The organism is Exiguobacterium sp. s56 (assembly GCF_018618255.1).
In the GTDB taxonomy this organism is placed as follows: Bacteria; Bacillota; Bacilli; order Exiguobacteriales; family Exiguobacteriaceae; genus Exiguobacterium; species Exiguobacterium chiriqhucha.
Genome location: NZ_JACSLR010000003.1, coordinates 54,727 through 233,827 on the forward strand (window position 1 = coordinate 54,727; position 179,101 = coordinate 233,827).

Below are 179,101 nucleotides of genomic sequence, written 5' to 3' on the forward strand. Positions count from 1 at the left end.
GGTCGATGGGATGTACTACATCTCGGGCGGGTGGAACTACGTGAACGCCGTCGCCGGAATCTTGAACTTGGTCCTCATCTGCGGCTGGGTCGGGATCTTCGCGACATCTGGTAAGAAAAAAGACATGCTCTGGCCCGACCAGACGAAGCTATGGATTATCGCCTATGGTGTTTGGAACATCGCCTACGTCTATTCATGTGCGCCGGGTAACGCTTTTTACTCAGGCTTCGCTTTGAACATCGCTGCGACAGTGCCCGTACTCTTATGGGCAAAAGGTACATGGATGCAAAACCGTGCCCAGACGCTCTCGTTTTGGATGATGTGGGTCATGACGTTCCCTTACTTCTTTGCTGTCGGTAGCACGTTCAATGTGAGTGTGTCCTACAACCCGGCAGCGAACTGGACGATCGCCCTGCTCAGTTTGGCACTGAACGTCGTCCTCGCCGTCTGGCAAGTGACGCGAATCGTCAAATACAAACTCAATCCGTTGAAAGATGAATTGTGGAAAGATACGAACGAGTATAAAGAAATCAACGCGATGCGTGAAGACACTGCTCCTGAACGGGAAGCTGTCATCGGTAAAGCATTGTAAACAAAAGACGGGCCTCAATGCCCGTCTTTTGTTACGTGCATTTAGATAGCTTTGAGAGCAGCTGAAAATAAGTTGCCTCTTCAAAAAAGATTTTCCGTGTATGATATAATTGTAAATAATTTGATCAAAGTGAAAAGGGTGAGAAAAGTGGATAAGAATTCATATATCGAACGTCAAAAACAAGTGAAATTTGCAGTTGGTATGGCTGCAATCGATGGGGGAAAACCAAGTCCTTTCACACAAAAATTGCTAAGTCGATATGAAAATGGCGAGATCACTTCAGCTCAGTTTAAACAAGCCATTATGGGGCAGTATGCGAAAGCACAGCAATCCTAATGGATCCTTACGTTTACCCCAATACAAGTGTGCTTATAAATAAGCTTGGGATAACTGACGAGCAACAACTGATTACTGTTGAAGCGCAACTTATCATTGCAAACTTATTAGAAATCGAATCGCTCATTTCGAAAGTAGACTTCGATAGTTATCATTCTCTACAACAAATCCATCGACATCTATTCAACGAACTATATGAATGGGCCGGCGATTTTCGCTCAATCAATATCTATAAAAATGAGCGAATTTTGGGCGGTATATCTGTGATTTACAGTGATTCTTTGCAGATTCAAACGGACTTAGCATCTATCTTTGATTGGAAACAAAAAATCACATGGACCCATCAAAATATACGACTGCCCATCTATTTCGCTAAGCTAATGACAGATTTGTGGCGGGTTCATCCTTTTCGCGAAGGGAATACCCGTACCGTTTCTGTTTTCATGAAACTTTTCGCTCAACATCATAATTTGTCTTTTAATGCAGAATTGCTTTCTAATAACGCTGGTTACCTTAGAAATGCCCTCGTCATGGCTGCCATCAATGAAGTGCCAGATCCGACCTATTTATACAAAATCATAAATGATGCTTTATCTATTGATGTCTCTAATAGCTTGTCAGATAGTGACGCTTCTTCTGAAAAGTATCGCACAATTGGTTCATATAACGTTTCTAGTTACGAAGAGAATCCGTTCTCTACAGACCCTCATGAATCATAATTCAAAAAAACAGACAACCTTAGAGAAACCGTTCATCGGTCACACTAAGGTTGTTGTTTTTCTAATGTCATTAGATGAAGGCCTTAACTTTTAATGTATTCGCGTTATTGTGGACTTAACTCTCCCGTACCAAACGTTGCATCGAACGCCCGACACCAGATCACGACGGTCGTGTATTGCGTGAAATCAACATCTTCAGGAATCAAATAATTTTGGTTCCCGGTATTGCCCTTTAATGCGCCTAGACGAATTCCTTCTGTCGTCTCCATCTCCGGCTGAATCAAATAGACGAACAAGTCGGGCCCATTTGTCGTTTGGAAATCTTCGAAGCGCAGGTACACGCCGTCTTCTGCACGGATCGTTTGAATGTTCCCTGACGTTTCATAGTTCTTTTCTCCATCCATGAACACTCCTGCCAAGTCGGCAAACTCCTTAGCGGTGCCGTCATCCTCAGACGACGGGGGTTCCGTCGCTTCCTCGGCTTCGCCCTCCTCGTCTACAGTTGCGTCAATTGACGTCGGCGGAAGTCCCTCATCAACCGTCTCGTCCAAGAAAATAGGAGAAATGAGCCACCACCCAATCAACAGGACGGCTACTCCCACTATACCTAGGATCACTTTTGTCACGTTTCGCATCCTCTTCACTCCTTTTCATGAGAAAATCTTCAGTTCTCAGTACAAGTAACCTACTAAATCCAAATGACCGTCCGACCATGCTTTATTCCCTACAGGCCGAATCATCAACTCATCAAAGGATGCTTCCCCAATTCCACGTGTCATCTGCCGTTCATCGTCGATTTTGAGCCACGTACACGTGTTGTTGACATGGTTGAATCCCGCTCGTAAATAAAGATCAGGTCGGTCCGCAAACAATAAGAGGAAATCGACTTGATTCGTCTCTCCTACACCAATGACCTCATCCAATAACGCCTTACCAATACCGTCGCCCTGCATCTCTTTTTTGACGCATAAATCAATCACACCAAGAACTTGAATCGGTTCCCCGTTCAAATTCATCACTCGATAGTCTAGTCCGACATGACCAACGACTTGACCTTCGTCCCCAAAAGCGAGAAGACGGAGGTGAGGCAATTGCTTGAAATATCGACGATTCGGATAGAGCGGTTCAAATGACACCACCAACAACTCACTGATTTCATTACTCAATGTCTCATCAAGTTCTAACTCTACATAACGCTGAATCTTCATCCACACGCTCCTTATCGTCTTGATCCTAAAAAAACCTCCGATTTCAAACAAAATCGAAGGTTCATCTGTATTCATCTTATTCCACTTTCTCTAACCACGCCACCGTCTCCACATGCGCCGTATGCGGGAACATGTCGACCGGTGTGACTTCGACTAATTTGTAGCCACGGTCCGCAAGATAACGCATATCGCGCGCTTGCGTCGCGACGTTACACGACACGTAGACGATGCGCTTCGGTGCCATCTCGACCATCGTCTCGAGGAACGACTCGGCACAGCCTTTACGCGGCGGATCGACGACGATGACGTCTGGATTGATGCCATCCTTCTTCCACTGCGGCAACACATCTTCCGCCGCTCCACACGCGTACGTCACGTTGTCGTTTTCGTTGACGAGCGCGTTCTGTTTCGCGTCCTCAATCGCTTCCGGTACGACTTCGACGCCGTACACGTGCGCCGCTTTCCGGGCGAGGAACAGACTGATCGTCCCGATGCCGCAATAGGCGTCGACGACTTGTTCCGTCCCGGTGAGTTGCGCGTATTCGAGCGCCTTGCCGTACAGCTTCTCCGTCTGGATCGGGTTGACTTGGAAGAACGAGTGCGGGGAAATCGTGAACGTCAGTCCGCCGATTTTGTCCTCAATCGTCTCATGGCCATACAACAATTTGTTCGTCGACCCTAAGATGACGTTCGTCTTGTCCGGGTTGACGTTTTGCATGATCGACGTCAAGTCCGGCAGACGTTTCAAGATGTCGGCGACAATCTCATTCACGCCTTTGATTTTCGTCGTCTTCGTGATGAGGACGATCATCAATTCACCCGAATGGTAGCCGTAACGGGCCATGACGTGGCGGATGACGCCGCGCCCGGTCTTCTCATCGTACGCCGGCACACCGTGCGCCGCGAGCACGTCACGGACGACTTGGACGGCCTCATCGTTGCGCTCGTCTTGGATGAGACATTCCTTCATCTCGACGATGTCGTGCGAACGTGGACGATAAAAACCGGCGACGAGGCGGCCGGCCTCGTCTTTGAACGGCACTTGCGCCTTGTTGCGGTAACGCCATGGTTCCGGCATGCCGATCGTCTCGTGGACAGGCACATCGAATTGGCCAAGTCGCTTCAACGCATCGACGACACGGTCCCGTTTTTGACGGAGCTGGCCGTCGTAGCTGAAGTGTTGGAGCTGACAGCCCCCGCACTGATAGAAAATCGGGCACGGTGGCTCAACGCGGTCCGCACTCGCTTCTTTCACATCGATCAAGCGGGCGAACCCGTACTGTTTATTCGTCTTCGTCACGACGATCTCCACGGTCTCTCCCGGAAGTGCGTTCGGGACGAACAACGTATAACCGTCGACGCGTGCCACGCCCGCGCCCTCATGCGTGAGGTCGTGGATGTGGACGTCGAGACGGTCATTTTTTTGGACTGGTAACATGAGTCTCTCCTTTCCCGATTCAAAAAATAGTGTGTATTGGTTCATACCCGTTCCAAGCGAACGAAAAGCTCGGCGTGTGCGCCACGCCGAGCCGAATCATTCTGCTTTCTCGTTTGACACGTTGAACAGCTGTTTGATCATCTGCTCGCGTTCATACTGGGCGTTCAAGTCTTCCATCTCACGGATGCGCGCGTTCGGTGCGAGCACCGTCAAGTGACGGAACAAGTTTCGCATCTCGCCCGTGCATTCGCCGCCGTATTCGCCGTCGATATTGAGACTCATCCGTTCCGTCGTCGTCTTCATCTTGACGCGTCCCGTCTTGACGTGCTCGACGAGCGGACTCGACAAGTGCTCACCACGGAGCAACAAACCGACGACGTGGATGAACTCGAACAAGTTACACTTGCGCAAGATGAACAAGTCGAACAGTCCGTCGTTCAGTGAGGCGTGTGGTGAAATCTTCTCGAAGCCACCGACCGAGTTCGAGTTCGACGTGAGGAAAATCATGACCTCGCCGCTGAACGTGCCCTCGTCGTGCTCGAGCTCGATATACGTCGGCTTGATGAGTGGAAGCTTCTCCATCCCTTTGACGTAATAGGCGAGCTGACCGAGCGCCGTCTTCAGTTTCGACGGCACCTCGTACGACAGCTCCGTCATGATGCCGCCACCGGCGATATTGATGAAGTAGTGGATATCCCCTGTCTCCCCTTCAATCTCACCGAGGTCGACCGGCATCTCGAAACCGTCACAGATGACGTCGAGGGCACCGACGACGTTGAGCGGAATCCGCATCGCTCGGGCAAAGTCGTTCGTCGTTCCGACTGGGATGAGTCCGATCGTCGGACGCGTGTCGAGCGGGGCGAGTCCCGAGATAACCTCGTTCAGCGTCCCGTCCCCACCAGCCGCGATAATCAAGTCGAACTCGGCCTCCGCGGCTCGAACGGCTTCGAGCGTCGCGTCGCCGATTGCTTTCGTCGCGTACGTCGACGTCTCATAACCCGCATCCTCGAGGCGGTTCAAAATGTACGGGAGTTCCCGTTTGATCACTTCTTTTCCAGATGTCGGGTTATAGATGACCCGTGCGCGTTTTCGTTGCATACTATTCTCTCCCCATGCTCAAGTCGAGCGAAAAGCGAGACACAAGTGCCTCGCCGCTTGTTTAGCGTTTGGCGATCTCTTCGTGGAACAAGCCATCGAGGAGTGCCGGGTTCGCCATCCCTTTCGTCTGCTTCATGATCTGTCCGATGATAAAGCCTTTGGCACGGTCTTTCCCGTTCTTAAAGTCTTCAATCATCTGCGGATGCGCTTCGAACAAGTCAAGGATGTAGCCGCGGAGCAAGTTCTCGTCCGAGATTTGGGCGAGACCGTTCGCTTCGACGTACGCCTTCGGCTCGGCGCCTTCTTCGATCATGGCTGTGAACACGCGTTTGGCGATCTTCGAAGAAATTGTACCTTCTCCAATCAAACGAATCAACTCCGCGAGCGAGCTCGGCGTCAATTTCATCGTCTCGATCGTATCGTCCGATTTGTTCAAGTGGCCGAGCACTTCGCCCATGAGCCAGTTCGCTGCCGCTTTCGGTTCGGCACCGGCCGCAGTCGTCGCTTCGAAGAAGTCCGAGAACTCCCGCGTCGACGTGAGCGCCTTGGCGTCATAAGCCGACAAGCCGTAGTTGTTCATATAACGTTCGCGACGTGCGACCGGAAGTTCCGGAAGCGTGGCGCGGATGCGTTCTTTCCATTCCTCATCGATTTCGAGACGGACGAGGTCCGGCTCTGGGAAGTAGCGGTAATCGGCCGCTCCTTCTTTGACACGCATGAGGATCGTCTTCTTCGCCGCCTCGTCAAAACGGAGCGTCTCTTGACGCATGACGCCGCCCGTGATGAGCAGTTTACGGTGACGGTCTTCCTCATACTCGAGCGCCTTCAAGACGTTCGAGAACGAGTTCAAGTTTTTGAGCTCCGTCTTCGTGCCGAACGGCTCTTGACCGAACGGACGGACCGAGATGTTACAGTCGCAACGGAGCGACCCTTCTTCCATCTTGACGTCCGAGACGCCCGCGAACGAGAGCACTTCTTTCAAGCGCTCAAGATAAGCGACGGCGTCTTTCGGTGAACGCATGTCAGCCTCACTGACGATTTCGATGAGGGGTGACCCGGTCCGGTTGAAGTCGACGACCGAGTGTTTCTCGCCCGTGTGGTTCATCTTCCCGGCATCTTCTTCGAGATGGACGCGTTCGATGCGGAACCGTTTCATCTCACCGTCGACTTCGACGTCGACGTGGCCGTTGAAACCGATCGGCTGGTCGAACTGCGAGATTTGGTACGCTTTCGGCGTATCCGGATAGAAGTAGTTCTTGCGGTCAAATTTCGTATCGGTCGCGATTTCGCAGTTGAGTGCCATCGCGGCCTTGATGGCGAGATTGACCGCCTCTTCGTTCAATTTAGGCAAGACGCCCGGGTGTCCGAGACAAATCGGACACGTCTGTGTATTCGTTTCGGCACCGTATGTGCGCGAGCAGCCACACCAAATCTTCGACTTCGTGCTCAGCTCGGCGTGCACCTCGATCCCGATGATCGTTTCAAAGTTCATCGTACGTCCTCCTTAGAGCTGTGGCATCTTGAAACCGCCGTTTGCTTGTTCAAAAGCATGGGCCACGCGGTAGAGTGTTGGTTCACTGAAATGGTTCCCGATGATCTGTAAACCGACCGGGAGGCCTTCTGACAAGCCAGCCGGTACCGAGATGGCCGGGATGCCCGCCAAGTTGACCGGAATCGTCATAATATCGTTGGCATACATCGTGAGCGGATCTTCGAGCTGGTCACCGAGTTTGAACGCGACCGTCGGCGCAGTCGGTCCGATAATCGCGTCGTAGTCGGCGAACACGTTCGCGAAGTCTTGCTTCATGAGCGTGCGGACCTGTTGCGATTTCTTGTAGAACGCATCGTAATAACCCGAGCTGAGTGCGTACGTCCCGAGCATGATGCGGCGTTTCACTTCTTCCCCGAAACCTTGTTCGCGCGAATACGTGAACACTTCTTCGAGCGCATCGGCCTCGGCGCGACGTCCGTAACGGATGCCGTCAAACCGGGCGAGGTTCGAAGATGCTTCTGATGACGCGAGCAAGTAGTATGTCGGGAGCGCGTATTTCACTGTCGGGAGCGAGACCTCCTCGACCGTCGCACCGAGCGATTTGAGCGTCTCGACCGCTTCTTCAATTTGTTTGCGGACACCGTCTGACACGCCTTCGGCCATGAACTCTTTTGGAAGTGCGAGCTTCATGCCTTTGATGTCGCCGTGAAGCGATTTCGTGTAATCCGGAAGGTCGACCGTTGCTGACGTCGAGTCCATGTCGCAATGACCGGCAATCGCGTTCAACAAGTAGGCGTTATCTTCGACCGTACGTGTGAGCGGACCGATTTGGTCGAGCGACGAGGCGAATGCGACGAGGCCGTACCGTGAGACGAGACCGTACGTCGGTTTCATCCCGACGACGCCACAATAGGCTGCCGGCTGACGAATCGAGCCACCCGTATCCGAGCCGAGGCTGAACAGGACTTGTCCGGCCGCGACCGTTGCTGCTGAACCGCCTGACGAACCGCCTGGTACGCGCGTTGGGTCCCACGGGTTACGGACGACTTTGAACGCCGAGTTCTCGTTCGATGAACCCATCGCGAACTCGTCCATGTTCAACTTCCCGATTGTGACGGCACCGGCGTCATGGAGACGCTCGACGACAGTCGCATCATGGGCCGGGACAAAGTTCTCGAGGAACTTCGAGGCACACGTCGTGCGTGTCCCTTTCGTGACGATGTTGTCTTTGACGCCGATCGGCAAACCGAAGAGCGGGTTGTCCGAGGTCTTGGCGAGCTCGTCCATCCGTTTCGCCTGTTCGAACGCGTCTTCGTTGAGCGTCAAGAAGGCACCGATTTTCTCGTCGGTCGCCTCGATGCGGTCAAATGATTCTTTGACGAGGTCGGATACCGTGACTTCGCCTTCTTTTATAAGCGTATGCAGCTTGGCTACACCGTGATCAAATAAACTCATGAAGGGCCTCCTTATTCAAAGACCGCTGGGACACGGACTTGGCCGTTCTCCCAATCAGGTGCCATCCGTTCGACTTCCTCGCGTGGAAGTGAAGGACGAACCTCGTCTTTGCGTAGTACGTTTTTCAAATCTAGGGCATGGGTCGTCGGGATGACGCCCGTCGTATCCAATTCATCGAGTTGCTCGGCGAACTCGAGGATTTTTGTCAATTGCTCCGTGAAGTGCGTCACTTCATCTTCTGTGATCGCAAGTCGGGCGAGTCCGGCGACGTGCCGAACTTCAGCTTCTGTGATTCGAGCCAAAGGTTCCACCTCCAACAGTTTTCAATACATCGTCCATTATCATACCACTTTTTTATAAGACAAAAAAGAAAATCCCATCTCGCCAATCTTGATGTCTTTTTTGAAAACTTAGGGAATGTCCTCGTAATATTGACTCGTTTCCAAAAACGCCTATTCGGTCCGTCCCCTAATCTCATTATGCTTAGAAAGAAGCATTATTTTTTCGAGGGGGATTCCTATGTCAATTCGTAATAAACTGATCGTCGCGTTCACCGTCTTGCTCGTGTTGTTGCTCGGGGTGAGCGGCTACTCGTTTTATGCGTTGAATGCATCCAAGGCCGCCCAACAAGATATGACCGTCTCGTGGGTACCGGGGATGGACCAAATTCATCTCGTCGATAAACAGCTGCTTGAGATTCGTCAACAGATGATGCGTCACGCCTTGATCGAGGACGAGGTGACGAAGCAAAATGTCGAAACGAACCTCAACACGGGCATCACGATTCTCGAACAACAAATGAGCGGTTATTCATCGACCATCATCACGAAAGCCGATCAAGAGCTGTTCGATCAAGCGACGGATCAATGGGCGACATTTAAAACGAACATCGAGGAGCTCGTCCGCATCTCGAACGAGGACGGTCAAGCCGCGGCCGACGCCTATATCCGGGACACGGCGACACCGGCCGCCGACGCCCTCTCGAACACGCTCGGTCTGCTCGTCAACTTGAACCGCGATGAGATTCGGTCTGACACGGAATCCGGTGCGGCGCTGTTCGAACAAGTCCAGCTCACGCTCATCGTCATCATGGCCGCGGCCGTCATCTTCACCGTGCTTATGATGGTGTTCATCTTCCGCTCGATTTTCGAGCCGCTCAAGGAGTTCAAAGTGAAGATGCGGGAGTTGGCCACGAGCGAAGGTGATTTGACGACGGCCATCCCGGTGAAGCGCCGCGACGAGTTCTCGGGACTCGCCCGCGACTTCAACCAGTTCCTCGCCAATCTGCGGCAATTGATTTTGCAAGTGAACGGTGTGTCTCACGGGGTGACCGAACAGTCGGCACACATGTATGACGAGTTGCGCGAGCTCGACACGTATATGACGACGACGGCCGCCACGACCGAGGACTTGACGGCCGGGATGCAACAGACGGCCGCGAGCGCCCAAGAAATGAACGCGTCCGCCTCTGATATGGAACGGACGCTGCACAACATCGTGACGATGGCCGCCGAGCGAAAAGCCGAGGCCGAGCAAGTCGATACCCGCGCCGTCGCCTTGCGCGACCATGCCGTCGAGGCGAAAGCGTCCGCGCTCCACGTCCTGTCGTCGACGCGCGTCAACTTGGAGCAGGCAATGCAAGACGCCAAAGCCGTCCGCGAGATTGCGACGCTCACGAACGACATTTTGGACATCGCTGCCCAGACGAACCTGTTGTCATTGAACGCCTCGATTGAAGCCGCTCGGGCCGGTGAAGCGGGACGCGGGTTCGCCGTCGTCGCCGATGAGATTCGGAAACTGGCCGAGACGAGCCGGACGACCGTCGAACGGATTCAAGCCATCTCGACGACCGTGCTCCACTCCGTCGACCATTTGAACGACACGTCGAGCGAGATGCTCCATTTCCTCGATACGAACGTGTTGAAAGACTATGACCAACTCGAGGAAGCGGCCGAGCATTACAGCGAAGACGCCGGCCGGTTCGAAGCGACCGCCTCCGAGTTCGCCGAGGCCGCCATCGAACTCGAACAGTTGACGTCGAACATGATCAGGGTCATCCAAGACGTGGCCGTGACGGTCAACAACGGTGCGCTCGGCACGCAGGAAATCGCTGAGAAAGTGACGATGTCTGTCGACCGCTTCAGCGAGTTGAACCGTGTCACCGAGATCTCGCAACAGAAGATGGACGAATTGAACACGTTGATCGGTCAATTCAAAGTATGACAAAAGGAAGCGTCCTCATGCGAGGGCGCTTCCTTTTGGTTAAGCGGCCGCTTGCCGCAGTTCTTTTTTCCGTTCGAGCTCGAAACGCTTCGTCTCGGCGACGACGACACCTGACAAGAACAAGAGACCAATCAAGTTTGGAATCGCCATCAGGCCGTTGAAGACGTCCGAGATGGCCCAAATCAAGTTCAAGTTCGTCGTCATCGCACCAAGTCCGGCGACGACGATATACATCATCCGATACGGCATGATGGCTTTCTCCCCGAGCAAGTAATAGACCGACCGTTCCCCATAATAACACCAGCCGATCACTGTCGAAAACGCGAAGAAGACGAGCGAGATTGTGACGATCAGTTCCCCAATCGGACCGAGGAAGTACGCGAATGACGCTTGCGTCAACTCGATGCCTTGCAGACCGCTCGTATACTGACCACTCATGACAATCGTCAACCCGGTGATCGAACAGACGATGAGCGTATCGATCAACACTTGCGTCATCGAGACGAGCGCCTGTCGTCCCGGGAAATCGGTCTTCGCGGCTGCCGCTGCGATTGGCGCCGAGCCGAGGCCCGCCTCATTCGAGAACACGCCGCGTGCGACCCCGTATCGAATCGCGGCACCGAGCGCCCCACCGCCGATAGCTTCCGCACTGAACGTGCTCGAGAAGATGGTCGCGAACGCCGACGGAATCAACTCGAAGTTCATGACGAGGATGACGAGACCCCCACCGACATAGCCGATGATCATAACGGGCACGAACACGCCGACGACTTTCCCAATCGATTTGACGCCCCCGAGGATAACGAATCCAGTCAGCACCATGAGCCCGATGCCCGTCACGAGCATCGGGATCCCGAATGACGTGTTGAGTGCCATACTGATTGAGTTCGTCTGGACGCCGTTGCCGATGCCGAACGCGGCAATCGCAGCGAACAAGGCGAACGTCATGCCGAGCCACTTCTTCTTCAAGCCGTGCTCCAAGTAATACATCGGTCCGCCGGCAATCTCGCCCCGCTCATCGACGACACGATATTTGACGGCGAGAATCGCCTCGGCGTACTTCGTCGCCATCCCGATGAAACCGGAGAGCCACATCCAGACGATGGCGCCCGGTCCCCCGAGGACGACCGCCGTCGCAACGCCGACCATGTTCCCGGTCCCGACCGTGGCCGCGAGCGCTGTCATGAGCGCTTGGAAGTGAGAGATGTCACCGCGTTGCTTTTTCTGTTTCTCTGCTTCCGCTCCCGTTTTCTGTTTCGGGAGGAACGCCTCTTTCAAACCGTATCCGAGCCGCGTCACTTGGATAAAGCCGAGCCGGAACGTCAAATAGACGCCTGTCCCAATCAATAGAATCAATAAGTGTGGCCCCCAGACGAGGTTCGATAAACTCGTCAGGACCGCTTCAAACTTTTCCATGCTACTCTGCCCCCTATGTAAATCTGGTGTTCACCGTTCCTTCATATTTTTCAGAACATTCTCAACTTCGTCAAGTTGACAAGGCATTAATCCGGTCCGATGTCGTGTAATATTTTTGTAATATACCACTTTTCCGCTTTATCTTACCCTAATTCTGAATTTAGTATTTGAAATAAAATTGTAATGCGAGGCGCACAAAAAAACGGCCCCCGTTTTGGAAGCCGTCTCGTTTCATGTCGTGAGCGCCGCGACGACCTCGTCGACGTGTCCGTTCACTTTCACACTGCGCCATTCCTGTTCGATATAGCCGTCCTCGTTGATGAGGAACGTCGAACGGACGATGCCATAGTACTCTTTCCCGTAATTCTTTTTCAATTGCCAAACGCCGTATAGCTCCGACACCTCATGCGTGTCGTCAACGAGCAAATCGAACGGCAGCTCATGTTTGGCGATGAAGTTTTGGTGCTTCTTCTGGCTGTCGGCCGAGATGCCGAGGACGACGGCCCCGTTCAATCGCGGTGTCGCATCGCGGAAGTCACATGCCTCGGTCGTACAACCCGGTGTCGCGTCCTTCGGGTAAAAATAAAGCACGACTTTCTGGCCCCGGTAGTCCTCGAGCGAGATCATGTCCCCGTTTTGGTTCGGTAATGTGAATGTCGGTGCTAACATGTTATTTCCTCCTTATCCGAACGACGGGTCGACGAGATTCTCGTCATAACCGTCGATCGCTTGTTCTAATTTTTGTTTGAGCGGTTCGAGCACTTCGAGATACTCGACCGGATCTTCTGTTGCAGCGGCCTTTTTAAGTGCCGCCTCATTGTCGGTATACCACGTCCGGTACGCCTCGAAGTAGTTGGCCATCGTGTCTTGGTTTTCCGGCACCGTGAGCGTCTCGGCCATGAGCAAGAAGACGTTATTGTCGGCCTCGAGCGCGACGTAGTCGGTCTGGGCGTTCACTTGGTCATAAATCGGGCCAGCCTCGTCTTCCGGCACTTCGGCGAGACGGGCGTTCGCTTCTGCATTCACGCCGTACTCGTTCGCCTCGATTCCCGTCAACATGTCGCCAACTTCCCCAATCACGTCGGCCGGGATAAGAGCCGGGGTGACGACGAGTTTCCAGTCCTCCCCTTCTTTGATAGCGACTTTCGAAAGTCGGTTCGGCAGTTCATTGCCGTCCGCATCCTCCATCTCATGGACGATGAACGCGACGTCCCCGTCCTCGTTCACCCAGCTCTCGTACATATCGCCCGGCGTGAGGCCACGCATCTCGGCACCGGTCGCCGGGATGTCGGTCAACTCGCCCGCATAGTCGATGGCTTTGAGTGCCGCCGCATCACCGTTTTCGAGCGCTTGTTGGTATGACGTATACAAGGTCTCGACCGCTTCCGGGAGCGGCGTTTTCGTCTCTTCGGCCGCCTCTTCCGTCGGCGTTTCGTCCGCCGTCCCGCATCCCGCGAGCAACACGGTCAGCGCGAGCGGCATCATCCACTTGTTCATTCAATCATTCCCTTCGCAAGTCGTCCTGTACCCTCATCCTACCACGACTCGATTTCGAGCGAAAACGACACGCTTTTCTGGAAAATTGTTTCACTAGGATTTCACCACGATTTTCGATACAATACAGACGTAAGCGCTTCAATATACGATCACTTTTAAGGGGGAACGAGAATGATTCCATACAAACATGAACCATTCACAGACTTTACAAACAAAGAGAACGCCGCAGCCATCCAAGCGGCGATCGAGAAAGTCAACGGTGAGCTCGGAAAAGACTATCCGCTCGTAATCGGTGGGGAGAAAGTTACGACGGAAGGCAAAATCACGTCTTACAACCCGGCCAATAAAGAAGAAGTCATCGGTCACGTCTCGAAAGCGAACCAAGAGCTCGCTGAGCGTGCGATGCAAGAAGCGCTCACAGCGTTCGACTCATGGCGCCATGTCGACCCGGCCGTCCGTGCCGACGTCTTGTTCAAGGCGGCGAACATCGTCCGCAAGCGCAAGCACGAGTTCTCAGCTTACCTCGTCAAAGAGGCAGGCAAGCCGTGGAACGAAGCGGACGCGGATACAGCGGAAGCGATCGACTTCATGGAGTACTATGCACGTCAAATGCTCGAGCTCAAACCAGGTAAAAAAGTCGAGAGCCGTCCGGGCGAATACAACCGCTATGACTACATCCCACTCGGGGTCGGGATTGTCATCAGCCCTTGGAACTTCCCGTTCGCGATCATGGCAGGGACGGCCGTCGCGGCTATCGTTGCTGGTAACACGATCCTCTTGAAACCAGCATCGACGACACCGATCGTCGCTGCGAAATTCGTCGAGGTCATGGAAGAAGCAGGCCTTCCGAAAGGCGTCCTCAACTTCATCCCAGGACCAGGCGCAGAAGTCGGTGACTATCTCGTCGACCATCCGAAGACACGCTTCATCAGCTTCACAGGTTCACGTGACGTGGGCTTGCGCATCAACGAGCGTGCCTCTAAATTGAACGACGGCCAAATCTGGCTCAAACGCGTCATCGCAGAGATGGGCGGAAAAGATACGATCGTCGTCGACGAATCAGCGGACCTCGAACTCGCGGCCCAGTCAATCGTCAAATCGGCGTTCGGCTTCTCTGGTCAAAAATGTTCGGCTTGTTCGCGCGCCGTCATCGTCGACAGCGTGTATGACACGGTGCTCGACCGCGTCGTCGAGTTGACGAACGAACTCTCGGTCGGCAACACGGAGCAAAACGAACACTTCATGGGACCGGTCATCGATGCGGCCGCGTTCAAGAAGATCACATCATACTTCGACGTCGCCAAAGAAGAAGGCAAAATCGTCGCCGGTGGTAAAGCCGACGACTCGACAGGCTACTTCATCGAGCCGACGGTCGTCGCTGACGTCGCGCCGAAAGCACGTCTCATGCAAGAAGAAATCTTTGGACCGATCGTCGCCTTCACGAAAGCGAAAGACTTCAAAGAAGCGATCGACATCGCCAACAACACGGAATACGGCTTGACGGGTGCCGTCCTCACGCGTGACCGCTCGAACCAAGAGTACGCGCGTCAGAACTTCCACGTCGGGAACTTGTATTTCAACCGTGGTTGCACAGGCGCCATCGTCGGCTATCAGCCGTTCGGCGGGTTCAACATGTCAGGTACAGACTCAAAAGCAGGCGGACCGGATTACATCCAGCTCCACATGCAAGCAAAAACGACGTCTGAGACGTTTTAATCAATCGGCCCGGCTCATCTGAGTCGGGCTTTCTTTCACCAAAGGAGGTTTCTCATGGAGACGTTTGACGATTTTTTAGCAACGATTGACGACCTGGAACACCGTGCCAAACTGGACGACATATTCGTGTGGGTCCGGGAGACATTCCCGCACCTCGAGGAACGCATCGCCTGGAATCAGCCGATGTTCACCGATCACGGGACGTTCATCATCGCCTTCAGTGTGGCCAAAGCACACTTTGCCGTCGCGCCGGAGGCCGTCCCGCTCGAGGTGTTCCAGATGCAAATCCGGGAGGCGGGCTATACGCAGACGAAACAGCTGTTCCGTATCAAGTGGAGCCAAACCGTCGACTACGATTTGCTTCGTGACATCATCGCGTTCAATATCGAAGATAAGGCCGGTCACACGTCGTTTTGGCGTTGATCTGAAAGAAGGAGCGATGACGCACATGTCACCGCTCCTTTTCTGTGGCTTATCCTAACGCCACGTCCAACATCATCATGATGGTGAAGCCGAGCATCAACGCCATCGACGCCATATCTTTATGCCCATTCTCTTGCGACCCCGGGATCACTTCTTCGACGACGACAAAAATCATCGCCCCGGCGGCAAAGCTGAGCGCGAACGGCAAGAGCGGCTCCATGACAAGCACGGCCCAAACGCCGACCAGTGCGGCCGCCGGTTCGACCATGCCCGATAACTGACCGTAGAAAAAACTGCGGCGCCGGGAGAGCCCATCCCGTCTGAGCGGGAGCGATACGGCGGCACCTTCCGGAAAGTTTTGAATGCCGATACCGATGGCCAACGCGATGGCACCTGTCAGCGAGGCGGACGGGAAATCGGCCGCGACCGCCCCGAAGGCGACACCGATGGCCAGTCCTTCCGGGATATTGTGCAGCGTGATCGCCAAGACGAGCAACGTGCTCCGTTTCCGTTTTTGGGGATGGAAACCTTCCACTTCTTTTAGGGATGGTGTCGGATGCACGTGCGGAATCAGTTTGTCGACGACTGCCAAAAACAGACCACCCACTAAAAAACCGACGGTGGCCGGAAACCAAGCCGGCATCGCGTCTTGTTCCGCCATTTCGATGGCCGGGGCGAGGAGTGACCAAAAACTGGCCGCTATCATGACACCGCCGGCAAACCCGAGCATGCTGTCCATCAACCGCTCGTTAATCGACTTCGTCATGAAGACGATTGCCGCCCCGAGCGCGGTCATCCCCCATGTGAACATCGTCCCGAGCAACGCCTGCATGGCCGGGCTCAGTTGAGCCACCCATTCCCACATCACCATCGCCTCCTTCCACCCTATCCTTTTCCCGGGACGCATGCGTCGCTAACGACAAAAAAGAGGAGAGCTGGTTCGCTCTCCCCCGTCCAATTAAAACGCGCGCATCAAGTTCGCCATCTCGATGGCCGACGTTGCCGCTTCCCAACCTTTGTTCCCGGCTTTCGTTCCAGCTCGCTCGATCGCTTGCTCAATCGTCTCGGTCGTCAAGACACCGAAAATGACCGGTACTTCTGACTGATAACTCGCCTGGGCGATGCCTTTCGCCGCCTCGTTACAGACGTAGTCGAAGTGTGGTGTCGCCCCACGGATGACGGCCCCGAGTGTGATGACGGCATCATATTTCTTGCTCATCGCCATCTTCTTCGCGACAAGTGGGAGTTCGAACGCCCCAGGGACGAATGCGATCTCGACGTCGTCTTGTTCGACGCCGTGGCGCTTCAACGCATCCTTCGCCCCGTCTAGCAAGCGCATCGTGATGAGATCGTTGAACCGTCCGACGACGATTCCGACTTTCAAGCCTTTTCCGACCAAGTTTCCTTCAAATGTATGCATCATGATTCTTCTCCTCCAAAGTGATTCATTTTTTGTTGTTTCGTCATTCGGTACTTCTCGTTCGCCGCATGGGCGCCGACGAGAATCGGGACACGTTCGATGACCGTGATGCCGCACGCTTCTAACGCATCGACTTTTTCCGGGTTGTTCGTCATGAGCCGGACGTTCGTGACGCCGAGGTCACGAAGCATGGCCGCGCTGACCCGGTAATCGCGCAAATCGGCATGAAGTCCGAGCGCAACGTTCGCCTCGACCGTATCAAGCCCTTGTTCTTGTAGTTCGTACGCCTTCAATTTATTGAGCAGACCGATGCCACGCCCTTCTTGTCTCATATACAAGATGACACCGCCTTCGGCTTCCACTTTCGCCATCGCTGTGTCCAGTTGTGGCCCGCAATCGCAACGATGGGACCCGAAGACGTCACCGGTCAGACATTCGGAATGAATCCGGACGAGCGGTGCGTGTTCGATCTCACCTTTGACGAGCGCGACGTGTTCTTCCCGGTCGAGGACGTTCCGATAACCGATCAATCGGAAGTCCCCTTTCACCGAGGGGAGCGAGACGTCCGCCTCTCGTTCGACGAGGTCCGTCTCCATATAGCGAACTAATTCCTCAATCGTGATGAATTTTAAATCATGCGCTTGTGCGACACGTTCAAGGTCCGGCAACCGGGCCATCTCGCCGTCCGGACGGATAATCTCACAGATGACGGCGACTGGTTCACTTCCGGCAAGTCGCGCCAAATCGACCGACGCTTCCGTATGCCCGCGCCGGACGGAGACGCCACCTTTTTTGGCGATGAGCGGGAAGATATGACCAGGACGTTGGAAATCGGCCGGACGGGCGTTGCTATTCGCGAGTTCGCGCACCGTATGGGCCCGCTCGCTCGCCGAGATGCCCGTCGTCGAATCGACGTGGTCGACACTGACCGTGAACGCCGTGCCGTGCGGGTCGGTACTGTTCGCGACCATCGGCTGCAAGTCGAGCCGGACGGCCACTTCTTCAGCGAGAGAAGCGCAGACGAGCCCTTTGCCTTCCGTGATGAGGAAATTCATCGTCTCTGCTGTCATTTTATCCGCGAGGACGACGAAGTCCCCTTCGTTCTCCCGGTCCTCATCGTCGACGACGATGATGGGACGTCCCATCTTCAACTCTTCGACTGCTTCTTTAATCGAGTGAAACATTACCATCCCGCCTTTCCATACCCTTGTGACGCCAGCGATTCGAGCGTCATCGGTTTTTGACTTACGAGTTTTTCCATATACTTAGCCAACATGTCACATTCCAAATTGACCGCATCCCCAGCCTGTTTCATCCCGAGCACTGTCTCACTGTACGTGTGCGGGATGAGCGACAACGTGAAGCCGCGTTCCGTCACATCAAACACCGTCAAGCTCGTCCCGTCGACCGAAATCGAACCTTTCGGGACGATATAACGGAGGAGAGATGGCTCACAGCTGATGTCGACATAGACCGCGTTCGCGAGCGATTGTTTTTTGACGATGCGCCCGACCCCGTCGACGTGACCCGATACGAAGTGACCACCGAAGCGTCCGTTCGCGGGCATAGCCCGCTCCAAGTTAACGTTCGTGCCGGGGCGGACCCCGTCGAGACTCGACGCCTTCAGCGTTTCCGGCATGACATCGACCGAGAAGCTGTCACGATCGAACGTCGTCACGGTGAGACAGATGCCGTTGACGGAGATACTGTCACCGAGCTTCACGTCCTCGAGGACGATTTTTCCGGCGAGCGTGAGCCGGAGGGACGGACCGTTGCGTTTCACTGCCTTGACACTGCCGATTTCTTCAACGATTCCCGTGAACATCGGACTCCCCCTCTCGCATGATGAGTTTGATGTCGGCGCCGACCGTCTCGACCGATTGCACGTCATATCGATTGATTGCATCGAGCGGACCGTCATGATGCGAACGGTAAAATCCGCCCTTGCCGCCGAACACGCGCGGTGACTGGTACATGACCCACTCGTCGATGAACCGTCCGTCCAAGAGTGATGTGACGAGCGTCGGTCCCGCTTCGACGAGCAGACGACCGATGCCGCGTGCGTAGACGTCTTGCAGCACAGCGTCGAGCGACGTGTACGCCGCGAGTTCGACGCCGCGCTCGATGAACGCGTCCCGCTTCGTTTGATCGTCGGACGTCGTGTAGAGTAGCACCGGCACATCGTTCGCCGTCCGGACGAGCTGACTTGACAGCGGCGTGCGTAACTCTCGGTCTAGCACGACCCGGAGCGGTTCCGTCGTCTCGCGGTCGAGCCGGACGGTGAGGGCCGGGTCATCAGCGAGGACAGTGCCGACACCGGTCAAAATCGCATCGACCGACGCCCGCAGTTCATGGACGTCCCGTCTCGCTTCGGTTCCGGTCACCCACTTGCTGTCACCGGTATCGAGGGCGACTTTGCCGTCAAGGCTCGTCGCCGTCTTTAAGATGACATACGGCCGTTTCGTCTCGAGCGAGCGCAAGAACGCCACGTTGAGCGTTCGTGCCTCACTCTCGAGCAGACCGACTTCGACATCAATCCCGGCCGCTTTCAATCGAGCGATGCCTTGCCCTGACACGAGCGGATTCGGGTCGGTCATCGCGATGACGACCCGTTTGATGCCCGACTCTACGACTAAATCGGCACACGGCGGTGTCTTGCCATAATGCGAGCACGGTTCGAGCGTGACATACATCGTGGCGCCATAGGCGGCAGCACCGGCCATGCGGATGGCGTGCACTTCGGCGTGCGCTTCCCCCGCCTTCAAGTGGGCGCCGAACCCGACGACTCGACCGTCCTTGACGACGACGGCCCCGACGCGCGGATTGACGCCGGTCGAAGAGGCGGATTTGGCCAATTGGATGGCTTGTTGCATGTACTGTTGCATAATCTCCCTCCTTGTTTCGTACAAACAAAAAGACCTCAAGGAATGATCCTCAAGGTCTCGGTGGGAGTCGTCCGTCGTCATTTGGGCAAGCCAAATAAGCGTTTTCTTTACAGAAAAACGTACGACGAACTACAGGTCGCGTGGACCTGTCATGTTTCCTTCTCCCATCCAGACTATACTGTCGGCTCTAGAATCGCACTAGATCCACCGTTCGCACACGTGCGACCGGGTCACGGACTTAAGGCTCGCGCCCATCACCGCCGGTTGGGACTTTCACCCGACCCCGAAGGAATATTTGTTTGTACGTCTCCACTTTAGCGCAAAAATAAATGGATGGCAAAACGAAATGCGCAAAAAAAGCGCCGCTCGTGTGAGCAACGCTTTGTAAATCAAGCCAAGAATAAAACGACGAGGAGTCCGACAACCCAGCAATAGAAGGAGAAGTATTTGAGCTCGCCTTTCGCCATGATGTGCTGGAACCATTTGAGCGAGATGGCCGTGAGCGCATACGAGGCGATGAACGCCAAGATGAGCGGTCCGAACAAATCACGTGTTTCTGGATTCGTGAACAACTCCGGTCCCTCTAAAATCGTCACCCCGAGACTGATCGGGATGAACAGGAAGAACGAGAAGCGAAGCGCCGACTCTTGTTTGATGCCGAGCAACATCGCCATGACGATTGTCGCCCCGGAGCGACTGATCCCTGGGATGAGCGCGACCGCTTGAGCGAGACCGATTAAGATGGCGTCGCGGAGCGTGATGCCGCCGTCTCCTTTATTCCCTCGCATATTCCGGATGAACCAGAGCGCGACCCCGGTCAGGATAAGCGTATAACCGACCGTGGCGACGCCGCTGAGCTTCTCGCCAATCCAATCGCCGAACAGGACGCCGAGCACACCGGCTGGGACCGTGGCGACGAGCAAGAGACCAATGAACTTGACGTCGACCATCGTCTCGTCACTGCGGTCCTTTTTAAACAAGAACGTCCACAGACTGACGACGAGACGGACGACGTCCTGCCGATAAATCGTTAACACGGCGAGCAACGAGGCAAAGTTCACGAAAATCTCGAAGGAGAGCCCCGGTAACTCGATATCAAACAGCTCTTGGAAGATGACCAAGTGACCGCTTGATGAGATTGGAATCGGCTCGGTGAACCCTTGAATCAAGCCGAGTAGGAGATAAAATAACCATATTGTCATATCGTAACATCCTCTTTTCTTATTTACATCAATTCCATTATTTTAGCAGACCGTTCGTTTCACTGACCACCCTTTCAAAAAAAAATCGTTATTTTCAAAACTTTCATTTGATTAGTCTGAAAATTAAATTTATTATAGAAGAGTACTCAACTGGTGCGACGGTGATGACCCCATTGGCCAGTTGGGTACTTTTTCGTACAGATTATTACATATTAGCCACGATAAAACTTTTTGTTTACAATTGAACCCATTTAATATTAAATTTGTAATAGAACTGTTACCATTTTTTCAAAGTATAAACAGGACTTTAGACCTACCCGTTCATAAAATCGGTTTAAAAAAACTTGAACAATGCACTTATAAATTGTAAAAACTGGCCGATAGTATGATTGTAGAAGCAACTTCGTCATCTTTGTCGGTTCAGATATGAGTCCATGGAAGGAGGAACCATCATTGAGTCAAACGCTATCCACTAAATCCCACCACTTGTCCACCGAACAGCAGAGGATGATTCACTGTATTCGACTGCTCGGCGACTTGTTGAAGGAACGTCCACGACGCTCTGTGTATCGTCGCTTCGCGATGGAACAAAGCTGGCCATCTCCCGAGTCGATTATCCGACAGTTCGGGTCATGGGCCGAGGCGCTTGCAATCGCCGGCTATGAATGGCACGGAGAGGCGACTGTCGATCTCCCGGACAAAATGCCAAAGTACACGCGTGAAGATATCATCGAGACACTCGCCCTCTACTCGCGCGACATGGGATCGATTATCACGCTCAAAAAGTATCAGGAATGGCGCAAGCTCCATCCGAAAGCACCGAGCCATTACCATATCGTCAAGACGTTCGGTTCGTGGCATGACGCCTGCGCCGAAGCCGGACTTGAAGCGAGTGTGACGTACTCGAAATCAGAGCTCTCCACCGCACTCCGTGAAGCGATTCACGAGATGGGCTTCTCTCTTTCCTTCGAAGCGTATCGCGAATGGGCAAAACGGAACAACAAACCATCCACGAAAGCAATTCTTCATCGTTACGGTTCATGGTCGGCTGCGATTCACGCGGTCGAGTCAGAAATTTTCAATCAGAAATTATAATCTTTCATTCATAAGGAGGACGCCGGGTATCCGGTGTCCTCCTTTATTTTGTAGATGTTGCGTCATCGTCCTTTCGGCGCCCACGCTTTCTGCAGGCAATCCCGGAGCCGCATCGCTTACGCTGCTGGGTCTCCGTCGGATTGCTATCCTGCAAGAGTCGGGGCGCCGACGGACGAGCGCATCGAACGCGCCACGGTACATCAATGTCCCGTGTCAGACATGGAAGTTCGTTCAATATTTGTTGAACGATGCCTTGGCCGGTGCCCGAACTCCTAGGGGAGAGCAATGCAAGGATGACCCCGTAAAGCGCGGCATGCGCTGCGGAGTCATCCGCATCGCCCCAGGAACGGAGGGCGTCGGTCGAACATCGTTCATGTTGATTAGACGAAAAAGAAGAACACCGGCTTATTGGTGTTCTCTTTCATCATTGAATCCGTTCCGTCGACGTATCGCGATAATGGGCGACACGGTCCCGGCCGTTGAATTTTGCACCGACGTACATGGCGCGGTCGGCGTGGCGGAGTAGCGTGTCGAGGTCGTCATACTCGTGGATCGTCTCGATGCCGATGCTCGCCGTCACTTGGACGCGGATCCCTTCGGAGCCGAACGGATGGGCGCGGAGCGCTTGGCGGATCTTCTCCCCCGTCACGATGGCAGCCGCCTCATCCATGCGCGGAAAGACGAACACGAACTCTTCGCCGCCGTAACGCGTGACGAGGTCACCGCTTCGGACGAGACGACTGAACAGCGCCCCGGCCTCGATTAACACTTCATCCCCGAACGCATGGCCATACGTATCGTTAATCGCCTTGAAATGATCCAAGTCGACCAAGAACACGGACAACGGATACGAGGCAATGTCGTTCAACCGCTCCTTCGTCCAACGTTTGAGCGCCCGCTGGTTCGGCAGCCCTGTCATCGGGTCGGTCAGACTCTCATGCTGGAGCCGGTTGCGCTCGTCAATCCGTTCGAGTGACCAGGACAAGGTTTTCAACAGTCGATGAATCTCGACGGCGATCGCCCCTTCATACGCGCCGTTCGCTGTCGTCGAAATCATGCAACTGACCGCGTTCGTCGTGCTCGAAACGGGCTGGATGACGAGGGCCGAATGATGTAACTCGGTCTGTTGTGCCTGCAGGTCGGGATGCCACTCATGGAGCGAATCGTACACGAAGTACGGCTCTTCCGCATCCCGATGCCGTTCGAGCGTAAAGGCGTCGGCAATCGGTTTTGACTTTCGTCCGCTGACGTCATAGAACGTGCGGTCGCCGGTTCGATTGACTTGTAACCAGCCACGTTCGAGTTCGACGACTTCTCTTAACCCGTTCCAAAACTTCTCGATGAGCAGTTGTTCGTTGTCGACTCGGTAGAGCTGTTCTTTCAAACGCTCGACTTGGTCGATTTTCGACTGCGTCTCCTCGGTCTCCGTCGCTTTGGACAGCCCCATCTTGAGGAGCGACAGAATGAGGAACGTCGCCATCAGGCCGGTATAGCCGAACAACTGGAACGCCTCGATTGCGACCATCGTGAACAATAGCTCGAGCGAGATGACGAGCCAGTCGAATCGGAGCAGACGCCACATGATCGGGAGCGGAATCCGTTCCCCGATCAAGAACCGCGACATGAGGAAACTGAATCCGAGGACGAGGAACAAGATCGCGAAGAAACCGAGTAGCGCCGTACCTTGCTCGAGCAGATGGACGTTCGGACCAATTTGTCCGCCGAGCCGCAAGTAGACGAGTCCTGGTAAGACGAGCAACATCGCCTCAATCAACGTATTGAGCGGATAGAAATGTAAAAATCGTCGCCGCCCGACTTTGTTGGCGAACGTCCGGGCCTGGAATGTGAGCAGCAGGAGCTGTCCCATCAATAAGGCCGGGAGCAGACCGTACAAGAAGAACGTCATAAAGACAAACATCTCATGGAACGTGAAGTGCAAGTGCCGCCGCTTGAGCGGATTCATCACGAACAGGGCACCGAGCGTAAAGATGAACCAAAACAACGACCAATCAAACGTCCCGATACCGAGCCACATATAGGAGAGAATCCCCATGAAGACGATCGACCACGAGAACCAGCTCCTGACGAGGTACTTCCGAAATCGCATCGTCTCCCCCCTTTCCTTATCCGTTATCATTCTTACACAGTATGAAGGTTCTTGGTTGAAGATTCCAGCCGTTGTTTGAAAGTTTTGACAATGAAAAAAAGACCGTGACTCTCGTCACGATCTTGTCATCACTTCGCTTTTAAAAACGAGATGCCGATTGAGCCTGATCCGGTGTGTGCTCCGAGGAGCGGTGCGAGCGTGTCGACCCGAATCTTGGCTTTATCGCCGAGCTCACGTTTCCACGACTCGGCCAGCTCTGGCACGTTTCCGTGGAAAATGGAGACGTCCGTGCACTCGCCTGAATCGATGGCTTGACGGAGTGCCTCAAATAGCTGGGCCTGCGCTTTTTTATACGTCCGGACCGTCTGATATGGAACGATGAGCCCGTCTTCGAAACGGAGCACCGGTTTCAACTGCAACATGTTGCCGATGAGCGCTTTCGACTTCGAGATACGTCCGCCCTTTTGCATCTGCGTCAAATTTTGCAAAATCAACTCGATGCGGACATCCTCGACACGTTGTTTCATATACGCTTCGACGTCCTCGAGCGCGTCACCGCGTTCGACACGTTCAATCAACTCTTCGAGCATGAGTCCCATCGTATAAATCCCGGCCCGCGAGTCAATCGCGAGCAGTTTGAACTCGGCGATCTCTGCGCCTTGGACCGATGCCGAATACGTGCCGCTCAAGTCGGATGACAAGTGGACGGCGATGCCCATGTCATACTGATCTTTGATTCCTTCATACAATGTGACGAAGTCGCCGATGGCCGGTTGGCTCGTCGAGACGCGTTCGCCCGCATCAATCCATTCGTACACGGTCTTGGCATCGACCTCGACCCCATCTTTATACGGTTGATCCCCTTTGACGACGTAGAGCGGGACGATATGGATGTCCGGGTGGTGCTGAATCGAATCTGGAAGGACAACGGTGCTGTCCGTAATATAAGCAATTTTCATGTTAGGGCTCTCCTTCAATCAAAATTAGTACCTGGTAATATTATTTTATCACAGGTGAAGCGGTTTCACTATTTTTTCAAAAATCGAATTCCCTTGAAGTTTCACATATTCCCGTCCACAATGCGCCTGAAACGGGTAAAAGATAGCATCGGACAAAGGAGGAATCGGCATGATTCACATCGAGCACGTCAATAAAATCTATAAGACCGGGGATGTCGAGACGGCGGCGCTTAAAGACATCGAGTTGACGATTCAGGACGGCGCGTTCGTCGTGATCCTGGGACCGAGCGGGAGCGGCAAGAGCACGCTGTTGAACGTCATCAGCGGACTCGACACGGTGACGTCCGGGACAATCACGTTCGGTGATACCGTCCTGACCAAGTTGTCCCCGGAACAAATGACCGCGTTTCGGCGCGACCATCTCGGCTTTATCTTTCAACAGTATAATCTGCTCCAAAACCTGACCGTCTATGAAAACATTCAAATCGGGGCCGATTTATCTGACAACCCACTTCCAATCGATGAATTGCTTGAGCAGGTCGGACTGACGGCCGCCCGCGACAAGTATCCGTACCAACTGTCCGGTGGCGAACAACAGCGCGTCTCGGTCGCCCGCAGCCTCGCCAAAAATCCATCCATCGTCTTCTGTGACGAACCGACGGGGTCGCTCGACGAGGACAACTCGAAACGGGTGCTCGAACTGCTCGAACGGTTGAACAAGGAGTATGACAAGACCGTCGTCGTCATCACGCACAACACCGGCATCAGCGAGATGGCCGATGACGTCATCAAAATGAACTCGGGTCGAATTATTGAATTGACGCACAACCCGATTAAACGATCTGCTCGTGACATCCACTGGGGGTGAGACAGATGCTTTATAAAAATGTATGGAAGACGCTCGCCGGTAAATGGATGCAGCTTCTCGCCATCGCCGTCATCATCGTCATGAGCTCGCTCACGTACACGATGATGTTTTATGGCATCAGCGGCATCGAAGTCCCGACCGAGGAATATCTTGCGTCATCGAATCAAGAAGACTTTGCCGTCGAGATGCTCAACCGCGTCACCGCGGAAGAAGCAACCGCCCCCGCCCTCGCCGACTTCATCGCTTCAGGTCGATATACACTATCGGACTTGCAACGTGTCGACGAGGCGGCGTTCGATGCGTTGGTCACGGCGCGGATTGATGCCGTCGAGCGTGACATGGGCAACGCGACGCTCGAACTGCGTGCCTCAAAGCTGATTAACTATCCGTTCGGCTCGAGTGAGCACCGCGGACTCGTCTTGAAAGAAGCGGACGCCATCAACCTCTCGTATCTTGAAGCGGGCAAGCGCCCCGTGCGAGACGACGAGGTCGCCATCAATGCGAAATACGCCGAGAAGAACGACATTGCCATCGGCGACACGATTGACCTCGGCAGCCCGTTCACGGTGAGCGGGTTCGTCCTGTTCCCGGACTATACGTTGCCGCTGTTTGATGAAAATTACTTTAACCTCGACCCGGGCACTCAGACGCTTCTCCTCATGACGGACAACGCTTACGAGGAAGTGACCGGCACGGAATCGTTCCGTTTGGCTGGTGCCGCCGACGGGACAGTCGTGACGGACATCGAGCTCCCGTTCGTCATCTCGGTCATGGAGACGGAGAACATCATGCGTAGCGGCGCGATCTATAGCGAAATCTCGTCCGGTAAAGCGATGGCGCTCGGCTTGAGCTTATTCATCGTCTCCATCGCCGTCATCATCGTCGCCATCTTGATTTCGAACATGCTCGAGGCCGAACGCGGACAAATCGGTCTATTGAAAGCAATCGGGTATAACCGACGCCAAATTGCCATACCGTATCTGGTGCTCATCTTGGTGTTCGCGACGATCATGCTCGTCATCGGCTACTTTCTCGGGCTCTATTTCGCCGAACCGCTCAAAAACCTGTATCTCGATTTCTATCTATTGCCGTCCATCACCATCGCTCAAAGCCCGCTCGTCTTTCTCACGGCCGTCTTCGCCCCGCTCTTCTTCTTCGCCCTCGTCGCAGGGGCGGTCATCTATAAAATCATGGGTGAGAGCGCGCTCGCTTTGTTGTCACCTCGCGACAACGTATCGCTCAACCGCCTCAGTCGGATCGTCAGCCGCATGCTCCGCAACACACGCGGCAAGACGAAGTTCAAATATTTATACGCCGTCAAAAGCACGGGCAGTTTCATCATCTTCTTCCTCGGCATCCTGTTCTCGACCCTTCTCATCGTCTTCGCCCTCATGATGAACGGGGCCGTCGATCGGATGACCGTCGGGGAATTGAATGAGGCCGACTATGCGTACGAGGCGTATACGACGACGCAGCCTACGCTTCGTGACGGACAAGAACCGTTCCTCACCTATCCGTTCGCGTTCGTCGAAGACAAGCTCGTCACGTTGAAAGGGCTCGATGCGACAAACACGCTCGATCGGCTTATAGACGAAGACGGGAATGACTTGACGCCTGCCGCAGACGAGGTCATCGTGAGCGCCTCGCTTGCCTTGAAGCTCGGACTCGAGACCGGGGACACCCTCAAGATTGAACTCGAAGACGAGACGCTGTCGTATCCGATTAGAGGCATCGCGGATGAGTATATGGGGGACACCGTCTATCTATCGCGTGCGGCGCTCAGCGAACAGTTGTCGGACGGGACGACGGACGAGTTGTTCAACGGCATTTACGCGACCGAACGGCCGGACGAGACGGACTATCCGACCATCATCTCTCGGAGCGGCCTCATCGAGCAGTCCCAGTCCATCAATGAATATATGAATTTGATGATGAACGTCATGATCGGCGGGTCGGCGTTAATCGCCTTCAGTATCCTGTTCGTCTTGACGGCGCTCACGGTCGAGAAAAACTATTACGTCATCTCGCTGTTGAAAGTGATGGGCTATAACCGGCGTGAGGTCCGTTCGATGATTTTGAACAGCTATTTCATGTACGCGCTCGCCTCTGCGCTCCTCAGCATCCCGATCGCCCTCCTCATCTTGCGGGTCATCATCGTCGTGTTCGCAGAAGATTACGGCCTCGTCCTGCCGCTCGAATTTGAATGGGTGTACGTGCTGTATACGCTCGGCGCGGTGACGCTCCTCTTCTTCGCGAGTACGTTCATCAGTCGTCGGAAAATCGATCAAATCCCGTTACAAGAAGTATTGAAGACATATCAAGAATAATTTGTCGCCAAATAGGGCATAATAAGAGAAGAGACCGGGCCTCTCCCTGTGAGGGGCCTGACTATTAGAAGAAGAGGATGATTCTTATGAACCGTACACAAGTATTGCTCGCCATCCCAGGAAACTGGTCATCGGGCGAGGCAGTCAGCGAACAAATCAGTTTACATAGCGAAGGCTACACGATGGCAGGCCTATTGCTGTTAGAAGACGAGACTGGGAAAGCATTCACGGTCGAAGTCGTCGAGCGCGACCCTGCCCTCGCCGAGGCGATGATTCACGCCAGTTCAGGTGGCTTCACGCCGAAAATCGCGAAAGGGCTCGCCCGCCATACGCACATCGTCTATTTGATTGTCGACGTCAATGACGTGTCAGACATTGCGGCGGCGCGCCGTGCAGCCAACGCCATCTTGAACGCCGGCGGCCTCGGCGTCATGGTCGAGACGGCTGGTGTTGCCTACTCGAAAGACGAATGGCAGGAGTCGAAAGAAGAAGATCTCGCCCTCGACTACTCACTTCTGACGGCCATCACGGAAGAAGAAGACGCCTACGTCTCGTGGGGCATGAAAGCGTTCGGTCACGCCGACGTCGCCGTACCGGCCACGCTCGAGATTGAAGACGCGATTCACGTCGTCCACTCGTTCAACTTCCACCTCATATCGGGTGGTTCGATGTTCGGAGACGGAGACAGCTTCACGTTCGAGGACGGCAAGACGTTCACGGTCGAGATGGGTGAAGACGAGCGGACGTCAATCGACAACTTGCTCCATAACCCGTTCGGCTTGATTTACCTCGTGCCACAAGTCGCAGCAGAATAAAAACAAGGGCTCACAGACTTTCGTCTGTGGGCCCTTATTTTGGTTGCGGCGGCATATCGAGCGGCAAGAAATAATGTGCGCACCCTTCCCAACCGAGCTGTTCACTCAACAGGTCGAACGATGTCCGGAAGAACGCTTGGACGTCACTTGACCGATTCACCTTCTCCAGCGACAGAAAACATTCGCTCATGTTGGCGTCATAGTAGGCGTCCGCAGGTTGAAGCCGTTCCGAGGCGAGTTCGGTGTATTGAAACGGATACGGCAAGATAAAGTACATCGGCACGTCGACGGACGCATCCCCGAGCCAAAACCCGAACTCGATCATGTGCTCATCGAACGCCGCCTTCTCGATCAGTTTGTCTTCCGGGAACGGCTCGGACTTCGCGTAGACGATCATCGACGAGACGTCGAACGTGCCCCAAAACAAGGCCGGTTTCACTTTCCGGCATCGGAGCGGGGCAAGAAACGCCGCTTGTTCCCGTGCGGCGTATTGGAACAAACGCAGCCCTTTCAGCGCAGCATCGGCATCGTAAGCGAGCGGCGCCTCATCCCGGTCCAAGTATCTGAGTTCTCGCATCTCCTGCGTCTTCGGATTGAGGGTAAGGCGGATTCCGGACGCTTGAAGCGTACCGATGATTTCCATGTAATACGTTTTGAGCGTTTTCCCGTCCTCAAGCGGGAACATCGTTCGATTGGACTCGACATGCACCGTAATGATTCCAGCCGCAACGTCGACGTCAATCTCGAACAACGTCTCCCCGCTCCAGAGCGGCCCGGTCGAAAACCCGTTCACGGTGAGCGGCAATGTGACGTGAGCCCACTGTGGCTCTTGCGGGGCCAGCCCGAGTTTGATTTTTCCGAGAATTTGCGAGACGAGATGGAGCGTGAGCTTCGTGTCGACCCATTCAGAGTGACGTATCAGATTCATGAGCGTTTCCCCATTTCTTCTTTCGAACAAGTGACGCAACTACTCTCCTGATTCCCCGTGTCCGGCTCCGACAACCAAAAAAATCCACAGACACGTGTCTGTGGATTTAGCCTCGCATCTCTTGGAGACGTTCGAGTTGATGCGTCAGCTCGCCGATCGGGACGAACCGGGCGCGGCGGAGCGTCTCTCTGCCGTCGAGGAAGAACAGGACGACCGGTACCGTGAAAATCGAGTAGGCACCGGCAATTTCCGGCACCTGATCCGAATCGATGGCGACCGCCTCGATATCGGGGAACTCCGTCAACATCTCTTCGACTTGCGGTTTGAGCGAGTGGCAGACGCTACAAGTCGGATGCGAGACGTAGACGAGCAATTGGTCCGAGTCCGCAATCCGGTCTTGTAACGCAGTGAGTGTGGTGACAGCTTCCATCAAACTCCCTCCTTTATGGTTACGCGTCGAGCCAGAGAATGCCGACCGTCTCAAAGCCTGCGTGGACCGCAATCGACGGACAGAAACGCGTCTTGACGATTTCAATGTCTGGCAACTTCGCTTGGATGAGAGCGACGATATTGTCCTGCATCTCTGGAGCGAGCGCCGTCTGAACGAAGACACGGTTGTTATGAATGCCGTTCGCGGCGTGACGACGTTCGAGCTCTGTCACCATCTCGGCGTAGGCTTTCTTGAGCGACCGTGCTTTTTTGAACGGGATGACTTTCCCCGTCTCATCGAGCGTGATAATCGGTTTGATGTTAAGGATGTTGGCAAGGAACATCTCGCCTGACGAGACGCGACCCCCGCGGCGCATCGTTTCCATGTTGCCGATAATCATGAAGAAGTTCTTCTTGTCACGCCACGCTTCGAGCAAGGCGACGATTTCTTCGACCGACTTACCTTCAGCCTCGGCGGCGAGACCGAGACGGACGAGTTCTTGCTGCTCCTCGAGCGCTGCGTGCGAGTCGACCGTGTACACTTTGAAGTCGGCCGCTTCGGCCGCCGCACTCGAGTTTTTCACGGTCGAGCTCAAGCCGTTCGAGCAATGGACGGCGATGGCGCAGTCATACCCTTCTTCTTTCAAACGTTCATAACGGGCGATGAAGTCACCGAAGATCGGCTGTGACGTCTTCGCTTCTTTCTTTTGGTCGATCATATAGCGATGCAAGTCTTCGAGCGACAAGTCCACTTCGCTGTAGCCGCTGCCGTCGACGATCAATTGAATCGGGACGATATCGACACCGAGACGGGCCGCCTCTTCTTTCGAGAAATTGGCCATACTATCGGTAATCCATGCGATTTTGGTCATAACAAAAATCCTCCAATGGTCGTTCAATTTTTTCCTAACTCATTATACCTTATTTTTCGAAATCCTTCCTTTCTGACTGATTCGCACGAAAAAGACAGCCCGACTCATCGTCGCGCTGTCTTCGGCTTCGACTCATCGTGTCGAAATCAATTTTGTATGGGCAAACTCATCGTGCGGCAATTCCATGTCTTTGCCTGACTTGATCTGTTGCAACGCTTTTAACAACGGGAGACCGAGCGTGGCCGGATAGACGACATCTTTATACAACGTCCGCTTCACGACTTGTTCGAGCGAGAGCGGTCGTCCGTCTTGACTGACGACTTTAATCCCGACGACTTGGTCACCGATCGTCTGGCCATTTCTGTTGAGCAGGAAGTACACTTCCCCGGCCATCGTCACGAGCGTCGGCAAATAGTAACGTTTCACTTCTTTTCCAGGAAACAACTTTTTCCGAATCGTCTTCTCGACGAGTTTCGCTGGGGTTTGAAAAATGAGTTGGTCAATTTGACTAGCAACGGCACGTTTCCAAATTGGGACTGCCACGTTCATCATCCTCTCGTTTCGGTTCTAGGCTTTAGATTCCTCTTTTGCCTTCGCTTGAAACGCCGAAAACGGACAACCCGAACGCGCGAACAAGTTGGGCGTCACAATTTTGTCATCATAATGGCGGTGGAACACGTGCGTCGCGGCGGGTGACAGCGGCGGGATGAGCCAGCTCCATTGGCCGGTCACGTCGCGCCCTGCGTCCTGTTCGTTCTTCTCGAACCGTTTGAACTGTTTTGCCGCCGTGTGGTGGTCGACGATCGTCACCCCGGCCCGCTCGAACGACTGCAAGACAGCCACGTTCAATTCGACGAGGGCCCGGTCGCGCCAAAGCGTCCGCTCTTTCGACGTGTCGAGACCGAGCGACGCGCCGACGAGCGGCAAAAGATTATAGCGGTCCGTATCGGCCAAGTTGCGCGCCCCAATCTCAGTCTCCATATACCAGCCGTTGAACGGGATTGATGTGAAGCGCTGGCCACCGATTTCAAGCTCCATATCGGCGATGGCCGGGACGGCATGCCACTTGATCATGCGTCCGTTGAACAAGTCGTACGCCTCATGCCGAATCTCGACTTCGAGCACCGCATCGTCTGGCAGTTCATAGAGCCGGACCTCTCGCCCGTCCGTAATTAACAGCGGCAAGACGTCAAACTCGGTCCCGGCCCCGCTCCAGCCGAGTCGTTCGGCCTGTCGCGTCATCGTCAAGGATAGCGGGTCGCCAATGATTCCGTCCTCCGTCTCATACGCCGCGTACCGGATGAGTTGCGCGTTCAACAAACGAAACTCATTCGGGAGCACCGTCATCGTCGAGCGAATCTTGCCATCGTTCGTCGCATACCGTAAATGACTGACGAGCGCCTCGAACACGTCGTCGAACGTCTCTGCGTCGCGGGCATCCCGAACGTTCAGCGTCTGCCAAAACAGACGGCCGATACATCGATTCGAGTTGCGCCAGGCGAGTTTTGCCCCTTCCGTCAACTCATCGGTCGTGAGCGTATACGATCCTGTTCGTTCAATCTCATCCGCAATCGTCTGTAGCCGTTTCGAATGATCGCCTTCTAGTTGTGAGAAAAAGTGTCGGGCTACCTGAATGTCCATATTGTCGATCTCCTCTATATAGTCTGTCCCTCTCATCTTAGAGAATATCATAACGGGTTTCTACTTTTAGCGTACAGAAAAAGCGAGCCAATCGGCTCGCTTTCAGTCTGTCTGATCGATCAAGTCTTTCGCTTTTTGAATCGTAAAGCCTCGTGGTTTTTCGCTTTCCAAGGCAGTCAATCGTTTTTCAAGTTCAACCGTCTGTTCATATGACGCCTCATATTGATAGAGGCCATTGGCAAGCTCGGTCAAACGCTTCACTTGAATCGGGAATGGTGCCATTCCATCGTCAAGCAAGATGACGAGGCTGAGATCACTATCAACCGGTAAGCGGATTGACCCGTAAAAGGCGATGGCCTTGAAGCCGCGACGCATGATGACGATTGGTGATGTGCCAACCGCGACGTCTCGATTGCGCAAGCGCGTGATGGTGATGCCCGCATGAATCAATCGACTCGACGACGGTAGCGTCTCGACATACTCTTCGATCGGCGTCAGTGTTCCAGCTTCGAGCGCTTGTTCGAACTCTGACTCTTTGAGCGGACGGCTGAAAATAAATCCTTGAATGACGTGACAGCCAAATTCGCGGAGGCGGAGCAGGTCGTCCATCATCTCGACACCCTCGACGACGACATTCATCCCGAACTCCTCGGCGATGAGGAGTAGACTGCGAATGATTCCTTGGGCCTTCCGGCTTTGATTAACGTTGTGGGCGAACACCCGGTCGATTTTAATCGTCTGAGCGCTATACGCCTGCAAGTATGCGAGCGACGAGTAACCTTTCCCGAAATCGTCGAACGCGATTGGGATGCCGAGGTCATTCAATCGTTCGAACGCTTGCGTGATTTGTTGGGCGTCTTCTAACAGCGATGTCTCCGAGATTTCGACCTCGAGATAGCTCGCGGGGATATGGTGACGGGCGAGCGTGTCCTCGAGCACATGCTCGAAATGCTCTTGATACAAATATTTAGCCGACACGTTAATCGAGATTGGGATTTTTTTGGGGAGGATGATCACGTAGCGACACACTTCTTCAATCAACCAGTTCGTCAAGTCGAGGTGGAGGCTGCTCTCCTCAGCAAGCGGTATGAATTCGGCCGGCGAGATGGAGCCCCACGTCGGATGCGTCCAACGCATGAGTGCCTCGGCCCCCACGATTTGTCCGGTCCACGCGTTCACTTTCGGTTGATACATTAAATAAAACTCTTTGTTTTGAAGCGCACCACGCATATCCCGCAGCAGTTCATATCGCTTTAATGACTCAATGTCCATTTGTGAGGAATACAGTTCAAGTTGAGCCCCGATTTTCTTGTCGGCTCGGTTCATGGCAATACAGGCGTGTTTAATTAGCTCACTCGCCTGCACCCCGTCTTCCGGATATCGGCTCACCCCAATCGAAATGCGGGCGAATAAGTCATAGACGTCAACGCGGAAGCGATGGGTCGAGAGCGTGCCGAGCTTTTTCCCGAGCGCGAGCACTTCGGGATCTTCCATGCGTCGCGGCAAGACGATGAGCACGTTATCCGCATCTAAATGCCCGAGCATGGCGTCTTTCGGCAATAGGCGAATCAATTGGTTCACCGTCGCCACACGCCACTCGTCGCCAAGTTCGTAGCCGAACGTATGATTGATCTCGGCAATCCGATTGAACGATAGCGAGAATAGCGTGAACGGGTCCCGCTTGCGAGTCAAATGATATACCGACTCCGTGATTGACTCGCGATTCGGCATGTTTGTAATCGGATCGAGCGAGGCAAGACGCCAAATCTCTTCTTGTTGCTCTTTCAACTGCGTGATGTCTTTGACGAGCGTCCGGAATCCGATGACGTTCCGCCCTCAGAAAAAATCGGTTCCCGATTCTCTTCGATCCATTTGACGTTCCCTTTGGCGAAAATACGATACGAGAACGTCGATGGTTTTCCGTTCAGTGTCACTTCCCGCGCTTGTTTGATTTTTGGAATATCATCTGGAACGACGACTTTTTGCCAGTAATCCGGGTGAGCGTTGAATTGGTCTTCCGTATATCCAAAGATGAGTGAGAATCCTGGCGTCAAAAACTTGAATTGTTTTGACTCAAAATAGCGCTCAAAAATGACTGAGTCGACAATCTCGCAAAGCTGCCTTACTTTCGACCGTTCTCTCGTCAATTCTTCCTCGGCCGTGACGAGATTCGTCACGTCAAACATCGCCCATGTGACGGCTTTACGATCTTTCGATATACCGACTTTTACAATCAACTCCAAATACTGTTCCACTTTCGGATTAAAAGCGCGAAGTTGCGTCTCGTATTCAAATTGTTCGGTGTCTTGAAGCAACGTTTCGATTGCCGCCGCGAACGCACCCCGATCGTCTTCATGAATCAATTTTCGAAAATCTTCCCGCTTCATCTCAGCGAGCTGTCGTTTTGTCAAACCAAGCAGTTGTCCGGTTTGCGGAGAGTGGTAGAACGTGCCCGTTTCAAGGTCGAGTTCAATCAAGATGAGCCCAGGGATCCGCTCGAATAGCGATCGGCTCACTTTCATCCGATTGTAACGTTCTCTCAACTCCGTCTGTGTCGTCAAATCTTTGACGACGCCGTAAAGGCCCGTGATGACCCGCCCTGTATAGAGCGGTGTATTTGTGATGGACAGATGTATCGAGCGACCGTCCTCGTTCCGCACTTGCAGTTCATAATGCACCGTTTCGCCTTGGAGCGACCGTTGATGGAACGTCTGGACCCGTTCACTTTCTGTCTCAGGCAACCATAATGCCGGATGGACGAACCGTTCTTCTTCCCCGTTGAAAAGAAGCGACAGTTTTTCATTCGAGTCGACGAGCCTTAACTCTCGATCGAGTACATAGACGGCATCTGGATACTGATCTAACAGGAGCGGATCGATATTGATTCGTTCTCCACGTTCCATTTGTTCAACGTTTGATTCCAATGCATGCTTCCATTGTCGGAAGAAGCCCATTTCCACCACTCCCCGGTGTGACGAACGTCACATGAATGTCGTATTACCTTGATTATATAAGACGGAACCCGTCAAGGAGGCTTCTATATAAGATGGAACCCGTCAAGGAGGCTTCTACTTTTGAAAATAAGGGGAATAATCTCTCTTTTGTACATATTTTGAAATTAATGTCATTATTTCAAGCATCATAAAAGACCACGGCTCAATTGAGTCCGTGGTCTCCCGTTTAACGTTGTTTCACGACGACCGATCCGTAGGCCGGTACATCGACCGTGCCCGAGACGCGTTTAATCGTCTTCGTGCCCGCTTGTTTCCCATCGACGATGAGGTTCCATTGCCCGCTCGGCAATTTCACTTTAACCGTCTTAGCGTTGGCGTTGTGCGTGATGAACAAGTCTTTCTTCTGGCCAGGTGCTTTGTCATCAATCGAGTAGCTGATGACGTTCGCTTCGGCTTTGTAGAATTTCAAGTTTTTCTTCACGTCAACCGCCTTCGTCATGCGGAGACCTGGGTTATCTTTACGCATTTCGATTAAGCCCTTCATGTACTGGACGTCCGCCTTACGGTCGGCGGCCCGTTTCCAGTCCATTTGGTTAATGCGGTCCGGCGATTTGTACGAGTTGTGGTCGCCTTCTTTCGTGCGCATGAACTCTTGACCTGCATGAATGAACGTTGTTCCTTGGCTCGTCAAGAGGATGCTCGACGCGAGACGGTGCATCTTCGTACGGTCCGCTTCCGACGTTTCTGGGTTCGTGAGTTCAAGCTTGTCCCAGAGCGTGTGGTTGTCGTGCGCTTCGACGTACGTGATCGCTTGCGTCGGTTCTTTCGTGAAGCCTTTGATGTCGGCGCTATAATCGATTTCACCGACGATGCCTGTCTTGATGCGGTTCTCAAGGCCGGCTTTCCCGTTGATGAAGCCGTTGTCCGTGTCGATGAAGACACTGCCTTTCAAGCCGTCGCGGATGTTGTCGTTGAAGTGTGCGACGCCTGGCATCTTGTATGCGTTCTTCTGGTTCGCTTTCTTCGCCGGGTCGAGCGGCGTGCTGAGGTCCCAACCTTCGCCGAAGACGAGGATAGATGGATCCACTTTGTTCAACGCCGAACGGACTTGGTTCATCGTCTTGACGTCATGGATGCCCATGAGATCGAAACGGAACCCGTCCCAATGGTACTCTTGCGCCCAATAGACGACCGAGTCGACGATGAGCTTCTGCATCATCTTGCGTTCAGACGCAGTGTCGTTGCCGACGCCCGTTCCGTTCGCGAAGTCGCCGCCCTCTGTGTAACGGTAGTAGTAACCTGGGACGATCTTATGCAAGTTCGACGCCTGCGCATCGAACATGTGGTTATAGACGACATCCATGACGGCGCGCAAGTTGTTGTCATGGAGCCCTTGAATCATTTGTTTCATCTCACGAATCCGGACTTTCGCATCATATGGATTCGTCGAATACGAGCCTTCCGGCGCGTTATAGTTTTTCGGGTCATACCCCCAGTTGTATGATGCATCCGGTTTCGTCTCATCGACCGAGGCCGTGTTATAGTCGTACACCGGAATGAACTGGACGTGTGTGACACCGAGGTCTTTCATATGGTCGAGGCCAGTCTTTGTGGCTGTCTTCTTGCCGTTGACGAGGAGGCGTGTGCCTGGCTCGACGACACCGAGATATTTGCCTTTGTTTTTAATCCCTGAATCGTACTTGTCTGACGTGACGTCGAAAATCGACAAGTCGCGAACGTGCGTCTCATAGATGATGGCGTCTGTCCGTTTCGCCAATTTCGGCTTCATCGAGTTCCAACGTTTCGGTTTCGTCTCGTTCAAGTCGACGACGACCCCTTGGTCCCCGTTCACACCGACTGCTGTCGCGTACGGATCGACCGCGCGGACGCTGCCGGACGCGTGCTTGACGTTGTACGTGTAGCCGATGCCGTCCAAATCGCCACGGACGTCCGCGACCCATGTGCCGCGCTCGCCACGCTTCATCGAGATCGTCTTCTTCAAGTCTTTGTCTGAAGCCGGACGCGTTTTCGGCATGTTCCATAGTTCGAGCTTCACGTCTTGTGCCGTCGGGGCCCAAAGGACGAATTGTGATTTTGACTGCTTGTAAGTCACGCCGAGTTTGCCATCATAGGCGTATTTCGCATCGAACTCCGGTGACCGGAGGACGTCGCCCGCTTGGAGTACTTTATCTCCGAACGTCGGGTGCTTCGCCGTGATGACCGCCGCCAAATCGATGTCTGCACTGAAACGGACGGTGACCGACTTGTCGCCTGACTTCTCAACCGATTCAACGGTCGCACCTTCGACCGTCAATTCGCTCAAGAACTTCTCGTCGATGACGCGGTTGAGCGTGAGCTCCGCTTGACGGAACGTGTCCGCCTCGAATGAGACGATTTTCGGTGAACGATCGATTTCTGGTTCTGAATAGTAAATCGTCGAATCCCCTTCGACGAGCCAAATCTCTTTCGCCGTGCTGAGCGCGAAACGGTCTGTGCCGTCTTTTTCGGCCCATTCGCCTTTTTTCGTGACGAGTCCGATGAGTTTCTTCGCGTCCGGGTTGGCAAACTTCACGTTCGCGACACCGCCGAAGGCGTCCGTCTCATCGAAGTTGATGTTTTGACCGTCGCCACCGTCTGGCCATGTCCAAAGACCCCAGTCCGTGTATGTATTGTCGTAACGGAAGTAATGAACTTTCATATCTACGTCCGTTGCTGCCGTCTCCCCGTCTGGGTTCGACGTATAGATTTTCGAGTCCCCTGACTTGATCCATACTTCGGCAACGCCGTCTTTGATCATATCGCTCGTGATGAAGCGGTCGTTCTCCGACCCTTTATCTTTCTCCCAGTTGTCCGTACGGACGATGAGACCGAGCTTTTCAGGTGAATCGACCGGGAATTCGTAGGCCGCCACCTTTCCGAAATCGTCCTCGCCGTTGAAGGCGAAGGCTTTATTCGGGAAATAATCTGGGTTATTCGCCCAAAGCCATAAGTTCCAATCCGTTTGATTGTCCGGGGCCTCTTGATAGTGAACGACGACGAGCGTCGACTTGCCTTTATCGAGAGCGGACGATGACATCGGAAACATTGAGAACACTAGTGCAAACGTTAGCACAACTGCCCATGCCTGTTTCCATCGCTTGTTGACCATGTGGGTCCCTCCTTGTAGCATGATTTTAGGAAAACGCTTACACAAAAATTGTAAACGTTTCCTTTTCGGAATTCAATGTTTTTCTAGACAAACACCTAACGCCTTCCTCTTTGCGCCATCACTTGGGAAACCTCCGCTATTTTCCATTCCGAAAATAATTGCATTTTCGGATTAATGGACTGTATATAGAAGTTAGAGGAGGAATTTTAAATATATGTCACTTACGAACCTCATTAACAACTTGATCGCCAACGCCAGTCTGTTGCTGGTCGGTCTCTATATTATTTCGCGCCTCACGAAGCTGGGCGTGACGACGAAGCTCCCGCTCCGGCGTCAAGTCACCATCTCCTTCTTACTTGCCGGGCTATCGATTGTGATCACCCTGCACGGCGTGTTGTGGAACGCGCAGGCCGACTTTCAATACGGGTTTGTCCCCATCATCATGTCGGCGCTCTATTTCGGCCTGCCGGGTGTACGGATCACGTATGTCGCGAGCATTCTCGTTTTGCCGTTCATCTTGATCGAGACGCTTTTGTTGATCACGTTTCTCGACTACACGCTCGCCGCATCGATTGCTGTCGCTTTCCTATGGTTCCGTGAACGAATCAAACCGGCGCGGGACATCCGGATCGTCAATGCGATCAGCCTCGGATTCATCTCGTTGTTCTCGCTGTTAAACGTCAGCACTTATAATCAAATCGAAATGTATGTGATGACGCTCCTCGCCTTCATCACCATCGGGTACTCGGCCGGATTCCTTCTCCATATCGTCTACGGGGGCATCCATAAAATCCAACGCTCGGAACGGCTCATTTCAAAATATAAAGAAGCGGCCTTCACCGACTCGTTGACCGGACTTGGCAATCGCCGCCGCTTCGAAGAAGAGATGAAGCGCGTCGACGAGGAAGTGTTCAATGGAACGCAAGACGTCGCCTTGCTCTTCCTCGACATCGATCATTTCAAATCGATTAACGATACGTACGGCCATGATGCCGGTGATGCCATCTTGGTCGAATTAGGCAACCGGTTGACGAAGACGGCCCGGACCGATGACATGGTCTGCCGCAACGGCGGCGAAGAATTCTCGGTTTTATTGGCTGACTGCACGTTGTCGCAAGGGTTCGTCATTGGCAAACGCTATTTGCGGCAAATCGCCGAAACGCCGTTCTTATTGCCGGACGGATCCTTCATTGACGTCACCGTCTCCATCGGCATCGCCAGCACGTCAGAGTCCAAAATCGCCACGTCGAGCCAACTGATTAAAAAAGCCGACGTCGGCTTATATGTCGCCAAACGGAGCGGACGCAACCGACTCGGCAAGTGGAACGAAAAAAAAGCGAACTAACCCCTGATGCGCGGCATCAGGGGTTCATTATAGTTTCTTCCATTCTTCTAACGCCTCTAAGTACCAACGATAGCTCAGCTTGAACTCTTCGTCCTTCTCATGCAACACCCGATAATATCCTGTTCACCTCACTTCTCAGCATACCAAAAAACGGCGTCCGAATGGCTCGGACGCCGTCTGTGTTAGTTCCCGTATTTTTTAAAGAGTTGATAATTTTTATTCCCACCTGACAAGTTGTAAACGTCGGTGAAACCGAGGTTGCGGAGCACGTTTTGAGCCGCGTTCCCCGTCACCCCGCCGTTGCAATAGACGACGGTCGGCTTGTCTTTTTCCATGTCCTTGGCGGCATCACGCAAGTTACCGAGCGGGATGTTGACCGCACAGTCGACACATGCTTTTTCGAACTGCGAAGCTTTACGCGTATCGATAATCTGCATGTCTTCACCCGCATCGATCCGCTTCTGCAGCTCACCCGGTGTGATGAGTCGCGCCGATTGATTCATACTGTTCGCGAGCGCCATGCCCGTGTACATGACCGGGTCTTTCGTCGTCGAGAACGGCGGAGCGTACGCGAGGTCGAGATGGAACAAGTCATCGACTTTCGCCTTAAACGTGATAGCCGTGACGAACACGTCGATGCGCTTGTCGACACCTTCGAACCCGACGATTTGAACGCCGAGCAATTGGCGTGTCGCCCGGTCGCCGATTGCTTTAATCGTCAAGTCTTTCCCGCCCATATAAGCCGGCTTGTCCGGCTTCGTGTTATGGAGCACTTCGACGTCATACCCGAGCTCGCGGGCCTCACGTTCCGATAGACCGGTCTGGGCGACGGCTTGGCCAAACACTTTGAAGATGCCTGTGCCGAGGATGCCACGGTGTTCAAGGTCGCCTCCTGTGATGAGGTCACCAAGAGCACGACCCATCTTGTTCGCCGTCGAACCGAGCGGACGCCAAATCGGTTTGCCCGTGACGAGCGAGAAACTTTCGGCGACGTCGCCGGCCGCATAGACGTTCTTCACGTTCGTCTCCATCCGCTCATTGATGGCGATCGCACCCGTCTCGCCGATTGTGACACCGATCGACTTCGCGAGTTCCGTGTTCGGACGGACACCGACGGAGAGGATGACGAGGTCCGTATCAATCGTCTTGCCACTTTCCGTGACGACGCGTTCAACATGACCATCACCGACGAGTTCTGTCACTGTCTCCCCGAGCATGAGCTCGATCCCGTTCTTCTCGAGGTGATCCTCGACGCGACAAGCCATATCTTTATCGAGTGGTGGCATCACTTGCGGGAAACGCTCGATGACCGTAACTTCGACGCCGCGCAGTTTGAGCTGCTCAGCCATCTCGAGGCCGATGAACCCGGCGCCGATGATGGTTGCATGCTTCGGGTTCGTCGCATCGACGAAGTTACGTGTCGCTTCCGCGTTCTGAATGTTACGGATTGGGAACACGTTGTCCGAATCGACACCCGGAATCGGCGGGATGATGCTCGAGGCACCTGTCGCGAGGACCAACGAATCATAGCTGTCCGTGAACGATTCACCCGTCTCAAGGTTCTCGACCGTGACCGTCTGTGCGTCGGCATCGACTGCCGTCACGTTATGACGTGTCATGACGTCGATGTTGTAGCGTTTCTTGAAGAATGCCGCATCGCGAGGCGTCAAATCGTCGCGCGACTCGACTTCGCCGCCGACATAATACGGAATACCGCAACCCGAGTACGAGATATCGTAGTCGCGGTCGTAGATCGTAATCTGTGCGTCTTCGTTGTTACGACGTGCTTTTGCCGCGACCGATGTACCGGCGGCGACTGAACCGATGATGACCAATTTCATATTAAACACTCCTTAGTAAAGTAGTAGGCTGATGTATAGTCCAAGCAACGTGATGGCGAGCGTTGGAATCGTCAAGATGATCCCGACTTTAAAGTATTGACCCCAACCGATTTTAAGCCCTTTCGTACGGAGCACGTGGAGCCATAGCAACGTCGCGAGTGACCCAATCGGTGTGATTTTCGGACCGAGATCGGACCCGATGACGTTCGCATAGATGAGTGCTTCCCGAATCTGACCGGTCGTATTCGTCAAATCAATGGCGAGTGCGTCAATCATGACGGTCGGCATATTGTTCATCACCGATGACAAGATGGCGGCCAAGAAGCCCATCCCGAACGTAGCGCTGAAGGCGTTCACGGCGAACCAGTCGATGAAGTTGGCGAGCACTTGCGTCAGTCCCGCGTTTTGCAGACCGTAGACGACGATATACATCCCGAGCGAGAAGAAGACGATCGCCCATGGCGCCCCGCGTAGGACGGACCGGGTCGGCACGGCCGGTGAACGGTTCGCCATGATCAGGAAGAACAACGAGATAATCCCCGCGACGAGCGAGACCGGGATGCCGACGATGTCACTTGTGAAGTATCCGATGACGAGAAGTGCGAGCACGACCCACGACAAGCGGAACATTTTATGGTCTTTGATGACCGAGGCCGGCTCGACGAGTTTCGATAAATCGTATTGCTTCGGAATGTCCTTTTTGAAATACAAATACAAGACGAGCAAACTTCCGGCAACGGCGAAGACGTTGACGAACACCATCCGCGCCGCATATTCGGCGAAACCGATGCCGAAGAAGTCGGCCGAGACGATGTTGACGAGGTTCGAGACGACGAACGGCAGACTCGCCGTATCAGCGATGAATCCAGACGCCATGACGTATGCCAAAACGACCGCATCCGGCAGTTTGAGCGCCCGCACCATGGCGAGGACAATCGGCGTCAAGATGAGCGCCGCCCCGTCATTCGCGAACAACGCCGCGACGAGCGCACCGAGTAGCGTGATATAGACGAACAGCTTGACGCCGCCGCCTTTGGCGATGCGGGCCATATGTAAGGCAGCCCATTCAAAGAATCCAATCTCGTCTAAAATGAGCGAGATGATGATGATGGCGATGAACGTGAACGTCGCGTTCCAAATGATGCCCCAGACAGTACCGACGTCATCCAAATTGACGACCCCGGTGAGAAGGGCGATGACCGCCATCCCCATCGCCGAGTAACCGATGCCGAGGCCTTTCGGTTGCTTGATGATGAGGAAGAGCGTCACCAAAAAGATAATACTAGCAATCCACTGCACAATGAGTTCCTCCAATAATTCTCTATTTTTTTAGCAAGTCTGTTGCAAGCCGCGAAGCACGAGGCTGACACCGTCTTCCGTCGACTCGACGTCGAGCGTGACGTTTTCCGCCATCGCTTCGGCGTCGTTCGCGACGGCGAACGTGAGGCCGTTGAAGTCTTTGACGTCATCCGTCGCTTCTGGAGCGGCGACGATGAGACCGAGCGTCGGTCCACAGCACCCGGCTTCCGTACAGATACGAACTGATTTTATTTCCTCTTCAACCAATGCGTCTTTCATAAAATCGATGGCTTCATTCGTGATGTTCATGTAACTTCCTCCTTGAGTAGTTGTGACAGTGCCGGATAACCGACCGGCAGTTGTTCTTGCCATGCGAGTAACGTCGGTCGCGGATAGGCGTTCACACGCTCGAGCCAAGGCGCCTCGCTCGCGACTTTCGCCATAAGCAGCTTGCTTGTCACATCGAGCGGTGTGAACGATTGGTTGACGACCCAGGCGAACGGTTGAATCTCGGCCCGTTCCAAGTCAGCGACGAGTCGCTCGGCTTCATAAACCGGTGTCGCTTCAGGCAGCGTCGTGATGATGACGTGCGTCTGTTTCGGATCGCGCAGTTTTGGTAACAGGTCGCGGACCGCTTCCGGGACGACCCCGGTCGACCGTTCGAGTTCACGGTGATAACTTTCAGTCGCATCCAAGAGAAGAAGCGTATGACCCGTCGGCGCCGTATCGATGACGACGAAGCGGTCTTTCGCTTTCGCCACTTGATCAGCGAAGGCGCGGAAGACGGCGATCTCTTCGGTGCACGGCGAACGCAAGTCCTCTTCGAGCATCATGCGCTGCTCGTCGTTCAGATCCCCCGCTTCCCGGAACACGTCCATCCGGTACTTCTCGATCTCGACTTTCGGGTCAATCGCATCGACGGTGAACGTATCCGGGACATCCAAGCCGATTGTGAAAGCCACATGTGCGGCCGGGTCTGTCGTCGTCAAATGGACGGCGTGTCCTCGCTCACTGAGCGCGACGGCAACGAGCGAGGCGAGCGTCGTCTTGCCGACCCCGCCTTTCCCCATCGTCATGATGACGCTCGGGCCATCCATCTCGATTTCATCGACGAGTCGGTCGATTGAGCCATAATGACTCGTGTCATAACGTGTATTTGGGACGGTGGCCGTCTCCCCGTTCACCCAGCGTCGGAGCGCCGGGACACCGACGAGGTTCTCGTACGCATATGACAGCGTGAACGTCTCGAGGTCGGCGACACCTTTCGGAAGTTCATGGAGCGCCTGTTGTTGACGCTCGATGAACCGTTTCGTATAGCGGTCCGTCCCTTCGTCTGATGCGACGACGCCGTTGATGACAAGTTGCATCCGCTCGATGCCAATCGCGTGAAGCTCGGTCGCGGCACGCGCCGCCTCGACGAGCGTCGATGTCTCGGGACGGGCGACGAGCAACAATGTCGTCTCGCTGCCGTCGGTGAGCGTCTCGACAGCCCGTTTGTATTGCTGTTGCTTGTCGGCCAGACCAGCAAGCGGACCAAGGCAAGACGCGCCGGTCGTATTCGTCTCTAAAAATTCGTCCCACGCACTTGGCAACGTCAACAACCGTAGCGTGTGACCGGTCGGGGCTGTGTCAAAGATGACGTGATCGTATGTCTCACGTGCCGACTCAGACGTCAGTAACTCGGTAAACTGGTCGAACGCCGCGATCTCAACCGTACAGGCGCCGGACAGCTGTTCTTCCATCGACTGAATGGCCACGTCCGGAAGGACACCGCGATAAGGACCGACCATGCGTTCCATGTACTGCTTCGCCGCCTCTTCCGGGTCGAAGTTCGCGATGAACAGACCGGTTCCTGGGACGAGGCGTGGTGTCTCGTCGAGCTCCATCTCGAACACGTCCTGAAGGTTGCTCGCAGGGTCGGTCGACACGAGCAAGACTCGCTTACCGCGGTCAGCAAGCGTCAACGCGAGGCTCGAAGCAGTCGACGTCTTGCCGACACCGCCTTTACCGGTCAAAAACACATAGCGCGTTGGTTCGATTGTCGTGAAATCAAAGCGATTCATCATGACCCGCCTCCTTATTTTTTAAGCGTGATGCGGACTTTCGGCTTTTCGCCATCTTGTTTCGCGAACGCTTCGACCGGGAGTCCTGTCAACTCGGCAATCTCCTCGTTCGTCATGTAAGCGCCTCGTTTGACGACGGCACCGTCGACGACCGTAAGTGGGAGCGTCTCAAGGCCGTTCGCGATTTCAGCTTGAACATGGACGTTCTCGACGAATCGGTTCGGCTCGGAGGCAAGGTTATAACGGGCCACATCAAAGCCGCGTTGTTTTAATACGTAATGGATGGTCGCAATCCGCGTCAGCTCCGGATCGATTGAAGGACCACAAAGTCCGGTCGGGCAGCACATGGCTGGTTCGAATACTTCAAGTTTCATCGTTGACTCCTCCTTAAATCGCACAGTCCGTTTCGCAGTCACAATTCGCCTCGACCGTCTCGATTTTGTCGAGCAAATCGATGACGATTGAGTAGAATGGGCTCGTCTCGTTCAATCGATAGTGAATCCATTGCTTGTCGCGGCGCTCTAACAGGAGCCCTGCTTGCCGCATCATCTTCAAGTGGCGGCTGATGGCCGGTTGCGAAATGTCGAAACAATCAACAAAACTGCAGGCACATTGCTCTCCGCCTTGCATTTGTTTGAGCATCGTCAAACGGGTCGGATCGGCGAGTACTTTGAGCACTTTACTTAAATCATCTACCGTATGCATCGTCATTCTCCTTCTCTGTATAACAAATCCGTTATATAACCTTTACGTTATGAAAATACCATAGTTTCTCACGCGGAGCAATTGTCTTCTCATAAAAAGTTCGGTATGATGAAACACGTTGTGAAAACATGTGTCGGTCGAACGACTTCTCTCATATAATGCGGCGTTTGATCTTCGTGAGACTCGGAGATCAAAGTCAAAAAATATATAGAGAGGTGTGTTCTTTTGGAAAAATTGAATACGATTAAACAAGATTGGCTCGGCAACGTCCGGGCCGACGTCCTAGCCGGCTTCGTCGTCGCGCTCGCCCTCATCCCTGAGGCGATTGCCTTCTCGCTCATCGCTGGAGTCGATCCGATGGTCGGGCTCTACGCGTCGTTCATCATCGCGATGGTCATCTCGATTGCCGGTGGGCGTCCGGCCATGATTTCGGCTGCGACCGGTGCGATGGCGCTCGTCATCGTCTCGCTCGTCGCCGATTACGGGTTGCAGTATTTACTCGCTGCCGGGATTCTCGCCGGAATCATTCAAATCGCGCTCGGCTATTTCGGCATCGCCCGCTTGATGAAGTTCATCCCGCGCGCCGTCATGGTCGGCTTCGTCAACGCGCTCGCGATTTTGATTTTCCAGGCACAGTTGACGAACTTTGAAGGTGAAAGCTGGATTATCTGGGCGCTCGTCATTGGATCGCTCGCCATCATCTTCTTGTTCCCACGCATCAACAAAGTCATCCCGGCACCGCTCGTCGCCATCGTCGTCATGACGATTCTGGCGGTCACGCTCGGGCTCGAGACGAAAAACATTAGCGACATGGGTACGATTTCAGCAACGCTCCCGGAATTTTTATTCCCGAACGTCCCGTTGACGTTTGAGACGTTGATGATCATCCTCCCCTACTCGATTTCCCTCGCCTTCGTCGGATTGATCGAGTCGCTGTTGACGGCACAAATCGTCGATGACATGACGGGCACGGATTCGAACAAGAACCGAGAATCAAAAGGACAAGGTATCGCCAACATCATCGCCGGTCTCTTCGGTGGGATGCCAGGGTGTGCGATGATCGGTCAATCGGTCATCAACGTCTCGTCCGGTGCTCGCGGTCGTCTGTCGACGTTTGTCGCCGGACTCGCGTTATTCATCATGATCATGACGATGAGTGACGTGTTGATGCTCATCCCGGTCGGCGCCCTTGTCGGTGTCATGTTCTTTGTCTCGTATGCGACGTTTGACTGGGGCTCGCTCAAAGCGATGCGCACCGCTCAAAAATCGGATACGGTCGTCATGCTCGTGACGGTGCTCGTCACGGTCGTCACGCACGACTTGTCACTCGGTGTGTTCGCCGGGATCTTGACGGCAGCCATCCTGTTCGCCGCAAAAATCTCGAAAGTCGAACTTGACCGCAGTGTAGACGCCGACCGTGCCCGCTACGTCGTGAACGGTCAGCTCTTCTTCGCTTCGACGTCCGAGTTCGTCAATCAGTTCGATGTGACCGAAGACGCCGAAGCCGGGATCAAACATGTCACAATCGACTTCTCGAACACGCATCTATGGGACGATTCGGCCATCGGTGCCATCGATAAAGTTGTCTTCAAGTACCGTGAAGTCGGGATCGAGCCGGAACTGTTGAACTTGAACAAAGATTCAGAGAAACTGCTCAATACGCTCGCGCTGCACTTGAAGCAACAAGAAACAAGCGTCGGCCATTGATTCAATTTCTTCGGGAGTGAACATTCACGTTCGCTCCCTTTTTTATATCCATGGCTCTAGTAAATCGCATATACTAAAAGTAGATTGTGTGAAAGAGGAGGACGTTTCAATGGGAAAGGTATTTTTAGCGGCAGACGGATCTGCCCACTCGAAGCGGGCACTTGAGAAAGCGATTCAGCTCGCCAAGGCATCAGACGCATCCATCGACATCGTCCATGTCGTCAGCGCCAAAGAATCGAAAGAAGCCGCACTCAACTCGACCGGGAAAATCGATCTCGAAGCGAAACGCAAATTGATGTTGCAACCGCTCTTCGATCAAATCGTTGCAGCCGGGCTTGGGTATGAATATATTGAACTTCGCGGGGAGCCGGACGTCGAGCTCGTCAAATATGCGAACCATCAACCGTACGAGTACGTCGTCGTCGGTTCACGCGGACTGAACACATTTCAAGAGTTCGTGCTCGGCAGCGTCAGCCATAAGCTCGCCAAACGCGCCCTCGCCCCGGTCATCATCGTCAAATGATGGTCACCCTTTCTTTACGGAGAAAGGGCTTTTTTCTGTTCCATACAGGAAATAGGTCCTATATGTGGAATGGAATAGTGAACTCATTTATGAAGGAGGAACCTACTTGGACATTACCAATGACTCAAATTTATTGCTCATCCTCTTGCCGTTGCTCGTGTTGCAACTCATCTTGCTCGTCGTCGCCTTGATTGATTTGCTCAAACGGCAAGAAACGAATGGACCGAAATGGGTATGGCTTCTCGTCATCCTATTCATCAACATCCTCGGGCCGATCGTCTACTTCCTATGGGGACGGACGAAGCGATGAACGTCACCCAACTGACGAAACGATTCGGCACGTTCACCGCGCTCGACGACGTCAGCTTCTCGCTCCGCCCCGGCTGTACCTCGCTCCTCGGTGAGAACGGGGCCGGCAAGACGACACTGCTCAATATGATTGCCCGCGTGACGACACCGACGTCCGGACAGATCGTCGGGCATGACGCCATCCGCATCGGCTATCTGCCACAGCGACCGGCGCTCTATCCATCGCTCACACCGGTCGAGACGATTCGCTATGCGGCCGAGTTGACCGGCGTCACGAATGTCGACCCGGTCCATCTGTTGAAACGGGTCGGACTCGAGCCCGTCGATCGACCGGCGGCACACTTGTCCGGCGGCATGCGGCAACGGCTCGGCATCGCCCAGGCGCTCGTGCATGACCCGGAGCTGTTACTGCTCGATGAACCCGTCTCGGCGCTCGACCCGCGCGGCCGCCGGGAAGTACTCGACCTCTTAAGCGACTTGAAACGAGAGCGGATGATTCTCTATTCGACGCACGTGCTCCCCGATGCCGAGGAAGCGAGCGACTGGGTACTCCTGCTCCGGCAAGGTCGCCTGCTCATGGAAGGGACCGTGACCGATTTGCTCGGCTCGAAGTCCTCGATTCAAGTCCGTCTGTTCAACGACGTCGTGACGGAGGATGAGTGGCGAACGCTCCCGGGTGTCAGCCACGTCACCCGCTCCGGGACGACATGGGAACTGGAGACGGACGCGAAAGACGTGACGGAACGGGCGCTACTGCAGTTGCTGCTGGAGCGCGGTCTAAGACTCCAATCGCTCCATGTCGGGCATCCATCGCTCGAGTCACTCTTTTTGGAGGTGAACGCCTGATGAAACTGGCCATCTTCAAACAAGAGTGGAAAGAGTCATGGCGCAATAAACGGATGATTTGGGTACCGATTGCCTTGATGTTGCTTGCGGCGATGCAACCGCTCACGCTTTATTTCCTCCCGGACATCTTGGCCTCGGGCGGCAACTTGCCGGACGGGGCGGTCATCGAAATTCCGACCCCGTCACCAGAAGAAGTGCTCATGTCGGCGAGCGAACAGTTGCGACAAATCGGCCTGCTCGTCGTGCTGTTATCCGCCATGCATACGTTCAGTCACGAACGGTCGCTCGGCACGCTCGCCTGGCTCAAGTCGCTCAAGATTCCGGGCACGCGCATCGTGCTCAGCAAATGGGGACATTATTCGCTACTCGCCGTCGTCGCCATCGGCCTCGCCCAATTGAGCGCCGCCTACTATACAATCGTTTTGTTCGATTCGTTCGACGTCACCGATTTCTTAATCGCGACCGGGCTGCTCATGCTCCATTTCGTCGTCCAGCTATCGATTTTCTTCTTGTTCGCAGCGTTGCTCGAGAGCGGCCTCGTCGCCCTCGTCATCACGCTCGCCCTCCACTTCATCATGTCGCTCCTTCTCGGGTGGCTCGAGTGGGACTGGATGCCGTGGCGGCTCGGCTCGTTATCGGCCGAAGTGCTCATGGGCGAGAGTTTACTCGTTTGGCCGATCGTCAGCAGCGTCTTGTTGATTGGCGTGACGCTCTTCGTCGCCTCGAAACGGTTGTTGTTCATAAGCCGTTCGTCCTGATGTAACACCTTCTCAAAATAGTCCTTTAGCCGCCGAGTCAGGGCGGCTTTTCTCATGTATACTTAATTTACAAAATAATTCCAATTTTGAAAATCGATTGTGGAGGAACGACTATGAAGTGGAGTCATATAGTGGCAGGGGTGGCCATCAGTATGAGCATCATCCTCAGTAACGACCACGTCCATGCCGCGGCCGGGTTTCAAACGACGGCGACGGGAACGGTCTATACGACAGAAGACGGCACGGTGCTGACCGGCTGGCAAGTGATTGACGGCAAGACGTACTATTTCGCGGCAGATGGGACGATGGCCGTGGGTTGGCAAGCAATCGATGGCGCTACATATTATTTTGAAACGGACGGTGTGCTCGTCACCGGGCGCTATTCGATTGACGGGGCGACCTACTTGTTCGCCGCCGACGGGAAGCAGCTGAAAGGCTGGCAACAACTCACGGACGGTCTCTATTACTTCAAATCGAATGGCGTCATGGCAACCGGCTTTTTGACCGTGGACGGGAAACGCTACTTGTTCTCTCTTGAAGGGAAACGGTTGAGCGGTTGGCAAACCGTCAACGGCGTGAAGCATTACATATTCGAAAACGGAACGATCCGGTCGGGCATGTACACGATCAACGGTAAGAAATACTTGCTCTTGAAAGACGGACAGGTCGCGACCGGCTGGCAACAAATCGGCACGCGCCACTACTACTTCGGTACAAGCGGTGTACGCCAGCACGGGCTGAAAAAGATTGGGACGACCGTTTACGGTTTCCATGAGACGTACGGCTATCGGTTGGCCGGCGTCCAAAAAGTCGCCTCTCGCTATTACTATTTCGGGACGGACGGAAAACGTCGCTACGGCCTGCAGACGATTGACGGCAAAGTGTACGGGTTCCATCCCGTTTACGGCTATCGTTTGCAAGGAAAACACAAAGTCGGGACCCGCTATTACTACTTCCACTCGACCGGCGTCCGTGAGACTGGTTGGAAGTATACGACGCAATACGAATATTTTGCACCGACCTTGACGAAGAAGACAGATTGGCAAGTCATCAACGGCAAATGGTATTTCTTCGATCCGTCGGGCGTCATGTATAAGAACAAACGCATCGGCAACGCCGCGTTCGATACCCGGGGTGCCTATAGCAACCCGCTCTCCACCTATAAGATGAGCGTGCCGCTCTATCGTCAGTTCCAGATGGGCTACCCGTCCGGCTGCGAGTTCTTTTCGCTCAAGATGGCGCTCGAGAAAAAAGGACGCGTCGTCAGCGCCGAGACGCTGTACCGGGAGATGCCGAAAAGCATGTGGAACGCCCGCTATGAGAATCGGCTCTACCGCTGGGTCGACCCGAACGTTATGTTCACAGGCGACCCGAAAGGCAAGCTCAGCAAATATCGCAACTACGGGATTTATCCGAAAGGCATGATTAACTTCTCGAGCAAATACCGGCCTGTGAAAGACTTGTCCGGCCAAGGATTAGCTTCAATTGAGCGCGAACTCTCACTCGGCAACCCGGTCATCGTCTGGGCGAGCGTCGACTTCAAACAGCCATACGGTCACTTCAATTGGTACACCGCTTCGAACAAAAAATTCACCGGTTTCGTCAATTATCATGTCATGCTCGCGACGGGCTATGACAAGAATAACTTCTACATCAACGACCCGTACCGCGGTCGCCTCGTCATCCCGAAAAGCCAAGTCAGCTCTGTCATGGGCGCGACGGGATGGAAAGCACTTGCCGTACGATAATCGTCCAGCCATCGGAAAAATCCGGTGGCTTTTTAGGTACAACGAATCAAATTCAGAAATAAAATTTCCTATTTTACTCACTTTATATTGAATTAAAAATACAGAATGGTACACTTTCCAATAAGTAGTAAAGCGCTTACATTCATAAAGGAGGAATAGTTATGAAGAAATGGATTGGCGGCCTCGCCGCCCTCACGCTCGTCACGTCATCTGTCATGTTGCTCGATGCCGATGCCAAGTCAGAGCCGAAGAAACCGAAAGTCGAGCTCGGGGTCGACCGGTTGATGGCCAATCCTGAAATCTTGGCCGGTAAACGAGTCGGACTGATTACGAATCCGACCGGAATCGATGCTAACATGACGAGCATCGTCGACTTGTTCCATAACTCAGATGATTTCGAATTGACGGCACTGTACGGACCAGAACACGGTGTCCGCGGTGATGCGCAAGCCGGATCGACAATCAGTTCATATATCGACGAAGTGACGGGACTCCCCGTCTATAGTCTGTATGGGGCGACGAAAAAACCGACGGCCGAGATGCTCAAAGACGTCGACGTGCTCGTCTTCGACATTCAGGACGTCGGCACACGCTTCTATACGTACATCTATACGATGGCGTATGCGATGGAAGCCGCAGCCGAGAATGACATCCCGTTCGTCGTCCTCGACCGGCCGAACCCGCAAGGTGGCCTCCGCGTCGAAGGTCCCGTGCTCGACCCGGCCTATTCGAGCTTCATCGGTCTCTATCCGATTCCGCTCAAGCATGGCATGACCGTCGGTGAGCTCGCACGCTTGTTCAATTCGGAGTATCAGATTCAAGCCGACCTCGAAGTCGTCAAGATGAAGGGTTGGAAGCGCTCGATGCTGTACGAGGATACGGGACTCCCGTTCGTCATGCCGTCACCGAACATGCCGACGACGGACACGGTCAACGTCTATCCGGCGACCGGTCTGTTCGAAGGGACGAACCTATCGGAAGGACGCGGCACAACGAAGCCGTTCCAATTGATTGGCGCCCCGTACGTGAAGGCGCATGACTATGCTAAGACGTTGAACGCGCTCGAGCTTCCGGGCGTCACGTTCCGCGCCGCCTCGTTCACGCCGACGTTCTCGAAGAACGCGGGCAAACTGTCGCACGGCGTCGAAGTGTACGTCACAGAGCCGACGAAGTTCGAAGCGGTCAAGACCGGCATCGCCATGGTCAAGACGGCACACAACCTGTATCCGGACGAGTTCGAGTTCCTCTCAAACGACTTCATCACGAAGCTGACCGGGAACGCCTACGTGAAAGATATGATCCTCGCCGGGGAGTCGCTTGAGGCAATCATGACGAAAGTCGATGCCGAGCGCGATGCGTTCTTACCGATTCGGAAAGAGTATTTGTTGTATAAATAAGGAGCAGGCAGGCTCACTTGAGTCTGCCTCTTTTTGTAATCAAATGGTAATACCCATTCTCGCCCTATTCAATATATTATATGGTTATATGATCGAAAAAGGAGCTTCCCATTTTGAAAAAATCTGCCTCAGTCTTGCTCGCTGCCGCCTTGGCGACCGCGTTCACATTTACCCCGACGTCCCCGCTCACCGTCAATCCAATCACGGTCGAAGCCTCATATCGTGAGACGGCCGTCAACACGAAAGGTTCCGTTACGGGAATCAGTCAAATCAACGTCCGAAAAACACCGTCAAGCTCAGCGACGAGTGTAGGTAAGATTGTTCGCGACGGCACGATGATGGTCCGGACGTCATTTACGACGAACGGGGCCCGCTGGTACAAAATCCAATGGGGCACAGGTTACGGATACGTCCCGGCCACGTACGTCAAACTATCGACAGCCGAAGTCGCGTTCACGAAGACGACGTACGTCGCCCCATCGAGCATCTACTTGAAGTCGCGTCCGCTCACGACCTCGTCGAACGTCGTGTTTTTGCGCCAAGGAATGAAGCTCGAGACGATTTCGTACCGGTACACAGGCACGACGCGTTGGTATAAAGTGAACGTCGGCACGAAGACCGGTTATATATTGGCGAAACACATCACGTTCAAAGCCCCGGCAAGCGGCGTCTTGGCTGAGACGAACGAAGAGCGGCAGACGGCAGGCTTGTCGGCGCTCGCAGCGTCGAGCGAGGCGAACCGTGTCGCCCAAGTTCGGGCCGACGAGATGGCACGGACGGGACAGTTCTCACATCAGCTCCGTGAGAACGGGAGCCCAGGCGACACGCTCGATGCCTACAATGTCAGCTATCGCGGTTGGGGCGAGAACATCTATATGGGGTCGAACGACCCAGGCGCAGCGGTGAACGCCTGGATGAACTCGAGCGGCCACCGCGCGAACATCTTGAACGAGAACTTCACGCACCTCGGTGTCGGCACAGCCAAGAACGCGCAAGGCTCGACGATTCACGTCCAAGTCTTTTTGACCAAATGAAAAAACGGGAAGTCGCTGTTGTCTCGACTTCCCGTTTTGTATTAGCGGCGTTCGTCTTTCAGGCTTTCGAGGTTTTGTTGGGCTTGGCCGGTCTTCTCTTTGGCCGTACCCTTCACTTGATCTTTCTGGCCTTCACGCTTGAGCGATTGATTGTCCGTCGCTTTGCCGACCGCTTCTTTCGCTTTGCCTGCCGCTTTATCGATCAAACCATCAACTTTTTTGTTTAGTCCGTCTTTCATGTGAATCTCCTCCTCGTGGTATCATGTCTAATTCATGTACCACTCTGAGGAAAATTCAAACGTAATGCTCTTTGACAAGAACCCGGAAACGCGGTCGGACGGTCAACTCGATCGTCGTCACCGTGCGGTTCCGGTCTTCGTTCATGACGATCAACAGTTCGCCGTGATCGCGTCGATCCTCGAGCACCTCGACTTTCCCGACCGTTCGCAGCAGCTGATAGTACAACAACTCCCCCGACGCGTCCTTGACGTTCACCTCAAACTCGTGATAGCTCGGGGAGATTTTAAAATAAAATGACTCCGTCCCGTTCGAGAAACGGAACACCGACTCGTCATAATAAAACGGGAGTGTCGTATCCATCCGCTTCGGCTCGACCGTACAAAACAACGCCCACGCCATCTCATCTGGAAACTTCTCGCTCGACTCTTCTTTGTTGAACTGCCACCCTTTCATCGCGATCCCTCACTTCAACTTCCATTAATTGTCTGAATAATTCGACTATTATAATTCATTCGTCATTGGGTTCGGAAGTTCCTGCAAACGGGAACAAAACATTGTATGCTTTTTCACGTTCCTGATTTGAAAGGAGTTGCGTCCATGTGTCTATCATCGCGCTCGACCATGTCACGAAACGGTTCGGTGAGACAATTGCCTTGAACGACTTTTCACTTCACGTCGAGGCCGGCGAGTTGTTCGGCTTGCTCGGACCGAACGGGGCCGGAAAGACGACCGCCATTTCTGTCATGCTGAACTTATATCCTGCCGACAGCGGTACCATCCGTATTTTCGACCACTCGATGCCAAAAGACGAGCAGACGATTAAACGGCGCGTCGGTATCGTCCCGCAGCATGTCTCCGTGTACGACCAGCTGACGGTGTTCGAGAACATTCAATTTTTCGCCGAGCTGTACGGGTTCAAACCGGCCGAGGCCAAACAAAAGACCGTGGCCGCCCTCGACTTCGTCGAACTCACCGCGCACCAAAAGAAACGTCCGCCGGAACTGTCCGGGGGGCTCCTTCGTCGTCTCAACATCGCCTGCGGCATCGTGCATGAACCAGAACTCATCTTTATGGATGAACCGACCGTCGCCATCGACCCGCAGTCACGCAACACCATCCTCGAGAACATCCGTGAGTTGAATCGACGCGGGGCGACGATCATCTATACGTCCCACTATATGGAGGAAGTCGAGATGCTCTGCGACCGTGTCGCCATCGTCGATGAGGGACGAATTATCGCCGAGGGCACGCAAGATGAGCTGAAAGATCAAGTCATGACGCTCGAGACGGCCCGCATCAAAGTCGACGCCCTCACTCCGGGCCTCTTGGAACGACTCGAATCACTCGAGCGGGTGAAGAAAGTCGATTACGAGGAACCGTTCCTCGACGTGTCACTCGAGAAAGACACCCCGCTCGCCCCGCTGCTCGACGTCCTTCATGACGAGCGGGTTCGCTTCACCTCGATCACGGTCGACCGTCCATCCTTGAATACCGTCTTCCTGGCCCTGACCGGTAAGACACTTAGGGAGTGATGACGATGAAACTATGGACGTTCATCAAATATGATGTCAAACAGCAACTGCGGGACCGCTCGACCTTGTTTTGGATGCTCATCTTCCCAATCATTCTCATCTTCGGGCTCGGGACGATGCTGTCGGCCATCTTCAATAGCAACTTCTCGCTCCCGGTCACGGACGTCGCCTACGTCGAACAGTCGACGGATGATTACCGGGTGCCGCTCGAGACGTTTCTCGCCGACGACGACATCAAAGCATTCATCAATCTCGTCCCGTACGATAGTATCGCCGCTGCTGAAACCGGCGTGAACGATGGCGACGCCGACGTCATCCTCCATTTGGACGGTCCCGACGTCCGTCTGCTGTACGAGGAACCGTCGACAATCGAATTTGACGTCATCGAGGCCATTCTCCGGCAATATACGGACGTCGCCAATCAGCAGATTATGCTCGCTGAGGCAGGTGTTTCCGCCCCGTTCGAGCCCACGACGTTCATCGACAGCGAGAGCGTCGATTTGTCGGGTCGGACCCCGACATCACTCGAATATTTCACCGTCACGATTTCCATCATGACGGCACTGTTCGGTGCATTCTACATTACCGGCATGCTCAGTGAGGAGAAGCCGATGACCGGGAGTTATCTCCGGATTCAAGCCGCTCCCGTCAAACGGATCGAATATCGCCTGGCTCGCAGCTTGAGCCGATACACACTCATCTTCCTGCAACTCGTGCTCGTGTTTTGGTTCAGCCACTTCGTTTATCGCAGCTTCTCACTCGATTATGTCGAGTTCGGGCTCTTGTTTATCGCTTGGCTCGCCCTCGCCTTATACGGTACCGCGTTCGGTTTTCTCGTATCGAGTCTGCCCCGTCTCTCGCGCGGTACAAAAGATGCGATCGTCAACGGATTCGTCGCCATCATCATGATCCTTTCCGGCGGTTACGTCCCTGGTTTCGATCAAGTGACGCTGAGCGTGGCACCGTGGGCCCAATACGTCTTCATGCCGATCTTTATGCGGGAAGGCATGCTCCAGGTGCTTCTGCGCGGTGGGGATACGACCGTGTTTTGGCAGAGCCTTGGTTGGCTCTCCTTGCATCTCCTCGTGTTCGCCGTCCTCAGTCTCTTGCTTTGGAAAGGGGTGAACCGTCGTGGTGCTATTTAGACATGTCGCCAAGCGCATGCTGCGGAAAAAAGGGCTATGGGTGTTCACGTTCGTCTCCGTATTCGGTTTCGCCTTGATTCTATCTTTCCTCAGCTCGACGTCGGCGTTGAACGCCTCCATCGGCATCCTCGACCGGGATGGCGGGACACTCGCCAATCGTGTGATTGAAGAAGCGGGACGGTTCGGTTCGGTGACACCGCTCGAGACGGACGAGACCGATGAAGCGTTACTGCAAGGACAAGACGTCGTCCTGACGATTCCGGACGGATTCACCGAGGCGCTCTTGAATGGCGAGACGCCGCGTCTCTCGTTCAGCGCGACCGAAGGAAGTGACGCCGCGTTGATCGAGCAAGCGCTCAACTCGCACCTGTCTCGTGAACGGCAGTTACTGATTGCAAGTGATTTTGACGAAGAGCGTTTCAACGAACTGGCCGATCTTGAGACGGAGAACGGCTATACGCTCTCGAGCGAGCCGTTTCAACAGAGCGTGGCGACGACGGCGCGAACGCAGGCGTTCCTCGGTCTACTGTCGTTCGTCATGATGTCGGCCTTTCTCCAGTTCATCCCGTTGTTCGTCGCCGACGACCGGGACGAGAAAATCTATTCCCGCCTGTTCGCCGCCCCGGTCACACCGCGGCGTTACATCGGTTTGTTGTTCGTATCGTTCTGTGCGGTCGGGTTGCTCTACGTGCTCATGTTGCTCGCCTTCAGTGCCGTGCTCTATCGACAAGACATTCTAGCTCACCTGCCTGTCCTGACGTTGTTGTTCATCGTCTATTTGTTCGTCTGTCTCGCCATCGGGTCGCTCATCGCCATCCTCGCGACGAATCGGGAGAAAGCGAACATTTGGCAGACGTCCGTGACGATGGCAGCGGCCATCACCGGAGGCGCCTTCATCAGTCTGACGTGGCTTCCGGAGACGCTCCAAGTCGTCGGGCGCTTCTTGCCGACGTATTGGTTCAACTACGGGGTCGCCCAGATGTATGAGGACCGTTTCCCGGTCAACTCGGTCCTCATATTGCTCGGGATGGCGCTCGTCATCTTCCTCCTCATCGCCTGGGCGTTGAAGAAGCGACCGCTCACATGAAAAAGGAGAGCCGCGATGGCTCTCCTTTTTCTAATGCTTCAATCACCGCTGCAACGTCGGCACGATTTTCTTGAAGAACACCTCGACGAGTTCAGGGTCGAACTGCCGGCCCGCTTCTTCTTCGATGACCGCGAGTGCCTCATCAAGCGTCTTCGCTTTCCGGTACGGGCGTCCCGTCACCATCACGTCGAACGTGTCGGCAATCGAGATAATTCGTGCCGCGAGCGGAATCTGCTCGCCGCTGATCCCTTTCGGATATCCTTTCCCGTCCCACCGCTCATGATGGGCGAGTACAATCTCGGATAGTGGCCCATACTCCGGCACCGTGCTCAAGATGTTATAACTCACTTCGGGATGACGTTTGATTTCACGCCATTCCGCCTCAGTCAACATCCCAGGCTTGTCTAAAATCTCATTACTAATCGCAACCTTGCCGATATCGTGAAGCGTTGCGGCCGTAACGAGCTCGTTCACTTCGGCGCTCGTGAAGTTCATCGCTTGCCCCAGTTGTCGTGACAATTCGGCAACGCGCTGTGAATGGGCCTCCTCGCGCGGAATCTTCTCATAAAGCGTCCGCATGATGAGTTGAATCGAGTAATGTCGCCGGCTCTGTTTCTCGGATACCTTATGGTGGTACATTCGATCTTCGGCCAAGTTGAACACTTCGGAAATGGAAAGCGAGTCGTCGACTTTCACCGCTTCCCCAAACGACGCCGAGATTGGCAAGCCTTCGATTGCTTTATCGTGAAACAGCTGACTCAAGCGTTCTGATAAAAGAATTGCCTCGTCGCGCGACGTGTTCGGCATGATGATGACGAACTCATCGCCTCCGATTCGAGCGACCGTATCCTTGCCACGAATTTCACGCTTGAGCGTCATCGTCGCTTCAATCAACAAACGGTCCCCGACAAGATGACCAAACGCGTCATTCGTCAACTTTAATCCGTTAATATCAACGACAATCAAAGCGAGCGGATAATAGCATGGTTCGTCATATGTGATCAGTGCCTCATCGAAATAACGACGATTTTTCACTCCGGTCAGTTGATCGTGATAACTCAAGTATTCGATTTCCATCTCATACTTCTTCTTCTCGGTCACGTCACCGATATAGCCATGCCAGAGGACATGACCTTCATCGAGCTTTTCTGGACGCGATGATCCTAAAATCCACGTCGTCCCTCCGTCCGGTGTGATGACGCGGAACTCCGCATCCCAAATCGTCAAATTCTCATACGACGCCTCGATGCTCGCCATCACGTTCGGATAGTCATCAGGATGAATCTTCGAGAAGACGAGACCCGGATCGTCCTTCATCTCCTCGAGCGTGATCCCGGTCAACACTTCGAACCCCCGGCTAAAGAACGGGAAGTTGAAACTACCGTCTGGGAGGCGCTCGAATTGATAGATGGCACCGGGCACTTGATCTGACAGCTTCGTGAGTAAGCGATCTCGTTCGGCCAGCTCTTCTTCGAGCTGGACTCGCTCCGTCACATCTTTGGCGACGGCGTATATATAATTGCCTTGCACTTTTGAGTGCCATTCAATCGAACGATAGTCCCCATCAATCGTGCGGTAACGGTTGATGAATCGATAGATTTCTTGTCCTTCTTCAAGCGAGGCGAACGCTTCCTCTGTCTTCATGACATCGTCGGGATGGACGAGACTCGTGAAGTCCATATTTTCCAGTTCTTCAAGCGGAAAACCGAGCACACGCTCCCAGGCCACGTTCAAATGAAAAATTTCATGTGTTTTCAACGACATGATGCATTCCAAATCAACATTGGCGAACCCTTCGAACATCGATTCTTTCGTCTCACCAATTTGTTGATCCGCTTTCTTCATCTGTTCGAGGATATGGACGATATACAAATCAACGAGACCGAGCCGGTTCGCCTGTCTATTTTTGTCCATCACAATCGTCAAATCTCCATAAAATACACCGTCTTTCTCGATTTTAAAGAGGATGACTTGACCGAGGTCGAAGATGCGCAAAATATTCTTGATGAGTCGTTTTGGCAACATGCCATCGATGAGTGGCATGATGTCATCGAATACGATTGGACTTGGTGCCTTTAACAGCTCTTTACGTTTCGCACTGATCGGCCATTTACGTCCGACCGGGTGAAAACCGAGAACGTCGAGGCTCCGTTCAAGTAGTTCATCCATCCCCGACAACGCCACAGTCGAATACGTCTTCCCGTCATCATCCATCAAGTTGAGCGTCACGGCCTTTGCTCCAGTAAAACCTCGAATCTGATCGAGGAAATGTTGGTTCATCAACAGTTCACGCCCAGTCGTGACAAACCGGTGCGACACGTTAACGAGTTGTTTCAGCGCATTGTTCTCTTGGACGTGCGGTGTGATGTCATGGAACAACGTCGACACATAGCCCGGACGTTCACTGAACACGGACAGCTCATACCAAGCCTTGTTGCGACGTGAGAAATGTTCGAACGTGATTGCTTCACCGCTATCGACGGCTCGAGCGACTTGAACGATCCACTCCCGCTCGCTGTACTCAAAGTCTTTCAACTTGTCGGTGATGCGTCCCCCGAGAAAGTGTTCGCGCTTCGCCTTCATGATGCGCTCGAACGCCTCGTTCACTTCGTGGAACTCGTAATCGACGGGCTCCCCCGCCTCATCGTAGAGCACTTTAAATTCGACGTAGCCTTGGGGCATATGGCGCAACAAGGATTGGAATTTTGTATGGTCTAGGTCTGCCACGTCGTTTCCTCCTCTGCTGACTTCTATTATTCAGTTTACCTCATTTTTTATGAATTCCCTATATTTGCCGATTCGATTCTTATGAATCGGTTACATTACGTTTTTGTAAAGGTGGACGTTCGTCGGTTGCATAAATTTGCTTAGGTTGTTACACTGATTTCGACATCCGATATCGAAAATCGATTTCAAGGAGATGATGTACGTGGAAGACCGCGTCCTTCGCAAGCTGTTCCTCGGCTTTATTCATATTCATATCTTGCATCATGCTGCCGAACATCCGGTATATGGCGCGTGGATGGTCGAAGAACTTCGAGAGCACGGCTACTCAATCAGTGCCGGCACGCTCTATCCAATTTTACACACGATGGAGCAGGATGGCCTGCTCGTCCGGACCAATGAGCTCGTCGGAGGCCATATCCGGAAGAACTATACGACGACCGAAAAAGGTCTCGTCGTATTGGCGGAAGCCCGTCAAAAAGCGTATGAACTATTTAAAGAGATTAAGGAGTGAATCACATGTCTAAACAACGTGTAACGTTTAAGACGTTACTAGAGATTTTATTCGTCTCGACCCGACTCGGACTGACGTCGTTCGGCGGACCGGTCGCCCACCTCGGTTATTTCCATGAGGAGTACGTCCGTCGCCGCAAATGGATGGACGAACGTGCCTACGCCGACCTCGTCGCCCTCTGTCAGTTCTTGCCCGGTCCGGCCAGTAGTCAGGTCGGGATTGGGATTGGCATCGTCCGAGGCGGGATTCTCGGCGGGATCACGTCGTTCATCGGCTTCACATCACCGTCCGTCATCGCCCTCATCTTGTTCGCCTTGCTCGTCTCGGGACTCGACGTCTCCGATGCCGGCTGGCTCTACGGCTTGAAAGTCGTCGCCGTCGCCATCGTCGCCCACGCCATTCTCGGCATGGCCGGCAAATTGACACCGGATGCGAAGACTCGCACGATCGCGTTCTTCGCGCTCGCCGGCGTGTTGTTATGGCAAACCGCCTATAGCCAGGTGCTCGTCATCTTGCTCGCCGGTCTGGCCGGATTCTTGCTGTTCAAACCGAACAACCTGGACGTCAAATCGGCGTCATTCCCGCTCTCGAAACGACTCGGGGCGACGCTGCTCGGTCTATTCGGTGCGTTGCTCGTCATCTTGCCGATTTTACGTGAGACGATTGAAAGTCAATCGATTGCCCTGTTCGACAGCTTTTACCGGGCCGGTGCACTCGTCTTCGGTGGCGGTCACGTCGTCTTGCCGCTGCTCGAGCGTGAGCTCGTACCGACCGGTTTCTTGAGCGAAGAGGCGTTCCTTGCTGGTTACGGGGCCGCCCAAGCCGTACCGGGACCGCTCTTCACGTTCGCGTCTTACCTCGGGACGGTCATCAATGGTGTGCCGGGCGGACTGCTCGCGACGGTCGCCATCTTCTTGCCAGCGTTCCTGTTGATTCTCGGTGCCTTGCCGTTTTGGGATGCGCTCCGTCGCAACCCGAAAGTCGCGGGCGCACTCATCGGAGTTAACGCCGCCGTCGTCGGGATTTTGATTGCGGCGTTCTATCAGCCGATTTTCACAAGTACCGTCAACGGTGCGGTCGATTTCGTCTTCGCCGCCTTCTTGTTCGCCATGATCGCGTATTGGAAGATGCCGCCTTGGGCGCTCGTCATCGTCGGAGTCATCGGTGGGATGATCATCGGTACGCTATAACACGAAAAAGGGACTTCTCGATGAAGTCCCTTTTGTCATGCTCGCCATTTCCAGCGCATATAGTTGATGAACAGTTTCACGTACGCCAGCTGTTCGCGGACGACGTATTTCAGTTTCGTGGCCGTCGGCGTCTTCGCATAGAGCGCGTCGGTCGAGAGTCCAAAATATAGCCGCCCGACGAGTCGGGCCCGTCTGACGTGAAAGTCGTTCGTAACGATCGTCAGCCCGGGCGCGCCGTCCCAAATCGAGCGGCTCAACTGAAAATTCTCCACCGTCGACGTCGACTCCGCCTCGATATGGATGCGGGTCTCGTCAATCCCTCGGGCCATTAATTCCCGGGCAATGACGTCTGCTTCCGCCATCCCTTCATCAGGTCCTTGTCCTCCGCTAGCAATCAGTTCGACGTGCGGATACCGCTTTGCATAGTCAGCGGCCGCCTCAATCCGATAGCGCAAGGCGCTCGATGGTTGGATGCCATTCACTTTGGCGCCGAGGACGAGGACGTACCGATACGTCCCGTCGGCGGTTCGTCGTTTCATCTCTCTCACCTGCCTACTTGTTAGTATAACGACTTCTCATCAAAAAAAGCCAATCATCACATGGATGATTGGCAGTTTGTTAAAAGCTATCTTCATAATCCCCAGACATCCCGGAGATACGGTCGTTATGCATGAACAAGACGAGGTCGACATCGTTCTCTTCGACGTAGTCCGTGATATCGACTTTGCCTTCCGCGTAGCGGACGTCAATCGCCGAGACCGTTCCGAATGACTCTCCGAGGAAGCCGAGCACCGGGTTCGCATATGAATCCTTCAAGACGAGCACATGCAAGTCGTTGACCGGATCTTTCTGCTCGATGCGCAACTGTGCGTAGTTGTCTTTCATGAACACTTTATAGAAATCGGCGAATCGGTTCGTCTCTTCCGCTTCTTCGCGGGCGATGACCGAATGACCGCAATCATCCCCGTTCCGACATACCTCGGTCGTGAAACCGTCTTTCGGTTCCATCCACTCCAAGTAATCGAGCTTCTCGACGTACGGGAGTGAAATCTCACGAGCGTATGAGCCGTAGTAAGGCTGTTCGATTTTGAACGTCTCCATGTCGGACGCCTCTAATTTTGGCACGTCCTCATAGTCCTGTTGGAGCCGTTCGATGATTTGCTGATACCCGAGGAATGCGCCTTGCACGTTCCAGTGGTGATCGTTATAGAAATAGATGTCTTCCATCGGCTGCTCAAAGAGCGTCTCTCCGAGGTCGATTAGCTCAAAGTCGGCTCCTTCGACCGCGTCATGGAGATTGCCTCGGCTCTCTAAGTCGCCACTGATAACGTAGTCCGGAATCATCTCGTTTTGCGCCGCATGGACCGGCTTACTCGGCGCGGACGCGAAGTAGACCGGGACATCCTGTTCTTGCATCGTTGCCCCGAACTCAGGGAACAGACGCTTCATGTTATCGAACCCGCGTACAGGCTCATCCGGACCGATGAGCACCCCGTTGTCGAGGGCGAGTACCCCGTTGTTGATTTTTTGTTGGAAGACGTTCTTTTGGAAGCCTGCCTGCAGACCCATCCAACGGTCACGTTGAAACACTTGGTCGCTCGAGTAGCTTTCGAACTCTTCCATATAAGAACCATCCCGCACGGCACTGACCGAGACGTCCGGCTGTTGCGCGAGCTGACGCCCTTCTAGTACCGATACTTCCCGATCCTGACCGAACCAATACGTGGCCAGTCCGAGGAAAATCACTCCTAAAAAGACACCGAGCAACAGAAAATCGGCGAACCAGGATTGCTCGAGCCCTTTCGGCTTTTGCTCGATCGGCCGCGGGCTAGGTTTTCTAGAATCTAATGGCTTCTGCATCATATTGCCCCTTTCTCTTTAGAAGCGGAAGTAGATGAACGGGTTGAACGTGCTCGATACGATATACGAAATCGACAAGAAGAAGAGCACGAGCACACCGCTCACCCGGACGAGCCCGACGATTCGGCGGGTCGCCGTCGTTTTCGTGTCATCGAGTTCTTGACTCAAGAACTTCCCGACGACGATACGTGGAATCGGTGTGGCCGCAATAATGGCGATCAAGAGCACGACCCCATATTGGACCAAGTAGTAGAGCGCTTGTTGATCGAACAGCGGTCCGCCGTGAAGGCCGAACATCGTCTGCAAGTAAGCAATCGCATACGGGAAATCGTCAGCTCGGAAGAAGACCCAACCGATGATGACGACGAACAGTGTGAATGACAGCGACAGCCAAGACGGCATCGCCTTCAACCATTTCCCAAGGAATGCACGTTCGAGCATGATGAATACCCCATAGTATACACCCCAGGCGATAAACGTCCAGCTCGCCCCGTGCCAAATCCCAGTCAAGAACCAGACGACAGCCAAGTTACGGTACGTCTTCCATTCGCCTTGGCGATTTCCGCCGAGCGGGATATAGACGTAGTCACGGAACCAGCTACCGAGTGACATATGCCATCTGCGCCAAAACTCCGAAACAGAACGAGAGATATACGGGTAGTTAAAGTTCTCTAAGAAGTGGAACCCGAACATACGCCCTAGCCCGATGGCCATATCTGAATACCCTGAGAAATCGAAGTAAATTTGGAGCGAATAGGCGATAATCCCGATCCAGGCGAGTGTCGTCGACATCTCTCCGGCCGGCATGCCGAAAATCTGGTCGGCGACGTAGCCAGCGCTGTTCGCTAAAATCATTTTCTTCCCGAGACCGATGACGAAGCGCTGAATCCCAGACACGAAGTCATCAATCGTCTCGCGACGATCGACAATCTCATCGGCGACCGTTTGATAGCGGACGATCGGTCCGGCAATCAATTGCGGGAAGAACGAGACGTACAAGGCCAAGTCAAAGATGTTGCGTTGGACTTGCCCATCTTTGCGATATACGTCGATGACGTAACTCATCGCTTGGAACGTGAAGAACGAGATACCGAGCGGGAGCGGGATTTCCGGGTCGTTCAACGAGAAACCGAGTACGCTGTTGACGTTCTCGACGAAGAAGCTCGCATATTTGAACACCCCAAGCATCCCAAGGTTCCCGAGCACCATGAGTGTCATCCATAGCTTGATTTTCTTTTCATGATGACGGTCGCGGTCGACGAGCAGTCCGAAGACATAGTTCATCGCGATCGACGCGAGCATAATCAATACAAATCGCGGTTCACCCCAGGCGTAGAAAAACAGACTCGCGACGAGCAAAATCGTGTTTTTAATGGGACGCGGTGAGATAAAGTACAGGCCGAGTACAATCGGCAAGAAATAAAATAAAAAGACGGTTGAACTAAATAGCATATCAGTTAGTCCCTTCCTACAAGATTACTCCTCAAACGAGAGGTATAGATCATCGAGTCGAATCGTCTGAGGCTCCGTCGTCTCAATCACATATTTGTAAGAGAGTTTGAAGTACTCTGCCCCTTCGACTTGAGGAATCGACTCCTCGATGTGGTTGTCGCCCGGGTTGAGCGTCAACTTGAAGCGTTTATTCGAGACGCGTTCTTTCTTCGTATACTGCATGAAATACATCTCGAGCTTCACGGTCTTGTCACTGAGCACGTGAATATGCGTATCGAGGCCAATCGTTTGGCAAGGGTCCATCTGCGCGTCCGGCAAAAACATTTGCGACGGCGGAATCTCGAATTTCAAATCGAACAGTTGCACGTAAATCGAGTCGGACTCACTCTCCGGCATGAACGTAACCTCTGTCTTATACCCTTCTTCGCGCATCCGTAAATGATCCTTTTGGTAACCGCGCGGATAATAATGATAAATCGCAGGGCGGATTCTTTTGACTGCCATATCGTTTCCTCCGTTTTATAAGAAAAGAGTTGCCGTACGCATGTACGAGACAACTCTTATTCTTTTACATTAAGTTATTAGAAGTCTGTTGCCAAAATGGCGTCGACGATGCGACGTGATGCTTCCCCGTCACCGTATGGGTTCGAGGCTTTCGACATCTTCTCGTAAGCCGTTGCGTCCGAGAGCAGCTCATCGGCAAGACCGAAGATGACTTCTTCCTCGACACCAGCGAGTTTCAACGTACCAGCGGCCACGCCTTCCGGACGTTCCGTCGTGTCACGAAGGACGAGGACTGGAACACCGAGTGACGGTGCTTCTTCTTGCACGCCGCCCGAGTCCGTGAGGATCAAGTGCGAAATCGATGCATAGTTATGGAAGTCAAAGACGTCGAGCGGTTCAATCAAGTGGACACGGTCGATATCGTGCAAAATCTCGTTGGCGAGTTCGCGCACGACCGGGTTCATGTGGACCGGATAGACGACTTCGATATCGTCGTACTTCTCAATCAAACGGCGCACAGCGCGGAACATGTTGCGCATCGGCTCGCCGAGGTTCTCGCGGCGGTGGGCCGTGAGTAAGACGAGACGGCGTCCCGATTCACGGATTGAATCGAGCAACTCGTTCGAGTAGTCCTCGCGGACCGTCGTTTTGAGTGCGTCGATCGCCGTGTTTCCGGTGACGAAGATCTTGTCTTCCGGCTTGTTTTCACGAAGCAAGTTCTCTTTCGACGTTTCCGTCGGAGCGAAGTGAAGGTCGGCCATGACGCCTGTGAGCTGACGGTTCATCTCTTCTGGGAATGGCGAGTACTTGTTGTACGTGCGAAGACCGGCTTCGACGTGCCCGACCGCGACTTGATTGTAAAACGCCGCGAGCGATGCCCCGAACGTCGTCGTCGTGTCACCATGGACGAGGACGATGTCCGGCTTCGTTTCAGCGATGACTTCTCCCATTCCTTTGAGGACGCGTGACGTCACGTCGTACAACGTTTGTTTGTCTTTCATGATATCTAAATCGTAGTCTGGCTTGATTTCGAACAACTCGAGCACTTGGTCAAGCATTTGACGGTGCTGCGCCGTGACGACGACGATTGGTTCGACCCCTTCACGTTTCTTCAATTCAAGAACGAGTGGTGCCATTTTAATCGCTTCTGGGCGTGTCCCGAAGACAGTCATTACTTTTTTCATCGATTCGCTAACTCCTCTTCTGTGAGCGGCGGCAAGATATACGTCTCGCCGAGCTCTGTAGATTCGACAACGGTTGTCCGGCGTTTCAACTTATCCGCTTTAAACGCGTCTTGCTGATCTTTTGATAAGTTACGGAACCATTTTAAAAACTTGTTATATTCGCGTGCGACTTCTTCGACCGGTCCGTACTCACGGACCTCGCCGAACTCGAGCCAAAGTCCGAGCGTACAGAACTGTCGGACTTGGGACACGGAGTGGCTGATGAAGAAAATCGTCTTGCCTTGATCCTTGAACTCGTTCATCTTGGCGAGACACTTGTCAGTGAACGTTTGGTCCCCGACCGAGAGCGCCTCATCGATGACGAGGATGTCCGGATCGATGTTAATCGAAATCGCAAATCCGAGGCGTGATTTCATCCCGCTCGAATACGTCTTGACGGGTTGATAAATGAAGTCACCGATATCGGCGAAATCAATGATTTCTGGCGTCAACTCGGCAATCTCATGTTTCGTCATCCCGAGCATGAGCCCTTTTAATTCGATATTCTCCATCCCGGTCAAGTTCCCGTTCAGGCCAGACGAAATCGCGATGAGCGCCGTCTTGCCTTTCAGCTCGATTTGACCATGGGTTGGCGGCATGACATCCGCGAGCAGGTTCGACATCGTCGATTTCCCTGACCCGTTGATGCCGATGATGCCGACGACTTCGCCCGGCGGCACTTCAAACGTGACGTTCCGGAGTGCGTAGAATTGCTTGCCGTTCGTTTTATTGAGGAAAATCTCCTTCAATTTGTCGGTCGGCTTGTTGTATAACGTATAACGTTTTGACACGTTCTCAAATTTAACTTGGTACATGATAGCCTCCTCAAATGTAATCGATGAAATATCGACGGAAGCGCATATGGATCATCGAACCGACAAAGAAGAGGACGAGCACGATCGCCCAATAGTAGAGACCATACGCCCAGTTGTTCGCGAGCCAATCGGTCCCGAGGAACATCGAACGATACCCTTCAATCAAATAGTACAACGGGTTGATTTGAAGAACCTCTGCGAGACGGCCGGTCGGAACCCAAAAAATCGGCGTCAAGTACATGAGCATTCGCATGAGCGATTGCAGTAAGTTTTGTAAGTCGCGCACGATGGTCGTCAGTGCGGACGTGATTAACGCTAGCGAGTAAAGTAAGGCAAGAGCACTGATCGCCAAGTATATGAACCAAAGCGAATGGAGCCCCATCGGATAGCCGAACGCCCACATTAACACGTAGGATACCGCCACTAAAATGGCATGGCGATAAAACAACGATAACAGGACGTAAGCAGGAATCGTTGAGATTGGAAAGCTCATCTTGGAAACTAACCCAATCTTCGAATAGACAGACCGAGCCGTAGAAGTGATTGCCGCGGCAATAAAGAACCAGACGACAATCCCTGCAACGAGCCATGGCAGAAACGGCACGCCATCAATCGGCCTGCCGCTTCGAATACCAAATCCAAATACAAACCAATAGACTGCGATTTGCAGCAATGGCGTGACGAATTCCCATAAAAATCCGAGGTACTGCATTGAATAGTTGCTCTTCGTCTCATACGTCGCGAGACGCATGATCAGATACTTACTCGACTGCAGTTCTGAAAGAATAGCTTTCGCGGATTTAAACATGTGAATTCACCTTGAATCAACGTACGAGATTCGTTTCCTTTGTAAATTTGTACAAGTTGCCGTAGTTAACGACTGCCACATCTTCGCCAGCTGGCTTCACGATGTTGCGCGTATCAAAGATCATCGGACGACGCATCGCTCCGCTGAGTTCAGCGAAATCGAGTGTCTTGAACTCGTTGTGGTCGACGAGGACGAGGACGAGGTCCGCGCCTGCGATCGCTTCTTCTTTCGAGACGAGGTCGAAACGGCTCGATGTCGACTTCTCGACGTGACCGTCATGAACCGAGATGTTCACGCCACGGTCGAGCAAGAGCTCACAGATGTCAACAGCTGGGCTTTCACGCATGTCGTCAACGTTTCCTTTGTACGTCACGCCGAAGACAGCGACTTTCGCGTCTTCGATGCCCGCAACGAGCTTCTCGACGTTGTCGGCCACGTAGGCTGGCATTGAGACGTTCGTCTCACGCGACAAGTTGATGATTTGAGCGAGGTCAGGTGACTTCGCGACGATGAAGTATGGGTCGACCGCGAGGCAGTGACCACCGACGCCAGGACCTGGGCTATGCAAGTTGACGCGCGGGTGTTTGTTTGCCATTTCGATGACGTCGAGGACGTTGATATCGAGGTCGTTACAAACTTTAGCGAGTTCGTTCGCGAGGGCGATGTTGACGTCACGGAACGTGTTCTCCATGAGTTTAGACATTTCAGCCGTCTTCGCGTCCGTCTTGACGATTTCGCCTTCGACGAATGTGCCGTAGACGCGTGCGCCAGCTTCCGCACAAGCAGGCGTGATGCCGCCGACGATGCGGTTGTTGTGCACGAGCTCATGCAAGATTTGTCCAGGAAGGACACGCTCTGGGCAGTGAACGAGGAAGATGTCTTCGCCGACGACGAATCCAGCTTCTTCGACGAGTGGCTTGACGAAATCGTCCATCGTACGTGGCGCGATCGTCGACTCGACGATGATGACGTTGCCTTTCTCGACGAATGGAAGGACTTTACGTGTCGCGTCCAAGACGTATGTGAGGTCGCACGACTTGTGCTCGTCATCATTGTTTGGTGTCGGGACAGCGATGATGAATGCGTCCGCTTTCTCCGGTGAGAGTGACGCACGGAATTTACCTTGCGCGACGACGTCTGCGACGACTTCGCCGAGACCTGGCTCTTCAATGTGGATTTCACCACGGTTCAATTTATCTACGACGTTTTGAGAGATGTCTACCCCAACGACGTCGACGCCGTATTTAGCGAAGACTGCCGATGTCGGCAAACCAATATACCCAAGACCTACTGTACATACTTTCATTTGTAGTAACCTCCAAGTGTGTGTGTGCCCTGCGATTTCTCGATGCGAGCATGTCCATCATTTTATTTCAGTTTCGACAATAAAACAATACTCATTATACTCTTGAACAAATCAGCCGGGCAATTACATTTTAATGACAAATCAATGTTTTTCCGTTTCGGACAACGCCTCTAGTATAAGCTGTTCTAGCTTTTTAGCAAGTGTTTCGACCGCGAAGTGCTCAAATGCATAGGTTTGAAGCGGTTTTGCCGCTTCGAGCAGACGATCGGAATCGTCGGCGTACGAACGGATGATGCCGACGGCGTCGGACACATCTTCCAATAATAACGCGTCCGGATAAATCGTCTCGCTCCCCGTCCAGTGACGGATGAGCGGATACGTGCCCGACGTCATCGCTTCGGCCGGTGCCAAATGGAAGCTCTCGAGATCGCTCATCGAGAGGACGAAGCCAATCTTTTGTAGCCATTCGGCGACATCATCGCCGTGTCCATCGAACTGGACGCTCGACTGGAACTGCGGCTCTTCAAGTCGGGCGAGCAACTTGTCGTAATACGCTCTTTCATCTTCCCGTTTATTGATCCAATAAATCTCGTTTGGATGATGTCCTTTAATGAAGAGTTTATAGCGACGATCTTGTTGCAACAGCTGCTCGAGCAAATCGAGCGCCAAATCGAGTCGCTTCAGTTTCGGGTTGACGCCGATCATACCGAGGTGGAACGTCAAATCTTGTTTCACTTTCGGCTGAGCCAAACGTTTCCCGTCGACGGCGTTATAAATCATCGTCATCTTGTGGCGCGGAATGCGGAACAGACGGTACATCTCTTCGAGCATATACGGCGAGACGAGGATGATTTTGTCGATATTATGCAAGTTGTACTGACGTGGGAACGGTGTCTCTTTCTCTTGACGGTGAATCCGCACGATCAGCTTCTGATGCGGCAACTTGTGTTCCGAGTACCAGACGGCGTTGCCGAGTCCCCATTCACAGAAGATGATATCGGCCTGCTCGAGGCACGCCTTACTGTGATTGACGTTGTGAATCTTATGGCCGTCCCATTGGTCGACGAGCACGTTGAAGCGCGGGTTCTCCGAGAACTTCTGCATGAACAGCTTCAAGAACTTCAAGTCGTGGCCCGCGAAGACGATCGTCAACTTCTTCATCGCCCACAGCTCGTCACGGAGGCGCGCATGCGTGTTCGTGAACGTATAATACTGGGCCATGTCATACAGACGCTTGGCGGCCTCACGGTAGATGGTGGCGTCCGTGAGCGCGAGACGCGCCTTGTCGATGAACTCTGACTCTGAATTGACGAACAACGGATAGTCCGCCCCGAGGATGAGCTCATGCATCGGATTACGGTTGAGCAGCACCGGCTTTCCGAGCGCACCATACTCGAGCAGCTTCGTCGACAGTTCGAGCGAGGCGTCGAGTTCCGGATGGCGCCAAGATACTCCGACCGCACTCGACTCGATTAACGTCTCGACGTCGCGACGCGGGATTCCTTTCAGCCATGTCACGCCTGGATCGTGACCGAGTCGATGTGTCACGTCTTTGCGGAAGTTCGGGTTGTTCGGGTCTTGATTGAACTTGTCACCGGCGACATGAAGCTCGGCCGTCGGATGTGCTGCGCGCAGTTTTGCGAACGCCGTCAAAATCTCGCTCGAATACCAGAGCGGCGCAAACTTGCCTGTATAGACGAGGCGGTCGTTCGGTTTCGTGAACGATGGCGTTGCCTCTTTCACGTTCGGAATCATCGGGTTCAAGATGAGGAACGGCCGCTCCGTCGGGAGGAACGTCTCAAAATAATCTTTCATCGCCGACGTCTGGCAGAGCATGCGGGCCGAGCGTGAGGCGATTTGCTTCAAGCGGGCCAATTCTTCGTCCGACGCCTGCGTATGGTCGTGGGTGAAGTCGGTGATATACGTCCACGTCTTCGCCATCGTGTCCTTATACGCCGACAAGTTGTAGGCGAGCTGGAAGCCACGGATGAAGGCCAAGTCGTACGAGCCGCTCATCATGAGCTCATGGATGAGTTGGGCCGCTTCAGACGGCTCGAGTACTTTCTTTTCATAGTACGGTTCGTCCTTCTTCGGTGACGTCTCGCCAAATACGTCGAGGAAGCGGACGTTCGGCAACTCACGAATCGACGCCGTCACTTCCGGTTTGACGATCGAGCGTTTCAATAAGACGTCGACGTGAATCGACGGGTCTTGTTTCAACATATGGACGACGGACGTCAGCCAGATGGCCGACCCGTCAATCAAGTTCAAGTTCACGTCCCCATAGACGAGGACGCGAAGCGGTGCTTTCGTCATAACGTTACCTCCTGGGCCATCTCGTCGGAGAGATTGGCTCCGCCTTTGACGTATTGATACGGGTCGATGCTAAAGATCCGCTCGCCGGACTGGGCCAACTCTTGGAGCGACGCATCGTTCGTCAGCACGTCGAGTGCCTCTTGGATGCTGTAGAAACGGAGCGCCGCCGGTTTGACGAGCGATCGCGTCGGCACGGCGTCGAACACGTAGCGATAGCTCGCATCCACATCTTGTTTCTCGAGCGTCCCATCAAACGTATAATGGTCGCCTTTCGTCAAGATGTTGGCGTCGGCATAACGCGCCGCCAAAATATAGTCGGACACGTAAGACGGGCCGTAATAGTCGTCCCGGTTCACGAACGCCATCCATTCGAAACCGTCCAAAATCTCAGATAAGGCGTTATATTGCGTCAAATAACTGAGCATGAACGTCGAAATCGTCTCGGTGTTGTACTCGTTATAGACGTCGATATAGCCGTCGAACTTATCGAGGAACACGACGAGGTGTGTATGCTTGTAGTCTTGCGTTTCATAAATCGATACGACCCGCTCCATCTCCTCTTTCGAGCGGACGATGGCGACCATGGCCACACGGGCGTGGTCGACACGATACGGGATACCGATTGCCCCGACGACTTGGGCGAGACGTTGCGTGTAAGTATGATACGTCAACACGTGACGCATCCCGCGCATAGCGACGTCCTCATAGAACGCGTCATCGGTCAACAGCTTCTTGAACGTCTCATCGAGCATGGCGTCACCCTCATCGAGGAAGACATAATCGCCGAGCATCTGTTTGACACCGATGGAGCGCGTGCTGACGACCGGCGTCGCACAGGCGAGGCCTTCGAACACACGACGCGAGAACATCGTCGGTGAGTCATTGACCGAGTTGACGTTCAGCATGACTTTAAAGCCTTTATACGCTTTCGCGATTTGGTTATATTTCAAACTGCCGCGAATCGAGTTACGGAACTGTTCCGGGAATTGGAGCTGATCCGTCTCACCGCGTTGGTTCATCTCATAGTTGCGGTCATAGATGACGAGGCCGTAACGGTCCGCCGCGGCGAACAAACGGTCCATGTCTTGACGACGTGACTCGTGTCGGTTCGCGTAATACGAGCCCGCGAACGAGGCGTACGGTTCACGTGTCCCCGGTAAACGAATCGGGTTGTGTTCTTTTGGTTGTGCCGCGAACGGGAGTGCGCCGACACGGTCGTGTCCGCAGTCGCGGATGTAATCCTCGACCCGGTTCTCGTCCGTCGTATAGACGTAGTCGAACCGTTTCGCCGTCTCGATGAAACGGTCGTAGTGAATCGGGTCTTCTTTGTTCCAGAACACGGTCGGGATGTTGTTGTGACGGCACCATTCAAGCAGGCCATCGAGCTCTTCCCACGTGTTCGTGCCGTATTTGACGACCTTCTTCTCCCACGCCCCGGCGTTCCCTTTCCACGCCGACTCGACCATCAAGAAGTCCGGTTGTTCATCGGCGAGGACGGCCGGCCAGTTATCCGGTGTGAACGTGATCAAGTCACATTCTGGGCGGTACGAGGCGGTCGTGAACTCATCAAAGATGGCCGCGACTTTCAATTCGTGCAACTCACGCGGCACGGCACGGAAGAGACGGGCCTCGCGCACATCGAGCCATTCCGGGCTACGCGTGCGGTCGCTGATGATCTCTTCAGTGACGCGAATCCGGTCGATGACTGCTTCCCCGTCGCCGTCGACACGGAGCGCGAAGCGGAGACGACGCGCCTCTTTCTCAAACTCGAAAATCTTCTCCGAGCCGAGTTGGACTTGCTGCATGTTCAAGCGACCTTCCGTCGAGTACGTGATGATATAGAGGACGACGTTTGTCCCTTCTCCCATCTCGCCGTCGAGCGTGACCCGGTAACGGCTGTTCGATTTGACGTCGAACAAGAAGTCGACCGGTAACAGCTTGAAGCTGTTGTTCGTCTCAGCATACGAGATGTAACGGCGATTGCCTTCCCCGGTTTTCAACTTGACGACGAGCTGGTCGTGCTTATGTTTCAGTTTGATCGTGTCCGGTGTCGGCACCGTCCACATCGATGGTTTGAGCGATAAAATTTCTTCACGGCGGACGCTCTTCTCGCGGACCATGCCGAGTTTCAAACCATGTAGTTCACCGTGGCCAGACAAGCGGACGAAATAACGGACCGTCGTATGACTCGGTGTCAGACGGATGATGCCACTCAGTCCGAGCGGGACCTCGATCATTTGATCTTGTCCATCGACCGTATACGTGACGACGAACAGCGAGGCGTTCGCCGTGCCCGTCACCGTCCCTTTTAAATAGAAACGATAGACGTCATCGTCCATATCCCCGAGCGGGAAGTCGATGGCGCGTTTCGTGTTCACATGCGGGAGGGCCGATTCGCCGACACCGAAGTGGACGTATTGGCCACCAACACCGTGCAGCAACAGTTTGTCATCTTCAAAGTCGACGACACGGTTGATGGCCGAAATCAATTCGAGCTGTTTCGGCGTCAAATCGATGCGATAGTCGAAATCGCTATCCTGCATGTGATAAGCCATTCCTTCGACGTCCCAGAGCGAGACACCGTTGACGTTCAGTTCGATGACACTATACGAGCCTTTTCCTTCCGTCTCGACCGTGAAGCGGACTTTCGTCTCGTTCGCGAGCAAGGCGATATCGGTCGGCGTCTGATTGTAGACGAACACGTCACGTGAATGTTTGTTCCGTTGATAGAGCGACACTTTGATGGCAGGTGTGACATCACCGGCCGCCTTCGCGCGGAACTGGACGTGCATCGTCCGATTCGATTTCGAGAAAACTTTTTTGATGTCGATCGTGTCTTCTTTCTCGTCCGGACGATACGTCAAGACGACCGCTTCCGGGCGTGAGATGACGACGTCGGCCCCTTCTAGATGGACCGCATCCGATGCGGTGTACCAATTCGGGACGATCGGTCCCGCTTGACGAGATGTCACGCGGTTGAGCGCCTTGTTGATGATGCGTTTCCCGACGCGACGCGAGCGTTGAACACCGAGATGTGCCGCCCGACGTGCTTTCGTTTGCCAACCCATATGTCTTTCCTCCAAACTGCGGGGTATTCCCCTCGATTTCACTAATAAGGAAGCGACACATCACATGTCGCTCCCGGCTGGTCATTTCCGTTTGACGATTTTGCCGACACGGCTTCGGACGGCACGCGCTGCGAGCAATCCTTTTCCGACTTTCGACTGGGTCAAACTTTGATATTTACGATTAAGTTGGCGATAGCGTTTATCGGCCTTATCGACTTCTTTTGAAATCCATTCCACCGTATAGAGCAGTTCGGCGTACCGATGCAACAGACGTTGATATTGTTGGCTCGTGATGCGGTATTCACGTTGAAGTCGTTTATTTTCCTCGATTTGTTCAGCGAGCTGCATCTCGAGAAGGTTCTTTTCTTGTTTCAATTGTTCACTCATGTTGTCACCTCAACGGAATACGTCGAAATACAGACGTTTCAATTCATTTTTTTGACCGCTCTCATACAGATCGATGAACTGTTTGAAGCGGGAGCTCTTCGGTTCGAGCGGCTTGAACTGCTCGTAGATGGCATATAACAAATCGGCGTTGCCGAAGAAGTCCTCGTCCCGCGACCGGCGGATGAACTGGAGATACCATAGCTCAAAGAACCGTTCGAAGCGAGTCTCACGATAGACATCGAGCACACCTTCACGCTCGAACGCCTTCGCCCGGGCCGTCTCGCGCAACACACATTTCTCGAAGTAACGACGGGTGATCGTATTGACGGTCGATCCCGCCACGGCCGCGTAATAGTCGTGAATCGTCAAGTCGACGAGTGCGACACGTTCGGCCGATAAGAACATCTCTTGGAAGAAGAGCGAATCTTGACCGACCGCCCCGATGACTTGTTTCAAGCCGTTGTCGACGATGAAGTCGCGACGGATGACCATCGCCTGGATGCTTTGCACTTTGAAGTTGTGCTCGAGCAGGTAGGCACGCGGGTCTTCAATCATGCGGATGCCGCCTTTCTCGAGCCCTTCAAGTTCGATCATCGCTTCGCGGTTCGACAGCTTCAACATGCTGCCGACGGCGAGATCGAGTCCCGGTTCGCGCGTCATCAACTGATACAGCTCATGATAACCATCGTTGACCGCCTCGTTGTCCGGGTCAAGGAAAGCGATATATGGAGTCGTCGCCAGCTCGACACCTTTGTTACGAGGGCGTGAGGCACTGCCGCTGCCGCCGTCTGCGAACGAGTACGTGTAGACGTTCGCATGTTCGCGCGCCAAGCGCTCGACGTAACGGCTCGTCTCGTTGTCGGTCGAACCGTCATCCACGAGCCAAATCTCCATATCGTCAAACATCGTGCTCCGCTTCAAGCTGAAGAAGCACTTGTTGTACAAGTAACGACCATTGTTATAGACCGGCACGACGACGGACAGTTTATACGTGCCCGGCGCGTTCGCTGTTACGATGACCTCACCTTTAACGAGCTCATAGCGATCGACAGCGTAGCCCGGCAAGCTACGGCTCTTGAGCGTCCGCGTCACGACTTCTTTATGTGACAGCTGCTCGGCGACGAACACGGAACGGTGCACATCGGTCACGTCGGTCACGTAGTCATGTTCCGGCCCTTCGACGAACGTCTCTCCGTCGAAGTAGGCCGCTTTTGTCACGAACGACACGTCCGTATATTTGAAAGCGTTAATCAAATCTTCTAAATAATAAGCTTCATACATGTACGCCGAGTCGAAGAACGCGACGAACGCCGCTTCCTGCAAATCAGTCTCCGTTACGGCGTCGGCCATGCGGAAACGAACGTTGTCATACGTTTGGTCAGCAACCATGGCTTGAAGATGCGACTCGTCACCTGATCCGACGACGAGGACCGGACGAGCCCCGAGTGTTTCCGTCTCGAGTCCGAGCGCGAACAGCATCTCTTCGAAGCGGTCGTGCATCGTGTGTCCTGACATGATTGTCCGGATGCCAGATAGCTGTTGACGATACATTTCATCCTCAGTCTTGAACATGTTCAAAATCTGTTTCGCGTCGAGACGGCCCGTGGCGATGAACACGTTCGGGAAATCGTTGTTGACGGCGATATTATAGTTCGTCAAGACGAGGTTGCCGCGCGCCTGTGCATCGTAAATCTCTTGCGCACAGTAACTCGGACTGTTTTTCACTTCGTTGACGTGAAGGACCCAATCGACCGACTTTTTCAAGCGGTCCATGTCGGTCTCGCTCGCGACGAGATACTGACGATGCGCTTCGCCGACTTCTTCGTTCTGCTCGCAGTCCGATTTAACGACATGGAGACGGTGGTCCGTCTCTAAGACGCCATCCATCAATTTGTCGACGTCTTCCAAGAACGCTTTTCGCATCGGGAACTCATTCGTGACGAGCACGTCTTTCAAACGGGCGCGCGTCATGCCGATCGGGTTATGGACGAACTGATTGACGAACGGTTTGATGACGAAGACACGGTCATGTTTGCACAGTTCCGTATAGTCTTGTACCCGCTCTTCATTGGCCGTGAAGACGACGTCACATTTCGCTGCGAGTGAGGCGAAACGTGCGTAATGGTTCGTGTCCATTTCCGTATGGAATACAGTCGGAATCTCGCGATAGTTCGCTTGTTTGACTAGCTTTTCAAGCCATTCGCGCGAGTGCGACCGCGGTGTGCCCATATGTTCAAAACTCGTGGCCGCTTCTCCAGGAAGGATTGGGCTAATCATCAAGAATTCAATGTTGACTCCGGCGTTGATGAGTTCTAAAAACTCGGTGACCGTCTTGAACGTATGAATATTGCAGACGTTGTTCCATACCTCGGCCCGTTCGACCGGTCCGACGAACGCCACATCGATGAGTTTCTTCTTATAGTAAGTACTCCCGTTCGATGTCGGATATTCCGGTAAGTCGTTCGGGAAGCGCTCGGTCGCCAAGTCCCACTCTTGTTGGAGGCCAGTATGATACGCTTCGAGCTTTTGCTCATCCCAATACGGGAGTTGCGTTTTCTTCGTCAAAGACGGCAAGTCATTGATGAGAATGACATCGCCTTCATCCAGCGGTTCTTTTAGTGAAATCCGTTCCCGCTCGGCACGTACCCATTTCGTATGCGCCTGAACGTCGGACAATAATCGTCTTACATCCATTCAATTCGCCTCATTCTTTCCTCATGTCGTATCGTAGGTGTCATACCTACATCCTCTGTCATAGTACCAAATATCAGGTAGGCAAGCAATTTCAGTCAGATGACAATCCACTGGTTCACCATTCCCCTCTTTTGTAATACCCGACTTTTTGAACCGGTAACAAAAAAACTCCCCTGAATCATCAGGAGAGTTTGACTGCTTAATTAGCTGCTTCGTCAACGATGCGACCTTCCACTTTCGGATCGACCGTAACAAGGCTTTGCACGTGGTCACGCAAGTTTTCCCAGTCCGACAGACCGAGGTCTTGGACGCGGCCTTGTGCGTAGGCTGCGCCGAGTTCTGCGAAGCCGTCGCCGCCTTTCGCTGTGAACGCGTTCGTTGCGACTTTATACTGCGTTGCGTCGTTCGCTACGAGGACGTAAGCACCGTCTTTCAAATACTCGATTTTCGTCACGCGTGAGCCTGACGGTTTCGAGCTATCGTACGTCACTTTCAAGCCAGCGACGTGAAGGAAGCCACCGTTTTCGTTCGGAAGCGGTCCGACACTGCGCTCGAACGTTTGGTAAATCTCTGTCCCTGTGAGGTCAGCGATTGCGAGCGTGTTCCCGAACGGAAGCGTCGTGAGCACATCTCCCAACGTGATATCTCCAGCATCGATCGCCGCACGGATGCCGCCGCCGTTTTGAATCGCGCCGATGACATCTGCGTTGAACGTCTTCGCTTTCGCGAGCATGCCGTCCGTAATCAGGTTTCCAAGTGGCGTCTCGTTCTTACGGACGCTCTCGCCCGTCGTGTTGCCGACGTCGCTCGTACGTGGGTTCGTGAGTGCCACTTTAGCTGTAGCGCCAGTCGGTTGGTTTTTCAACTCATCGACTTCTTCTTTGAACGGTGCGAGGAGTTGAGTCGCTTTCGCGTCCGCTTCAAGTTTCGTCACATCGATTAAAGCACCCTCATGGGCGACGACTTTTCCGTCTTGGTCGAACGTGACGTCAAGTGTGCCAAGGTATTGGCTATATTGATACGCTTGGACGATCAACGTCGGGTTGTCCGTATCCGCGTTTCTCACTTCCGGCTTCGCGAGAAGCGAGTGCGAGTGTCCGCCGATGATGACGTCGATGCCTTCGACTTCTTCCGCGAGGATTTGGTCGTTGTCGACTGCTGGGTTGTCATCGTAACCTAAGTGCGTGACGGCGACGATTTGGTTGACGCCAGCTGCTTCGAACGCTGCGACAGCCGCTTTCGCTTCCGCGATGTAGTCTTGGAACTGGGCGTTGCCCGGGCTTGCGATTTCAGACGTTTCTTCTGTCGTGAGACCGAAGAATCCGACTTTGACGCCGTCTACTTCTTTGATGACGCCTTCATACAGACGACCGTTATATGGCTTGTCTGTCACCGCGTCACGGAAGAGCGGGTTCAAGTCTGTGTCTGCTGAGAAGTCGAGGTTCGAGCTGACGAACGGGAAGTTCGCGTAGCGGATGAACTTGGCAAGTTCGGCGTTGCCGTCTTCGTCGCCACCGAGATCGAACTCGTGGTTCCCGAGTGTCATCAAGTCGTACTTCATGTAGTTCATGAGTTTCAAGTCAGCCATTCCTTCAAACTTGTTGAAGTAAAGTGAACCTGAGAATACGTCCCCAGCGTCAATCAAGAGTGCGTTCGGCTTCTCGGCGCGGACTTGTTTAACCGCTGTTGCGCGTTTCGGCGCCAAGTCGAGTGAAGCGTGCGTGTCGTTCGTGTGCATGAACGATACCGTGTTCCCACCGACCGAATATGGAAGTTCAGCTTCGATTGTGCGGCCATTGCTCGTAAATTTCGCATGAGCCGTGAACGAACCGATTTTTGATGTATCGATGTCGTGAACACGGACGAGACGCTCGACCGTACCGTTCGCGAAGCGAACATCGAGACGAAGTGCGCTCGGTACGTTCTCCCCTTGTTTGAACGAGAGTGCTTCCCCCGGTTCGATGGCAACCGGATAGTTCAAGACGCGGACACGCTTCTCGACTTTAATCCCCTTGCCGACCACGATCCCTTTCGCCGTTTGATATGTACCGAGTTTGTTCAACTTCACCGATGACTTGTACCAATGGATGTTGGCACCTTGATATGTCTTATCGAGTGACGCTTCGAGGTCGCCTCCGCGGACGAAGTCGGCTTTCAGTTTGACCGTCTTAACTTTTGGTGCCGCGTCAGCTGTCGCTGCCGGAACGATCGATGAAGCGGTGATGGCCGCCACAGCGAGTGAAGCGTACAACTTGTTCGTTTTACGTGTGAGCATTTGATTTTCCCCTTTCAAATGTGGTGAAGCAGAACTAAAACGAATGATAGCGCTTACAATGTCTAACGGATCATAATCGGCCTTGCTCCCTATTCCGTCTTCAGACCTATCGTTTCAGAGACCACTTTCCTCTCTAAACATATCCAATTCCACTAGTAAATACAATTAATTTTTCGTTAATTCCGTGTATCTTTTCCAAAAAATCCCCCGATTGCAACATCGAGGGATTCCATGGAAATTTAAATACGTTAGGCAAAAAGACCTTATTCGGTTTCAATCAGTTCATGAAGCTGGGTGAACGGACTCGACGCCCCTGCCTTCAAATGCCCGTGCTCGATTTCTTGGAGACGGAGCGCCTCGAGCTGCATCTTCGAGGCCGCGCCCCATTTGTTCGGCCCACAATCACGAAGGGCGACCGTCCGGACCATGAGTTCCGTCGCGTCAGCCGTTGCAGCGAACTCGACCCAAACTTGGTTCGGTCCGCCCCAAGCGGCGATATCTTCGGATAAATAGAGCACACCGTCGACCCAAATCTCATAGCGCATCCGTCCCAAGCCGAGCGACGACCGCTTCTCGAACGGGTTGAGCACGTTCAAATTCAAACGATACGTCTGTCCCGGTTTCGTCGTCAGGATTTGTGAGTACGCCATGTGGTCGCCTTTTTGCATCGTGTTCGCCTCGAGGTGGTATGACACGTTCGTCGTCAAGCGCCGGACGGTCAACGGGATCGTCGTCTCGTCCAAACGGCCGCTCGTGATGACCCCATCGAGCGCCATCCACCCTTGGTCGAGCGTTGGATGCATATAGTCACGCATTGTGTCCCGCTTGTTCACACCCCAGAACGCGAGCACCGGCCATTCGTGACCAATCACTTCATAAAATAGTTTGGCGTATAACCGATCCCCATAATCAGGTGTCAAGAACAGTTCGAGGATGGCGCGGGCGTTGAACGGGATATACGTCTCAAACGCGACATCGCTCTCGGCGAGTACTTGCTGGTGCCAGACGCCCATCCGATACTCCCAATACAACAAGTCGTACGGATCGTAGCCGTGCAGCGTCTCAGTCGTCAAACCGACTGCGGCCACGTAGGACGTCCAAAGCGAGACGACACGCTCGTCTTCCCGCGATTTCCATGAATAGCAACGAATCGCCCCTTCGACGGTCAACTCGGCCGGCAGCGTCCGGTTCTTCCGATAAAACGCTCGCCCGATTTCAAGGATGTTCGAGCGCAAGTGGCGCGTCGGACGGTCTTTGTACAGTTTCATATATTCGTACGCGTGGGCATGGCCGTGACGGGATGTCACGCTTTGCCGCAACATCGAACGGAATGCCCGCGTCTCCTCGGCTTGTTCAAACGCTCGGTCATCGACTGGGATGACGCGATGGCGAAACTGAAGGTCACGCGCCATCATCGCTGCGACTTCGACATCGATATCGAGCGATTCGACGTGATGACCTGCCGCCACGTTCTGATACGTGAACGTTTCGATGTTCGAGAGGAACGGTTTGAGAAGCGCCAACGACAGGCGACTGTCAATCCCGGCCGTGAGCGAGAAAATCATGCGTTCGTCCGACTCGAGCAGCTGATGCAGCTGATTGTCGAACCATGTCCGTAGCGGTTCGATGGCCGCCTCGACCGGCAACGCATCGAGCGGACGCCGTGGATAATAGCGTGTCATCCGGTTCGTCTCGTCCACGAAATGGTTCGGGACGAGAATACGAATCGACGCATAAATCGTGAAATGACCTGGCAAGTGATAATGGTTATGGTGTCGCAATTCGTCCGAACAGAGCGGGTGCGCCTCGGACTGGACGTCTTCTTGCAACAGTTCGAGATGCGACGCCGCTCGCAGCGGTGCATCCGTCGTAAAGTAGACACCCCGCATCCCGGTCGCGTCATGATAGAGGCGAACTGACGTGTCGTCACCCCGAATCAACACGTAGCGGCCACCCATGAAGTCGAGCGCCTCATGAAATGCATCTACGTCTTGCCCGTTCAATCGTTCGAGCACTCCCTGTCGGTCACGCTGTTGCGCTCGGATGTCGAGGATGTCCCCGAAAGCGAGGAGCCAGCGTGCACCGTCTTGAATCAAGTCGACCGGACTGAGCGGTTCATAATAAAAGAAATCACCGTTCGGCAAAGTGATTGTTTCCCATCCTTCACGTTGTAGCCGGGTAGCGGTCATTAAAAATCCACGTTGATAAGCTTGCATCGTTTTCCCTCATTCTATAGAAAATTCGTTCCGCGACTCTAAAAAAGACGAGCACCGGTCGTGCCGGCGACTCATCGACTCTGACTAATAATGGTCATCCAAATATTGGAGAAGACGCCAGCCGTCTTGGCATAATCCACAGGATCAGCCATGTTCAGTTGGACGCCGTTCTGATAGACAAACAAATGTGTCACCGTCCCACCCCCGGACGCCCCGATTGTGATGCCCCGCTTCGTGAGCGTCTCATCCGGTTCGGCGATAATGGAGACGACCGAATCGGCCCGATCGCGTCGGACAACGATGTAGCCCCGCGTTGGTTCAATATAGGCTTGGGTAAAGCCAAGCGGTTTATGGCTCCCGTTCGCGTGTATGTATAACCCTTGCGGATCAAGCCGCAACGCCATGCCGCTGAATCTTAATTCACTTCCCGTTACGGACGGAAGCAACACCTCATCGGCCTCGGCTTCTTGTTTTTGTTCGTAAATGATGCCCGCCATGACCAGAAAAACCAGGACAAACGTCCTGATGAAAACTTGAAACTTTTGCCTCTGTTTCCGTTGTGATCGACTCATAATCCCCCTCCAAATTATAAAGTGTTCACCCAAAACTAGTACAATATAATCATACCGTACTTGTTTTAAATTTCCATAATAAATTGGGATTAATATGTATTTATTGCAGTTTCATACATAGTAAAACCGGTAGCGTCAAACGCTACCGGTTTCAAGATGGCGCAGCCCGAAGGCCTTGCTCTATTTAACCCTAAGGGAGGGTCAATGAAGGTCAACGCTAATTACTTAGCGATGTTCACCGAAGTGAACAATGGGTGTTTGTTGTTCTCGAGGTCGAGGACTTCGAACGCAGCGCCTGGTTTGAGCGTGAGCGTCTTCGCTGTCTCGGCCGGAGTCAACACACGGTCAATCGTGACTTGAACTTGGTTCGACTGCGATCCCATGATTTCTGTGACTTTCGCAGATTTCGAGAGATCCGCGTCGCCGACGAAGATTTTGAAGTCTTCGTAGCCATCTTCGATTGAGTACTTCGCAATCGACTCATCAAACGTGAGCGTGATGATCGCGTAGTCGCCCGATACGTTGTTCGACGTGAGTTCAGCTTTCGTCAAGCCTGGGAGGTCGTTCTCCGCGAACTTCTCGTTCAACGAGACTGTATCCATGACGTTGCCCGCTACATCCTTGATGTTTTGGATCACGAACGCATACTTACCAGACGTTTGGATCGCGCCTTCTGCGAGCGTCAACTTGATGACGTCACGCTTCTCACTGAGGAAGACAGCCTTCTCAGCGATCGCTTGACCTTCAATCAAGAAGTTGCCCAAGTTGAGTGACGACGGATCGAGTTTCTCGCTGAACTTGAGGTAAAGTGTGCTGTTGTCCTTCTCTTGGAAGTAGTAGCCATCGAACGTCGGCTTCTCTTTCTCGATTGGGCTCGAGACGATCGAGAACTTGATTGATTGCTCAGCACTCTCGTTGTCGACAACGTCTCTCACGAGGTTCGCCGGAAGTTTGACCGAGTAGTTTCCAAGCTCAAGATCCGAGATTGGCGTCTTGATTTGGTTCTTCGAGTAGTAAGATGCGTCTGTCCACTCGGCAACTTTCTTCTCGACTCCGTTTGGCGTGATGTACGAACCGTACATCTTGCCATCGTTGTATTTCTTCACTTCTTCAGAGTACGTGAGGACGAGGTGGTTCTTGCCGTTGATGACTTCCACTTTCACGTCTGTCACGTATGGTGCTTCCGCATCATTTGTGAAGTTAACGAGTTTCGTCGAAGCTGCGCCATAGTTACCAGCGAGGTCGCGGAACTGAGACACTTTCACATCGATTTGACCGATGAACGAGTTGTCGCGGACTGTGAGGACTTTGCCTGACTCGTCGAGCCATGCGTTTTTATCAAGGTCGGCCTCGATATCACCGTTTGTAAGCGTGATTTTCGCGACATGGTTGTAACGGTCCACGTAGACAGCCTCAGAGAATGTGACTGTGAGGTAGCCCGGTTTCGACGAAGACATGTCGACGACCGAAGGGTTGACCGCGTCGATAACTTTCTTCTGAACGATCTTCGTCACAGGGTTTGGCGAGATGAAGTTGCCAGCGAAGTCACGGAGACCGACGAGTGTCAATTTGTAGTCTTTGCCTGCTACGAATTGTGCGTCTGACAAGTCAAGGATGAACGATTTGCCGTCCCACGAGAGTTTGTCGACGTCTACTTTATAGCCAGCGCCAGAAGCATCTTTCAATTCGAGTTTCTTCTCGAGCTCATCTTCCGAGTCAACGTTGACCGGCTCGGAGAACGTAAACTTCACGCGGTTATTTTCAAGGTACTCAGGGTCATTAAGGACCGGGCGCACGTTGTCTTCGAACGTGTAGATTTCTTTGAACGGTACGAGCGCTTTGCCGTCGAGTCCTTCGATTTTCGCGCTAGCAAGCACGGCGTAGCGGCCATCGAATGTCTTCTCGGCGCGAACGACGAGCGTTTTGCCGTCTTTCGAGAGCGTGCCGCGAAGTCCTTTGAGGCGTTGTGCGTCTGGAATGTGATCGATTTCGACCGTTCCATCTTTGAGCATACCGTTATAAAGGAGTGTGCTCGCATCAACTGGTTTCGAGAAGTTGATTTCAAGTTCTTTCGCATTGAGCAACTTCACGCTCGATACCATTGGAGCTGATTCAACAACTTTATACTTGAACGATTTTGAGACCGTTCCGTACGCTTTGTTCGTGTACGTGAATGTCGCCATGAACTCGCCGACTTTCGATGTGTCGATACCCGACCATGAACCTGGCTTCATGTAGACGCGATCTGCGAATTTGACCGGCTGTGTGCGGATTCCCGAAACAGCTTCCCCTTTTTCGAAGACGAGCATTTCTTTCGGTCCGACCACTTCTTGGGCATAGTTCAAGACGCGAACACGCTTCTCGACTTTGATGCCTTTCCCTTTGACGAAACCAACCGCCGTTTGGAAGACTCCCAATTTGTTCAGGTTGACTGAAGATTTGTACCAGTGGATGTCTGATCCTTGGTACTGCTTGTCAAGCGCTGCATCCAAATTGCCTTGGCGTACATAATCTGAACCTAGCTTGACGACAGGCACTGCTGCTGAAGCCGACATTGCTGGTGCGACCGCTGCCGCTGTCACTGCAAACGCTGCCGCTGCTGTGACAAATTGTTTTTTGTTTGCCATCTTGTTTAAATCCTCCCTTTGGTAAAATGCGATTTCTGCGTCTTCGACTTTCTCGGTCCTCTCGATCACTCCTCAGACACCCTTACTGCCCGAGTTATGTATAGCATCGATAGGACTCGAGTCATACAAAAACAGGTATCTAAAACCATACATTGACTTTTAGCCTATGCATCGTCCCAGATTGCTTACATCCATAATATACATAACGTTTCCAGTTGAAACAAGCGAATTTTTAGCGAAAAAGGGAAATGATAATGCATTTTCATGATTTTATTTAGAATAAACATTCTGCGTTCGATTAATTACCAGTGTAACAAAAATCGCATTAAATCAACAAAGTAAGCGCTATCAATAAATCAACTCAAGATCAGACTTCCGTCATCAGGTTAGATTTTTATAAATCCATATAATAAAATATAATTACCAATTATATTTTTGTATTTTACAATAGAAGATAAATATTAACCATTAAATACCATATAATTATGTGGATAACGTTTTTTAATAAACCATTTCGTTACCAGTTATCTCTTTATTGGATTCTTAAATAAATGATTACACTTTTCGAATAGGACTTTTGAAGGTGAGTCCAATGGACGATACACAAAAAAATGACGGGCTTTTCGCAGAAATGTTTGATTTTATCCAGTAAATGGATATTGAATTACGGGGATTGTTGTTGTACACAACACCGATGCTCCTTATTTTTGAGAACAAAAAAAATCGCCCTTCTCCTATGAAGGGCGATTAAAACTGATGGGGATTAATAACCGACGAAACTGAGTGATTCCATGAATGCACGTTTCTCCGCAGCATAGAGTGGCCATTCGATGACGTCCTCACTGCCTTCCACCGTCACAACGATTCGGTTCTCGGGACGAACATTCGCTTTCACGAATTGGACGAGCTTCGCATCCGGTTTGAACTCAACGTATTCCGCGACCGTTCCATCCTCGTATTCAATGTACTCGATGTCGTCTTGATCAAGGTTCACTTTATACGACTTGCTGCCGACTTTCAGGCGGAGCGTGTCCATTTCAAGGAAACCATCTTCCGATTCGATGTTGAGGAAGAACTGCATGCTCGCTTTCGACGGTGAACCGTAGAAGACCGGCGCGAACGTCTCCGCATAACGGAACTCCCCATAGCTATCGAGCACTTCACGGTGGACCGTCACCGGACCTGGGAAACGATAGAACTTGTTATAGAGCGCATGTTGGACGCCGAGTTTGAGCGTGCCGCCTTTATTGCCAGCGCCGTCAATCGCATACAACGAGATCGCTTGCCCTCGTTTTTGTTTTGGGATTTTAATCGCGAATTTTCCAGTCGACATGACCGGCGCTTTGTAAAGTTTCGTTCCGATTTGGGCATAGACTGTCGCATACGCCTCGGCCGTCCCTGTGATCGATGTCGATGTCGTCGTCACGCTCTGCGCGACACGCGGGCGTGCTGGAGCCACACCGTCTTTAATGACTTTCGTCGAACGCGTGACGCTTGTCGCGCCTTTCGCGTCGACCGTTGTCGCACGGATGACCGTTCCGATTGGAAGGGCGACCGTCGCACGGCGATAGACGCCTTTCGCGTCATAGCGCGCCGTGTACGAAGCTGCACCGACTTGGAGTGTCACTTTCGCGCCAGGCGTTCCTGTCACGACGATTTGACGAGCCGAGTTATTGACCGTTCCGATTTTCGGCGTCGCCGGACGTGCGGCCGGATCGACGGCGACAACGACTTCCGTCGTCTCACTGACGTTGCCCGCGGCATCACGCAAGCTGACCGAGATCCGTTTGCCGACCGATTGCGGGCTCATGTTGAATTGAGCCGTCCCCGCTTCCGTGACGACACGCGTGTACACTTTGCTGTTGATGCCGATCAATGCTGTCGTGCCAGCCTCTCCTTCAATTACAAGTGACTTCGACGTATGGAGTGGCGTCGAGACGACAGGTGCGAGCGGTGCTGTGACGTCGACCGTCTCGACGACTGGTGGTTCTTCTGTTGATCCTTCTGCTTGCGCTTGGAGCGGCAAGAGTGGCGAGACGATGAGTGAACCGGCTAAGAACAATTTCAAATACGATGAATGATTCATGACTTTCCTCCATTATGTAGGTTTTACAGTTAATTGGTCGAATACCAAATTCTATTGTAATAATTCGACTTCATACAATGACGGATTTTTAATAAATCAGGTAAATGATTTCACAAAAAAACTGCTTTAGTTTCCCAAAGCAGTTCACGGTTCTCACACCTCATGAATCATTGTTGACTGGCCGCCTTGCCAGAGCCACGTGTCTTCTTGTTTCACATAGACATGCAACACCCAGAACCGGCCTTCGTAAGCGTTCGTCCCGAGAATGAAACGCTCCTCGAGCAACAGTTGCACGAGCGCGATCTCACCAGCCACCGTCTCGTCGAACGTGACGGTCTCCTGCGTAATCCACTGGACAGACGCCGGGTCAACGAACTGGTCTAAAAATGTTTCTTTATCGAACTGACGTCCGCTCGAGTCGACGTAACGAAACTCGTCATGCATGATGCCGCGCATCGCGTCCAGGTCGCCCTTGACTTGAAGTTCGGCCCGTTCGTCAGAAAGTTGTTTTAAGTTGATTGTTTCCATTGATGTACCTACCTTTCGCGTCCATCATAACATACTCGTATGCTCGAGTCGTCTCACTTGTAATGGTCATCTTCATTGTTCGATTGAATGTAACCACATCGGTAGTATTCTTTTTCTTATCCTCTATTCCCTGTATACTTATCAATATACAGTTAATCCCATTTCGAGAGGGCTATGCTTATGGATTTGATCGACCCGTTCATCTGGCAACTCGTCATCGTCCCTATCCTCACCATCGGGACCGGTGTCCTTATTGCATTACGATTCGAAAAGTCTTATATCGCCCCGCTCATCACGTTGGTGCTCAATCTCGCAATTGAAATGACGATGGGCCTCGCGTACTACGGGACGCTCACTTCTCCATCGTCTTGGAATTGGCTTTTCCCGATTCCCTCGTTTCTCGTAGCCTATACGTTTCTCAGTAAACGGAAAACTGAGCGCCAGACAGAAAAACATTCCTGAGCCCTAATCATTCTGACAGTTTCAATATTGACATTCTTGCTTCAGCCCGTTAAAGTAACGATAACATTCATACGAACTCGCGATGAGAAAGAAGAGTAGCGTGAAGATTCGTCTCCAGAAAGCCGGTGGTCGATGCGAACCGGTGACGTGTCTCACGTGAATGGGCTTTTGAGCGTTCAGACCGATACGTAGGCTCTGACGGGTCCTCCCGTTACCGAGGATAGCGAATGATTGTTCGCGATGAGTGGGGGGGAACTCCCCCAACGAAGGTGGCACCACGGGTCCCCCGTCCTTCATGTCTTTTTTAGACATGTCGGGCGGGGGACTTTTTTTATTTTTAAGGAGGAGATCACATGAAACAACTCATCATCAACGGCGACGAACTGACACCGGTGGCCATCTTTCATCGATTAGAGGGAGATCGGAAAGTACTGCTCGAGAGCCGCGCCGAAGGCAAGCATGGCCGTTACTCGATTATCGCCTCCAATCCGGTCGAGACGATTCGCGCCAAAGGCAACGAATTGACCGACGCATCCGGCACGATGCACACGGACGACCCGCTCGCCTTGTTATCGGAACTAGTTTCGCGAGACACGCCGGATGCCCCCTATCCGTTCATCGGCGGTGCCGTCGGCTATATCGGCTATGACATGCAACGCGTCTATGAACCGATTCCGAATACACCTAGCGAGACTCGCGGTTTGCCAGATGCCTTGTTCCAACGATATGAGACGGTCGTTCTCTATGATCACGTCGAGGAGCAGGTCATCGTGATCGATACCGGGGATGATGATGCTGAGAAGCGACTCCACCACATCAAACTGGCACTCGAGACGGCGAAGACACACGAGCTCGCCCCTGTCGTCCGCACGAGTGAACGGGTGTTGACCGGGAAAGATGAATTCGTCGAACGCGTCTTGCAGGCGAAAGAAGCCATCCTCGCCGGTGAGGTGTTCCAACTCGTCTTGTCCCAACGCATCGACGCGACGTTCACCGGCGACCCGTTCCACTTCTATCGGACGCTCCGGAAACAGAACCCGAGTCCGTACTTATTCTATATCGACCTAGGCGAGGCGATCGTCCTCGGGGCGTCCCCGGAGAGTCTCGTTCGCGTCGAGGGAAATCGCGTCTCGACAAACCCGATCGCCGGCACGCGCCCCCGTGGCAAAACGGTCGAAGAAGACGTTCGTCACGCCGCTGACCTCGTGAAAGACGAGAAAGAACTCGCCGAGCATCGGATGCTGCTCGACCTCGGTCGCAACGACATCGGCCGGGTCGCAAAAGTCGGCTCGGTCACGATTCCGAAACAGATGGAAGTCGAGCGCTTCAAAAACGTCATGCATCTCGTCTCCGAGGTCGAGGGCGAACTGCGTGACAACTTGAATCCGATTGATGCGTTACGTGCCTGTCTCCCGGCCGGTACCGTCTCCGGCGCCCCGAAGATTCGGGCGATGCAGCTGATTGACGAATTGGAGACGGTGAAACGCGAAGTATATGCCGGGGCCGTCGGGTATCTCGACGTCCGGGGCGGCTATGATTTCGCTCTCGCCATCCGGACGATGGTCGTTCAAGGAGATACGGCCTACGTCCAAGCGGGCGCCGGTATCGTCTACGACTCGGACCCGGTGTCAGAATATGAAGAGACGTTGCATAAAGCCAAATCCCTTTTGGAGGTGTTCGCATGATTCTACTTATCGATAACTACGACTCGTTCACGTACAACGTGTATCAAGATGTCGCCCGGTTCAGCGACGTGACGGTCATCCGTAATGATGAACTGACAATCGACGCGATCCGCGACCTCAATCCGGCTGGCATCATCATCTCTCCGGGTCCAGGTGGCCCACTGGATGCCGGTGTGTCGCTCGACGTCGTCCGCTCTTTGTCTGGCACCATCCCCATCCTCGGCGTCTGTCTCGGTCATCAAGTCATCGCCGAAGCGTTCGGGGGGACGGTCGGACGGGCCGAGCAGGTCATGCATGGGAAGACGTCTATGATTGAGACGACACCGGGCATCTTGTTCGATGGGAATCCGAGTGAGGTCATGCGCTACCATTCGCTCGTCGTCTTGGAGACGGATCTCGTCGTAACCGCTCGCACGCACGACGGTGTCATCATGGCACTCGAGCATCCCGAACACCCGACATATGGCGTCCAGTTCCATCCCGAGTCGATTGGAACGCCGAACGGACGCGATCTGTTCAAGCGTTTCGTCGACTTGTGCCATTCAAAAAGACCGAGGAACGTGTCCCCGGTCTGAACGTTAGGCTTTCAAGAAATCTTCAAATTGAAAATCATGCTTGTCGAGCATGATTTGATTTGGCGTTACACCGCTTTGACGCAACGCGGCAATCGTCTCATGCAAGAAATCATCGCTACCGACCACATAAAACAACCCATCTTTGTCTGCGGTGAGCGTTTCGACACGCTGATAATAATCCGGACGACTGTCGACGAACTCGGCCGTGAAGGCGGCTGTTGACGCGAACACATCGCTGAACAGATAATCCTGTGAGGAATCGACGTTCAACGAATGAAGGTGCGGCACGCCTTCCCCATTCGCCAAATACGCGAGCACGAGCGGACGGAACGTCGCAATGCCAACTCCCGACGACAACAGATAGACGTTCTTCCCTTCCCGCTTCAACGGTACGTTCGAATGCGTCTTGAAGATGGCGACCTTGTCCCCGATGTTCATGTCCCGCAGAATCGATTTAAACGTCGAACATTCCGATTTGACCCGGGTCGTGATGCCAATCGCGCCTTCCTGCGGCAACGTCGAGATCGACATATGGCGAATCAACGTCCGGTTCGGTCGATCTTCCTTGTTAAACCCCTCGAGCGCGAAGTGTGTGTGCGCCCCTTCTTCCCATGTGAAGCCAGCCGGCAGTTCAAGTTTGAACGTGTAGGTGTCTTTTGATTCCTCCACGACTTGTTGAATCGATGTCCAGTAAATCTGCATCGAATCCCGTCCTTTCTTTAATAGACTGCGATTGGCCCATACGGCCCTTGAATAATCTCCAGTTTCGTCTCGAAAATGTCAGATAGGATGTCTGCATCCATAATCTCCTCGACCGTACCAAAGGCGGCGATGTTCCCGTCTTTCATCGCACAGATGCGGTCCGAATATTTCGCTGCGAAGTTGATGTCATGGAGCACCGTGACGATTGTCCGTCCGAACTCGTCAGCGACGTGGCGCAAGTACTCCATCATCTGGACCGATCGAGCGATATCGAGGTTATTGAGGGGTTCGTCGAGGAGCACGTATTCCGTCTCCTGACAGAGCACCATCGCGACGTACGCCCGTTGGCGCTGTCCGCCCGACAATTCATCGAGATAGCGATGCTCGAGCGACGTCAAGTCGAGGAAGTCGATATATTTCGAGATAATCCGTTCATCCTCTTGCGTCAACCGTCCTTTTGAGTACGGGAAGCGTCCGAAGCCCGCCAGCTGACGGACGGTGAGACGCGTCACGAAATGGTTCTCTTGCCGTAAGATCGTGACGATTTTCGCCAAGTCTTTCGATTTCGCACTCGACACGTCCAGGCCGGCGACTTGGATTTGACCTTCATCCAAATCGAGCAGTCGGCCAATCATCATGAGCGTCGTCGACTTCCCGGCCCCGTTCGGACCAATCAACGATGTGAACCCAGCTTTCGGGATATCGAGCGTAATCGGGCCGATGCGGACATCGTCCGCATACGATTTTTGTACTTGTTCCAATTGAATCATAATGACCTCTTCCTTAAAATCACCGCTAAGAAAATCACGCCGCCGAACAGTTCGATGATGACGGACACGACACTCGGTGTATTGAGAATGTGATACATAAAGAAATACGCGCTCGTCAACACGAAGAAACCGAGCGCGAATGCCATCGGAAACACGTACTTATGGTCGTACGTCGCTGCCACTTGATAGCTGAGCGTCGCCACCAAGAATCCGAAGAACGTGAGCGGCCCAATCAGTGCCGTCGATACTGACATTAACAGCGAAATCAGAATGAGCGTAAAGATGACGCTCCGGCGATGGTTCACTCCGAACGACGTCGCCACGTCTTTCCCGAGCGCGACGACGTTCAAGCGATTCGAGAAGCTATACAACAACGTCCCGACGACAAGCACGATTGGAATGACAATCGGGAAGTACGCGGCATCGGCATGCATGACCGATCCGAACAAGCGGGCCTGCAGGACGTCGAACTCGGACGGCGCGAGCATGCGACGCATGAACGAAGACACCGAGTTCAAACCGGTCCCGATGATGATTCCGATGAGAAGCATGAGTTGCAAGTTCCCGTATTTCCCTGACAAGAGCCAGCCATACAACAGCAGGCTCATAAGTACCATGAGGCCGACCTGCGTCAAAAAGGCACCGGTTCCCGAAAAACCGATTAACGCCCCTGCCCCAAAGAAGAAAATCATGCTCGTCTGAATCGTCGAGTAAAGCGCGTCGAACCCGAGCAACGATGGCGTGATGATGCGATTGTTCGTCACCGAATGAAACGCGACCGTCGCCAAGCTTTGACAGAGCGCGGCAATCGCCATCGTGATGACGGCGACGACCCGACGCTCGACCACCGGGACGAACGACGGCGAGTCGAACGGGACCGGATTGTTATAGACGAGTAATCCGAACGCACAGAGCAATCCTCCGATGATGAAGAAGGCAAGGAATAGCCAGTAGCGGCGCTGTTCTCGTTTCGAACGGAACGCCGTCGCACACCGTTCTTCTGTATGCACGGATCGACCATCGACATCATACGCTACCCGTGGCTTCGTCTTATTTTCAATAAGTGTGCTCATCGTACCTCTCCCGTCTTCCGTTGTCTCATGAGAATCGCGATGAACACGATTGATCCGACCGTCCCGAGAATGAGTGATACCGGCAATTCGAACGGCATGATGATCGTCCGCGAAACCAAGTCGCTGACGAGGACCGTTCCCATCCCGATGACGCATACCCATGGCAAGTTGCTGCGCAGGTCATCCCCGCGAAACATCGAAACGATGTTCGGAACGATTAGCCCGAGAAACGGCAGATTGCCGATGACCGTCGCCACGACCCCGACCGCGAGTGCAATCAGTCCCGTCGCAATCAAGATGAGGCGGTTGTAGTTGACGCCGAGGCTCGTCGCGATGTCTTCTCCGAGTCCAGCGAGCGTCAAGCGATTCGCAAGGATGAAAATGAAGAACGTGACGAGGATGATGAGCCACAAGTATTCATAACGTCCGACCTGCACCGATGCGAACGACCCGACGAACCAACCTTCGATCGTCTGGCTTGCTTGAAAGAATAGACCGAGAAACGTTGACACGGCCGAGACGACCGCCCCGAGCATGAGTCCAATAATCGGGACAATCAACGACGAGCGAAGTTTGACCGAGCGCAGAAACCAGAAGAAGACCATCGTTCCGATGAATGAAAAGACGATCGCCCCCGTCATCCGCATCATGAGCGTCGGAGCCGGGACGAGCAGATACACAGCGAGCAGGCCGAGCCCCGCCCATTCGAGTGTACCGGTCGTCGTCGGTTCGACGAGACGGTTTTGCGTGATCAGTTGCATGACCAGTCCCGACATCGCCATGGCGGCACCGGTCAACATGATTGCAATCGTACGCGGGACGCGAGTGATCCAAAACATGTCCGACCCACCTTCTTGACGAATGTCATAGACGCCGGTCACGAGCGAAAGGCCCGCCAATATGAACACCACAAGCATTGCTACGATAAAGGACTTCGTCCATATGTTAGAAAAGGAGGGCTGAGACAATGTCTCAACCCTTGCTGTCATTGGTTTTTGCACAACGTGACTCCCTTACTTCGAAAGCGCGGCTGCGATATCGTTGAATAGTTCAGAATACGTTTGAATCGACTCGTTAATGTACGTGTCGTTCGGTGCATACACGATTTTTTCGTCTGTCACGGCTTTCGTTTTTTGGAGTGCCGGTGCGTTATCGATCACGTCCGCTGCAGGTACAGCGTCTTCCATGCTCGAAATGGCCGCATCACGGTCGAGGACGAACAACCAATCTGGGTCACTCTCCGCAATCGCTTCGACCGAGACTTCATCTCCTTGATGGTCACCTGTCGTTTTCGCTACTTCGAGGGCAGGTGTCCAGTCAAAGATGTCATACATCGGTCCGAAGACACGTCCTGTATTCGGTGCCGAGAAGCCGATATCGCCGCCTGAGACGATAACTGACATCACTTTGTCTTCACCGTTGTACGCTTCTTTCACACTATCGATTGATGCTTCAAAGCTAGCGATGAGCTCATCTGCTTCTGTTTCTTTTTCAAAGATTTGGCCGAGTGAGCGCGTCGTCGTCTCAAAGCCTTCCACCAAGATTTCTCCTGTCGTACCTTCATCTTCTGGGAGCTCGATGTCCAAGTTGATGACGGCCGCTTCTGGGACCAATTTTTTAATGTCCTCGTAATAGTCGGCGAATCGTTGTCCGACGATGACGACATCCGGATCTACACCCGCGATTGCTTCTAAGTTCGGTTCATTGTGCATCCCGACGTCAACGATGTCTTTATCGTTTTTATAAGGCAAGTCCGCCGGAATCAATCCGATTGGTGCAGCGACTAAGTCGATTCCCCAATCAGAGAGCGTCTCGAACGTCCGGTTGTCGAGTGCGACGACCTTCTCCGGGTTGACCGGTACGTCAATCGTTCCATGCGCGTCCGTGATTTCAACCGTCTTCGGTGCCGTCTCGGCTTCCGCACTTCCTGTGTCTTTCGTCTCGTCCGTGCTGCCACATGCGGCTAGCGTGAAGACGAGTGATGTGAGCATGACTGCTGCTTTCCATTTCCCCATTCTTTCCATCTCCCTATGTATCTGTTTTTTGAATGACGACCTTCTCAATGAGTCCGCAACTGTTTCACGATTCTGCTCTATGTATGGAATACTGACACTTTCTCACTGATAATGATTATCATTGTCGTTTTCATTGAGAAGCATAACAAACAAAAATAGGTTGCGCAATGCCAAATTTTCAAATGGGAAATGGAAATATTATTCTTTCTATCTAGTGCCGATAAAAAAAGAAAGCGGACCGTTCGTCCACTTTCTAAGTAAATAGAGTTCATTCGGTCACTCTCATTTGTCCGATTATGCTTCCGAAATCCCGTTAGCGAGCAACAACAAAAAAATCCAAATCGATAGCGGCACAATCAATCCAAGATTCCCGACGAGACTGAACACACGCACCGTCTTGTCTTTTGAGAACAGGCCCCAAATCAATGTGGCAATCAGGGCGACATCTAGGACAATGTAGACCCATATGGCCGTAATCAAGTTCAAATCCGGGAAAAAGCGGCCGTTCACAGTGAACAGCGCCACGATTGTCAAAATAGAAAGTCCAAACGTCACGTAAAGCGGTGCATAACGTCGTTGGATCATATAATCACCCCACTCTTCTGTTGGACCATCTGTCGACATCGAAGGATGCACGTCTCGACGTAACTATCGAGCTGGTGTGGCAAAAACAGCGTGTACGTCTCTTCCTCTGTCGCCTCCGCATCGCGCTTGATTTTGAGGATCAGTGCCAGCAGCTCGTCTTGCGCGCCATCGGCTAACACGTCAAAATCGAAGGCGTCCAATCGCTGCACTAAACGAGCGTTATATGAATCAAAATCGGCATAATACATCGCCTGTGTTTCTGGACGTTGCGTGATGACTTGTTTTAGCCAGCTTTTATCAAAATTAGGCGAGAATACTCCCACTTCTAAACGTGGCGGGCGAAGCCCCAGTGAAAGTGGGAGATGAATCGCCACCCTCTCTTTTGGGTATAAATACCTAAGGGAGGCGAACATCATGTTGAAGCACAAAGCGTATAAATTCCGGATCTACCCGACAACGGAGCAGGAGATCCTGATCGCCAAGACGATCGGCTGTTCCCGCTTCGTCTTCAACCATTTTCTAGCGAAGTGGGAAGAGACCTACGAGGCGACAGGAGAAGGACTGTCCTACGGTTCCTGTTCGAAAAAAATCCCTGCCTTGAAGCAAGAGTTCGACTGGCTGAGGGAGGTCGATAGCACCTCTGTCCAAGCGAGCGTCAAGCACCTGGCCGAGGCGTACGACCGCTTCTTCAAGAGGCAGAACGGACGGCCCCGGTTCAAGTCGAAGCGGAACCCGGTCCAATCCTACAAGACCAACATCCAAGGCAAGTCTCAACTTCCTGAGGTGTCGATTGTCGGGAACAAGCTCAAACTCCCGAAGCTGAAGTGGGTCCGGTTCGCCAACTCGAGGAAGGTCGAGGGCCGCATCTTGAACGCCACGATCCGCCGGAACGCGACGGGCAAGTATTTCGTCTCCCTGTGCGTCGAGCAGGAGGTCGACGAGCTGCCGAAGACCGGCTCCTCGGTCGGCGTCGACGTCGGCCTGAAGCATTTCGCCGTCCTGTCCGACGGCACGGTGTACCAAAACGACCGCTACTTCCGTTCGCTCGAGAAGAGGCTGGCGCGCGAGCAACGCAAGCTGTCGCGGCGTCGGCTCATCGCCCTGAACCGGAACATCAAGCTGTCCGAGGCCAAGAACTACCAGAAGCAGAAGCGGAAGGTCGCCCGCATCCATGAGAAGATCACCAACAAGCGCACCGACTTCCTGCACAAGGTGTCGACCGAGATCGTCAAAAGCCACGACGTCATCGGCATCGAGACCCTGCAGGTGAAGCACATGCAGCAGGACCGCAAGTTGAGCAAGTCCATCTCTGACGTCAGTTGGTCGGCGTTCTTCCGCATGCTCGCATACAAGGCGGACTGGTACGACAAGACCGTCGTGAAGGTCGGGAAAACGTTCGCCTCGAGCCAGCTCTGTTCGAGTTGCGGCCATCAACACAAGGACGTGAAGCATCTCGGTCTGCGCGAGTGGACATGCCCGGGTTGCGGGACCCATCACGACCGCGATGTGAACGCAGGACTGAACCTCAAACGCGAGGCCGAGCGCATCCTGGCCTCCTCAACCGTCGGGACGACGGGGCTAGCCTGATCAGGTTCCGGTCGTCAGACCGGATCACCCAGGAATCCTCCACCTCCAAGCGAAGCGTAGGTGGAGGTAGTTCAAAAAAACCCTGCAACCAAATCTCGTCCGCGACGAGATGGCAATAATAGCCGAGGCGGAACGATTGATTCTCGTCCGCACTGTCCACCCAATATTGATCAAGGTCGAGCCCTCTTGTCATATCCTCATGCCGTCCCGCGTAATAATGGGTGTTTTGTTTAGACGTCGTCGCATCGGGCGCAAGATTTCCCAACAAAAAAGCCGTGCGATCGACATCTGTCAAATGCGCCGACACCTCATTCCCGATGACGAGATGCATCAAATGTGAACCCATCATCTCTCCCCCCTTTTCCTAATTATCCCATTCATGTATTCATCTCGACAACCCAACTCTAGTCTGATACGCTCACTATACTGACCGTTCAGTATAGTGAGGAGGACACACATGAGTAAAAAACAATTGTTACTGCGGACCGCCGCACAAATCATTCAAACCGAGGGCATTCAACAACTGTCGATGGACCACTTAGCCAAACGCGCCGGTATCACGAAAGGTGGCGTCTTATACCACTTTGAAAGCAAGGCCAACCTGTTGCAGCAGATGAATAGAATGGCGCTCGATGAATTTGAAAATCGGATCGTCCATCATCAAACCGGGTTAGATGGTCCTTATCCGTTCACATGCGCCTACGCCCTCGCGACGCTCGATTATAGCGATGGTGATGCCGACTTGATTGCCGTCTTCATCTCATCACAAGAAGATGCGAGCGGAAAGCTTTGGAACGACGCCGCCAAACGTTGGGATAAACAGTTCGCCGCGGATGGTCCTGACGCTGATCGCGTGCTCGAGCTTCGACTGCTCTGTGACGGGTTTTGGTTCGCGTTGACATATGGCTATAGCGCTGCGTTCAAAGATCGGGCTGCCCGCATCATCCGACAAAAGTGCGACGCGCTGTCAAAAGGAGAATCGTAACATGGGCTTCGTCTATCTCGTCGGTGCCATCGTCTCTGAACTGTTCGGTTCGAGCATGTTGAAGCTGAATGCGACGACAACGAGCCGCCTGCCCGTCCTTGGTGTCGCCTTCGGTTACGTGACTGCTTTTTACTTGTTGTCGCTCGCCCTTCTTTCCATCCCGCTCAGTTTCGCCTATGCGTTTTGGAGCGGGGTCGGCACGGCGGCGACGGCGCTGATCGGCTTCCTCGTCTTCAAGGAACAAGTCCGGATTCAGACCGTCATGGGCATCGGGCTTGTCATCATCGGGCTCGTCTTGATGAAACTATGAGGAGGGAAATCATGAAATCCTATGGAATCTTACTCGTATCGATTGCGTTCGAGGTGCTCGGGACGTCGATGTTGAAGCTGTCGGACGGATTTACCAATCTGTTCCCGAGTCTCGTTCTCTTAATCAGCTTCGCCATCTCGTTCACGTTGATGGGCATCGTCTTGAAGACCATTCCGCTCAGCATTGCCTATAGCGTCTGGGCCGGGCTCGGCACGGTCGCGACCGGGCTGATTGGGGTGTTCGTGTACGGGGAAGTGCTGTCGACGTTGAACAGCATCGGCCTGACTGTCATCGTGCTCGGCGTCATCGTCATGAATCTTGGAAAACGGGAGGAGCAACCACATGCTGGCTGACTTAATCGAACAACAGGAACGGGCATTACTGACGACCGACGTGCGCACATCGTCTGAGCATTTGCGCCGTCTACTCACGGATGATTTTTTTGAAATCGGCAGTTCCGGACGCATGTTATATCGGACGGCATCTGCCGCCACGATGGACCTCGGCGAGATTCAAATCACCCTATCCGACTTCTCACTGGAGACCGTTCAAGACGACGTCGTCCTGGCCACGTATCGGACCGAAGACCACTCCACCGGACGCATCGCCTTGCGCAGTTCGATTTGGGTGAACGTTGATGGCCAATGGAAGATGCGTTTCCATCAAGGGACAATCGTTCCGCCTTCTTGAAACTAAATCGTCACCTAAAAAGGGAGTGTCCCAATCGACACTCCCTTTCGTCGTACCTGATTCATTTTTGTACACACCCATCATGTTCATTTTGCTTATAATCAACCCATCCGATGAGATGAAAGGATGATGAACATGGATCAACAAACAAAAAAGCAATGGCTTCAATCCGTACGTCCGAGGCGTTCCGTAGACGAACAGCTGGCCATCAAGGCATCCCGGGAAGCGAAATTGACGTTCGAGCCGACCATCCCGCTCGATGCCATCCGTAAAAAACGACCAACCATCACCGTCACGTTCACGGTCGGCGGCTTCGGCGTCCATAACGAGTCCACCATCACGTTTTTTGAAGATGGCGCGGTCAAACGAGAAGTCATCTGGCGTGAAGAGTTCGACTTAAGCACGGCGATTCCCCGTTCCGGTTGGTACAACGAAACAGATGCTTTCCGCGTCCATGAGCGATTCGTGTCGCTCGTCTCACATCGCTGGCCTGAAGTATTCGAGGAAAAAGGGTACTTCACGATGGACGGGACACAATGGAACTTCACTGTGAACCGTCACGGCAAACTGTTGCACCAGCATAGTGGCAGCAACGCCTATCCCTCCAATTGGAAAGCTGTCATCGAACTGTTCGGCATCTCTTGAACGAAAAAAGAGCACCCACTGTGGGCACTCTCCGTTTAGATGGCTTGAATCATCTCGACTCGATTGCCGAACGGGTCGCGGAACTCGAACCGGTCGAATCCGGGAATCGGGATGCCCGTGAGCCGCTCGATGCCTTCCGCCTCAAGTTTCTGTCCCCATTCCGCTAAATCGGTCACAGCATAGGCGACATGTCCTTTCGTCGACAGCCGGTCAAACCCGTCCTCGGTGCCGACGTGGACGCTACGGTCGCCGACCTCGAGCCAAAACCCGCCCCGCCCTTGAAGCGACGCCGGTTTCTCGATTTCTGGAAGACCGAGCACGCCGCAATAAAACGAACGGGCACGGGCTTCCTCGCCTTTCGGGATCGTGATTTGCACGTGATGGATGCCTTGAATCATGTCGTTTTCCCCTTTCGATACGTCAACCCGACGAACTGAAGTTTTTGGTTGAACAGGCGCGGGTACGCCAGATAGCCGACCATGACCGCCGAGATCGACGCGGTCGTCAAGATGAGGAACAAGATGAGCAATTGATACAACACGGCCTCCATCGGGTCGGCCCCGCCGATGATGAGACCGCTCATCATACCCGGGAGTTGGACGAGACCCATCGTCTTCTGCGCCTCGACCGTCGGGATCATGCTCGTGCGGATGGCGCTCTTCAAACTGCGCTCAATCGCCGCTTTCGGTGTGCCACCGAACGACAAGATGAGTTCAATCACTTCATCGCTCCGCTCGACCTCGTCTTTGAACTTGTTCAAGAACAGGAGCGACAACACCATACAGTTCCCGATGACCATGCCGCTGATTGGGATGACTTTCTCCGGCTCGAACGGGATGATGCCGAGTCCGAGCATGAGGCCCATCGTCAACGTCTCGACCGTGACGAGCGTGAGCAGAATCATCCATGTGATGCCAGGGATGCCGTCCCCTTTCTTGATAATGTTCTGCGTCGCCGCCCCAATCATCAAGAGAATCATGAGCAACATGAACACCGGGCTGTCGCTCTCGAAGACGAACGTCAAAATGTAGCCGATGATGAGCAACTGAACAATCGACCGCACCGTCGCGATCAAGATGTCGCGTTCGAGCCCGAGTTTTAAGAACAGGGCCAAACCGAGCGGGATGGCGACAAAAATCAATGAGGTCATCAGTTCGATGAACGTCATAGCTCTTCCCCCCTCACGAAACGACCAATCATCGGGTTGTCGGACTCGTCGATGAACGTCGCGTCGCCGAATTCAATCAATTCCCCGTTCCGCAAGAACCACATGTCATCACTGACTCGCCGGGCCTGATCCAAGTCGTGCGTGATCCAGACGACAGTGACCCCGAAGTCTTTTTGCAGTCTCACAATCAACCGCTCAATCTCTTTAACAGTCCGATAGTCGAGGCTCGCCGTAATCTCGTCCAATAACAGCACGTCCGGTTTGTTGACGAGCGTCCGGGCAATGGCGACACGACTCCGTTCCCCGCCCGACAACGTCTTGATCGGTTGGTCGAGCGAGATGCCGCCTAAGTCGACTTTCTGCAACAGGTCGGCCGCCCGCTCCCGTTCGAGCGTCTCACCGAAGATGGCTTTCGGCAGGTTCATGTTGTCGTACACCGTCCCGTCAATCATCGGCGCGCTTTGGAACGCCATGCCGATTCGTTGGCGTAGCTCGATGACGTCGATTGAATCGATATTCTCCCCTTTGAAATAAATCGCGCCGGCGCCCGGTGATAACAGGCCGTTGATGTGCTTCAGGCACGTCGTCTTGCCGGCACCACTCGGGCCGACGAACGTCGTGATCCGCCCTTCCCGAAAATAACCGGTCACATTATGTAAAATGTCTCCATGACTCACGTTTTTGAATTCGATAATCTGCATCGGCGTCGCCTCCCATCATGTCATGCTGTCTGTCTCAAGCAATGAATACATATACAAATCGTCGTACTTACCACGTGTGAACTCATACCCCCGCAGCAACCCTTCTCGCGTAAATCCGACCCGCTCGAGTAGCTGTTGTGACGCGTTATTCGCCGGCTCGACGAGCGCCTCGATACGATGGAACCCGAGTTGTGTGAACCCATGACGAATGACCGCGCGGAGCGCCTCACCGGCAATGCCTCTTCCCCAATGATTCGAGCTGAGCTCAAACCCGATTTCGGCTCGCTGGTGCTTCGCTGACACGTTCAAAAATCCGCAACTGCCGATGACCTCGTCTTGCCCGGTCAACGTGATTCCCCAGCGGACACCTGTCCCTTCCTCGAGAATCGAATCGTACCAGGCAATCTCTTCTAACGCATCCTCTAACGACGTGAACGGGTCGAGTCCCATATGGCGGACGACCTCAGGTTTCGATAAATATGCCAACAGGTGTGGCGCATCGTCCGCTGTCACCCGCCGTAACGTCAGCCGATTGGTGCTGAGTGACATCACGATCGGTACCCTTCCTCGACCACAACATCACCATTCGCATCGAGTAGCGGAGTGATGCCTCCACCTGTCCCGACCCACGTCTGGATATAGTTCACGCCGGTGTCCGTATCGACGAGGATGGTGATTTGTCCAAGTTCCGGCAGTTGTTCCGTCAACTTGACGTGAAACCGTTTCGATCCTGCCGCTTCTTCTGCTATTTTCTTTTTGAATAACATCCTACCCCCACCTTTCTACTTCTAACTGTACGCAACATATCTTCTCGTTTCAATGAATGGATGAGACGTATCCATGACTGCCGGATGCGAAACCCCTTTAATCCATACAAAAAAACACGCCCGATTGTGGCGTGTTCATGAATAGCTTCGCTCGATGACGAAGCTCGTCTTATCCCCTCTAAAGTAGGACCGTGAATATTCAATCGTACGTCCCGAGGCGTCCTCGGTCACCGTCTCGATATAGAAACACGGTGTATACGATTATATCTGTCGGTTTTTCCCTAAATATCAAACGCGCCAAGTCCTCACTGAGGGACGAGTACCCTTCGCCGTCATCTGATTGAGTGCACTTGTTAAGCCGTCCGACTGACACCAAATTACTCTCACAACTCATACTCTTAGAAATTTTCTCGTCTCTGCATAATATTTGCTACTGATTCTAGACAATACTTTTTTTGGAATTACTATCTAAAATTCTCTCTTGTGACATCCTGCCGTAGATTTATAGAATCCTTCTTCCTTTATTCTGACACTCTAACCACTAGGTGGTAAGGGTCTAAAGTACAAGGGCTTCCAACGACACTCGAAAGTATAGGAGACTAACCCTTTTCCATTAGACTTTCACCATCAAACCTCTGAGCAGGGTTTTGTGATGGCATAGGACGCATGTCAACATCCTGTTATTACTTATTAGATAATATTCATTTTTTTTACAACGTTTAATCTCAATGTGATGTTTCGAAAGGAATTCTTCAAAACGGCTGATACATTTCTCTTCATTGTAAGTCTGTAAATCATCATTAATACTCATGATTAGGAAGGCCGAATACAAGTCTCTTTGGACTTGGACGCCGTTAAAATCATTCCACCGTTGTGATAATTCTTTTTTCGTAAAGGTTTTATTCAAATGATTATACTGACTTGCTTTTGCCAAATGGGTATGAATTTTGATTAGGGAGTTTCCATGGTATTGTAGTTTGCGATTGATGATTTCTAACAACATAGCCGGCGATCTGTTGGCAATAGACTTGCCGAAGCGCTTCTTTTTAATGAAACTGTCGGTTCGTTCATTAACAGTAGTGTTTTTTTCCGTTTTGCTAAATCTAAAAAATTCATGGTCTCAACATAAATTTTATCACCCATTGTGACAATTTCGTTTGCCAGACATTCGTGTTGATATTTGCGAACTGCTGCCTGTTTTCGATAGATTTCTCGAAGTTTTCCTTGATAGGATAAGTAATGCTTGGATTTTTGCCATTCTTTGTTCCGAATAGACTTAACGGTTCCATCGGGATTGAAATATGACGGGTTCATTGCACGTCTGGAACGATTCATTTTCCGTAGAAGCAGCCGTTTTTCACCTTCAAAAGAACGGACTCGATCGGCCAACACCAGCAGTTTCACTTTTTTCTCACTGACAATTGCAAGTGTGCTCAGACCAATGTCTAATCCAACGTCACCCGAACCAGTAGTTCGTTTGAAGTGTCCCGTTTCTTTATTCCGTTTAGCTGGCGGTATCCCTTTAAAAACAATTTGGACATAAAATTTATACTTTTTACAAACCCACTTTCTCACAACCCTGCAATAAGCAATATCATTTTGAAAAGCCTCGAGTTCGTAAGAATTGTTTTGATCACAAATGACTTGAAGTGATAAACCATTCCATAACAAATACCCATCCTTGTATCGGATGCCTGCTTTATTCGTCTTTCCTTCTAAGGAATTACATTCACCGAATTTCTTGAAGTGAATTTGTTTCCCATTACCATACAATAACTCATCAAAAGCTTTCCATAATCGAGTAGCAATCTTCTGAGAAGTGTTGGAGTCGATATTTTTTTAAAAGTGATGTTGCATAGGCTTAACATCTTTGTGGAACTCATATTCTGAAAGACGATATTCCTCACACAATTCTTTAAAGGCTTCATTCGCTTCACGTTTATTAGTCTTATGCAGCTCTAGTGCCTGTCGATAACGTTGGGTTTTAATCATTTCCTTGTAACGCTTGAGGGTTATATTGGCAAGGCTGTTGTAGATGTTACGCCCAATTTCGAAACGGTTATTTAACACATTATTTTTATATATTTCTGATATCGTTGGAAATTCCACAACAAAATATGTCAACGTGAACCCTCCTCTTTTTTATAAATAACAATCGAATCCTAATTCATGAATATGTGTTTAATCCATTCCTATCACCATTAGAATAGCAAACTGCCTAGTCTTAAATTCGGTAATTGCATTGAACTACCCACATCTACACTTTCTAGGTATTTATACCCAAAAAAGGTCGTGGCGATTCATTACCCACTTACGCCGGGTCCTCGTCCAAACCGCTTAGAAACAGGCGTAGTTTCGCCGTTTTTTGATAAAAAGAGATTTTTTGAGGTTAAGCCGAAAAAAAGAAAGAAAAGTGAAAATCATTCTATTCATGGCAATGATTCTCACTCGTCTTTCCTAATAGACTCGTTTTCGTCATAGCTGGAAATGTTGTTTGATTCGTTCGGCGACCGTCGCCGCATCGAGATATGTGTTGTTGATGCGCAAGTAGTTGTCGACGTCGAGTTCCCCGTCCTGTGAGTTCAATCGGTATAGCGTCGCCGTCTGCTTCAACTCACCTTCCGACCAGGCGATGTCCCGCTTCGTCGGCTTATGGGTCAACCGGTTCTCCGTTTGGTTGCGAATGAGGCGCTCTTCGATGTCCGCTTCGAGCTCGACATAATAGATGTCGGCCCCGTTCGACTCGAACAGGTCGGTCACTTGTTTGATATACGCCCAGTCCTCTTCTAAATCGAACGCCCAGACGAACGTGAAGATCATCCCGTCCAAATCACTTTTCGCGACCGCGCCGAACAGCTCATGGCGGAACAGCTGGACGAGCCGACGCCCTTCCGGTGTCCCGTAACTGAAGAACGGACTGACGAGATCAATCGTCATATGGTTATGGAACAGCTTTAAGTCGGTAATACTGGCGAGTTCTTGCCCGACCGTCATTTTGCCGACGGCTTGTGGACCAAATAATACGACGAACTTCATGTCTAATCCCATCCCTACTGTCATTTTCAATACCATATCATATCGCTCGACTCGTCCAATAGGAACTTGTTCATATCCGCAATGGCTACATCTCATAATCAAGGGAATTCACCTCATATTCATAAATTTAGAGTCATCCTAGTCATCTCAAGAAAGTACCCATCATCCAATTCCCCATTTCTCTTTCTAAACCTGGTCAATTATTGTTTACCCCATCCTCATTTGAGGAATAGGCATATCATCTATGTGTATGAAGGAAGGTGTCATCCCGTGACTTGTCCACGCTGCGGAGCGAAGACCCGCTCGAAAACCACTATTTGTCCGACGTGTGGCCATCGCCCGCGTCGCTTGAAATGGATTGCTGTCCCCATCGTCATTGCACTCATCGCATTCGTCTCGTTTTTAACGAACGCCTATCTTACCGACAGCCCGCGCTCGAGTGATTCACTCGCCGACAAAGTCGATTTGAACGTCACGAAAGACACGGTCTCAGCCGATGGTGCCACCACCGTCGACCTCGAGACGTTGCAAGATAGCCTCTATACCGTCGGCACGGGTACCGGGTTTCTGATTAGCCCGCAAGATGTATTGACGGCGGCCCATAACGTCGCCGGCATCACCCGCGTCACGATGAAACATGGGGACAAGACGGTGAATGGAACGGTCATCGGCCGGACTGACGCCATCGCCGTCATCCGCATCGAAAAAGTAAAAGCGACCCCGTTCTCGTTCAGTCACGCGATTGTCGGACCAGACGAATCGGTGTTGACACTCGCACCGGACGAACAGATTGAAGGAACGATCACGTTCGAAGAAGACAGCTATCGCCGCGAATTCGATTTACCGAACCGCGCCATCGGCAGCCCGATCGTCACGGCCAATGGACGAGTGCTCGGCCTTCACTTGGTGACGAATACGCTCCCGGTCGCCTTGTTCGAACAAGACGTACTGTCGTTTCTCGAGTCGGATACACCGGCCCCGCCACCGACGACAAAACGCAGTGCCCCGGCCGCTGAACTCGCACCGGTCGCACCGATTACACCGGTACCGAAACGTGAGGACCCGGTCGAACCAGCTCCGGCTCCTGAACCGGAACCCGCGCCCGAACCGACACCAGCACCGGAAGCCGAGGCAGCACCAGACACACCGGAACCGACCGAGCCTCCAGTTGAAGAACCGGCACCGGTCGAGGAAGAGCCTACGGCCGAACCGGAACAACCTGCTGAAGAATCGGAGGCCCCTCCCGTCACGGAGCAACCGACCGAGCCTGACGTCCCCGTGACCGAACCGGCCGAACCGGTCGAGCCGGAACAGCCGGCAGTTCAAGAAAAAGAAGCGGAGGCGGCACCGGTCAAGAAACAAGACAAGCCGAAAGCCACCGCTAAACCTGACAAGAAAGAGACGCCGCCCGTCGTCAAGGAGAAACCGGTCGCCGATGACACGACCGAAGAAGCCACAGACGAGCCGGCTGCAGTTGAAACTGAAGATGAAGAAAGCACGCCATCGGAATGATGACGTGCTTTTTTTACGTGTCATTTCGAGAGCGTCGCTGCAAGTTGCCGACCGCGGCCCCGAATAGGAGCAGAATAATCGACAACATCCAAAATGGCATCACGTCCTGCAACAACCAGACAATCAGCGCACTGATGGCGATGACGACACCCATCCACAAAAAATTCGACTGTCCCATTTGTTTCACCTCGGTCTCATCATAGCACATCAATTCGATGCGCCGTCGCCTGTGGCGGCAGCGAGCGGGTCATCTTCTCATCGTGCTCGACGCGCACCTGTTGCCCGACGGCGAGCGGTGTCTCATCCTCTCGAAGCGGCTCTTCCCAGTGAAACACGATACCATCGAACGGCTCGGCATCTAGATTCGGCGCGACCCGCATCCGCGTCGGTTCGAGCTCGACAATATAACCCGTGAACGTGACCATCTCCATCCCTCCATTTCCTCGGAAATCCTTCCCTATTCTTTTCCCATTTTTTGAAATAACTCTACTCGTCCGTCCGAATGCTCGGTATAATGAAGCAACACTCATTTACGCCGGGAGGGACCTTCATGAAACACACCATCGATTTACACCATCCAGACTTTCAACGCACCTTCCTCGAGATGATGCTCCTTGAAGAAATGATTGACGACTATAACGCCGAAGCAATCGAATCGCTCGTCGTCCGCGGCGAGACGAACTTTCCAGACGACCCGTTCTTTCCGGCAATGCGGGCGTATCCGCTCATCCGTGAAGGCGAGTTCGGCCGGGCCCGTGACGTGCTCGAAGCCGCGAGCGCAAAAGGCGACCATTACATGATCCACTGTCTCCATGGCATCTTGAGCGACGATACGAATTTCTTGTTCGAGGCCGAGCAGCATTTCCTTCGGGCCGTCGAACGCTATCCGAACGTGCCGATCGTCCAACGCACCATCGCCGTCCATTACTTCAATCGTAAGTTTTATGGGGAGGCTGGTCTCCACTTGATGCATTACGTCCGACTCGCCGGATTCAACGAAGAGACTGTGCCGATGTTGCTCGAATTCTTCCAAGTATATGATGAGATTCCACTCGAGATGAACGATGAGCTCCTCAAGGTGGCCATCGGATACTTGAACGCTAACCCGCGCAACCCTCGCGCCCACTCGCTTTATGCGTCCATCTGCAGCCATCGGGTCGAGATGCTCGTCAAACGGTTGCCGGAAGACAACCATCAGCTCGATGACGAGACAATCGCGATGTTGCTCGAGGTCGAAGAGCACGGCATGTGGAGTGCGACGTATGACGACAGTGAGGACCACATGTTCCGCGCCATGTTCGCCGATTATATCGACAACGTCGTCTTGCCGAACACGTCGAAACTGTATGTATACCGTTTGCGTCTCCGCTATTGGTATCACCGGCTCACGCACCGGTTGACCGGAGGCTACGGGGATTCGATGCGCTCGTCTTGATTGAATATGAACAGGGGTCCCGTCACCAACATGTGGTGACGGGACCCCTGTTTGTTTCTTATTTGACTTGATCACATATACGGATGAATCGGTCCGCGCAACTCGAACGAGTAATCCTCGTGGTTGACGATTCCGACGACTTGATCACTCTCGAGCAATTGGACTAAAAACTCAGCCATCTCTTCGGCCGTATGATACTTCTCGACGTTTTGACTATAGTCAAAGTCGTCCTCTTCACGGGCACGGTTCGCAAAGCCCGTCTCCGTCGCAGCCGGCGCGAGCACTTTCGCCCGCAGTTTGTCCCCATCGTTCATCAGTTCACGAGCAAGCCCTTCCGTATACGCACTGACGAAGAATTTCGACGCGCTATACGTGACGCCTTTTTTGGCGATATGATACCCGACGACCGAGGCGACGTTCAACAGTGTCGCCCCTTCGACATTGTGATAGTCCCGGACGTACAGGCTCGACAGCACCGTCAACGCCTCGACGTTCAAACGGATCATGTTCTCGATTTTTCCGACCTCGACGTCCTTCACGAGATTCGAGTCGCCGAACCCGGCGTTGTTAATCCACGTCTCGATATCGAGATCGGCGAGCGACTCATACAGCCCGTATACGTTCTCGCTGTACGACAAGTCTTTCGCCTTGATGATGACATCGCTCTTCGGCGCGATCGTCTTAATCTCACTTCGTAACTTCTCGAGCTCGTCGTGGCGGCGTGCCACGAGCACGAGTGACTTCCCTTGCTTGGCGAGCAATTTCGCCGCTTCATAGCCAATGCCTGAACTTGCTCCAGTGATGACGGTATATTTCATGATGTGTCCCCTTTTCACTGTAGTCGAGATGTTGTCTCTCTCCCGCAATTCCCGAAACACCCTCTCGTCAATCCTGACAACACGCAAAAACCGTCCTCCCCTGAACAGGAAAGGACGGTTCATCTTATGTTTGGAAGCGCCCAATGAGCGTCTGTAAGTCACCGGTCATATTGCCGAGCGACTCGGCGACACCGTTCAACTCTTGAATCATCGCGAGCTGGGCGTCGGCCGTCTCTCCGACGCTGCGCATCGTCTCGGCCGTGCCTTCACTGTCACTCGCCATATGAATCGCCGCTGTCGCGACTTGTTTCGTCGTGATCGCAATCTCGCTTGAGGCGACCCGAATCTGTTCCGTGTTCTCGACCGAGGCGTGCAATTGCCCGACGATTTGTTGGAAAGAGGCCGTCGCTTCTTCGAGCAACGCCGTGTTCGTCTCGACGCGACGGGCGCTGATGGCGTGACGCTCGAGCACCGCGTTCGACTGCACTTGAATCGATTCGATTAAGCCGGCGATTTGGGAAGCCGATTGTTTCGACTGTTCCGCGAGCTTCCGCACTTCTTCGGCGACGACGGCGAAGCCTTTCCCTTGCTCCCCGGCCCGGGCCGCTTCGATGGCCGCGTTCAAGGCGAGCAGGTTCGTCTGGTCGGTGATCGACTGGATGACCTCGGTAATGAGGGCAATCTCATCTGACTGTTGTTTCAACGCCGTGATTGATTGACCGGTCACGACCGTCTCCGATTCGAGGGCGAGCACTTCTTGTTTCGCTTGTTGAATCGTCTGTTCCCCGCGTTCGGCGAGCTTCAGACTCGTCTGGACGTCTTGGCTGATCGTCCCGATCGAGATGGCAATCCGTTCGACACCTTCATCGGCGGCCGCGACTGCTTGCCCGCTCTTCGAGGCGGCCCCTGCCTGGTTGACCGTCTCTCCGACGACTTGTTCAATCATCCGCGTCGTCTCTTCTGTCTGCGAAGACATCTCTTCCGTACTCGCGTACAGTTCTTCCGACTGCGCCGTGATCTCTTGGGCGTTCCGGCTCACTTCGTCGATGAGTTCGCGGAGATTGCCTTTCATCTGGTTGAAGCCAAGCATCAACTCGCCGATTTCATCGCGCGTGAGCGCTTGAAGGTCAGCGCGTGTCAAATCACCGTCGGCGACGATGCCGACCTCGTCCGATAGTTGGCGAAGCGGGACCGTGACCATGCGTTGGAGGAAGTAGCCGGCGCCGAGCGTGAGTACGAAAATGATGACGGCGATCACTGCAGAGTATATCAATGCACTTTGACCTCGACTCTCAAGCTGCGCTTGCTTCGCCAACATCGCGGCTTCCGATTCGGCTTGCATCGTCTCTCCTGACTCAATGATTGATGCCGTCACATCCGGCAACAACCGGAGCGCGAGTCGGTCCGCTGTCTCTTGATCATCCGCGTCGATTGCTTGAATCAACTGTTGTGCTAAGTCATCGTAACCTAATGCGTATGACATCAAGTTCTCTAGTTCTTTCGTCTCTTCTGTCGAAGGCGAAAGTTCTAACAAGGCATTGATTGCTTCTTTTTTCTCTTCTGACCCTTGCTGCTCTGCTTCAAGCCGGGCCGGCTCTTGTTCAAGAATATAACCACGCAGGCCATACGCCTGACGGACCATCCCTAACGATAATTCATCGGCCGCCTTCATCCGCATGACATCTGATGAAATCATTTCTTCATATCGGCTCGTCGCATCGTTCAGCGCCATCAGATTGTAACCCATCCCGATTACGACGAGTAAAAGAATCATTCCGATCCCGCCAAACAGTTTCTGCGTCAATGTGAGTTGATTTAGCCTTTTTTTCATCTTCTCGAGGAACTCGTCCTCTCACACCTCTATTTCTATCAAATTTTGGGATCACATGATTTCTATCGGTTTGTGCAAACGGTTTTCCACATTTGTTTCCAATTAATTTAATGGATTGACCTTATTTACGAGTCTCATGTTCCATTTATTGTCACAAAAAAAGACCACAGCCCATCATGGCTGCGATCTAGCTTCATAACTTGAACTGTGACACGCGATTCGAAAGTTCGACCGCACGTTGCTCGGTCTCCTGCATCCGAGTTTGGACGTCGTTGAACCGCTCGACGGACAGTTGGACTTTCTCCGAAATCGACTGCGTCCCGTCCGCCCCTTCCGTCACGGTCGTCGCGACTTCTTGGATGACGTGGAGGATGCTGTCGGTCATATGGCGAAGTTGGAGCGCGTTCGTCTCGAACGTCTGTGCCGTCTCCCCGAATACGGTCGCATCCGCTTCATATTGCGTGGCCGACTCCTCGAGCCGGTCGTAATCGGCGAGCACTTTCGTATCGAGGAACGTCAACATATCGGCCGAGCTCGTGTTGAGCCGGGCGACCGAGTCGATGACCGTCGTGGATACCGCTTGAATCTCGTTCACCGTCTGGCGCGAGTTCTCGGCGAGCTTACGAATCTCCGAGGCGACGACGGCGAAGCCGCGCCCGGCATCCCCGGCCCGGGCCGCCTCGATCGATGCGTTCAAGGCGAGCAAGTTCGTCTGGTCGGCAATGGTGAGAATGGCTTTCGTCAAGACACGGATCTGTTCGACCGACTGCGCCCCTTTAATCGCCTCGTCGAGCTCGATGCGTTTCTGTTCGATGATGGCGTTCGCTTCCGTCTTCGATGCGACGGCTTGTTCACGCATGGCATGGGCCCGACGCTCGACATCGCTCGCTGTCTTGGCGCTGTCGTTCGAGAGGTCGACGATTGTATCGATGGATCCGCCCATCTCGACCGTCGACGCGCTCATCTCTTGCGACGACGCGGCCGTCTCTTCCATACCGGCCGTCAATTCTTCGACCGTGCCTGACGTCTCTTCCATATAACGACTCAGTTCGGTCACTTCCGTCGCCACTTCTTTTGACGAGACGAGGACGACTTTTGCCGTCTTGTCGACGTCGATCATGATGTCGCGTAGCGTCGCGAGGAACGTGTTGAACGAGCGGCTCACTTGCGCGATTTCGTCGTTTGATGTGACCGGGATGGCCATCGTCAAGTCGCCGCCTTGTGAGGCCAACTCGTCAAACTTCTCTTGGAGCACCCGCATCGGTTTGATGATCGAACGCAATAAGCTCAGTCCGAGGAACAACAGGAGTACGACCGCACCGATCGTCACCGCAAGTAGTGCGATGAGCGACTGTTGAAACTCACGTTCCATGTCGGCGCCGACACGTTGTGAACCTTCCGAGTTGTAGTCGACGAGCTCGGTCAGGCGTTGCGTGAAGTTATCGTATGTCGATTGGGACTGGGCGTCATAATACGAGCGAGCCATACCGTTGTTGCCGGACGTGCTGAAAATCAGCATGTTATCCGACACGCGTTGATACATCTCCCATTGCTTGCTGAAGTTGGCGAACAACTCCTTGTCCGTCTCACCCGTCACCGTCTGTTCATATTTCGGGGCAATCTCATTGATGCGTTTCCGAATCTCTTTCATCGCGGTCATCAATTCTTCTTTCGCGGCCGCGTCATCCGTCACGATGTGTTCGAGCTCGAGCGCACGATAGTTCGCCGCGAGCGTGTTCAACTCGTGGGCGTAGTCGAGCCCTTTGTTCCAGTTGTTGACGATGTCATCGCCTTGACGATTCGCATCGGCGAGCGACAAGAGCGAGTAGCCACCGACACCTGCGACCATGAGGAGCGCGAGAATGACGAGTCCCCATAGCTTTTGACGGATGGTCAGGTTCGTTCCGGTCACTCGTTTTTCTTCACGCGTGCTTGGCTTTCGTCGTTTCGGTTTCCATTGAAAGCGCCGGACGTTTAACCCGTTCCGTAACGCTGTCCACTTCTGTTTCACTGACATATGTATATTCCCCTCTCGCATGCAACGTTTCTTCCTATATCGTCTTGACGTCGAGGAATCTAAAGGGGATTGACCAAAATAAAAAAAGATGACTGAAAAATCAGTCACCTTGTCTCTACATTATAAAACGGACTTAACAGTTTGGCCGCTTCGGTTGGCCGGCGTCACGACTTTAATCGTCAACTTCGCCCCCCGTTTTTGCGGTTTGATGGACACGTTCGTCGAAGTCGATGTGATCGTCTTCTTCGCGACGAGCGTCTTTCCGTTATAAATCGTTACTGTTCCGTACGGGACGTTCGTGCGAACGGCGATTGATTTCGTCGTCGAGCGAATCGTGCCGGTGCTCACTGTCGGGCGGACACCTGCTTTGACGGTCGCGCTCTTCGCGTCACGGGCCACACCCACTTTCGCCTCGAACACGAGTTTCGTGCCGGTACGCTGACGGGCAAACTTCACTTGATAGCTGCCGGTCGAGTTCGCCTTCGTCCGTCCAATCACTTTCGTCCCGGCCTTCACGGTGACGGTGGCGTTCGGGAGTGTCTTCCCTTTCCACGTGCTCACTTCGTCAGACGGCGCGAATGACGTCAACGAAGCCGTCGGGACTTTGTACGTCGTCCGCTTCTTCTTCGACCCAATCGTCGACTCGACGACGACCGACGTGCCTGGTTTCACCGAGATCCGGTAACGGTCTTTTCCAACCTCAGTGTATGAGATTGGCTTCCCATTCACGATGAAATTCAAGTATGCCGGTGTATCTTTCAACACTGTAAACGCTGAAGTAGACGATGTGACGAGCACATCTTTGATGCTGAGTGTCTTCGGTGCGTCACTCGTCACTTTTTGTTCGAACGTTTTACTGAGCTCAGGACGGAAACTCGCGATGAGTCGAATCGTCTGTCCCTCCCAGAGTGGTCCTTTCAACGCGATGACGTTCGTTCCAGGAACGAGACGTTTTGCTGATTCATCTCGGCCATTTCGCGCCACCGCGAGCAGTGGAGAGAGTGTCCCGTTATAATGAACAGTCACAGTCGTATCACCTGTCTTCGGTGGTTTTGTCCACGTGACGTCAGGCACCGGATAATCTGTTGATACGTAAAGATTCGCATACTGACTGTTCGTGTCGAGAATGCGATAAATGACACGGTAGTACATCGGCTTGTCTCGATTGTACTCCGTTAACTTCGCGACTCCCGATGCGTCTGCTTGGACTTCACGAACTTCATAGTTTGTCGGTGAGAACAATTGACGCACCTCGACTCGGGCATTTGGTTTTGTCCGAATCGTCACACCTTCCATCGCCGTCTCGCTCAACACTTCGGCAATGTTCGTATCGGTCGGTTCATTCATTTGGAACGTCTGTTTGACCGATGCTTTTGTAGCTTGGTTATACGTCGCGTTGTCTGCTACCCAAACCGTGATGGTTTGATTTCCCCAGAGAATACCGCGTGAGAACGTAAAACGTCCTGTCTCATCGGCCGTGACCGAACCGTCACAGCTCGCGTATTTGTTGTTTTCACAAGTCACATACACCGTCATGTTTGGGGCTGTCGTACCGACGATATCCCCTACCGGCCCGTTATCAAATGATGTTTCGATTTGAAGCGGCACTTTCGTCACCGGATTCAAGGTGACTCTGTTGCTCGTGAGGTTTCCGAATCGAAGCGCATAACTGAACGATTCATCGAACGATGGAACGATGTATCCATCCTCGAATGAGCGTGTCGCATCGACCACTTCCGCGTCTGATCCCAAGTCGGCGACAGGGATTTCATGGTAGACGCGATCGATTGTCACGACGGTCGCCATCAGTTGATAGGACTCGCCTAACCAGGTATTGCCGGCTCCAGACGGTTTTGTAGCTTTCGGCGAGGTGTACAGCTGACCTGGAATGAGGTGGGCACGCTCTGCCGCCAGTAAGCGCTGGTCGTTTCGAAGCAAGTAGCCTCCGTGCAACAGTTTGTAGTCAAGCCGTGAATTGAATGAATCCAGTCGCAGTTTGTTCAATGTCTTCGTGGCTAAATCGATGGTGAGCAAATAATCGAACTCCGTCATGGCGTAGTACGTGCCGTTGTGATAGGTAAACGACTCGATTTCATAGAACGACTGATTTTTCAAATCAAGCGTCGTGATGGTACGTTGCTTCCAATCATACACGTGTAAGTCACTAACCCCTTCTAACAGAAGGTGATCTGTCGTAGGTTCAGCAAATACCGCTGTCACCGTATTCGGCATCTTGATTGTCTCGATTATCTCGCCTGTATCTGGATTCAGATGGAGCAGGACGTCCGAGTACGTGTCCGCAACGACGAGTTCGTTCGCGTTTGTCGCCAATATCACTTGTTCACGATCGGAGAGAGTACGCTCCCACTTCGTGACGCCATCCGAATCAGTCGTCACGAGTTGCTTCGAGCCTTTGTTCTCCCACAACATGATGTCGCGACTCGCATCGTACGTAATAAGTCGAATCGACTCTGTGTCGAATGGAGGGCTGAATGTATGCGTCGACCCATCACGGTTAACGTGAATCATATCCCCCGTCCGATGATGCGTCGCCATGAATGATTCACCGTCTAAGCTCGGCTTGAACGTATAGAAATCTCCATATGACCCCTCTTCATCATGCGACCGATCCGCCGTCAGATTGCCGTTGTAATCGATGGGTACGACGGTCTGTCGTTCTACATCATGAAGCCGCGTGGCTCCGTCTTGATAGTCCAAATAGAAGGGAGACCCTTCAATTGTCTTCACTTCTTGCTCGAGCAGCGTGCCCAGCTCGAACTTCGGAGTCGCGTTCGCTTGATCCATCGGGAACATCACGAACAACAGCGCGACGAATACAATTGCATAGTGCCATTTCTTCATTTACAATACCTGCCTTTTATTCAATATATTAAAAATATACCTTCAATTTGTGATTTTTAGAAGCAAAACAGGAAAAAAGCACCGTCTCTTTTTTTGAGAGACGATGCCTTTGGATTATTGGACATTCAACACGGTCTGCGTGCCTTCAATCATCTTGATTTCGGTCCATTTGACGACGCTCTTGCCGAGCGGGTCGTTGGCGACCATGAAGTCGGCGAGCGCTTGCACTTTCAACGCGTCGACCGGCTGTTTCACGTTATTCAAACGGAAGCGCGATACTTTATTGAACATGTCCAAAAATGCGATTTCTACTTTAGTCTCAGTCATGGGTTAGTCCTCCTTGGATGTGGGTGTGATTAGACGAGATCGTATTCGCGAACGACCGACACGGTGAAATCTTCTTGCTCGGTCAAGTCGAGCATGAGGTGACCGAACGCCTCGGCATTGTCAGCCGTGAGCGCCGCCCGGATCGGACCGAAGCGCTGCGTTTTCTTCGTCGGTTTCAAGCTGTTCAAATCGTGGTGCGTCGTCAAGACGAGCGTGGCTTTCTTTTCAGTCAATACGGCCATGGGGGATGGCTCCTTTCGGGGATGGATTACAATTCAGACGGATAGGTCGAGTCGAGACGTTCGAGCAGTTGAATCATGCGCTCAAGGCGCGTCTCGATCCGGTGGAGCAGATAGAGCGAGACGACGATCGGGAAGCCGAGGTTCGAGATGAGTTCGGGCCAGCTCATGGGCCCACCCGCTCATCGGAACAGCCTCCGGCGGGACGCTTCGGTACACGCATCAGGGATTCCTCCAATTAGAACGTCACGTGGAATTCACGCGACACGACGTATGCGGCGGATTCGACCGCGAGAAGCGGAATCAACAGATCACCGAACTGCTTGATCTCCTCGGTCTCCATCCGCGCACCGAGTGGACCGAACCGGACGAGCTGACGCTTTTCCTTGCCGTCAACGAGCCGCTTCGTGTCGAGATAAAAGACGCTTTCGTATTCTCGATACACTGCCATATGTCTCACCTCCTTCGCCCCTATTAACCGAAGTTGGTGAATGTTTGCTCATATTGCCTTGTAACCTTTTCGTAACGACTATAGACCTATTCTGAATGAAGACGCATTCATCGGTCGAAATCGGCGTTATTCCTTGAATTCTCATACCAATTAGGGTATCTTAATAGACGTCAATCGAATTTCGAAAACACGCCTAAAGTCCCACGAATTCATTTCCCCACTTTGAAAAAACTGGCAGTTAATTGCTTAGAAATGGGTTACTATACGGAGGAGGGCATTTTCGAAATGACCAGTTTGACTTGAAGAAGGAGATACTCTAGATGAACAGCTTAGACTTCGCACTCAACACTTCTATTCCTTCCGCTCAACTCGACTTCGACCACACCGACCTGACGTTTTATGCGACTGACTGGGATGCTTATCGCCCGGAAAACGCGAAGCCGTTCCTGTACAACGAACGCCCATTGACCGTCTATCCACTCAAAGAACTGAGCCGTGCGTTTCATGTCGCCGGGATTCCCCGTAGCCAGCAACAGCTGATCAAATGGGAAACCGACGGCGTCTTGCCACCGACCCCGTTCACGATGGGACGCAAGCGCTTCTATACGGAAAATCAGATTCGGACAATCGTCGACATCGCATTGGAATGCGGACTACGGCCCCGGACACACGTCAAAAAGACGAACTTCTCCGAGCTAGCCCATAAAGAATTGGCGTACATACTCCAACTGGAATTGAAAACCGAACTCCCGCATGAATGAGCGGACATGAGGCAGCCCTTCCTGAATCGTCAGGAAGGGCTGTTTTTGGATGGATGAGGGGCGATCGCGCTCAAGTACAAATCGAGCGATGTTTCGACCTCGGTCACGACAATGGCGACAAAGTCGTCATACATTCCTGTCGTATGCGCTCGATCTAACGCATTGTAATAACTCAGGCGATTTTCGACTTTGATGACAATCGGCGGATAACCGGACTTCATCAACTCTAAATTGAGCAACAACCGAGATGTACGACCATTTCCATCAATGAACGGGTGAATTCCCACGAACTTAGCATGCAACAAAGCGCCCCGTTCAACCGGGTGCATCGTATTCGTCTCTGTTTCATACCAATTCATCAGTTGCCCCATCTGTTCTTGAATGAGGTATGGAGGCGGCGGCATATGAACGGATCCAGCAATAAACACTTGCTGGTCCCGATAGACGCCTGCATACGCATCATCAATTCCTTTCAAGTCGAGACGGTGCAAATTTTTTATTTGCCACTCCGTCAGCGGTTCTTCGCGTTGGACAATCTCTTCTACATAAGAAATGGCGTCCTGGTGGTTAATCACTTCAAGATGCTCGCGCATCGTCTTCCCGCCAACCGTTATACCTTCCAGCACCACTTTTGTCTCGTTGATTGTCAACGTATTTCCTTCAATGGCATTCGAGTTGTATGTCCATTCTAAAAAGAGTTTTGCTCTCAAACTTTGAAGCGTATACGTCGGCAGCGGTCGGTTTTGATCCAGTTGCTCTTTTTTCATCGTCAGTTGCTCAAACATATAACCCGCTTCCTTTCTCTCAAGTGTTCGTGATTTAATTATACGCTTGTTTACCTGAGCAAGTCGATTTCGAGTGAACGCCTCATTTCATCTTTAATCGGCAAGGATACCCCCTACTTCAATCGTGTCCCGGGCACAGCCCGACGATAAGTGGGAGAGGAATTGCCGCCGGGGCCGAATCGTGCACGTCCGACTCAATGAACGGTATCGGCATCGACGCGAACGAACTGCCGTACATTTTCGAGCGCTACTACCGGGGCACGAACACGACCGACGCACTCGGCAGCGGCCTCGGTATGGCGATTTCCCGAGACATCATCAAAGCGCACGGCGGCACTGTCACGGTGACGAGTGCGCGCGGGTCTGGAACGACGATTCGCATCGAGTTGCCGGCCTGACGCGAGCGGCAAAAAAACCGCAGACACGTAACATGTCTGCGGTCCATTCAAAAGGATCCGCTCAACGGAGCGAATCCTTTTTCGTCGTGTCATAATCCTCAATCCACGTCTCGAGCTCATCAATCGGGAGCGGACGCGAGAACAAGTAGCCTTGCATCTCATCACAGCCGAGCGAGCGGAGCGTGTCGCGCTGGTCCGTCGTCTCGATGCCCTCGCACACCGTCTTCAAGCCGAGCCCGCGGGCGAGCTCGATAATCGACTGGACGATGACGTTCCCGGTCGGATCGTTGTCCGTCACTTGGATGAACTGCCGATCGATTTTAATCTCATGAATCGGATAGTGCTTCAAATAGACGAACGCCGAGAAGCCGGTCCCGAAGTCGTCGATTGAGATCGAGAAGCCTTGTTCCCGGAACGCGACGAACCGCTCGATGACGTGCTGCTGATTCTCCATCCCGACGCTCTCCGTGATCTCGAACGTCAAGTAGTTCGGGCAGACGCCCATCTCCTTGACGATATGGGCCAGCTTTTCGACGACCCCGTCCGATAGGAAATGACGGGCCGACAAGTTCAAGGCGAGCTGATACATCCGGCCCTCGTCGTGCCATGTCTTCAACTGGCGGCACGCGGCCTCGAGCGCCCATTCTTCGAGCGCGATGATGACGCCGGTCGATTCGGCGAGCGGGATGAAGTCGAGCGGTGGAATCAATCCTTGTTTCGGATGAATCCAGCGCATCAGCCCTTCGAATCCTTTTAACTTGCCAGTCGCCGCTTCAATCTTCGGTTGGTAATAGAGCGTGAACTCGTTCAAGGCGAGCCCTTTTCGCAAATTCATCTCGAGTGTCAGACGGGCCGTCGCCTTCTCACCCATCTCTTCCTCGTAGAAGGCGATCCCCCCGCGCTGCACGTGGCGATCATTGGCCGTGATTCGGGTCGTGTCCATCATCTCGAGCGTCGAGCGTGACTTGTCCTCAATCGAGATGAAGGCGCTCATCGTCAAGACGACGTCGAGCTCCCCGACAGCGAACGGCTCGCTCGTCACCGTCTCACAAATCAAATCGGCGAGCGCCTTCACTTTGATGCGGTCGCCGTAAGGCGTCCACAGTAGAAAGCCAGATTGAGAGACGCGCGCCAAGAGCGACGTATCGACGACTTGTTGGAGGCGTTCCGCCAGTTCGATGACGATGTCGTCCGCGCGCTGGATGCCGATTGCCGTCTCGACGGAACGGAACTCGTCCGCCCGGAGATAAATCAATGAGCCGAGCTGGTGCGGTGCCTGTTCGCGGAGCGCGTCTACCCGCTCGATGAACCCGTTCAAGTTCATGAGCCCGGTCTGTTCGTCCGTATAGGCGAGCTTTGTGATATGTTCATCGACTTCGCGGCGGTCGAGCCGGAGATAGAGGATGGCGATAAAGTCGGACAGCGTGCTGACAATCAGCTCCTCGATGAACGTCCATTGCCGCGGCGCGAACGTCTCACAACAGATGACCCCTTTCGCCCGATTGTTCGCATAGATCGGGGCATCGAGCATCGAGTAAATCCGTTGCCCTTCCACGAAGTGCTGCTGGTATAAATCCTTCACCCACTCGTGGGTCCGGACGTCTTCGAACGGGAGCACCCGGTTCGTCCGCAACGCGTCGAAATAGACAGGTGCGTCCCCACGCATGACTGTCAACACCGGTTCGCTCGGTCCCGTCTCTTTCGAATAGGCGACTTGGCAACTGATCGAGGCATACGTCTCGTCGAAATGCCAAATCGAGACCGTGTCGACGTCGAGCATATCGGAGACGACCTCGCACATATATAAGAGCGCTTGCCGTACCGCAGCCTCCGTCACCTCTGGCATTCGGACGAGTTCGAACAGTTTCTCTTGATGTTTGCGATATGATTGTGTTGAAAAGTTCCCCTCGTTCATAAGTCCCCTACTCTCATTCAAACGTTTTGCATTCATGATAGCACGAAAAGAACTATGGATAGGTTTCCAAAATTCAACAGAAAGTCAATTTTCGATTCCCCTGTTTCTTTAGTACTCCCGCCTCATCCGTGTCCGAAAATATTGACCTCATTTTTAACGGAATCCACTGATTGAGCCATTTCCACCATTGCTTGCCGTTTGTGTAAACCCTACAATAAACATGTATTGCTTTACCTGTCGATAATTGTCAAAAGCACTCATTAGAGAAGGAAGTGACCCAATGTCCCCTAAGTCCGGCCTCATGTACTCATTCGCAGCCATCGCCGCCGTAAGCATCATCGCCCAGGCCGACGAAGTCGCAGCAGCCAGCTCACACGTCGTCCGTGCCGGTGACACGCTCTGGTCGATCAGCCAACAGCACAACGTGTCACTCGCCAATTTGAAAGCCTACAACAACTTGAATTCAGACCGTCTCGCCATCGGGCAGACGCTCAAATTAAGCGGAAACGCCCCGACCACGGTGAAACCTGCCGCCACATCTGCCACGTCAGGCACGGGTACCGTCACGACAGCCGCATTGAACATGCGCCTCGCCGCAGGCACATGGCATCAAGTGCTCGTCACGATCCCGAAAGGCCAGACGCTCACACCGATTCAAACGAGCGGCGCCTGGACGAAAGTCAGTTATGGTGGGAAGACCGGTTGGGTACATAACGGTTACTTGACGACCTCATCCGTCAAACCAGCTGCACCGATCACACCGACACCAACGACACCTGCTGCTCCGGCTCCATCAAGCAATGCTACCGTCACGACGGCCGCCTTGAACATGCGCGCCGCTGCAGGAACATGGCATCAAGTGCTCGTCACGATTCCGAAAGGTCAGACGCTCACACCGATTCAAACGAGCGGTGCCTGGACGAAAGTCAGCTATGGCGGGAAGACGGGTTGGGTACATAACGGTTACTTGACGAACTCATCCGTCAAACCGACTACACCGAGCACGCCGACAAAACCGGCCGCGCCTCAAGAACAGAGCATTAACCAGTCGTACGTCACGACGGCCAACTTGAACGTCCGTCAAGGCCCGGGCATCGGCTATGCCCTCGTCACGAGCATCCCGAACGGCACGACCGTCAAAGCGACGAAACAGATCGGCACGTGGGTATACGTCACGCATAACGGCAAGAGCGGTTACGTCAGCACCGGTTACTTGAAACAGACGACGACGGCACCGAGCGCGCCGGTCACACCGAACGCCGGAGACGGCGGTGCGGGCAACGAAGCATTCGACTACGTCGTGAACACGCCATCGTTGAACGTCCGCGCTTCGGCCTCGACGAGTTCGGCTATCATCGGCAGCGTCAAGTCCGGCCAGACGCTCCGCGTCGTGCAGACGTCGAACGGTTGGCATCAAATCTATATCGGGAATACGACCGGTTTCGTCGCGGCGTCTTACGTCAAGGCGGTGCCGAAAGGGTCTACGGTAAACCCAACTCCGACTCCGGCTCCTTCACAAGGTGCCGGAATCGCAGCCATCGCCGTCGCCAAGAAGTATGTCGGCACGCCGTACATCTGGGCGTCATCGAACCCGGCCAACGGCGGATTCGACTGTTCAGGGCTGATCCACTATGCCTTCAACCAGGCTGGCTACAGCGTCCCACGCACGAATGTCGCCACATACTGGGCCGGGTCTTATTTCGGAACACAGCTCAGCAAGACGTTCGTCCCGCAAGCGGGCGACCTCGTCTTCTTCGAGAACACGTACACGGCCGGACCGTCACACATGGGCATCATGATTAACGCGGACACGTTCATCCACGCCGGGACGTACGGACTCGGCTATAACACGATCAGTAAAGAGCCATACTGGAAATCACGCGTCATCGGTTACAAGCGACCGTGACCTTCGGCGCATTGAAAGACCCGACCTTTGTCGGGTTTTTTTTCGTGGGGCAGGATTTCCCTCGAAAGACTCGAACAGGGACTATAGAATGGGAAGAGAAAGAAGGAGGTGTCCGATGGGAAGCAATCGATTCGCTAAAATTCCGTACCGGATTTACACGATGGCCCTCGCCGTCGCTTGTCTCATCGGCGTATTGTTGTTCGGGCTCGGCCTGAGCTATTACTGGAAAGAAAAACACGTCGCCGTCGACGAGACGGTGCGCGACTTGAACCACGCCTCCGACTTGGCCGGCGTCGAGTCGTATCTCGTCTTGCATCACGCGGCCAAGCTCTACGAGACGAACTCGGAGCAACCGACGGCGTTACTGTCGGCCCCGTACCGTGAACGGGCGCTCCAATACAATCTTCAACTGCTCGACGACTTCGAGACCGGGGTCGACGAGCGCGAACGGGAAGCGTTGCTTCGCTTCTCGGAAGAACTTGAAGACACATTGAACGAGGACGGATCGAGCCGCTTCCAAGCCGTGCCGTTCGACGTCATCGAGTCGATCAACCGGCGCTGGCTCTATCAAGGGCTCGAACGGACCGCCCAAGAGAACACGGCCTATGAATTGACCGATGCCATCATGCGCATGCAGATGGCGTTCGTCGAAGGCGTCACGAACTTGCTCGCCGAGACACCGGATGAAGACCAACTCGAGTTCGAGGTCTCGACGATCGCGAACGAGGCCCGTCTGATTGAGGATATCGTCGCGACCGACCCGTCGCTCGGGACGAAATCGGTCGACGATTTGATTGAGAGCGCGCTCGCCCTCGGACGGGTGACGGCCGCCAATTCGACGCTTGAGGCCCGTTACGTCAACGGGACGAGCTTTTATGAGGATTCGCACGCGGCGCTACAAGCGGTACGCTCGGCGGCTGACGACACGCTCATGACCGAGCGTGACCGTTACGGCACACTCGCCATCGCCGTCCTACTCATCACGCTCCTGTTGTCAGGCGCGCTCTTGTTCGCTCTATGCTCGACACGCAAAATGTACGCCCATGACCTCGGGCATTTGAAGGCGCGCGCCCTCGCCATCGACCCGAGCACGGAACCGGTCGAGGAGACGTTCCCGCCGAGCCATGACTTCCGTGGCATCGAGGATGAGCTTCGTGAGATTGCCGTCAGCGTCCATTCGACGGTGCACACGCTCGAGACGAAGTCGAACGACCTGCTCCGGTATCACGAGCGCTGGTCGTCCCTCTTCTCCGAGACGGGTCTCGCCATCGCCTTAATCGATAACACGTACAACTTCATCGAACGCAACGATGTGTTCCGCCAGTTCTTCGGCGAACGGAACTTGTATGAAATTAATCAATTGTTCACCGACACGGGGCGCCGCTTGTTGCGCGAGGCGCTCGCCGGGGTGACGGAGAATGGGACGAGTGCCCAGTTCATCCTGCACTTGAAAGGCGAGCACGTCCGCTTCTTGAACGTCAAAATCATCCCGCTTAAGCGTGGCGAGACGCTCACGTATTACCTCATCCTCGAGGATGAGACCGAGCGCGTCGAACGCGAACGCAAAGTCGACCGGCTCGTCCGGTTCGACCTCGCCACCGAACTGTATAACGAATATGGCTTCCTGCGGGCGTGGGAAAAACAGGACATCGACGGGACGTTCCTGCTAATTAAACTGAACGACTTCCACCACCTCGTCGACTGGTACGACCCGACGTATGCCGACTTGCTCATGACCGAGTTCGCCCGTCACGTCGAGGACCGGCTCGAGAAGTACGCGCATCACTTGTTCGGCCGTTACCGCGACGACACGCTCATGCTGTATGTGAAAGGGCTCCATAACGTCGACGAGACCGAGTTGTTGGAGCTGTTCCCGACCGAGCTATTGATTAACCAGAAACGCCAGACCGTCCACCTTCAAATCGGGGCGACGCATACGACGCCGAGCTTTAACGATTGTCTGTTCGAGGCGACGAAGGCGTTGCAACACGCCAAAGAGACGCGGACCCCGTTCGTCTGGTACGACTCGAGCATCCTCGCCCAGCTCCAATGGGCCGCCTTGATTGAACAGGCGCTCCCAGAGGCGATCGAGCAAGGACATATCACCGTCGCCTATCAGCCGCAAGTCGAGTTGAAGACGGGCCGGGTCGTCGGGGCCGAGGCGCTCGCCCGCTGGCAGCACCCGGACATCGGCAACGTGCCACCGAACGAGTTCATCCGTATCGCCGAACGCTCGGACCAGATTCTGTGGCTGTCGCACTCGATTCTCGATTTGGTCGTCGAGCAGCTCGTCGCCTGGCGCGACACGCCGTTCGCCGATATCTCGTTGTCGTACAACTTGTCGGCCCATTCGGTCGACCCGTCCATCGTCACCAAGCTGCGCGACTTGATCGCGACGTATCCATGGCTGCCCGACCGGTTGAAAATCGAACTGACCGAGTCGGCGGACATCATGTCGCACACGAACGAGCTCGAGCGTCTCGAAGACATCTCCGATCTCGGCTATTGCCTCTCGATTGACGACTTCGGCACCGGCTACGCCTCGTTCGAAGCGATTTGGCACTTGCCGATTCAAGAAGTGAAAATCGACCGCATGTACGTCAGCGGCAAAGCGAAGGACAGCACGTCATTCCTCCGCGCCGTCTCCCGCTTCGCAAGTGAACAGAAATTGACCTCGCTCGCCGAGGGCATCGAGACGAAACAGGACCTCGAGCGGATTATCGCGGAAGGTGTCGAACTCGGACAAGGTTATTATTACGCCCCGGCCCTTGACGCGACCACGTTCGAGGCCTGGGTGAACGACAAAAGAGGGCACCTCGCCTGAGCGAGCGCCCTCTCCGACCGGTTGACACATGTCAGCCGGTTTTTCGTTTGATGAGATTAAAGACGAGCTTCAGTGCGATCAACAGTCCGATGACCGGCAAGATGACCGGCAGCGACCCGCGCGGCAACAGCCCGAACACGATGAACGCCGTCATCCCGATGGCAAAGAACAGTTTGATCCCCCGCTCATGGCCGTCGAACTGATCCCAGCGCCAGACGAGGAGTAGCAAGGTCAGCGGTGCGAACAAGAACGTCAAGAAAAAGAACGGCATGTGCCGTGTATACCAAGGTTGCGTCATTTCTGTCGTACCTCCTCATATAACGCTTCTGTCGCCTCGTGCGACTCGACGTTCAGATAAATCGGTTTGCCGCTCCAGTCAATCCGGACGACCACGTCGATGTCCCGATCGATGAAGACGAGCACGTCCTCCCCGTTCGTCGTCCGGAAGTGTCCGGTCAGGCGTGAACCGACGGCGGCACCGTTCGTGCGACGAGCGAGGCTCGGTTCATACGTCAACGTCACGGCTTCCATCTCGTCATATGGCACCGTCTCGCCGTAACCGCCCTCGATGATGAGCGCCGAATCGGTGAGCGTCACCTCGGTCGGCTGACTGAACCAGAGCCACAGGCCGGGCACGATTGTGACGAGGAGACCCAAGACGACAACGACCGGGATGAGTTTCTTTTTGCCGCCAGGGCGGATGTTCCCGTCCTCGTCATAAATGTTGCCGTCATACTTCTGAGCACGCCAGAGCGTCACGACGATGAGGATGAGCATCAAACCGAAGAACGGTTCGACCGGGATGTCGAGTCCGAAACCGAGTCCATGGATGGCGGCGATCAGTAGGAAGATAACGGCCATCCCGTAGCACATGAAGCCGATTAAACGCGCTACCGCCTTAATATTGACGCGCGCTTTGTCTTCGCGCTTCATCGTGTTGTATCCCGAGATGAGGAAATGCCAACCCAAGCGATGGACGGCAAATCCGAGCAAGAACAGAATGAGTGCTGCAATCACGAGTCCCCACATAGAGGTGTCCCCCTTTCTTCTATACTCTACGTGAAAATGAAGACAAACGTTTCAAAATCATGAATCTGCGTCGTATACTCAGGGTAGAACGCTCAAGGAGGAATTCGATGTATCGTACGAAAGCAGATTTTCTACAAGATTGGATCAAATCATCGACTGGCACGCTCGACGTGCTCCGCACCGTCACCGACGAGGCGCTCGGACAGGAAATCGTCCCGGGCCACAACTCGCTCGGCTGGATCGGGTGGCACGTGACGACCGCGCTCGGCTATTTCACGAACTTGCTCGGCTTCCGCTTGTCGGCGCTGAAAAGTTTGACGCAACCGAACGACGCCAAGGCTATCGCCGATCAATACGCGCGCTACGCCGACGAGATTAGCCAGGCTGCCGAACAGTTCTCGGACGCCTATTTGTTAGAAGAAGTCGACGTCCACGGCGCCAAACAGCCGCGTGGCGCCGTCTTGCGCATGATGATCGACCATCAGACACATCATCGCGGCCAGATGACGGTGCTGCTCCGGCAGGCGGGACTCACGGTCCCGGGCGTCATGGGACCGACGAAAGAACAGATGCAGGCGTGAAAAAAGGCGAGGCCCCGCGGGTTCTCGCCTTTCGTCACATCGATGACGGCGTGTTCGTCTTGTTTTGCATCCGGCCAACACCTTCGTACTGGACGGCTCCTGGGTCGCGTGCGTACTTCCACGCGTTACGCGCATCGATCAACCGCTTCGTCCGCATCCCGTCGAACGTTTCCGGCGTCAACGTGACGAGCTCGTCCCATTCCGTGACGAGGATGGCGACGTCCGCTCCCGCGAGCGCCGCTTCGACCGTCTCCGCTTGCGGGAAGTCCCACTTGGCGAGCGGGTCGTAGCCGATGACTTCGATATCACGGACCGCCAACAATTCAGCGAGCGTGAGCGAAGGGGCGTCGCGCATGTCGTCCGTTCCCGGTTTGAAGGCGAGGCCGAGGAAGGCGACCTTGAGATCGCTCTTCGGCTCGATTTTCGAGGCGACGTACGACATCTGGGCGTCGTTCGAATGCATGGCGGCTTTGATGACCGGTAAGTCGAGCTCGTTCTCGTGGGCGACGTTGATGAGTGCGTGCATGTCTTTCGGGAAGCACGAGCCCCCGTAGCCGAGACCGGCGTTCAAGAACGAACGCCCGATGCGCGGATCAAGTCCCATCCCTTCGGCGATTGTCGTGATGTCCGCCCCTGCCTTGTCGGCGAGACGCGCCAAATCGTTGATGAAACTGATTTTCGTGGCGAGGAACGCGTTCGAGGCGTATTTGATGAACTCGGCGTCAACCGGTGACGTGCAGACGATCGGGACACCGAGGCGGCCATAGATGCCTGCGAGCTCTTCACACATCTCGAGGTCGTCACTGCCGATGACGACGCGATGCGGTTTCAATACGTCGGCGAGGGCACGGCCCTCTTGAAGGAATTCCGGCACGACGGCGAACGTGTGGGCCGGATACATGACCGACAGCATGTCGGTCGTCCCCGGCGGCACCGTGCTGCGGATGATGATTTTATGTTTCGACTCGACCTCGGACAAGGCCGCGTCGACGAACGTCAAGTCACAGCTACCGTCTTGCTTGCTCGGCGTCCCGACGGCGAGGACGAGGTAATCGACCGTTTCTGTATCGGCAATCGAGTCCGTGAATGTGATTGAACCGTGATGATCGCGTAACACGTCTGCCATGCCCGGTTCGTGGAACGGGACGTCCCCGTTCATGAGACGGAGCAGTCTCGGTTGGTCTTTCTCGACACCGATGACCTCATGCCCCGCTTTTGCTAGTCCACACAGGGTGGCCAGCCCGACATAGCCAAGGCCGATGATTCCAAATTTCACGATAGTTCCTCCTTCAATAGTCTTCTATTAACAGTACAGAAAAGCGGCATGCAAGGGAAGGCTCTAACACTCTCTGAATATTCTCTGCTATAATGAGTCAAAATGAGGCTAGAAAGGAATAACCGTATGGGATTGCTCGCTTTCTTTTTGATTACGCTCTTCGTGTTCTACTGGTTTCCTATTCGAGGTGGACTCAAGACTTTCCTGCTGATTCTCATCATGATCAGCGGATGGCTCTCGATTTTCGAACTCGTTTCCATCATCGAAGCCCGCCCTTGGGTTGCGGCCCCTGTCCTCGCGCTGATCGGTTTGTTCGTTTGGAAATGGCGCAAAGACAGACGGACGAACTTGAACAAGCACCCAGACATTTGACACACGTCGAATGTCTTTTTGAATTTCTGTACAATTTTTTCGCTAAATATGGGAAAACAATTTTTTGATGCTATCATACGTTCAGTACATGGTTTTTTTGAAAATAAGGGGAGACTACTTTATGAATTTTTACGGGCTCGACATCGCACCTTGGATCGAACCACTGGCCCAATTCGTGTTCTGGTATCCGTTCTTCATGGCGCTGTTTTGGATCTCGGGCGCTCTCTTATTCAGCTTGACGCGGGAGAAAGAGGAAGAACTCGATTTGAACGAGCGGGAATGGCCGCTCATCAGTATCTTGATTCCTTGTTATAACGAAGAAGAGACAATTGCCGAGACAATCGAGTACTTAGATCGTCTCACCTATCCGAATTTTGAGATTATCGCCGTCAACGATGGCAGCCGTGACAAGACCGGCGACATTCTCGTCGGACTTGCCGACGAATATGAACGTCTGCGTGTTATCGACTGTCATGAGAACCGAGGCAAGGCGAACGCGCTACATATGGCCGCCCATGCCGCCCGTTCGGAGTACTTACTTTGCGTCGATTCAGACGCGTTCCTGAGCGAGGAGGCCCCGTATTACCTCGTCCGTCACTTCTTGACTCGCGGCGAGCGCGTCGGTGCCGTCACCGGCAACCCGCGTATCCGTAACCGAGACACGCTTCTCAGCCGGATGCAGCTCGTCGAATATTCGTCGATTATCGGCTCCATCAAACGGACGCAGCGCGTCATGGGTAAAATCATGACCGTCTCCGGCGTCATCGTCATGTTCCGCAAGAAAGCGTTACTGTCGGTCGGTCTCTGGGACCGCGACATGATCACCGAGGACATCGCTGTCTCGTGGAAACTCCAGAAGAACTTCTGGGACATCCGTTATGAGCCGCGCGCCCTCTGCTGGATGCTCGTCCCCGAGTCGATCTCTGGCATTTGGAAACAGCGCGTGCGCTGGTCGCAAGGCGGACAGGAAGTCGTCTTACGTCACTTCGACATCTTCAAAGACTGGCGCCAGCGCCGGATTTGGCCCGTCTATATCGAACAGGTCGTCAGCGTCCTCTGGGCGTATGCCTGGCTCATCGTCACGGTGTATCTGTTCGCGACGGCCGACACGTGGCAGGACATGTTGATTTGGTTCACATACAACTCGTTCGCGCTCGTCCTCGTCAGCCACGTCCAGCTCATCATCTCGCTCTGGAACGACGCCCGTTACGATAAAGTGTTCAAATATTACGTCTGGGCCGCTTGGTATCCGGTCATCTACTGGATGCTCAACACGTTCGTCGTCATCGCGGCGACGCCGAAAGCGATTAGAGCCCGTGTGAAAGGAGGCTACGCGACATGGAGTTCACCAGACCGGGGGACACGGAGAAGCAGCCTGTAAGTGAATTATATGATTACGAGCAAGAGATTCTCGTCAAAACGAAACAGAACGTGTTCCGCAAAGGGATCGAGCTGTTGCTCACGGCCGTGTTCTGGTTATACACGTTCATCGTCACGTGGTTCTTCTTGAGCGCCGTCGTCGACGTGAACGACCGCTATATCGCCATCCTCAAGACCGCCTTGAACGTGACGAACGCCGACATCCGCGAGCTGCTCTATTTCGGGCTCGTCTCGTCGTTCGTCGCCGCCCTACTGCTCTTCCTGTGGCGGACGTACAACAAGCGGAAGTACGGCCCGCTCAACCGCCGCCAGATGCCGACAGACACGACGCTCGACGATTGGCTCAAGCTCGACTTGATGGAACCGGAAGATATCGCTCGACTTCAATCGGATAAGGTCATCGTGTTCACCGAAAATCCAGTGAAAGAGTTGAAATGATGCGTTACGTCAAATGGCTGGTCGTTCTATTGATTGTTGGCGGCATCGCTTGGAAAGTGTACGACGTGTCCTCGACGACACATGAGGACGTGCCCGATGCGGCGCTCCTCCCGACCGAGGACGTCTGTCTCGGGCTCAACTATCACCGGGTCAAACGACCGAACACGTGGAACAAGCTCGTCGAGAACGTGACCGGCTCGTCCGAGTTGATTCGCTATAACGTCTACGCCGACGAGTTCGAACAGCAGATGACGTGGCTCCAAGAGGAAGGCGTTCACTTCGCGACACAGGACGACTTGCTCGGCTATCGCGCCGGTGAGCCGATTCCGGACAAATGCGTGTGGATCTCGTTCGATGATGTCGACCATACCGTCTACGAGAACGCGTTCCCGATTTTACAAGCCAAGCAGATCCCGTTCACGCTGTTCATCATTACCGGCCATGTCGGCGAGGCGTTCCAAAACTTGGACCTCGCCCCGTGGACCGAGCTGAAGGACATGCAGGCGAGCGGGCTTGCCAACTTCGGGACACATACGCATGACATGCATTACGTCAAAGACGGAGGTGCCGTGTTCTTGCCGGAAGACATGCAAGACGAGCTCCGTCAAGACTTGGAGACGAGTGTCGCCGCCATCGAAAAGAATCTCGGGACGCGCGTCACGACGATTGCCTATCCGTTCGGCAACACGAGCGACGCCGTGACCGAGACGGTGCAAGACCTCGGCTTCGAACAGGCGTTCATCTTGAGCCCGAATCCGATTACGCCGGACAACGACCCGTTCTATTCGAACCGGTACTTGCTCGATGCCGAACTGTTCGAGCTGTTCGTCAAACCGTATTTCGAGCAACACTGACTTGACCCCTCGTCCGATCGACGAGGGGTCATTTTTATTCCTCCTGCAACTCGACTTGGTCCCCTGCTTCAATCGTCCCGTCCATGACCTGTTCCATCTCCTCTAAGCTGAACGCGTCCACGAGCTGGATGCCGTCGACATACACCGTCGGCACATAGGCCACGCCGAAGTCGCGCGTGAACAGCCGTGAGTTTTGGATGCCGACGTCGACGTGATTCTCGAGCAGTTCATCCGCATTGAGGTTGAATTCAGCGGCGAGTTCACGGGCATACGCTTCCGTGCCAAAACCGTCCGACCCGGAATCGAGCCCGATGGCGCGCTGCACTTCATAATAGCGGTCCGGGATGAGCCGTTCCACATTATAATCCACGTTCGCGAGCAGTTGTGACTGTTCGTTCAACAGGACGAGCGGCTGTCCTTTGAACGTCGCCTCGCCCGTGTCAATCCAGCGCTCCTCGATCTCCGGTAGTACCTCTTCCATCCACTTCTTGCACCACGGGCAACTGTAGTCGAAGACGAACACGATCTCGTGCTCTCCTTCCCCGAGCGCGACTTTGTCTTCGAGCGGGAGTTCGTATGTTTTGTATGTATGGACCTTCGTCGAATCGACCGCCTCGCTTGGACTGCAGGCTGCAAGGATGACGATGAGTCCGACGAATAAAAACAGAAATCGCTTCAATGTATAACCTCCTATTTGTTCAATCGTTCACATGTTAGTTATATCACGTTTGGTTGGCAGACTCGAGTGACGTTATGGTGAAATTTGTCAAAAGAAATGACACATAAGAAAACGAGCGGACCCTAAGGCCCCCTCGATTCATTTGACGACGCGTGTCGTCTTCTTCACTTCTTCGTATCCGTTCTGCGTCATCTTCACGGTGACAACCACGCCTGGTTTCTGACGTGAAATCGTCAGCTTGTAGTTGCCTTTCGAATCGACTTTCGCGGTCTTGCTGATGAGCTTCGTCCCGATGTATGCCTGGACGCTTGCTCCCTTGTTGCCTTTTCCGGTCATCGTCGTCGCCGTCGACTTCACCGAGTTGACGGTGAACGTCCGAAACGTGTTGAGGACTTTCACAGAAGTACTGCTCGACGTGTTGCCGGCCGCGTCTTTCGCGCGCACCGAGACGGTCGCCCCTGGTTTCGTCGTCTTCACGTTGTAGCGATACGAACCCGCACTTGATGCTTTCGTCGTGTACGTGCGTCCGTTATACGTGATATACACGGTCGCGCCTTTCTCGGCTTTCCCGGACACGTACGTCGACTTGTTAGTGAGCGTCGAAACGGTCGGTTTCGTTGGAGCCACTTTATCGATCGTGAACGTGAGTGACGTGACGTTTCCGGCTTGATCAGTGACGCGGAGCGTGTAAGCGCCCGAGTTCTTGACCGGCCAATTGTTGCGAATCCGTTTCCCGTTCAACGTCGCCGTTCCTTCATTGTATTGAATCGTCACCGATTGATTCGTGACTTGGCCCTGACTGATACCTGAAATAACCGGTGGAGTTCGGTCGATGATTGGTAAAACTTGAATCGATACATCAAACCCTTCCGTAACGGTTAAAGTATTTTGATTCAAGTCAGAAATCGTAAGACTAGATAATCTCCACCGACCTGGATGAGTCCGAAACGAATAATATGATATCGGGAAGTCAAAACCAGTAGACGTCACCTGATCACTCGATAAAATGACCGTCTCCCCATTATCATGAGTGAAAGTCCCTTGCACTGATTTAAGTTTTAAATCATCCTCAGCATTAATCGTAAGCGACTTTGTGACATATTCATCTAAAATGATTTCTTTTTTTTCTATTGAAGTAAATGTCGGTTTTGTTAGATCATTTGAAGGATACTTTAATTCAAATCCTTGTTCGTTCTCTTTTCCCCATAACATGTTACTGTTTCCATGATCATCCCAGCTTTCCAAAAAATTTAACTCGTATCGCCCTTCCTCCATTCCTTCTTTAATCGTAAGTTCGCTAGTATAACGACCATTTCCTAAAGACTTCAGTGGAACGTAAAAGGAGGAATTCTTGCTCTTCGGCTCGATAAGAAAAATACGTACATCCGGGTCGACCGAAAGATTATCTTTTACTTCGATTTCGATACGCACCTTGTCACCTACTGTGTAAGGACCAGAATCAATTTTAAAATTTACTATTTGAGGAGCTTCCATGTCTTCGTTTGTATTATAAACAGTAAACCCTTGATTACTTTCTTCTCCCCATAGCATGGCGCTGTTCCCGTGATCATCCCAGCTTTCTAGGAAATTAAGATCATATCTACCTTCCTCCATACCCTCTACAATTCTTATTTCTCCTATATATTGCCCACCTCCTAACGATTTTAGTGGAACATAAAAAGAAGAATTCTTGCTCTTCGGCTCGATAAGAAAAATACGTACACCCGGGTCGACAGACAAGTTGTCTTTTACCTTAACTTCAACTTTGACCTTGTCACCAACTGTAAAAGGACCAGATTCAATTGTGAAATTCAAAATTTGAGGAGCTTCCTTATCTTCGTTCATATTAATCAAAGTGAACCCTTGTCCGCTCTCTTCACCCCATAACATGGTACTGTTTCCATTATCATCCCAGCTCTCCAGAAAGTTCAGCTCGTATCGACCTTCTTCCATCCCCTCTACAATCTTTATCTCTCCAATATACTGCCCGCCTCCTAATGACTTTAACGGAACGTGGAAAGCAGGATTTTTGCTCTTAGGTTCTATGAGGAATATCCGTACCCTCGGGTCGGGTGATAGATTGTCTTTAACTGACACGCTAATTTTCACCGTGTCTCCAATCGTGAATGAGCCGGATTGAATGGAGTGGCTAATAATTGTCGGCGGTTCTAAATCTTCAGCCCCCAATACCCTCCAATCAAACGAACTAAATACCAATAACATCACTACAATTAAACTGACCCATTTTTTCATTCTGTCGCTTCCTTTATCAATCATATGTAACATCCATTAAGATTTTCCAAAGAACAATATACCATCTACCTTCTAAATTTTGTCTCTTGTTTTTATAAAAAGGTGTATGTTTTTCGATACCACGACATAAAAAATGCCAGGTATCCGTCAGACGATTTGTCCAACCGAAAACCTGGTCATCACCAATCATTTACTCCCAATCCGATACTCCGCCTCAACGATCTCATTCCCCATAAACGCCTCCATCGTTGCCGCCGTATCCGACGAGATGCCGTCCTTCTTCACGACTTTCCCGACCGTCTGCAGGATGATTTTCCAGTCGTTGAAGAACGTGACGTTGTCGACGTACTTCACATCGAGCGCGAAGCGATCCGGCCAGGACAGTCGGTTCCGTCCGTTCACTTGGGCGAGTCCCGTCAGTCCGGGACGTACATCGTGACGTCGGCGTTGCTCTTCGTTATAACGTGGTAAATACTCGACGAGCAACGGGCGCGGTCCGACGATGGCGATGTCGCCTTTGACGATATTGAGTAAACTCGGCAGCTCATCGAGACTGAGCGACCGGAGCGTCTGCCCGAACGGGGTCAACCGGACCGCGTCCGGCAGCAGCTCGCCGTGCTCATCCCGCTCGTCGGTCATTGTCCGAAACTTTACCATCTCGAAGATGACGCCGTCCTTGCCTGGACGTTTCTGTTTGAACAGCACTGGACCCCCGAGTTTCCACTTGATGAGACCCGCGACCGTCACGAGGACGGGACTCAATACGACGAGCGCGGCCGACGCGAGCACCACGTCTTGTGGCCGTTTAACGTATGTCTCATACATCCCCATCACACTTCCCCCTTCCCGAATCGCTTGCTTGGAATCATCGATCGGACCAAGTCTTTCTCGAACGCATCGACCGTGAACACCCACATGAAGATGGCGTAGGCGAGGACGAGCCCCATTCCTTTGAAGACGAAGCCGAGCAACGTGTCAGCTGGAAACCAATATTGGACGATGAAGCCGAGTCCGAGGACGAACAAGAGTCCCGGGGCGAGCTTCAAGTGACACTCTCGGAAAAATCGGAACACGTCGAGCTTCAACACTTTCGCGTAAATGATGTTCATGAACAGCGTATTGCCACTCAAGTATCCGATCATGACCGACAGTGCTGCGCCCGTCGCCCCGTACGGACCGCTCAGGAACGCCGAGACAATCAAGGCGATCACCGCCGACATCACCATCCCGTACGCCCGGTAGCGTACCTGGTTCGTCGCGACGAGATGGATGTTGGCAATCTCTTGCGGCAACGTGATAATCCCCATCGCAATCAACAAAGCCGCGACGACATACGATTCTTTGAAATCGTCCCCGACCCAGAAGTGGATGAACTCCGCTCCCATCGCGATGAATACCATCGTGATGAGCCCGATGACGTACAGTTGGATGCGGCCAACCCGAATCATCAAGTTCTCGATGTCTTTCAAACCGCCCGAGTCGTTGAGCCGGGTCACTTTCGGCAAGAACAGCGAGTTGACGGCCGTGGCAATCAAGAGGACGTAGCCTTCGATGACCATCCCGATCGAGAAAATGGCGACGGCGACACCGCTCGCGAAGATGACGAGCACGGTCGGCATAATGTGCATCAAGAAGTTCTGTGTCGCCGACACCGTCGTCTGCCACGAGGCGAAGACGAAAATCTCGCGATACATCCCTTTCCCGGATGAGGTGAAGTCGATCTCCGTATCCGTTCCTTTCCAGACGTACAGCAACTTACACAAGTTGATCAGCAAAATCATCGCCGCGTTGATGATGACGAGGGCGTAAACCCCGTAACCCATAACGAGCGCCCCGATCGTGAAGCTGACGATGAGGATTTTCTCGAGGAAGAGCAACGTGTTCAGCTGGATGAAGCGCTCGTTGACGATAAAGACGGCGTCGATCGGTTTGGCGAGCAGTGTGATCAAGATGTAAAACCCGACAATCGGATACATCACTTTCAACTTCTCCATGTCACCTGCGCTCAAATTGCCGTAAATGACGTCGAGCAGGAAATAGAGGGCGAAGAGGACGACGGTCAGGATGAGCGTCAAGAAGAAGAACAGCTTATAGGCGATGCCGAGAAAACGAATCTCCCCGGCTCGGTCGCCGTGCGTCCGATAGTTGCTGAGGAAACGGGCGACGACGACCTCGAGCCCGAGGTTGAACGCGAAGATGGCGATAATCGAGAATGACAGGACGTATAACCCATAGTCCCCTTGCCCGATCTTGCTGATCATCCACGGCGTATAAAGGAGCCCCGAGATGATGTTGAACCCGATCGATCCGTACGAGACCAAGGCGCCGTATTTGATTTGATTCGAACTCGCCTGTTCCGGTTCGATGGCATATTTGGTCGCCATGGTAGAGCCTCCTCATTGATACGTATAGTAGTAGGCGTCCTTGCCTTGACGCGACTCGCGGCGGTTCAAGACGATGCCGAGAATCTTCGCCCCGGTCATGAGCAGCTGGTCGCGTGCTTTGACGACCTCGTCCCGGTCGGCCGATTCACAGCTGAGGACGAGGATCGCCCCGTCGACTTCCTGGGCAATAATCCGGCTGTCTGCCACCTGCATGATTGGCGGTGCGTCGAGCAGGATGATATCAAAGTCGTCTTTCACATGATCGAGCATCTCTCGGAACGCCGGGGCCGCCAGCAACTCGGACGGGTTCGGCGGGACGACGCCCGCGACCATGACGTATAAGTTGTCGAGCTGGGTCGGCTGAATGGCCGCCTCGGCCGTCGAGCGTTTGGCGAGCACGTTCGAGAGCCCGACCCGTGAGTCGATATGGAAGATCTGATGGATCGTCGGGCGCCGCATGTCACAGTCGACGAGCAGGACGCGCTTGCCGAGTTGCGAGTAGACGACGGCCAAGTTGCTAGCGGTCGTCGACTTGCCTTCCCCCATCGACGTCGAGGTGATGAGGAGCGTCTGCAACTTCGAGCCGAGCGATGTGAACTCGAGATTCGTCCGGAGCGTCCGGTATTGCTCCGAGATCGGTGACTTCGGTTCGTAAATCGTGATCAAGTTTTTCGTCATCCGATTATGATAGTTTTCGTTGCGTTTTCGGAACATACGGTTCACCCTCCTTTACGACTTTTGGTTCCTGCGGCTTCCGTTTCTCAGGTTTCGCGATTTGACGATCAAACAACGGGATTGACGCGATGACCGGGATACCGAGGATGGCTTCGGCCTCGGCCTCGGAGCGAATCTGTTTATTGAACAAGTAACGCATGAGTACGATACCGCTGCTCAAGATGAAGCCGACCAGGACACCGAGCGCCGTGTTACGAGGAATGTTCGGTTCGACCGGTTCGGCCGGGATGAACGCCGGTGACAAGATTTGCGTATTATCGATATTCATTAATTTCGGTACCTCGTTCGAGAAGACGCGTCCGAGCTCATTGGCGATCGATGACGCGAGGGCTGCCGAATCGGCCGTCGCCCGGATGGTGATGACTTGCGAGTTCTCCTCGCTCTCGATGACGATCTGGTCCTCGAGTTTCTCCGGGGCGCTGGCGATATTCTCGCGCACCTCGTTCAAGATGATCGGACTCTTCATGATGATTCGATACGTGTTGACGAGCCCTTGGGACGATTGAATCTGTGTACTGTCGAGCGTTTCCGTCCCTGTCTGTTTTGGTACGACGAGAATTTGGGTCGACGCCTCGTACGTCGGTGGGATGACGTAGCGGCTGAGCGAGTAGGCGATGCCCCCGACTAGGACCATGGTGAAGAGGATGACCCACTTCTTCGTTTTCAGGATGAACCAAATATCGCGAATCGATGCGTTGATGTCTTTCACGGCAACCTAACCTCCTTCATTGGTGCGACTCAAAGTTGTATGCGTTGTTGGATAATGACCATTTCCCCGTCCCGCTTCCCGTCAAATGCAAACAGGAAGGAGATGCCTATCATTTTTTTGAAAGATTTATCTACGTCGTGACGACGGGCGGGACGGTCTGTTTCACATGCTCGGCCCGATGCCGGCTATAGGCGACGACAAAGACGAGCAAGATCAACAGATAGGCGATGGCACGGAGCCGCAAGGCGGTCCCGATATTATCGTTCGTGATGGCGATCAAGCCGTTCCAGACGAACGCCTGCATCAAAATGAACTGTTGCACTTTCGTGACGTAGGCGCGACGTGACCAGAGGAACAACAGGATGAGCGTCATCGGCAACGCCTCGATGAAGAAGACGAGCAAGATGGTGAGGCCACGGACGTCCCACGGCAGCGGGCCGACGAGGTTTCCGAGATAACTGTGCACGTAATTGAACAGGAAGCCGAAGTAGTTCGATGCGTCGAGCCGGATGCCCATCTGACTGCCCCCGGCGAGGAAGCCGAGGCCGTCGGAGCGATACTGCAACGCCGAGCGGAGCGTCTTGTCGACGATCGGGACTTGGACATCCATGAAGAACGTATAGATGACGCCGAAGATGACGAGCGCGAGCGTCAGGATGACGAACGGTCCGGCGACTTTGCGCACCGCTTGCAGCGTCAGCCATAGGACGGTCGCCATGACGAACGACAGGATCGCATACGTCCGGAACTCGCCGAGCAACCAGACGGTCGGAATCAAGAGCAGGAAGTACGTCCAGTTCTTCTCGAACAACCAGCGGATGGCGAGATACGTCGCGGCGATATAGAGCATATAAATCCAGACGTCACGGTAAATCGATGTCGTGATGTTGATGAACAGGCTGATATAGGCGATGAAGCAAAACAGCGCGTACAGATAGGCGTAATGGCGAATGCGTTCCTCTTTCTCCCCGAGCTCCGTCGTCGCGAGCTGGATGGAGACAAGTTTCAAGGCGAAATGGATGAGGAGCGCCATCCCGACGAAGTTGAACAATCGGATGGCGAACACGCTCTCGGTGCCGATCAACTGCATCAGCTTGCCGATGACCCATGGATAGATGGACGTCCGGATCCACGACAAATCGTAAAATACGTTCATCGCCTGTTCCCAGTAGAAGACGCCGTCATCCCCTTCCCCGAACAAATGGTACGACACGCCGTTCCCGGTCGCGTAAATCGCGAGCGCATAGAAGACAGTCGTTGCGAGCAGATAATAGAACAGCACCAGATATTTGACGACGCCGACCTCGGTATCGAGTTTCATGCGTCTCCCTCCTCTCTTCAGGCAATCGGTCGATCAAAACTCTCGTAGATGCGTCGCATCTCCATCTTCGAACGGTCGACGTCGAACGCCTTGACCGACTCACTGTTATGGAGCCCCATCTGGTGGGACAAATCGAAATCGAGTTGCATCGTCCGGATGGCCCGGGCGAACCCGGTCACGTCTTCCGGCGAACATTTGTAGCCGGTCACCCCGTCAATCGAATAGTCGTTGATTCCGTGGACATTCGACGTGATGAGCGGGAGTCCGGCAGCCATCGCCTCAAGCGCGGCCATGCCGAGCCCTTCCCGTTTCGATGGGAAGACGAAGCAGTCCGCCGCCTTCATCACTTCGATGACATCATCACGGAAACCGAGCAAGGAGACTTGTTGTTCGAGCTCTAGCTCCCGGATGAGCCGTTCGAGGTGTACCTTATTGTCGCCCGTCCCAGCAATCAAATAGCGGAGCGTCGGTTCTTTGAGCGAGGCGATGGCACGGATAATCGTCTCGTGGTTCTTGTTTTCGTTCAACTCGCCGACCGATAACAAGACGAAATCGGTGTCACTGTCGATGCCGAGACCGCTACGTTTCAACGGGCGGTCGATCGTGACCGCCTCGATCCGTTTCGTGTCGACGCCGATACCAGGGATGCGGAACGTGTGCGACGTCTTGAACGTCTGCGCCCGCGAGAAGTCTTCCTCGTTGATCGTGACGATCGTATCAGTCAGCCGGGCGAGCGTCCGTTCGACCGGATAATATAGCATCCAGTTGAGCGACGGACTGCCTTTGAAAAAATGGAAGCCGTGCGCCGTATACATGCATGGTGTGTGCGTCTGGCGCGCGACGAGCCGGCCGACGACTCCGCCGATCGGCGAGTGGCAGTGGATGAAGTGATAGCGGTTCGCCGTCATGACGGCCTTCAACTGTTGATAAGCGCGGACGTGGCCGTTCATCTTCTTGATGTCGCGTTCGAAATCGATTTGGTACAACGCGACCCCGTTCACCTCTAGGTCTTGCTTGATGCGGGCGATTTTCTCAGGCGAATACATGCTGCCCCATTCGAAGTTCGTGGCGACGTCGACTTGATACCCCATCTCTTGGAGCATGCGGATATTGTCGCGGTTGAAGCTCTCGATCATCGAGACGACCGAGGCGACCATGAGCACTCGTTTCATCGTTTTCTCCTCCTCACACACGTTTCCGAAGATAATCGACCCCATGCAACATCAAGACGAGCGGGACGGTCCGTTCATGTTTACAGAGCTGGAAGAACGTCCGCCATTTCACGTCGAAATGCTGTAGCTCCATCTGCGAATAGGCTTGCTTGTATTCGTCTTGCCGGAGCACTTGCTTCAATGACTCGGCTTGGGCGAAGAGCGATTTCGGTGCCGCCAGCTCGTTCAAGCCGATGCCGATCATGCTGAGGGCGATGCGATTGTAGAGGGCGCGCATGTATTCCTCGCCGAGATGGTGCTTCTCGATATAGCGCATCAAGATATGGAAGAACTGCATCCGTGACGACACGAGGTCTCGCTTATACGCGCTCGACATCGAACCGGCGTCCGTCTTCCGGTAATGGTAGACCGGGTAATCGATATAGACGAAACGATGGCAATTCTCGAGCGCTTCGATTTGGAAATAGAGGTCGTTGAACGTGCCGTATGGACCGGCCCCGAACGTCAGATGTTTGACGAGGTCGCGGTGATAGAGGGTGAAACAGTTCGAGTTGAGCGCGTCGACGTTTTCCGGGTGGGCCAACTCCTCGCCGACCAGTCCGAACAGGCGGCGATGGACGTGGCGTTTCGTTTCGGCCGCGTCGAACGACAAAAAGTCCGCGTCAAAGATCTTCTTCGGCAACGACCGACCCTTGTACTCCCGGACGTACGTGCCCATGACCGCGTCGGCGCGCTCCCGTTCGGCGTGCTCGACGAGGATGCGGATCGCGTCAAGGTCGAGCCAGTCATCGCTGTCGATGAACATGATGTACTCCCCTGTCGCCATGCCGAGCCCTCGGGTGCGGCTGAAAGCACAGCCCCGATTCGTCTGGTCGAGCACTTGGACACGCGGGTCATGGATATATTCCATCAGGATGTGGAGGCTGTCGTCGGTGCTACCGTCGTTGATGCAAATGATCTCGACGTGCGGGTACGTCTGTTGTGTCAAACTATCGAGGCACTGACGGACGTAGGCGCTCGCATTGTAGACCGGGACGACGAGGCTGACGAGCGGGGTAAGGCTTGGCATGTAGGTCACTCCTTCTAGGTTGTCGTTTCATGATGTGAGTGATTGCTGTGAGTCTATCCTCGTTGTTCCCGTAAGCCCTTCCCGGTAACTCACAAACGGAATGAGTCGTGGATAATCTTTTCGTGAATTATAAAAAACGAAAAAAGCCGACCGTTTGGTCAGCTTCGCATGTCACTGAAGTTGTTCGTGCCGTAAATTGCGGACGATGTTCTCGAACAGCCGCTCGTTTACCCGGTCCGATACGTATGAATTGTGCGGGGTGAGCGTCACCCATTCGAAGTTATAGAGCGCATGGTCCGACGGGAGCGGCTCGGTCTCAAAGACGTCCAAGGCGACCCCGAAGAATTTCCCTTCCTCGAGCGCATCGATAAGCGCCGTCTCGTCGATGATGGCGCCACGTGCGACGTTCAACAGGACGGCGTCTTCTTTCATCGATGCAATCGCCTCCGCATCGATCACATGATACGTCTCGTCGGTGAGCGGCAAGGCGATGACGATGACGTCACTCTCCGCAAAGACGTCGTGCAACTCATCCATCAACACGTAACGGTCGACGAACGGGACCTGCTTCTCACGATGTCCGACGCCGATGATGGTCATATCGAACGCCCGGAGCCGCTTCGCGATCGCCTCTCCGACGTGACCGAGGCCAAGCAAGGCAACGGTCTTCCCAGTCAGTTCGCGCAACCGCCGTTCCTTCTCCCAATGCCGATTCGCCTGCTTCTCCCGAAACGCCGCCCCGTGCTTCATGAAGTCGAGCAATTGCCAGACGACCCATTCGGCCATCGGTACGGCATACGTATCGCCAGCATTATAGATGCGGACGTCTCGTTTCTCGAGTTCTTCGAGCGGCAGACGATCGAGTCCAGCACTGATGGCCTGGACGAACCGTAGCCGTTTGAAATCCTCACATTGGCGATATTGAAACAAGTTGTTACAAATCAGTCCCTCGACCTGTGAGACATCGATGTCCGTCACGTCCGCTTCTTCACGGAGCGTCGTCACCGTATAGCCGAGTCGTTCGAGTGTGGCGCGTTGTTCAGGAGTCAACCGCACTCCTGTCGACAGCAAATTCATGACAAAATCCCTTTCCGGTTCTGGATTTCCGTCGCGATGGCATCGACGGTCGAGACGAGGCTCAACCGGTTCAATTCCAACCACTCCGGTGTCGCGTGTTCGAGCTGTTGCTCGTACACCCTAATTTTCCATACCCCTTCTTGGAACATTTGTGCCTGTTTGGCGTCAAATTTTCCGGTCACCCCGATATTACAGAAGCTGCGCGACAAGATGGCGAGCGACGAGCCGAGTCGGACATGCTCCCCGAGCACTTTCTCGGCCGGGAGCCTCCCTTCCCCGATACGGGCGATGCCGCCGAACCCATACGGGATGCCCGCTATCTGGAGTTGACGTGTCACCGCCTCGACCGTCCCGTCGGCGAGCGGTTCGAACAGAAAGCTCTGCCCGTAACTGAGATGCAGATCGTTCAATCCGATATGGACGTAGTCGATGCCCGGTAGTTGGAGCACGTCCGGCATACAAGCGACAGCCTCTTTCGTCTCGCACAACAGACAGACGCCAGCCCGCTTGTCGACGAGCTCGATGAACGTCGCGACTTCGTCGACCGACTTATAGTACGGCAACATGACGACGTCGGCCCCTCGATTGATGACTTCATTGATCTCATAGCGCGACCCTTGAAAAATCGGATTGACGCGGACGAGCAACTCCGCATGCTTCAAGACCGCGCGCAACCGGCTCACGTCGCGAATCGCATGGCGTGAGATGACCGTATCGAGATGACCTTGCCGTTCCACTTTCCCGTTCAACTCTAAGTCGACGAACACCCAATCGACCCCGTTCTGTTCAGCGAGCAGCGCGATCTCCGGCTGGTTCGTGATATACATCAGTTTCAAAGGCATGTGAGCACTCCTCCCATCAGTAGATTACCTTAGGAAAATAGCCCGTCCGAAAAACAACAAAACGGAAATGCGGATAATGCTTTTAGATTGTAAATGGAAGGTTTACAGATTTTTGAACAAATACCTATATAGGAAGTCACACGTTCCGTCCTCGAATATGCTTTGATATCAAATCATGCTCGCAACTTCTTTTTTGTTTTGTTTCAAATATAGGGAATCGGAAATAACTAACGTACAGAACAATATTTTCGACAGTTTTCGGCAAAAAAGGGGTGACCAATCATGGAATGGATTGTGATTTTTGGTGCAGGCGGTCACGCACAAGTCATCATCGATATTCTTGAGTTGATGGGACTCTACCGGATCGCAGGAATTTATGACGACAACCCAGCCTTAATCGGTAAATTCGTCGCCGGGTACCCCGTGCTCGGTCTCGTCCATTCCAACGTCGTCGCCAAAAAAGGAATCATCGGTATCGGTGACAACGTCCAGCGCGAGTCACTCGAGCGCGCCATCCGCGGACGGACACCAGACTTTGAATTCGTCAACGCCATTCATCCGAGCGCCGTCATCGGCAAGAACGTCATACTCGGCGAGGGCACGGCCGTCATGGCAGGGAGCGTCATCAATCCGAACGCCGTCATCGGCCCTCATAGCATCATCAACACGATGGCGTCTGTCGATCACGACTGTGTGCTCGAACCATTCGCTTCGGTCGCCCCGGGCGCGCATCTCGGCGGCAACGTCCACGTCGGTGCCCGCACGTTCGTCGGTATGAGCGCGACGGTCATCCACAACGTCCATATCGGGCACGACACGGTCATCGGTGCCGGTGCCACGGTCGTCAAGGACATCCCGAACCACGTCGTCGCCTACGGCTCACCAGCCAAACCGATTCGGGGTCGGATCATGAACGAACGATACTTGTGAACACAAAGATGAGGTCTCCCCGCGCCGGGTGACCTCATTTTTCATTTCAACTCGCGATGTAGCTCGCGGTCGGTGATATAGTCCGGCTCGAGTTTCAAGATAACTCGGTCGAAGGCACGCTGGAGACCAAACATCCCCATGCAGAGCGCTGCGAACAAGATAAAGAAGGACGGACCCGCTGAGCCAGAATCATACCAGCCGAGGAGCGCATACAGCATGACCAATCCGCCTAACGTCAGCCAAAATGGCAACCGGACGAGCCGCTGATACGTCGCATTGTCGTTGAACGAGGCCCGGATTGTGCCGAGTTTCCATTCACGAATGGCCAGCGGAATGACACCGAGAAACCCGATCCCGAGCACGACGAATTCGTATTGGGACACAGATTGGATCAAGGTCCCCGTCACGATGGCCGAGGCTGCACCGAGGATGAATGTCTTCGCATTTCCTTGCCGTGCGTAATCGACGAGGCGGCGGATATGTTGTTCACGTCTCATGGTCAAAGCTCCTTTAGTTAGTGATAATGTATGTACGAATCCTTCCCCACGTCGGTTTCAATTCAAAATGATTCCCATCTATAGAAGTAAAAAAATCTCACTTGTGACAGATTAAAGAAATCTGAAAATTCCTAAATGTAAGCGTTGACATTTTATTTCGGTGCATGCTACATTTCAAGTATCAAATAACAACTGAACGGTCTCCTGCGCAGGAATGTTACCTTTAGTGGGCATAACCTGACTCGAGTCAGATGGCTTACGTGATTTCACGTATCTCATCTGACACGGGTCAGGTTTTTTATTTGACGCAAACCTAAAAATCCAATGGAAAAGGAAGGGAACGGACATGAAATATGAACAGCTCGCACGCGACATTATCCAACACGTCGGCGGCAAAGAGAACGTCAACAGCGTCGTCCACTGTATCACCCGTTTGCGTTTCAAACTGAAAGACGAAAGCAAGGCCAACACGGAAGCCATCAAAAACATGGACGGTGTCGTCACCGTCATGAAGAGTGGCGGCCAATACCAGGTCGTCATCGGCAACCACGTCCCGGACGTGTATAAAGCGGTCGTTGAAGTCGGCGGCTTCCAAAACCAGTCACCTGTTGAAGAAGAGGACGGCCCGAAAGGATCCCTATTCAGCCGATTCATCGATATCATCTCTAGCATTTTCACCCCTGTCCTCGGCGTATTGGCCGCGACCGGGATGATTAAAGGGTTCAACGCCCTCTTCGTCGCCCTCGGTTGGCTCGACGCCACATCCGGCACGTATCAGCTGTTGAACGCCATCGGCGACTCGTTGTTCTACTTCTTCCCGATCTTCCTCGGCTATACGGCCATTAAGAAGTTCGGCGGTAGTCCGTTTATCGGGATGGCCATCGGGGCGGCGCTCGTCTATCCGACGCTGTCGACGCTCACGGCCGGTGACCCGCTCTACACCGTCTTCGCCGGCACCATGTTCGAGTCACCGATCCACATCACGTTCCTCGGTGTGCCGGTCATCTTGATGACGTATTCGACATCGGTCATCCCGATCATCATCGCGGCGTTCTTCGCAGCGAAGCTTGAGAACTTCTTGAAGACGGTCATTCCGGACGTCGTCAAAATGTTCATCGTCCCGCTTCTTACATTACTTATCATCGTCCCGCTCACGTTCATCTTGATCGGACCGATCGCGACATGGGCCGGTATGTTGCTCGGTAGCGCCACAGTCGCCGTCTACAACTTGAGCCCGCTCGTCGCCGGTCTCTTCCTCGGTGGCTTATGGCAAGTGTTCGTCATCTTCGGTTTGCACTGGGGACTCGTCCCGGTCGCCATCAACAACTTGACGTCGCTTGGGTCAGACCCTGTACTCGCACTCGTCTTCGCGGCTTCATTCGCGCAAATCGGTGCCGTACTCGCAGTCTTCCTTCGCATTAAAAATCAAAAGATCAAAACGCTCAGTATCCCGGCCTTCATCTCAGGCATCTTCGGCGTCACCGAGCCGGCCATCTACGGGGTCACACTTCCACTTAAAAAACCGTTCATCATGAGCTGTATCGGTGGTGCCGTCGGTGGTGGAATCATGGGCATCATGGGTACACAAGTGTATATGATCGGCGGACTCGGCGTCTTCGGTTACCCGTCGAACATCTCACCGGAAGGACTCACGACCGGCTTCTACGGATCACTCATCGGGACGGCCGTCGCCTTCGTCGTCGGTTTCGTCTTGACGTACTTGTTCGGTGGCGTCAACAAAGCGGTCGCCGCAACGCCACAACCAGAAGTCACACCGGTCGCAGAAGAAGTATCGGCCACAAAAGTCGGCCAAGAGCAGATCCTCAGCCCGCTCGCCGGCAACGTCGTCAACTTGAAAGACATCTCGGACGTCGCCTTCTCATCTGGCTCGCTCGGCCAAGGCATTGCCATCGAACCGACGGAAGGCAAACTTGTCGCCCCGGTATCTGGTACGGTGTCCGCCCTCTTCCCAACGCATCACGCCATCGGCATCACGACCGAGACGGGCGCTGAGGTGCTCATCCATATCGGCATGGACACGGTTCAACTCGAAGGCAAACACTTTAAAGCCCACGTCACGCAAGGCGAATTTGTCGAGAAAGGACAGCTGTTGATCGAGTTCGACCTCGACGCGATCAAACGCTCTGGCCGTGCCCTCACGACACCGGTCATTGTCACGAACCGGAAAGTGATTTCACCGAGCCGCGCCACAAACGTTCGCTCAGGCGAAGCCTTGTTTGTCATTAACGAATAAAATGTGGGAGGGCCCGTCCCTCCCCTACTTTAGAAAGGATGGATTTGATGAGTTTTCCAAACGGATTTTTATGGGGCGGCGCCATCGCCGCGAACCAAGCTGAAGGTGCGTACTTAGAGGGCGGCAAAGGCTTGACGACGGTCGACTTGTTGCCGACCGGGAAGAAGCGGTTCGACGTCATGTTCGGCGACTTGTCGTCACTTGAGCCGGTGCCGGGCGAGTTTTATCCGTCACACGAAGCGATCGACTTCTATCACCGTTATAAAGAAGATATCGCGCTGTTCGCCGAGATGGGCTTCAAGGCGCTCCGCCTGTCGATCTCATGGGCCCGTATCTTCCCTAACGGCGACGACGCCGAGCCGAACGAGGCCGGTCTTCAGTTTTATGATGACGTCTTCGACGAGCTGTTGAAACACGGCATCGAGCCGGTCGTCACGATCGCCCACTTCGACGTGCCGGTCAGCCTCATCCAAAACTACGGCAGTTGGCGCGACCGCCGTGTCGTCGACTTCTTCGAGACGTACGCGACGACGCTGTTCACCCGCTATAACGGTAAAGTGAAATATTGGATGACGTTCAATGAGATCAATATGCTGTTGCACTTGCCGTTCATCGGCGCCGGTCTCGTCTTCGAGGACGGTGAGGACAAGCAGCAAGTGAAATATCAGGCGGCGCATCATCAACTCGTCGCGAGCGCGAAAGCGGTAAAGGTGGCGCACGCCATCAATCCCGACATGCAAGTCGGCTGCATGCTCGCGGCCGGTCAGACGTATGCCTACTCGTGCAACCCGGACGACGTCTTGGACGCGATGGACAAGGACCGTGAATCGTTCTTCTTCATCGATGTCCAGTCGCGCGGCGAGTACCCAGGCTATGCGAAACGCTATCTCGACGAGCACGGCATCACGCTCGCGATGGAAGACGGCGACCTCGAGTTGTTGAAACAGCACACCGTCGACTATATCGGCTTCAGCTACTATGCGAGCCGGACGACGAGCACGGACCCGGAGATCAACGCATCAACCGAAGGCAACATCTTCAGCTCGCTCGAGAACCCGTTCCTCGAGAAGTCAGAATGGGGCTGGACGATCGATCCGACCGGCTTCCGCATCACGGCGAACCAGCTGTACGACCGCTATCAGAAACCGTTGTTCGTCGTCGAGAATGGACTCGGTGCCGTCGACGCACCGGACGCGAACGGTTACGTCGAAGACGATTACCGCATCGACTATATGGCGAAGCATATCGAACAAATGCATGAGGCCATCAAGGACGGCGTCGAGATTCTCGGCTATACGAGTTGGGGCCCGATCGACTTGGTCAGCGCCTCGACCGGCGAGATGAAAAAACGGTACGGCTTCATCTACGTCGACAAAGACAATGAAGGTAACGGGTCCCTCACCCGTTCGAAGAAGAAGAGCTTTGATTGGTACAAGCAAGTTATCACGACGAACGGCGAAAATGTGACGCCTACTGTCAAAACCACATAAGCATGCGAATCGAACCGGTCCCGTTGACTGGTTCGATTTTTTATTAAAAAGATTTTTATCGTAACCGCTTGCATAAAAATATTTTTCATATTATGATTCAGGTGAAAATAATTTTAAGGAGGACTTTTTCATGTCACGTCTATTCGAACGGGCACAACAATTCGGGAAATCATTTATGTTGCCCATCGCCGTCTTACCGGCAGCGGGACTATTACTCGGGATCGGAGGGGCGCTCTCGAACCCGAACACGGTCCAGGCGTATCCATTCCTCGACATCACCTGGCTCCAGCATTTGTTCACCATCATGGCCGCCGCTGGGTCGATCGTCTTCGCCAACTTAGCTGTCCTCTTCGCGATTGGGGTCGCGGTCGGGCTCGCCAAGTCGGATAAAGGGACGGCCGGACTCGCCGCCATGCTCGGCTATCTGATTATGAACGCCACCATCAACGCCATGCTTCAAATCACGGGTGAGTTGATGGAGACGGATCTCGCCAGTGCAGGCCAAGGGATGGCGCTCGGGATTCAAACGCTCGAGACCGGTGTCTTCGGCGGTATTCTCATCGGGATTGTGACGGCACTCTTGCATAACCGTTACAACAAGCAAGTGCTCCCGCAGTTCCTCGGCTTCTTCAGCGGATCGCGCTTCGTGCCGATCATCACGTCGTTCGTCGCCATCGGTGTCGGGATTGCGCTTTACTTCATCTGGCCGACGGTCCAAAGCGGGATCTTCTCGCTCGGCGGACTCGTCGACAAGACAGGCTACATCGGGACGTTCATCTACGGCTTCGTGCTCCGGATGCTCGGACCGTTCGGATTGCACCACATCTTCTACATCCCGTTTTGGACGACCGGCCTCGGGGGCTCAATGGTCATCGACGGGACTTTGATCGAAGGGACGCAGAAAATCTTCTTCGCCCAGCTCGCTGACCCGAGCACGACGCAGTTCTATGAAGGTACGGCCCGCTTCATGTCAGGTCGCTTCATCACGATGATGTTCGGTCTGCTCGGTGCCGCGCTCGCCATGTATCATTGCGCGAAACCGGAACAGAAAAAAGTCGTCTTTGGCCTCTTGTTCTCGGCTGCGCTCACGTCGTTCTTGACGGGGATCACCGAGCCGCTCGAATTCGCCTTCTTGTTCGTGGCACCGGTCCTCTACTTGGTCCACGCCATCTTCGACGGACTTGCCTTCATGATGGCCCACATCTTTGAGATCACGATTGGTCAAACGTTCTCAGGTGGGTTCATCGACTTTATCTTATTCGGGGTTTTACAGGGAAATGACAAGACGAACTGGATGCTCGTACCGGTCATCGGTGCCTTCTGGTTCTTGCTCTACTACGTGACGTTCCGTTTCCTCATCACGAAGTTCAACTTCATGACGCCGGGACGTTCAGACGAGACAGCTGTGAAAGCAGCCGACGTCGACGCATCAGACCGCACGACAGCCATCATCGCAGCGCTTGGTGGCGATGCCAACATCGACACGGTTGACTGCTGTGCGACACGCCTCCGCGTCACCGTCAACGACCACCAGCACGTCCGCGAGGATTTGTTGAAGGCGACGGGCGCCCACGGGGTCGTGCAAAAAGGAAATGGGATTCAAGTAATTTACGGTCCTTCTGTTACAATTATTAAGAATGAAGTCCAAGAGGCGTTAGGCCGGGGCGAATAACGAATTGTGTTGGAGGGAATAGCCGTGTGGGAACAAATGAAAGACGTCTATCCAGAGATGACGGACAGTGAGAAAAAGATTGCCGATTACCTCATGACGAATATGAACGACGCCATCGAGTTGACGATCACCGAGTTGGCGCAAGCCATCCAGACGTCACCTGGGACCGTGACCCGGTTCTGCAAGACGATTGGGGTAGGGAGTTATTCGGCACTGAAGCTCATGATGCAAAAGACATTGACGGAAACGAACTTACCCCAGACGGCGACGTCACTCGAACCGATGCAACGGTCGTATATCGAATTGATTCAGACGACCGCTCACTTGATCGACCAAGAGGAACTCCTCGCTATCTGCGATCATATCCGACGTTGCCGCTCGGTCCATTTATATGGGCTCGGTAACGCCGGGCTCGTCGCTCAAGAGATGGAATATCGCTTACGGCGGATGGGACTGCTCGCCACTACGGCGTTCGATAGCCATAGTATGGTCATGGACGCCTCGATTGCGACGAAAGACGACTTGATTATCGCCTTCTCGAATAGCGGTGAGAGCCGTGAGGTCGTCCAAGCCGTCCAGCTCGCCAAAGAATCGGGCTGCACGACCATCGCTTTCGTCGGCTATCAGCACTCCCCGCTCGCCGAGCTCGTCGACCATCGACTGTTGACGGCCGGTGCGTCGGGCGAGGCGTTCTTGATCAACACGCAACTCCCGCTCCTCTTCACAGCGGACGCGGTGACGAAGACATTGATGGAGACGAATGAAGACTTAAAAGCGCATTATATGAAAACACTGAAAGCGCTCGACCGATTAAAAGAAAGAAGTGATTAATGATGACCGATTTACCAACCGGATTAATCGTCTCCTGCCAAGCACTCGAGGATGAACCGCTCCATAGTGACTTCATCATGGGACGGATGGCCATCGCGGCCGTACAAGGTGGCGCCAAAGGCATCCGCGCCAACTCGGCGAAAGACATCCGTGAAATCAAACAGCAAGTGAACGTCCCGATCATCGGGATCGTCAAACGCGACTATGCGGACAGTGACGTGTTCATCACGGCGACGATGAAGGAAGTTGAGGAGTTAATTGAAGTCGGCGTCGACGTCATCGCTCTCGATGCGACACACCGCCCTCGTCCAGGCAACATGACACTGCAAGAACTCGTCCACGCCATCCGTTCGATTTATCCGAACCAACTGTTGATGGCTGACTGTGCGACGCTTGAGGATTGTATCGAGGCGGATCGACTCGGCTTCGACTACATCTCGACGACGCTGCACGGCTATACGGCCGAGACGAACGGCTCGCTCCTCTTCCACGACGACTTCAAGTTCTTGAAAGACGTGCTCGACCACGTCACGCAACCGGTCGTCGCGGAAGGCAATATCTTGACGCCGGAGATGGCAAAACGCTGCATGGACCTCGGCACACACGCCGTCGTCGTCGGCGGTGCCATCACGCGGCCGCAACAGATCACGGCGCGATTCGAAGAGGCGATGTCAGCGACGAATAAGACTGCGAACTAATTCGTTCGCTTCATCGACTATAGAAAATGGCCACTCCGAATGAATCGGAGTGGCCATTTTCTTGCATAATCATCACTTGCTTTTTTCTTTCTCCAAAAACATATTGTATACAAATTTCAACTGTTCAGCCGACAATTCAATATTGTGTTCGTGTAAGTATTTCACAGCGTACCCTAAAGCAATCGTCGCCGCACTAGCCACACCAGCCCCGACTGCCCAGCCGGCTCCAGGCACTAGTTTGACTAATTGACGAAATGCTGTTTTGCCTGCATTTCCGATGATTGTCGCAAGCAACAATTCTTTCGCACTTTCTTTCGATACAGGCTTGTTATAAAGCATAGATAATTTGATGATCAATCCTACTTGAATCCCGGTCAATGGAATAATATCCGATCCAGGAATTGGAGAGGCACCGATTGCTGCTGAAGCGAGGCCCGCACTATTAATCCAACGATTGGCAGTAGTTGATTTATCCTTCAATTCACGAGCCATCAAAATATCTTTTTGCTTCTCCTCTAAAATTTTTAAGAGCTCTTTTTGTAACATGCCGATATTTTCACCTGTTCTCGATGAAATTGGAGTGACAGGGTAAACGTAGTTAGTCGCTTGTTGAATGTATTGCACGAGTCCACCAATGTCTTCGGCTGCATCAATTTTATTTAAGACGATAATGATATTTTTGTTCGTTTTCTCGATTTCTTTTAAATTCTTCAATTCATTATCAGACAGCACCGTACCAGCCGCGTTTGTAAAGAATAGAATAACATCTGATTTTTTGTAATAGTCCAATGTCACTTGCGAATTTTCTTTGTTGATATCATCTAAACCTGGCGTATCAACGAATACAATTTTATCCGAATATTTCACTTCTTTGATTTCAACCGTTTCACCTGGTTTTGCGCCAGTCGATACGAATTCTCCATCCATTAACTTGTTAATCGTAGATGACTTTCCACAGTTTACGTCTCCAACGAGCGCAATCAAAATATCGTGGTCCAGTTGATCATTCGCCTGTTTGAGTTGATCCTCATAGTTTTGATCAAACTCTTGGTCAAACATTTCCTCGTTCAATTCATTATAATCAGATATTTTATCCATTTCTGTTCCTCCATATTCGTAAACTTTCAAATACTGTTTCTATTCAGCATGCCTCGCTCTAGATGTTACAAAAGATAGACTTTAAATACTGTTTATTTCTGAAAAAGAGGTAGATGATATTTGAACTATCACACTTGAATCGTTCGACATTGATTCGACAAATTCTTGCTCTTTCTTATACTCATCTTCTCATTTAAACCTTACCTCTTTTCCCCGCACTACCCTGACACATTTTCGGACTAAGTTCATTTTTTGTATAACCATAATGTTTTATTTATAGTTTACTAATCTTATCAACTCTTCTTAGGAGGCCTATATGCACTACTCACTCGACACCATCTTACAACTTGAAAACTCGACCGAATTCAACCGTCTCCATCAACAGTTCCATCAATTCAATCCGCTCAAGGTGCTCCGCGTCGATCAGTACGAGATCCGTCATTCGAACGTCCTCGCCTGGCTGTTCGACCCGAACGAGAACCATCGGCTCGGTAGCTTCTTTTTAAGGAAAGTGTTGATGAACTTAATCACGAAGCCGGAGAACGAAGAAAAGATTGTCGGCATCGACTATCTCCCATTCCTGCACGCCCCACTCTCGGACGTCACGGTCCATCGCGAATGGTGGACCGGGAATGGTGCCATCGACTTGCTGATTGATATTCCATCCCTGAACTTGATGTTGCTCATCGAAAACAAGTTTCATTCGAGCGAGTCGGCCGGGCAACTCAGTCATTACTTTGACCACGTCCACGAGACATTCCCGAATCGGAACATCTTGCCGGTCTATTTGACACTCTCGAGTGATGCACCGTCACATGATGATTACTGGTTCCTCGACTATGAGGATGTCCGTCTCATGATTACGCAAGAACTCGAGTTGAACCGCGCGACGATTGCAGACAACATTTACGATTTCCTGACGTATTATATCGCGCTCCTCGAGGAGCGCCTCGTCGATGACGAGGACACGATGAATACGGCGCTCGAGCTCTATCAAGACTATGCGTCCGCGATTTATTTGCTTTACGCGAATGCTAACCCAGCAAAGCAGAAACAGATCGAACTACGGCAAGCGGTCAAAACGCTTGAGACGTTCGACGCGGAGACGAAACGACATCTCCTGCTTATTTATAACCGGAAGCGACAAACCATCGACTACATTTTCAAAACCGGCGGCAACATCGTCCACCAAGCGTTCCTCGAATTTGTGAACGAGCAGGCGATTACGACCTACTCTGCACATACTCGCGTACCGAACTTCGTCATGGACGACTGGTTACCATATTTGGATCAGATGGACCGGTTGAATCGCTATTGGCTCAACTATGGACTGATCATCTGGTTTGAACGGAAAGGCAGCACACGTCTCAAACTTTACGTGGAAGTCGGCCCGATTGATTTTGCCGAACGTCTCCCGCTTCTAGAAGCACTTGAAGCGAAAAACATCTCGTTTTGGAAATCTGGGAAACAAGAAGGCAAGAAGTTCACGCGCATTTATACTGAGACGACCGATGTCTCCGATTGGACAAACGCAGCTGTCGTAAAAGATGCAATGACATCACTCATCGACGACCCTTCGTTCCGCTCGTTCAGTAAGACGGTGACCGAAGTCTTAAGCAACATTTACACCAAATCGCCAGTTGAGCTTTAAAGGATAGCCTAACTGAATCATTTTCAGTCGCCTCATCTTACATGATTTTAATGTAGGGATGAGGCGATTTATTTACTAGAGTTTATACTTCAGTTAGATAAGCATTTATTTATATTTTGTTTATAAATGTGACAATTTAGGGAACATCATATATGGATGTGCCGTGAATGCGCTGAAAGATGTTTAAAAAGTGAAACACGTCTTTTGGTTCAATTTTAGTCGAGACTTTAAATCGTCATCGTTAATTGTAAGCGCTTACTAAAAAGGAGGAACGAGATGTTTAACCGAAAATACGCAATACTTGCATCAGCTAGTTTATTGGCGTTCTCGATTTCAGGTTGTACTCCGAACGATTCAAGTGATAGTGGGAAAACGGAAATTAAATTTATCAACGGTTTCACTGGTGGTGATGGCGACTACATGACAAAAATCGTCGATGATTTTAACTCCAGCCAAGACACATATGAAGTCGTCCAGTCCCAAGAAAAAGAACACTACACCAAGTTTAAATCTGGTGATTACGACCTGGTCGTCATGCATGAGACGAACCTCGACACGTATCAAAAAGATCAATTGATTCAAGACGTCGGACCGTTCATGGAGGCAGCCGAAATTTCAGAGAGTGACTTTAACGAGGCGGGGATTCAGTCCGGTTCAGTCGATGACAAAATGTTCGGCGTCCCGCTCGACATTCACCCGCTGACAATGTTTTATAACGAAGACATGGTTAAGGAGGCACCTACCGATTACGAACAGTTGAAACAGCTCGGAGAATCGCTTCAAGCTGAAGATTCAAACTTGTACGCGTTCGGACTTCCATCGACAGGACTGACAACATTCTACTTCACCGTCGCTGCCGCGCAAAATGGAATCGATTTAGCCAAAGAAGGTTATTTGGATTTCACTGATAGTGCATACGCCGACGCGTTGATGCAATATCATGCGATGGTGTTTGAAGACAAGACCTCGCCTGAGAAACTAGGTCTAGACGGGGAGTTCCAAGCATTCATGAAGTCGGCAGAAGACAGTTCAAAACAGACCGCGGTCACCTTCACTGGTCCTTGGTATTACCAAGCCGTGAAAGAAAAATACGGAGACGCACTCGGAATCGGAAAAATGCCGACGTTATTCGAAACCGCCGCGACAACTGGTAACGCCCACACGATTGCTGTGGCTGCCGCTGTCGACGATCAAGAAACGAAGGACGGCATTGCCGAATTCTTGAAGTTCATGTATACGCCTGAAAACTTAGCGAACTGGGCCGAGTCTGGTCAGACACCGACGCACATCGCCACCCTCGAATTGATTTCAGAAGATCCTGAGAAATACGCACTCGCCAATCAAAACCAGGAGCAGTTAGAAATGTATGAGCCAGCCCCCCGTGTGTATCAATTCGATGAGCAAATGCGTTATATGAACGAGGTAGTTTTCACGAAACTGACAGGTGAAGCGAATCTGACGAAAGAAGACTTGATGGCCGAGCTCGAAAAAGCGACAAAAGCATCGAAGCAAGTCGCCGACACCCAACAGTAAAGATGACCTTTCGATCAGTGTGGGTGCTCCTACACTGATCGTTTTGGAAGGAGGACGTGCGATGTATATGACGAAACGAACCAAATGGATCGGTTTTTTGTTCGTGATCCCATTTCTCCTCAGTTTTCTCATCTTTTGGCTGACACCCCTACTGTACGGTGTCTGGATCAGTCTCCATGATTTTCGCCTGTCTGTGGGCAATAACGGGTTCATCGGATTAAAAAACTATGTCGACATTCTCACGCCGGACACGCTCTATAACAACGTGTTCATGAATTCATTGAAGAACACATTGCTGTTTATCGTCTTGAGCGTGCCACCGCTCATCTTGATCAGCCTCAGCTTGGCCCTCTTAATTGATAACTTGCCAAAGCGGTTGAAGACATTTTTCCGGACCGTCTTTTTCTTGTCTTATGCCATCTCTGTCACCGCTGTCTCTGCACTCTATCTTTGGTTATTTGGTGCCAACGGCGGTTTCATCAACAATTTACTATTGAACACGGGCCTGATTACGTCGCCCATCAACTGGACCGGCGATCAACCGTACGCCTGGTTCGTCATCGTGATTGCGACCGTCTGGTGGACGATTGGGTTTAACATGCTGTTGTTCGTCAATGCGCTCGATGAAGTCGATCCCAATCTATACGAGGCAGCCGACTTGGACGGCGCTTCCTCGTGGAACAAATTTCGCTACATCACGTTGCCCGATATTCGAAACATTTCCATCTTCATCATGATCACGACCGTCATCGCCTCATTCAACTTATACGGGCAATCGCTCCTCATCACGCGTGGTGGACCCGGTCAATCAACGAGTTCATTGATCATGGGGATTCATGCGACCGTATTCGGGAACAATCAACTCGGTGTCGGTTCCGCCATGGCGCTTTTGATGGGTCTCATCATGGTAGTCATCACGGGCGTCCAATATTGGATGTCGTACCGTAACAATAAAGAAGAAATGGGAAGTGGAAAGTCCGAGAAAAAACGGTTCACTCGTGCCACAAATGTCGGTCCCACCAATGTCAGCTCACGTCCAGCCACGACGATTGAGAAAAAGGAGCGGAAGGTCACATGAAAAAGAAACGAATCAAATCGATCTTCCTCGTGACAATCACGTCCATCCTTGCCATTTTATTCTTGTTCCCACTCGTTTGGATGGTCTTTACCTCGTTTAAGACACTCAGTGAATCACTTTCAAGCGCCGGCCTCTTTCCGAACGAGTGGACGCTCGAGCACTATCAAACCATCTTCTCTGCTTCGGCAGACTCCAACATGGTGCAATGGACAATCAATACAGCGGTCGTCACACTCATGGGAACAGTCATCGTCATCTTCGTCGACGTCCTCGCTGCTTATGCGCTCGCGCGGCTGAATATTCCCGGTAAAAAAATCATTTTGGCCATCGTCATCATCGCGTTGACCGTTCCGGGGATTGTGACGTTGTTCCCTGCGTTTTATTTATTTAAAAGTGTGAATTTGCTAGATACGTATTATCCGCTCATCTTGCCGTATTCAGCAGGAACGCTCGGTGTGTTCCTCATTTATAACTTCTTGCGCTCTTTCCCGCAGGAACTCGAGGAAGCCGCCTACCTTGATGGCGCGACCCAGTGGCAAGTGCTGACGAAAGTCATCTTCCCGTCCATCAAGCCAGTCGTCACGACACTCGGTGTGGTCACGTTCCTCGCCATTTATAACGATTTTCTCTGGCCCTCGCTCGTCACGAACAGCGATGAGATGAAGACGCTCACTCTTGGTGTTGCGACGCTCGTCCAAGGGTCGAACTTCGTCAATCCCGCCGCCATGATGGCCTCGACCGTCGTCGCAACCGTGCCGGCTCTTCTGATTTTCCTTTGGGCGAATAAATATTTCGTCAAAGGCGTCACGAATTCGGGGATTAAATAATCAGACTCACTGTTTTAACAATTAAATCAACAGAAAGAGTTGAGGACCGGATGGATTCCTCAACTCTTTTCGTGTGGTTTAGCCTTTTACCCCAAACTGATAAACCGTCCTCGAGTGATACAACTCCTCGGGTTTCAGTTCAATCGATGTGGCGATGTCTGGATGATTCGGTGCATCGGGGAACGCCTGAGCTTCTAAGCAGATCGCACTATGTTTCTGCCGTCCCTCGAGCGTGACCGGTGTCTCTTCACTGAGGAAGTTCGCCGTATAGACGACCATGACCGGTTGGTTCGTTTCGACGTCCATGACGCGTCCGCTCACCGGATCGTGTAGCCGGGTCACCCCATCCTTCAAGATGAACGGATGATCGAGTCCGCCAGCCTTAACAATCGCTTCGTCCTCCGACGAAATCGCCTCACCAATTGGCTTCCCATCACGGAAGTCGAACGGGGTCGCATCCACCTCAAGCAACTCGCCCGTCGGCAACGACTCGTCATCAAGCTTCGCGACGTGCTCGGCCGGCAGCGTCAACACATGGTCATGAATCGTCGGCCGTCCGCCGAGATTGAAGTAGTTGTGATGATTCAAGTTGACCCACGTCCGTTCGTCCGTCTGGGCCGTCATCGTGACGACCAGTTCGTTGTCGTCCGTCAACTCATAGACGACCTTGAACGTGACGTTGCCGGGATAGCCTTCTTCCCCATCTGGGCTTACATACGTAAAGTAAATCGCCTGTCCCTCGACGTCCATGTCCCAATGCCGGGACGTGATGCCGTCGTCTCCGCCGTGGATATGATGAGGGGCCTCGCTTGGGGTCAAGGCCACACCCTCAATCTCCGCATTGCGAATCCGTCCGGCGATTCGTCCGACGACGGAACCGAGATAAACCGGGTTCTCGAGGTATTGCTCGGGACTGCCATATTTCAAAATGACGGAGTCCATATTCCCGTTACGGTCCGGTGCCGTCAACTCGGTCATGGCACATCCGTATGAAATGGCAGACAAGCGCATGCCGTTCTTGTTCTCAATCGTTGCTTCTCTCAACTGGCTCACCTGCTTCGCTTCGTTTACCCTCTTATTCCCGTAGACGTCGCTCCGTACTCCACTTTGTCGACGTGACTCAAAAACGCGTTCATGAATGCGGTGAAACGCTCTTGCCCTTCCACCGTCTGTTTGAACACGCCCGCGTCCTCGAGCCCTTTGACGAACTTGTCGACGACGGCCTGGTCGACAATCGTCTTCGCGTCGCCTTCTTTCGTCTTCAACTCGTCCGCCCACGCACGGTGCATGTCCGCGACTTCGACGTCTTCACCAGAGACATACTGGACGACTTGTTCGAGTTCGGTCTTCAGTCGGGCCGGCAATACGGCGAGTCCCATCACTTCGATCAAGCCGATATTCTCGCGCTTGATGTGGTGGACGTCGGCGTGCGGATGGAAGATGCCGTCCGGATGCTCGTCGCTCGTCCGGTTATTGCGAAGGACGAGGTCTAATTCATAACGTCCGTCGCGGCGGCGCGCGATCGGTGTCACCGTATTGTGACGGGTGTCACCTGAATACGGGACGATATCACCGTCGGCATACTCGCGCCAGTGACCGAGCAACTGATTCGCCAACATGACGAGCTGCTCTTTCTGGCGTGAACGGAGCCGGACGACCGAGAGCGGCCAATAGAGCGTCTCGATTTCGACTTGGTCGTAACGGTCCGAACGATACGTTGAGACGACCTTGGCGTCGTCCATCGCAAACCGGTAGCGGCCGGCCTGGTAATGGTCGTGCGTCAAAATCGATCCACCGACGATCGGCAAGTCCGCATTTGATCCAGCGAAGTAATGCGGGAACTGTGACACGAAGTCGAGCAGACGCTCGAATGCGCCCCGGTCGATGACCATGTCGCGCACTTCGTTCGACAACAAAATCGAGTGCTCGTTGTAGTAGAGATAGGGCGAGTATTGGAACGACCATGCCTGTCCGCCGAGTGTGAGCGGGATGATGCGATGGTTGGCCCGGGCCGGATGTTTCAAGTGACCGCCGTAGCCCTCGTTTTCAATCGCGAGCAACCCTTTCGGATAGTTCGTCTCCGGCGTCGGTTGCAGGCGAGCCCGTGCAATCTCGCGCGGGTCCTTCTCCGGCTTCGACAGGTTGATCGTGATATCGAGCGTGCCGTAGCGGGTCGGTGCCTTGTACGTGATGTTGTTGGCGATCCGTTTCGTCTGGATATAGTTCGACGCCTGACTCATCTTATAGAAGAAATCTGTCGCCGCTTCAACATCGGCAGCTCGAAGCGCGTTGAACGTGCGCGTCACCTCGGACGGTTTCGAGACGAACACGTCCATGACCTCAGCCATGAACCGGTCCTTCTCTTCGAGTAGGTCGTCGACGAGCCCGCGTTCGACCGCATGCTCCGTCAACACCTCGAGCAGATTCGGGATCGAGTCGTGCGGGACGAACGTCGGTTTCGTGAAATCGAGCTGTTTGATTCGGGCGAGGACACGGTTCCGTGAATAAATACGGTCCTGTTCCGTAATCAGTTCCTCCCGAATCGCCGCCTCGACGAGCGCTTCAATCGTAGATTCAATCATCGTCTCACCCCTTCGACATGTTTATAGCCTTCCGGATGATGCTTGTGCCAGTTCCAGGCGTCGGCGAGAATGACATCGACCGTCGACCGTCCCGGCACCCAGCCGAGCACTTGCTTCGCCTTGTCCGGTGACGCGATCAGCATCGCCGGGTCGCCGGCACGGCGTACACCCATCTGCACCGGGATGGCATGTCCCGTCACGCGGCGGGCCGCCTCGATGATTTCGAGCACTGATAGCCCCGTCTCCGTTCCGAGATTGAACACGTCGCTCGCACCGCCTTGTTTCAAATAATCGAGCGCGCGTACGTGGGCGTCGACGAGGTCTTGCACGTGGATGTAATCGCGGATACATGTCCCGTCCGGCGTCTCATAATCGTCGCCGAACACGGTGATCGCGTCACGCTTCCCGTTCGCCACTTCGAGCACGAGCGGGATGAGGTGCGTCTCCGGCATATGGTCCTCACCGATCTCTCCGGTCGGGTCGGCACCGGCGACGTTGAAGTAACGGAGCGCGACGAACCGGATACCGAAGGCGCGGTCACACCATTTCATCATCGTCTCCATCGCGAGCTTCGTCGCCCCGTACGTGTTCGTCGGGTTCGTCGCGGCCGTCTCGCGGATTGGCATCTCGTCTTGGTCGCCATATGTCGCGGCCGTAGAGGAGAAGACGATTCGGGTCACGCCGTGTTTCCGCATCGTCTCGAGCAACACTTGTGTCCCAAAGACGTTGTTGTCGTAATACTTCAAAGGCTCATCCATCGACTCACCGACGAGCGAGTTGGCGGCGAAATGGAGCACCTCGGTGATCGATTCGTTCGCGAACGTCCGCTCCATGAAGGCACGGTCGCGGATATCCCCTTCATAGAACCGCACTTGTTTCGGCACCGATTCGATATGCCCGGTCTGAAGGTTGTCGATCACGATGACGTCTTCCTCGCGCGCGAGCAAGGCGCGGACTGCATGGGAGCCGATATAACCGGCCCCTCCGACGACGAGTACACTCATTTCACTTCCTCCTCTACGAGTTCACGCGCGCCGTCCCCGACGGACGCGATATAAAATGTCGGCGTGTAGCCGATCTCTGCTTCATATGCGGCCGACACGGTCCGCATCACGTCTTCGGTCGACGCCTTGTCGACGATGGCGATGGCACAGCCACCGAAGCCGGCGCCTGTCATCCGGCTACCGATGACACCGTCGCAACTTTGCGTCGCGGCGACGAGCGTGTCGAGCTCACGGCCCGTCACTTCGTAATCATTCTTCAGTGACGCGTGCGAGTCATTCATCAGTTGACCGAACGCGTCGAGCCGTCCATCCTCTAGCGCGGTGAAGGCAAGCTTCGTCCGTTCGTTCTCCGAGATGGCATGACGTGCCCGCTTCCGGAGCGTCTCCGGTAGCTCGTCCGCCACCGTCTCGAACGTCTCGACCGACAGTTGACCGAGCGAGGCGACGTCGAAATGCTGCTGCAACAGGCCGAGCGCCGTATCGCACTCGGTGCGACGCTCGTTATATTTCGAGTCGGCGAGTTCACGGCGCTTGTTCGTGTTCATGATCAAAATATCATAGCCGTCGAGTTTGATCGGTGCGTAATCGTGATGGAGCGTGTCGCAGTCGAGCAGGATGGCATGGTCCGCTTTTCCCATGCCGATGGCGAACTGGTCCATGATGCCGGAGTTGACGCCGATGAAGTCGTTCTCGACGCGTTGTCCGAGATGGACGAGGTCAATCCGATCGAGACCGAGTCCGTATACCTCATTGATCATGAGCGCCGTCACGAGTTCGAGCGAGGCCGACGATGACAAGCCGGCACCGTTCGGGATATTGCCGGCGAGGAGGAAATCGAATCCTCCGACCGCGTGCCCGTCCGCGCGCAGGAGCGCGACGACGCCTTTGACGTAGTTCGCCCAGTCGTGGTTCGCGTCATACGTCCCATCCGTCACCGGGAACATAATGACACCGACGTCCTCGAAGTTGAGCGAGTAGACGCGGATCAGTTCATCCTCACGCTTCCGGACGAGCCCGTACGTGCCGAACGTGATGGCACATGGGAAGACGTGGCCTCCGTTGTAATCGGTGTGTTCGCCGATCAAGTTGATGCGGCCCGGTGCGAAGAAGCTTCGCTCGGGGCTTGCCGAGAACACGGTCTCGAACTGTTCGTTCAGGTGTGCTGAATCAAATGAAAGCATACGACTCCATCCCTTTCTTTGCTCATGCCGGGCGGATGACCAGGCAATATGCGTCATAGTCCTGTTGTTGTGTGAGTGTGAGGCCTTGTTCCATCAAATAGCGTCCGCTCACGCGTCGGTCGTCGTAAACGTAGACGCGCTCCGGGTCGAGCCCGGCGAGTTTGACGCGCAATCGGTTCTTGCCGTAATGACGGCGGTCGGCGTTGACGAGGACGACATAGTCCTCACCGTCCGTGTAACCCATCGCATGCACCCCGTCCGTCTTGAGCGAGGCGAGGCGATAGCTCGTGCCGTGCTGGACGAGCGGGCGGATCGACTTGTACGTCTCGATCCATTGTGCCGCCTCAACAAGCTCGTCCTTGCTCCATTCGAGCAGGTTGCCGCCGATGCCGAGCGTGCCCTGCATGGCGCTGACGAACCTAAACCTGAGCGGGAGCGAGCGGCCGTTCAACCAGTTCGGCGCGTCCGTCACCCAGCAGCTCATCATCTTGGCATTATAGGCGTACGAGAAGCCTTCTTGGATCTCGAGCCGGTCGAGCGCATCGGTATTGTCGCTTGTCCAGACTTGTTCGACGCGCGTCAGCACACCGAGGTCGATCCGTCCCCCACCGCCAGCGCATGACTCGAAAGCGACGTCCGGATGTTTTGCCCGGAGCGTATCGAGAATGCGATAGACGGCTTCCGTGTGGCGGAGCCACAGCTCTTTCGCGTCGCGTAACTGCGGACTATCCGGTTCCGAGAAGGCGCGGTTCATGTCCCACTTGATATAGCGGATCGCATGCTTCGACAGTAGCTCGTCCAATAGACCGGTCACGTGCGCCTCGACTTCCGAGAGCGCCAAGTTCAACACGAACTGGTTGCGCGACGTCGTCGATGGGCGGCCGCCCGTCTGGTAAATCCAATCGGGATGCGCCCGGTACAAATCCGAATCCGGGTTGACCATCTCCGGTTCGACCCAGAGGCCGAACTGGAGGCCTTTGTCCTCGACGTAACGGATGAGCGGCTCGAGCCCGTTCGGGAACTTCGTCGTGTTGACGTGCCAGTCCCCGAGACCGGCCGCGTCCGAGTTCCGTTCGCCAAACCAGCCGTCATCGACGACGAACAATTCGCAGCCGATATTTGCCGCCTCATCGACGAGGCGTTTCTGCCCGTCCTCGCTGACGTCGAAATATGTCGCCTCCCACGAGTTATACAAGACAGGGCGGAGCGTCTCGCGCGTCCGTTCCGGCATGATGACGTCGCGCTCGAAATCGTGCGCGTTCCGGCTCATGCCGCCAAAACCCTGTTGCGTATAACCGATATAGCCAGTCGGTGTCGTGAACGATTCACCCGCTTCAAGTCTCTTCGCGAAGTCGAACGAGTTGAGCCCTCCCGTCACTTGCGTGGAACCGAACTGATCGCGTTCGAAGTGGATCGCCCAGTTACCAGAGTGACCGAGGAAGCCGTAAATGACCTCACCGTTTTCTTCCGTCGCCGATTGATCGAGGGCGAACCACGGGTTGCTTTGGTGGCTCGTCAGACCGCGGCGGCTCTCGATCGTCTTCTTGCCTGGGAGCAAGTCGCCTTGCTGGAGCTGGAACTCGCTCGTCCACGCGCCACTGAAATGACTGAGGCGAAGCTTGCGTTCCGTCAAGCCGAGGCTGAACGACTGTGCGCTCTCGAGCGTCACCGTCTCGCCTGTCTGAATCGTCATCTTGCGTTCGATAATGTCATACGCCGCATATACCGTGAAGTGGAGCGTCACGGTCAACTGTTGAATCGAATCGACCAAGTCGATCTCGAGCGTGTCGCCATCGATGCGGGCATCGTGGAACGTGAAGGCGTGCAGCCGTTCACGCTCCGTACGGCTCTTCAACGTCGGCTCCGTATAGACGAGGTCGCCGAACGAGGCGAACTCGTACGCGGCGACGCCTTCTGGTGTCTCGAATGAAGAGTGTAAGATGCGTGCGTCCGGCAGCTCAGTGTAATCGGCTTTATGAAGCCGACCACCGAGGTATTGATGGACGAGGCGTCCCCGTGCGTCAATATCGAACACGTAGGCGAGGTTCGTCCCTTCTAATACAAAGCGGTTGTCGAAGCGGTAGATCATGCTCCCACCTCCTGCTTTAAGATGACGACGTCGAGCGGGTTCAACGTGAGCTCACCTGAGACCGCGTCCCCGTCAAGCGTCTGCCAATCTCCTGACAAGTCGACCGTCGACGTCACGTCCGTCGAATGGTTCATGTAGAAGCGGATGACGTAACCGTCGCCGTGGCGATCGACTTTCTCGACGTCTTCCGGGAGACGGTTCGCATCGATGCCGGCGCGGATGAGCGCCTCGTTGTAAATCGTATCGAGCATCGCATCGTCGACCGATGAGCCGATGTACGTCACGTCACCTTTGTACGTGTGACGTGTGACAGCGGCTGTCCCTTTATAGAACGCCTGCTCATACGTCGCCAGCACGTCGGCGCCTTTCGGCGTGATCAAATCGCACCAGATGTTCGCCTCGGACACATAGTCACCGAGTCTGACTTGGTTCGACTGGACCGCTTGTAAGCTCTCGTACTCATCGATCTCGATGCCGGCGTATTTCGCGAACTTGCCTGGGAGCGTATCGAAGTGACAGCGGTTGATTGGGTCTTTGACGCCCGTCCGGTACGTGAAGATGACGTGGCCGCCGTTCTCGATATAGTCGATGAGTGACGCATCGAACGTGTCATTTCCGAGGAAATAGAGCGGCACGACGACGAGTTTATAGCGGTCGAGTGCGTCGCCTGGGAAGACGATATCCGTGTTGACACCTTGGCGGACGGCCGCCCCGTAAAAGCGGACGAACTCTTGCTTGAAGTTGAACGCGTCCGAGTGCGGCTGATGCGTCCACGCCCATAGGTTCTCTTGGTCGAAGTAGACGGCGACGTCGGCCTTATATTCAGCCGCGTTGATCATATCGCCATGCGTCGAGAGCTCTTTCATGACGCCTTGCACTTCATCGAACTTCCGTTTCGGCTTGCCGTCGTGATCGATGATGCCGTGGCAGAACTCCTCGGTCCCGAAATGAGCGGCCCGGAAGCGGAAATAAACGATGGCTTCGCCGCCGCGCGCGACGGCTTGATGCGTCCACAGGCGGATATGGCCCGGTCGCGGCAAGTAGCCGATCCGGCTCCAACCTTGCGCACCACTGAGCTGCTCCATCACCCAGAAGCCTTTGCCTTGTTTCGATGAGCGGCATAAGTCATGGTCATGTGCCGTCTTCTCGAAACGGTTCGGCTCCGGCAACCCGCCCCAGACCGGGTAGTTGTCGAACGAGACATAGTCGAGGTCTTGGGCCATCTGTTGCTGGTTGATCGCCATGTCGCTATAGACGAGATTATGTGTGATGAACGCGTCGTCATGGATGAGCGGCCGGAGCGTGTCGACTTGGAGCTTGTTGAACGAACGGTACGCGTCCGAGCAGAAGCGGTCGAAGTCGACGAGGAGCGACGGGTTGTGCTCTTGGAACACGGTGCGAGGGACCGGAATCTGACTCCATGCCGAGTATGTATGGCTCCAGAAGACGGTCCCCCAGGCCGCGTTCAACGCGTCGAGCGTCTCATAGCGGTCTTGTAGCCAGGCATGGAACGCGACTTGGTCGACGTCTCCGTACGAGCGGTCCGATTTCTCGTGGCCGTACTCGTTGTCGGTCTGCCAACCGATGACGGCCGGATGCTTCCCGTAACGCTCCGCCATCTTGCGCGTGATGCGCTCGCAATACTCTCGGTACACTGGGCTGTTGACCGTATAGTGGCGGCGGGCGCCGAAACTGATGCGGACCCCGTCCGCCGTCACCGGCAAGATGTCCGGATGTTTCTCAATCAACCAGGCCGGTGGCGTCGCCGTCGGCGTGCCGAGGATGACGTCGAAGTCCTTGCCGAACGTGTCGACGACCTCGTCCCAAAACGAGAAATCGAACTCGCCGTCGGCCGGCTCCATCATCGTCCACGCGAACTCCGCCATCCGGATCACGTTGACACCGAGCTCTTTCATCAAGCGGACGTCCTCGTCCCACAGAGCGCGGTCCGTCTGTTCTGGGTAATAATCTACTCCTACATACATTTGATTCACCTCAATCGATTATTTGACCGCTCCCGAAGTCATGCCTTTCTGTAAGAAGCGTTGGAAGAAGATATAGAACACCATCGTCGGCAAGCTGATTAACACGAGCGAGGCGTATAGTTTACCTGGGTCACCACCGAGCGCTTCCGTGAAGAACGTCGGGGCCATCGTCACCGTCTGATAGGCCGGGTCCGTCATGAACGTGAGGACCATCAAGTACTCGTTCCACGAGTTGAGGAACGCGTAGATCGTCGCCGTCGCAAGTGCCGGCTTGGCGAGCGGCATCATGATCTTATAGAAGATTTGGAACGTCGTCGCCCCGTCGATATGGGCTGCTTCCATCAACTCGTTCGGCAGCTCGTCGAAGTAGCTCTTGATGAGCATCAGACCGAACGGGAGGAAGAACGCCACCTCGGCGCCGATCAATCCCCAGTAGCTGTTCAAGCCGTCAAGGTTGCGCAACGTGAAGAAGAGCGGGACGATGAGCGACGCGACCGGCAACATGAGCCCGGCCAAGACGAGGTTGAAGAGTAACCGTTTCCCCGCGAACTCGAGCTTTGAGAAGCCGAATGCCGCGAAGGCGAGGAACGAGATCGAGATGATGATCATAAAGAACGCGACGATAAAACTGTTGAAGACAAACTGAGGGAAGTTCGGGTTCTGTAACGTCGCGATATAGTTACTGAAGCCGTTGACCCGTAAACTCTCTTTGAACATGACGAAGATTGGGAACAACCAAATGATCGCCATGAGTGACAAGCCGAGATTGGTGAGCCATCTTCCTTTTTTCGTTTGGATTTCCATGGGTATCCCTCCTCAGTCCATTTTCTTCTGTACGCGTGTCTGGAAGTACGTGATGCTGAGCGCGATGATCAGCAAGATGATGGCGACGGCACTGGCGTAGCCGACCTCTTGGTGCAACATCGATTTGCGGAACAGGTACGTCGAGATGACCTCGGTCGAGTTACCCGGTCCGCCTTGCGTCGAGATCCAGACGATATCGAACGTCTTCAGTCCGCCGATGACCCCGAGGATCGTCAGCGTGAACGTCGTCCCTTTCAAGTTCGGGAACACGACGCTCCAGAGCGTGCGCCAGAAACCGGCGCCGTCGATGTTGGCCGCCTCGAACACTTCACGCTCGATGGCCAGCATCGCCATGTAGTACATGATCATCGACGAACCCGTCCATTGGAAGATGTTGATCAAGATGATGGCGTACAAGGCGACATCCTGGTCGCCGAGCCAGTTCTGTTCGAACGCACCGAGACCGACCACGCGGAGGAACTCGTTGATGTAGCCGAACTGGAAGTCGAAGATTTGCGAGAACGCGGCACCCAATACGACCGGGCTCAACACGACCGGGAAGAAGAACACCGACTTGAAGAACGTGCGGCCGACGCCTTTCGTGTGGAGCAGGTACGCCAAGACGAGCCCGAGACCGGCTTGAATCGTCACGGTCAAGACGGTGAAGATGCCCGTGTTCTTGAGCGCGTTATAAAATTCCGGGTCACTGAACATGCGGCCGAAGTTCTCAAAGCCGATGTACGTCTTCTCGAATGAGATGCCGTCCCATGAGAACAGCGAGTGATAGGCATTATAGAAGATGCCGTAATAGATGAAGGCGATGACGAACAGGACGGTCGGGGCGACGAACGCCCAGCCGACCAAGTTCTTTTTCATCCGTTCTTTCTTTTTCGTCGAATCCGGCCGTTTCGGCGGGACCGCCGACAGCTTCGGCTGTTCTTCCGGTAACTCGGTTGCGTGTTGCATAAGGTTCCCTCACTTTCCTATCAAAAAATCGAGCGCCAGTCAGGCTGGCCACTGGCGCTCGTTCGATTATTTACCTTGATCAGCGATGGCTTGGATGCGCGCGAGCGCTTCTTTCGCGTCTTGACCGCCGGCGATGTTTTGAAGTTCTTTGCCGAGCGTGTCGTATACTTTCGGGTCACGGATACCGCGGCCCGCGACGGCGTTCTTCACCGTCTCGTTCAAGATTTTGTACGACTCGCGTTCCACGTCAGACGTGAATTTGTCCTCGTACGCGACTTCGATGTCCTTGACGGCCGGAGCCATCTCGAACTTCTCCATGTAGAGCGCTTGGCCTTCGCCTTGCGTCATGTAGGCGATGAAGGCGGCCGCGCCGTCTTGTTGTTTCGACTCTTTGTTGACGCCGAGCGCCATGTCGATCGAGGCGATGACCGGTTGTTCTGTACCGCCCGCGAGGTTCGGGAGCGGGACGAAACCGATCTCGTCTTCGAAGTTGTTCCACTTGTCACGCTTCTCGACCGTCGTCATCGAGTGGGCTTCCCATGAGCCGATGACCCACATCGCCGCTTTCTTGTCGAAGAAGTTGTTCATGCCGTCCATGTATGTCGCAAGACCCAAAGCGCCTTCTTGGAACACTTTGTCTTCGAACAGTTGCTGCCAAAGTTCAGCCGTCTCGACCATCTCTTTGTCCGTCCACTTCGCCTCACCCGCGACTACTTTTTGGATGTACCCTGGTGCGACCTGGTGGCTCAAGACGTTGAAGACGTCGGTGCCGACCCAGGCGTCTTTCGCGCCGAGCTGCATCGGGATGACCTTGTCGCCCGAGGCGTTGATTTTGTCAATCGCCGCAATCGTCTCGTCGTATGTCTTCGGCGGTGTCACACCGTATTTGTCGAGCATCGTCTTGTTGTACATGAGGTACGCCTGACCTGTGAACCCGACCGGAACCGCCATCTGTTCGCCGTCGACCGTCGTCTGTTCGACGCCGAGCTCGATCAACTTCTCTTTCCAGCCCGCGCCGGCCGCTTTGTCCATGTAGTCTTTCGCCGGGACGAGGCGGTCCTTGTATTGCGGGATCATCGGTTCCTTGAGGCCGATGACATCCGGGCCGTCGCCGCCGAGCATGGCGACTTGGAGCTGCTGTTCATAGTCCTCGAGACGTTTGAACTTGACGACGTAGTCGTCTTGCGACTCGTTGAACGCCTTGGCCATGGCTTCCCCGACCTCTGGTTGTGGCGCCCAGCCCCACCAGTTGATGACCGGCTTGCCGTCTTCCGTCGTCGCGGCCGCCTCTTCCTTGCCGCCGCAAGCAGCGAGCAGTGATGACAAGACGAGTACCGATGATGCGAGTGCGATTGTCGTTTTCTTCATGTTCATTCTCCTTTGAATGTTATGCGACCAGCTTGAGGCAAAGCTCCCGAATCAAGTGGTCTGGCATCGGTTGATCTCCGAGCCGGGTGAGTGTGTATGCGATCAATTCCAAATCAAACTGCCAATGGTCGTCTATGTACGATCCGACGACGTACAGGTCGGCCCCGAACGGCAGCGCGTCCTGTTGCTTCAACCGCCATAGAAGCATCTCGAACAGTCCGTCGAAGTCGTTCGTGCGCGCCTCGTTCAAGTCTGAGACGCGGAACAGGCGGATGTCGCGGGCCTCTTCGTCGTAAAGCCGGAAGATGCCGTCCCGCCGTGAGCGGGTGACGACGACACCGTCCGCTTTTGAGAACGCTTCCAATTCATTAAACGTTGAACCGTCCCGTGTGAACAGCCGTGTGGCCCCGTAGCGACCGAATATGTCGTGAAACTTGTCTTTCAGAAATGGTGTCTCTATGTCCATGTCTACCCCTCCACTTTCCCGTTTGAGAGTGTCACCCCTTACTTAGTAAATTAAATTTATTATCTAACTACAAACAGACTATAGCACATCCTTTTTAGACTTGTAAACGGTTTCATATAAATTATTTTTCGACACAAAAAAATCGCCCTCGAGGTGAGAGCGATTGAATCATTGGATTTCGCCGAACAGTTGGTTCGTGATCAAGGCGGCCGCACCGAGCGCGCCATGGTTCGCATTCCACGGGACGACACGGATATCCGTCTGGCGGGCGTCCATCGTCAGCGCCGTCTGGGCGACCCGCTCCTGGATGTTGGCGACGACGTTCGGCGCGTAGTTGAAGAGCGGCCCCCCGAGCAGGATTCGGTTCGGGTTTAGCAAGTGAATCATGTTGAGCGTCGCGATGCCGATATACTCCCCGGCCCGCTCATATAACTGCTGGATGTCGGCGTTCGTGCCGACCACGTCCCGCAAATCGTTCAAGTTGAGTTCGTGGTTCAGCTGCCGGGCCTCGTTCAAGATGGCCCGCTCCCCGGCGACCGCCTCTAAACAGCCGCGGTTGCCGCACGAGCAGATCGGCCCGTCGAGCATGATGCGCATATGGCCGATTTCACCGGCGATATGGTGTTCCCCGTCAATTAGTTCTCCACCGTGGACGTAGGCACCCCCGATCCCGTAACCCGCGTAGACGTAGAAGAACTCGTCGATGCCGATCGCCTCGCCGAAATAGAGCTCGCCTAAAGCGAGCGTCCGCACGTCGTTCTCGACGAAGACGTTCTGGTTCAGGCGTTGTTCGAGTTCTTGTTTGAGCGGGATGTCATGCAAGTGGAAGCGCGGCGCGAACAGGACGATCCCGTTCCCCGCCTCGACCATCCCGTGGACGGACACCCCGAGCCCGATGACGTCGCCTCGGGCCTTGGCGGCCAGTTCTATGTACAGCGTCACAATCGCCTCGATGAACTCCTCGTTCGTATCGAACCGCTCGTCATGCCACGCCTCACCTAACATCTCCCCATGGATGTTCGTGACGACGCCGTGCAACCGCCGCTGCGTCGCATCGATGCCGATGACGAAACGGTCACTGGCCGCGAGTTCAAGCATGATCGGCCGTCGTCCCCCGCTCGAGACGCCGAGTTCGCGCTCGTTGATCAGCCCTTCTTCTTTCAGTTCGTTGACGATGTTCGAGATCGTCGGCTTCGTCAAACTCGTCGCCTTGGCGAGCTCGACCCGGGACACCGGCTGATGGAGCCGGATGAGCCGGAGGATGAGCGAGCGGTTATACGTCCGCATCCATTTCGAGTTCCGTGGTGTCGTCTTCCCCATAACTGTTCCACCCATTTCTTTGCTTTTTTCTTAGTATAGCATGTCGGGGAAAGCGGTCAGGGGTTGGCTGAAAAAAACTGACAACTCAATTCTTTAGCCGTTGCCTAAAAAAATGGGATGATCAACCTTGCCCGGCTGATCATCCCACGAACTTCTCCGGTTAATACTACACGGACTCCATCACGCTATATGTCTACCCTCACAAGGAAGGAAACGCTATTCCCCCCTTTTCAGTCGTTGTTCTATCGTTGTCTCACGCCTCTGTCACCTTACGCCCTATGTTATCGGAGATATCCCCGGGCTTATGTGTGATAAGGGCAATGGTTAGACGGGGGGAATAGCGTTTATACTCGGTCTAACCTAGGAATTACACAGAGCGCTCGGAAGAGAATCGACGATGAAAACAATTGATGACCAAATCCATGAGTGGGAGCCGATGATCCATTACGTCGTCCGACACTTGAACATCCATCCGAATGAACAAGACGATTGTATCCAAATCGCACGTATCGCCTTGTGGGAAGCTTTGAATCGAGGTTGTACGTTATCGAAGACTTACTGCTTTCAAAGAGTCCGCGGGGCTATCTTGAATCACCAGCAAAAGAACGCCCGGCACTTGAAGCATGAGATTGCGGCCGAACAGCTGCCCGAACAGTGTATGACGTCCGAGCGACATCTCTTCGACTGGCTCGATGAACAACGACTGAAATTGTCACCCCGTCACTTCGAACTTCTCTGTCACCTGATTGATGGGACCGAACAGACGCTGGCCTATTCCGCAAGTCGATTGCGAGCTTACAAGGCGGACGTTCAACGTGAACTGCGAGAAGATATTTATTCGAAGGAGTGAACAACATGGAACACATGACAATCAAAGAGGCCATCTCCATTTATTTAGAGGACGTGGAATTCAGACAACGTAAATCACAAGACACTGTGAAAACGTACCGGAACACCCTGCGCCGATTCGAGCTCATGATGGACGAGTCGAACGTAACATTATTAAAAGACGTGGACGAAACCGCCCACGCCTATGCGTATCGAGATGAATTGGTGGACTGTGAGCGAGCGTTCAACACAATCAAGAAATATGTAAGCGTGCTCAAGACGTTCATGGCCTACTCAGTTCACAAAGGCTGGATTACCAAGAACCCGTTTGCACTCGTTAAAATATCCGGTGCCGAGGCGAGAAGGCAATCGATGATCCTCAGCCGCGAACAGTTGCATCAAATCTTGTATCATGCACACAATGCGACACTCTATAACATTTATATGATTGGTTGCGATGCCGGTTTCCGAATCAGTGAGACGCTAAATTTAACAATTGAAGATGTCGCGTTTGATACGAACGAGCTTGTCATCCGGCACGGGAAGGGCAACAAGATGCGGGAAGTACCGATGAGTGATCGTCTACGTGACGCACTGCTGCGTTATATTGAATGCGAGCGACCAAAGACCGATACAGATTCCCCTTACTTGTTCATCATGCCACGCGGCACGAAAGTTCGTGCGAACTACGTGAACGAGTATCTGCAGAAAGTCTCGAACGAACAGCTTGGCTTTGGGATTACAAGCCATATCCTTCGACATAGCTTTGCGACGGAGCTGCATAACGCAGGCGTCAACATCACTAAAATCAGCCGCTTGCTTGGTCACGCTTCGACCGAGACAACGGAGTTGTATCTGCATATCTCAAAGGAACAAAATCAAGAGACGATTGAAGTTCTTAATCGGAAGAACAGACAGACAAGTCAAAAAAAGTAATATTTGTTTAAGTTAAGTATAATAAAGCCCAGATGTTGTGTAATCAACACTAGTAAAATAACTCTTCCTCGCTTTTGATGATGTTCACTTTTAGGAGTTAACCTACTCACAGAATAGAAGATGATTGTATTAAATGAGCTTCTTACAAAACTAGAAGTGGTCACAGTAAGTCGATATAATGAAGTATATCAGTTCATCTGTCATGAAAAATGGTCGTTTTTACCTGTCCACCGTGTATAAAAATTCATACTGTGTCATCATTAATATATCGGGAAGTTGAAAAACAAGTATATATTCGGAGTTATTGTGCGATTGTTGGTTCAGGAATGCAACTCTATCTATGACGAATCTTACTGTCCTCAAGCATCTTTACGGAAGACTTCCTTACCTGTGCCGTCCAAAATCTAGTAAAACGATTTGTCGGAATGTAACGGATCCATCGAGTTTCGGGCACCCCTCCATTTAGCCAATGAGACGATTCATAAGGTTGATGCCATGGGTGCTTGTCTTAATTTGGTTTTTATAGTCAGTTGGTAAGCAGAATGAAAATGGAGAACGAATGAATGAGTCGACGTAATCTTCAAAATTGATTTTTTTAAAATACGCCTCCAAGCGTTTCAGTTGCTTAGTCATTAGCCGCAAACATGACTTTGAAACTTAAAAACGAATTCAAACCAAGAACACGTCCAACAAACTCGCCTACTTTATACAACGGGTTCGATTATCACCACGTTGGTATGAAGTAGGCGACTGCCTATTATTTACGGACGCGACAACGACGTTGATTAAGAAATTCACTCCGATTTTGAAGGTACGTGAAATTACATTGGATGCTTTGCCGCTAGTCATCAACAGCTTATATGAGGCCGTGACCGTGGATTAAAGCTTTATAACGATGGAAAACTTGTCAATCTCAATATACTGCTTCGAGAATACGTGAACGTCCATTTTGAAGTTATTATCTAAATTAATAAAAAAATGTTGAATCCGCTTGTGATAAAAGGTAGAATCTTGAAGTTGACAACAATTAACGCAAAATATTTTGTATAAAAAAGGAATTAAATCAAGTAATATCAAATAATTTTTAATATTTTTGGTAGTTTACGGTAATATCCTGAGGTTTTTAATGATGATTATCCAATCATCTGTCCAACAATCTATTCATTTCATATTCCATATGTGAACAATAGCTTAGATGTCGTCCTATTTGTTGCGTTTATATTTAGCGTTTATTTAATTGCAACTATTATACTAGGTAGTGTTTTTATACCAATATGCAGTCTAATAAACCATTCAATAAACAATCGAAAATCCGTAGGAAACTGGCGCAAGACCATACTTTAAAAGCAGGAGCGTGAAACTAGAATGAGTTTAAAAACTTCTACAATATATAGAGCTGTAGGAAGAATAAATAGGAACTTAATAATTAATAGATTTAACCGTAAAAGAATAAAGAATGATGATTTTTCAATAATCTCGAATAACTGTACAGGGGCTTTAATAACACATGATTTGGGAAAAAAATTTTTGAGCCCTACAGTCAATCTATTTATGTATACAGAGGATTTCGTGAAATTTGTTTCAAATCTAGACTATTATCTTACTCAAGAAATTGAAGAAGTAAAAACAACAACGTTTGATTATCCAATCGGAAAATTGTGCGACTTGGAAATCCATTTCATGCACTACGCGAGTATTGAAGAAGCAATAATGAAATGGAACGATCGCAAAGGACGAATTAATTATGACAATCTATTCATCATGATGACGGAAAATGACGAATGCCCAGATGCGATTATTAGAGAATATGACTCATTGCCTTACAAAAATAAGGTTTTACTCACCAATAAAAAGCGCGAGGAAATCAATTCAACATTTTTGGTAAAAGGATTTGAAGATGAAAAACTCATAGGGGACTTGTCGTTATACAAAAATATATTCGGTCAGAAGTTATATGATTGTTTTGATTATGTCAGCTGGTTGAATCAAAATAAATAAAAAAATATTTTTTACGCGTGAACTCCTCCCCGTCAAGTAGACAGGGCAAATAATGAAAACCAGCCTAAACGGCTTGAGCCCTGTATTCGACAGGGCTCAAGCCGTTTAGTCGTTTCTGGAGACGATCGTGGTTATAGAACGATATGTAGGTCTCGATGGCCGATGTGAGTTCGCTATAGGCCAGGAACTCACGCAAGTAGTACATCTCCACTTTCAAGGTACCCCAAAAACTCTCGATCGGGGCGTTGTCGATGCAACGCCCGACGCGGGACATGCTGCGGGTCATTCCCGCGTCTTCCACCACGCGTTTAAACCCTCTCGAAGTATATTGGAACCCTCGGTCACTATGGATCATCGGACTCGCTCCTGTACGGAGCCCCGCGATGGCTGGCATCATCGTATGGAACACGAGCCCGTTGTTGCTGGACCTCCCGATACGATAGGCGACGATCGAGCCGTCATACAGGTCGATGATTGCGCTCAGATACGCCTTCTTCCCGGCACCATACTTGAACTCAGTGACGTCGGTGCACCATTTCTCGTCCGGCCGGGACGCACGGAATTCGCGGTTCATCAGGTTCTCAGCCACATGCTGTGGCGTCGACTTTTTATGTCTCTTCCGCTTCCGGCGGATGATCGATTGGATCCCATGGATATGCATCAAGCTATAGATCCGCTTTTCATTGAACGTGGACAGGCTCTGTTACCGGCGCAGCCGATTGATTGTCATCGTGATCCGACGGTACCCGTATGTGCCGTTCGCCTGGTCATAGATTTGCCGGATACGGCGTTTCAGCTTCTCTTCTTCACTTAGTTCGTCCTCGGGCTTCGTACGCCCACGGCGGTCTAGGAGCGCTTCTGCCCCGTTCGTATCATACTTCTTAGTCCAGCCATAGACCTGGGCATAGGACACCTGATATTGTTCCGCGGTCTGCTGGTAGTTGCGACCATTCTCCAAACAGTATTTCACGATCTCAAAGCGCTCTTCAAATGTAGTTTT

The 179,101-nt window shown here is 53.3% G+C and carries 164 protein-coding genes, 3 pseudogenes, 1 riboswitch and 1 other annotated feature (1 of these 169 cut by a window edge); of the genes and pseudogenes, 57 read left to right on the top strand and 110 right to left on the bottom strand.

Annotated features, from left to right (window positions below; translation table 11 throughout):
- The 3 genes from KNP71_RS04510 to KNP71_RS04520 form a co-directional block, all read left to right on the top strand.
- On the top strand, window positions 1-592 hold the 3' portion of the coding sequence (locus tag KNP71_RS04510) for a DUF5692 family protein (protein ID WP_214830108.1). It extends 368 nt beyond the left edge of the window; the window shows 592 of its 960 coding nt (coding positions 369-960); the start codon falls outside the window, past its left edge; its stop codon occupies window positions 590-592.
- Between the two features lie 147 nt (window positions 593-739).
- On the top strand, window positions 740-928 hold the full coding sequence (locus KNP71_RS15930; protein ID WP_214830109.1) for an antitoxin VbhA family protein: 189 nt from the start codon (window positions 740-742) through the stop codon (window positions 926-928).
- Window positions 928-1,647 (top strand): Fic/DOC family protein, encoded by a 720-nt coding sequence (locus KNP71_RS04520; protein ID WP_029594958.1) that lies wholly within the window; start codon window positions 928-930, stop codon window positions 1,645-1,647. Before KNP71_RS15930 ends, KNP71_RS04520 begins: the two co-directional genes overlap by 1 nt.
- A gap of 104 nt (window positions 1,648-1,751) precedes the next feature.
- Here the strand turns inward: KNP71_RS04520 and KNP71_RS04525 are convergent, their stop codons facing one another.
- The 7 genes from KNP71_RS04525 to gatC all read right to left on the bottom strand — a co-directional run bounded on the left by KNP71_RS04525 (window position 1,752) and on the right by gatC (window position 8,640).
- A complete protein-coding gene (locus KNP71_RS04525; protein ID WP_029594957.1) occupies window positions 1,752-2,282 on the bottom strand; it encodes a DM13 domain-containing protein in 531 nt (176 codons plus the stop codon).
- Between the two features lie 36 nt (window positions 2,283-2,318).
- Complete coding sequence (locus tag KNP71_RS04530; protein ID WP_029594956.1) at window positions 2,319-2,855, bottom strand: GNAT family N-acetyltransferase; 537 nt, start codon at window positions 2,853-2,855, stop codon at window positions 2,319-2,321.
- 76 nt (window positions 2,856-2,931) lie between these two features.
- Entirely contained in the window at window positions 2,932-4,293 is a 1,362-nt protein-coding gene (gene rlmD, locus KNP71_RS04535; protein ID WP_214830112.1) for a 23S rRNA (uracil(1939)-C(5))-methyltransferase RlmD, read from the bottom strand.
- Between the two features lie 96 nt (window positions 4,294-4,389).
- Window positions 4,390-5,391, bottom strand: coding sequence for a diacylglycerol kinase (locus tag KNP71_RS04540; RefSeq protein WP_029594954.1), 1,002 nt, complete (start codon window positions 5,389-5,391; stop codon window positions 4,390-4,392).
- A gap of 61 nt (window positions 5,392-5,452) precedes the next feature.
- Window positions 5,453-6,883, bottom strand: a complete 1,431-nt coding sequence (gene gatB / locus KNP71_RS04545; RefSeq protein ID WP_021066489.1) for an Asp-tRNA(Asn)/Glu-tRNA(Gln) amidotransferase subunit GatB — start codon at window positions 6,881-6,883, stop codon at window positions 5,453-5,455.
- A gap of 12 nt (window positions 6,884-6,895) precedes the next feature.
- On the bottom strand, window positions 6,896-8,338 hold the full coding sequence (gatA, locus tag KNP71_RS04550) for an Asp-tRNA(Asn)/Glu-tRNA(Gln) amidotransferase subunit GatA (RefSeq protein ID WP_029594953.1): 1,443 nt from the start codon (window positions 8,336-8,338) through the stop codon (window positions 6,896-6,898).
- An 11-nt stretch (window positions 8,339-8,349) separates the two neighbouring features.
- Entirely contained in the window at window positions 8,350-8,640 is a 291-nt protein-coding gene (gene gatC, locus KNP71_RS04555) for an Asp-tRNA(Asn)/Glu-tRNA(Gln) amidotransferase subunit GatC (protein WP_021066487.1), read from the bottom strand.
- A gap of 217 nt (window positions 8,641-8,857) precedes the next feature.
- On the opposite strand from gatC, the gene KNP71_RS04560 reads away from it, so the two are divergent.
- Window positions 8,858-10,561, top strand: coding sequence for a methyl-accepting chemotaxis protein (locus KNP71_RS04560; protein ID WP_029594952.1), 1,704 nt, complete (start codon window positions 8,858-8,860; stop codon window positions 10,559-10,561).
- 39 nt (window positions 10,562-10,600) lie between these two features.
- On the opposite strand, the gene KNP71_RS04565 is transcribed toward KNP71_RS04560, so the two are convergent.
- The 3 genes from KNP71_RS04565 to KNP71_RS04575 form a co-directional block, all read right to left on the bottom strand.
- Window positions 10,601-11,977 carry an alanine/glycine:cation symporter family protein gene (locus KNP71_RS04565; RefSeq protein ID WP_029594951.1) on the bottom strand — a complete coding sequence of 459 codons (1,377 nt, stop codon included), beginning with the start codon at window positions 11,975-11,977 and terminating at the stop codon, window positions 10,601-10,603.
- A 231-nt stretch (window positions 11,978-12,208) separates the two neighbouring features.
- Window positions 12,209-12,646, bottom strand: coding sequence for a thioredoxin-dependent thiol peroxidase (gene bcp, locus KNP71_RS04570; protein WP_021066484.1), 438 nt, complete (start codon window positions 12,644-12,646; stop codon window positions 12,209-12,211).
- A gap of 12 nt (window positions 12,647-12,658) precedes the next feature.
- Window positions 12,659-13,474 carry a nuclear transport factor 2 family protein gene (locus KNP71_RS04575; RefSeq protein WP_058764301.1) on the bottom strand — a complete coding sequence of 272 codons (816 nt, stop codon included), beginning with the start codon at window positions 13,472-13,474 and terminating at the stop codon, window positions 12,659-12,661.
- 171 nt (window positions 13,475-13,645) lie between these two features.
- Here KNP71_RS04575 and pruA point away from each other — a divergent pair, with 171 nt between their 5' ends.
- On the top strand, window positions 13,646-15,190 hold the full coding sequence (pruA, locus tag KNP71_RS04580) for an L-glutamate gamma-semialdehyde dehydrogenase (protein ID WP_021066482.1): 1,545 nt from the start codon (window positions 13,646-13,648) through the stop codon (window positions 15,188-15,190).
- A gap of 54 nt (window positions 15,191-15,244) precedes the next feature.
- Window positions 15,245-15,613, top strand: coding sequence for an iron chaperone (locus KNP71_RS04585; RefSeq protein ID WP_131471906.1), 369 nt, complete (start codon window positions 15,245-15,247; stop codon window positions 15,611-15,613).
- A gap of 49 nt (window positions 15,614-15,662) precedes the next feature.
- Here KNP71_RS04585 and KNP71_RS04590 read toward each other — a convergent pair whose 3' ends face one another.
- The 6 genes from KNP71_RS04590 to KNP71_RS04615 all read right to left on the bottom strand — a co-directional run bounded on the left by KNP71_RS04590 (window position 15,663) and on the right by KNP71_RS04615 (window position 21,120).
- Complete coding sequence (locus KNP71_RS04590; protein WP_214799240.1) at window positions 15,663-16,478, bottom strand: ZIP family metal transporter; 816 nt, start codon at window positions 16,476-16,478, stop codon at window positions 15,663-15,665.
- 93 nt (window positions 16,479-16,571) lie between these two features.
- Window positions 16,572-17,036: a 6,7-dimethyl-8-ribityllumazine synthase gene (gene ribH, locus KNP71_RS04595; RefSeq protein WP_021066479.1), complete on the bottom strand. Its 465-nt coding sequence runs from the start codon at window positions 17,034-17,036 to the stop codon at window positions 16,572-16,574.
- Window positions 17,033-18,217: a bifunctional 3,4-dihydroxy-2-butanone-4-phosphate synthase/GTP cyclohydrolase II gene (locus tag KNP71_RS04600; RefSeq protein ID WP_029594946.1), complete on the bottom strand. Its 1,185-nt coding sequence runs from the start codon at window positions 18,215-18,217 to the stop codon at window positions 17,033-17,035. The genes ribH and KNP71_RS04600 overlap by 4 nt, the downstream gene beginning before the upstream one ends.
- On the bottom strand, window positions 18,217-18,858 hold the full coding sequence (gene ribE / locus KNP71_RS04605; RefSeq protein WP_131471900.1) for a riboflavin synthase: 642 nt from the start codon (window positions 18,856-18,858) through the stop codon (window positions 18,217-18,219). The genes KNP71_RS04600 and ribE overlap by 1 nt, the downstream gene beginning before the upstream one ends.
- Window positions 18,839-19,918 carry a bifunctional diaminohydroxyphosphoribosylaminopyrimidine deaminase/5-amino-6-(5-phosphoribosylamino)uracil reductase RibD gene (gene ribD / locus KNP71_RS04610; protein ID WP_214830113.1) on the bottom strand — a complete coding sequence of 360 codons (1,080 nt, stop codon included), beginning with the start codon at window positions 19,916-19,918 and terminating at the stop codon, window positions 18,839-18,841. The genes ribE and ribD overlap by 20 nt, the downstream gene beginning before the upstream one ends.
- A 152-nt stretch (window positions 19,919-20,070) precedes the next feature.
- Window positions 20,071-20,213: riboswitch (FMN riboswitch) on the bottom strand.
- 94 nt (window positions 20,214-20,307) lie between these two features.
- Window positions 20,308-21,120 (bottom strand): undecaprenyl-diphosphate phosphatase, encoded by an 813-nt coding sequence (locus tag KNP71_RS04615; protein ID WP_029594943.1) that lies wholly within the window; start codon window positions 21,118-21,120, stop codon window positions 20,308-20,310.
- Window positions 21,121-21,573: 453 nt separating this feature from the next.
- On the opposite strand from KNP71_RS04615, the gene KNP71_RS04620 reads away from it, so the two are divergent.
- Window positions 21,574-22,215 (top strand): homing endonuclease associated repeat-containing protein, encoded by a 642-nt coding sequence (locus KNP71_RS04620; protein ID WP_235045171.1) that lies wholly within the window; start codon window positions 21,574-21,576, stop codon window positions 22,213-22,215.
- A gap of 424 nt (window positions 22,216-22,639) precedes the next feature.
- On the opposite strand, the gene KNP71_RS04625 is transcribed toward KNP71_RS04620, so the two are convergent.
- Window positions 22,640-24,322 carry a GGDEF domain-containing protein gene (locus KNP71_RS04625; RefSeq protein ID WP_131471896.1) on the bottom strand — a complete coding sequence of 561 codons (1,683 nt, stop codon included), beginning with the start codon at window positions 24,320-24,322 and terminating at the stop codon, window positions 22,640-22,642.
- A gap of 128 nt (window positions 24,323-24,450) precedes the next feature.
- The gene (locus tag KNP71_RS04630; RefSeq protein ID WP_021066472.1) at window positions 24,451-25,281 is read right to left on the bottom strand and encodes a DegV family protein; all 831 of its coding nucleotides are present in this window, start codon (window positions 25,279-25,281) and stop codon (window positions 24,451-24,453) included.
- Between the two features lie 169 nt (window positions 25,282-25,450).
- Between KNP71_RS04630 and KNP71_RS04635 the strand changes: the two genes are divergently transcribed.
- The 3 genes from KNP71_RS04635 to KNP71_RS04645 all read left to right on the top strand — a co-directional run bounded on the left by KNP71_RS04635 (window position 25,451) and on the right by KNP71_RS04645 (window position 29,291).
- Window positions 25,451-26,149: an ABC transporter ATP-binding protein gene (locus KNP71_RS04635; RefSeq protein WP_021066471.1), complete on the top strand. Its 699-nt coding sequence runs from the start codon at window positions 25,451-25,453 to the stop codon at window positions 26,147-26,149.
- A 5-nt stretch (window positions 26,150-26,154) separates the two neighbouring features.
- Window positions 26,155-28,476 carry an ABC transporter permease gene (locus tag KNP71_RS04640; RefSeq protein WP_214830115.1) on the top strand — a complete coding sequence of 774 codons (2,322 nt, stop codon included), beginning with the start codon at window positions 26,155-26,157 and terminating at the stop codon, window positions 28,474-28,476.
- 86 nt (window positions 28,477-28,562) lie between these two features.
- Complete coding sequence (locus tag KNP71_RS04645) at window positions 28,563-29,291, top strand: DUF4261 domain-containing protein (protein ID WP_241764574.1); 729 nt, start codon at window positions 28,563-28,565, stop codon at window positions 29,289-29,291.
- A 34-nt stretch (window positions 29,292-29,325) separates the two neighbouring features.
- On the opposite strand, the gene KNP71_RS04650 is transcribed toward KNP71_RS04645, so the two are convergent.
- The 8 genes from KNP71_RS04650 to pulA form a co-directional block, all read right to left on the bottom strand.
- Window positions 29,326-30,219: a DUF5996 family protein gene (locus KNP71_RS04650; protein ID WP_214830116.1), complete on the bottom strand. Its 894-nt coding sequence runs from the start codon at window positions 30,217-30,219 to the stop codon at window positions 29,326-29,328.
- A gap of 106 nt (window positions 30,220-30,325) precedes the next feature.
- Entirely contained in the window at window positions 30,326-30,649 is a 324-nt protein-coding gene (locus KNP71_RS04655; protein WP_021066467.1) for a thioredoxin family protein, read from the bottom strand.
- Window positions 30,650-30,668: 19 nt separating this feature from the next.
- Complete coding sequence (locus KNP71_RS04660) at window positions 30,669-31,520, bottom strand: DegV family protein (RefSeq protein WP_029594935.1); 852 nt, start codon at window positions 31,518-31,520, stop codon at window positions 30,669-30,671.
- Between the two features lie 132 nt (window positions 31,521-31,652).
- Entirely contained in the window at window positions 31,653-32,069 is a 417-nt protein-coding gene (locus KNP71_RS04665; RefSeq protein ID WP_236355703.1) for an RDD family protein, read from the bottom strand.
- Window positions 32,070-32,087: 18 nt separating this feature from the next.
- Window positions 32,088-33,161: a nitric oxide synthase oxygenase gene (locus KNP71_RS04670; RefSeq protein WP_058764326.1), complete on the bottom strand. Its 1,074-nt coding sequence runs from the start codon at window positions 33,159-33,161 to the stop codon at window positions 32,088-32,090.
- Between the two features lie 102 nt (window positions 33,162-33,263).
- Entirely contained in the window at window positions 33,264-34,949 is a 1,686-nt protein-coding gene (locus KNP71_RS04675; RefSeq protein ID WP_214830117.1) for a putative bifunctional diguanylate cyclase/phosphodiesterase, read from the bottom strand.
- Window positions 34,946-36,115, bottom strand: coding sequence for a PAS domain-containing protein (locus KNP71_RS04680; RefSeq protein WP_214830118.1), 1,170 nt, complete (start codon window positions 36,113-36,115; stop codon window positions 34,946-34,948). The genes KNP71_RS04675 and KNP71_RS04680 overlap by 4 nt, the downstream gene beginning before the upstream one ends.
- Window positions 36,116-36,341: 226 nt before the next feature.
- Window positions 36,342-39,263 carry a type I pullulanase gene (pulA, locus tag KNP71_RS04685; protein ID WP_029594931.1) on the bottom strand — a complete coding sequence of 974 codons (2,922 nt, stop codon included), beginning with the start codon at window positions 39,261-39,263 and terminating at the stop codon, window positions 36,342-36,344.
- A gap of 214 nt (window positions 39,264-39,477) precedes the next feature.
- Here pulA and KNP71_RS04690 point away from each other — a divergent pair, with 214 nt between their 5' ends.
- Window positions 39,478-40,608 (top strand): GGDEF domain-containing protein, encoded by a 1,131-nt coding sequence (locus KNP71_RS04690; RefSeq protein ID WP_214830119.1) that lies wholly within the window; start codon window positions 39,478-39,480, stop codon window positions 40,606-40,608.
- Window positions 40,609-40,790: 182 nt separating this feature from the next.
- Here the strand turns inward: KNP71_RS04690 and KNP71_RS04695 are convergent, their stop codons facing one another.
- From KNP71_RS04695 to KNP71_RS04720, 6 genes are read right to left on the bottom strand one after another with little or no spacing between them, the layout of a single operon-like run.
- Window positions 40,791-42,449 (bottom strand): FAD-dependent oxidoreductase, encoded by a 1,659-nt coding sequence (locus KNP71_RS04695; RefSeq protein ID WP_214714122.1) that lies wholly within the window; start codon window positions 42,447-42,449, stop codon window positions 40,791-40,793.
- 12 nt (window positions 42,450-42,461) lie between these two features.
- A complete protein-coding gene (locus KNP71_RS04700) occupies window positions 42,462-43,748 on the bottom strand; it encodes an arsenic transporter (protein ID WP_214830120.1) in 1,287 nt (428 codons plus the stop codon).
- 30 nt (window positions 43,749-43,778) lie between these two features.
- Window positions 43,779-44,057, bottom strand: a complete 279-nt coding sequence (locus tag KNP71_RS04705) for a hypothetical protein (RefSeq protein WP_021066459.1) — start codon at window positions 44,055-44,057, stop codon at window positions 43,779-43,781.
- Complete coding sequence (gene arsA, locus KNP71_RS04710; protein WP_353049133.1) at window positions 44,054-45,811, bottom strand: arsenical pump-driving ATPase; 1,758 nt, start codon at window positions 45,809-45,811, stop codon at window positions 44,054-44,056. Before arsA ends, KNP71_RS04705 begins: the two co-directional genes overlap by 4 nt.
- Window positions 45,812-45,825: 14 nt before the next feature.
- The gene (arsD, locus tag KNP71_RS04715) at window positions 45,826-46,185 is read right to left on the bottom strand and encodes an arsenite efflux transporter metallochaperone ArsD (RefSeq protein ID WP_029594925.1); all 360 of its coding nucleotides are present in this window, start codon (window positions 46,183-46,185) and stop codon (window positions 45,826-45,828) included.
- Between the two features lie 13 nt (window positions 46,186-46,198).
- Window positions 46,199-46,516: an ArsR/SmtB family transcription factor gene (locus KNP71_RS04720; protein WP_021066456.1), complete on the bottom strand. Its 318-nt coding sequence runs from the start codon at window positions 46,514-46,516 to the stop codon at window positions 46,199-46,201.
- A gap of 225 nt (window positions 46,517-46,741) precedes the next feature.
- On the opposite strand from KNP71_RS04720, the gene KNP71_RS04725 reads away from it, so the two are divergent.
- From KNP71_RS04725 to KNP71_RS04760, 8 genes are all read left to right on the top strand, one after another.
- Window positions 46,742-48,223, top strand: coding sequence for a SulP family inorganic anion transporter (locus KNP71_RS04725; RefSeq protein WP_029594923.1), 1,482 nt, complete (start codon window positions 46,742-46,744; stop codon window positions 48,221-48,223).
- A 109-nt stretch (window positions 48,224-48,332) separates the two neighbouring features.
- A complete protein-coding gene (locus KNP71_RS04730) occupies window positions 48,333-48,746 on the top strand; it encodes a universal stress protein (protein WP_214830123.1) in 414 nt (137 codons plus the stop codon).
- Between the two features lie 106 nt (window positions 48,747-48,852).
- A complete protein-coding gene (locus tag KNP71_RS04735) occupies window positions 48,853-49,056 on the top strand; it encodes a PLD nuclease N-terminal domain-containing protein (RefSeq protein ID WP_021066453.1) in 204 nt (67 codons plus the stop codon).
- A complete protein-coding gene (locus tag KNP71_RS04740) occupies window positions 49,053-49,901 on the top strand; it encodes an ABC transporter ATP-binding protein (protein WP_131471867.1) in 849 nt (282 codons plus the stop codon). Before KNP71_RS04735 ends, KNP71_RS04740 begins: the two co-directional genes overlap by 4 nt.
- Window positions 49,901-50,659 carry an ABC transporter permease gene (locus KNP71_RS04745; RefSeq protein ID WP_214756263.1) on the top strand — a complete coding sequence of 253 codons (759 nt, stop codon included), beginning with the start codon at window positions 49,901-49,903 and terminating at the stop codon, window positions 50,657-50,659. The genes KNP71_RS04740 and KNP71_RS04745 overlap by 1 nt, the downstream gene beginning before the upstream one ends.
- A 113-nt stretch (window positions 50,660-50,772) precedes the next feature.
- On the top strand, window positions 50,773-52,407 hold the full coding sequence (locus tag KNP71_RS04750; protein ID WP_214756261.1) for a C39 family peptidase: 1,635 nt from the start codon (window positions 50,773-50,775) through the stop codon (window positions 52,405-52,407).
- Window positions 52,408-52,622: 215 nt separating this feature from the next.
- On the top strand, window positions 52,623-53,804 hold the full coding sequence (locus KNP71_RS04755; RefSeq protein ID WP_251132750.1) for an exo-beta-N-acetylmuramidase NamZ family protein: 1,182 nt from the start codon (window positions 52,623-52,625) through the stop codon (window positions 53,802-53,804).
- Between the two features lie 113 nt (window positions 53,805-53,917).
- On the top strand, window positions 53,918-54,838 hold the full coding sequence (locus tag KNP71_RS04760; RefSeq protein WP_214830127.1) for a CAP domain-containing protein: 921 nt from the start codon (window positions 53,918-53,920) through the stop codon (window positions 54,836-54,838).
- Between the two features lie 41 nt (window positions 54,839-54,879).
- On the opposite strand, the gene KNP71_RS04765 is transcribed toward KNP71_RS04760, so the two are convergent.
- Both KNP71_RS04765 and KNP71_RS04770 read right to left on the bottom strand, forming a co-directional pair.
- Window positions 54,880-55,077, bottom strand: a complete 198-nt coding sequence (locus KNP71_RS04765) for a CsbD family protein (protein WP_021066447.1) — start codon at window positions 55,075-55,077, stop codon at window positions 54,880-54,882.
- Window positions 55,078-55,132: 55 nt separating this feature from the next.
- The gene (locus KNP71_RS04770; RefSeq protein WP_021066446.1) at window positions 55,133-55,531 is read right to left on the bottom strand and encodes a hypothetical protein; all 399 of its coding nucleotides are present in this window, start codon (window positions 55,529-55,531) and stop codon (window positions 55,133-55,135) included.
- Window positions 55,532-55,677: 146 nt separating this feature from the next.
- Between KNP71_RS04770 and KNP71_RS04775 the strand changes: the two genes are divergently transcribed.
- The 3 genes from KNP71_RS04775 to KNP71_RS04785 are packed head-to-tail and all read left to right on the top strand — an operon-like array spanning window position 55,678 to window position 58,842.
- Window positions 55,678-56,610 carry an ABC transporter ATP-binding protein gene (locus tag KNP71_RS04775; RefSeq protein WP_214756255.1) on the top strand — a complete coding sequence of 311 codons (933 nt, stop codon included), beginning with the start codon at window positions 55,678-55,680 and terminating at the stop codon, window positions 56,608-56,610.
- A gap of 5 nt (window positions 56,611-56,615) precedes the next feature.
- Window positions 56,616-57,755, top strand: a complete 1,140-nt coding sequence (locus KNP71_RS04780) for an ABC transporter permease (RefSeq protein WP_021066444.1) — start codon at window positions 56,616-56,618, stop codon at window positions 57,753-57,755.
- Window positions 57,742-58,842: an ABC transporter permease gene (locus KNP71_RS04785; protein WP_214830128.1), complete on the top strand. Its 1,101-nt coding sequence runs from the start codon at window positions 57,742-57,744 to the stop codon at window positions 58,840-58,842. Before KNP71_RS04780 ends, KNP71_RS04785 begins: the two co-directional genes overlap by 14 nt.
- A 42-nt stretch (window positions 58,843-58,884) precedes the next feature.
- Here KNP71_RS04785 and KNP71_RS04790 read toward each other — a convergent pair whose 3' ends face one another.
- A complete protein-coding gene (locus KNP71_RS04790) occupies window positions 58,885-61,569 on the bottom strand; it encodes an HD domain-containing phosphohydrolase (protein WP_353049134.1) in 2,685 nt (894 codons plus the stop codon).
- Between the two features lie 202 nt (window positions 61,570-61,771).
- Here KNP71_RS04790 and KNP71_RS04795 point away from each other — a divergent pair, with 202 nt between their 5' ends.
- A complete protein-coding gene (locus tag KNP71_RS04795) occupies window positions 61,772-62,080 on the top strand; it encodes a PadR family transcriptional regulator (protein ID WP_021066441.1) in 309 nt (102 codons plus the stop codon).
- Window positions 62,081-62,085: 5 nt separating this feature from the next.
- Window positions 62,086-63,270: a chromate efflux transporter gene (gene chrA / locus KNP71_RS04800; protein WP_214756253.1), complete on the top strand. Its 1,185-nt coding sequence runs from the start codon at window positions 62,086-62,088 to the stop codon at window positions 63,268-63,270.
- A gap of 35 nt (window positions 63,271-63,305) precedes the next feature.
- On the opposite strand, the gene KNP71_RS04805 is transcribed toward chrA, so the two are convergent.
- From KNP71_RS04805 to KNP71_RS04890, 18 genes and pseudogenes are all read right to left on the bottom strand, one after another.
- Window positions 63,306-63,809: a YdcF family protein gene (locus KNP71_RS04805; protein ID WP_214756252.1), complete on the bottom strand. Its 504-nt coding sequence runs from the start codon at window positions 63,807-63,809 to the stop codon at window positions 63,306-63,308.
- Window positions 63,810-63,888: 79 nt separating this feature from the next.
- Window positions 63,889-65,130, bottom strand: coding sequence for a DHHW family protein (locus KNP71_RS04810; protein ID WP_214756251.1), 1,242 nt, complete (start codon window positions 65,128-65,130; stop codon window positions 63,889-63,891).
- An 18-nt stretch (window positions 65,131-65,148) separates the two neighbouring features.
- Complete coding sequence (locus KNP71_RS04815) at window positions 65,149-66,582, bottom strand: MBOAT family O-acyltransferase (RefSeq protein ID WP_214756250.1); 1,434 nt, start codon at window positions 66,580-66,582, stop codon at window positions 65,149-65,151.
- A 24-nt stretch (window positions 66,583-66,606) separates the two neighbouring features.
- Window positions 66,607-67,086, bottom strand: coding sequence for a hypothetical protein (locus tag KNP71_RS04820; RefSeq protein ID WP_021066436.1), 480 nt, complete (start codon window positions 67,084-67,086; stop codon window positions 66,607-66,609).
- A 77-nt stretch (window positions 67,087-67,163) separates the two neighbouring features.
- Window positions 67,164-68,270 carry a non-hydrolyzing UDP-N-acetylglucosamine 2-epimerase gene (wecB, locus tag KNP71_RS04825; protein ID WP_131471841.1) on the bottom strand — a complete coding sequence of 369 codons (1,107 nt, stop codon included), beginning with the start codon at window positions 68,268-68,270 and terminating at the stop codon, window positions 67,164-67,166.
- A gap of 80 nt (window positions 68,271-68,350) precedes the next feature.
- Window positions 68,351-69,127: pseudogene (tagH, locus tag KNP71_RS04830) on the bottom strand (teichoic acids export ABC transporter ATP-binding subunit TagH); the annotation flags it as partial.
- A 7-nt stretch (window positions 69,128-69,134) separates the two neighbouring features.
- Window positions 69,135-69,932 carry an ABC transporter permease gene (locus KNP71_RS04835; protein ID WP_021066433.1) on the bottom strand — a complete coding sequence of 266 codons (798 nt, stop codon included), beginning with the start codon at window positions 69,930-69,932 and terminating at the stop codon, window positions 69,135-69,137.
- 16 nt (window positions 69,933-69,948) lie between these two features.
- Complete coding sequence (locus KNP71_RS04840; protein ID WP_021066432.1) at window positions 69,949-71,238, bottom strand: nucleotide sugar dehydrogenase; 1,290 nt, start codon at window positions 71,236-71,238, stop codon at window positions 69,949-69,951.
- A gap of 141 nt (window positions 71,239-71,379) precedes the next feature.
- Window positions 71,380-73,554 carry a glycosyltransferase gene (locus KNP71_RS04845; protein WP_214714146.1) on the bottom strand — a complete coding sequence of 725 codons (2,175 nt, stop codon included), beginning with the start codon at window positions 73,552-73,554 and terminating at the stop codon, window positions 71,380-71,382.
- A complete protein-coding gene (locus tag KNP71_RS04850) occupies window positions 73,551-76,622 on the bottom strand; it encodes a CgeB family protein (RefSeq protein ID WP_214830130.1) in 3,072 nt (1,023 codons plus the stop codon). Before KNP71_RS04850 ends, KNP71_RS04845 begins: the two co-directional genes overlap by 4 nt.
- An 81-nt stretch (window positions 76,623-76,703) precedes the next feature.
- A complete protein-coding gene (locus tag KNP71_RS04855; RefSeq protein ID WP_021066429.1) occupies window positions 76,704-77,009 on the bottom strand; it encodes a hypothetical protein in 306 nt (101 codons plus the stop codon).
- 9 nt (window positions 77,010-77,018) lie between these two features.
- Window positions 77,019-79,703, bottom strand: a complete 2,685-nt coding sequence (locus tag KNP71_RS04860) for a glycosyltransferase (RefSeq protein WP_214830132.1) — start codon at window positions 79,701-79,703, stop codon at window positions 77,019-77,021.
- Between the two features lie 199 nt (window positions 79,704-79,902).
- The gene (locus tag KNP71_RS04865; protein WP_214830133.1) at window positions 79,903-81,978 is read right to left on the bottom strand and encodes a bifunctional metallophosphatase/5'-nucleotidase; all 2,076 of its coding nucleotides are present in this window, start codon (window positions 81,976-81,978) and stop codon (window positions 79,903-79,905) included.
- A gap of 263 nt (window positions 81,979-82,241) precedes the next feature.
- Window positions 82,242-84,194, bottom strand: coding sequence for an asparagine synthetase B family protein (locus KNP71_RS04870; RefSeq protein ID WP_029594904.1), 1,953 nt, complete (start codon window positions 84,192-84,194; stop codon window positions 82,242-82,244).
- Window positions 84,195-84,265: 71 nt separating this feature from the next.
- Window positions 84,266-84,691: a hypothetical protein gene (locus KNP71_RS04875; RefSeq protein WP_235045168.1), complete on the bottom strand. Its 426-nt coding sequence runs from the start codon at window positions 84,689-84,691 to the stop codon at window positions 84,266-84,268.
- Window positions 84,692-84,987: 296 nt separating this feature from the next.
- Complete coding sequence (locus KNP71_RS04880) at window positions 84,988-87,393, bottom strand: Ig-like domain-containing domain (protein ID WP_125317998.1); 2,406 nt, start codon at window positions 87,391-87,393, stop codon at window positions 84,988-84,990.
- A gap of 763 nt (window positions 87,394-88,156) precedes the next feature.
- On the bottom strand, window positions 88,157-89,479 hold the full coding sequence (locus tag KNP71_RS04885; RefSeq protein ID WP_021066423.1) for an Ig-like domain-containing protein: 1,323 nt from the start codon (window positions 89,477-89,479) through the stop codon (window positions 88,157-88,159).
- Window positions 89,480-89,632: 153 nt separating this feature from the next.
- Window positions 89,633-90,007: a nuclear transport factor 2 family protein gene (locus tag KNP71_RS04890; protein WP_029594901.1), complete on the bottom strand. Its 375-nt coding sequence runs from the start codon at window positions 90,005-90,007 to the stop codon at window positions 89,633-89,635.
- A 180-nt stretch (window positions 90,008-90,187) separates the two neighbouring features.
- On the opposite strand from KNP71_RS04890, the gene KNP71_RS04895 reads away from it, so the two are divergent.
- From KNP71_RS04895 to KNP71_RS04905, 3 genes are all read left to right on the top strand, one after another.
- A complete protein-coding gene (locus KNP71_RS04895; RefSeq protein WP_051627691.1) occupies window positions 90,188-90,469 on the top strand; it encodes a hypothetical protein in 282 nt (93 codons plus the stop codon).
- Between the two features lie 73 nt (window positions 90,470-90,542).
- Window positions 90,543-90,766, top strand: a binding site (T-box leader).
- A gap of 56 nt (window positions 90,767-90,822) precedes the next feature.
- The gene (gene trpE, locus KNP71_RS04900; protein ID WP_029594899.1) at window positions 90,823-92,154 is read left to right on the top strand and encodes an anthranilate synthase component I; all 1,332 of its coding nucleotides are present in this window, start codon (window positions 90,823-90,825) and stop codon (window positions 92,152-92,154) included.
- Window positions 92,151-92,729 (top strand): anthranilate synthase component II, encoded by a 579-nt coding sequence (locus KNP71_RS04905; RefSeq protein ID WP_214830135.1) that lies wholly within the window; start codon window positions 92,151-92,153, stop codon window positions 92,727-92,729. Before trpE ends, KNP71_RS04905 begins: the two co-directional genes overlap by 4 nt.
- A gap of 3 nt (window positions 92,730-92,732) precedes the next feature.
- Here the strand turns inward: KNP71_RS04905 and KNP71_RS04910 are convergent, their stop codons facing one another.
- The 7 genes from KNP71_RS04910 to KNP71_RS04940 all read right to left on the bottom strand — a co-directional run bounded on the left by KNP71_RS04910 (window position 92,733) and on the right by KNP71_RS04940 (window position 98,083).
- Window positions 92,733-93,431 (bottom strand): ferredoxin reductase domain-containing protein, encoded by a 699-nt coding sequence (locus tag KNP71_RS04910; protein WP_214826602.1) that lies wholly within the window; start codon window positions 93,429-93,431, stop codon window positions 92,733-92,735.
- 17 nt (window positions 93,432-93,448) lie between these two features.
- Window positions 93,449-94,201, bottom strand: a complete 753-nt coding sequence (locus KNP71_RS04915; protein ID WP_214830137.1) for an iron ABC transporter ATP-binding protein — start codon at window positions 94,199-94,201, stop codon at window positions 93,449-93,451.
- Window positions 94,198-95,274, bottom strand: a complete 1,077-nt coding sequence (locus KNP71_RS04920; RefSeq protein ID WP_214830139.1) for an iron chelate uptake ABC transporter family permease subunit — start codon at window positions 95,272-95,274, stop codon at window positions 94,198-94,200. The genes KNP71_RS04915 and KNP71_RS04920 overlap by 4 nt, the downstream gene beginning before the upstream one ends.
- Window positions 95,271-96,263, bottom strand: coding sequence for an ABC transporter permease (locus KNP71_RS04925; protein WP_251130824.1), 993 nt, complete (start codon window positions 96,261-96,263; stop codon window positions 95,271-95,273). The genes KNP71_RS04920 and KNP71_RS04925 overlap by 4 nt, the downstream gene beginning before the upstream one ends.
- 24 nt (window positions 96,264-96,287) lie before the next feature.
- Window positions 96,288-97,289: a siderophore ABC transporter substrate-binding protein gene (locus KNP71_RS04930; RefSeq protein ID WP_214830140.1), complete on the bottom strand. Its 1,002-nt coding sequence runs from the start codon at window positions 97,287-97,289 to the stop codon at window positions 96,288-96,290.
- 294 nt (window positions 97,290-97,583) lie between these two features.
- Window positions 97,584-97,874: a hypothetical protein gene (locus tag KNP71_RS04935; protein ID WP_214830142.1), complete on the bottom strand. Its 291-nt coding sequence runs from the start codon at window positions 97,872-97,874 to the stop codon at window positions 97,584-97,586.
- Window positions 97,871-98,083: a hypothetical protein gene (locus tag KNP71_RS04940; protein WP_214830144.1), complete on the bottom strand. Its 213-nt coding sequence runs from the start codon at window positions 98,081-98,083 to the stop codon at window positions 97,871-97,873. Before KNP71_RS04940 ends, KNP71_RS04935 begins: the two co-directional genes overlap by 4 nt.
- 205 nt (window positions 98,084-98,288) lie before the next feature.
- Between KNP71_RS04940 and tnpB the strand changes: the two genes are divergently transcribed.
- A complete protein-coding gene (gene tnpB, locus KNP71_RS04945) occupies window positions 98,289-99,461 on the top strand; it encodes an IS200/IS605 family element RNA-guided endonuclease TnpB (RefSeq protein WP_214830146.1) in 1,173 nt (390 codons plus the stop codon).
- Here tnpB and KNP71_RS15995 read toward each other — a convergent pair.
- Window positions 99,400-99,810 (bottom strand): zinc dependent phospholipase C family protein, encoded by a 411-nt coding sequence (locus KNP71_RS15995; RefSeq protein ID WP_353049135.1) that lies wholly within the window; start codon window positions 99,808-99,810, stop codon window positions 99,400-99,402. The two genes, tnpB and KNP71_RS15995, sit on opposite strands and share 62 nt — an antisense overlap.
- 108 nt (window positions 99,811-99,918) lie before the next feature.
- Between KNP71_RS15995 and KNP71_RS04955 the strand changes: the two genes are divergently transcribed.
- The 5 genes from KNP71_RS04955 to KNP71_RS04975 all read left to right on the top strand — a co-directional run bounded on the left by KNP71_RS04955 (window position 99,919) and on the right by KNP71_RS04975 (window position 102,091).
- Window positions 99,919-100,446: a TetR/AcrR family transcriptional regulator gene (locus tag KNP71_RS04955; RefSeq protein ID WP_131471800.1), complete on the top strand. Its 528-nt coding sequence runs from the start codon at window positions 99,919-99,921 to the stop codon at window positions 100,444-100,446.
- A 1-nt stretch (window position 100,447) separates the two neighbouring features.
- Window positions 100,448-100,756, top strand: a complete 309-nt coding sequence (locus KNP71_RS04960; RefSeq protein ID WP_214710875.1) for a DMT family transporter — start codon at window positions 100,448-100,450, stop codon at window positions 100,754-100,756.
- Between the two features lie 11 nt (window positions 100,757-100,767).
- Window positions 100,768-101,109: a DMT family transporter gene (locus KNP71_RS04965; RefSeq protein WP_214801007.1), complete on the top strand. Its 342-nt coding sequence runs from the start codon at window positions 100,768-100,770 to the stop codon at window positions 101,107-101,109.
- Window positions 101,099-101,446, top strand: a complete 348-nt coding sequence (locus KNP71_RS04970; RefSeq protein WP_214801004.1) for a nuclear transport factor 2 family protein — start codon at window positions 101,099-101,101, stop codon at window positions 101,444-101,446. Before KNP71_RS04965 ends, KNP71_RS04970 begins: the two co-directional genes overlap by 11 nt.
- A 135-nt stretch (window positions 101,447-101,581) precedes the next feature.
- Window positions 101,582-102,091 carry a hypothetical protein gene (locus KNP71_RS04975; protein ID WP_214830149.1) on the top strand — a complete coding sequence of 170 codons (510 nt, stop codon included), beginning with the start codon at window positions 101,582-101,584 and terminating at the stop codon, window positions 102,089-102,091.
- A gap of 35 nt (window positions 102,092-102,126) precedes the next feature.
- Here KNP71_RS04975 and KNP71_RS04980 read toward each other — a convergent pair whose 3' ends face one another.
- From KNP71_RS04980 to KNP71_RS05020, 9 genes and pseudogenes are all read right to left on the bottom strand, one after another.
- Window positions 102,127-102,489: a VOC family protein gene (locus KNP71_RS04980; RefSeq protein ID WP_214796858.1), complete on the bottom strand. Its 363-nt coding sequence runs from the start codon at window positions 102,487-102,489 to the stop codon at window positions 102,127-102,129.
- Window positions 102,486-103,259, bottom strand: coding sequence for an ABC transporter permease (locus KNP71_RS04985; RefSeq protein WP_214751501.1), 774 nt, complete (start codon window positions 103,257-103,259; stop codon window positions 102,486-102,488). The genes KNP71_RS04980 and KNP71_RS04985 overlap by 4 nt, the downstream gene beginning before the upstream one ends.
- Window positions 103,256-103,960, bottom strand: a complete 705-nt coding sequence (locus KNP71_RS04990) for an ABC transporter ATP-binding protein (RefSeq protein ID WP_214830151.1) — start codon at window positions 103,958-103,960, stop codon at window positions 103,256-103,258. Before KNP71_RS04990 ends, KNP71_RS04985 begins: the two co-directional genes overlap by 4 nt.
- Before the next feature lie 15 nt (window positions 103,961-103,975).
- A complete protein-coding gene (locus KNP71_RS04995) occupies window positions 103,976-104,509 on the bottom strand; it encodes a GNAT family N-acetyltransferase (RefSeq protein WP_214830233.1) in 534 nt (177 codons plus the stop codon).
- Window positions 104,509-104,727, bottom strand: a complete 219-nt coding sequence (locus KNP71_RS05000; protein ID WP_058764442.1) for a DUF6440 family protein — start codon at window positions 104,725-104,727, stop codon at window positions 104,509-104,511. The genes KNP71_RS04995 and KNP71_RS05000 overlap by 1 nt, the downstream gene beginning before the upstream one ends.
- Window positions 104,728-104,862: 135 nt before the next feature.
- Window positions 104,863-104,979, bottom strand: a pseudogene (locus KNP71_RS05005) (UTRA domain-containing protein); the annotation flags it as partial.
- Between the two features lie 741 nt (window positions 104,980-105,720).
- Window positions 105,721-106,398 (bottom strand): hypothetical protein, encoded by a 678-nt coding sequence (locus KNP71_RS05010; RefSeq protein ID WP_214830152.1) that lies wholly within the window; start codon window positions 106,396-106,398, stop codon window positions 105,721-105,723.
- 168 nt (window positions 106,399-106,566) lie between these two features.
- Window positions 106,567-106,851 carry a hypothetical protein gene (locus KNP71_RS05015; RefSeq protein ID WP_214830154.1) on the bottom strand — a complete coding sequence of 95 codons (285 nt, stop codon included), beginning with the start codon at window positions 106,849-106,851 and terminating at the stop codon, window positions 106,567-106,569.
- A gap of 351 nt (window positions 106,852-107,202) precedes the next feature.
- Complete coding sequence (locus KNP71_RS05020; protein ID WP_131471779.1) at window positions 107,203-107,763, bottom strand: AAA family ATPase; 561 nt, start codon at window positions 107,761-107,763, stop codon at window positions 107,203-107,205.
- 270 nt (window positions 107,764-108,033) lie between these two features.
- Here KNP71_RS05020 and KNP71_RS05025 point away from each other — a divergent pair, with 270 nt between their 5' ends.
- Window positions 108,034-109,275, top strand: coding sequence for a S1 family peptidase (locus tag KNP71_RS05025; RefSeq protein ID WP_214830156.1), 1,242 nt, complete (start codon window positions 108,034-108,036; stop codon window positions 109,273-109,275).
- Between the two features lie 13 nt (window positions 109,276-109,288).
- Here KNP71_RS05025 and KNP71_RS05030 read toward each other — a convergent pair whose 3' ends face one another.
- Complete coding sequence (locus KNP71_RS05030; protein WP_165569432.1) at window positions 109,289-109,453, bottom strand: hypothetical protein; 165 nt, start codon at window positions 109,451-109,453, stop codon at window positions 109,289-109,291.
- 19 nt (window positions 109,454-109,472) lie between these two features.
- Window positions 109,473-109,700 (bottom strand): DUF3221 domain-containing protein, encoded by a 228-nt coding sequence (locus tag KNP71_RS05035; RefSeq protein ID WP_131471775.1) that lies wholly within the window; start codon window positions 109,698-109,700, stop codon window positions 109,473-109,475.
- Window positions 109,701-109,825: 125 nt separating this feature from the next.
- Here KNP71_RS05035 and KNP71_RS05040 point away from each other — a divergent pair, with 125 nt between their 5' ends.
- Window positions 109,826-110,710, top strand: a complete 885-nt coding sequence (locus KNP71_RS05040) for a tetratricopeptide repeat protein (protein ID WP_021066381.1) — start codon at window positions 109,826-109,828, stop codon at window positions 110,708-110,710.
- A 71-nt stretch (window positions 110,711-110,781) separates the two neighbouring features.
- On the opposite strand, the gene KNP71_RS05045 is transcribed toward KNP71_RS05040, so the two are convergent.
- The 8 genes from KNP71_RS05045 to KNP71_RS05080 form a co-directional block, all read right to left on the bottom strand.
- On the bottom strand, window positions 110,782-111,528 hold the full coding sequence (locus KNP71_RS05045; RefSeq protein WP_214830158.1) for an SDR family NAD(P)-dependent oxidoreductase: 747 nt from the start codon (window positions 111,526-111,528) through the stop codon (window positions 110,782-110,784).
- 124 nt (window positions 111,529-111,652) lie between these two features.
- Window positions 111,653-113,359 (bottom strand): methyl-accepting chemotaxis protein, encoded by a 1,707-nt coding sequence (locus KNP71_RS05050; RefSeq protein ID WP_214830160.1) that lies wholly within the window; start codon window positions 113,357-113,359, stop codon window positions 111,653-111,655.
- Between the two features lie 193 nt (window positions 113,360-113,552).
- Window positions 113,553-115,376 carry a methyl-accepting chemotaxis protein gene (locus KNP71_RS05055; protein ID WP_214830162.1) on the bottom strand — a complete coding sequence of 608 codons (1,824 nt, stop codon included), beginning with the start codon at window positions 115,374-115,376 and terminating at the stop codon, window positions 113,553-113,555.
- Window positions 115,377-115,496: 120 nt separating this feature from the next.
- Window positions 115,497-118,238, bottom strand: a complete 2,742-nt coding sequence (locus KNP71_RS05060) for a hypothetical protein (protein ID WP_214830164.1) — start codon at window positions 118,236-118,238, stop codon at window positions 115,497-115,499.
- A gap of 114 nt (window positions 118,239-118,352) precedes the next feature.
- Window positions 118,353-118,565 (bottom strand): DUF2922 domain-containing protein, encoded by a 213-nt coding sequence (locus KNP71_RS05065; RefSeq protein WP_021066376.1) that lies wholly within the window; start codon window positions 118,563-118,565, stop codon window positions 118,353-118,355.
- Window positions 118,566-118,594: 29 nt separating this feature from the next.
- On the bottom strand, window positions 118,595-118,807 hold the full coding sequence (locus KNP71_RS05070; protein ID WP_058764453.1) for a hypothetical protein: 213 nt from the start codon (window positions 118,805-118,807) through the stop codon (window positions 118,595-118,597).
- A gap of 26 nt (window positions 118,808-118,833) precedes the next feature.
- Complete coding sequence (locus KNP71_RS05075) at window positions 118,834-118,974, bottom strand: YvrJ family protein (protein ID WP_021066374.1); 141 nt, start codon at window positions 118,972-118,974, stop codon at window positions 118,834-118,836.
- Window positions 118,975-119,042: 68 nt separating this feature from the next.
- On the bottom strand, window positions 119,043-119,255 hold the full coding sequence (locus tag KNP71_RS05080) for a hypothetical protein (protein WP_131471765.1): 213 nt from the start codon (window positions 119,253-119,255) through the stop codon (window positions 119,043-119,045).
- A gap of 320 nt (window positions 119,256-119,575) precedes the next feature.
- Between KNP71_RS05080 and KNP71_RS05085 the strand changes: the two genes are divergently transcribed.
- Window positions 119,576-120,016, top strand: a complete 441-nt coding sequence (locus KNP71_RS05085) for a MerR family transcriptional regulator (protein WP_131471763.1) — start codon at window positions 119,576-119,578, stop codon at window positions 120,014-120,016.
- A 29-nt stretch (window positions 120,017-120,045) separates the two neighbouring features.
- Here KNP71_RS05085 and KNP71_RS05090 read toward each other — a convergent pair whose 3' ends face one another.
- Window positions 120,046-120,801: a Fic family protein gene (locus KNP71_RS05090; RefSeq protein WP_214830166.1), complete on the bottom strand. Its 756-nt coding sequence runs from the start codon at window positions 120,799-120,801 to the stop codon at window positions 120,046-120,048.
- A 197-nt stretch (window positions 120,802-120,998) separates the two neighbouring features.
- Here KNP71_RS05090 and KNP71_RS05095 point away from each other — a divergent pair, with 197 nt between their 5' ends.
- Window positions 120,999-121,199 carry a sensor histidine kinase gene (locus KNP71_RS05095; RefSeq protein ID WP_214763527.1) on the top strand — a complete coding sequence of 67 codons (201 nt, stop codon included), beginning with the start codon at window positions 120,999-121,001 and terminating at the stop codon, window positions 121,197-121,199.
- 61 nt (window positions 121,200-121,260) lie between these two features.
- On the opposite strand, the gene KNP71_RS05100 is transcribed toward KNP71_RS05095, so the two are convergent.
- On the bottom strand, window positions 121,261-123,114 hold the full coding sequence (locus KNP71_RS05100; RefSeq protein ID WP_214830168.1) for a sensor domain-containing phosphodiesterase: 1,854 nt from the start codon (window positions 123,112-123,114) through the stop codon (window positions 121,261-121,263).
- A 280-nt stretch (window positions 123,115-123,394) separates the two neighbouring features.
- Here KNP71_RS05100 and KNP71_RS05105 point away from each other — a divergent pair, with 280 nt between their 5' ends.
- Both KNP71_RS05105 and KNP71_RS05110 read left to right on the top strand, forming a co-directional pair.
- Window positions 123,395-125,020, top strand: coding sequence for a C40 family peptidase (locus KNP71_RS05105; RefSeq protein WP_251132746.1), 1,626 nt, complete (start codon window positions 123,395-123,397; stop codon window positions 125,018-125,020).
- Window positions 125,021-125,135: 115 nt separating this feature from the next.
- Window positions 125,136-127,844 (top strand): EAL domain-containing protein, encoded by a 2,709-nt coding sequence (locus KNP71_RS05110; RefSeq protein WP_214830170.1) that lies wholly within the window; start codon window positions 125,136-125,138, stop codon window positions 127,842-127,844.
- 31 nt (window positions 127,845-127,875) lie between these two features.
- On the opposite strand, the gene KNP71_RS05115 is transcribed toward KNP71_RS05110, so the two are convergent.
- A complete protein-coding gene (locus tag KNP71_RS05115) occupies window positions 127,876-128,142 on the bottom strand; it encodes a hypothetical protein (RefSeq protein ID WP_029594860.1) in 267 nt (88 codons plus the stop codon).
- On the bottom strand, window positions 128,139-128,873 hold the full coding sequence (locus KNP71_RS05120; RefSeq protein ID WP_214830173.1) for a DUF3784 domain-containing protein: 735 nt from the start codon (window positions 128,871-128,873) through the stop codon (window positions 128,139-128,141). The genes KNP71_RS05115 and KNP71_RS05120 overlap by 4 nt, the downstream gene beginning before the upstream one ends.
- 107 nt (window positions 128,874-128,980) lie before the next feature.
- Here KNP71_RS05120 and KNP71_RS05125 point away from each other — a divergent pair, with 107 nt between their 5' ends.
- Complete coding sequence (locus KNP71_RS05125) at window positions 128,981-129,454, top strand: DinB family protein (RefSeq protein WP_214830175.1); 474 nt, start codon at window positions 128,981-128,983, stop codon at window positions 129,452-129,454.
- Window positions 129,455-129,488: 34 nt separating this feature from the next.
- Here KNP71_RS05125 and KNP71_RS05130 read toward each other — a convergent pair whose 3' ends face one another.
- The gene (locus KNP71_RS05130; protein ID WP_214830177.1) at window positions 129,489-130,730 is read right to left on the bottom strand and encodes a UDP-glucose dehydrogenase family protein; all 1,242 of its coding nucleotides are present in this window, start codon (window positions 130,728-130,730) and stop codon (window positions 129,489-129,491) included.
- Between the two features lie 126 nt (window positions 130,731-130,856).
- On the opposite strand from KNP71_RS05130, the gene KNP71_RS05135 reads away from it, so the two are divergent.
- The 4 genes from KNP71_RS05135 (at window position 130,857) to KNP71_RS05150 (ending at window position 133,774) form a co-directional block, all read left to right on the top strand.
- Window positions 130,857-131,102 carry a hypothetical protein gene (locus tag KNP71_RS05135; RefSeq protein ID WP_029594856.1) on the top strand — a complete coding sequence of 82 codons (246 nt, stop codon included), beginning with the start codon at window positions 130,857-130,859 and terminating at the stop codon, window positions 131,100-131,102.
- A gap of 121 nt (window positions 131,103-131,223) precedes the next feature.
- Window positions 131,224-132,483 (top strand): poly-beta-1,6-N-acetyl-D-glucosamine synthase, encoded by a 1,260-nt coding sequence (pgaC, locus tag KNP71_RS05140; RefSeq protein ID WP_131471743.1) that lies wholly within the window; start codon window positions 131,224-131,226, stop codon window positions 132,481-132,483.
- Window positions 132,441-132,920 (top strand): PgaD family protein, encoded by a 480-nt coding sequence (locus KNP71_RS05145; RefSeq protein WP_214830179.1) that lies wholly within the window; start codon window positions 132,441-132,443, stop codon window positions 132,918-132,920. Before pgaC ends, KNP71_RS05145 begins: the two co-directional genes overlap by 43 nt.
- A complete protein-coding gene (locus tag KNP71_RS05150; RefSeq protein ID WP_165569431.1) occupies window positions 132,920-133,774 on the top strand; it encodes a polysaccharide deacetylase family protein in 855 nt (284 codons plus the stop codon). Before KNP71_RS05145 ends, KNP71_RS05150 begins: the two co-directional genes overlap by 1 nt.
- Before the next feature lie 34 nt (window positions 133,775-133,808).
- Here the strand turns inward: KNP71_RS05150 and KNP71_RS05155 are convergent, their stop codons facing one another.
- The 11 genes from KNP71_RS05155 to KNP71_RS05205 all read right to left on the bottom strand — a co-directional run bounded on the left by KNP71_RS05155 (window position 133,809) and on the right by KNP71_RS05205 (window position 146,015).
- Complete coding sequence (locus KNP71_RS05155; RefSeq protein WP_165569430.1) at window positions 133,809-134,453, bottom strand: thioredoxin domain-containing protein; 645 nt, start codon at window positions 134,451-134,453, stop codon at window positions 133,809-133,811.
- 138 nt (window positions 134,454-134,591) lie between these two features.
- Window positions 134,592-135,350, bottom strand: coding sequence for an Ig-like domain-containing protein (locus KNP71_RS05160; RefSeq protein ID WP_214826539.1), 759 nt, complete (start codon window positions 135,348-135,350; stop codon window positions 134,592-134,594).
- A 1,542-nt stretch (window positions 135,351-136,892) separates the two neighbouring features.
- Window positions 136,893-137,537: a sugar transferase gene (locus KNP71_RS05165; RefSeq protein ID WP_285801276.1), complete on the bottom strand. Its 645-nt coding sequence runs from the start codon at window positions 137,535-137,537 to the stop codon at window positions 136,893-136,895.
- Window positions 137,537-139,090, bottom strand: coding sequence for a lipopolysaccharide biosynthesis protein (locus KNP71_RS05170; RefSeq protein WP_214830181.1), 1,554 nt, complete (start codon window positions 139,088-139,090; stop codon window positions 137,537-137,539). Before KNP71_RS05170 ends, KNP71_RS05165 begins: the two co-directional genes overlap by 1 nt.
- A gap of 12 nt (window positions 139,091-139,102) precedes the next feature.
- Window positions 139,103-139,804, bottom strand: a complete 702-nt coding sequence (locus KNP71_RS05175; RefSeq protein WP_214830183.1) for a CpsD/CapB family tyrosine-protein kinase — start codon at window positions 139,802-139,804, stop codon at window positions 139,103-139,105.
- The gene (locus tag KNP71_RS05180; protein ID WP_051627686.1) at window positions 139,773-140,534 is read right to left on the bottom strand and encodes a YveK family protein; all 762 of its coding nucleotides are present in this window, start codon (window positions 140,532-140,534) and stop codon (window positions 139,773-139,775) included. The genes KNP71_RS05175 and KNP71_RS05180 overlap by 32 nt, the downstream gene beginning before the upstream one ends.
- 130 nt (window positions 140,535-140,664) lie before the next feature.
- Window positions 140,665-141,855, bottom strand: coding sequence for a hypothetical protein (locus tag KNP71_RS05185; protein ID WP_214830185.1), 1,191 nt, complete (start codon window positions 141,853-141,855; stop codon window positions 140,665-140,667).
- A 17-nt stretch (window positions 141,856-141,872) separates the two neighbouring features.
- Entirely contained in the window at window positions 141,873-143,027 is a 1,155-nt protein-coding gene (locus tag KNP71_RS05190; RefSeq protein WP_214830187.1) for a glycosyltransferase family 4 protein, read from the bottom strand.
- Window positions 143,028-143,040: 13 nt separating this feature from the next.
- Window positions 143,041-144,096, bottom strand: coding sequence for a glycosyltransferase family 2 protein (locus KNP71_RS05195; protein ID WP_214799330.1), 1,056 nt, complete (start codon window positions 144,094-144,096; stop codon window positions 143,041-143,043).
- 171 nt (window positions 144,097-144,267) lie between these two features.
- Window positions 144,268-145,173: an NAD(P)-dependent oxidoreductase gene (locus tag KNP71_RS05200; RefSeq protein WP_214830189.1), complete on the bottom strand. Its 906-nt coding sequence runs from the start codon at window positions 145,171-145,173 to the stop codon at window positions 144,268-144,270.
- Window positions 145,170-146,015 carry an aldolase/citrate lyase family protein gene (locus KNP71_RS05205; RefSeq protein WP_214830191.1) on the bottom strand — a complete coding sequence of 282 codons (846 nt, stop codon included), beginning with the start codon at window positions 146,013-146,015 and terminating at the stop codon, window positions 145,170-145,172. Before KNP71_RS05205 ends, KNP71_RS05200 begins: the two co-directional genes overlap by 4 nt.
- 282 nt (window positions 146,016-146,297) lie before the next feature.
- On the opposite strand from KNP71_RS05205, the gene KNP71_RS05210 reads away from it, so the two are divergent.
- On the top strand, window positions 146,298-146,945 hold the full coding sequence (locus KNP71_RS05210; protein ID WP_131472947.1) for an acetyltransferase: 648 nt from the start codon (window positions 146,298-146,300) through the stop codon (window positions 146,943-146,945).
- 41 nt (window positions 146,946-146,986) lie between these two features.
- On the opposite strand, the gene KNP71_RS05215 is transcribed toward KNP71_RS05210, so the two are convergent.
- On the bottom strand, window positions 146,987-147,442 hold the full coding sequence (locus tag KNP71_RS05215) for a hypothetical protein (protein WP_214830193.1): 456 nt from the start codon (window positions 147,440-147,442) through the stop codon (window positions 146,987-146,989).
- Between the two features lie 346 nt (window positions 147,443-147,788).
- On the opposite strand from KNP71_RS05215, the gene KNP71_RS05220 reads away from it, so the two are divergent.
- From KNP71_RS05220 to KNP71_RS05240, 5 genes are all read left to right on the top strand, one after another.
- Window positions 147,789-149,696 (top strand): beta-glucoside-specific PTS transporter subunit IIABC, encoded by a 1,908-nt coding sequence (locus tag KNP71_RS05220; protein ID WP_214830195.1) that lies wholly within the window; start codon window positions 147,789-147,791, stop codon window positions 149,694-149,696.
- Between the two features lie 38 nt (window positions 149,697-149,734).
- On the top strand, window positions 149,735-151,186 hold the full coding sequence (locus KNP71_RS05225; protein ID WP_214830198.1) for a 6-phospho-beta-glucosidase: 1,452 nt from the start codon (window positions 149,735-149,737) through the stop codon (window positions 151,184-151,186).
- Window positions 151,187-151,316: 130 nt separating this feature from the next.
- A complete protein-coding gene (locus tag KNP71_RS05230; protein ID WP_021066322.1) occupies window positions 151,317-152,858 on the top strand; it encodes a maltose/glucose-specific PTS transporter subunit IIC in 1,542 nt (513 codons plus the stop codon).
- Window positions 152,859-152,882: 24 nt separating this feature from the next.
- On the top strand, window positions 152,883-153,689 hold the full coding sequence (locus tag KNP71_RS05235; RefSeq protein ID WP_214830200.1) for a MurR/RpiR family transcriptional regulator: 807 nt from the start codon (window positions 152,883-152,885) through the stop codon (window positions 153,687-153,689).
- A gap of 2 nt (window positions 153,690-153,691) precedes the next feature.
- Window positions 153,692-154,387, top strand: a complete 696-nt coding sequence (locus KNP71_RS05240) for an N-acetylmannosamine-6-phosphate 2-epimerase (protein ID WP_214830201.1) — start codon at window positions 153,692-153,694, stop codon at window positions 154,385-154,387.
- A 72-nt stretch (window positions 154,388-154,459) separates the two neighbouring features.
- On the opposite strand, the gene KNP71_RS05245 is transcribed toward KNP71_RS05240, so the two are convergent.
- The gene (locus tag KNP71_RS05245) at window positions 154,460-155,485 is read right to left on the bottom strand and encodes a YcjF family protein (RefSeq protein WP_029594834.1); all 1,026 of its coding nucleotides are present in this window, start codon (window positions 155,483-155,485) and stop codon (window positions 154,460-154,462) included.
- 316 nt (window positions 155,486-155,801) lie between these two features.
- Between KNP71_RS05245 and KNP71_RS05250 the strand changes: the two genes are divergently transcribed.
- The 4 genes from KNP71_RS05250 to KNP71_RS05265 all read left to right on the top strand — a co-directional run bounded on the left by KNP71_RS05250 (window position 155,802) and on the right by KNP71_RS05265 (window position 160,574).
- Window positions 155,802-157,136 carry a PDDEXK-like family protein gene (locus tag KNP71_RS05250; RefSeq protein ID WP_214830203.1) on the top strand — a complete coding sequence of 445 codons (1,335 nt, stop codon included), beginning with the start codon at window positions 155,802-155,804 and terminating at the stop codon, window positions 157,134-157,136.
- Window positions 157,137-157,412: 276 nt separating this feature from the next.
- Window positions 157,413-158,669, top strand: a complete 1,257-nt coding sequence (locus tag KNP71_RS05255; RefSeq protein ID WP_214830205.1) for a type 2 periplasmic-binding domain-containing protein — start codon at window positions 157,413-157,415, stop codon at window positions 158,667-158,669.
- Between the two features lie 61 nt (window positions 158,670-158,730).
- Window positions 158,731-159,747: a carbohydrate ABC transporter permease gene (locus KNP71_RS05260; RefSeq protein ID WP_214830206.1), complete on the top strand. Its 1,017-nt coding sequence runs from the start codon at window positions 158,731-158,733 to the stop codon at window positions 159,745-159,747.
- Window positions 159,744-160,574, top strand: coding sequence for a carbohydrate ABC transporter permease (locus tag KNP71_RS05265; RefSeq protein ID WP_214830207.1), 831 nt, complete (start codon window positions 159,744-159,746; stop codon window positions 160,572-160,574). Before KNP71_RS05260 ends, KNP71_RS05265 begins: the two co-directional genes overlap by 4 nt.
- Window positions 160,575-160,652: 78 nt before the next feature.
- On the opposite strand, the gene KNP71_RS05270 is transcribed toward KNP71_RS05265, so the two are convergent.
- The 11 genes from KNP71_RS05270 to KNP71_RS05320 all read right to left on the bottom strand — a co-directional run bounded on the left by KNP71_RS05270 (window position 160,653) and on the right by KNP71_RS05320 (window position 174,339).
- Window positions 160,653-161,627: an aldose epimerase family protein gene (locus KNP71_RS05270; protein ID WP_353049136.1), complete on the bottom strand. Its 975-nt coding sequence runs from the start codon at window positions 161,625-161,627 to the stop codon at window positions 160,653-160,655.
- Between the two features lie 14 nt (window positions 161,628-161,641).
- Window positions 161,642-163,156 (bottom strand): UDP-glucose--hexose-1-phosphate uridylyltransferase, encoded by a 1,515-nt coding sequence (locus KNP71_RS05275; RefSeq protein WP_214830208.1) that lies wholly within the window; start codon window positions 163,154-163,156, stop codon window positions 161,642-161,644.
- On the bottom strand, window positions 163,153-164,160 hold the full coding sequence (galE, locus tag KNP71_RS05280) for a UDP-glucose 4-epimerase GalE (protein ID WP_214830209.1): 1,008 nt from the start codon (window positions 164,158-164,160) through the stop codon (window positions 163,153-163,155). The genes KNP71_RS05275 and galE overlap by 4 nt, the downstream gene beginning before the upstream one ends.
- Window positions 164,157-165,341: a galactokinase gene (locus KNP71_RS05285; protein WP_214830210.1), complete on the bottom strand. Its 1,185-nt coding sequence runs from the start codon at window positions 165,339-165,341 to the stop codon at window positions 164,157-164,159. Before KNP71_RS05285 ends, galE begins: the two co-directional genes overlap by 4 nt.
- 22 nt (window positions 165,342-165,363) lie before the next feature.
- On the bottom strand, window positions 165,364-167,430 hold the full coding sequence (locus tag KNP71_RS05290) for an alpha-galactosidase (RefSeq protein WP_214830211.1): 2,067 nt from the start codon (window positions 167,428-167,430) through the stop codon (window positions 165,364-165,366).
- Window positions 167,427-169,415, bottom strand: coding sequence for a beta-galactosidase (locus KNP71_RS05295; RefSeq protein WP_214830213.1), 1,989 nt, complete (start codon window positions 169,413-169,415; stop codon window positions 167,427-167,429). The genes KNP71_RS05290 and KNP71_RS05295 overlap by 4 nt, the downstream gene beginning before the upstream one ends.
- Before the next feature lie 18 nt (window positions 169,416-169,433).
- Window positions 169,434-170,219 carry a carbohydrate ABC transporter permease gene (locus KNP71_RS05300; protein WP_214830215.1) on the bottom strand — a complete coding sequence of 262 codons (786 nt, stop codon included), beginning with the start codon at window positions 170,217-170,219 and terminating at the stop codon, window positions 169,434-169,436.
- Between the two features lie 12 nt (window positions 170,220-170,231).
- Window positions 170,232-171,185: a carbohydrate ABC transporter permease gene (locus KNP71_RS05305; protein WP_214830217.1), complete on the bottom strand. Its 954-nt coding sequence runs from the start codon at window positions 171,183-171,185 to the stop codon at window positions 170,232-170,234.
- A 66-nt stretch (window positions 171,186-171,251) separates the two neighbouring features.
- Window positions 171,252-172,553 carry an ABC transporter substrate-binding protein gene (locus tag KNP71_RS05310; RefSeq protein WP_251132747.1) on the bottom strand — a complete coding sequence of 434 codons (1,302 nt, stop codon included), beginning with the start codon at window positions 172,551-172,553 and terminating at the stop codon, window positions 171,252-171,254.
- Window positions 172,554-172,572: 19 nt separating this feature from the next.
- Window positions 172,573-173,019 carry a hypothetical protein gene (locus KNP71_RS05315; protein ID WP_214830221.1) on the bottom strand — a complete coding sequence of 149 codons (447 nt, stop codon included), beginning with the start codon at window positions 173,017-173,019 and terminating at the stop codon, window positions 172,573-172,575.
- Between the two features lie 168 nt (window positions 173,020-173,187).
- A complete protein-coding gene (locus KNP71_RS05320; protein WP_214830223.1) occupies window positions 173,188-174,339 on the bottom strand; it encodes an ROK family transcriptional regulator in 1,152 nt (383 codons plus the stop codon).
- A 397-nt stretch (window positions 174,340-174,736) separates the two neighbouring features.
- Between KNP71_RS05320 and KNP71_RS05325 the strand changes: the two genes are divergently transcribed.
- From KNP71_RS05325 to KNP71_RS05335, 3 genes are all read left to right on the top strand, one after another.
- Window positions 174,737-175,189 (top strand): sigma factor, encoded by a 453-nt coding sequence (locus KNP71_RS05325; protein WP_214830225.1) that lies wholly within the window; start codon window positions 174,737-174,739, stop codon window positions 175,187-175,189.
- A gap of 5 nt (window positions 175,190-175,194) precedes the next feature.
- Window positions 175,195-176,103, top strand: coding sequence for a tyrosine-type recombinase/integrase (locus tag KNP71_RS05330; RefSeq protein WP_214830227.1), 909 nt, complete (start codon window positions 175,195-175,197; stop codon window positions 176,101-176,103).
- 1,365 nt (window positions 176,104-177,468) lie between these two features.
- Entirely contained in the window at window positions 177,469-178,101 is a 633-nt protein-coding gene (locus KNP71_RS05335) for a DUF1919 domain-containing protein (RefSeq protein ID WP_214830229.1), read from the top strand.
- 64 nt (window positions 178,102-178,165) lie between these two features.
- Here the strand turns inward: KNP71_RS05335 and KNP71_RS05340 are convergent.
- Window positions 178,166-179,101, bottom strand: a pseudogene (locus tag KNP71_RS05340) (IS3 family transposase); the annotation flags it as partial.

Excerpts from the sequence above, each read along its gene's own strand:
- KNP71_RS04520 (WP_029594958.1), top strand. The coding sequence starts at position 928 with ATGGATCCTTACGTTTACCCCAATACAAGTGTGCTTATAAATAAGCTT.
- KNP71_RS04525 (WP_029594957.1), bottom strand. The coding sequence starts at position 2,282 with ATGCGAAACGTGACAAAAGTGATCCTAGGTATAGTGGGAGTAGCCGTC.
- KNP71_RS04530 (WP_029594956.1), bottom strand. The coding sequence starts at position 2,855 with ATGAAGATTCAGCGTTATGTAGAGTTAGAACTTGATGAGACATTGAGT.
- rlmD (WP_214830112.1), bottom strand. The coding sequence starts at position 4,293 with ATGTTACCAGTCCAAAAAAATGACCGTCTCGACGTCCACATCCACGAC.
- KNP71_RS04540 (WP_029594954.1), bottom strand. The coding sequence starts at position 5,391 with ATGCAACGAAAACGCGCACGGGTCATCTATAACCCGACATCTGGAAAA.
- gatB (WP_021066489.1), bottom strand. The coding sequence starts at position 6,883 with ATGAACTTTGAAACGATCATCGGGATCGAGGTGCACGCCGAGCTGAGC.
- gatA (WP_029594953.1), bottom strand. The coding sequence starts at position 8,338 with ATGAGTTTATTTGATCACGGTGTAGCCAAGCTGCATACGCTTATAAAA.
- KNP71_RS04560 (WP_029594952.1), top strand. The coding sequence starts at position 8,858 with ATGTCAATTCGTAATAAACTGATCGTCGCGTTCACCGTCTTGCTCGTG.
- KNP71_RS04565 (WP_029594951.1), bottom strand. The coding sequence starts at position 11,977 with ATGGAAAAGTTTGAAGCGGTCCTGACGAGTTTATCGAACCTCGTCTGG.
- bcp (WP_021066484.1), bottom strand. The coding sequence starts at position 12,646 with ATGTTAGCACCGACATTCACATTACCGAACCAAAACGGGGACATGATC.
- KNP71_RS04575 (WP_058764301.1), bottom strand. The coding sequence starts at position 13,474 with ATGAACAAGTGGATGATGCCGCTCGCGCTGACCGTGTTGCTCGCGGGA.
- pruA (WP_021066482.1), top strand. The coding sequence starts at position 13,646 with ATGATTCCATACAAACATGAACCATTCACAGACTTTACAAACAAAGAG.
- KNP71_RS04585 (WP_131471906.1), top strand. The coding sequence starts at position 15,245 with ATGGAGACGTTTGACGATTTTTTAGCAACGATTGACGACCTGGAACAC.
- KNP71_RS04590 (WP_214799240.1), bottom strand. The coding sequence starts at position 16,478 with ATGTGGGAATGGGTGGCTCAACTGAGCCCGGCCATGCAGGCGTTGCTC.
- ribH (WP_021066479.1), bottom strand. The coding sequence starts at position 17,036 with ATGATGCATACATTTGAAGGAAACTTGGTCGGAAAAGGCTTGAAAGTC.
- KNP71_RS04600 (WP_029594946.1), bottom strand. The coding sequence starts at position 18,217 with ATGTTTCACTCGATTAAAGAAGCAGTCGAAGAGTTGAAGATGGGACGT.
- ribE (WP_131471900.1), bottom strand. The coding sequence starts at position 18,858 with ATGTTCACGGGAATCGTTGAAGAAATCGGCAGTGTCAAGGCAGTGAAA.
- ribD (WP_214830113.1), bottom strand. The coding sequence starts at position 19,918 with ATGCAACAGTACATGCAACAAGCCATCCAATTGGCCAAATCCGCCTCT.
- KNP71_RS04615 (WP_029594943.1), bottom strand. The coding sequence starts at position 21,120 with ATGACAATATGGTTATTTTATCTCCTACTCGGCTTGATTCAAGGGTTC.
- KNP71_RS04625 (WP_131471896.1), bottom strand. The coding sequence starts at position 24,322 with ATGCGATTTCGGAAGTACCTCGTCAGGAGCTGGTTCTCGTGGTCGATC.
- KNP71_RS04630 (WP_021066472.1), bottom strand. The coding sequence starts at position 25,281 with ATGAAAATTGCTTATATTACGGACAGCACCGTTGTCCTTCCAGATTCG.
- KNP71_RS04635 (WP_021066471.1), top strand. The coding sequence starts at position 25,451 with ATGATTCACATCGAGCACGTCAATAAAATCTATAAGACCGGGGATGTC.
- KNP71_RS04640 (WP_214830115.1), top strand. The coding sequence starts at position 26,155 with ATGCTTTATAAAAATGTATGGAAGACGCTCGCCGGTAAATGGATGCAG.
- KNP71_RS04645 (WP_241764574.1), top strand. The coding sequence starts at position 28,563 with ATGAACCGTACACAAGTATTGCTCGCCATCCCAGGAAACTGGTCATCG.
- KNP71_RS04650 (WP_214830116.1), bottom strand. The coding sequence starts at position 30,219 with ATGAATCTGATACGTCACTCTGAATGGGTCGACACGAAGCTCACGCTC.
- KNP71_RS04655 (WP_021066467.1), bottom strand. The coding sequence starts at position 30,649 with ATGGAAGCTGTCACCACACTCACTGCGTTACAAGACCGGATTGCGGAC.
- KNP71_RS04660 (WP_029594935.1), bottom strand. The coding sequence starts at position 31,520 with ATGACCAAAATCGCATGGATTACCGATAGTATGGCCAATTTCTCGAAA.
- KNP71_RS04665 (WP_236355703.1), bottom strand. The coding sequence starts at position 32,069 with ATGAACGTGGCAGTCCCAATTTGGAAACGTGCCGTTGCTAGTCAAATT.
- KNP71_RS04670 (WP_058764326.1), bottom strand. The coding sequence starts at position 33,161 with ATGGACATTCAGGTAGCCCGACACTTTTTCTCACAACTAGAAGGCGAT.
- KNP71_RS04680 (WP_214830118.1), bottom strand. The coding sequence starts at position 36,115 with ATGGGCTTCTTCCGACAATGGAAGCATGCATTGGAATCAAACGTTGAA.
- pulA (WP_029594931.1), bottom strand. The coding sequence starts at position 39,263 with ATGGTCAACAAGCGATGGAAACAGGCATGGGCAGTTGTGCTAACGTTT.
- KNP71_RS04690 (WP_214830119.1), top strand. The coding sequence starts at position 39,478 with ATGTCACTTACGAACCTCATTAACAACTTGATCGCCAACGCCAGTCTG.
- KNP71_RS04695 (WP_214714122.1), bottom strand. The coding sequence starts at position 42,449 with ATGAAATTGGTCATCATCGGTTCAGTCGCCGCCGGTACATCGGTCGCG.
- KNP71_RS04705 (WP_021066459.1), bottom strand. The coding sequence starts at position 44,057 with ATGAACATCACGAATGAAGCCATCGATTTTATGAAAGACGCATTGGTT.
- arsA (WP_353049133.1), bottom strand. The coding sequence starts at position 45,811 with ATGAATCGCTTTGATTTCACGACAATCGAACCAACGCGCTATGTGTTT.
- arsD (WP_029594925.1), bottom strand. The coding sequence starts at position 46,185 with ATGAAACTTGAAGTATTCGAACCAGCCATGTGCTGCCCGACCGGACTT.
- KNP71_RS04720 (WP_021066456.1), bottom strand. The coding sequence starts at position 46,516 with ATGCATACGGTAGATGATTTAAGTAAAGTGCTCAAAGTACTCGCCGAT.
- KNP71_RS04730 (WP_214830123.1), top strand. The coding sequence starts at position 48,333 with ATGGGAAAGGTATTTTTAGCGGCAGACGGATCTGCCCACTCGAAGCGG.
- KNP71_RS04740 (WP_131471867.1), top strand. The coding sequence starts at position 49,053 with ATGAACGTCACCCAACTGACGAAACGATTCGGCACGTTCACCGCGCTC.
- KNP71_RS04745 (WP_214756263.1), top strand. The coding sequence starts at position 49,901 with ATGAAACTGGCCATCTTCAAACAAGAGTGGAAAGAGTCATGGCGCAAT.
- KNP71_RS04750 (WP_214756261.1), top strand. The coding sequence starts at position 50,773 with ATGAAGTGGAGTCATATAGTGGCAGGGGTGGCCATCAGTATGAGCATC.
- KNP71_RS04755 (WP_251132750.1), top strand. The coding sequence starts at position 52,623 with ATGTTGCTCGATGCCGATGCCAAGTCAGAGCCGAAGAAACCGAAAGTC.
- KNP71_RS04765 (WP_021066447.1), bottom strand. The coding sequence starts at position 55,077 with ATGAAAGACGGACTAAACAAAAAAGTTGATGGTTTGATCGATAAAGCG.
- KNP71_RS04770 (WP_021066446.1), bottom strand. The coding sequence starts at position 55,531 with ATGAAAGGGTGGCAGTTCAACAAAGAAGAGTCGAGCGAGAAGTTTCCA.
- KNP71_RS04780 (WP_021066444.1), top strand. The coding sequence starts at position 56,616 with ATGAAACTATGGACGTTCATCAAATATGATGTCAAACAGCAACTGCGG.
- chrA (WP_214756253.1), top strand. The coding sequence starts at position 62,086 with ATGTCTAAACAACGTGTAACGTTTAAGACGTTACTAGAGATTTTATTC.
- KNP71_RS04805 (WP_214756252.1), bottom strand. The coding sequence starts at position 63,809 with ATGAAACGACGAACCGCCGACGGGACGTATCGGTACGTCCTCGTCCTC.
- KNP71_RS04810 (WP_214756251.1), bottom strand. The coding sequence starts at position 65,130 with ATGCAGAAGCCATTAGATTCTAGAAAACCTAGCCCGCGGCCGATCGAG.
- KNP71_RS04815 (WP_214756250.1), bottom strand. The coding sequence starts at position 66,582 with ATGCTATTTAGTTCAACCGTCTTTTTATTTTATTTCTTGCCGATTGTA.
- KNP71_RS04820 (WP_021066436.1), bottom strand. The coding sequence starts at position 67,086 with ATGGCAGTCAAAAGAATCCGCCCTGCGATTTATCATTATTATCCGCGC.
- wecB (WP_131471841.1), bottom strand. The coding sequence starts at position 68,270 with ATGAAAAAAGTAATGACTGTCTTCGGGACACGCCCAGAAGCGATTAAA.
- KNP71_RS04835 (WP_021066433.1), bottom strand. The coding sequence starts at position 69,932 with ATGTTTAAATCCGCGAAAGCTATTCTTTCAGAACTGCAGTCGAGTAAG.
- KNP71_RS04840 (WP_021066432.1), bottom strand. The coding sequence starts at position 71,238 with ATGAAAGTATGTACAGTAGGTCTTGGGTATATTGGTTTGCCGACATCG.
- KNP71_RS04845 (WP_214714146.1), bottom strand. The coding sequence starts at position 73,554 with ATGACGAAAGCACCGCTTCGCGTCCTCGTCTATGGGGACGTGAACTTG.
- KNP71_RS04850 (WP_214830130.1), bottom strand. The coding sequence starts at position 76,622 with ATGGGTTGGCAAACGAAAGCACGTCGGGCGGCACATCTCGGTGTTCAA.
- KNP71_RS04855 (WP_021066429.1), bottom strand. The coding sequence starts at position 77,009 with ATGAGTGAACAATTGAAACAAGAAAAGAACCTTCTCGAGATGCAGCTC.
- KNP71_RS04860 (WP_214830132.1), bottom strand. The coding sequence starts at position 79,703 with ATGGATGTAAGACGATTATTGTCCGACGTTCAGGCGCATACGAAATGG.
- KNP71_RS04865 (WP_214830133.1), bottom strand. The coding sequence starts at position 81,978 with ATGCTCACACGTAAAACGAACAAGTTGTACGCTTCACTCGCTGTGGCG.
- KNP71_RS04870 (WP_029594904.1), bottom strand. The coding sequence starts at position 84,194 with ATGCAAGCTTATCAACGTGGATTTTTAATGACCGCTACCCGGCTACAA.
- KNP71_RS04875 (WP_235045168.1), bottom strand. The coding sequence starts at position 84,691 with ATGGCGGGCATCATTTACGAACAAAAACAAGAAGCCGAGGCCGATGAG.
- KNP71_RS04880 (WP_125317998.1), bottom strand. The coding sequence starts at position 87,393 with ATGGCAAACAAAAAACAATTTGTCACAGCAGCGGCAGCGTTTGCAGTG.
- KNP71_RS04885 (WP_021066423.1), bottom strand. The coding sequence starts at position 89,479 with ATGAATCATTCATCGTATTTGAAATTGTTCTTAGCCGGTTCACTCATC.
- KNP71_RS04890 (WP_029594901.1), bottom strand. The coding sequence starts at position 90,007 with ATGGAAACAATCAACTTAAAACAACTTTCTGACGAACGGGCCGAACTT.
- KNP71_RS04895 (WP_051627691.1), top strand. The coding sequence starts at position 90,188 with ATGGATTTGATCGACCCGTTCATCTGGCAACTCGTCATCGTCCCTATC.
- trpE (WP_029594899.1), top strand. The coding sequence starts at position 90,823 with ATGAAACAACTCATCATCAACGGCGACGAACTGACACCGGTGGCCATC.
- KNP71_RS04905 (WP_214830135.1), top strand. The coding sequence starts at position 92,151 with ATGATTCTACTTATCGATAACTACGACTCGTTCACGTACAACGTGTAT.
- KNP71_RS04910 (WP_214826602.1), bottom strand. The coding sequence starts at position 93,431 with ATGCAGATTTACTGGACATCGATTCAACAAGTCGTGGAGGAATCAAAA.
- KNP71_RS04915 (WP_214830137.1), bottom strand. The coding sequence starts at position 94,201 with ATGATTCAATTGGAACAAGTACAAAAATCGTATGCGGACGATGTCCGC.
- KNP71_RS04920 (WP_214830139.1), bottom strand. The coding sequence starts at position 95,274 with ATGAGCACACTTATTGAAAATAAGACGAAGCCACGGGTAGCGTATGAT.
- KNP71_RS04925 (WP_251130824.1), bottom strand. The coding sequence starts at position 96,263 with ATGACAGCAAGGGTTGAGACATTGTCTCAGCCCTCCTTTTCTAACATA.
- KNP71_RS04930 (WP_214830140.1), bottom strand. The coding sequence starts at position 97,289 with ATGGGGAAATGGAAAGCAGCAGTCATGCTCACATCACTCGTCTTCACG.
- KNP71_RS04935 (WP_214830142.1), bottom strand. The coding sequence starts at position 97,874 with ATGATCCAACGACGTTATGCACCGCTTTACGTGACGTTTGGACTTTCT.
- tnpB (WP_214830146.1), top strand. The coding sequence starts at position 98,289 with ATGTTGAAGCACAAAGCGTATAAATTCCGGATCTACCCGACAACGGAG.
- KNP71_RS15995 (WP_353049135.1), bottom strand. The coding sequence starts at position 99,810 with ATGATGGGTTCACATTTGATGCATCTCGTCATCGGGAATGAGGTGTCG.
- KNP71_RS04955 (WP_131471800.1), top strand. The coding sequence starts at position 99,919 with ATGAGTAAAAAACAATTGTTACTGCGGACCGCCGCACAAATCATTCAA.
- KNP71_RS04960 (WP_214710875.1), top strand. The coding sequence starts at position 100,448 with ATGGGCTTCGTCTATCTCGTCGGTGCCATCGTCTCTGAACTGTTCGGT.
- KNP71_RS04965 (WP_214801007.1), top strand. The coding sequence starts at position 100,768 with ATGAAATCCTATGGAATCTTACTCGTATCGATTGCGTTCGAGGTGCTC.
- KNP71_RS04970 (WP_214801004.1), top strand. The coding sequence starts at position 101,099 with ATGCTGGCTGACTTAATCGAACAACAGGAACGGGCATTACTGACGACC.
- KNP71_RS04975 (WP_214830149.1), top strand. The coding sequence starts at position 101,582 with ATGGATCAACAAACAAAAAAGCAATGGCTTCAATCCGTACGTCCGAGG.
- KNP71_RS04980 (WP_214796858.1), bottom strand. The coding sequence starts at position 102,489 with ATGATTCAAGGCATCCATCACGTGCAAATCACGATCCCGAAAGGCGAG.
- KNP71_RS04985 (WP_214751501.1), bottom strand. The coding sequence starts at position 103,259 with ATGACGTTCATCGAACTGATGACCTCATTGATTTTTGTCGCCATCCCG.
- KNP71_RS04990 (WP_214830151.1), bottom strand. The coding sequence starts at position 103,960 with ATGCAGATTATCGAATTCAAAAACGTGAGTCATGGAGACATTTTACAT.
- KNP71_RS04995 (WP_214830233.1), bottom strand. The coding sequence starts at position 104,509 with ATGTCACTCAGCACCAATCGGCTGACGTTACGGCGGGTGACAGCGGAC.
- KNP71_RS05000 (WP_058764442.1), bottom strand. The coding sequence starts at position 104,727 with ATGTTATTCAAAAAGAAAATAGCAGAAGAAGCGGCAGGATCGAAACGG.
- KNP71_RS05020 (WP_131471779.1), bottom strand. The coding sequence starts at position 107,763 with ATGAAGTTCGTCGTATTATTTGGTCCACAAGCCGTCGGCAAAATGACG.
- KNP71_RS05030 (WP_165569432.1), bottom strand. The coding sequence starts at position 109,453 with ATGGGACAGTCGAATTTTTTGTGGATGGGTGTCGTCATCGCCATCAGT.
- KNP71_RS05035 (WP_131471775.1), bottom strand. The coding sequence starts at position 109,700 with ATGGTCACGTTCACGGGTTATATTGTCGAGCTCGAACCGACGCGGATG.
- KNP71_RS05040 (WP_021066381.1), top strand. The coding sequence starts at position 109,826 with ATGAAACACACCATCGATTTACACCATCCAGACTTTCAACGCACCTTC.
- KNP71_RS05045 (WP_214830158.1), bottom strand. The coding sequence starts at position 111,528 with ATGAAATATACCGTCATCACTGGAGCAAGTTCAGGCATTGGCTATGAA.
- KNP71_RS05050 (WP_214830160.1), bottom strand. The coding sequence starts at position 113,359 with ATGAAAAAAAGGCTAAATCAACTCACATTGACGCAGAAACTGTTTGGC.
- KNP71_RS05055 (WP_214830162.1), bottom strand. The coding sequence starts at position 115,376 with ATGTCAGTGAAACAGAAGTGGACAGCGTTACGGAACGGGTTAAACGTC.
- KNP71_RS05060 (WP_214830164.1), bottom strand. The coding sequence starts at position 118,238 with ATGAAGAAATGGCACTATGCAATTGTATTCGTCGCGCTGTTGTTCGTG.
- KNP71_RS05065 (WP_021066376.1), bottom strand. The coding sequence starts at position 118,565 with ATGACTGAGACTAAAGTAGAAATCGCATTTTTGGACATGTTCAATAAA.
- KNP71_RS05070 (WP_058764453.1), bottom strand. The coding sequence starts at position 118,807 with ATGGCCGTATTGACTGAAAAGAAAGCCACGCTCGTCTTGACGACGCAC.
- KNP71_RS05075 (WP_021066374.1), bottom strand. The coding sequence starts at position 118,974 with ATGAGCTGGCCCGAACTCATCTCGAACCTCGGCTTCCCGATCGTCGTC.
- KNP71_RS05080 (WP_131471765.1), bottom strand. The coding sequence starts at position 119,255 with ATGGCAGTGTATCGAGAATACGAAAGCGTCTTTTATCTCGACACGAAG.
- KNP71_RS05085 (WP_131471763.1), top strand. The coding sequence starts at position 119,576 with ATGAACAGCTTAGACTTCGCACTCAACACTTCTATTCCTTCCGCTCAA.
- KNP71_RS05090 (WP_214830166.1), bottom strand. The coding sequence starts at position 120,801 with ATGTTTGAGCAACTGACGATGAAAAAAGAGCAACTGGATCAAAACCGA.
- KNP71_RS05095 (WP_214763527.1), top strand. The coding sequence starts at position 120,999 with ATGAACGGTATCGGCATCGACGCGAACGAACTGCCGTACATTTTCGAG.
- KNP71_RS05100 (WP_214830168.1), bottom strand. The coding sequence starts at position 123,114 with ATGAACGAGGGGAACTTTTCAACACAATCATATCGCAAACATCAAGAG.
- KNP71_RS05105 (WP_251132746.1), top strand. The coding sequence starts at position 123,395 with ATGTCCCCTAAGTCCGGCCTCATGTACTCATTCGCAGCCATCGCCGCC.
- KNP71_RS05110 (WP_214830170.1), top strand. The coding sequence starts at position 125,136 with ATGGGAAGCAATCGATTCGCTAAAATTCCGTACCGGATTTACACGATG.
- KNP71_RS05115 (WP_029594860.1), bottom strand. The coding sequence starts at position 128,142 with ATGACGCAACCTTGGTATACACGGCACATGCCGTTCTTTTTCTTGACG.
- KNP71_RS05120 (WP_214830173.1), bottom strand. The coding sequence starts at position 128,873 with ATGTGGGGACTCGTGATTGCAGCACTCATTCTGTTCTTGCTCGGATTT.
- KNP71_RS05125 (WP_214830175.1), top strand. The coding sequence starts at position 128,981 with ATGTATCGTACGAAAGCAGATTTTCTACAAGATTGGATCAAATCATCG.
- KNP71_RS05135 (WP_029594856.1), top strand. The coding sequence starts at position 130,857 with ATGGGATTGCTCGCTTTCTTTTTGATTACGCTCTTCGTGTTCTACTGG.
- pgaC (WP_131471743.1), top strand. The coding sequence starts at position 131,224 with ATGAATTTTTACGGGCTCGACATCGCACCTTGGATCGAACCACTGGCC.
- KNP71_RS05145 (WP_214830179.1), top strand. The coding sequence starts at position 132,441 with ATGGAGTTCACCAGACCGGGGGACACGGAGAAGCAGCCTGTAAGTGAA.
- KNP71_RS05150 (WP_165569431.1), top strand. The coding sequence starts at position 132,920 with ATGCGTTACGTCAAATGGCTGGTCGTTCTATTGATTGTTGGCGGCATC.
- KNP71_RS05165 (WP_285801276.1), bottom strand. The coding sequence starts at position 137,537 with ATGGGGATGTATGAGACATACGTTAAACGGCCACAAGACGTGGTGCTC.
- KNP71_RS05170 (WP_214830181.1), bottom strand. The coding sequence starts at position 139,090 with ATGGCGACCAAATATGCCATCGAACCGGAACAGGCGAGTTCGAATCAA.
- KNP71_RS05175 (WP_214830183.1), bottom strand. The coding sequence starts at position 139,804 with ATGTTCCGAAAACGCAACGAAAACTATCATAATCGGATGACGAAAAAC.
- KNP71_RS05185 (WP_214830185.1), bottom strand. The coding sequence starts at position 141,855 with ATGAAACTCGATACCGAGGTCGGCGTCGTCAAATATCTGGTGCTGTTC.
- KNP71_RS05190 (WP_214830187.1), bottom strand. The coding sequence starts at position 143,027 with ATGAAACGAGTGCTCATGGTCGCCTCGGTCGTCTCGATGATCGAGAGC.
- KNP71_RS05195 (WP_214799330.1), bottom strand. The coding sequence starts at position 144,096 with ATGCCAAGCCTTACCCCGCTCGTCAGCCTCGTCGTCCCGGTCTACAAT.
- KNP71_RS05200 (WP_214830189.1), bottom strand. The coding sequence starts at position 145,173 with ATGAATTTGCTGTCGACAGGAGTGCGGTTGACTCCTGAACAACGCGCC.
- KNP71_RS05205 (WP_214830191.1), bottom strand. The coding sequence starts at position 146,015 with ATGCCTTTGAAACTGATGTATATCACGAACCAGCCGGAGATCGCGCTG.
- KNP71_RS05210 (WP_131472947.1), top strand. The coding sequence starts at position 146,298 with ATGGAATGGATTGTGATTTTTGGTGCAGGCGGTCACGCACAAGTCATC.
- KNP71_RS05215 (WP_214830193.1), bottom strand. The coding sequence starts at position 147,442 with ATGAGACGTGAACAACATATCCGCCGCCTCGTCGATTACGCACGGCAA.
- KNP71_RS05220 (WP_214830195.1), top strand. The coding sequence starts at position 147,789 with ATGAAATATGAACAGCTCGCACGCGACATTATCCAACACGTCGGCGGC.
- KNP71_RS05225 (WP_214830198.1), top strand. The coding sequence starts at position 149,735 with ATGGATTTGATGAGTTTTCCAAACGGATTTTTATGGGGCGGCGCCATC.
- KNP71_RS05230 (WP_021066322.1), top strand. The coding sequence starts at position 151,317 with ATGTCACGTCTATTCGAACGGGCACAACAATTCGGGAAATCATTTATG.
- KNP71_RS05240 (WP_214830201.1), top strand. The coding sequence starts at position 153,692 with ATGACCGATTTACCAACCGGATTAATCGTCTCCTGCCAAGCACTCGAG.
- KNP71_RS05245 (WP_029594834.1), bottom strand. The coding sequence starts at position 155,485 with ATGGATAAAATATCTGATTATAATGAATTGAACGAGGAAATGTTTGAC.
- KNP71_RS05250 (WP_214830203.1), top strand. The coding sequence starts at position 155,802 with ATGCACTACTCACTCGACACCATCTTACAACTTGAAAACTCGACCGAA.
- KNP71_RS05255 (WP_214830205.1), top strand. The coding sequence starts at position 157,413 with ATGTTTAACCGAAAATACGCAATACTTGCATCAGCTAGTTTATTGGCG.
- KNP71_RS05260 (WP_214830206.1), top strand. The coding sequence starts at position 158,731 with ATGTATATGACGAAACGAACCAAATGGATCGGTTTTTTGTTCGTGATC.
- KNP71_RS05265 (WP_214830207.1), top strand. The coding sequence starts at position 159,744 with ATGAAAAAGAAACGAATCAAATCGATCTTCCTCGTGACAATCACGTCC.
- KNP71_RS05275 (WP_214830208.1), bottom strand. The coding sequence starts at position 163,156 with ATGATTGAATCTACGATTGAAGCGCTCGTCGAGGCGGCGATTCGGGAG.
- galE (WP_214830209.1), bottom strand. The coding sequence starts at position 164,160 with ATGAGTGTACTCGTCGTCGGAGGGGCCGGTTATATCGGCTCCCATGCA.
- KNP71_RS05285 (WP_214830210.1), bottom strand. The coding sequence starts at position 165,341 with ATGCTTTCATTTGATTCAGCACACCTGAACGAACAGTTCGAGACCGTG.
- KNP71_RS05290 (WP_214830211.1), bottom strand. The coding sequence starts at position 167,430 with ATGATCTACCGCTTCGACAACCGCTTTGTATTAGAAGGGACGAACCTC.
- KNP71_RS05295 (WP_214830213.1), bottom strand. The coding sequence starts at position 169,415 with ATGTATGTAGGAGTAGATTATTACCCAGAACAGACGGACCGCGCTCTG.
- KNP71_RS05300 (WP_214830215.1), bottom strand. The coding sequence starts at position 170,219 with ATGGAAATCCAAACGAAAAAAGGAAGATGGCTCACCAATCTCGGCTTG.
- KNP71_RS05305 (WP_214830217.1), bottom strand. The coding sequence starts at position 171,185 with ATGCAACACGCAACCGAGTTACCGGAAGAACAGCCGAAGCTGTCGGCG.
- KNP71_RS05310 (WP_251132747.1), bottom strand. The coding sequence starts at position 172,553 with ATGAAGAAAACGACAATCGCACTCGCATCATCGGTACTCGTCTTGTCA.
- KNP71_RS05315 (WP_214830221.1), bottom strand. The coding sequence starts at position 173,019 with ATGGACATAGAGACACCATTTCTGAAAGACAAGTTTCACGACATATTC.
- KNP71_RS05320 (WP_214830223.1), bottom strand. The coding sequence starts at position 174,339 with ATGGGGAAGACGACACCACGGAACTCGAAATGGATGCGGACGTATAAC.
- KNP71_RS05325 (WP_214830225.1), top strand. The coding sequence starts at position 174,737 with ATGAAAACAATTGATGACCAAATCCATGAGTGGGAGCCGATGATCCAT.
- KNP71_RS05330 (WP_214830227.1), top strand. The coding sequence starts at position 175,195 with ATGGAACACATGACAATCAAAGAGGCCATCTCCATTTATTTAGAGGAC.
- KNP71_RS05335 (WP_214830229.1), top strand. The coding sequence starts at position 177,469 with ATGAGTTTAAAAACTTCTACAATATATAGAGCTGTAGGAAGAATAAAT.